This is a genomic window from Micromonospora sp. WMMD998 (assembly GCF_029581235.1).
Taxonomy (GTDB): domain Bacteria; phylum Actinomycetota; class Actinomycetes; order Mycobacteriales; family Micromonosporaceae; genus Micromonospora.
Map to the genome: position 1 here is coordinate 4,066,629 of NZ_CP120740.1, position 224,996 is coordinate 4,291,624.

Here is a 224,996-nt window from a genome sequence, read left to right on the forward strand (position 1 = left end):
GCCGGGCCGGGCAGCCGGTGGTGGATCTGGCGCGGAGCCACACCACGGTGTCGGTGGAGCGGGCGGTGTTGCGGTTGGCGGGGGTGTCCGGGGCGGATCCGGACGGCATTCCGTGGGTGAACCGCCTCGTGGACGCGGTGGTGGCGGACGTGGGGCTGGGGCACGGGGTGGCGCTGCCGGTGTTCGACGCGCTCGCCCGGGAGGGTGGCACGGATGTGACGTTGCTGGCGCAGAAGGCGGCGGCCGGGTCGGTGCGTTTCGACCAGCCGTCGGGGAAGGCGGCGACGGCGGCGCGGCGGGCGGCGCGGCGGGCGGTGGCGGCGGGGATCCGGCAGATCGACCGGCGGCGCGCGGAGCGGGACCGTCTGGTGAAGCGGTTCGGGGATCCGGAGCAGCGGCCGTGGATTTATCTGATCGTGGCGACCGGGGACATCTACGAGGACATTCCGCAGGCGCAGGCGGCGGCCCGGGCGGGCGCGGACGTGATCGCGGTGATCCGGTCGACGGGGCAGTCGTTGTTGGACTACGTGCCGGAGGGGGCGACCCGGGAGGGGTTCGCCGGGACGTACGCCACGCAGGAGAACTTCCGGTTGATGCGGGCGGCGTTGGACTCCTCGTCGAAGGAGTTGGGCCGGTACGTGCGGCTGACGAACTATGCGTCGGGTCTGTGCATGCCGGAGATGGCGACGCTGGCCGGTTTGGAACGGCTGGACATGATGCTCAACGATTCGATGTACGGGATCCTGTTCCGGGACATCAACCCGATCCGGACGTTCGTGGACCAGCGGTTCTCCCGGCAGGTGCACGCGCGGGCGGGGATCATCATCAACACCGGTGAGGACAACTATCTGACCACCGCGGACGCGGTGGACGAGGCGCACACGGTGACGGTGTCGCAGTTGTTGAATGAGTTCTTCGCGCACGAGGCGGGGTTGCCGGACCGGTTGTTGGGGTTGGGGCACGCGTTCGAGATCAACCCGGATGTGCCGGAGTCGTTGCGGTTGGAGTTGGCGCACGCGTTGCTGGCGCGGGAGTTGTTCCCGGACGCGCCGTTGAAGTGGATGCCGCCGACGAAGCACATGACCGGTGACGTGTTCCGGGGGAATCTGCTCGACGGGTTCTTCAACCTGGTGGGCGCCATGACCGGGCAGGGGATTCTGCTGGTGGGGATGATGACGGAGGCGGTGGTGACGCCGTGGTTGTCGGACCGGGACATCGCGTTGCAGAACGTGCGGTACGTGTTGGGCGCGGCGGGTGGGTTGCGGGAGGATTTCGTGCCGGCGCCGGGTGGGTTCATCCAGCAGCGGGCGCATCGGGTGCTCGGTGAGGCGGTGGAGCTGTTGGAGCGCATCGGTGAGCAGTCGTTGTTGACGGCGATCGCCGAGGGCACGTTCGGGATCATGAAGCGGCCCGCGGACCGGGGCAAGGGCATCGACGGTGTCGCGCGGCACGAGGACGGTTACTACAACCCGGCCACGGAGATCCTGGAGCAGCCGGCATGAGCGAACGCACCGAGCGCAGCGAGGGCCGTGAGGGCATGCCCAGCCGGCACGGCATGACGGGGAAGACGATCGTGCGGCCGTACGGGGACACCACCGGCGACGGGATGGTGCAGGTGTCGTTCACGTTGCCGGTGCCGCACGACAAGCGGGCCGAGGGCGCGGCCGTGCAGTTGGCCAACAAGATGGGCATGGACCCGGCGATGCTCGTGCACGCCAAGCCGATCGGCGACGGGTTCACGTTCTTCGTGGTGTACGGGCGGGTCAACCACCTGGTGGATCTGGACCAGGTGCAGGTGGTGGAGCGGGACTTCCCGTTGCTGTCGGCCAAGGAGGTCAACGCGGTGGTGAAGCGGAGGTTGCGCCGCAAGCTGTCGGTGGTGGGCGCGTGTATCGGCACGGACGCGCACACGGTGGGCATCGACGCGATCCTCAACGTGAAGGGCATCGCGGGGGAGAAGGGCTTGGAATACTACCGGGAGTTGAAGGTCACCAATCTGGGCGCGCAGGTGAGCGTGCCGGAGTTGGTGGAGGCGGCACGGCGGGAGCGCGCGGATGCGGTGTTGGTGTCGCAGGTGGTGACGCAACGCGACGCGCATCTGCACAACACGCGGGAGATGTCGGCGGCGTTCCGGGAGGCGATGCCGGCGGGCCGGCGACCGTTGTTGATCGTGGGTGGGCCGCGGTTCGACGAGACGATGACCGGCGAGTTGGGCGTGGACCGGATCTTCGGTCGCGGCACCACTCCGGGTGAGGTGGCCAGCTTCCTCGTCCACGCGCTGGTCACCTCGAAGGCGGGCGTCGCATGAGTGATCCGCGGGTCGGGTTGACCGTCGTGCACCGCCGCTATGTGCCGTACTCCCACGCCCACTACGCGGGGAACCTGGTCGACGGGGCGTACGCGGTGGGGTTGTTCGGGGATGTGGCGACGGAGGTGTGCATCCGCGCCGACGGCGACGAGGGTTTGTTCGCCTCGTACTCCGAGGTGCAGTTCCGCGCGCCGATGAGGGCCGGTGACGTGCTGGAGGTGGTGGCGACGGTGACGCGGGTGGGCACCCGCAGCCGCACGATCGACTTCGAGGCGCGGGTGGTGTGCCGGGGCCGCCCGGATCGGGGTGAGTCGGCCGCCGAGGTGCTCGACGAGCCGATCGTGGCGGTGACGGCGACCGGCACGGTGGTCGTGCCGCCGGCCCCGTGAGCGCGAGGAGCGAGCCGGTCCTGCGAGCCCCGCAGTCGCGAACGACAGACAGCCCCGTGAGCGCGAGGAGCGAGCCGGTCCTGCGAGCCCCGCAGTCGCGAACGACAGACAGGTCGGCGTGAACACCGCGGTCTGCGCCGACGTCGGGTCGACGTACACGAAGGCGGCGGTGGTCGACCTCGACGGCGGTCGGCTGGTCGGCGCGGCGTCCGCGCCGACCACTGTCGGTTCGGATGTGCTGCACGGTCTGGACGCCGCGGTCGGTGCGGCCCGCGCGGCGGCCGGGGTCGGTGACGTGCCGTGGTACGTGTGTTCGTCGGCCGGTGGTGGCCTGCGCCTGGCCGTGGTCGGTTACGAGCCTCTGGTCACGGCGCAGGCGGGCCGGCGGGTGGGCCTGTCGGCGGGGGCGGACGTGGTGCACGTGGCCGCCGGCCGGTTGGGTGCGGCGGAGTTGACGGCGTTGCGGGCGGCCCGCCCGGACGTGGTGCTGCTGGTGGGTGGCACCGACGGCGGTGACGCCGACGCGCTCTCCCACAACGCGACCCGGCTGGCGCGGGCCCGGTGGCGGGTGCCGGTGGTCCTCGCGGGCAACGTCGACGTCCGCGACGGGTTGTACGCGGTGTTGGCCGGCGCGGGTGTGCCGGTGACGGCGGCGGACAACGTGCTGCCCCGGATCGGGGTGCTGGCGCCGGGGTCGGCGCGGGCGGCGATCCGGGAGGTGTTCCTGCGGCACGTGATCGGCGGGAAGAAACTGTCCCGTGGTGTCCGGTTCGCGCGGTTGGTCCGGGCGGCCACCCCGGACGCGGTGCTGACCGGTGTGGAGGTCCTCGCCGACACCGTCGGCGGTGACCTGGCTGTGGTGGACGTCGGCGGCGCCACCACGGATGTGTATTCGGTGTTGACGCCCGACGAGCGGGAGAGCGGCCCGGGCCGGGAGGTCACCGGCTCGTTGTGGCGGGCCCGCACCGTCGAGGGGGACCTGGGCATGCGGTGGTCCGCGCCGGGTGTGGTGCGGGCCGCCGCGGAGGAACGGCTGCTCGCCGCCGGGGAGCGGGACGTGCTGGCGGTGGCGGCGGCGGCGCGGGCCGCCGATCCGGGGTTCCTGCCCGGCGGGGACGCCGAGCGGGCCGTCGACGGGCGGATCGCGGCGCTGGCGGCGACGGTGGCGTTGCGTCGGCACGCGCGCGGCGCGGCGACCGGGGAGCGGGCCGGGCGGGACCTGCGGGAGGTGCGGCTGCTCGTCGGCTCCGGTGGGGTGTTGCGGCACGCCGACCCGGCGTCGGCGGCGGGGGTGCTCGACGCGGTGCTCACCGACCACGCGGGCGGGTGGCCGTTGCCGCGGGCCGCCCGGCCGGTCGTCGACGTCGACTACGTGCTGGCGGCGGCCGGGTTGCTCGCCGGGGAGCATCCGGTCGCGGCGGCGGCGGTGCTGCGGCACCACCTGGGCGGTTGACCGGACGGTCCACCCATCGAGACGCGCCGACGCGACACGCCGTGGTGCACCACACGACAGGCCGGGGTGGGTTGACAGCGGCGGGGGTGCACGCCGTACCGTCTTTGAGTCCTACCACGGGAAGCGGCTGTTGTTCGCTTCGTCCTCTCGTCCGCTGGCCGAGCGACCGGAAGGTTGCGGCGGCCAGGTCCAGCGGGCGGGGGTCGGCGGGGCGGCGCGAACCGGTCGCGGTTACCGGTGTACGGGCAGGGTGGGAGGAACGGCCAGTAGACAACGGCCAGGCGGGGGCAGCCAGTCCACGTCGGGTCGGTCCGAAGGTCGGCGCCGATCATCTTCGCCCCACCGGCCGGGGAGGGCCTGGGAGCGTCGGGGCGCGGCTTACGCCGCGCCCCGATTTCCGTTTCCGGGCCGCCCGTGGGCCGGTCGGCGGCCGGGGCGGGTAGCCTTCGGCCCGTGATCGTGGTGAGGTGCCGGTGACGACGCTGGACCGGGAACAGTCGCGTGCCACCGGCGGGGCACGCCCGGGCGTCGGGGCGCGTCGGGCGTTGCCGCTGACGGTGGCCGTGCCGGCCGCGGTGCTGGCCGGGGTGGCGTTGCTGGTGGCGTTCCCCCCGTACGGGGTGTGGCCGCTCGCGCCGGTCGGGGTGGCGTTGCTGGCCGCCGCGGCGCACCGGCGGCGGGTGCGTGCCGGCGCCGGGCTGGGCTTCCTGACCGGGGTGACGCTGTTCGCGCCGCTGTTGGAGTGGACCAACCTGCACACCGGTTGGCTGCCGTGGGTGCTGCTGTCGCTGTCGCAGGCCGGGTTCCTGGCGCTGCTCGGCGCCGCGACCGCCTGGGTGTCGCCGCTGGCCGACCGGCGGGCGGCGGTGTGGCCGCTGCTGACCGGTGTGCTGTGGGTCGGGCAGGAGGCGTTGCGTGACCGCGTCCCGTTCGGTGGGTTCCCGTGGGGTCGGTTGGCGTTCAGCCAGGACACGTCGCCGTTGCTGCGGCTGGCGGCGCTCGGCGGCGCCCCGCTCGTGACGTTCGCCGTCGCGCTGGCCGGGGGGATCCTGCTCGCCGTCGCGTGGCGTGACTGGTCCCGCCCGGCCGGGCAGTGGCGGCCGGTCGCCGCGCTCGCCGCCGCCCTGGTCGCGTTGCTCGCCGCCGGACCGGCCGTCCCGGCGGGGGTACGCGGCGCCGGCGACACCGTCACCGTGGCCATCGTGCAGGGCAACGTGCCCCGCCTCGGTTTGGACTTCAACGCGCAGCGGCAGCAGGTGTTGAACAACCACGTCGACGCCACCCTGGCCCTGGCGCAGCGGGTCGGTCGGGGTGAGCAGGCCCGCCCCGACGTGGTGGTGTGGCCGGAGAACTCCAGCGACATCGACCCGCTGCGCAACCCGGCCGCCGGCTACCGGATCTCCCAGGCCGCCGACGCGATCGGCGCGCCGATCCTGGTCGGCGCGGTGCTGCTCGGCCCCGGCCAGGGGCAGGTCCGCAACGCCGGCCTGTTGTGGCGGCCCGGCAGCGGCGCCGACCTGACCCAGTTGTACACCAAGCGGCATCCGGTGCCGTTCGCCGAGTACGTGCCGCTGCGGTCCATCGCCCGGAAGGTCAGCGCCGAGGTGGACCGGGTCCGCTCCGACTTCGTTCCCGGTGACCGTCCCGGGGTGCTCGACGCCGGGCCGGCGACCCTCGGTGACGTGATCTGTTTCGAGGTGGCCTACGACGGCATCGTCCGGGACACCGTCACCGGCGGCGCGCAACTGCTCGTGGTGCAGACCAACAACGCCACCTTCGACGTGGCCGAGGCCCGCCAGCAGTTGGCCATGGTGCGGTTGCGGGCGGTGGAGCACGGACGTGCCGCGTTGATGTCCTCCACGGTCGGGGTGTCCGGGTTCGTTTCCCCCGACGGGCGGGTAGACGGTGCCACCGGGTTCAACACCGCCGAGGTGGTGGTGCGGCAGATGCGACTCGGGGACGGGCGTACCCCGGCCACCGTGGCGGGGGTGTGGCCGGAGGTGGCGCTCGCGGCTCTGGCGGTCGCGGCCCTGGCCGGCGCGGCGTTGCTGCGCCGCCGCCGGGAGGTCACCGGCGGCTGAGCCGACGAGAGGCGGTGCGACGGTGGGCGTGGCAGCCGGCCATCCCGGGGTGGGGCGGGTCCTCGTGGTCATCCCCACCTACAACGAGGCGGACAACGTGCGCCGGATCGTCGCCCGGGTCCGCGCGGCGGCGCCGGCGGTGGACGTGCTCGTCGCCGACGACGGCAGCCCCGACGGCACCGGCGGTATCGCCGACGCGGTGTCCCGCGTCGACCCGCAGGTGCACGTGCTGCACCGGCGCAGCAAGGACGGCCTCGGCGCGGCGTATCTGGCCGGGTTCGCCTGGGCGCGGGAGCGTGGCTACGACGCGGTGGTGGAGATGGACGCCGACGGCTCGCACGCCCCGGAGGACCTGCCGGCGCTGCTGCACGCCGCCCGCGACGCCGATGTGGTGATCGGCTCCCGGTGGACGCCCGGCGCGCGGGTGTTGAACTGGCCGTGGCGGCGGCTGCTGCTGTCGCGGGTGGGCAACCTGTACGCGCGGGTGGCGCTGGGCATGCCGGTCAGCGACGCCACCGGCGGTTACCGGGTGTACCGGTCGACGGCGTTGGACGCCATCGACCTGGACTCGGTGCGGTCCCAGGGGTACGCGTTCCAGGTGGAGCTGTCCCGGCTGGCGCACCGCGCCGGGGTGCGCATCGTGGAGGTGCCGATCACGTTCGCCGAACGGGAACACGGCGACAGCAAGATGAGCCCGTTGATCGTGGCGGAGGCGTTGTGGCGGGTCACCCGGTGGGGGGTGCGGGACCGGCGGGCGGCGGTGCGGGGACGCCCGCGGGCGTTGGCGCGGTGGCCGTGAGCGCGGGCGTGTCATGCTGGAGGGGCGTGACGACACACCGGATGGGGTGAGATGCGCCGAGGACTGCGATTCATACCACTGGCCCTGCTGCTGTTGACGCTGCTGGAGCTGGCCGTTTTCGTGCTTGTCGGTCGGGCCGTCGGGTTCGGTGCGGCGCTGCTGCTGGTGTTCGCGGCGTCGCTGCTGGGGCTGGTGCTGCTGCGCCGCGAGGGCATGCGGGCGTGGCGGCGGTTCCGGGTCGCCGCGCAGGCCGGGCAGCCGCCCGGGCCGCAGGTCACCGACGGCCTGGTGGGGTTGGCCGGTGCGCTGCTGCTGGCGCTGCCGGGGCTGGTCAGCGGCGTGGTGGGGCTGCTGCTGATGGTGCCGCCGGTGCGCCGGCTCACCGCCGTGGGGGTGCGCCGGTCCACCGAGCGGCGGGTGTCGTCGATGGTCGCCGGTGACCTGTTCGGCCCGCGTCGGGTGCGGGTCTACCCGGGCGCCCCGCAACCGACGCCGACGCCTCAGCAGCCGCCAGCCGCCCAGCCGCAGCCGGGTACCGCGATCGAGGGTGAGATCGTCGACCGCTGACCGGACGTGACGAAACGCCCCCGGGGTGATCCCCGGGGGCGTTTCGACGGTTTCGGGTTGTTCAGGCGCGTCCGCGGCGGGTGCGGACCTCCTGCAGCCGCTCGGCGAGGATGTCCTCCAGCTCGGCGATCGAACGCCGCTCCAGCAGCATGTCCCAGTGCGTGCGCGGCGGCTTGGCCTTCTTCTGCTCCGGCTCGTTGCCGTCGACCAGCCGGGCGACGCTGCCGTCGAACTTGCACTCCCAGGTCGTGGGGACCTCGGCGTCGACGGCGAACGGCACCTCGAACTGGTGGCCCTTGGCGCACAGGTACTCGCGGGTCTGCCGCGGCGCGAGCTCCGTGTTCCGGTCGGATTCGTAGCTGACCGCGCCCAGCCGGCTACCGCGCAGCATGCGCTCGCCCATGATCGACTTCCCCTCGTCCGTGGTGCTGGTCCTCAGGTGTAACGGCCGGTCACCGCCCACCCATTCCCCACCCACGCCGGATGAGGCCGTCCGCGAGTCGGGAACCTCAAGGGTAACCGGCCGCGACAGCCCCTCGGATCGGTGGAGTGTTTCGCCCGTTACCGGGGAATGTTACCGACCACGCGCGCCGGAGGTGACGATGAGCAGTGACGCGCCGGTCGGGGCCCGACCACCCGCCGGGAAGACCTTCTTCGGCCACCCCCGGGCGCTGTCCACCCTCTTCCTCACCGAGATGTGGGAGCGGTTCAGCTTCTACGGCATGCGGGCCATCCTGGTGCTGTACCTGACCGCGGCGGTGGCCGACGGCGGCCTCGACATCGGCGAGTCGACCGCCAACGCCGTGTACGGCACCTACAACGCCATGGTCTACCTGATGGCGCTGCCCGGCGGCTGGGTCGCCGACCGGCTGCTCGGGGCGCGGCGCAGCGTGCTGGCCGGCGGCGTGGTCATCGCCGCCGGCCACTACGTGATGGCGATCCCCACCGGCTGGAGCGTGTTCGCCGGCATGGCGCTCATCGTCGTCGGCACCGGCCTGCTCAAACCCAACATCTCCACCATGGTCGGCGACCTGTACGAGCGGGACTCGGCGCGCCGCGACGCCGGGTTCTCCATCTTCTACATGGGCATCAACCTGGGCGCGTTCATCGCCCCGCTGGTCACCGGCTTCCTCGGCGAGAAGATCAACTGGCATCTGGGGTTCGGGGCGGCAGCGGTCGGCATGACGTTCGGCGTGATCCAGTACGTGGCGGGCCGGCGCAACCTGGGTGACGCGGGCGCCCACCCGGCCGACCCGCTGCTCGGCGCCGACCGGCGGCGGGCGCTGACCCGCGCCGGCGTGGCCGCCGCCGTGCTGCTGGTCGCCCTGCTGGTGCTGCTGCTGGCCGGCTGGTTCACCGTCGACACGGTGGTCAACCTGCTGACCGTGCTGACCGTGCTGGTGACCCTCGGCTACTTCACGCGCATCCTCACCGACCGGGAGATCAGCGACACCGAACGCAGCCGGATGAAGGCGTACGTGTGGCTGTTCCTCTTCGCCGCCGCGTTCTGGCTGATCTACGACCAGGCCGGTTCGGTGCTGAACATCTTCGCCGCCGACCGCACCGACCGGACCGTCGGCGGGTTCACGTTCCCCGCGTCGTGGCTCCAGTCGGTCAACCCGATCCTGATCATCATCGGCGCGCCGCTGGCCGCGGGGCTGTGGCTCACGCTCGGCCACCGGGTGTCCACACCGACGAAGTTCGCCGTCGGCCTGGTGCTCAACGGCCTGTCGTTCGTGCTGATGGCCGCCGCCGCGCGGGCCGCCGTCGGCGGTGACCTGGTGTCACCGTGGTGGCTCGTCGCGGTGTACGCGCTTCAGGTCGCCGGCGAGCTGTCGCTGAGCCCGGTCGGCCTGTCCGCCACCACGAAGCTGGCCCCGGTCAAGTACGCCAGCCAGATGCTGGGCCTGTGGTTCCTCGCCACCGCCGTCGGCGACGCGGTCGGCGGGCAGGTGGCCCGGCTGGCGCAGAGTTGGTCGCAGTCGACCTATTTCCTCACCTTCGGGCTGGCCTCGGTGGTGCTGGGCTTGGCCGCGGTGATGTTCACCCGCCAGATCCGGGGCCTGATGGCCGGCATCCACTGACCACCGCTCACCGCGCCGGGGTGGGCGGCAACGGCAGCGGCAGGCCGGGCAGCCCGTCGATGCTCGTCGCCACGTGCTCCTTACCGGCGAAGTACGCCGACAGCGACGTGTCGTCCTCCCGGGCGAACCGGCGGCCGTGCAGATCCCGGTCGGTGTCGTACCTCATCAGCGGCACCGCGTAGCCGCACGTGTCGCGGATCAGCTCGGCGCGCACCACGATCACCGCCCGCAGGCCGTGCGGGCCCGGGTCGATGTCGGGGAAGTGCCGCAACAGCTCGGGCCAGCGCGGGTCGTCGCGGAACACCGGCTCACCGCGCCCGTGCACCCGCACGACCGTCGGCGGGCCGGCGAACGCGCACCACATCAGCGTGACCCGGCCGTTCTCCCGCAGGTGGGCGATGGTCTCGGCGTTGCCGCCGGCGAAGTCGAGGTAGGCCACGGTGCGGTCGTCGAGCACCGCCAGGGCGCCGCGCAGCCCCTTCGGGGACAGGTTGACCGTGCCGTCGCCGGCCAGCGGGGCGGTGGCGACGAAGAACACCGGCTGCGCCTCGATGAACTCCCGCAGCCGGCCGTCGATGCGCTCGTACGTCTTTCCCATGCCCCCATCCTCGCGCGGCGTGCCCGCGCCGCGCTGCCCCGTCCCGGTCCGTGGCCGTGCTCCACGGATCGTGGTACGGGACGGCCTCCCAGAGGCCGCGATCTCCGCCTGTCCCGCATGAGGGCGTTTGTTCCAGGGGGTGGGAAGGAGCGCTTGGTCGACTCCAGGTCGCCGAAGTGGCGAGGTCGGGCGTGCCGGCATACCGCCACCTCGGCGAGCTGGCGTCGATCAAGGCCCGGGATGCCGGCGGCGCCGGCGGTCCGGTCAGCCGGCCCGCGAGCCGAGCGCGGCCAGCGCCCCGGCCAGGTCGCTGACCTGGTCGGCGAGCTGCCCCATGCGCCGTTCGGCGGCGTCCCGGTCGGCCTCGGCCGCGACCAGCCGGGACGCCGACTCCTCCGCTCGGACCTGCGCGGCGGCCACCGCCCGGCGTGCCTCGACCAGCTCGGCGGCGAGCGCCGCCACCTCCGCCCGGGCCGCGTCCGCCGCCGCCACCTCCGCCCGGGCCGCGTCCGCCGCCGCGACCGCGTCGGCGCGGGCGACGCCGGCGCGGTCCCGCTCGGCGCGGGCGGCGTCGGCGGCGGCGACCGCGTCGGCGCGGGCGGCCTCGGCCCGGTCCCGCTCGGCGCGGGCCGCCCGCGCGGCGGTCGCCTCGGCGTCGGCCCGCTCGGTCGCCGCCTGCGCCGACCGGCGGTCCTCGACCGCCTGCGTCCGGGCGGCCTGCGCGTCGGCGCGCGCCGCGTCAGCCTCGGCGCGCAGGCCCTGCGCCCGGTCCAGGGCCTCCGCGGCCGACCGGGTGGCGCGTTCGGCGTCGGCGCGGGCGGTGTCCCGTTCGGCGGTCAGCTCGGCGACCCGCTGCCGCTCGCCGTCGCGTTCGGCCCGCACCGTCCGCAGCTCGGCGCGCGCGGCGTCCCGGTCGCGTTCGGCCTGCACCCGCAGCGCCTGCGCGGCACCGGCCTCGGCGCGGGCGGCGTCGCGGGCGGTCTCGGCGGCGGCGGCCCGCTCGACGGCCGCGTCGGCCGCCGCCCGCGCCTGCTCGGCGTGGCCCCGGGCGGCGTCGCGGTCGGCGTACGCGGCGCGGGTCTCCTGCCGGTCCCGGGCCGCCGCGGCGGCGGCGTCCTCGGCGTCGCGGCGGGCCTCGTCGCGTTCGGCGTGCGCGGCGGCGACCTGCGCGGAGGTCTCCGCGCGCACCTCGGCGAGCTGCCGCTCCACCCCGGCCGGGGACAGCTCGGCGTGCAGCGCCTCGGTGAGCGTCTCCACCACCTGGTCGAGCCGGTCCACCGCCTCCCAGGTGCGGGCCACCTGCCCGGGCAGGCCGGGGGAGTTACGGTGCCGCATCCGCGAGTTGCGGGCGGCCCGCTGGCAGGCGCCGTCGTTGTCCCGGCAGTAGCGGAAGGGCCGGCCGGCGCCGACGCGCTGCGGCACCTCACGACCGCAGTGGGCGCAGGGGCGGGTCTCGGCGGTCAGGTCGGCGTCCATCGGGGGCGAAGTCTAGTGGCCGCCGTCGGCGCGGGCCGCGTCGTCGAGGGTGTAGCGGCGCTGCACCAGGACCGCGACCACCATCACGGCGGCGGGCAGCAGACCGAAGCCGTACCGCAGCGCCGCGAGGGCCTGCGCCGACTGGGTGACGGACTGCCCGGCGGTCGACGCGACGAAGCCCCCCGCGGCCAGGCACAACGCGTACGCGTAGGGGCCGAGCGCCGCGCCGGTGGCCTCGGTGGCGGTCCACACCCCGGTGTAGGTGCCGGCCCGCTCGGCGCCGGCGGCGCGGATCACGTCGGGCAGCATCGAGAACGGCAGGAGCTGCATGCCGGCGAACGCCACCCCGAGCACCGCCACGGCGGCGACCAGCACCGGCAGCCCGGCCGGACGGCCGACCGCCAGCACCATCGACCCGGCGGCGAACGCGACCTGCGCGCCGAGCAGCGCGCGTTGCTTGCCGACCCGCCGGGCCAGCGCCAGCCACGCCGGTGTGACAAGCAGCGCCGGCGCGACGAACGCGGCGACCAGCACCGTGGCCAGCCGGGCCCGGCCCAGCTCGTACTGCGCGTAGTAGGGCACCCCGGCCAGGACCAGGTGGGTGGTGGTGGACATGGCCAGGTACGCGCCGGCCAGCCTGCGGAACTGCCGGTCCCGCAGGCTCGCCGCCAGCGTCCGCCACCCGCCGGCGCCGGGGACGAGCGCCGGGGCGGACGCCGTGCGGCGCAGCCGCCCGATCCCGGCCACCCCGACCACCATCGCGGCGAGCATGCCGGCGGAAAGCGCCACGGCCATCCGCAGGTAGCCGCCGCGGGTGGCGGCGTCACCGCCGGCCAGCAGCGGCGCCAGCAGCCCGGAGACGAGGATGCCGAGCGTGAGCACCACCATCCGGAAGGCCATCAGCCGGGTCCGCTCGTGATAGCCGATCCGCAGGTCCGCCGGCGTCGCCAGGTAGGGCACCTGGTAGGCGGCGAACAGCAGGTTGCCGGCCACGAAGAACACCGCCACCCAGGCCGCCGCACCCACGCCGGTCAGCCCGCCGGGCACCGCGAACAGCGCGGCGAACGCCGCCGGCAACGCGCAGCCGGCCAGCAGCAGCCGCCGGCGGTGGCCCCGGCGGGCCTGCTCGAGGTCGCTGCGATGCCCGACCCACGGGTGCAGCAGCACGTCGGCGACCTTTGGCAGCAGCAGGGTCAACCCGGCCAGCCACGGCGCGACCGCGAGGACGTCGGTGAGGAAGTAGAGCAGCAGCAGGCCGGGCACGGTGACCCACACGCCCATGCCCAGCGACCCGGCGGCGAACCCGAGCAGCGGGCCACGCGGCAGGGCGACGGCCTCGTGTCGCTGCTCCTCACCGGTCATCATCGGCACCCCAATCCAACGGTTGCTGGATTGTAGGGGTGACAATGGCCGGATGACCATGCCCCGCCGCCGGCCGGGCCGGCCCCGCCGCGACGACCAGCGACCCACCCGCGACCTCGTGCTCGACGCCGCCGCCGCGCTGTTCGCGCAGCGAGGCTTCGACGCGGTCAGCGTCCGGGACGTCGCCGCCGCGGCCGGCGTCGACGTGGCGACCGTCGCCCACCACACCGGCGCCAAGGCGCAGCTCTACGACGCCTGTTTCGCCCGGGTGTTCACCGCCGAGCGGGCGGCGCTGGAGGCGGCCGGGGAACGCGCGCGCGCCGCCCTGGCGGCCGGGCCGACCGATGCGCTGCGCGCCCTGCACGACCTGGTCGACGTGTTCGTCGACTTCCTGGAGGACCGGCCCGAGACGACCGCGCTGTGGCTGCGTCGTTGGCTGGAGCCGCAGCGGCACGCCGAGCTGGACCGGCACTACGCCGCGCCGCTGTACGCGCAGGTCGAGCAGTTGCTGGCCGCCGCGTCCGCCGCCGGGGCGCTGGTCGAGCCGGCCCCGCACGTGACCGTACGCAGCCTGGTCTGGGCGGTGCACGGGCACGTGGTGGCGCTGGCCGCGGGCGCCGGTTCCGGGGCGCGGGAGCGGCGGGAGTTCCGCGCGTTCGTGCACCGGTTCCTCGACGGGCTCTACCCGCCGGCCAGCGCTTGACGACGGCACGCCCGTCGGGAATTATCCAGCAGTCGTTGGATTAAGGGGGGCGGTCATGGCGGCACCACCCAGGGTGGCGGTCATCGGCGCCGGGGCGGCCGGGCTGGCCACACTCAAAGCGCTCGCCGACGTCGGCGTGCCGGCGGTGGCCTTCGAGACCGCCGACACCATCGGCGGTCTCTGGGTCTACGGCGCGCCCGGCTCGCCGGCCTACCGGACGCTGCACCTCAACACCAGCAAGGGGCGCACCGAGTTCGCCGACCATCCGATGCCGGCCGACTGGCCCGACTACCCCGACCACGCCCGCGTCGCCGGCTACCTCGACGACTACGCCGACCGGTTCGGCCTGCGCGAGGCGGTGCGGCTGCGGCACACCGTCGACCGGGTCACCCGCGCGGGCGACGGCTGGCGGGTACACGCCGAGGGCCCCGCCGGGCCGGTCGAGGTCGACGTCGCGGCGGTGGTGGTGGCAAACGGGCACAACCGGGTGCCGCACCGGCCCGAGCCCTACCCGGGCGAATGCGCCGCCGAGCAGATGCACAGCCACGACTACCGCGGGCCCGAGCAGCTCGCCGGCCGGCGGGTCCTGGTCGTCGGCGGCGGCAACTCCGCGATGGACATCGCGGTCGACGCCTCGTACGCCGCCACCCGGACGCTGCTGTCGCTTCGCCGCGGCGTCTGGGTGGTGCCGAAATACCTGCTCGGCCGTCCCTCGGACACGCTCAACGGGGCGCTGGCCCGCCACCTGCCCTGGCGGCTGCGGCAACGGATAAGCCAGGCCACGCTCACCGCGGCCGTCGGCCCACCCGCCCGCTACGGACTGCCCGCCCCGACACACGGCTTCCTCCAGGACCACCCGACGCTCTCCGACACGCTGCTGTCCCGGCTCACCCACGGCGACATCCAGGCCCGGCCCGGGATCGCGCGTTTCGCCGGCGGGCGGGTCGAGTTCACCGACGGTCGCGTCGACGCGATCGACCTGGTCATCTGGTGCACCGGCTACCGGGTGCGGGTGCCGTTCATCGACCCGAGCCTGCTCGGCGACGGCGCCGACCGGCTGCCGTTGTACCGGCACGTGTTCCACCTGGATGCCCCCGGGCTGGCGTTCGTCGGGCTCATGCAGTCCACCGGCGCGGCGTTCCCGCTGCTGGAGGCGCAGGCCCGGCTGGTCGCCGCGCGCCTGGCCGGCACCTGGGCGCCGCCGGATCCGGCCCGCCAGGCCGCCGCCTGCCGGGCCGAGCTACGCGCCGCCACCGCCCGCTGGGGGCAACGCCGGCCGCACATGCGGGTGGACTTCGACGCCTACCTGGCCGAGCTGCGCCGGGAACTGGCCGCCGGCGCGCGGCGCGCCGGAGCGACCCGGTGAGCGCGCTGGCCGGCCGCCGGGTGCTGGTCACCGGCGCGCGGGGCACCTTCGGCCGGCGCCTGGGCGACGCGCTGACCGCCGCCGGCGCGCACGTGGTCGGGCTGGACCTGCACGCCGACACCGACGCCACGCCGCCGGTGCTCGGGGTCGACCTGACCGATCCGGCCGCGACGGCACCGGCGGTGGCCGCCGCCGTCGACCGGCTCGGCGGGCTGGACCTGCTGGTCAACAACGCCGGCGTCGGCGGACCGGCGCCGGCCGAGCTGCCCCCGGACGAGGTGGTGCGCCGCCAGTTGGAGGTGAACCTGCTCGCCGCCTGGCGGACCACCGCCGCCGCGCTGCCCGCCCTGGAGGCCACCCGCGGTCGGGTGATCTTCGTGGCCAGCCGGATGGCCGTGCTGCCGCTGCCCCTGGCCGCCGCATACGGGGTGAGTAAGCGGGCGCTCGTCGCGTACGCCGACGCGCTGCGTCACGAGGTCGGCACGCACGTCGGAGTCAGCGTCGTCTACCCCAGCATGGTCGCCTCCCCGATCCACGACAGCACCAAGGCCGCCGGACTGTCGCTGAGCGGGGTGTCCCGGCCGGAGCCGGTCGACGGGGTGGTCGCGGCGATCCTGCGCGCCGCCGCCGCCCGCCGCGCCCCCCGGGATGTGGCCACCACCCGACGCGGCCGGGTCGAGCTGGCGCTGGCCCGGCACGCGCCGGGCCTGGCCGACCGGCTGGTGCGGCGTACCGTCGCCGGCCGCATCGCCGCCGGTGACCTCGACGGCGCGGCGCTGGCCGCCGGGATGCTCCGGCGGCACCGGCGGGCCGGCCGGTAGCGTGCTCGCCATGCCCGTGTCGCCCTACATCGCCCGGCTGCGCCAACACGTCGGCCACGACCTGCTCATGCTCTACGGGGTCAGCGCCGTGGTGACCGACGACGCGGGGCGGGTGCTGCTGGCCCGCCGTGGCGACAACGGCCGCTGGTCGGTGCCCGCCGGCACCGTCGACCCGGGTGAGCAGCCCGCCGACGCGCTGGTGCGTGAGGTCCGGGAGGAGACCGGCGTCGACGTGGCCGTCGACCGGCTCGCCGGGGTGGCCACCCACCCGGTGGTGTACCCCAACGGCGACGCCTGCGAATACCTCAACGTCTGGTTCCGGTGCCGGGCCGTCGGCGGGGCGCCCACCGCCGACGGCGACGAGTCCCTCGCGGTGGCCTGGTTCAGCCCCGACGCGCTGCCCGACCTCGACGACTGGGCCCGGCTGCGGATCGACTCCGCGTTGACCGACGGCGCCACGCCCTGGTACGCGGCGCCGGGGGAGCGCCATCCCGCGCTGCGCCGCCCGGACAGCCTCTGATCAGCCGACGCTGGTGTCGCGCACGGTCAACCGGGGCTCCAGCAGCGTCACCTCCGGCACCGGCTCGTCGCGCAGACGCCGCATCAGCAACGTCACCGCCTGCCGGCCCACCTCCTCGGCCGGCACCGGCACGCAGGTCAGCCCGGACGGCTCGGCCAGCTCGTCGGGGCAGACCGCGACCACCGACACGTCCTGCGGCACCCGGCGGCCCAGCAGCGGCAGCGCCGCCAGCACCGGCTCGACCGCCGACTCGTTCTGCACCACCAGCCCGGTGACGTCGGGATGCGCGTCCAGCAGCGCCGCCAGGTCGCGGCGCACCGCCGCCGGACCCTCCTCGCAGGAGCGGGTCACCGCGTCCACGCCGAGGCGTCCGGCGGCGGCCACCACCCCGTCGCGGGTGCGGTGGGCGAAGCCGGTGCCCCGGTCGTAGACGGCGGCCGGGGCGCCGAGCAGCGCGACGCGGCGGTGCCCGGCCGCGGCCAGGTGCTCCACACACAGCTCCCCGGCCCGCCGGAAGTCCAGGTCCACACAGGCCAGGCCGGTGCTGTCGGCCGGATGCCCGATCAGCACGCCCGGCAGCGCCAACTCCCGCAGCAGCGGCACCCGGGAGTCCTCCAGCTCCACGTCCATCAGCAGGACGCCGTCGACGAGCGCGCTGCCGGCGATGCGGTGCAGGCCGGCCGGGCCCTCGTCGGCGGTGACCAGCAGCACGTCGTGGTCGTAGCGGCGGGCGGTGGTGACCACCGCGGTGGCGAACCGCATCACCACCGGCACCTGCATGCCGGTGCGCAACGGCAGCACCAGCGCGATCACGTTGGCCTTGCGGCTGGCCAACGCCCGCGCCCCGGCGTTCGGGTGGTAGCCCAGGGCGCGGACGCTCGCCAGCACCCGGCCGCGGGTGGTCGCGGAGATGGTGCGCTTGCCGCTGAGCACGTACGACACGGTGCTCGCCGCCACCCCGGCGTGGCGGGCCACGTCGGCGATGGTCACCTGCCCGCCGGCCGCCCGGCCGCTCACCGGGCGGCCCCGGAGCGCCGCGCCGCCGCCCCGGCCGCCACGTCGCCGCCGGTCACGGTGAGCGCCCCGACCAGCCGTACGTCGCGGGCGGAGCGGCCGACCAGCACCGAGTGGGTGGCGTCCTCCACCACCGCCGCGGCGCGGTCGGCGTCCCACCAGGACAGGTCGGCGGTACGCAGCCGCAGCGTCACCCGGGCCGCGCAGCCCGGCTCCAGGGTGACCCGGGCGAAGTCACGCAACTGCCGCAGCGGCTGCTTGACCCGGGAACGTCGCTGACGGGTGTAGAGCTGCACCACCTCGGTGCCCGGGCGGCGGCCCGTGTTGGTGACCTCGACGCTCACCTCGACCTCCTCGCCGGCCTGCGCCGTCGCGGTGCTCAACCGGAGATCAGCGTAGTCGAACCGGCCGTAGCTGAGTCCGTGGCCGAACGGGTACAGCGGCTCCCCCCGGTGGTAGAGGTAGGTGGCGTCGGCGCCGATGACGTCGTAGTCGAGCAGGTCGGGCAGCTCGGCGGTGTCGGCGTACCAGGTCTGGGTGAGCCGGCCACCCGGGTCCTCCGCGCCGAGCAGCACGTCGGCGAGCGCGTTGCCGTGCTCCTGCCCGCCGTGGGCGCTCCACAGCACCGCCGGCAGGTGTTCCCGCGCCCAGCCGACCGCGTACGGGTAGCTGCTGGTCAGCGCCAGCACGGTGCGCGGGTTCGCCGCGTGCACGGCGCGCAGCAGCCCCTCCTGGCCGCCGGGCAGGGTCAGGTCGGCCCGGTCCTCGGTCTCCCGGCCGTTGACCATCGGATGGTTGCCGAGCACCACCACGGCCACGTCGGCGGCGGCGGCCAACGCGGCGGCCTCGGCGGCCCCGTCGACGCGCAGCTCCACCGTGAACACCGCGGGATCGCCGGTGGTGACGCTGAGCCGGCCGTCCGGGCCGACGCCGACGGGCCGGCCGGTGGCCAGGTGGTGCAGCAGCGCGGTGCCGTCGGGCCGGTGCTGCGGGCGGAACGTCTCGCGGACCACCCAGCCGCCCGGGCCGGGCCGGTCGACGACGAGCGCGCCGGCCTCGTCCGCGCCGACGTAGCGGCCGGAGTCGACCGCGCGCAGCGCGACCACCCCGTGGCCCCAGTCGACCACGTCGAACTCGGTGGGCGTCGCGTCGGCCAACGCCAGCGGCCCGCCGTCGGCGCAGCGCACCGCCCGACCGTCGAGGCGCAACGCGATCCGGTCCGCGCCCGGGTGGGTGGTCACCTCCGGCAGCCGCCCGAGCAACCCGGCGTACGGGCTGACCGCGTACGGCAGGGTGCCGCTGTACCAGTCGGTGAGCACCGTGTCGGCGAGCGGGCCGAGGACCGCGACCCGCAGGTCGGCCGGCAGTGGCAGCAGCCCGTCGTTGGACAGCAGCACGATCGACTGGCGGGCGGCCTCGCGGGCGAGTTCCCGGTGGGCCGGGCAGTTCACCACGTCGGCCGGCACGTCGGCGTACGGGTCGTGGCCGGGCGGGTCCAGGTCGCCCAGGCGCAGCCGGACCGACAGGATCCGCCGGACCGCCCGGTCCACGTCGGACTCGCTGATCAGCCCGCGCGCCAGCGCCTCGGTGAGCCGGTCGACGGTGGGCGCGCGGTCCTCGTCGTCCTCGGTGAAGCTGTCCACCCCGGCGCGCAGCGCGGCGGCGAAGCCGGTCACGTGGTCGGGCAGGTGCTTCTGCACGCCGGCGATGTTGCCGACCGCCCCGGCGTCGCCGACCACCATGACCTCGTCGTCGGCCCAGCCGCGCAGCTCGCCGTTGATCAGTGGGCTCAGGTGCGCCGGCACGCCGTCGACCAGGTTGTACGACGCCATCACCGCCACCGCCGCGCCGGCGGCCAGCGGCGCGCGGAAGGCCGGCAGCTCGTACTCGTGCAGCACGCGCGGCGGCAGGTCGCTGGAGGTGACGGCCCGGTCGGTCTCGTTGTTGTAGCCGAGGAAGTGCTTGAGGGTCGGCGCGGTCCGCAGGAGCGTCGGGTGCTCGCCGCGCAGCCCGCGCGCGTAGGCGGTGGCGAGGTGGCCGGTCAGCCACGGGTCCTCGGACCAGCCTTCCTCGTTGCGGCCCCACCGGGGGTCGCGTAGCGGGTTGACCACGGGCGCCCACACGTTCAGGCCGACCCGCTGCGGGTCGGCCCGGTGCTTGGCCCGCACCTCGTCGCCGGCGGCGGCGCCGACGGCCCGGATCAGGTCCGGGTTCCAACTGGCGGCGAGGCCGAGCGCCTGCGGGAACACGGTGGCCTCGCCGAGCCAGGCCACGCCGTGCAACGCCTCGGTGCCGGTGCGGAACGCGGGCAGGCCGAGTCGGGGGACCGGGGCCTGCCACTGGTGCAGCAGGCCGAGCTTCTCCGGCACGGTGAGCCGGGCGAGCAGGTCGTCCAGCCGGTGGTGCGGGGTGCGGTCGGTCATGTCGGGCGCCTCCGGGTGGGCGTGCGGGCGCCCGCTCCGTCCGTCGAAGCGCTTCGACGGACGAGTCGGTGGTCGGCGGCGCGCACACGCGTAAAAGGGATGGTGGTGGGCCGGCGGGGTCGGCCCGGAGCGTTGGTGAAGCGCTTCGACAACCGCCGGAAACACGCCGCCCGCGGAAGTGCCCGGTCCCGGTGGCGGCGCTACCGAGGTTGGCACCCGGCGGCGGCGCGGTCAAGAGTCACGCGACAGGCAGTTGCCCGGCCTCCACAGTGGCCAACGCGGCGGTGGCGCCGCCGAGCGCGCTGGCCGCCGACCCCAACGCGCTGGCCTCGATCCGGACCGCTGCCGGTGGCCCGGCGCTGCGGGCGGCCAGTTCGGCGCGGGCGGCCGGCAGCAGCCACGGCGCGAGCGCCGCCAGGTGCCCGCCGACGGCGACGACCTCCGGGTCGAGCAGGTCGACCAGGACCGACACCGCCTGCCCGAGCTGACGGCCGATCTCGGTGAGCCCGGCCCGCACCGGCTCGTCACCGGCGCGGGCGAGCACCTGGATCCGCTCGATCTCCGGCAGGTAGTCGGTGATCGGGCCGTCCAGCGCCGCGTCGGGCAGCAGACGGCGGACCACGGCGTCCACGCCGGCGAGCGCGGTCAGGCAGCCGTGCCGGCCGCACCGGCACGCCGGCCCGTCGGGTGCGCCGGCCAGCACGGGCAGGTGACCGATCTCGCCGGCGAAGCCCCGGCCGCCGCGCAGCAGCCGGCCGCCGCTGACCAGGCCGGCGCCGATGGCCAGCCCGCCGCTCAGGTGCACCAGGTCGGCCGTGCCGGCGTACGGGCCGTGCCGCAGCTCGGCGCAGACGGCGAGGTTGGCGTCGGTGTCGACGCCGACGGGGAAGCCGGGATCGTGCAGCGCGCGGCGCAGCTCGGCGGCGAGCGGCACGCCGCGCCAGCCCAGCGCGGGCGCGGCCGGCACGACGCCGTCGGCGTCGACGAGTCCGGGCACGCCCACGGTGAGGCCGAGCACGGTGCGGTCCGCGCCGGTGATCCGGGTGACCGCCCGGCGGGTCAGCGCGGCGAGCGCCCGTACCGTCTCCTGCGGTCCGGCGGTCGCGGCGGCGAACGCCCGCCGCCAGGTGAGCACCCGCGCGCCGGTCAGGTCGGCGGCGACCACGACCAGCTCGTCGGCGCCGATCTGCAGCCCGAGCCCGACGTAGCGGGAGCCGTCGAGCACGAGCATGGTGGCCGGCCGGCCGATCCGGTTCTCGGTCAGCCCGGTCTCGCGCAGCAGCCGGTGGTCGATCAGCTCGCTGACCAGGCTGGAGACGGTGGCCTTGTTCAGCCCGGTGTGCGCGGCCACGTCGGCGCGGGAGCAGGGCGCGTGCCGGCGGACGTGGCGCAGCACCACGGCCCGGTTGGTCACCCGCACGTCGCCGAGGTCGGCCGTCTGGACCGGCCGGTCGATGCTGATCACGTGGTGCCTGCCTCCTGCGCCGCCGACCATCGATTTCGGCTACAGCTTAAACTAAATAGGTGCGGCGTCCGTCAGCCGCCGAACCAGGGCTCGAACGGGGTCACCGGCACCGGTTCGCCGTTGAGCGTGATCCGGCGGGGCGCGTCCGCGCCGACCACGCTGACCCGGCGGACGTCGAGCGGCCCGTCCACCCGGACCCGCAGCGTGTCGCCGTCGCGGGTGGCGGTGACCGTGGTGTCGCCGTCGTCGTCGTGCACCACGCCCACGCCGTCGACGCCACCCCACGCGACGAGTGTGACGTCGCGGAACGGGCCCTCGGCGACGGTGGTCGCGGGCGGCGCCACCGGCACCAGCGCGCCCCGGCGCACGTACAGGGGCAGCCGGTCGATCGGCACGCGCGCCCGCAGGTGCCGGCCGCCGGTGTGCCGCTGCCCGGTGGCCGCGTCCAGCCAGTCGTCACCGGCCGGCAGGTAGACGGCGCGTTCCCCGGACGGGTCGAGCACCGGCGCCACGAGCAGGTCGGTGCCGAGGCGGTACTGGAGGTCGCTGGTCCAGGCGGTCGGGTCGTCAGGGGTGTCGACGAGCAGCGCCCGCATCATCGGGGCGCCGGTGCGGGCCGCGGCCACGGCCGCCGACCACAGGTACGGCAGCAGCCGGTAACGCAGCCGCAGCGCGGCCACCGCGTGGCGTTCCGCCTCGGGCGGGAAGTCCCAGGGCAGGCGGCTGGTGGTGCCGTGCAGCCGGACCAGCGGCGACAGCGCGCCGAACTGGGTCCACCGCACGTACAGGTCGGGCTCCGGGGTGCCGTGGAACCCGCCGGTGTCGTGGCTCCAGAACGGCACCCCGGACAACCCGTGGGACAGCCCGCCGCGCAGCGTGCTGGCCATGCCCGGCCAGGTGGCGTTGACGTCGCCGCTCCACTGCGCGCTGTGCCGCTGCCCGCCCAGGTAGGAGGAGCGTGCCCAGACCGTGCGGTGCCCGGCGACCTCCTCGGTGACGTCGGCGACCACGTCGTTGAACAGCAGCGCGTAGACGTTGTGCAGTTCGACGCCGGTCATGCCGTTGTGCGCCACCGCGTCGGCGGGTACGGCCTCGGCGAAGTCGGTCTTGAACACCGCGACGCCCTGGGCCAGCAGGGGGCGCAGCAGGCCCTGGAACCAGCGCACCGCCGCCGGGTTGGTGAGGTCCACGATGGCGCAGACCGGATAGCTGCCGTGCCACGTGTCGGCGACGTACGTGGTGCCGTCGGGGCGGCGCAGGAAGTAGCCGGCGGCCTCGGCCTCGGCGTAGAGCGGGCTGTCGGTCATCAGGTAGGGGTTCATCCACAGGCACACCCGGAAGCCCTGTTCGGCGAGGTCCTTGAGCATCCCGGCCGGGTCGGGGAACGCCTGCTCGTCCCAGCGCAGCTCCGACCAGCGCCCGGCGACCTGCCAGTAGCAGTCCAGGTGCAGCACGTCGCACGGGATGTTCCGCTCCCGGATCAGCCGGGCCCGCTCCCGCACCCGTTGCTCGCTGTCCGGAAAGAAACCGGAGGAGATCCACGCGCCGAACGCCCACTTCGGCGGCAGGTACGGCCGGCCGGTGAGCGCGTCGAGCCGCTCCAGGATCTGCGCCGGGGTGGGGCCGGCCAACACGTAGTAGTCGAGCAGATCGTCCGGGACGAGCAGTTGCACGCTGCTGTGGGTGCTGGCGCAGACGTCGAACTGCACCGGCAGGCCGCTGTCGACGAGCACGCCGTAGCCGCGGTCGGACAGGTAGAACGGCACGTTCTTGTGCGACCGGTCGGACTCGCCGCCGAAGGCGTCGAAGTTCCACATCAGGGGCCGCTGGCCGCGCTTGTCCAGCGGGGTGAACTTCTCCCCGAAGCCGACGAACCGCTCGTCGCCGGGGGCGACGAAGCTCTCGTGCCAGGCGACCGGCTCGCCGTCGACGGCCGAGCGGCCGAGCGGCAGGGTGCGTCGCCGGCCGCTGATGTCCCGGGTGCCGCCGTCGCCGGCCAGCAGCAGCCGGCCGTCGGCGGCGAGGAAGCGCAGCCCCCACGGGTCGAGGCGGATCTCGGCCACCACCGCCCCGGCGTCCACCCGCGCGTACGTCTCGTCCACGGTGACCTCGGCGGGGTGCGGCTGGGGCCGGGTCAGGGCCAGCGCGCGGGCGGAGCGGCTGCGCACGCAGAGATCGTCGGTCAGGCGTACCCGCAGGATCCCGTCCCCGGCGGCCTCGACGCGGGCGACGAGCGTGCGACCGGAGGCGCAGGTGGCGGTGAGCGTGACACCGTGCGGGTCGGTCGCGGCCACCCGCGCCCGCAGCACGTCGTCGGCGCCCTCCTCGCCGGGGGCGCGGACCGGCAGGTCGGGCGGGTCGGCCACGAACGTCTCGTACGGGACCAGCGGCGGGCGGTACGGCATGGGGCGTCTCCTCGCGGCGACACGGGCGGTCCCGCAAGTTTCTTTGGAACCACAACTAACTGTCAATGATTGACCGCCTTGACTTTCCGTGTCACCTGTTCATACTTTGGCGCAGGTGACAACTAAAGCGCTGTGGAGCGACGGCCGGCTCCGCTACGGCGGTGACTGGAACCCGGAACAGTGGCCACCCGAGGTGTGGCACGACGACATCGCCCTGATGCGCGCGGCCGGCGTCGACCTGGTCACCGTCGGCGTGTTCGCCTGGTCCCGCCTCGAACCCGCCCCCGGCCGCTACACCCTCGACTGGCTCGACCGGGTCCTGGACCTGCTGCACGACAACGGCATCCGGGCCGCCCTGGCCACGCCCACCGCCTCCCCACCGCCCTGGTTCACCCTCAACCACCCCGGGGCGCTGCCGGTCACCGCCGACGGGGTACGCCTGCACCACGGCAGCCGGGACACCTACTGCGCCGCCGCGCCCGCCTACCGGGCCGCCGCCCGCCGCATCGCCGAGGTGCTCGCCGCCCGCTACGCCCACCACCCCGCGCTGGCGCTGTGGCACGTGCACAACGAGTACGGCACCACCTGCCACTGCCCGCACGTCGAGACCGCGTTCCGTCGCTGGCTCACCGACCGCCACGGCGACCTCGACGCGCTCAACGACGCCTGGGTCACCAGCTTCTGGAGCCAGCACTACTCCGACTGGGCGCAGATCGGCCCGCCCCGCGCCACCCAGTACCTGGGCAACCCCGGCCACCTGCTCGACTTCCGCCGCTTCTGGTCCGACACGCTGCTGTCGGCGTACACCGAGCAGCGGGACCTGCTGCGGGCGGCGAACCCGGCGGTGCCGGTGACCACCAACTACGTCCTCGGCGACTGGGTGCCGGTGGACCACGCCCGGTGGGCGCGCGAGGTGGACCTGGTCGCCGTCGACCACTACCCGACCCGGGTCGACCGGGGCGCGGAGGAACAGACCGCGCTCGCCGCCGACCTCGCCCGGGGCTGGGCCCGCCACGGCGCCGGCCGCCCCGCGCCGTGGCTGCTCATGGAGAGCGCCCCCAACCAGATCCACACCGCCGGGCGGATGCACACCAAGGAACCCGGCCGGATGGCCCGGCACAGCCTCGCGCACGTCGCCCGCGGCTCCGCCGGGGTGATGTTCTTCCAGTGGCGCGCCCCGGCCGGCGGCGCGGAACGGTTCCACTCCGCGGTGGTGTCCCACTCCGGCGCGGACACCCGCGTGTTCCGCGAGGCCAGCGACCTCGGCGCCACGCTGCGCCGGCTCGAAGGGACCGCGTGCGGCCAGGTGCAGGCGCGGGTGGCGATCGCCTACGACGCCGCCAGCGGCTGGGCGCTGCGCCACCCGGGGATGCCCCGCGACGGCCTCGACCACCCCGGCGAGGTGGCCGCCGCGCACCGGGCGCTGTGGCACGCCGGCATCACCACCGACCTGGTCACACCGGGCGACCCGCTCGACGGGCACCGGCTGCTCGTGCTCCCCGCCCTCTACCTGGCCTCCGACGCCACCGCCGACTGGGTACGCCGACACGTCCACGCCGGCGGGCACCTGCTGGTCACCTGGCTCAGCGGCGTCGCCGACGAACACGCCCGCATCCGCCTCGGCGGCTACCCCGGCGCCTACCGGGACCTGCTCGGCGTGCGGGTGGAGGAGTTCCACCCCCTCGCCGACGACGAACGGGTGCCGTTGACAAGCGGCGGGATCGGCCGGATCTGGTCCGAGACGGTGCACCTGGCCGGTGCCGAGACGGTCACCGCGTACATCGGTGGGGTGCTGGACGGCCGCCCCGCGGTCACCCGCCACCGCATCGGCGCCGCCCACACCTGGTACGTCTCCACCCGACCCGACGACGACACGTACCGCCGGCTGCTCGTCGACGCGGCCCGGCTCGCCGGCGTCGTCCCGACCTGCCCGGCGGCCCCGCCGGGCGTCGAGGCGGTCCGCCGCCGCGACGGCGACCGGAGTTGGCTGTTCCTGCTCAACCACACCGACCGGCCGCAGCGGGTGCCGGCCGCCGGGCACGAACTGCTCACCGACGAGCCGGTCGACGACGCGGTGACCGTGCCGCCGGGCGGCGTGGCGGTGCTGCGCGAACCGCCCGGCTGACCCGCGTACCGCCTCAGGGCGCGGCGACGGCGGCGCGGGAGCGGTCGGCGGCGATCCGCACCGCGAGCCCGGCCAGCACGGTGCCCATCACGTACCGTTGCAGGCGCGCCCAGGCCGGGCGGCGGGTGAGGAACGTCGACACCGCGCCGGCGCTGAGCACGATCACCGCGTTCACGGTCAGCGCGATGCCGATCTGGGTCGCCCCGAGCAGCAGGCTCTGCGCCGCCACGTGCCCGCGCGCCGGGTCGACGAACTGCGGCAGCAGCGACACGTACAGGATGGCGATCTTCGGGTTCAGCAGGTTCGTCACCAGACCCATGGTGAACAGGCGCCGGGGCCGGTCCGGCGGCAGCGGCAGCGGCGTGAACGCCGACCGGCCGCCCGGGCGCAGCGTGCGCCAGGCCAGCCAGAGCAGGTATGCCGCGCCGGCCAGCTTCACCGCCGTGTAGAGCGGCGGGACCAGCACGAACACGGTGGCGATGCCGGCCACCGCGGCGGCCAGGTAGACCAGGAAACCGACCGCCACCCCGAGCAGCGACACCAGGCCGGCCCGTCGCCCCTGGGTGACCGACCGGGACACCAGATAGACCATGTTCGGCCCGGGCGTGAGCACCAGACCGAGCGCCACCAGGGCGATCCCCATCACCGCACCGAACGTGACCACGCCGCCTCCCGCCGTAGACCCCTGCCCGGACCCTACGCCGCCCGCCGCCACCGGGAGGTCCGGGCTCGCGGCCGGGGCCGGTGACGCGCGACACTCGACAGATGCCCGTCGTGCTGTCCGTCGCCGCCACCCCCACCACGCCCGGCCTGCTGCTGCGACCGTGGCGCGACGGCGACGCCGAGGCGTTGCTGGAGGCCTACCGGGATCCGGTGCTGCGCGCCTGGACCCGGTGGCCGGTGACCACCCGCGCCGAGGCGCGGGCGTTCCTGCGCCGTGCCCGGCAGGGCTGGGCCGCCGACCGGCGGTTCAGCTTCGCCGTGCTGGAACCCGAGCCGGCGGGGGAGCGGCTGGTGGCCTGCGTGGTGCTCAAGGAGGTCCGCCCCGGACGCCCGGCCGCCGAGGTCGGCTACTGGACCGCCGCCCCGGCCCGCGGGCGCGGCGTCGCGCCGCGCGCGGTCGACGCGGTCACCGGCTGGGCGTTCACCCGGTTCGCCGCCGCCGGCCTGACCCGCATGGAACTGTTCCACCAGGTCGACAACCCGGCCTCCTGCCGGGTGGCGGAGAAGAGCGGGTACGCCTTCGCCGAGGTGATGCCGGCCCGCCCGCCGTTCCCCCGCGACGGCCACCGGCACGTACGCCGGCTGCCCTGAACCGTCACCGGCCACGTGCCCCGGCGTCACGTCACCAGAGGCGTGCCCCGGCGTCACGTCACCGGCGACGTGCCCCGGCGTCGCCGAGCAGGCGCAGCAGCAGCCGAGGTTCGCCCGGCCAGGCGTCGAGCAGCACCTGCCGGGGCACCTGCCGCCCGGCGTAGCGCAGGGCCAGGGCGACCACGACGACGTCGTCCAGCGGGCCGATCACCGGCAGGAACTCCGGGATCAGGTCGATCGGGCTCGCCAACCAGATCGCGGCTACGACGATCGCGACCCGGGCCCGGCGCGGCACCCGCGGGTCGCGGCGCAGGCGTCGCACCGTGGTCAGGCAGTCGGGCAGGAACGCGGCCAGGTCACGCAGCGGCCCCGGCGGCAGCCGCCGGGCCAGCAGCACCAGCACCGCCCAGCTCGCGACCACGCCGGCCGCCGCCACCGCGAGTCCGACCAGCCAGTCGCGCACGCCACCGCCCTTTCTCGTCCGCCGGCACACTACGCGCATCCGGCCGGGTTCCGTCTTGATCGTGACGCGCCGGTGCACCCGCAGCATCAGCCGGCGGGCGGGTCCCGCGTCAGAAGGATCTGGACCGCGTCGGTCACGGTGGCTGTGGTGAAGTCGGGCGAAGGGCCCGGGACCTCCTGAAGCGTGCGGGTCGGTCGCAACCAGATCGTGTGCAGGCCGGCGCCGTGACCGCCGGCAATGTCGAGTGTCAGGTCTTCGCCGACCATCCACCCACCGCGCTGCGTGGATGCCCCGCATCGTTGAGCGATGATCTGGAAGATCGTCGGATCAGGTTTGCGGATGCCCACCTCGTCGGAGACGCACCAGCCATCGACGAGGGCGTCCAACCCCGTGCGGCGGATCTTCCCCCGCTGGTTGTCGGTCATGCCGTTGGTCACGATCCCGATGCGCCAGCCCGCGGCGCGCAGCTGTCGGAGCGCGTCGCGGTCCTCGGCGCGGCAGGAGACCAACTCGGGCATGCGCCGGCGGTACTGCTGCCAGAGGTCCCCGGCGGGTTGCGTGAGAGCGAATTCGTCGCGGACCGCGGCGAAAAAGGGGCCTCGGGGGCCGGACATGTGTGCGTCGGTGACCATCAGCCAGGTCAGGGCCCTGTCGTCGAGCCCTCGATCGGTCACGAACTCTTCCGCCCATGCCTGGAACGCCGCCTGGCGATCGATGAGCGTGTCATCCAGGTCGAACAACGCCAGCCGCTGCATGGTGGCACGGTAGTGGATCGCTGTCCGACGGCACCGTCTGCTGCTCGCACGGTCCCTCCGCCAGCGCATACTTGTCGTCCCACCCCCGCGCGGCGGCACCGGGTCGTGGCGCATGAGCGGAAACACCTGTGGTGCGCGTCTACGAACGGTGTGAGGAGGTTTCCGGCATGGCGCAGGTCCCCGAAGCGTCAGATCACGGCCAGACCGATGCGGCATGGGCCACCACGCCGACGTCCCGGGAGATCTACGGCTGGCTCGGGACGAGATTCGCCATGCTGGAGGCGCCACGCCACCGCGCCCACATGGTCGGCCGGCGCAGCGAGACGACCCACATCGACACGCATGGCGTCGCGCGCGAGCTGGGACGCGCCCGACCGGTCGAGGTCCGCGTCGGCCACGAACTCCACGACAACACGAGCGTCGACGTCACCACCGTCCGAAATGCCAGCGGAGGCGCCTCGGTCGTGCATCATCTCTGGGCGACGCTGATCAACTACCAACTGGCCCTCGCCGGGCGCCGAGGCGCATCACCGTGGGGTGGCGGCCCACCGCCGTCGCAATTCATTGACCGGCTCGACACCAACAATCCGCCCGAGCCCACCGGCACCCACGCCCTGACCATCGACGGCAAGCGCGGACCGGAGTGGCTCTACCTCGCGTGCCCCGACATGTCCAGCACAATCCCGCTGGCCGCGTGCGGCGGCCAGATCGAGGACTCCCTGGTCATCGTCACGGGACCGCGAGACACCGTCTTGGCCGCGCAGCTACGCATGGTGCCTGAATCCGAACAGATCACCACAGCCGGATCCTGATCGATCTCAGCCCGACCAGTTCGATCGAGCACCCGGGCCGGATACGGTGGGTGTGGGAGGTGACGGCGGTGACATACGGCTGGGAGGCCGCGGTCGAGGCGCAGATCCGCTCGGCCCAGGAACGTGGGGAGTTCGACAACCTGCCGGGCGCCGGCAGGCCGATCCCGGGCCGGGACGTGCCCTACGACGAGGGCTGGTGGATCCGCGGCTTCATGGAGCGGGAGCAGATCCCGTCGGACCTGATGCTGCCCACCCCGCTGCAACTGCGCCGTCGCATCGAACAGCTCCCCGACGAGCTGCGGGACCTGCCCACCGAGGAGGCGGTCCGGTCGTACGTGGCGGTGCTCAACGCCGAGGTGGTGGCCTGGCTGCGCACCCCCACCGGCCCGCGCGTGGTGGTCCGCCCGGTCGACGTCGACGAGGCGGTACGCCGCTGGCGGGCCGACCGGCAGCGCGCCGGCCCGGCCACGACTGTCGAACCGGTGCCGCACGTCGCGCGTCCGGCGCGGACCCGGCGGCGGTGGCGTTGGTGGCGTCGCTGAGGCCGACAGCAGCTCATGGGGATTATCCTGTGCCCATGGACCCGTTCGGCTCCGTCCGCGGCTCACGTAAGCCCTACGAGGCTCGCCCCGGGCGTCTCGCAGTCGTGGCGGACGACCTGAACGAGCTGACGGGCCCCACCACCGGCATCGTCGAGCTGCCGCACCGCTTGTTCTGGCAGCCCGATCGGCACGTCGACCTCGACCAGCCCGGGTTGTTGAACTGGATGTACGAGACAGTGCTGACGGAAGCCGTCCATCCCGATGAATTGCGGACCTGGCTGCACGGAGTGACCCTCGCGCGGCTATGGTCCACGCTGTATCTTCCTGGTGGCGTCCGCCGGGCGTGGGAGGAACGCCACCCCGGCCTGCGCGCCCGGGACGTCGCTGCCTGATGCCGCCGCTCGTCCCCGATCCGTTCCAGCACGAGGTCGCCAGCCTGGCACTCGCTGCGGCGGCTGGCCACGGCTTCGCCCTTGCCGGCGGTCAAGCCCTGATCGCCCACGGCATCGGCGCCCGACCTACGGAAGACATCGACCTCTTCACCGATACCGATGGTGGCGTCACGCCCGCGCAGATCGGCGCCGTACGCGACGCCTTCGCCGACTGGCCCCGAAAGTGAACACCGGCCTTCCTCAGCCGACTGCGGCACGCCAGGTCCATGACGTTCTGCGGGGCCGTTCGCCCAGTGCGGCCCGGCCGGTCAGCCAGAGCAGCACCGACGCCGGGTCGCCGGCCGGCGCGTCGGGAAAGAGCCGCCGCACCACCCCGGCGCACAGCCCGGCCGGCATCGACCAGCCCAGGTCGAGGCCGGCGGCCACGTCGTGGGTGTGCAGCAGGGTCTCGGCCACGCCCATCGCGGCGAAGCCGCCCGGATCACAGGGACCCCAGTGCCAGGCCCGATCCGTCGGGTCGGCGGTGTCGACCAGGGCGGCCAGCATCCCGGCGGCGGCCGTCGCCACGGCCAGCACGTCGGCCGGTCGCGCGTCGGGGCGTACCCGCAGGTCGAACGGGAGGTAGGCGTCGCCGGGACGGCCGGCGACCTGACCGGCGTACCCGGCCAGGTCGTGCGCGACGTGCGCGGCGGTGGTCCAGCAGGACCAGTCCAGGTCGCCCGCGCGTACCGTCCAGTCCCGGCCGGCGGCGGGCCGCAGCGCGGTGGTCATCGCCGCGGCGGCGCGGCGGACGGCGATGCCGTTCACCGGCGCCGCACGCGCAGCACGCAGGTCAGCATCGGGAGGGTGAACGCGCCGTCGGCGGTTTCCGGCCGGCTGGCCAGGAACGCGCGGATCCGACCGAGTGTGCGCTGCCGTTCGCCCGCCGGCATGACCAGCATGCCGGCCCGCGTCGCCAGCGTCGCCACCAGGGAATCGGCGGTACGGCGCTGCCCGTGCGGGAACTCGGCCTGCTCCGGCGTGTCGAACCGGGCGGCTTGGCCGCTTTCCGGCAGGTGCATCCGCGCCGTCTCGACCCGCCAACTGGCCGGCGTGTCGCGGGGGCCGACGGCGGCGCTGCCGCTGACCTTGGCCAGCCCGGCGACCCAGTCGACCCGGTCGTCCAGGACGTTCCACAGCCCGGCCAGGACGCCGCCGGGCGCGAGCACCCGGGCGATCTCGGGACCGGCCACGGCCATGTCGAACCAGTGCATGGCGTTGCCGGCTACCACGGCGTCGACGGAGCCGTCGGGCAGCGGGATCGCCTCGGCGCTGCCGGGCAGCGCGCGGACGCCGGGCCGCGCGCGGCGCAGCTCGGCAAGCATTGCCGGGTCCGGCTCGACCGCGGTGGCGTCGACGCCGACCGCGTTCAGCGTGGCGGTCAGCTTGCCGGTGCCCGCGCCGAGGTCGAGCACCCGGAGGCCGGGCGCGGTGTCGAGCGCCCAGCGCACCGCGGCCCCCGCGTAGTCCGGGCGGTGCTCGGCGTACGCGGTCGCCGCCGTGCCGAACGACGAGGAGTGCCGGAGCCGATCGTCCTGTCCCATCGTGGGCCTCAGCGCTCGCCCGCGCCGCCGGCAAGCGCCGCCATCAGGGGCAGCGGGTTGATGTAGTCGCGGTACGACACGACCTGGCCGTCCCGGACCCGGAACACCGCGATCACCGTCTGCTCGAACGGCGCGCCGGTCGCGACGACGGTGCCCACCGCCTGGTATTCCACGACGACCACCTCGGGGTCGGTGGTCTCGTGCGTCACCACGTCGCGGTGCTCGTCGAAGGTGATGAGCGTCCCGGCCGTCTCGGTCAGGTGCCGGCGGATCTCCGCGCGCCCCCGCACCCGCCCGGGCACGCCCGCGGGTCGGAACGGCCACTCGATGTATCCGTCCGGGGCCATGGACGCCACGAACGCCTCGACGTCCTGCTCGCGCCCCGCGCGCAGGACCCGATCGACGACCTCCCGCGACGACGCTGTCATCGATGCCTCCTTCGTGGATCGGTCGACGGGTCAACCGTAGTGCCGCTCGCGGCCGGCGGGTGTCCCCCTATTAATGGATTACCGTTAACGAAAATCCGCCAAATGCCTGTGGCGAAAGCCGCAAATCGGGTGCGCACCATAATGACAGTTCTTGTGCGTAATGGATTGGGCTGGTGTAGCCGTAGGACCGGCAAGGCGGCCGTGCGCTGACACGAGGTGGGCCGGCAGTTGCCCGGCGCGCACTCAGACCCGATAACCAGCCTTGGCCGCCGCCACCTCGGCGGCACGCCGCTCACGCCAGCGCCGCTGGGCGTCACTGTTGCAACGCCGGCACGCCGTCCGGAACCGCCCGGTTGCCGGGTCGATCTCCCGGCTGTGCCCGTTGCGACACGTCGGCTGCTGCTGACGCTCCCGGCAGTTGTCGGCGTGGCTGAGCTGACGCAGGTGGGTCGGCTCGACGCAGTCGAGGACACCGCAGTCGTGACGCACGTCGAGATCGGGCCGGTAGCCGCCGACGAAGACCGCGTACGCCGCCACGTGGGCCCACGCCCGACCGGCCAGCTTCTGGTGGACGCCGCGCCGGCTGCCGTAACCACGCACGACGAGGCAGCCGCTGGGTAGTCGCTGTGACCGCGCCAGCAGGTAGGCCCGCAGCGACTCCTCGGTGAAGTGGCGGGACAGCCCGGTCACCTGAGAGAGCATCAGGTGAGCATAGGCAGCGCCACCTCGGCGAGGTGGCGTCGATCATGGGCCGGTGGAGCCGGCCCCGAACCCGGGGGCGGCTCCACCGGCGGGTCAGCGTTGCGTGCGGTCGTCGATCTCGGTGCCCGACTCGCCGGGCCGGGCGCCGATCGCCTCCTCGGCGGCCCGGCCGCCGGTGCTCTCGTCACCCTGCCGCAGGGAGCTGCGGGGCAGTCCGGCCAGGTGCGCCGGATCCTCGATCGGCTGGTCGGGCCAGTCGTCCTGGGTGCCGTCGGCCAGCCCGGCCCGGCGCAACACCTCGACCAGGTCGTCGTGCGACAGGCGCTCGGCATCCGAAATCCCGGCCCCATGCGCCATCGACTGCAGCGTCTTCAGGTCTTCGCTCGCGAATGTCTCGGCCATGCCGGAGCCTTCCCGGCGTCCAAGGCAAGGAAACCCACCCCGGGCCCGGACCACCCGTACGCTTTGTCACGCGGTGGGTGTTCCTGGGCCGGGATCGGGCCTGACAGGAGAAAACCTGTACGCGGCGGTCCGCTCACCGGCGGGCGGGTTTGCGCTCCGGGCGGGGACGACCGCGTTCCGGGTCGACGCCGACCTGGACGGCGAAGGCCGGATCGACGGCGAGCAGCGGCCGGGGGCCGAACAGCGCCATCGCGGTCAGCAGCGCGTCGGTGTCCCGGCCGGCCCAGGTGGGACGGCGTTCGGGGTCCAGGTCGGCGTGCTCGCGGCGTAGCCGGTGCAGCAGCCGGCGGGCGGCGGCGCCGGTCTCCGGCACCTCGGTCAGCCACCAGCCGCCGAGCGCGGTGGCCAGGCAGCACAGCAGCAGCCCGGCGACCGAGGCCGGACCGCCGGCGGTCCGGCCTTCGACGGCGCTGTCCAGCAGCCGGGTCACGCCGGCCGCGGCGACCAGGAACAGGGGCAGGGTGCCCAGGGCGACCCGCCGCCGTTGGGCGCGGGTGAGCAACCAGCCGTCGCGGACCAGCCGGCCGACCATCCGGCGCAGCGCCCGGCCGACGTCGGGGTCGGCGAGGACCGCGGCCCAGGTCTGCGGGTGGCGCAGCGCGGTGTGCAGGGCGCGGACCAGGGCGGCCGGCCGGGGCGGCGGCGGGCCCTCGACGTGCAGGGTGGCGAGTTCACCGACGGTCACCCCGCCGGCGCGACGCAGCGCGGCCACGCCGACCTGGCAGGCCAGTAGCGCCCGGTCGGTGAGGTACGCCACCTCGACCCGGTCGGGTGTCGCGCCGCGGGTCCGGCGGCCGGTCGACTCGCGTACCGCCAGGGCGACCGCGACGGCCACGGCGACCGCGCCCAGGTAGTCGAGGAGGAAGACCGGCCCGCTGACACCCCAGAGCATGGCGACAAGTATGGCCCGCGGTGATCGGCAGGCGTGCCGGACCGTGGTGTCGCCGGCCCGGGTGGTCGCAAAGCGGTGGCGCGGTGCTCCCGGCCGACGTTAGCGTGCCGGGGATGCGCATCCGCGACTGCACCGACGCCGACTGGCGGCACATCTGGCCGATCGTCGAGGACGTCATCACCGCCGGCGACACCTTCGTCTACGACCCGGCGTGGACGGCCGAGGTGGCGCGCGGGGTGTGGATGGAACGCCCGCCGGGGCGTACCTCGGTGGCGGTCGACGACGACGGCACGGTGCTCGGCACCGCGAAGATGGGCCCCAACCGGCCCGGGCCGGGGTCGCACGTGGCGACGGCGAGCTTCATGGTCTCCGCCGCCGCCCGCGGCCGGGGCGTCGGCCGGGCGCTGTGCGAGGACGCGCTGGACTGGACCCGCCGGCAGGGTTTCGCCGCGATGCAGTTCAACGCCGTGGCGGAGACCAACACCGCGGCGATGGCGCTCTACCTGCGGCTGGGCTTCACCGTGGTCGGCACCGTGCCGGAGTCGTTCGCCCACCCGACGCGCGGTCGGGTGGGACTGCACGTGATGCACCGGTTCCTGTGACTGGCCCCGGCGAGCGCGTCCGAGCCGGTCGGAAAGTGTCGGGGGCTCCGGTTAGGTTCGCCCGGACGACAGCCGCCGAAGGAGCCTCGCCATGACCACCCTCACCGACCGCCCGCACACCGCCCTGTTGGTCATCGACGTGCAGAACGGCGTGGTGGGCGACGCCCACGACCGCGACCGGGTGGTCGCCAACATCGCCGCCCTGGTCGACCGGGCCCGCGTCGCCGGCGTCGCGGTCGTCTGGGTGCAGCACCGCGCCGAGCACCTGCCCGCCGACAGCGAGCCGTGGCAGATCGTGCCGGAGTTGACGCGCCGCGACGGCGAGCCGCTGGTGCACAAGACCTACGGCGACTCGTTCGAGGGCACCGACCTGGAGCAGGTGCTCGCCGCCGCGCGCGTGGGTCGGCTGCTCGTGACCGGCGCGCAGACCGACGCCTGCGTCCGCTCGACGTTGCACGGGGCGTTCACCCGGGGCTACGACGCCACCCTGGTCGCCGACGCGCACACCACCGAGGACCTGTCCGCCTACGGCGCGCCGCCGCCGGCCCAGGTCATCGCGCACACCAACCTCTACTGGGGTTTCCAGAGCGCGCCGGGTCGCACCGCGGGCACGGTCGACACCGCCGACGTCGACTTCGCCGCCACGGTCCCGGCCTGACCTGCCACGGTCCCGGCTCGGCCACCGCCCGCCCGGCGAAAACGCCTGGCCGTCCCCGGGGGCCGGTGGCAGGCTGCCGGTCATGACCGCTCAAGCTCTGGCGGGGGCGCTCGCCGACGAGCGCCGCCGCGTCGTGTTCGCCGCGATCGCGCTCGGCGCCCGGGACGTGCCGGCCGTGGTGGCCCGCACCGGCCTGCCCGCCCGCGACGCCGCCACCGCCGTGCGTCGACTCACCGACGCGGGCGTGCTGGTCGACGACGCCCCCGGGCTGCGGGTCGACGGTGACCGGTTGCGCGAGTTCGCCCGGGCCGGCGCGGCGGCACCGGCGGCACCGGCGGCCGACCCGCGCGAGGCGATCCTGCGCACGTTCCTGCGCGACGGCGCGCTGACCCGGTTGCCCGCGCAGCGCGGTCGCCGCCGGGTGCTGCTGGAGCACATCACCGCGCGCAGCTTCGAGCCGGGGCGGCGCTACCCGGAGCGGGCGGTGGACGACGCGCTGCGTCCCTGGTGCGCCGGCGGCGAGGCCGACCACGTGACGCTGCGCCGCTACCTGATCGACGACATGCTGCTCAGCCGCGAGCACGGTGTCTACTGGCGGACCGGCCCGTGACCGGCTGGCCCGCCACGACGACCGGCTCGCCGGGTGCGCGGGGTTGCGGTGGCGGCCGGGCTGGGCCGAGCTGACCCGGCTCTACGTGCGCCCGGCGCACCGGGGCGCCGGGGGCGGCGCCGCTCTGCTCGCCGCCGTCGAGGGGCACGCGGGTGACGCCGGGGTGGGCCGGATCCGGCTGGACACCCGCTCCGACCTGGTGGAGGCAGGCGCCCTGTACGCCCGGCACGGTTATCGGGAGATTCCGGCGTTCCACACCGGCCCGTACGCGCAGCACTGGTTCGAGAAGCCACTGCCGGCGCGGCTTGACGGCGTGGCGACGCCGCGCTAAAACAGAAACGGAAGTTGAGTCACCTCGACTCAACAAGAGACCTTGGGCCAGGAGAACCGAGGAGGCAGAGCCATGTTGATGCGTACCGACCCGTTCCGTGAGATCGACCGGATCGCCGAGCAGTTCTTCGGCACCACCGCCCGCCCGGCGGTGATGCACCTGGACGCCTACCGCGACGGCGACCACTTCTACGCCGCGTTCGACCTGCCCGGCGTCGATCCGGACAGCATCGACTGCACCGTCGAGCGCAACGTGCTGACCGTCCGCGCCGAGCGGCGCCGGCCCACCGGCGAAAAGGTCGAGCTGGTCGCCGCCGAGCGGCCGATGGGCACGTTCACCCGGCAGCTTTTCCTGGGCGACACGCTCGACACCGACCGGCTGGAGGCCGGCTACGACAACGGCGTGCTGACGCTGCGCATCCCGATCGCCGAGCGCGCCAAGCCGCGCCGCATCACGGTCACCTCACCCGCCGAGAGCAACGGCCACCGGCAGCTCACCACCGCGTGAGCGCCTCACGCCGACGCGGGAGACGCCGGAGCGCCGGCCGCCCCCGCGTCGGCGTCGGCGTCGGCAGGATAGAGCCGGGTCAGCGCCCGCGCGGTCGCGGCGAACCGGTCGCGTAGTTCCGCCGGGGCCAGCACCTCCACCTCCGCGCCGAGCTTGAGCAGCTCGGCGTGGGCGTGGCGCACCGACTCGATCGGCACGGTGGTCTCCAACCAGCCGTCCGGTCCGGGTTCGCCGGCCGCCGTGCGGGCCGCCCGGCTCATCTCCGGCGGGAAGACGTACGGCATGAACTCCAGCGCGGCGGCGGTGAGCCGGATCCGCGCCCGGTCGCGGTAGACGTCGCGTTCGTACCGGGCGGTCCACTCCCGCCAGTAGGCGGCCAGGTCGAACCCGTCCGGTCGCTCGTACCGCTCGTCGGTGACCGCCGCGTCGAGCACCGCGCCGACGCGGTAGGTGCGTAGGTGGTCCCCGCAGCGGGCGACCAGATACCACCGCCCGGCCTTGAGCACCACGCCCAGCGGGGCGACGAGGCGGGTCACCTCCCGCGGGGCGCGCCAGCGCCGGTAGCGCAGCCGCACCAACCGGTCGTCCCACACCGCGCCGGCGAGCGTGGCCAGGTGCGGGGTGGCTTCCGGATGGCGGAACCAGCCGGGCGCGTCCAGGTGGAACCGCTGCCGGATCCGGCCGCTGCGGTCGGCCAGGTCGTCCGGCAGCGCGGCGCGCACCTTCAGCTCGGCGGCGGCCACCACGGAGGCCAGGCCCAGCTCCGCGGCGGGACCGGGCAGGCCGGCGAGGAACAGCGCCTCGGCCTCCGGGCCGGTGAGCCGGGTCCGGTAGCCCTCCACCAGGCGGTAGCCGCCGGCCGGGCCGCGGTCGGCGTACACCGGGACGCCGGCGGCGCCGAGCGACTCGACGTCGCGGTAGACGGTCCGCACCGACACCTCCAGGGCGTCGGCGAGTTCCTGGGCGGTCATCCGCCCCCGGGTCTGCAGGAGCAGCAGGAGGGAGACCAGCCGGCTGGCGCGCATCCGGTGACGGTAACCCGCGTCGGGAATCCGGCGGCGGCGCGCCTCGTCGCGAAACGCGCCGCCGACTGAGAACCTTTCTCACATGCTGCGTCCCGAGGTGCTTTCCCGCGCGCGCCCCACCCTGCCCGGCGGCCCGGCCGACTTCACCGAGGCGTGGCTGCGCAACCGCCGCCTGTCCGAGCACACCCGCGACGCCTACCGCCGGGACGTCACCGGTTGGCTGCGCTGGTGCGCCGAGCGCGGGCTGGAGCCGCTGCGGGTCACCTTCCTCGACGTCAACGCGTACGGCCGGGAGTTGGAGGCCACCCCGAGCGGGCGCGACGGCCGCCCGCTCACCCCGGCCACCGTGGCCCGCCGGCTGTCCGCGCTGTCGAGCTGGTACGACTTCCTGGTGAAGCTGGGCGCGGTGCCGGCCAACCCGGTCGCCGCCGCCGACCGGCCCCGGGTCGACCGGGACCACTCCGCCACCGTCGGGCTGAGCCCGGACGAGGTCGACGCGCTGCTCGCCGCCGCCGAGGCCGACACCGGCCCGACCGCCGCCCGCAACCGGGCCGTCGTCGCGCTCCTGGCCGACCTGGGGCTGCGGGTCGGCGAGTTGGTCTCGCTGAACCTGGCCGACCTGGGCGCGGAGCGCGGGCACCGCAGCGTCCGTTTCGTCGGCAAGGGCGGCAAGGTACGCCGCCGCGCGCTCACCCCCGGCACCGCGTACGCGCTCGACGCCTACCTGGCCGACCGGGCCGCCGCCCAGGGTGTGACGGTGCCGGAGTTGACCGGTCCGCTGCTGGTCACCTCCTCCGGCGGGCGGCTGGACCGGCACGCCGTGTTCCGGCTGGTGCGCCGCCTCGCGCAGACCGCCGGGATCGCCGCCTGGGCGCGGTTGTCGCCGCACTCGCTGCGGCACGCGTTCGCCACCACGGCCCGCTCCGAGGGGGTGCCGCTGGAGGACGTGCAGGACGCGATGGGCCACGCCGACCCGCGTACCACCCGCCGCTACGACCGGGACCGGCACAACCTGGACCGCGACCCGGCGTACGCGATCTGGGCGGCCCGGGCCCGCCGGCGCGGATAATCCGTTGGCGGCAAGACCGGAGCACCGGGGCGCCGGCTGTCGGCCGCCCCGGTGCTCCGGTCAGCCGGGATCCCGGCCGGCCGATCAGAAGTTGGTCGTGAAGTTGTACAGCACCAGCGCGGTGTCGTCGAAGTACGGCGACGCCACCCAGGTCGCCCGGTCGGCCCGGCTGTTGATGCCGTTGACCAGACCCCACTGCCCGTCGTAGTTGATCAGCCACGAGCCGCCGCTCGCCCCGCCGGTGAAGTTGCACGGGGTGATCTTGATGGTCTGCGTCCACACCGCCGGGTTCTCCTGCACGGAACTCGCGGCGCACTGCTTGAGTCGGCGGCCGTTGAACGGCGCCTCCGCCGGGTAGCCGAACGCGTTCATGAACTGGTTCACCCCGGCGTTGACCCACAGCCCCTGCGAGCCGTACCGGTTGATGTGCTGGCCGCCCTGCGTGCCCATGACGGCCACGGCCATGTCCTCGGCGAAGTTGGAGTCGTTGATCCACGCCGTCATGGTCCACAGTCCCGTCGCGGCCCAGGTGCCGAGCGGACGCGGGTTGGCCGCATCGCCGTTGTACGCCGGGACGAAGGTCCAGTTCGAGGCCAGGGTGCCGCCCCGGCCGCCGTGGATGCAGTGCCCGGCGGTCCAGACCTCGTTGCCGGCGGCCGTGTTCACGATCGTGCCCGAGCAGACGTAGTTCCTGCCGTCCATGGTGAAGAAGACCTTGCCGGCCGTGAACGCGGTCGGGTGGCTGGTCGGCAGGTTGGGGTCGGTCGCCTGGGTCCCCATCCCCCCGGTGGTGGCGCCGCGGCCGGGCGGGACGATCAGCTCCTGGCCGCTGTTGCGCGGCGCGGGCGCGGACTTGAGGCCGGCCTGCGGCACCGTCAGGGCCCGCCGGTACTGCTCGGACTCCTCGACCGGGCGCGCGGCGCGCATCCGCGCCGGCGTCCAGTACGCGGCCAGCACCGCGTCGCGCGACAGCCGGTGTCCCGCCGCCGCCTCCGCCGCCCGCGTCGCGTCCGAGGTGACCGTCGGGGTGAAGCCGGTGATCCCGGCGGCGGCGGCGCGCGCGTCGGCCACCGCGTCGCGTCCGGCCGCGTCGGCCGCCGGCCCGACGACCAGCACGGGTACGACGACTGAGGCGATCGCCAGGGCCCGAAGGGCCCCTCGTGATCCGGTCGACCAGAGCGTCATCTGTGGGGTCCTCCCTGTCGCGGGGCGCCGCCTGCCGCAGCGCCTCTGCGTACCGAGACCCTGGGCCCTGCGGGCGTTCGGAAGGGCCGATCATGGACACGGCTGGACACCGCTGGACAGCAGCGCGCCCCGGCCGCTGGTGGGCCGGGGCGCGCTGCGGGCCGCGGTCGCCCGCCGGCATCGCGGAGTCAGTCCCGGCGGCGGGGGGACAGGCAGAAGGGCTGCCCGATCGGGTCGAGCAGCACGGTCCAGCCCGCGCCGCCCGGCTGGAACTCGGGCCGTGTCGCGCCGGCGGCCAGCAGATCCTTCTCGGCCAGCGCCACGTCGTCGACGACGAGGTCGAGGTGGTAGCGCTTGGCGCCGGTCTCGTCCGGCCAGGCCGGGGGCGCCCAGCCGGGCACCAGGCCGAAGCCGATCGAGGTGCCGCCGGAGACGATCATGGCGTACTCGGCCTGGCTGTGGGTGATCTCCCAGCCGAGGGCGTGGGCGTAGAAGGCGGCGTGGGCGGCCGGGTCGGCGCTGTCCAGGTTGACCATCGCGAGGTCGGCGTGTGTCGTCATGGCGGGCAGTCTGCCGCCGGTACCTGCCATCTGCTGTCAGGTACGTTCGGCGGATCACGGCGCAGGGTCGGGCGCGCCGCAACCGCCTGCGGGCCGCCCGCCGGTTGCCTACCGTCGGTGGTGATGGGCAGGGAGCAGGTGTGGCACCGACCGGCCCGGCGCCGCCGGCCGCTGCGCGCCGGCGCGCTGGCCGCCGGCCTCGGGCTGGGCACCTGCCTGATCGGCGTGGCCGGCCTGGCGGTGTGGAACGCGCAGGTGGTGTTGCAGGCCGGCGGGCCGGTGCGGGAGGCCGCCGACGGGTTCTTCCGCGACGTCGCGGCCGGCGACACCGACCGGGCGTACGAGCGGCTGTGCCACGACGCGCGGAGCCGGTGGAGCCGGGCCGGGTTCGGCAGTTGGGTGCGGACCCCGCCGCTGGTCAGCGGCTACGAGATCGTCGACGTGTCGGTGAGCACCCGCGCCGGCCGCCCGCGCGCCACGGTGGTGGTGCGACTCAACCGCGACGGCGGCGGCAGCGAGGAACGTGAGCTGCCGGTGGTGTCGGAGGAGGGCGGCTGGCGGGTCTGCGGGGATCCGTTCTAGCCGCTCAGGCGCGGGGGCCGAGGTCCCCGGAGCGGTAGTGTCGCCGGCACAGCACCTGGTAGCGCACGTCGGCGGTGTCGGCGGTGTCGCCGATGACGACCTGCGCGCCCTCGCGGGCCACCCGGCCCTGCACCACCCGGGCGTTGAGCAGGCCCTCCCGGCCGCACCAGCACAGCACCTCGACCTGGATGCGGGCCACCTCGTCGGCCAGTTCGAACAGTCGCTGCGCGGCCGGGAAGAGGCAGGAGCGGAAGTCGGTGGCCAGGCCGAAGGCGTAGACGTCGACGTCGAACCTGTCGACCAGCTCGGCCATCTGCTCGATGTGCTCCAGGTCGTAGAAGGACGCCTCGTCGCAGATCAGGTAGTCCACGCGTACCCCCTCGGCCCAGGCGGCGCGGACCAGGTCGCGCAGGTCGAGGCCGTCGGTGACCTCGATGGCCTCGTGGGCCAGGCCGATGCGGGTGGTGACCTGCGGGCCCAGCGACCGGTCGATGCGGGTGGTGACCAGGCCCCGGCGGCCCTGCCGGGCGTGGTTGTAGTTCATCTGCAGGGCCATGGTGGACTTGCCGCAGTCCATCGGCCCCCAGAAGAACTTCAACGCGGCGGCGTGCAGCGGACGGCCGTCGACGCCCCGCGCGGCGGCGCAGCCGCCGGCGCGGTCGTCGCCGGGCCCCGGTAGGGGGCGGGCCAGGCAGGTCGGGGCGGCAGCGGCGTCGTCGGTCACGTCGGGGCAGCCTAGCCGATCGACGCCGCTGCATCGGGGCCGCGATGATCCACCGCGGGGTGGGTCTCAGAGGACCCGGGGCGGGGTGTTGCCGGCGGCGATGATGGCCCGACGCATCGGCACGGCGGCCAGCAGCGCGAAGCCGACCACGAAGAAGATCAGCAGGGAGACCAGGCCGACCCGGTAGGACGAGGTGAGCTGGAAGACCAGGCCGAAGGCGAGCGGGCCGAGCCAGCTCGTGCCCTTGTCGCTGATCTCGTAGAAGCCGTAGTACTCGCCTTCCCTGCCGGCGGGGATGAGCTGGCTGAACAGGGAACGGCTCAGCGCCTGGCTGCCGCCGAGGACCAGGCCGATGCAGCCGCCGAGGATCATGAACGGCACCGGGGCCTCGGCGGGCAGCCGGAACGCGGCGATGATCACCCCGGTCCAGAGCACGAGCGACAACAGCACGGTCTTCCAGGCGCCGATCCGCCTGGCCAGCGCGCCGAGGGCGAGCGCGCCGCCGAAGGCGAGGAACTGCACCAGCAGGATGGTCACGATCAGCGTGCCCTGTTCCAGCCGCAGTTCCTCGGTGCCGTACTGGCTGGCCAGGGTGATGACGGTTTGGATGCCGTCGTTGAAGACCAGGAAGGCGAGCAGGAAGAACAGCGTCAGCGGGTATGTCTTGATCTCCCGCAGGGTGTGCCCGAGCTGCCGGAACCCGTCGGTGAGCACGGTGCCGCCGCCGTGGCGGGCCGCGGCGGTGGGGTGTTCGCGCAGCCACCGCAGCGGCAGCAGGGTGAACGCGGCCCACCACACGCCGGCCGACACGATCGACCAGCGGGCCAGGTCGAGGGTGCGCTGCGGGTTGCCCTCCTCGCTGAGCATCGTGACCGCGACCAGGTTGAGCGCGAGCAGCACCCCGCCGCCGAGATAGCCGATGGCCCAGCCGCGGCTGGAGATGCCGTCGCGGTCGTCCGGGCCGCCGAGTTGCGGCAGGAACGAGTTGTAGACCACCACGGCGGCACCGAAGGAGATGTTCGCGACCAGGAACAACGCGCCGCCGAGCAGGTACCGCTCGCCGGTGACGAACGCGAACGCGATGGTCGCCCCGGCGCCGGTGAACGCGGCGGCGGCGAGCAGCCGCTTCTTGTGCGCCGACCGGTCGGCGATCGCGCCGACCACGGGCAGCACGAACACGGTGAGGAAGACCGACAGCGAGATCAGGTACGGGTAGTAGGAGCCGGCGGCGACGCGGATGCCCAGCGGGTGCACCACGCCGTCGCACGTGTCGGCGCCCAGCTCGCAGCCGGCGGCCAGCTCGGTGACGGTGGTCAGGAACGGCCCGAGGAAGACCGTGATGACGGTGGTCTGGAACGCGGAGTTGGCCCAGTCGTAGAAGTACCAGCCGGTGCGTTCGCGGCGGGTGCTGCCCGGCGGCGTGGGTTCGACGACGACGGGGGTGACCGGATCGGCCATCGGGGCGGTCCTCGGGGGTTCAGGCGGCCCAGTGGCCGCGACTGCGGTAGACGTCGCGGAGCACGCCGACGTGATCGGTCATGATGCCATCCACACCGAGGTCAAGTAAGTGGTGCATCTGGGTGGGTTCGTCGATCGTCCAGACGTGCACCTGCAACCCGATCCGGTGGCAGTAGGCGATCAACCGCCGGTCGACCACCGGGATCCGCCCGTAGGAGACCGGCACCTGGGCGGCGACCACGGACGGCGGCAGCCGCAGCGCCCGCCCGTGCAGGGACGCCATCCGCAGCCGGGCCACGCCGCGCATGCCGAGGCCGGTGGCGACCGTCGGCCCGGCCAGCGCCCGCAGCCGGGTCAGCCGGGCGTCGCTGAACGAGGCCAGCAGCACCCGCTCGCCGGCGCCGGCCCGCTCGACCGCGGCGACGGTGGGCTCCACCCCGCCGTCGGCCTTGACGTCGACGTTGAACCGGACCTGCGGCCAGGCGCCGAGGACGTCGTCGAGGCGGGGGACCACGGCGGCGCCGCCGACCCGCACCGAGGCGAGGTCGGCGAAGCGCAGGTCGGCGATGCGGCCGGCCTCGCCGGTGACCCGGCGCAGCGTCGGGTCGTGGAAGACCACCGGCACGCCGTCGGCGGTGGCGTGCACGTCGGTCTCGACGTACCGGTAGCCGAGGGCGACCGCGCGGGCGAACGCGGCGGCGGTGTTCTCGTCGCCGTCGGCCGCGCCGCCGCGGTGGGCGAAGGCCAGCGGCGCGGGCGCGTCGAGGTAGCCGTGACGAGGCTGCACGCCGGCAGTATGCCGGCCCGGGATGACGCCCGGATGGCCAGCCGACGAAATTCCCTATCATTCCCCGTTGTGCTTACCATAGGGTGTGATGGGTAACGACATGTACTCGGTGGAGCAGGTCGCGGAGCTGCTCGGCCTGCACGTGCGCACCGTGCGCGGCTACATCCGCGCCGGCCGGCTGCGCGCGGTGCGCATCGGCAAGCAGTACCGGATCGCCCGCGCCGACCTGGACGTGCTGACCGGCCGCCCGGCGACACCCGCGCCGCCGGCGGCGGAGGTGTCGAGCATCGTGGCGCTCGACGGTGTCGACCGGGCCGCCGCCGACCGGCTGGCCACGCTGGTGCTGGCCGGCGTCAACACCCACCCCGACCCGGACCGCCCGCTGCGGGTGCGGACGGTCCACGACGAGGAGCGTCACCGCATGACGATCGTGGTCCTGGGCGACCTGGCCGCCACCGCCGACCTGCTGCGCCTGCTCGACGCCATGCTCGACGGCGGCAACGACCTGCTCCGCGACGGCACCGGCCCGCTCGCGGGGGAGGAGGCCGACCGTGGCTGACGAGCTGGTCGAGCGCATCGGCGTCCCGGTGCTGCTCTGCGACCCGGATGGCCCGCCGATCGCCACCGAGGCCGACGCGCTGGACCTGATCGGCGCGGCGTTCGCCGGCGCGACGGTGGTGGTGGTGCCGGCCGAGCGGCTCGACCCGCGGTTCTTCGCGCTCGGCACCCGCTTCGCCGGTGAGGTCATGCAGAAGTTCGTCAACTACCGGCTGCGCCTGGCGGTGGTCGGTGACATCTCCGCGCACCTGGCCGCGAGCGGCGCGCTGCGGGCGCTCGTCACGGAGTCCAACCGGCACGACCAGGTGTGGTTCGTGTCGGACCTGGCCGCGCTCGACGACCGGCTGCGCGCCGCCGGCTGAGCCCGGTTCAGCCGGCGCGGTGGCGGCGGTGGGCGCGGCTGGGGTCGCTCGGGCGGCCGGGGTCGACGTGCCGGGGCAGGTCGGGCTCGTGCGGGCGCAACGGAACCAGGTCTTCGGTGATCGCGTCGATGATCCGGTCGGTGGCGTGGCGAGCCGCGCCCGGGGCGTCGTGGCGCAGGTCGGCCAGGGGGACCGGGGCGCCGAAGTGCACCCGGATGACCGGCCGGCGGCGCAGCGCCCGGGCCAGGCCGCGCAGCATCCCCTTCGGGGCGCGGTAGGGCAGCACCTCGTGCGAGCCCCACTGGGCGACCGGGACGACGGCGGCGCCACTGGCGAACGCGAGCCGGGCCGCGCCGGTCTTGCCCCGCTCGGGCCACATCCCGGGGTCGAGCCCGATGCGGCCCTCCGGATAGACCAGCACCACCGAGCCGCCGGCGACCGCCGCGGCGGCGACCTCCAGCGAGCGGTGCACGGCGGTGGTGCCGCGGTCGACGCGGATGTGCCCGGCGCGGCGCATCAGCGGCCCGATCACCGGGGCCCGGAACAGCCCGGCGGTGGCCATGATGCGCGGCGCGACGCGCCGGACCCGGCAGGCGGCCGTGAGCACCACCGGGTCGAACGGGCTGATGTGGTTGGCCGCCAGGATCAGCGGCCCGTGGCGCAGGTCCGCCGGCACGTCGCCGGTGACCTCAAGCCGCCCGATCAGCGCGACGGCGGCGCGGGCGAGCGTCTGCGCGCCGCGCCACAGCAGCGGCGCGCGCCAGGGGGAGGTGTCCATCAGTGCTGGATGGTAGATCCCCGCCCCCGCGACGGGCCCTCCGGCGGGGTGATCAGGGTCATTGGTCCCGGGTCGGTTCGGGTCGTGCGGCCCTCACGTTTCCCCTACGACGGCGAGTAGTATTTACTACGTCTTGTAGTACAGAAGCTGGGGGTTACAGGTGGACGCGTTGGACGTCGCCCGCTGGCAGTTCGGTGTCACCACCGTCTACCACTTCTTGTTCGTGCCGCTGACCATCGGCCTGTCCGTGCTCGTCGCCATCCTCCAGACGATGTGGCACCGCACCGGCAACGAGCGCTACCTCAAACTCACCAAGTTCTACGGCAAACTCTTCCTCATCAACTTCGCGATGGGCGTGGTCACCGGCATCGTGCAGGAATTCCAGTTCGGCATGAACTGGAGCGACTACTCCCGCTTCGTCGGCGACATCTTCGGCGCGCCCCTCGCGATCGAGGCGCTCGTCGCGTTCTTCCTGGAGTCCACGTTCATCGGCCTGTGGATCTTCGGCTGGGACCGGTTGCCCAAACGGCTGCACCTGGCCGCGATCTGGGCCGCCGCGATCGGCACCAACCTGTCGGCCTACTTCATCCTCGCCGCGAACTCGTTCATGCAGAACCCGGTCGGCTTCCGGATCAACCCCGACAGCGGACGCGCCGAGCTGACCGACTTCGTCGCCGTGCTCACCAACAAGGTCGCCCTGATCACCTTCCCGCACACCCTCGCCGGATCGTTCCTGGTCGCCGGGTCCCTCGTGGTCACCGTCGGACTGTGGCACGTGATGCGCAACCGCGACAGCGCCGACACCGGCGCCTACCGCTTCGCCACCACGTTCGGCGCCTGGGTGGTGCTGGTCTCCTCGGCGCTCGTCGTGCTCACCGGCGACATCCAAGGCAAGATCATGACCGAGGTGCAGCCGATGAAGATGGCCGCCGCCGAGGGCCTCTACACCACCGAGAGCCCCGCCTCGTTCTCCGTGCTCACCGTCGGCAGCCTCGACGGCAGCCGCGAGGTCTTCGCCGTCAAGATCCCCTACCTGCTGTCGTTCCTCGGCACCGGCGACCCGCACGGCACCGTGCAGGGCATCAACGACCTCCAGGCCCAGTACGCCAGCCAGTACGGCCCCGGCAACTACGCCCCGATCATCCCGGTCACCTACTGGAGCTTCCGCTTCATGATCGGCTTCGGGTTGGCCGCCGCCGCGATCGCCCTGCTGGTGCTCTGGAGCCAGCGCAAGGGCCGCACCCCCACCAGCAAGTGGCTGCTGCGCGCCGGCCTGGTCATGCCGGTGCTGCCGCTGCTGGCCAACTCCTTCGGCTGGATCTTCACCGAGATGGGCCGCCAACCGTGGATCGTCTTCGGCGAGATGCTCACCCGCAACGGCGTGTCCCGCAGCGTCTCCCTGACCGAGGTGCTCACCTCCTTCACCGCCTTCACCCTCATCTACGCCACCCTCGCGGTGATCGAATTCAAGCTGCTCATCCGCTACGCCCGCGCCGGCGTACCCGATGCCACCCCGCAACCCACCGACGACGACACCGACGACGCGCAGCGTCCGCTCGCGTTCGCCTACTGACCGGAGCCCACCGTGGAACTGACCACCGTCTGGTTTCTCCTCGTCGCCGTGCTCTTCACCGGCTACTTCATCCTCGAAGGCTTCGACTTCGGCGTCGGGATGCTGCTGCCCGTGCTCGGCCGCGACGACCGGCAACGCCGCGTCCTGATCAACACCATCGGCCCGGTCTGGGACGGCAACGAGGTGTGGCTGATCACCGCCGGCGGCGCCATGTTCGCCGCCTTCCCCGAGTGGTACGCCACCCTGTTCTCCGGCTTCTACCTGCCGCTGCTGCTCATCCTCCTCGCCCTGATCGCCCGCGGCGTGGCCTTCGAATACCGGCACAAGCGCCCCGAGGCGACCTGGAAACGCCGCTGGGACCGGGCCATCTTCTGGGGCTCGGCGGTGCCGGCCGTGCTGTGGGGCGTCGCCTTCGCCAACATCTTCCGCGGCGTACCCCTGTCCGCCGACCACGAGTACGCCGGCGGCCTGCTCGACCTGCTGCACCCGTACGCGCTGCTCGGCGGCCTGACCACCCTCGGCCTGTTCGGCACCCACGGCGCGGTGTTCCTCGCGCTCAAGACCACCGGCGACATCCGCGACCGCGCGGGCGCCCTCGCCGTCAAGCTCGGCGCCGGCACCGCCGTCGCGGCGGTGGCGTTCCTCGGCTGGTCGCTGACCATCCGCGCCAGCGCCGCCGCCGTCGTGCTCGCCGTCGGCGCCGCCCTCGCCCTGCTCGGCGGCCTGGCCGCGGCGAGGGTACGCCGGGAGGGCTGGGCGTTCACCGGCACCGCGCTGGCCATCGCCCTGGCCGTGGCGACCCTGTTCGCCGCGCTGTTTCCGAACGTGCTGCCCTCCACGCTCGACCCGGCCGGCACGCTGACCGCCACCAACGCCGCGTCCACCCCGTACACCCTGAAGATCATGACGTGGGTGGCGGTGGTGTTCACCCCGATCGTGCTCGCCTACCAGGGCTGGACGTACTGGGTGTTCCGCAGGCGGATCGGCGTGGCGAACATCCCACAACACTGAGCGTCACGCCGCCCGCCGGGCCCCGGACCCCGGCGGGCGGCGGCTATGCTTCCCGCCGACCAGATCCCGCCGCACCCCGAGGACACCGCATGCCGTCAGCGGCCGTCGACCCGCCACCCGAGTCGCCGCGCCGGTGGCATCCCCGGCACCTGCCGCTGGCCGTCCTGCTCGCCGTCTACCTGGCCGCCCGGCTGCTCATCCTGGCCCGCTTCACCGTCTACACCTCCGTCGACAGCACCTCCTACGCCGACCGGCCCGGCAACACCATCGACCTGCTGTCGTTCACCGGCCACGCCCCGCGCCCCTGGGGCGTGCCGCTGCTGTACGCCCTGGCCGGCTCCGACCGCGCCGGCACGACCGTCCAGTGGGGGATCAGCACCCTGGCCTGGTCCCTGCTCATCGCCGCCGCCTGGCTGCTGCTGCGCACCCTGCCCGCGCGCCTCGCCGCCGCCGCCGCGCTCGTCGGCCTGGCCCTGACCCGGTCGGTCTACCCGTGGGACCACGCCGTGCTGTCCGAGTCGCTGTCCATCAGCCTCGGCGTCGCCGCGCTGGCCCTGCTGGCCATCTGGGTACGCACCCGGTCCCGGGTGGCGCTGGGCGCGCTGGTCCTGGCCACCCTCTGGTGGCTTTTCACCCGCCAGGACGTGCTGCCGTACGTGCTGCTGCTGCTCGTCGTGCTCGCCGGCTACGCGCTGCTGCGCCAATACCGCCGCGCCGCCCTGGTCGCCGTGGCGGTCCTGCTCGGCGGCCTGGCCTGGAACGCCACCACCGTCGGCGCCACCGACGACAGCTACCGGGCCTGGTACTCCGGGCTGAGCCTGTCCGAGGCGACATTCCTGTACCGCCTGCGCTTCCAGATCCTCAACGACCCGCAGGTCGCCCGCGCCTACCGCCAGGATCTGGGCATGCCCCGCTGCGCGCCGGCCGAGCGGATCGCCGCCGGCACCCCGTGGCAGATGACCGAGTTCATCGCCGCCTGGCGCGGCTGCCCCGACCTGGTCGACTGGACCGACCGGGGGAAGGGCACCGTCGCCTACCGGTACGCCCTGGCCCACCCGCGGCACGCCGCCGCCACCACCGGCGAGGTGCTGCCCGCCCTGCTGGGCGGCACCACCGGCCGCTACGCCAAGCCGGTCGCGGCCCTACCGGCCCTCCCCGAGCGGGTCTTCTTCCCCGACCCCGACCGGGTGCTGCCGGTGACCGGCCTGATCGTCGTGCTCGCCGCCGCCGTCGGCGCGCTCACCCGCGGGTTCCGGCGGGCCCGCTGGACCGCCGCCGCCGGTGGGCTGCTCGTGGCCGCCAGCACCGCCAGCGCGGTGGCGGGCACGCTGTTCACCGCCGGCGAGTACGCCCGCTTCGGCATCCAGGAAGCGGTGCTGCTGCGCGTCGGGCTGATCCTCCTCGTGGCCGCCACCATCGAGGCGGCCGTGACGGCGGTCGGGCAACGACGCGCCACCGCCCACCGCGAACCCACCGCCACCACGCCGGACCCGCCCGCCGAGGAGGACACGCCGACGGCGCAACCGCCGGCCGTGGCCCCGGCGCACCCCTGACCGACCGCCCGCTCAGCGGGCCTCGCGCAACTCCGCCAGCCGCGCCTCGATCTCCGCCAGCTCGGCGCGCAGCTTCTCCGCCTGCTGCTCCGCCTCGGACCGCTCGGCGGCCAGGATCTGCTCCACCGCCTCCTGCACCCCCGGCACGTCCACAAGCGCCACCATCCGCAACGCCTCGGCCGGCTTCACCACGTACGGCCGGGCCAACGCCTTCGCGCCCTGCTGCGCGGCGACCGTCCACTCGCCATCGCCGTAGGCCAACGTCACCGTCAACCCGGGCGGGGTCTTCGGCTTCGCCGCCTTGACCGCCCGCTTCGCCGGCTTCGGCTCCGCCGGCTGCTGCTCCCGCACCTGCTGCTCCTGGCGCAGCGCCGGCACCCGCGGCGTGTCCAACACGAACTCCGGCTCCGCCACCGCCGGCGGCTGCTCCGGCTCCGGCTTCGCCTCCACGGCGGCGGGCCGCCGCCCGGCGCCCTTCGGCGCGACCGCCACATCGGCGGGGGAGAAGGGCAACTCGTCGCGGCCGAACCGCACCACCACGAACTCCTCCGACGCCGCCGGGTCGGTCAACTCCACCACCTGCCCGAGCTGCCCGGCCATCTGACCGGCCGCCTCGGTGAACACCACCCGTGGCTTGCGGCCCGCCGCCAACGACTCGCGGATCTGCTGTACCTCGTCAGTGGACAACCCCTGGACCGCCATCACGCCCTCTTCCGTACACCTGTGTGACGCACCTTGATACCAGCCGGCTGCGACAACGCGAAGATCAGCCCCCGAGCGCCCGCAACGCCGCGTCGGCGTGCTCGTTCATGCTCACCTCGCTGTGCACCACGGCCAGCACCCGCCGGTCCGCGCCGATCACGAACGTCATCCGCCGGGTGCTCAACGCGCCCAACGGCAACCGCCGCCGCACCCCGAACGCCGCCGCCACCGCCCCGTCGACGTCGGACAACAGCGGATAGTCGAACCCGTGCCGGGCGGCGAACTCCGCCTGCCGATCCACCGGATCCCGACTGATCCCGACCCGGGACGCGCCCACCGCCGCGAACTCCGCCGCCAGATCCCGGAAGTGACAGCTCTCCGCCGTGCACCCCCGGGTCATCGCCGCCGGGTAGAAGAACACCACCACCGGCCCGGCGGCCAGGAACTCCGACAGCCGCCGCGGCGTGCCCGTCTGGTCCGGCAGCGTGAAATCCTCGACCAGGTCACCGACACCCACACCCACCGCGTACCTCCCACGCCTCGCCACCGACCCGGTGAGCCTAGGCGATCACGCCCAGACCGCCGCGACCTCGTCGGCCACGGCCGTGGCCTGCGCGAACCCGGCCCGCGCCGACGCCGGCCGCCGCGTCGGGTCCAGCACGTTACGACCGATCGCCGCGCGCGCCGCCCGGTCCGGCGCCACCACCGCCACCCGCGCCCCCGCCGACCGCAACGCCGACACCTGCGCCGCCAGCCGCGGCATCGGCCCGACCGCGGCGCTCGTCGGCGCCAACACCACCACCTGACCGGCCCCGGCGGCCAGGTCCGCGTTCACCGGCGACCGCACCCCGCCGTCGACGTAACGCCGGCCGTCGACCGTCACCGGCGGCCACACCCCGGGCACCGCGCAGCTCGCCCCCACCGCGTCGACGAGCGACACCCCGCTGCCGGCGTCGAAGACCACGAACCCACCCGAGGCCGCGTCGACCGCGGTGACCAGCAGCCGCCGCGCCGGCCACTCCCGCGCCGGCAGCCGCGCCGCGATCACCGCCCGCCGCGACTGCTCCGACGGGGTACGCGCCGCCAACGCCAACGCGCCCACCCGCGCCCGGGCCCGCGCCGCGTCCCGACCCCGCGCCCCGGCCCACGCCCAGCGGGCCAGCACCCCCAGACCGAGCCGGGCCGGCACCTCGTCGCGCGGCGGGCGCAACTGCGCCGCGTACAACTCGGCCAACGGCACCCCGGAGCAGACCTGTGCGCCGACCACCGAACCCGCCGACGTGCCCACCACCAGGTCCGCCTCGTCCAGCGGCACCCCCCGCGCGGCCAACCCGGCCAGCAACCCCAGCTCCCAGGCCACCCCGGTCACCCCGCCGCCGCCCAGCACCAACGCCCGCCCCATGTGACAGTCCTCTCCGTTCCCGCTGGTCCCGCCCACGGTAACGTCGCCCCCACCACCAGGGCAGAGGAGAACGCATTGACCTCCGTCACCATCGTTACCGGGGGTGGGCGCGGCATCGGCGCGGCCACCGCCCGCCGGCTCGCCGCCGACGGCCACGACCTGATCATCGGCTACCGCGCCGACCACGACGCCGCCGCGACCGTAGCCGCCGACGTGCGCGCCGCCGGCCGCCGCGCCGTCACCGTCGCCGCCGACACCTGCGACCCCGACCAGGTACGCCGGCTCTTCGCCGCCGCCGACCAACTCGGCCCGCTCACCGGCCTGGTCAACAACGCCGGCGTCACCAGCCCGATCGGCCCCTTCACCGACCTGCGCGTCGACGACCTGCGCGAGGTCGTCGACGTCAACCTCGTCGGCTACATCCTCTGCGCCCAGCAGGCCGCCGCCCGGATGACCCGCGGCGGCGCGATCGTCAACGTCTCCTCCGCCGCGGCCACCCTCGGCAGCCCCGGCGAGTACATCCATTACGCCGCCGTGAAAGCCGCCACCGACACCCTCACCGTCGGCCTGGCCAAGGAACTCGCGCTGCGCGGCATCCGGGTCAACGCGGTCGCCCCCGGCATCATCCGCACCGACATCCACGCCCGCTCCGGCGCACCGGACCGCCCCGACACCGCCGCCGGCCGCATCCCGCTGGGCCGCGCCGGCGAACCCGACGAGGTGGCCGGCGCGATCGCCCACCTGCTCGGCCCCGACGCCACCTACACCACCGGCGCGGTCCTGCGGGTCGCCGGCGGCCTGTAGCGACGACGCGGCGGCCGGGGGGAGACCCCGGACCGCCGCAGACCGTCAGCCGGCGAACAGCTTCACCGCCGTCAGCAACGTCTGGATCACGCCGTAACCCAGCAACACGGCCACCAACAGCCACGACACGACCAGGCGGACCTGTTGCCCGCCACCGGTCCGCTCGTTCACGATCCGCTCCTCTCCGCCGGCACCGGCTGTCCCGGCGTCATCTCGTCCCGGCCCGACGCCGGCTCGTGGAACCGCCGCGGCACCGGCCGGATCAGCAGGTTCGCCACCAACCCCACCGCCAGCACCCCGACCATCGTGAACAGCGCCGGCCGGTACGCCGACGCGGTCAACGAACCCGGCTCGCCCTGCGCGTCGAGGAACGCGTTGACGATCAGCGGCCCGGCCACGCCCGCCGCCGACCACGCGGTCAGCAGCCGACCGTGGATCGCGCCCACCTCGAACGTGCCGAACAGGTCCCGCAGGTACGCCGGCGCGGTCGCGAACCCACCGCCGTAGAACGACAGGATCACGCAGGCCAACAGCACGAACAACGCCGTCGCCGTCTGCCCGACCAGCGCCAGCGTCAGGTACAGCACCAGGCCCACACCCAGGTACACCACGTAGATCGGCTTCCGGCCGATCACGTCCGACGTCGACGACCAGACGAACCGGCCCGCCATGTTGAACAACGACAGCAACCCGACGAACCCGCCGGCCGCCGCCACCGACACCGAGGACGTGCCGCCGTCGCGGAAGAAGTCCTGGATCATCGGGCTGGCCTGCTCCAGAATGCCGATGCCCGCGGTCACGTTGCAGAACAACACCACCCACAACAGCCAGAACGACCACGTCTTCACCGCGTTCGCCGCCGACACGTTCGCGGTGGTCACCATCGGCTTCTCCGCCACCGTCGACGGATCGAACCCGGCCGGACGCCAGTCCGCCGCCGGCACCCGCACGTTGAACACCCCGAACATCATGATCACGAAGTAGCCGATGCCGAGCGTGACGAACAGCCACACCAGCGCCGAACCGGACGCCGTCGACCCGCTGTTCGACGGGTCGTAGCCCGAGTCGAACAACGACAGCAACTGCCGGGACAGGGGAGAGGCCACCATCGCCCCGCCACCGAACCCCATGATCGCCAGGCCGGTCGCCAGGCCCGGGCGGTCCGGAAACCACTTGATCAACGTGGAGACGGGGGAGATGTACCCGATTCCCAGGCCGATACCGCCCAGCACGCCGTACCCCAGATACAGCAGCCACAACTGTGAGGTCGCGATGCCCAGCGCGCCGACCAGGAACCCGGCCGCCCAGAAACACGCCGAGACGAACATCGCCTTGCGCGGCCCGTTCGCCTCCACCCACGTCCCGGCCAGCGCCGCCGACAGACCCAACATCACGATCGCGATGCTGAAGATCACCCCGATCGCCGTCTGCCCCGTGCCGAAGTGCGCGATCAGGGAGTTCTTGTACACGCTCGTCGCGTAGACCTGCCCGATGCAGAGATGGATCGCCAGCGCCGCCGGCGGGATCAGCCACCGGCTGTACCCCGACGGCGCGATGGTGCGCCGACGATCAAAAGCGGAAAGCATCCTTGCTTCCTCCGTCCAGAAGGCGAGAACCCCTCGCTTCATGCCCCCACCGCACGCGCAGCCCAAACCCACCCCGCGCCCGACGGTCGAAACCCTGAGCCGAGCGGCCGGCACCACCCCCGGCCGCAACCGGACGACCACCGAGCGTGACCACCGACCCGGATGCGACGATGAGCCGGTGAAGATCCTGTCCATCCAGTCGTCCGTCGCCTACGGCCACGTCGGCAACTCCGCCGCCGTGTTCCCCCTACAACGCCTCCGCCACGAGGTGTGGCCGGTCCTGACCGTGCACTTCTCCAACCACACCGGCTACGGCGCCTGGCGCGGCCCCCTGCTCGCCCCCACCGACGTCGCCGAGGTCATCGCCGGCATCGCCGACCGCGGCGTGCTCGGCACCGCCGACGCCGTGCTCTCCGGCTACCAGGGCGACCCCGCCGTCGGCGCGGTGATCCTCGACACCGTCGCCCAGGTCAAGGCCGCCAACCCCGCCGCGCTCTACTGCTGCGACCCGGTCATGGGCGACGTCGGCCGCGGCATGTTCGTCCGCCCCGGCATCCCCGAATACCTCCGCGACACCGTCGTCCCGCGCGCCGACATCGTCACCCCCAACCAGTTCGAACTGGAGTTCCTCGCCGGCCGCCGCACCGACACCCTCGACGACCTGCTCGCCGCCGTCGACACCGTACGCGCCACCGGCCCCGAACACGTCCTCGTCACCAGCGTCCTGCACGGCGACCTGCCCGCCGGCCACCTGGAGGTCGTCGCCGTCTGCGCCGACGGCGCCTGGGCCGTCACCACCCCACTGCTGCCGATCAACCCCAACGGCGGCGGCGACGTGACCGCCGCCCTCTACCTGGCCCACCTCGCCACCACCGGATCACCCGCGACCGCGCTGGAACACACCACCAACTCGATCTTCGCGGTGCTCGAGGCCACCCTCGCCGCCGGCACCCGCGAACTCCAACTCGTCGCCGCCCAGGACGCCATCGCCGACCCGCCCACCCGCTTCACCGCCCGCCGGCTGCGCTGACCGCGCACACCGGCCGTCCGCGCCAGTCGCACCCACCTGCGAGAATGACCCCGTGCAGGACCACGACCCGGCGTTCACCCAACGCCTGCGCGACCTCACCCGGCTGCGCCGCGTCCGCGACCGCATCGACCGCGAGTACGCCCGACCCCTCGACGTCGAAGCCCTCGCCCGCGGCGAACACATGTCCGCCGGCCACCTCAGCCGCCAGTTCCGACAGACCTACGGCGAGTCACCGTACGCGTACCTCATGACCCGCCGCATCGAACGCGCCATGGCCCTGCTGCGCCGCGGCGACCTCACCGTCACCGACGTCTGCTTCGCCGTCGGCTGCCAGTCCCTGGGCACCTTCAGCACCCGCTTCACCGAACTCGTCGGCGAACCCCCCAGCGCCTACCGCGCCCGCCACCCGCCCGGCGCCGCCGAACCACCGGCGTGCCTCACCAAACAGGCCACCCGACCGATCAGGAATCGAGAAGCCCGGGCCGACCGCCCCCGCTAGCGTGACCACCATGACCATCACGATCCACTACGCCTTCCTCCCACACACCGACGCCGACGCCGCCATCGCCTTCTACCGCGACACCCTCGGCTTCGACCTCCGCAACGACGTCGGCCACGGCGACACCATGCGCTGGCTCACCGTCGGCCCACCCGAACAACCCGAGACCGGCATCGTCCTGCACCCCCCGGCCGTCGACCCCGGCATCACCGACGACGAACGCCGCACCATCCACGAACTCATCGCCAAGGGCAGCTACGGCGCGCTCACCCTCGCCACCGACGACCTCGACGCCCTGTTCGACCGCCTCCAGGCCGCCGGCGCCGACGTCGTCCAGGAACCCACCGACCAGCCCTACGGCGTCCGCGACTGCGCCTTCCGCGACCCCACCGGCAACCTCATCCGCATCAACCAGCGACGCTGAAGCCACACCGGACGGAGACCCGATGAGCAAGGCCCACGCCGACAGCCACGACATGATCCGCGTCCACGGCGCCCGCGAGAACAACCTGCGCGACGTCGACGTCGAACTGCCCAAACGCCGCCTCACCGTGTTCACCGGCGTCTCCGGCTCCGGCAAGAGCTCCCTGGTCTTCGGCACCATCGCCGCCGAGTCCCAACGGCTCATCAACGAGACCTACAGCGCGTTCGTCCAGGGCTTCATGCCCACCCTGTCCCGACCCGACGTCGACCTCCTCGACGGCCTCACCACGGCGATCATCGTCGACCAGGAACGCATGGGCGCCGACCCCCGCTCCACCGTCGGCACCGCCACCGACGCCAACGCCATGCTCCGGATCCTGTTCAGCCGCCTCGGCCAACCCCACATCGGCCCACCCAACGCCTACTCGTTCAACGTCCCGTCCGTCCGCGCCACCGGCGCCATCACCGTCGAACGCGGCCCCGGCAAAACCCAGACCAAGAAGGGCACCTTCAACCGCCTCGGCGGCATGTGCCCCCGCTGCGAGGGCCGCGGCGCCGTCACCGACATCGACCTGACCGTCCTCTACGACGCCGACCGCAGCATCAACGACGGCGCCATCACCATCCCCGGCTACAGCATGGACGGCTGGTACGGCCGCATCTTCCGCGCCAGCGGCATGTTCGACCCCGACAAGCCCATCCGCGACTACACCAAACGGGAACTGCACGACCTCCTGCACAAGGAACCCACCAAGATCAAGGTCGAGGGCATCAACGTCACCTACACCGGCCTGATCCCCGCCATGCAGAAGTCGATGCTCGCCAAGGACGTCGACGCCATGCAGCCCCACATCCGCGCCTTCGTCGAACGCGCCGTCACGTTCACCACCTGCCCCGACTGCGACGGCACCCGCCTGAGCCCCGAAGCCCGCTCCTCGAAGATCAACGGCATCAGCATCGCCGACGCCTGCGCCATGCAGATCAGCGACCTCGCCACCTGGGTACGCGACCTGACCGAACCCTCCGTCGCCCCGCTGCTCACCGCGCTGGGGGACACCCTCGACTCCTTCGTCGAGATCGGCCTCGGTTACCTCAGCCTCGACCGCCCCGCCGGCACCCTCTCCGGCGGCGAGGCCCAACGCACCAAGATGATCCGCCACCTCGGCTCGTCCCTGACCGACGTCACCTACGTCTTCGACGAACCCACCATCGGGCTGCACCCGCACGACATCGCCCGGATGAACAACCTCCTGCTGCGCCTGCGCGACAAGGGCAACACCGTCCTGGTCGTCGAACACAAACCGGAAACCATCGCCATCGCCGACCATGTCGTCGACCTCGGCCCCGGAGCCGGCGCCGACGGCGGCGCCATCTGCTACGAGGGCACCGTCGCCGGCCTACGCGTCAGCGACACCACCACCGGCCGTCACCTCGACGACCGCGCCACCCTCAAGGACACCCCGCGCACACCCGCCGGCGCCCTGCCCATCCGCGGCGCCCGCACCCACAACCTGCGCGACGTCGACGTCGACATCCCCCTCGGCGTCCTCGTCGCCGTCACCGGCGTCGCCGGCTCCGGCAAGAGCTCCCTCATCCACGGCTCCCTGGCCGGCCGCGACGACGTGGTGAGCGTCGACCAGACCCCGATCCGTGGCTCCCGACGCAGCAACCCCGCCACCTACACCGGCCTGCTCGACCCCATCCGCAAGGCCTTCGCCAAGGCCAACGGCGTCAAACCCGCCCTGTTCAGCGCCAACTCCGAGGGCGCCTGCCCCACCTGCAACGGCGTCGGCGTCATCTACACCGACCTGGCCGTGATGGCCGGCGTCGCCAGCACCTGCGAGGACTGCGAGGGCAAACGCTTCCAGGCCGCCGTGCTCGACTACCACCTCGGCGACCGCGACATCAGCGAGGTCCTCGCCATGTCGGTCAACGAGGCCGAGAAGTTCTTCGGCGCCGGCGACGCCCGCACCCCGGCCGCCCACACCATCCTCGACCGGCTCGCCGATGTCGGCCTCGGTTACCTCACGCTCGGTCAACCCCTGACCACCCTGTCCGGTGGGGAGCGGCAGCGACTGAAGCTCGCCACCCGGATGGGGGACAAGGGCGGCGTCTACGTCCTCGACGAGCCCACCACCGGCCTGCACCTGGCCGACGTCGCCCACCTGCTCAGCCTGCTCGACCGGCTCGTCGACGCCGGCAAGTCCGTCATCGTCATCGAGCATCACCAGGCGGTCATGGCGCACGCCGACTGGATCATCGACCTCGGCCCGGGCGCGGGGCACGACGGCGGCCGGATCGTCTTCGAGGGCACCCCGGCGGATCTCGTGGCGGCCCGGTCCACGCTCACCGGCGAGCACCTCGCCGACTACGTCGGGGCCTGACCCGGCGGCGGACGCGGGGCGGTGGCGCCCGGCACCGGCGCCACCGCCCCGCCCACCGTTCCACGCCGGTTCGATAATCTACATTATGTCAAGTGGGGCGGAGTCGGGCCTGGTCGCTTCGGCAGCCCCCGCCCCCTGGCGACATCCCCGTGTCGCTGAACGACATCAGTCTCCGTACCAGTGGAGCGCCAGGCCAGGCTCGTCACGCCACCGCGCCAGCAATGCCCGTAGCGCCGCCACCAGCCCGCGCTCCACGTCGTCACCCGCCGCCGCCTCCAGACGGTCGACTTCGGTGGTGAGCTGCGGCAGATCCTCATGGCTGAGTACGCCATCCGACCACGGGTCAAGCTGACCGAGAATCCGAAGTCGGTTCCCCCCGGCCGCGTCCGTCAACGGCAGCAGCCTCTCCACGGACACGTCGAGCAGCAAACCGCGCTCCACCGTGGTGGCCCACTCTTCGGCGACAGCGCGGTTGCGCTCACGCCGCTGCGCCCGGGTAGCACGACGCAGGCTCTTCGTACGCGGCTGCGGCGGGCGCAGCACTAGGGCCTGTGTCGAAGTCGGTGCCAGGGCTTGAGTTGTTGGGTGAGGGTCTTGGCGTGTCGGTGTTCGAGATGTAGCGAGGTCTCCGGTATCTGGTTCAGCGACCAAGCAGAACCCGAACACCGGAGACCTCGTGGACACCCTAGCGGTGACGAGGCGGCATGACCTGACCGACGCACAGTGGGCGGCGCTGGAGCCGTTGCTGCCTGCGGGGCGTCGGCCGGGTCGGCCGTCGACATGGACGAAACGGCAGCTCATTGATGGGATTCGGTGGCGGGTACGGGTTGGTGCCCCGTGGCGGGACGTCCCGGAGTGTTACGGGTCCTGGGCGGCGGTGTACGCGCTGTTCCGGCGTTGGCAGCGCGATGGGACCTGGGCGACGATCCTGACCGTGTTACAGGCCCTGGCTGACGGGGGCGGACGCGTCGTGTGGGACGTGTCGGTGGACTCGACGGTCGCTCGGGCGCATCAGCACGCCGCTGGGGCGCGTAAAAGGGGGATCTGCAGGTCGAGCCGCCGGGCGGGGTCACGGTCGAGCCGGACGACCATGCGCTCGGTCGCTCGCGCGGTGGGCTGACCACGAAGGTGCACCTGGCATGTGAGCAGGGGCAGAAGCCGCTGTCGATCGTGTTGACCGCCGGGCAGCGCGGGGACAGCCCGCAGTTCATCCCGGTGCTTGACGGGATCCGGGTGCCCCGTCTCGGCGGTGGCCGGCCCCGGACCCGCCCGGACCGGGTCCTGGCTGATAAGGCGTACACGTCGAAGGCCAACCGCCGCTATCTGCGTCGACGTGGGATCGCCGCGACGATCCCGTCGAAGGCCGATCAGGACGCGAACCGGCGTAAGAAGGGGTCCAAGGGCGGCCGGCCACCGGCCTTCGACCCCCAGCGGTACCGGCAGCGTCACGCCGTGGAGTGCGGCATCAACCGCCTCAAACGCCACCGTGCCGTGGCCACCCGCTTCGACAAACTCGCCGTCCGCTACGAGGCCACCGTGCACATCGCCGCGATCAACGAGTGGCTGTGACCGACTTCGACACAGTCCCTAGGAGCAGACCCACCCCGGGACCATACGGCAGCGCTTTCACCGAGCCGGCACATCTCCCCCGGCGCGCCGGCCTGGCGCGAACGCGAAAGTCATGCATAATATCCCTTATGCATGACAAACCGGACGAAGTGGTAGGAGCGTTGATCGAGGAGTTCCTGACCGCCCGGGCCACCCGCAAGCCCTCCCCCCACACGCTGGCGGCATACCGGCGGGACCTGACCACGGTGGCGAAGCTGGTGGAGGTGGACGGAGACGCCACTCCCCTCCCCCCGGCCCGGTTGCCGGTCAGCGCCCTGTCCCCCCGGGTGATGCGTGCGGCGTTCGCCCGGTTCGCCGCTCCCCGCGCCGCCGCCTCGGTCCACCGTGCCTGGTCCACCTGGAACAACTTCTTCACGTTCCTGGTGGCCGAGGGGGTCGTACCCGGGAATCCGATGCCGGCGGTGGGGCGGCCCCGCGCGCCGCTCCCCCGGCCCAAGCCGCTGCGCGGCGAGGAGACCCCGGAGGAGTTGTTGGCGGCGGTGGCGCGGGCGCAGGGCCGGCAACGTGACCCGTGGCCGGAGCGGGACCTGGCGGTCCTGGCGCTGGCCCTGTGCGCCGGGCTGCGGCTGTCGGAGCTGCTGGCGTTGCGGGTGTCGTCGGTGGCCGGGCGCGACGGCGAGCGGCGCGTCGACGTGGCGGGCAAGGGCGGTCGGCCGCGGACGGTGCCGGTCGAGGCGGGTGTGGACCGGGTGCTGGCCGGCTACCTGGAGAGCCGGCGGCTGCGGTTCGGGAGGCGCAGCGTGCGGCCGGACGGGCCGTTGCTGGTGGACCGGGCGGGTGAGCCGTTGCGTCGGGGCGGCCTGCAGTATCTGGTGGAGTCGTGTTATCGGCGGGCGGGTGTCGGTGACCGGGTGCCGCGGGGCGCGCGGCTGCACGCGTTGCGGCACACGTTCGCGACGCGCCTGGCGGAGGACGGGGCGGGCGCGGCGGAGATCATGCGGTTGCTGGGGCATGCGTCGTTGGCGTCGTCGCAGACGTACATCGAGGTGACGGCCGGTCAGCAGCGGGCCGCGGTGGCGGCGAACCGCACGAACCGGGCGCTGTCGGGGTTGTCCGGTGTGTAGTTCGTCCGCCTAGCCTCGACACCGTGGCAGATTCACGATTCCCGCTGGCCGGGCTGGTTTTCGACATGGACGGCACCCTGATCGAGTCGCACGCGGTGGTGCCCGCGGCGTACCGGGCGGCGGTCGTCGCGGGTGGCGGTCGCCCGCCCAGCGACGAGGAGATCATCGCTGGTTATCCGCTGGGTGCGCCGGCGAGCCTGCTCGCGGCGCTGCTCGGCCGTCCGGCCACCCGGATGGATCTCGACCGTTACCACGACGAGTTGGCGGGAACGGCTGACCGGGTCACCGTGTACGACGGTGTGGCGGACCTGCTCGCGGAGGCCGCGCGGCGGATGCCGGTCGGTGTCTTCACCGGGGCGAGCGCGCGGGCGGCGCGGATCCTGCTCGAGCGGACCGGGCTGGCCGCGCACGTGGGCGTGATCGTCGGCGGTGACGAGGTGACCCGGCCGAAGCCTGATCCGGAGGGTGTCCTGGTGGCGTGTCGACGTCTGGGTGTCGAGGTGGGGCGGGTGGCCTACGTCGGCGACTCGCCGTTGGATCTGGGCGCGGCTCGCGCCGCCGGTGCGTTGGCCGTCGCGGCGGGGTGGGGTCATCTGTACGACCCGGATGTTCCCGCCGATCTGACCGTGGGCCGGCCCGGGGATCTGGTGGCGCTGGTGCGGTGAGACCCGGCCGTCGTGCGTGGCGGGCTGGCAGGATCGGCCGGATGCGGGTGGGTGCGGCGCGGGCGGTGGCGGTCGGGTGGGTGCGGGAGCGCATGCGGTCGGATCCGTCGGTGCAGGGGGCGTTGTTCAGCGGGTCGACGGTGGGGTTGCCGGATGACGCGGTGCTGCCGGTGTGGTCGGACGTGGACGTGTTGCTGGTGCGGGAGTCGCCCGGGGTGAAGGTCGGCAAGTTCGTCCATCGTGGCGTGTTGTTGGAGGTCAGCAGCGTCACGTGGGCGGAGTTGGGTGGCCCGGAGGGGGTGCTGGGGTCGTGGGTGTTCGCGCCGATGTTCCGTACCGATTCGGTGATCGCGGATCCGTCGGGGCGGTTGGCGGCGGTGCGGCGGCGGGTGGCGGCGGGGTACGCGGATCCGGTGTGGGTGCGGCGGCGCTGCGCGGGGGTGCGGCGGCGGATCGAGGGCGGGTTGCGGGCGTTGGACGCGGGGGCGCCGTTGGCCGATCAGGTGTTGGCGTGGGTGTTCCCGACGTCGGTGCTGGCGGTGTGGCCGTTGGTGGCGGGGTTGGCGGATCCGACGGTGCGGCGGCGGTATGTGCGCGCGTCTGAGGTGTTGACCCGGTTCGGTGTGGGTGGTCGGTATCCGGAGTTGTTGGCGACGCTTGACGGTGGTGGGGTGGGCGTGGGGCGGGTGCGGGCGCATCTGGCCGGGTTGGCGGTGGTGTTCGACGAGGTGGCGCGGCTGCCGCGGGAGGGGTTCGGGTTCGGGGCTGATCTGGGCGCCTCCGGGCGGGCGGTGGTGTTCGACGGTGGCGCGGAGTTGGTGGCGGCGGGGCGGCATCGGGAGGCGATGTTCTGGGTGGTGGTGACGTACGCGCGGTGCCTGTCGGTGTTGGCGGCGGTGGCGCCGGAGCGGGAGGGGGTGGCGCGGCCGGGGTTGGAGGCGGTGTTGGCGGATCTGGGGGTGGTGTCGGCGGCGGATCGGCGGCGGCGGGCGGATGCGGTGTTGGCGTCGTTGCCGGCGTGGGAGTCGGTGATGGGTGTGGTGGCGCGGCGGGCTGTGGCAGGCTGGGCGTGACGCGACTGGCGGCACGGGGATGGGTGGAAACCATCGGGGAGCTCGTCGTGGGGGTCGACCGCCTGGGCCTCCGCGGGCGAGGTGTCGTGTGTCTTCTTCTTCGGGTTCGGCGGTTGAGGGTTCGGCGGTTGAGGGTTCGGCGGTCCAGGGTGCGACGGCGCGGCTGTTGCCGGGCGCGCCGGTGGCGGAGCGGGTGTTGGCGGAGGTCGCCGCGTCGGTGGCGCGGTTGCGCGCGGCGGGGGTGACGCCGGCGTTGGCGACGGTGTTGGTGGGTGACGACGACGCGAGCGCGGGTTACATCCGGATCAAGCAGCGTCAGGCGGCGGAGTTGGGGTTCGCGTCGCCGCATGTGCATCTGCCGGCGTCGGCGTCGCAGGCGGATCTGCACGCGGTGGTGGCGGATTTCAATGCCGACCGGGGTGTGCACGGGGTGTTGGTGCAGCATCCGATTCCGGTGGGTCTGGACTATGACCGGGCTCTTGCCGAGGTGGATCCGGACAAGGACGTGGACGGGATGCATCCGGTGAACATGGGCCGGTTGGCGTTGGGGTTGCCGGGTCCGTTGCCGTGTACGCCGGCGGGGATCGAGGCGTTGTTGGCGTTCCATCAGGTGCCGGTGGCGGGTCGGGAGGTGGTGATCCTGGGTCGGGGTGCGACGTTGGGGCGGCCGTTGGCGTTGTTGTTGGCGCAGAAGCGGCCGACGGCGAACGCGGCGGTGACGGTGGTGCACACGGGGGTGGCGGACTGGCCGCGGTATACGCGGCGGGCGGAGATTCTGGTGGCGGCGGCGGGGGTGCCGGGGATCGTGCGGCCGGAGCATGTGCGTCCGGGTGCGGTGGTGGTCGGTGGTGGGGTGCGGTATGAGGGGCGGCGGTTGCTGCCGGACGTGGACGAGTCGTGTGCGCGGGTGGCGGGGGCGATCACGCCGCGGGTCGGTGGGGTGGGTCCGACGACGGTGGCGATGTTGTTCCGTAACGCGGTGGAGGCGGCGCGGCGGCAGTCGGGGGTGGGCTGAACGGTGTCAGCCGAGGTCGACCACGAGGGGCCGGTGGTCGGAGATGGTGGACAGCGGGGTGCTGACGGCGGTGACGGGTGGGAGCCGGTCGAGGTGGTGCCGGTCGGCGAGGGCGTGGTCGAGTTGGACGCGGGGTTGTCCGGCCGGGTAGGTGGGGCGTCGGGCGAGAGGTCGCCAGCGGGTGAGGGTGGCGGCGGGGCCGGCGGGGAGGTTGAGGTCGCCGAGCAGGATCCGGGGGGCGGGCAGGGTGCGCAGGGCGCGTACGACGCGGCGTAGTTGCCAGATGTTCCAGCCGGGGACGAAGGACAGGTGGGTGGCGGCGACGGTGAGGGGGCCGTGGGGGGTGTCGAGGACGGCGGCGAGGACGACGCGGGGTTCGTCGCGGAGCAGGAGGAGTCCGCCGCCGGGACCGGGCGCGTAGATGGGTGAGCGTACGGGTGCCGGTGGTAGGCGGGTGACGTGCCAGGTGCGGACGGGGTGGCGGCTGATGAGGCCGACGCCGTAGAGGGGTTCGCCGTGGCCGTCGTCGTCGTGGGTGAGGGGGCGGAACTGTTCGCCGGGGGTGCCGACGACGGCGGCGGCGAAGCGGTGGTGGTCGGCGTGCAGGGCGCGGGCGGCGAGGGCGGTGAGGTCGTGGTTGCCGCTGCGGGTCTGGTCGCGGTCGACTTCCTGGAGGGCGAGGATGTCGGCGTCGAGGGCGGTGACGGCGGCGGTGAGGCGGTCGGGGTCGACGAGTCCGTCGGTGAGGGATCGGCCGTGCAGCAGGTTGAAGGTGGCCAGGCGCACCTGCACACCTTACGTCGGGGGTGGCAGGCTGGCCGGGTGCTGAAGCTGTTGTGCTGTTCGATGGTGGTGTTCGTGGCGGTGGCGTCGGCGGGGGTGTGGTTGCGGCGGCGTCGGGGCCGGTGAGGCTGGCCACAGGTGTCCTCGCCGGTGGTGGTGGGGTGGGCAGAATCGCGGCGTGGATCCGTGGGCGTTGACGACGTTGCTGGCTGCGGCTGCCGTGGCGGGGTGGGTGGACGCGGTGGTGGGTGGCGGCGGGTTGTTGTTGTTGCCGGCGTTGTTGGTGGCGGCGCCGGGGTTGCCGGTGGCGTCGGCGTTGGGGACGAACAAGTTGGCGGCGATCTTCGGGACGTCGACGGCGGCGGTGACGTATGCCCGGCGGACGAAGCTGGACTGGGTGGTGGCGGGTCCGGCGGCGGGGTTGGCGGTGTTGTCGGCGGGGTTGGGCGCGGCGTTGGCGGGTGCGGTGCCGGCGGGGGCGTACCGGCCGGTGGTGTTGGTGGTGTTGGTGTCGGTGGCGTTGTTCGTGGTGCTGCGCCCGCGGTTGGGGGTGGTGGCGCAGCCGGCGCGGCGGACGCCGGCGCGGGTGGCGGTGGCGGTCGGGGTGGCCGGGGTGGCGGTCGCCTTGTATGACGGGTTGATCGGTCCGGGTACGGGGACGTTCCTGGTGGTGGCGTTCACGGCGGTGGTGGGCGCGGATTTCCTGCACGGTTCGGCGATGGCGAAGGTGGTCAACGCGGGGACGAACCTGGGTGCGTTGGTGGTGTTCGGGTGGACCGGGCACGTGTGGTGGCTGCTCGGGGCGGCGATGGCGGTGTGCAACGTCGCCGGGGCGGTGGTGGGGGCGCGGATGGCGGTGCGCCGCGGGTCGGGGTTCGTGCGGGTGGTGCTGCTGGTGGTGGTCGTGGCGTTGGTCGCGAAGGTGGGTCATGACCAGTGGGTGGCGGGCTGAGGTGGCGGTGCGCGCGGAGCACGACCGGGTGGTGTTGGCGGGTCTGTTGGGTCGGGATCCGGTGTTGCACGCCTACCAGTTGGGCGATCTGGACGATTTCTTCTGGCCGTTCACGTCGTGGTTTCGTCGGGGTGAGCAGGTGGTGTTGCTGTATCACGGGGTGACGCCGCCGACGGTGCTGGCGTTCGCGGCGCCGGCGGGGCGCGCGGAGATGGCGGCGTTGTTGGCGGAGGTGGCGCCGGTGTTGCCGGCCCGGTCGTACGCGCACCTGTCCCCCGGTCTGGTGGGGGCCCTGTCCGGGTCGTTCCGGTGTGGTCCGGGTGGGCGGCATCGTCGGATGGCGTTGACGGATCCGGGCCGGTTGGCGGGGGTGGCGCCGGCGGGTGAGGTGTTGGGTGCGGCGGACCTGCCGGCGTTGCGTCGGTTGTACGGGCGGGCGTATCCGGACAACTGGTTCGACGCGCGGATGGTGGAGACCGGCCAGTACGTGGGGGTGCGCGACGGCGGTGAGCTGGTCGCGGTGGCGGGCGTGCACGTGTGGTCGCCGGTGTACGGGGTGGCGGCGTTGGGCAACGTGGCGACGGATCCGCGGTGGCGGGGTCGGGGGTTGGGTGCTGGCGTGGTGGCGGCGTTGTGTGCGCGGCTGCGGGAGACGGTCTCGCATGTCGTGTTGAACGTGAAGGCGGACAACGTGGCGGCGGTGCGGTTGTACGAGCGGGTGGGGTTCACCCGGGTGGCCGACTACGAGGAGTTCACGTTGACGGCGTCAGCGGCGGCTGGGTGAGTCGAAGCGGCCGGCGCGGATCTCTCGTAGCGCTTTGCGGCGGGTGTCGCCGCGCAGGGTGTCGACGTAGAGGCGGCCGTGCAGGTGGTCGGTTTCGTGTTGCAGGATGCGGGCGAGGAAGCCGCTGCCGGTGATGGTGAGGGGTTCGCCGTGCTGGTCGTGGCCGTGGGCGGTGGCGTGCATCGCGCGGGGGGTCGGGAAGTAGAGCCCGGGGATGGACAGGCAGCCCTCGTCGTCGTCCTGGAGTTCGTCGGACAGCTCGAGGGTGGGGTTGACGAGGTGGCCGGTGTGGCCGTCGGCGTGCCAGGCGAACACCTGGGTGTTGACGCCGATCTGGGGTGCGGCGACGGCGGCGCGTCCGGGCGCGCCGCGAGTCGTGTCGATCAGGTCCTGCACGAGGGCGCGCAGTTCGGCGTCGAACGTGGTGACCGGTTCGCTGGGGGTGCGCAGGACGGGGTCGCCGATGATCCGGATCGGGCGCATAGTCATGTCCGGAAGGCTAGTCGTTGCTTACCGGTCGGTGGTGCCCACCCGCCGGTCCGGTGTCGTGGGAGGGTCTGCCGATGTATCCACCGATCGAGCCGTACGCGCGGGGTCTGCTGGACGTCGGGGACGGTCAGCGGGTGCGGTGGGAGACCTGCGGCAACCCCGACGGTCGCCCGGCGCTCGTGGTGCACGGCGGCCCGGGTTCCGGGGCGGGGGCGTCGTGGCGGCAGTTGTTCGACCCGGCCGCCTACCGGATCGTGTTGTTCGACCAGCGGGGCTGCGGCGGCAGCACCCCGTCGGCGGCCGATCCGGCCACCGACCTGTCGGTGAACACCACCGCGCACCTGCTGGCGGACATGGAGGTGCTGCGCGCGCACCTGGGTGTGGACCGGTGGCTGTTGTGCGGCGCGTCGTGGGGGTCGACGCTGTCGCTGGCGTACGCGCAGGCCCACCCGCGGCGGGTGACCGCGTTGGTGCTGTTCAGCGTGGTCGCCACCACCGCCCGGGAGGTCGAGTGGGTGACCCGGGACATGGGTCGGGTGTTCCCCGAGCAGTGGGCGCGGTTCCGCGACGGGGTGCCCGAGGCCGACCGTGACGGTGACCTCGCCGCCGCGTACGCCCGGCTGGTCAACGACCCGGACCCGGTGGTGCGGGACCGGGCGGCGCGGGACTGGTGTGCGTGGGAGGACGTGCACGTGTCGCTCGCCGGCGGGTACGCGCCCAGCCTCCGCTACGCCGACCCGGTGTTCCGGTTCGGGTTCACCCGGCTGGTCACCCACTACTTCGCCCACGCCGGGTTCCTGCCCGACGGGCAGTTGCTGCGCGACGCCGACCGCCTCGCCGGGATCCCCGGGGTCCTGGTGCAGGGCCGCTTGGACGTCAGCGGCCCGCCCGACATCGCCTGGGAGTTGACCCGGCGGTGGCCCGACGCCCGGCTGGAGATCGTCGAGGCCGGTGGCCACGGCAGCGGCCACGGCATCGGCGAGCGGGTGGTCGCCGCCCTGGACGGGTTCGCCGCCGGCTGAAACCGCGCCGCCGCCGGCTCGGCGGCGCTGCGGACGCGGCGGCGGGTCAGGCGGCGGCGAGCAGCGCGCGCAGCGGGGCGGCCTTCGCGGCGGCCTCGGCGACCTCGGCGGCCGGGTCGCTGCCCCAGGTGATGCCGCCGCCGGCCCACAGGTGCAGCCGCCGGGTGTCGGCGACGGCGGTGCGGATGGTCAACCCCAGGTCGAGCCGGTCGGGGCCGACCCAGCCCAGCGCGCCCATGCCGGCGCCCCGCCCGACCGGTTCCAGGGCGGCCAGCGATGCCAGGGCGGCGTGTTTGGGGGCGCCGGTGACGGACCCGCCGGGGCACAGCGCGCGCAGCAGGTCGGCCAGGCCCAGGCCGGCGGCGGGCGCCGCGGACACGGTCGACTCCGCCTGCCACAGGTCGCACCAGCGGCGGACGGCGAACAGGTCGTCGACGCGCACCGAGCCGGTGGCGGCGACCCGGGCCAGGTCGTTGCGGGCCAGGTCGACGATCATCACGTGTTCGGCGCGTTCCTTGGCGGAGGCGAGCAGGTCCCGGCGGCCGGCGGCGGTGGCCGGGCGGGTGCCCTTGATCGGTCGGGTGACCAGCCGGCCGTGTTCGACCGCGACGAGGGTTTCCGGGGAGGCGCAGCCGAGCGTCCAGCCGGGTCCGGTGAGGGTGCCGCCGTAGCGGGCGCCGGGTAGCGCGGCGAGGCGGGCCAGCGCCGGCCGCGGGTCGCCGGTGTAGTGGGCGGCGGCGTGGCCGACGAGGTTGACCTGGTAGACGTCGCCGCGGGCGATGGCGGCGCGGACGGTGTCGACGGCGGCGGCGTGGGCGGCCGGGGTCCAACTGTCCCGCCAGTCCCCCAGCCGCCAGGCGGGCGGCGCGGGGTGTGGGGGTGCGGCGGCGCCGTGGTGGTAGACGACCACGACCAGGTCGGGCAGCGCCGGCGCGGGGGTCGGCGCTCCGGTCGGCGCGCCGATGGCGGACGCGCCGGCGGCGGCGGACAGGAACAGCGCGGCCCCGCACACGCCGTGCGGGGTGTGCCGGCTGGGGCGGGTCAGGTCGTCGACCGGCAGGCCGTGCGCGGTGAGGAAGCGTTGCGCCAGGTCGGTGGGGTCGCCGCCGTCGCCGACGCGCCACTGGAGCCGGGCGGTCTCGACCAGGTGGGGTCGGCAGCGGGCCGGCGCGGCGGGCGCATCGACCGGTACCTGTGGGAGCGCTTCCACGACGTCTGGGCGGTTCCGGATCATCCGTTCAGCCGATTCTGGGTGAACAAGCCGCAACCTTGCTCGATGCCGCGCGGTTTCGCTTGGTACTGTGCGTCACTGGTCATGTGAACCATGACACAGTGCCCCCACAGTCCGGAGAACCCGATGTGTCAGCACCAGCCCACCTGCCCCTCCGCCGACGCGACCGACCGCGAAGCCGCCCGCGTCCTCGCCTGCTTCCCTGAGCAGGGCTGGAGCCTGCTCTGCAACGGCGTCATCGTCTTCGAGGACACCGGTGAGCTGCTCCCCGACGGGCGGACCATCGCCCCGCACCGGGGACCGGCCCGCCACGCCCTCGTCGCCTGAACGATCACGCTGCGTCGCCTGAGCGTACGCGCCGGCGGTGACCGTCGGCGCGCCCGGCCGGGGCGGCGATCCACCACCGCCCCGGCGTGACCCCGCTCAGCTCTCCTCGAACGCCTCCGGCGCCGGGCAGGAGCAGACCAGGTTCCGGTCGCCGTACGCGCCGTCGACCCGCCGCACCGGCGGCCAGTACTTCCCCGCCCGGTCCACGCCGCCCGGGTAGGCGCCCACCGACCGCGGATACGGGTGCGGCCACTGGTCGCCGGACACCATCGCCGCGGTGTGCGGCGCGTTCGCCAGGGGGTTGTCGCCGGCCGGCCACCGCCCCGACGCCACCTCGTCGATCTCCCCGCGGATGGCGATCATCGCGTCGCAGAACCGGTCCAGCTCGGCCAGGTCCTCACTCTCGGTGGGCTCCACCATCAGCGTCCCCGCCACCGGGAACGACATCGTCGGGGCGTGGAAACCGTAGTCGATCAGCCGCTTCGCCACGTCGTCGACGCTCACCCCGCTCGCCCGGGTCAACGCACGCAGGTCCAGGATGCACTCGTGCGCCACCAGGCCCTTGTTACCGGCGTACAGCACCGGGAAGTGGGGCCGCAGCCGCGCCGCCACGTAGTTCGCGGCCAGCACCGCCACCCCGGTGGCCCGCACCAACCCCGGCGCGCCCATCATCCGCAGGTACGCCCACGGGATCGGCAGGATCCCCGCCGACCCGTACCGGGACGCGGAGATCGCCGGCCGGCCGTCGGCACGCGCGCCGAGCGGGTCACCGGGCAGGAACGGCGCCAGGTGCGCGCGTACCGCCACCGGCCCCACCCCCGGGCCGCCGCCGCCGTGCGGAATGCAGAACGTCTTGTGCAGGTTCAGGTGCGACACGTCCGCCCCGAACATCCCCGGCTTGGCGAACCCGACCAGCGCGTTGAGGTTCGCCCCGTCGACGTACACCTGACCGCCGGCGTCGTGGACCTTCGCGCACAACTGCGCGATGCCCGTCTCGTACACCCCGTGCGTCGACGGGTACGTCACCATGATCGCGGCGAGGGCGTCCCGATGCTTGTCGATCTTCGCGTCGAGGTCGACCAGGTCGACGTTGCCGTCGGCGTCGCAGCCGACCACCACCACCCGCATCCCGGCCATCACCGCCGACGCGGCGTTGGTGCCGTGCGCCGACGACGGGATCAGGCACACGTCGCGGTGCCCGTCGCCGCGGTCCCGGTGGTAGGCGCGGATCGCCAGCAGCCCGGCCAGCTCACCCTGCGACCCGGCGTTGGGTTGCACGCTGACCGCGTCGTAGCCGGTCACCTCCGCCAGCCAACCCTCCAACTGGGCGATCAGCTCCCGGTAGCCGGCGGTCTGGGCGTCCGGCGCGAACGGGTGCAGGTGCGCGAACTCCGCCCAGCTGATCGGTTCCATCTCGCTGGTGGCGTTGAGTTTCATCGTGCACGACCCCAACGGGATCATGCCGCGGTCCAACGCGAAGTCGAAGTCGGCCAGCCGGCGCAGGTAGCGCAGCATCGCCGTCTCCGAGTGGTGGGACCGGAACACCGGATGGGTGAGGAAGTCCGACGTGCGGGCCAGGCCGTCCGGCAACGCCGCGTCCACGTCGCCGTCGACGCCGTCGACGCCGAACGCCGCCCACACCGCCGCCACGTGCGCGCCGGTGGTCGTCTCGTCGCAGGACACGCCGACCCGGTCGGCGTCGACCAGCCGCAGGTTCACGCCCCGGGCCGCCGCCGCGGCCACCACCTGCGCGGCCCGCCGGCCCGGCACCGTCGCGGTGAGCGTGTCGAAGAACGCCACGTCCGCCACCTCGACGCCGCCGGCGCGCAGCCCGGCCGCGAGCCGCGCCGCCACCGCGTGGGTACGCCGGGCGATCGTCCGCAGCCCGTCCGGCCCGTGATACACCGCGTACATGCCGGCCATCACCGCCAGCAGCACCTGCGCGGTGCAGATGTTGCTCGTCGCCTTCTCCCGCCGGATGTGCTGCTCCCGGGTCTGCAACGCCAGCCGGTACGCGGGATCACCGGCGGCGTCGCGGGACACCCCGACCAGCCGGCCCGGCAGCATCCGCTCCAAGCCGGCGCGCACCGCCAGGTAGCCGGCGTGCGGCCCACCGAAGCCCATCGGCACCCCGAAACGCTGGGTGGTGCCGGCGGCGATGTCCGCGCCGATCTCACCGGGCGGGCGCAGCAGCGTCAACGCCAACAGGTCCGCCGCGACCGTGACCAGCGCCCCGGCGGTGTGCGCGGCGGCGACCAACGGCGCGTGGTCGCGCACCGCGCCGGACGCCCCCGGGTACTGCAGGTGCAGGCCGAAGAACTCCGCCGGCAACCCGTCGGCGTCCACGTCGACCACCCGCACCTCGATGCCGAGCGGCTCGGCGCGGCCGGTGAGCACGGCGATGGTCTGCGGCAGCGCGTCGGCGTCCACCACGTACACCGGGCTCGTGCTCTTCGACGCCCGCCGCGCGAGGGTCATCGCCTCGGCCGCGGCGGTGCCCTCGTCGAGCATCGAGGCGTTCGCCGTGGCCAGGCCGGTCAGGTCGGTCACCATGGTCTGGAAGTTCAGCAGCGCCTCCAGCCGACCCTGGCTGATCTCCGGCTGGTACGGCGTGTACGCGGTGTACCAGGCCGGGTTCTCCAACACGTTACGGCGGATCACCGCCGGGGTGTGCGTGCCGTGGTAACCCAGGCCGATCATGGACACGGCGACGGTGTTCCGCCCGGCCAGGGCGCGTAGCTCCGCGACCGCCTCCCGCTCGGTGGCCGGCTCCGGCAGGTCCAGGGTGCCGTGCCAGCGGATCACCTCGGGGATCGCGGCGTCCATCAGCTCGTCGACGGAGCTGTAACCGACGGCCTCCAACATGCGGCGCTCGGCGGCCGGGTCGGGGCCGATGTGCCGGTCGGCGAACTGCTCAGCGGTCATGCGCGGCGCTCCTTGCGAGGGGGCGAGGTCGACGGGTCGGCCTCCCCCTGAGTCGCGCTGACGCGCTCCACAGCGCCTGCCCACGTGGTCCTTTTGCCTGAGAGGTTCCGGGGAGAATCTGCCCCTTCGGCGCCGCCTGATCGACGGTCTCTCCCACGTGGGTGGTACCGGCGTCTCCCACGCTACCAGCGGCCGTGTTTCCGGCTCATGTCCCGGGGGTTGATCACACCGGGGCGCCCGCCGGCGCGGCCAGGGCGGCGGCGAGCCCGGTCAGGGCGGCGCCCAGCGGGGCGTCCACCCGCACCGTGGCGTACCCGTCGCCGCGGGTGACGCCCTGGTTGACGATCCCCACCGGGATGCCGTGCTTCGCCGCCCGCAACACGAACCGCCGCCCCGACATCACCGTCAACGACGACCCGAGGACCAGCAGCGACCGTGCCCCCTCGACGAGCGCGAAACAGTCCGCCACCCGCGGCGCCGGCACCGTCTCGCCGAAGAACACCACGTCCGGTTTCAGCATCCCGGAGCCGCACACCCCGCAGTCGACCGTGCGGAACCCGGACACCGCCTCGTCGGGCAGGTCCACGTCGCCGTCGGGGTTGACGTGCGCCACCCGCGCGTCGAACCCCGGATTCGCCTCGGTCAGGCGCCGGTGCACCTCGTCGCGGCCGGTCGGGTTGCCGCAGTCCAGGCACGTCACCTCGTCGAGGCGGCCGTGCAACTCGATCACGCCGGTGGCGCCGGCGGCGGTGTGCAGGCCGTCGACGTTCTGGGTGATGATCCCGGCGAGCAGCCCGGCGCGTTGCAACCGGGCCACCGCCCGGTGCCCGTCGTTCGGCGCGGCCCGGGCGACGGTGCGCCACCCCAGGTGGCTGCGCGCCCAGTAGCGCCGCCGGGCGTCCGGGTCCCGGGTGAACGCCTGATAGGTCATGGGGGTGTGCCGGCGGGCTGCGCCACTCGGCCCACGATAGTCCGGAATGCCCGACTCGGTGGACAGGCCGGCGCCGCTGAGCACCACCACACCCCCCGCCGCCACCAGCGACGTCAACGCCTCGATCGCATCACTCACCCACCCATGTTCCCTCGCCCAGCCCGCTCGCCCCACCACCGCGCCTCCGGTGATCACGAGGTCGATGGTGCGACACGCCGCAGCGGGCCGCCGCCAACCTCATGAGCGACGCGGCCGGGTGCCCGCGCGCGGCTACGGTGGGACCATGCGCGTTGTCATCGCCGGAGGGCACGGGAAGATCGCCAAGCTGCTGGAACGGGAACTCGCCGGACGCGGCGACACCGCCGTCGGGTTGATCCGCAACCCCGACCACGCCGCCGCGCTGCGCGCCGCCGGCGCCGAACCCGTCGTGGTCGACCTCGAACACACCGACGTCGACACGCTCGCCGCCCACCTGACCGGCGCCGACGCGGTCGTGTTCGCCGCCGGCGCCGGACCCGGCAGCGGCGCCGACCGCAAGGACACCGTCGACCGGGGCGCCGCCGTGCTGCTCGCCGACGCCGCCGCCCGCGCCCGGGTCCGCCGCTACCTGCTGCTCTCCTCCATGGGCGTGGACAACCCGCCCGCACCCGACAGCGGTGACGTGTGGGCGGCCTACCTGCGGGCCAAGAAAGCCGCCGAGGACGACATCACCGGCCGGGACCTCGACGTGACCGTGCTGCGCCCCGGCCGGCTCACCGACGACACACCCACCGGCCGGATCACCCTGGCCCGCCCCGTCACCCCCGGGCCGGTCAGCCGCGCCGACGTCGCCCGGGTCCTGCTGGCCCTGCTGTACGCCCCCGGCACCGCCGGGCACACCGTCGAACTCGTCGCCGGGGACACCCCCATCGCCGACGCCGTCGACGCGCTCGCCGCCTGACCGGCGAACAAGGAAGGACCCCTCGGCGTTGACAAGGGGCCCCTCCGCACCGCTCAGCGCTGGTGACGGGGCAACGCCGGCTGCGGCTCCCCACCGACCGGCGGCACCTCCCGGGCGATGCGCTCCATCGTCCGCGCCAACTGCTCACTGCCGTCGTCGAGATGCCGGGCCGCCGCCCGCATGTGCGACATCATCATCTCCCCGAAGATCCGCAACGCCTCCCGCGTGGCCACCGCGTCGTCGACGTTCCCCCCGGCGTTGCTGCGGTACTCCACCACCGCCCGCTCGGCCTCCCGCTTCGCCTCCTCCGCCGCCGCCCGCATGTAACTCTCGTACTGCACCCGGGCGTACTCGGCGACCCGGCGGGCGTAGTCGTGCGCCTGCGCGATGATCTGCTCCGCCTCCCGCTGCGCCGCCGACAACAGGTTCACCTCCTTCGCCGCCGGCATCACCGGCTTGTCGGCGCTCGGGATCACCCCGTGCCGGTGCAACTCCAGATGGTCGTTGAGCCGCTCGTTCTCCGCCCGCAGATTCGCCACCTGCGCGGCCAACAGATCCAACTCGTCGGCCACCTGCATCCGGAACCGGTCCACGTCGGTCTGCTCGTACCCACGACGGGTGAACGCCGCCGCCCCGAACTCCCACCGCCGCACCCGGTCCGACGTCAACCGCACCTGCACCGGCCCCGACACGTGCTGCGCGTCGTCATAACTGCTGATCGGAGTCGCACTCACCGGATACCTCCGTCAGGGATGGTCGCCGTACGCCACGTCGGCCCGTACCAATGCTTGCCGTAACCCTCGTGATGCACCTGACCCGGCGCGTAACCCGCCCCGGTCAACGCCGCCACCGACTGGCTCACCATCTCGTCGGACCCACACACGTACACGTGCCGCGACCGCCAGTCCCCCTCGGCCAACACCCGGTCGACCACCGGCGTCACCTCACCCGGCCGCCGCGGATCCGCACCCGACACGTACGACACCCGCAACCACGGATGCTGCGCGGCCAACTTGTCGATCGCCTCGCTGTCGTAGAACTCCGTCCGGGACCGGGCCCCCACATACAGGTCCACCCGCCGCCCCGAACCCTCCGCCGCGACCTGCTCCACCAACGCCTTCACCGGCGCCCAACCCGTCCCACCGGCCAGCAGCAGCAGATCCGACGACCCCGCCGACCACAACGCCAACCCGTCCCCCACCGGCGCCGCCAGATGGATCTGATCCCCCGCCGCGCACCCGTACACCAACCGCGACGACACCGCCCCACCCGGCGCCGCCCGCACATGCAACTCCACCGTGCCGTCCGCGCGCGGCGCGTTCGCCGGCGAGTAGTACCGCCACGACCGCACCGCCGGATGCGACACCCCGATCGACTGGCCCGCGGTGAACGGCAGCAGATACTGCGGGCGCACCGTCAACACCGCCACGTCGAACGTGCGCCGCTCGTGGACCAGCACCTCCCCCACCCACCACGGCGGGGAATGCGCCTCCGCCGCCTGCGCCGCCTCCGTCATCACCCGCGCGACCAGCCCGTACGCGGCCACCCAGTCCGCGGCCAGCTCGTCGGTCCACGCCGAACCGCTGAAATGCCGCAACGTCGCCACCAGCGCCTCACCCACCGCCGGGTAGTGCTCCGCCCGCACCGCGTACTTGCGGTGGTCCGCGCCCAACTGCCGCAGGAACCCGACCAGCAGATCCACCTGGTCCACGTGCGACACGATGTGCCCCAACGCCGACACCAGACGGTCCCGCTGCCCGGCCATGTTCGTGCCGAACATCTGCCGGGTCTCCGGATGCGCCAGGAACAGCGTCGAATAGAAGTAGAGCGGCACCTGGTCGCCGTGCCCGGCCACCAGCGCCCAACTCTGCTTGAGCCGCGCCGCGTCCACGCTCAGGCGTTCCCCGCCGACACGACCTGATCGCGCACCTGACCGAGCACGCCCCGCACGTCGTCGATCACGTCACCCGGCACACCCAACTGCGCCAACGTCGCCGTCAGGTGCTCACCGACCTTCGCGTAGTGGTCCCCCGGAATATGCAACGGCTGATGCGCCTCGGCCAACCCCCGACCCGCGTACTCGTTCGGGCCGCCCAACACCACCGCCAGCATCAACGCCAGGTGCCGCCGCTGCTCGGCCATGTCCACACCGGTGAAGTAGCCGGCCAGGTCCGGGTCCGCCAACACCCGGTCGTAGAACACCTCCACCGCGGCCTTCACCGCCGCCGCGCCGCCGATGCGCTCGTAGTGGGAGACCGGGGTCGTCTCGTTCGTCACCGTCATGCTGAGTCCTTCCGCGAGGGGCCCGCGGCAGCGCCGCGGCAGGGGACGTCGCCAGCGACATGACATCACGCACCGTGACGTCGGCATGCCGGCGACCGTCAGGGACCATAGCGCGCCCGCCGCCACGCTTCACGCCCACCCGGTCAGAATTCGGACAACCGTCGACCACGGACAGTCAACACTGTAACCCGATCCGAGGGATACGACACAAACGTGTCATCCCACCGGGATCCCCACCGTCTCGTTCGGACACCACACGGACACCCACCGCGACCTGCACACACCGCCCCCCACCCCACACCCGGCCGCGCCCACCCGCCGAACCCGCACCCCGCACACACACCGTCACCAAACGACGAATCGCGCCGGGCCGAAAAGGCCACGACGCGATCCCATACAGGAGACACCGACAACGATCATCCGGCCCGGCGCCGCGCCCGCCGCGCCGCCAACTCGTCCCCCACCGAATCCACCTCAGGCTCCGCCACCATGGCATCCCGCTCCGGCCCACCCGCCGGCTCCGCCGGCAGATGCGACAACGAACCCTGAATCTCCTTGAACGCCCCACCGATCGCGATGCCGAACACCCCCTGGCCGCCCTGCAACAGGTCGACCACCTCCTCCGGCGACCGGCACTCGTACACCGTCGTCCCATCGGAGATCAACGTGATGCCCGCCAGATCATCCACCCCACGCGACCGCAACGCCTCAATCGCCCGACGGATGTTCTGCAACGACACCCCGGCATCCAACAACCGCTTCACGACCTTCAACACCACCAGGTCGCGGAACGAATACAACCGGGACGTCCCCGAACCCGACGCATCCCGCACACTCGGCACCACCAACGCCGTCCGCGCCCAGTAGTCCAACTGCCGGTAACTGATGCCCACCGCCGAACAGGCGGTCACACCCCGGTAGCCCACCTCACCGTCAGCGAACGACCCAGGCCCCACACCCGCCTGCTGCTCCGAACTCGGACCAGGATCTCGCGGCTCGTGCATCCGGACCAACCTCCCCGCCCGTGCGGCACCACGTCCCCGTACGGGCACCCCTCGACACGGCAACCCTAACGCCGACGAGACGACAACACCGGCAGGAGACACCCGACACGCCGCGCTACCAACCCGCGACAGCACACACGGCGGCCAGCCGCCACCACCGTGACAACCACCGCCGCGCCACCCCGACCAGACGGCCGGACCCACTCAACCCGCGAAATCCTCCGGCCGCACCTGATCCAGGAACTCCCGGAACTTCTCCACCTCGTCCTCCTGCTCGTCCGGGATCACGATCCCCGCCTCGCTGAGGACCTGCTCCGCACAACGAATCGGAGCACCCACCCGCAACGCCAACGCGATCGAATCACTCGGCCGCGCCGACACCCGCACGCCGTCACCGAGCAACAGATCCGCGTAGAAGACGTTCTCCTTCAACTCGGTGATCTCCACCGCCCGCAACGGCGCCTGCAACGCCGCCAACACATCCCGCAGAAGATCATGCGTCAACGGCCGCGCCGGCTTGACCCCCTGCTGCTCATAGGCGATGGCCGTCGCCTCGACCGCGCCGATCCAGATCGGCAGATAGCGGTCCCCCTCAACCTCCCGCAGCAGGACGATCGGCTGGTTGCTGGGCAACTCCACCCGAACTCCGACCACGCTCAGCTCGCGCACCGCCGCCTCCGTGTCGTCGTCACCATCGCACCGCGCCTTCCCTGCACGGTACACGGACACAGGACACGCAAGTCCCACGCGCTACGTGCACCACGCCTCGACAGACGGCTTACCCCGGCAAGCCTACGACACGCCCACGCCGCCCGAACGTCGCGCGCCCACCCACGACGAAGGGCCGGGCACCCACGGCACCCGACCCCACCGACACCTCACCGGCCCAACGTCGACCGCAACCCCACCCGCACCAACGCCGCATGCAGCTGCTGCGACAACGCCATCAACTCCCGCGCCGTCTCCGCCGCCCGCGCCCGCGCCGCCGGATCGCTCTGCCGCACCAACGGCGCCACCAACTGCGCGAACAAACCCACCTCACGATCCGCCGCCGACCGGTACGCCCGCAGATGCCGCGGCTGGAACCCGTACGCCGCCAACCCCGCCACCGCACTCGCGATGATCAACGCATCCGCGTCATACCACCCCGGCGGATCCGACACCACCACACCGAGCCGCTCCAACTCGACAAACGTCGACTCGTCAAGCCCGCTGCGCGACAACAACTCCGACCGACCCAGCCGCACCTCAGCCGACTCGACCGGCTCCACCGGCTCCCGACCCGGCACCTCACCACCCGGACCGACCGCCACCAGATTCGGCCGCGCCCGACCCGACGGCGCCCCATCGGCGTCCCACTGCGCCAACTGCTCCCGGATCACCCGCAACGGCAGATACTGATCCCGCTGCGCGGTCAACACGAACCGCAACCGCGCCACGTCATCCCAGCCGTACTTCCGGTAACCCGACGGCGTCCGCTGCGGCTCCACCAGGCCCTCGGCCTCCAGGAACCGCAACTTCGAGATCGTCACGTCCGGAAACTCCGCCCGCAACCGCGCCAACACCTCGCCGATACTCATCAGCGCAGGCGCACGCCCCGCCCCGGACGGCGTCGAAGCCGCAGGCTCGTTCACCCCCGGCCGGCCTCCTCCTCCGGGCGCGGACCGGCGATGAACACCACCCGGAACTTACCGATCTGCACCTCGTCACCATTGCTCAACGTGGCCGCCTCGACCCGCTCCCGGTTCACGTACGTGCCGTTCAGGCTGCCCACGTCCCGCACCGTGAACGTGCCACCGTCCCGGTGGAACTCCGCGTGCCGCCGCGACACCGTCACGTCGTCGAGGAAGATGTCACTGTCCGGGTGCCGCCCACTCGTCGTCACATCGTGGTCCAACAGGAACCGGGCACCCGCGTTCGGGCCCCGGCGAACCACGAGCAACGCCATTCCCGGCGGCAACGAACCGGACATACGGCTCGGCACCACATCGGTGTCCGGCCCCTCCAGCACTTCGTCGAGCGAACCGAGATTGAGCGTCGAAGTGACGTCGAGCGGGGGGAACTCGTCGTCTGGGCGCGTCATGGGACCACCTCACGGATCTGTTCGGTCGGCGTCAGGAAATGGCGGGTCTGGCCGCCGGGCGAACCCACACCCGGCGGCTGGCTCCCCGTGCCGGGAAGGCGCATTCCGCAACGCTCAAACTATTGGTTCTCGGTCGACTGGGCGAGCCTAGCCAGCGCCGAAATGCAGGGCAACCGGACGCGCGGAACCAACCCCGCCGCCCGGCACGACACGACCTCAGCTCTCGGTGAGCCCGCGGTACGCATCAGCGGTCAACAGACCATCGACCGCAGCCGGATCATCCGGAGTGATCTCCACCAACCAACCCGCGCCGTACGGATCCGTGTTGATCACCTCCGGGGTGTCGGCCAACGCCTCATTGCGCGCCGACACCGTGCCGCTCAACGGCGCGTAGATCTCCGACACACTCTTCGTCGACTCGATCTCCCCCAGCGACTCACCCGCCGCCACCACCGCGCCGGAGTCCGGCAACTGCACGAACACGATGTCACCCAGAGCGTCCTGCGCGAAGTGCGTGATACCGACGCGGACGACACCACCGTCACCACCGACGACCCACTCGTGCTCGGCGGTGTACCGCAGATCCTCAGGAATCACCAACTGCGTCCTTCGTCATCGGCGCACCGGGCGAACCGGCGCGGCCGCGACCGGTCAGGAGACCGGCCGGGCGTGGTCCAGCTTGATCGGCGCGTGTAGCTGCGAAACCTCCACAACCTCACGATCCTCGGACGTCACGTTACCGCCGGCCTCCCGCACCGCGGAGACCACCCCGCCCGGAATGTTCAAAGCCGTACGCATCGTCGCCGGATCACCGATCACCAGGATCGAGTACGGGCCCACCAACCGCCGCCCGTCCACCAGCAGGCCACCACCCGACCCGTCCACGAAATACGTCGACGCGATGACCCGCACCGCGGTGCCGTCCGCACCCTGGATCTGCATCGCCTCCGCGCCCGCACCCCGCAACTCCTGCACCGCGTCCAGGATCCGCGTCGACGACATCGCCTTGTCCGGCCCCGAGAACCGCACCTCCAGACCCGGCCCCACCGCCGGCAGGGTCCCGGCCAGAATGCCCAACTCGTCCGCCCGCCGCGTCGCCTCCTCCAGCGCCGCCTGCCGACCCTGCTCACCCGACCGCAACTGCCGCTGGCTCTCCTCCAACGCCTCGATGTCCTGCCGCAGCCGACGCTCCCGCGCATCCAGATCCGACGAGATCCGCACCAGATCCTCCTCCCGCGTCGCCGCGAGCGTCGGATCCGTCGACGTCGTCTTCAACTGCACCACCAGGGTGAACCCCAACAACGCCAGCAGCACCGCGATCATCGCGCCCGCCGACGTCAACCGCCGCGCCCCGGACACCCGCTCCGGCCGCGCCCGCGCCCCCGGCTCCTCCGCCGGCGCCGGCACATCCTCCCGCTCGACCGGCTCGGTCGGTTCGGCAGGTTCCACGGGTTCGGCCGGCGCCAACGGGCTCAACTCGTCCGGATCCGGCGCATCCGGACGCGGATCCGGCTCACCCGCCGGCCCCGACGGCCGCCCCGGCCCCGCCGGCTCCGGCCATCCCGTACCCGTCTCCCGGTGCTCCTCGCTCATCGCCACCAACCTACGCCCGGAACAGGTGCCGACGAATCGCCGCCACGTTTCCGAAGATGCGCACCCCGAGCACGACCACCACACCCGTGGACAACTGACCACCCACGCCCAACTGGTCACCCAGATACACGATCAGACCCGCCACCAGCACATTCGAGATGAACGACACCACGAACTGCTTGTCGTCGAAGATCCGGTCCAGCTTCGCCCGCACCCCACCGAACACCGCGTCCAACGCGGCCACCACCGCGATCGGCAGATACGGCTGCAACGCCGCCGGCACCGTGGGATCCAGATACACCCCCAGCACCACACCGGCGAGCAACGCCAGCACCGCGATCATCGGCCACCTCCGGAAGGGCTGGAAGAAACACCCGAGCCGGACGGCCCAGGACTGGACGAACCCGCGACACCCGAACCCGACGGACTCGGACGCACCGAAGGCTCGGCGTAGCGTAGCTGTGGCTCCGGAGCCGCCGGGAGCGTGAGGTCGTCGACCTCCTTCACCCCGAACGACAACCCCGTCGTCCGCGCGACCTCCCGCATCAACCCCGCCGCCCGACCGTCGTCGAACGTGTCCCGCATCGACCCCGGCCCGATCGCCCGCACCTCGTACGGACTCGTCACCGGCCGGTAGTCCACCAGGATCGCCTCACCGGCCTGCCGGATGGTCGACGTCGCGGTCAACCGCTGCCCGTTGATCGACACCGCCTCCGCGCCCGCCGCCCACAACCCGTTCGCCACCTTCTGCAGGTCGGAGTACAACACGTGCGACGGGCCGGCCTCCGCCCCCGTCACCGCGTCCGTGTCGCGCGGCGCGTCGGCCAACCGCACCACCACCCCGTCCCCCCGCACCCGACCCAGGCCCGTGCCGGCCTCAAGATTGCGCAGCCGGGACGCCTGCGAACCGCTCAACGCCGCGTCCCGCTGCCGGCCGACCTCCTCGCGCAACTGCTCCGCCCGCGCGGTCAACCGGTCGGTCTCCGCCTCCCGCTGCTTGATCGCCTCGATCAGGCCGGCCCGCGCGGTCGCCCGACTCGGCTCCTCCGCCACCGTCTCCCGGTATGCCACCGCGAACAGGAACCCGATCACCGCCAGCACCACCAGGCTCACCGGCCGACCCAGCACCTCCCGCACCCGCGACACCGGACCCGCCGCCCGCCGTGCCGCCGCGTCGGCGTAACCCGGATCCAGCGGATTGCGGAACAACTCGGTCAGGAAGTCCGGCGCGTACACCCGCGCCGACGGGTCCCGTTGCCCGTCCCGGGGCGCCGCCGTCATGCCGTGACCCCCGCGCGGCGCGCCCGCATCGCCAGCACCAGACGCCGCGCCTGCACCACGTACATCGCGCCGGCCACCCAGTAGAGGACAAGACCCCACCAGCCCAGGCCCCAGCCGATCGCGCCCGCGACGGTGGCCACGCCCGGCGCGGCGTCGGCCAACAGCAGGATCGGGAACGCCGCCAGCAGCAGGAACGTCGCGGTCTTGCCCATGTAGTGCACCGGGGGCGGGCCGTAGCCGTAGCGGCGCAACACCCCCAGCGAGCCGAGCAGCAGCAGCTCACGGGCCAGCAGCGCCGCGGTGAACTGCCAGGGCACCACCGCACGGGCGGTGAACGCCAGCAACGTGGCCAGGATGTAGAGCCGGTCGGCCAGCGGGTCCAGCAGCTCGCCCAGCCGACTCACCTGTCGCAGGCGTCGCGCGATCCAGCCGTCGACCCAGTCGCTGGTGCCGCCCAGGGCGAGCACCACGACGGCGACCGCGTCGGCCCGGGCCACGAGGAAGAGATAGAGGAACAGCGGCACGCCGAGAAGCCGGACGAAGCTGATCAGGTTGGGCAACGTGAGGACGCGGTCCGCGGAGACCGTCGCCGCATCCCCCGGTTGCTCCGCCGGAGCCGGCCGATGCGACACCCCAACCCCCCTCCGCAGCACGGTCCGGCGGCCGAACGTTCGGCCGCCGGAGGAACGTGCGCGTTGTCGGCCGGTCGGATGCCGGCGCCCTCCCCGATGCGGCCCACCATCGAACGGATCATGGGCCGGCCAGTTGCGCTGCCACTATATCGGGCTGCCGGCGCTCCTCCGGTGCTTGCGCTGCGCGGCTGCTCAGTGTCGTGACGGTGGGGACCGTCACATCCGCTAAAGCATCCTAGGACACTGGTGCGGGCGGTGGCGCGCGGATCAGGCCGTACGGGCGGTGGAGTCGGAGCCGGCCTGCGGCGTCGCCACCGTGGCCGCCTGGCCGAACGCCAGCAACGCCAGCAACAGCTCGTGCTGCACCCGGTGGGGCATCCGGTCGAGCACCGCCTGCACCGCCCGGTGCCGCCGCTCCTGCAACTCCCGCAGCAGCGACTCGGCCGCGCTCGTGGGGATGAGCCGCACCTCGCGCCGGTCCCGCGGGTCGGCCGCCCGGCGCAGCAGGCCCACCGCCTCCAGCCGGTCACAGAGCCGGCTGGCCGACGACGGGACCACGTCCAGCAACTCGGCCAGCCGGTTCACGTTGGTGTCGGGATGCGACACGATCAGCGACAGCACCCGTAGCTGGGTGGGCGAGACGCTCACCGTGTGCCGCGAGGTGGCGGAGTCGAGCACACCGATGAGCGCCTCGGCAGCCGCCTCGACGGCCGCGGCAAGATTCGGAGGTCGCTCCACCCGCTGTCCCCTGCGATCGTCTCGCTCGTGTTCGCCCCGCCGCTGGTCACCGCCGCGTGACGTCACCCGACCGGCTGGAACCGCGCCAGTCCAGGCAGACGACTACCGCGTCGTCGCGAAGATCCGCGTCGACATGGTACGCGTGCAGTTCGCGCATCACCGTACCAACTGCCTCGGTGGCCGGCTGCAACCGAGTGGACCGCATCGCCCGCGCCATCGCCCGCGCGCCGTAGGGCTCCTGCTCATCCGGCTCGGCCGCGTACACCCCGTCGCTGACCACGAAGAGCCGGTCCCCCGGCTCCAACCCGAACTCCTGCACCGCGTACCGCGTCTCGGCGAACATGCCGAGCGGCAACTGCTGCTCCAGGCTGACCGGGGTGACCCGGCCGCCGCGCAGCCGCAGCACACGCGGGGAACCCGCGTCCACCGCCCGCACCACGCCCCGCCGGCCGTCCAGCTCCAGCAGCAGGGTGGCCACGTGCCGCTCGCCCCGGTGCTGGTAGAAGATGGTGTCGGAGGCCAGCTCGGCCTGCTCCACCAGGCTCCCGCCGGAGCGGCGCGCGTTGCGCATCGCGTTCACCGTGACGGCGGTGAGCAGCGACGCGGACAGCCCGTTGCCGGCGCCGTTGAGCACCGTCAACGTGAGCCGGTCACTGTCGACGGACCAGTCGAAGTGGTCTCCGCCCACCGTGTACGCCGGCTCGAGCTGCCCGGCGAGCAGCACGTCGCCGTGCTCGACGCTGCGCCCGGGCAGCAGGTCCCACTGCATCTCCGCGGCCATGCTGAGCCGCTCCCGCCGGCGTACCCGGCGGTAGCGGTCGGTCTCCCGGTCGGCCGCGCGGACGGCCACCGCCAGGTCGCCCGCGGCGTCCCGGGCCGCCGCCACCGTCGCCGCGTCCGGAACGCCGGGAAACTCCACGAGGAGCACGCCCAGCCGCTCGCCCCACACCGACAGCGGCAGGTAGGCCCGGCAGCGGCCGTCGTCCGCGGTGTCCAACACCGGCTGCTGGCTGCTGAAGCAGCGCTGCGCCACGCCCTGCGAGCGGAGCGGGACGCCGTCGGCGTGCTCCTGGTCCCGCACCGGCCACAACCCGCTGGACCGGTAGTCGGCGACGAACACCTCCGCCCGCGCGGCGCCGAGCGTCTGACGGAGCACCGCGTCCGCGGCCTCCGGCAACTGGTCGGGTGGCGCCGTGCGCAGGGCACGCGACACCGGTCCGGACGCCTCCGGCATGTGCTCATCCTCCGAGAACGACGATTGCCACAGGGCAAGCATCATACGGAGGGCCACCGACACCGACGTCGTCGGCTCAGCCGGCCGGTCGACTCCCCCGTGGTATCGCCACGGCGGGGGCGCGCCGGCCGCGATACTGGCCGCGGGTCGAAGCCACCGGCGCGTGCCCCGGCCCGGCCGGCGACGAGGAGGTACGGGGTGAACTCGGCGAACGGCGCGGCGGTGGTGGTCGGCGTGGACGGCTCGGAGTCGGCGTCACGGGCGGTGCGCCTGGCCGCCCGGGAGGCCGCCCGGCGGAACCGTCCGCTGCGGGTGGTGCACGGATTCATCTGGCCGCTGCTGCGCGTGCCGGTGACCGCGCCCGACCACGCGCCGCCCGGCGCCGGCCTGCGCCACCAGGCCGAGCAAGTGGTCGGCGACGCGGTCGCGACCGCCGCGGCGCAGTGTCCCGGGCTGCGCGTCACCGGCGAGATCATCGACGGGGAGGCCGCCGCCGTGCTGCTCGGCGAGTCCCCGACCGCCGCCCTCGTGGTGCTCGGCAACCGGGGGCTCGGCGGATTCGCCGCGCTCGTGGTCGGCTCCGTCGCGATGCAGGTCGCCTCGTACGCCGACTGCCCGGTGCTGGTCGCCCGCGGCACGGCCGACGACGCCGGGCCGGTGGTGGTCGGCGTCGACGGGTCGCGGCGTTCCCGGGCCGCGGTCGAGTTCGCCGCCGCGACCGCGTCCTCGCGGGGCGCCCGGCTGCACGCGCTGCACGCCTACACCCACCCGACCTCCGCGGGCCCCGGCGACATGCAGCCCCTGGTGTACGAGGAGGGGCGGCTGCGCGGCGAGGAGGACGAGGTGCTCGTCGAGTCGCTGGCCGGGATCGAGGAGCGCTGGCCGGACGTCGCGGTGACCCGCGAGGTGGTGCACGCCCGGCCGGTCGGCGCCCTCACCGCGGCCTCCCGCGCGGCGCAGCTCGTCGTGGTCGGCCGGCAGGGTCGCGGCGAGCTGAGCGGGTTGCTGCTCGGCTCGGTGAGCCAGGGGTTGCTGCACCGCGCCGACTGCCCGGTCGCGGTGGTCCGCGCGCCCGACTGAGCCGCCGCGGACGGTTGGCGCTGCCCGGGGCGGGTAGACGGGGCGGACAGCCGGAAGCGACCGCGAGGAGGCAGCGATGCCAGGACCACGGCCGGGCAGCAACGCGTACGACAAGCAGCGGGCGCGGTTGCGCGACCGCGTGGAGCAGTCCGGACGGGCCGCCGACCAGGAGGCGAACCAGGTGGCCAACCGGATCCTCCAGGACGACCGGGGTCAGCGTGGCGTGGTCCGGGGCGACCGGACCTACGGGCCCAAGGGCGAACGCGAACCGGGCGACCCGAAGTGAGGGCGGCGCCCCTGGTCGACGGCGCCATCGCGGGCGCCGTCGGCAGCGCCGCGCTCAACGTGGTCAGCTACCTCGACATGACGTTGCGCGCCCGCCCGGCCAGCACCACCCCGGAGACGACCGCCGGCCGCCTCGCCGACGTGGCGCACGTCGACCTCGGGCCGGGCGAGGAGGCGGCGAACCGGCGCGCCGGCCTCGGGCCGATGCTCGGATACGTCACCGGCGTCGCCGCCGGCGCCGCGTTCGGCCTGCTCGCCGCCCACCGCCGGATGCCGCTGCCGGTGGCGGTGACGCTGCTCGGCGGCGGGGTGATGGCCACCTCCGACAGCTCCATGACGCTGCTCGGCGTGACCGACCCGCGCACCTGGCGCCGGGTCGACTGGCTCTCCGACCTGGTGCCACACCTGGCGTACGGGCTGGTGGCCGCCGCCACCTGGCGGAGGCTGCGGCCACCGTCACGCTCCGGCTAGCGGTCGCTGTCGTCCTCGGCCACCGGCTCGCCGGCCGGACCGTACGGCGACACCTGTCCCTTCGGCACCGGCCGGCCGGCGTCGCCGCCGGACGTGCCGGTGCCGCGCGAACGGTCGCCTCCGGCGTCGGCCTTGCGGCTGTCCTGGCTGGTCGCGCCCAGGTCACTGCGGCGCAGTTCCTCCTGCTGCGGCTTGACCACAGGTCTCTCCTTCCCGGTGGGAACGCGCGGTGCTCGGCCGCGCGCCTGAGCCGGTTACCCGCCGCCGCCGGGCGCATTCCGGCAGTGGCGTGGGGTCTGGGCCGGCGCCGGACGGGTACCCCGGTGCCATGCCGGACGATCGGAACGTGGCGCGGGCCCTGCTGGACCGGCAGTCCCGCACGTACGCGGAGGAGGCCGGGATCGCGCTCGCGGACCGGCCCGGCCCGCTCTACCAACTGCTGGTGCTGACGACGCTGTTGAGCACCCGGATCCGGGCGGCGGTGGCGGTGGCCGCGGCCCGGGAGCTGTTCACCGCGGGCTGGCGTACCCCGCAGGCGATGGAGGCGGCGAGCTGGCAGGACCGGGTCGACGCGCTGGGGCGGGGCCACTACCGGCGCTACGACGAGCGGACCGCCACCATGCTCGGCACCGGCGCCCGACTCTGCCTGGACCGGTGGCACGGCGACCTGCGCCGGCTGCACCGCGAGGCCGGCGCGGACCGGTCGGTGCTGCGCCGCCGGCTCACCGAGTTCCCCGGGATCGGCCCGACCGGGGCGGACATCTTCCTGCGGGAGGCCCAGGCGGTCTGGCCGGACGTGCGCCCGTACGCCGACCGGCGGACCCTGGCCGGGGCGCGGCGGTTGGGCCTGCCGGCGAACCCGGGCAGCCTGGTCGGGCTGGTCGGGGAGGCCGACTTCGGGCGGCTGGCCTCGGCGCTGGTGCGGGTGGCGCTCGGTGAGGAGTCGGCCGGCGAGGTGAGCCGCACCGCGGCGGCGGGCCGCTGAACCGCCGGGCTACTTCGCCGGGCCGGGTCGGGTCAGGTGCCAGGCCAGCAACGAGGCGAGCAGGGCGAGCAGCACCACCCCGCCGGAGACGCCGCCGCCCTCGCCGCCTCCGGCCCGGTGCCCGGTGACGCCGAAGTAGATCACCGCCAGGCCGGCGAGCACGGTCACGAACGTCCGCATTCCTCGGTCCCTCACGTCCCGGACGGTACGGCCGGCGGCGGCGTCGCCGGCCCGTTTCGCCCCGGTCGTCCCCCGTCCGGGGGTCAGTCCGTCTCCAGGTCGTCGAGGGAGACGGCGTGGGTCATCAGCCAGCGGGCCAGCGCGGCCATCCCGAACAGCCACAGCGGCGCCGACTCGGTGGTGCCGTTCGTGGCGAAGATGGCGAACCGCAGGTCCGGGGCCCGGTACGCCTCGATCCGCCACCTGTGGTTCTTGTCCCGCCAGACCGCGGAAGGGTCCATGGCGTCACGGTAGGTGACCGGGCCGGGTCGCCGGTGGCGGTTGGCTCAGCCGGGCGGACGGACCACCTCGCGGGCGTCGCCGGGCAGCCGGCGGGTGGCCCCGCGACGATCCAGCAGCTCCAGCAGCGGCACCGCCACCCGGCGGGTGGTGCCGAGGGCCTGCCGGGCGGCGCTGAGCGTGAACGGCTGCGGCAGCCCGGCGAGGACCCGCACCGCGTGCTCCGGGGCGCCCGGCAGCAGCACCACGTTCTCGGCCAGCCTCAGCAGCTCGCCGGCGCGCACCGCGGCCCCGATCTCCCGGGGGCCCAGGCCGAGGTCGGCGAGGTGGTACGCCTCGGGGGCCTGGAACGGCCGGTCGCCGTACTCGGCGCGGACCGCCGCCACGGCCCGGGCCACCGGTTCCGGCAGCGTCCCGGCCGGCGCGGCGGTGACCAGGCCGGCGTGCAGTCGCAGCGGCGGGCGCAGCAGCGCCGTCACCAGCGACCGATCCGGCAGGCCGAGGCGGTGGCGCAGCACGTCGACCGGCACGCCGGCGGCGAGCGGCTGCTCGGCCGCGTACCGGGTGACCTCCGCGGTGAGCCGCCGGCCCAGGTCCCGCCAGTGGTCGGGGTCGGCCAGCCAGTCCCCGGCCACCGGGGTCGCGGTCGGCGGCACACCCATCCGGGTGAGCTGCCCGGCCCGGACCAGCCGCCGGCGGCGCAGCTCGCCGGCCGGGTCGGGGCGTCCGTCGAGGCCGGCCAGGACGGTGGCACGGGCCGCCGCCGCGCCCCGGCGGCGCAGCGGCGGCGGGTCCACGTCCAGCACGGTGATCCCGCCGGCGACGTGCCGCCGGCCCGGGTCGCGCAGCAGCGCCCGGTCGCCGACGAGCAGCGGCAGCGGGCGGGCCAGGCGCAGCCGCACCGTGTCCGCGCCCAGCGGCCGGACGTGGGCGGGCACCGCCGCGGAGCCGACGTGCAGCGTGAGGGTGGCCGGCAGGTCGGCGGCCGGGTCCCCGGCCAGGCGCACGTCGAGCAGGTCGGTGCGGCCGAAGCGGCCGGGGCTCAGCAGGGCGTCGCCGCGCCCGACCCGCTCGCGGGGCAGGCCGCGCAGGTTCGCCGCCACCCGGGCCACCGCGTCGACCCGGGGGTGGGCGACGCCGAGCGCGTGCAGGCCGCGGACCCGCACCGGCTCCCCGGTGGCGGCGAGTTCGAGGTCGTCGCCGACACGCAGCCGGCCGCCGCCGAGGGTGCCGGTGACCACGGTGCCGCTGCCGCGCACGGTGAACGCCCGGTCCACCCAGAGCCGCACCGGGGCGTCCCGGTCCGGGTCGGGCAGCCGGGCGACCAGGCGGTCCAGGGCGGCGCGCAGCTCGGGCAGGCCGGCGCCGGTGACCGCGGAGACCGGCACCGCCTCCACGTCGCCGAGCGAGGTCGCGGCGAGCTCCGCGCGGGCCCGCGCCGCCGCCGGCCCCGGGTCGGCCAGGTCCGCGCGGGTCACCGCCAGCAGCCCGTACGACACCCCGAGCGCGTCGAGCGCGGCCAGGTGTTCGGCGGACTGCGGCATCCAGCCCTCGTCGGCGCCGACGACGATCAGCGCGGCCGGGACCGGGCCGACCCCGGCGAGCATGTTCGGCACGAACCGTTCGTGCCCGGGCACGTCGACGAAGGCGAGGGTGCCGCCGGAGGGCAGCGTGGTCCAGGCGAAGCCCAGGTCGATGGTCATGCCCCGGCGGCGTTCCTCCGCCCACCGGTCCGGCTCCATCCCGGTCAGCGCGCGGACCAGAGTGGACTTGCCGTGGTCGACGTGCCCGGCGGTGGCCACGACCCACACCGCGCTCAGCCCTCCGGGACGCGCAGGATCGCGGCGCGCACGTCGTCGTCGGCGGTGTCGGGCACGGCGCGCAGGTCCAGCAGGAGCCGGCCGTGCAGCACCCGGCCGAGGATCGCCGGGTCGCCGGTGCGCAGCGGCAGCGCGTACCGCTCGGGCAGGCTCAGCGCCCACGAGTCCAGCTCCACGCCGGGCGCGCCGCCGCCGCCGACGACCGCCGCCGCCGGCACCACCTCGGCCTTGCAGCCGTCGGCGGCGAGCAGGTCGCGCAGCCGTTCGGTGCGGGCACGCAGCCGGCCCGGGTCGGCGTGCAGCGCCGCACCGGTCGGGGTGGCCGGCGCGTGCAGGGTGGCGGCGAGCGCGGCCAGGGTGAGCTTGTCCACCCGCAGCGCCCGCGCGAGGGGATGCCGGCGCAGCCGGTCGACCAGGTCGGCGGCGCCGAGCAGCAGGCCGGCCTGCGGGCCGCCGAGCAGCTTGTCGCCGCTGGCGGTGACCAGGTGCGCGCCGGCGCGCAGCGTGGTCGCCGCGTCCGGCTCGTCGGGCAGCAGCGGGTCCGGGGCGAGTAGCCCGGAGCCGATGTCGGCGACCACCGGCGCGCCGAGGGTGGCCAGCTCACCGACCGGCACGGTCGAGGTGAAGCCGGTGACCAGGAAGTTCGACGGGTGCACCTTGAGCACGAAGCCGGTGTCCGGGCCGATCGCGGCGGCGTAGTCGGCCCGGGTGGTGCGGTTGGTGGTGCCCACCTCCCGCAGCCGGGCGCCGGTGCTGGCCAGCAGGTCGGGCAGGCGGAACCCGTCGCCGATCTCGACCAGCTCGCCGCGGCTGACCACGATCTCCCGGCCGGCGGCCAGCGCGGTGGCGGCCAGCACCAGCGCGGCGGCGCCGTTGTTGACCACGTGCACGGCGGGCGCGTCGGGCACGGCGGCGGCGAGCGCGTCGAGCGTGTCCCGGCCACGCCGGGCCCGCCGCCCGGTGGCCAGGTCCAGTTCCACATCGGTGTGCCCGGCGGCGGCGACCAGCGCGTCCACGGCGGCCGGCGCGAGGGGGGCCCGGCCGAGGTTGGTGTGCAGCACGACGCCGGTGGCGTTCAGGACCGGCCGTGGGGTGCGTCCGGTCAGCCCGGCCAGCGCCGCGTCGCGTACCCCCTCGGGGGTGAGCTCGCCGCGGCGGGCCCGCTGCTGGGCCGCGACGATCGCGGCCTTGACCCGGTCGCGGCCGAACGTGCCGGCGGCATCCGCCAGCGCCGGGTCGGCGAGCAGCGCGTCGGTGCGCGGCACCCGCCGACGCGGGTCCACCTCACGCATCGGCGCTCCCCGGGACGGTTGTGGCGGAGACGGACGGGAATCGAACCCGCCTGGCCCGGGTCCCGGACCACACCGGTTTTGAAGACCGGGAGGGGCACCAGCCGCCTGAACGCCTCCACGCAGCAGTCAACCACAGCGTCCGGGCGGTCGCCCGGCGAGGTCTCAGGCCGCGCGGTCGAGGCGTTCGCGCTGCGGGACCACCGTGTACTTCGGGTCGCGCGCCGACGCGACCCCGCCGTGGAAGATGCCGAAGCGGGTGCAGACGGAGGCGGCGAGCAGCGCGCCGCCGGAGGCCGCGGAGACCAGCCGGCTGCGGCGGCCGAGCCACGCGCCGGCCACCCCGGCGGCGGTGAGCGCCCGCCCGACGCGCAGCAGCTTTCCCGCGGCGCCCTCCGCGTAGGGCTCGCTGAGCAGGCCGAGCCGGTTCTCCACCCGGTGCGCGCCCCACAGCTCCAGCGCCGCGCCGGCCACCGCGAGCCGCCGCGCCGGCCCGGCCTGGTCGGCGGGCGCGGCCAGCAGCCCGACGCCGGCGCCGCTGGCGAGCGCGCTGCCCGCGAAGATGACCGGCAGTTCCGGGTACGCCTCGTGCCACGACGGGACCGCCGTGTCGGCCAGCAGCACCCCGGTGTACGTGGCCAGCGCCGGCGCGGTGACGGCGGCGACCAGCCCGGCGGCGTGCCCGGCCGGCGGCAGCAGCCGGCGGGCCAGCCCGGGCACGCCGCGCTCGGGCAGCCGGGGCGCCGCCTCGGCGACCGCGGCCAGCCCGGCGGCCGGGCCGAACACGCTGAGGACCCAGGTGCCCACCGACATCGGTGAGGTCACCTTCGCCACCCGCAGCATGTGGTGGAAGCGGCTCGGCCGGCCCAGGTCGTTGATCAGGAAGTAGGCGCTGGCGCCCACCGCCGCCAGCGAGCCGACCCGCCCCGCGCGGCGCAGCGCCGGCCGCCCGGTGAGCTGCCCGCCGGCGGCCAGCAGCGAGGAGCCGGCGGCGAGGCCGCCGGTGAACAGGTACGCCGCGATGTCCCACCGCCACACCGGCGGCTTGAGCACCGGCCGACCGTAGTAGGAGGTGAACTCGGCCGGCGGCACGGTGAGCTGCTCACCACCGCCCTTGCCGCCACGGCGACGCCGTGCGGCGGGGCGCGGGGCCGGGCCGGAGTCGGTGCGGCCCGCCCCGGTCACGGGCCGGCTGCCGAGGCCGTTCTGCTCGGCGGTCAGCCGCTCCCGAAAGCGGCGGAACAGGTCACCCACGGGGCGGTCCGGGCTCACGACGACCCTCCGACGAACGCGGCGACGGTCGCCGCCGCCATGGCCAGCGCGGCCAGCCCGGCCCGCTTCCACATCTTCGGCAGGTCCCGGGTGGTGACCACCGGGTCCGGCGGCAACCCGTACACCTCCGGCTCGTCGAGCAGCAGGAAGAACGCGCCGTCGCCGCCGACCCCGTCGCCGGGGTCGTGGCCGTAGAGCCGGGCCTCCGGCACGCCGCGTTCGTGCAGCGTGGCGACCCGCTGCGCGGCCCGGTCCCGCAGCTCGTCGAGCGGGCCGTACTGGATCGACTCGGTGGGGCACGCCTGCGCGCAGGCCGGGGTCATGCCGGTGCCCAGCCGGTCGTAGCAGAGCGTGCACTTCCACGCCCGGCCGTCGTCCCTACGCTGGTCGATCACGCCGTACGGGCAGGCGGGGATGCAGTAGCCGCAGCCGTTGCAGATGTCCTCCTGCACCACCACCGTGCCGAACTCGGTGCGGAACAGCGAACCGGTCGGGCACACGTCCAGGCAGGCGGCGTGCGTGCAGTGCTTGCAGACGTCGGACATCATCAGCCAGCGGAAGTCGGTGCGGCTCTCCGCGCCGGTGCCCCGCCCCGGCGGCTGCGCGCCGGGCATGCCGAGGAACTCCGGGCCGGCGGACATCCGCGCCGCCGCTTCCGGGCGTCCGGACGGCAGGCCGGGGCTGGTGCCGGTGTCCGGGGCCGCGGCGGCGCCGGCCGACGCGGACGTCGGACCGCTGGACACCGCGCCGGTCGGGTCGCCGGCGAACGGCGGTGTGCGGTGCCCCGCCGGGCGGGGCTGCTCGATGAACGCGACGTGCCGCCACGAGTTCGCGGTCAACGCGCCGGTGTTGTCGTAGGACATGCCGAGCAGGTCGAAGCCCGAGTCGGGGACGCCGTTCCACTCCTTGCAGGCCACCTCGCACGCCTTGCAGCCGATGCAGACGCTGGTGTCGGTGAAGAAACCCATCCGGGGCGGCGCGGACACCCAGCCCGCGTCGGGGGCCGGGTCGAGCGGTCCGTACAGGCTGTTGGGGTCAGGCATTCCCGTCTCCGTCGCGCGCCGCGGCCTCGGGCGTCTGCTCGTCGGTGCTGCCGGCCGCGTTCTCGCCGCCCAGCACGTCGGTGGTCACGATCGGCACCCTACGGTCCGGGGTCATCCCGGCCCGCCGCTGGTAGTCGCCGACCAGGTCGAGCAGCGCCGGCCCGGTGGGACGCCGACCGGGCCGGACGTCACACGTGCCGACCTTGCTCTCCTGGATGAGCACGTTCGGGTCCAGGGTGATGCCGAACAGGTCGTTCGCCGAGTCGCCGGTGACCAGCCCCTCGCGACCGAAGTGGTAGGGCAACCAGACCTGGTGGATGATCCGGCCGTCCACCCGCAGCGGGGTGAGCCGGTCGGTGACCAGCACCCGCGCCTCGATCACCGCCCGCCCGCTGATCAGGTGCGCCCAGCCGAGATGCGCCAGCCCCACCTCGGCGGCCAGTTCCGGGGACACCTCGACGAACATCTCCGGTTGCAGCTCGGCCAGGGGCGACACGGTACGGCTCATGCCGCCGGCCGTGTGGTGCTCGGTGAGCCGGCTGACCGTGAACACGTACGGGAAGACCTCGCTGTGCGGCTCCGGCGGGCTCGGGTTGATCCGGTTCACCGGGTGCTCGTAGACCTTCCGGGTCGGGTTGGCCTGCTGCCCGTAGAGCGGGTTGCGCATCGGCGACTCGGCCGGCTCGTAGTGCGTCGGCAACGGGCCGTCGAGCACGCCGGTCGGCGCGTACAGCCACGCCTTGCCGTCGCCCTGCATGACGAACGGGTCGTTCCCGGCGAGCGCCGCCGGCCCGGAGGCGTCCTCCGGCGGCCGGTACGTCGGCGGCTTGGTCTTCTCGAAGTCCGGCACGTCGTAGCCGGTCCACTCGCCGGCGTCCGGATCCCACCAGACGTACTTCTTGCGTTCGCTCCACGGCCGGCCCTCCGGGTCGGCGGAGGCGCGGTTGTAGAGCGTGCGCCGGTTCGCCGGCCACGCCCACCCCCACTCCGCGGCCACCCAGTCCTGCTCGTGCCGGGACCTCCGGCGGGCCGCCTGGTTCACCCCGTCGGCGTAGACGCCGGCGTAGATCCAGCAGCCGACGGCGGTGGAGCCGTCGGCTTTCGCCTCGGCGAACGCGTTCAGCGGGCGGCCGGTCGCCACGTCGAAGCCGTTGATCTCCTTCAGCACCGCCTCGGCGCTCGGCTCGGCGTGCGCGCCGTGCGTCGGATAGTCCCAGACCAGGTCCAGCAGCGCCCGGTCGCGGGGCTTGGTGGAGGCGGCCAGCTTCTCCCGCAGCACCCGGCCCAGGTGATAGAAGAACCACAGCTCGGAGCGGGCGTCGCCCGGCGGGTCGACGGCCTTCTCCCGCCACTGCAACAGCCGCTGGGTCTGGGTGAACGTGCCCTCCTTCTCCACGTGCGAGGCCGCCGGCAGGAAGAACACCTCGGTCCGGCACTCCTCCGGCACGATCTCCCCGGTGGCGATCTCCGGGCTGTTCTTCCAGAACGTGGCGCTCTCGATCAGGAACAGGTCGCGCACGACCAGCCAGTCCAGGTTGGCCATGCCCAGGCGCTGGGCCCGGCCGTGCGCCGAGCCGACCGCCGGGTTCTGCCCGAGCAGGAAGTAGCCCTTCACGTGCCCGTCGATCATGTTGAGGACCTGCTGGTAGGTCCCGTGGTCGCCGGTCATCCGGGGCAGCCAGCCGTAACCGAAGTCGTTCTCCGGCGTCGCCGCGTCCCCCCAGTACGCCTTGAGCAGGCTCGCCGCGAACGCCCGCGAGTTGCCCCAGAAGCCCTTCTGACCGGGGTGCCGAATGCTGTCCACCCACTTGTCGAACGTCGGGTGGTCGGCGTGGTGCGGCATCGGCAGGTAGCCGGGCAGCAGGTTGAACAGCGTCGGGATGTCCGTGGAGCCCTGGATGCTGGCGTGCCCGCGCAGCGCCAGGATGCCGCCGCCCGGGCGGCCCATGTTGCCCAGCAGCGTCTGGATGATCGCCCCGGTGCGGATGTACTGCACGCCGACGCTGTGCTGCGTCCACCCCACCGAGTAGACGAGCGCGCCGGTGCGCTCCCGACCCGAGTTCTCGGTCCAGGCGCGGGCCAGCTCCAGGAACTTGTCCTCCGGGATGCCGCAGACCCGGGCCACCATCTCCGGGGTGTAGCGGGAGAAGTGCCGCTTGAGGATCTGGTAGACGCAGCGCGGGTGCTGCAACGTCTCGTCCCGCCGGGACTGCGCCGGCACCGGCTCGCCGTGCGACTCGTGCTCCAGCCCGGAGGCCGAGTCACGCTCCTTGCCGCTGCCCCGGTTCGTGGTGCTGCCCTCGTGGCCCTCGTACTGCCAGCTCGCGTGGTCGTAGGAGCCGGTCTCCGGGTGGTAGCCGGAGAACAGGCCGTCCAGGTCCTCGGTGTCGGCGAACCGCTCGCTGACGATGGTGGCCGCGTTCGTGTACGCCAGCACGTACTCCCGGAAGTCCAGCTCGTTGTCCAGGATGTACCGCACCACGCCACCGAGCAGCGCGATGTCGGTGCCCGCCCGGATCGGCAGGTAGGTGTCGGCGAGCGCGCTGGTGCGGGTGAACCGCGGGTCGACGTGGAAGACCTTCGCGCCGCGCTTCTTCGCCTCCATCACCCACTGGAAGCCCACCGGGTGGGCCTCGGCCATGTTGGAGCCCTGGATGACGATGACGTCAGCGTTGGCGAGGTCCTGCTGGAAGTCCGTCGCGCCGCCGCGACCGAAGCTGGTCCCCAGACCGGGGACGGTGGCGGAGTGTCAAATGCGGGCCTGGTTCTCGATCTGGAGCGCCCCCATCGCCGTGAACAGCTTCTTGATGAGGTAGTTCTCCTCGTTGTCCAGCGTCGCGCCACCGAGGCTGGAGATGCCGAGCGTCCGGTTCAGCGGACGACCGGCGTCGTCGACGTCCTCCCAGGTCTCGTCGCGGGCGGCGAGGACCCGGTCGGCGATCATGTCGAGCGCGACGTCGAGGTCCAGGTCCTCCCACTCGGTCGCGTACGGCCGGCGGTAGCGGACCTTCGTCTGCCGCAGCGGGCTGGTCACCAGGCTCTTGCTCGCCGAACCCTTCGGGCAGAGCCGGCCGCGGGAGATCGGGCTGTCCGGGTCGCCCTCGATCTGGGTGATCTGCCCGTCGGAGTGGTAGACGCGCTGCCCGCAGCCGACCGCGCAGTAGGGGCAGACCGACCGGGCCATGCCGTCGGCGGTCTCGGTGCGGGCGGTCAGCCCGGCGGACCGCGCCGACTGCGCGGCGGCGCCGCGACCCAGCGGGTCGGTGCCGGTCAGTTGCCGGTATACCGGCCACCCCTGGATGAACGTCTTCACCCCCACCCGGGCACCCCCTCCACGTCGAGACCCGCCGACACTGAGCACACTAGGCCAGCCGAACAGGGCTCGCGAGTCGAGTGGACAACAGCGCCGCCCCGGCCTGGTGGCCGGGGCGGCGCTGGGCGTCGGTGTGCAGGTCGCCTCTCGGCGAGTGGCGCGACGCGGCTCCAGCCGAACGGTATTCCGCGAAGGCAATTTAGGTGAGGCCCGGGGACACTGGTCACACCGACGCTCTGCACAACGGTACCGGGCGGTCGGTTCTTCCGCCGGGCCGTCGTGACGCCGGTCACCGACTTCCGCGCTCGGTACGCCGGGCAGGGGTTACCCTGATTTCATGTCGGCCACCGTCAGCGCGTACCTCGCCCGGCCCGGGCGTCCCGCGGTGGTGGCGCCCACCCTGGCCGAGCTGACCGGCCCCCGCACGGGCATCGTCGAGCTGCCGGTGCGCCTGATGTGGTGCGGCGAACGCGCCTTCGACCTCGCCGACCCGGACGAACTGCTCTGGATGTACGAGAACGTGCTGCGCGAGACCAGCCGGGTGGACGACCTGCGGGAGCTGATCCACGCGGGCACGCTGCGCCGGGTGTGGCCGCTGCTCAACCTGCCCCGGGGCGTACGCCTGGCCTGGGAGGCCCGGCACCGGAGCCTGCGCGCCGCGTGACGCACCCGCACGACTTCTACCGGGAGGTGGCCCGGGTGGCGCTGGCCGCCGCCGGCCCGCACCGGTTCGTGCTCGGCGGTGGGGTGGCCTGGGCGGCACACGGCCTGGTCACCCGCCCCACCGAGGACGTCGACCTGTTCGCCGACGTCGAGGGCGCCGCCGCCGCGGCGGCGGCCGACGTGCGCGCCGCGCTGGAACGGGCCGGCTACCGGGTGGACGAGGCGGACCCGGACGGGCTGGGTGAGGTGTTCGACGGCTTCGACCGGGACCTGCGCGACTTCGTGGTCAGCCGCGGCGACCGCCGGATCCGCCTCAGCCTGGCCCGCCTCGACCGCCACCGCAGCCCGGTGGTGATGGACTTCGGCCCGGTGATGGACGTGCGGGACCTGATCGCCAACAAGACCGCCGCGCTTGTCAACCGGCGGGAGGTACGCGACTACATCGACGTGGCCGCCGCGCTGGACCGGTACGCGGTGACCGAGCTGCTGGCGTTGGCCCGCCAGGTGGACCCGGCGCTCGAGGACGCCGACGTGCGCGCCGCCGGCCGCTACCTCGACGGCCTCGCCGACCGCCGGTTCACCCGTTACGGGCTGGACGCGGCGCGGATCGCCGAGGTGCGCCGCCGGATGGCCGCCTGGCCCCGCTGAGACGGCGGGGCCAGGGGGCGGTCACTTCGTCAGCCGGCCGCCGGTGACCCCGAGGATCTCCCCGGTGACGTAGCTGGACTCCTGGGAGGCGAAGAAGACGTACGCCGGGGCCAGCTCGGCCGGCTGGCCGGGGCGGCCCAGCGGCACGTCGGTGCCGAACTGCTTCACCTTCTCCGCCGGCATGGTGGCCGGGATCAGCGGCGTCCAGACCGGGCCGGGCGCGACCGCGTTCACCCGGATGCCCCGGTCGGCCAGGTTCAACGCCAGCGCCTTGGTGAAGGTGGCGATGGCCGCCTTGGTGGTGGCGTAGTCGAGTAGCTGCGGCGACGGGTCGAACGCCTGGATCGACGACGTGTTGATGATCGCCGAGCCCTCCTTCAGGTGCGGCACCGCGAACCTGCTGAGCCAGAACATGGCGTACACGTTGGTCTTGAACACCCGGTCGAACTGTTCGGTGGTGATGTCGTCGATGCCGTTGTCCTGCGACATCTGGTAGGCCGCGTTGTTGACCAGGATGTCGATGCCGCCCAGGTCGGTGACCGCGCGGTCGATCAGCTCGCGGCAGTTGGCCTCCTCGCGCAGGTCGGTGCGGACGGCCAGGCCCCGACGGCCGGCCTGCTCGATCAGGTCGACCGTCTCCCGGGCGTCCGCCTCCTCCTCCTCGCCCAGGTAGGACACCAGCACGTCGGCGCCCTCCCGGGCGAACGCGATGGCCACGGCCCGGCCGATGCCCGAGTCGCCGCCGGTGATGACCGCCCGCTTGCCGCTGAGCCGGTCCGCGCCCCGGTAGGACTCCTCGCCGTGGTCCGGCTTCGGACCCATCTCCTGCTCCGTGCCGGGGGTCGACTGCCGCTGCGCCGACCGGCCCGGCTGCTGGCCGTACTGCTCGGTCGGGTCCTGCCGGGTGTACTGGTCCTCGCTCATGCCTGTCGCCCTACCCCGACGCACGTCCGGAAAACGCCGGATGGTCTATCGTGCGCAACGGCGCCCACGAGGCGCGTACCCCCGTCGAAAGGCACCGCATTGACCTCCTCCTCCGGCGCCTCGCGGCGCCAGGTGCTGGCCGTCGCCGCCGCCGCGGCGACCGCTCCCCTGCTCGCCGCCGCGCCTGCCGAGGCGAAGCCGAAGCCGTCGAAGCCGTCGAAGACCTGGGACCTGACCGTCCTCGGCACGTCGGACACCCACGGCAACGTCCACAACTGGGACTACTACAAGAACGCCGAGTACGACGACAGCGCGCACAACGACGTCGGCGTCGCGAAGCTCGCCACCCTGGTCAACCAGATCCGCGCCGAGCGCAGGGGCCGGGCCACGCTGGTCCTGGACGCCGGCGACACCATCCAGGGCACCCCGCTCGCGACCTACTACGCCAAGCAGGAGCCGATCACCAGCACCGGTGAGACGCACCCGATGGCCAACGCGATGAACGTGTTGAAGTACGACGCGGTCACGCTCGGCAACCACGAGTTCAACTACGGCCTGCCGCTGCTGGCCACCTGGATCAAGCAGCTCGGATTCCCGGCGCTGGCCGCCAACGCGCTCAACGCGAAGACCGGCAAGCCGGCCTTCCTCCCGTACGTGATCAAGGAGGTCCGGCTCGGCGGGCACGGCGCGCCGAAGCTGCGGGTGGGCATCCTCGGCCTGACCAACCCCGGCGTGGCCATCTGGGACCGGGCGAACGTCGAAGGCCGCCTGGTCTTCGCCGACATGGTCGCCACCGCCGCGAAGTGGGTGCCGGAAATGCGCCGGCGCGGCGCCGACGTGGTCATCATCTCCGCGCACGGCGGCGACAGCGGCACCTCCAGCTACGGCCCGGAGCTGCCGAACGAGAACCCGACCGCGCTGATCGCCGAGCAGGTTCCGGGCATCGACGCGATCCTGTTCGGCCACGCCCACAACGAGGTGCCGCAGAAGTTCGTCACCAACGCCAAGACCGGCAAGGCGGTGCTCACCTCCGAGCCGTCCAAGTGGGGCCAGCGGCTGACCCGGATGGACTTCACCCTGACCCGGTCCAAGGGCTGCTGGAAGGTGGTCGGCTCGTCGGCGACCACGCTCAACACCAACACCGTGGTCGAGGACCCGGCGGTGCTCGCGGCCGTCCGGGGCCAGCACGCCAAGACGGTCGACTACGTCAACCGGGTCGTCGCGCAGTCCAGCGTGGAGCTGTCCGCCGCCGAGTCGCGCTACCGGGACACCCCGATCCTGGACTTCATCAACCACGTCCAGACCGAGGTGGTCACCGAGGCGCTGGCCGGCGGCGCGTACGCGGGCCTGCCGGTGCTGTCCATCGCCGCGCCGTTCAGCCGCACCGCCGTGTTCCCCCAGGGCGACGTGCGGATCCGCGACGTGGCCGGCCTCTACGTGTACGACAACACCCTCGAGGCGGTCGTGCTGACCGGCGCCGAGGTGAAGGCGTACCTGGAGTACTCGGCGAAGTACTTCACCACCGTCGCGGTCGGCGCCCCGGTCGACGTGGCGACCATCAACGACCCGACCGTGCCGGACTACAACTACGACGTGTTCTCCGGCGTCGACTACGACATCGACATCTCCAAGCCGGTCGGCCAGCGGATCACCCGTCTGACGCTGGCCGGCACCGACACCCCGGTCGCGGTGGACGCGCAGTTCGTGGTGGCGGTGAACAACTACCGGCGCAGCGGCGGCGGCAACTTCCCCGGCATCGTCAAGACCCAGGTCTACAACGCGCAGCAGGAGATCCGTCAGCTCCTGATCGACTGGGCGCAGGCCAAGGGCGTCATCGACCCGGCCGACTTCTTCGTGCCGAACTGGAAGCTGGTCCGCGAGGGCGTACCGGTCTTCTGAGGCGGTGTCCGGATGCAGGCATGACAGAACCCCCCACCTCCTCACCGGGAGGTGGGGGGTTCCCTCGTCAGCGGGCGGGCAGCCGCACCCGACCGTCGCCGACCGCCCGGCGCACGTCCCTGATCACCCGGAACCGGATCGGCTTCGTGAACTGGACGCTCGCCGCCCTGGTGACAAGCAGGACGTCACCGCCGTTCAGCACCATCGGTCCCCGTCCGGTCCCGCCAGGCGCGCAGCGTCTCGCACGCTCGCGTGAGTCGTTCGCAACCGCCGTCCGACCCGCACCCGCAGGAGACACCCATACCGTTCCACTCGCAGGCTGCGTGAGGCGCGAGTGGAACGGTATGGGTGTCAAAACGAGCCGGAGACACCCCTGGTGTTCCACTCGTAGGCTGGATGACGCACGACTGGAACGGTATGGGTGTCTGGGGTGCCCGGACGCACTACGTCACGGCCGGCGCGACGGTGGTCGGGGGGGCGGGACGCCGGCCACCGGGGCGGGGACCCCGCGTGCGGGGGCCGCGTGCCACTCGCGGGACCCGGCGGGAACGGCGTGGCGGGAGGTCTCGTCGCTGCGGGTCAGCCGCCGGCGCGCAGGTGCCACTCCGACTCGCCGCCGGTCGGCTCCGGCCGGTCCGGGCGGCTGTCCGTCTCGATGGATGCCAACCGCTCCTCGGGGCGGACCCGGGGCGGCAGCTCGCCGAAGCGGACATGCCGCAGGAACGCGTACTCCTCGTCGGTGAACGACTCGACCGGCTCGCTCATACCCGCATTGTGCGCCATCCCCTCCACGACCGGTATCAACCGTCGCGGCACGGGTATGCCGCCGCGACGGCCGTCGGCGACGAGGTGGGAGGGCGACGATGCGCGCGGTACGGATGACCGGCCCCGGGGTGCTGGAGCTGACCGAGGTGCCCACCCCGCAGGCCGGACCCGGCGAGGTGCTGCTGCGCGTCGGCGCGGTCGGCGCCTGCCACTCCGACCTGCACATCCTCGACGCCGAGGCGGGGATGTTCCCCACCCCGATGACGCTCGGGCACGAGATCGCCGGCACGGTGGAGAGCGCCGGACCCGGCGTGGACGGCTGGTCGTCCGGGGACCGGGCCGCGGTCTACGGGATCGTCGGCTGCGGCCGGTGCCGGGCCTGCCTGCGCGGCGAGGAGAACCGCTGCCGGGTCGTCCCGGTCGGCGGCATCGGCCTCAGCCGTGACGGCGGACTCGCCGAGCACGTGGTGGTGCCGGCGTCCCGGCTGCTGCACGTGGGTGACATGGACCTGACCCAGGCCGCCCCGCTGACCGACGCCGGCCTGACCCCGTACCACGCGGTGGAGCTGGCCCGGTCCCGGCTGCGGCCCGGCACCACCTGCGTGGTCATCGGCATCGGCGGCCTGGGACACATGGCGGTGCAGATCCTTCTGGCCACCACCGCGGTGCGGATCGTCGCGGTGGACACCAGCGTCGCGGCGCTGGACCTGGCCGGACGCCTCGGCGCCCACCACATGGTGCAGGCCGGCCCGGACACCGTGGCGAAAATCCGTGAGCTGGTCGGCCCGCCACCGGACGGCGCGGACGTGGTGCTCGACTTCGTCGGCGCGCAACCCACCCTGGACACCGCCCGGCAGGTCGTCGCCACCGGCGGTCAGCTCCTGCTGGTCGGACTGGCCGGTGGGACGCTGCCGGTCCGGCCGGTCGCCGACGAGCCACCCCCGGTGCCGCTGGAGACCGACGTGGTGGTGCCGTTCTGGGGCACCCGGGCCGAACTCCAGGAGGTGATCGCGTTGGGCCGGGCCGGGCGGCTGCACGCCGACGTGCAGACGTTCCCGCTGGCCGAGGCGCCCGAGGCGTACGAGGCGCTGCGCCGGGGCGACATCCACGGGCGGGCGGTCATCGTGCCCTGACCGGGGGCAGCCGGTCGACGAGTGCCAGCCCGGCCCGCACCGGCCGCCGGTCCAGCGCCTCGGCGAAACTCGCCCGCCCCTGGCAGAACCGGACGAACATCCGCCAGCCGGGCGGGCTGGCCAGGACGGCGTGGAACACGTCCGGCCGCCGCTCGAAGACGTCCAGCAGCCGGTGCCCGGCCCGCATCTCCGGCGCCAGCCGCGCCTCGACCTCGCGGACGTAGCCGTCGAGATCGCCGGCGGCGACCGCCGCGCCGGCCAGCCGGCCGGACCGCAGCGCGTAGCTGATCCCCTCCCGGCTCCACGGCTCCAACAGGCCCGCCGCGTCGCCGGCGACGAGCACCCGGCCGTGGCGCAGCGGGGAGTCCTCGGCCCGGCAGCGGGTGAGGTGGCCGGAGTCGTGCTCCGGGCTGATCCCGGACAGTCCCAGCCGGGCCACGAAGTCCCGCAGGTAGGCCCGGGTCCGCTCACCCTCACCCCGGGCGGCGATGACACCCACGGTGAGCCGGTCGCCCTTGGGGAAGACCCAGGCGTACGAGCCGGGGACCGGCCCCCAGTCGATCAGCACCCGGCCCCGCCACCGGTCCCGTTCGGCGTCGGACACCGGCAGCTCCACCTCCAACCCCAGGTCGACCTGGCGGAACCGCACCCCCACGTGACGGGCGGTCACGCCGGAGGAGCCGTCCGCGCCCACCACGGACCGGGCGTGCACCACCTCGCCGTCGGCCAGCCGCAGGCGTACCCCGTCGGGGTCCTGCTCCACCGCGCGGACCGCGACGCCCTCGCGGACCTGCGCGCCGGCGGCGACCGCGGCGGCGCGCAACCGGTCGTCCAGCTCCTCGCGGCGGATCATCGTGACCAGCGGCGTGGCGTTGCGGCGGGTGAACGCGCGTCGCCCGTCGCGGGTGAACGTGACCCGGTCGGTGCGGTCCTGGGCGGGCACCTCGATCAGATCGCCGACCTCGGCGAGCGAGGTGCCGATCAGGCCGCCGCCGCAGGTCTTGTAGCGGGGGTGGGTGGCCCGTTCGACCACGAGCGTGCGCACGCCGGCCCGGGCCGCGGCGTGCGCGGCGGAGAGTCCGGCGGGCCCGCCACCGACCACCACGAGGTCCCAGATGATCACGGGTGCAGCCTAGGGCACCGGTGTGTCGGCACGCCCGCGACAACCCTCGTTCGGGGGGCATCATCGCCGTCCGCCCGGGTAACCGCCGGACGCCGGCCGTCCGCGGGTCGGGCGGCCCACCGGCGAGGAGGGAAGCCATGCCTCAGGTCCAGCTGTCCGCGGCCGAGGAACGGGTGTACCAGGCGGTCACCGCCCTGGAGGTACGGGGACACGTCCCCTACCCGGACATGATCGCCGAGGAGACCGGGATGACCGAGGAAGAGGTGCACGAGCCGTTGCACTCGCTCACCGAGCGGGGGCTGCTGCACCGGGAGGACTCGCCGATGTCGGGTCTGGACTTCGGGCCCCGCTGGTGCGCGCGACAGACGGCCTGATCATGTCGTTTGCCCCTCCGGGGTCCGGGTAGCGATCGGGGATGCGTGATCGACGGTCCGTGGAGGGCGCGATGAGCGGCGACCGGTCGCCGGAGGCCGGGTACGACAACCGGCGCCGCTGGCAGGCGCTGAGCGTCGGCCTGGTCGCGGCGTTCATGACGCTGCTCGACGTCAGCATCGTCAACGTCGCCGTACCGTCGATCGACCGGGCGCTCGACGCCACCCCGAGCGACCTGCAGTGGGTGCTGTCCGGGTACGCGCTGACGTTCGGCCTGGTGCTGGTGCCGGCCGGGCGGTTGGGCGACGCGCGCGGCCGGCGGACCGCCTTCGTGGTCGGGGTGGGGCTGTTCACGCTGACCAGCGCGCTGGCCGGACTGGCCACCTCGTCGACCTGGCTGATCATCGCCCGACTGGTCCAGGGCGCCGCCGCCGGCATCGTGAACCCGCAGGTCAGCGGCATGATCCAGCAACTGTTCCGGGGCGCCGACCGGGGACGGGCGTTCGGCCTGCTCGGCGCCACCATCGGCATCTCCACCGCGGTCGGGCCGCTGCTGGGCGGGCTGCTCATCCAACTCGGCGGCGAGGAGCACGGCTGGCGGTGGGTGTTCTTCGTGAACATCCCGGTCGGCATCGTGGCGATGGTGCTCGGCTGGCGGCTGGTGCCGGGCCGCCCCGAAGGACAGCCCCACCGGCACCGGCTCGACCCGGTCGGCGTGCTGCTGCTCGGCACCGGGGTCACCGCGATCCTGCTGCCGCTGGTGCAGCGGGAGCAGTGGCAGGGCTCGGCCAAGTGGCTGCTGATCCCGCTGGGCCTGCTGCTGCTGGCCGGCTTCGCGCTCTGGGAACGCCGGTTCGCCCGGCATGCCACACCCCTGTTCGACCTGCGGCTGTTCGGGCTGCGCTCGTACGTCCTCGGTTCGCTGATCGGGCTGATCTACTTCGCCGGGTTCACCGCCATCTTCTTCATCTTCACCCTCTACCTCCAGATCGGCCTGGGCTACAGCGCGCTGGTGGCCGGCGTGGCGATCACCCCGTTCGCGCTCGGCTCGGCGCTGGCGTCCGCGCTCGGCGGCCGGGTCGTCACCCGGCTCGGCCGGCCGCTCGTCGCGCTCGGACTGCTCGCCGTGGTGGTCGGGCTGGTCGCGACCGACCTGGTGCTGACCGGTGGGTCGCACCAGAACGTGCCGCTGCGGACCGCGCTGCCGCTGCTCGTCGCCGGGCTGGGCAGCGGCCTGGTGATCGCCCCCAACCAGACGCTCACGCTCTCCGAGGTGCCGGTGCCGATGGCCGGCAGCGGCGCCGGCATGCTCCAGACCGGGCAGCGGATCGGCACCGCCGCCGGCATCGCGGCGGTCGGCGCGCTCTTCTTCTCGACGCTGGCACAGAACCGGAACGACTGGGGGCTGGCGTTCCGGCACTCGCTTCTGTTGGCCGCCGGGATCATCGTGTTGGCCCTGGCCGTCGCCGTCACCGACATCGTCGCCAACCACCGCTCCGCACGTAAGGAGGGGCCCCCGCTTAACGCATCCGGTAGAGGAGGGGGCCCCGCTTAACACGTGCGGCAGCACGAAGGCCGGCACCCCTGGGCGGGTGCCGGCCTTCAGCGCGTTGTGTGTCAGCTGTTCCAGTGCTTGGTGACGAGGTCGGTGGCCTGGTTCTCCCACTGGGCGTAGGCGTCGGGGTACGCGGACACCTGCACGGTCTGGGCGGCCTCGGTCAGCGGCATGTCCTGCCAGCCGTCGACCTGCTTCAACCCCTTGAGGAACGCCAGGGTGGAGTATTCGGGGTCGGTGATCTGCTCCGGGGTGCCCCAGCCGGAGGAGGGGCGCTGCTGGAACAGACCGAGGGAGTCGTGGTCGTTGGAGTCGCCGAGGTGACCCAGGTTCTCCAGCTTCGACTCCTGCAAGCTCGTGGCGATGGAGATGACCGCGGCCCGCTCGGGCAGGCCGGCCTTCTTCGTCGCGGCGATGATCGCCTTGACGTTCGCGGTCTGCTCACCGTTGAGGTCGATGCTCGACTGCTTGCCCTGCGCCTTCATGACGACGGCGGTGGCGGGCTTGGCGGTGGTGGTGGGGGTGTCGGCGTGGGCGGCGATCGGGCCGGCGAACACACCACCGGTGAACGCCAGACCAGCGATACCCAGGACGCTCTTACGCAGGATCGTGTTCATCAGGGGGCTCCATTCCGGGGGTCGACACACACACCACACGGGGGTCGGCGCGTGCGCAAGCACCGTCAGGCGCTCAAAGGCTTTACGGTGGTGTCCGGCGGCTTCGCGGGGCGGTGCCTCAACGCGGGTGGGCCGGAGTGACTGTGTAACGACCGGCTGCCCACCGTCATTCCCGGGGGCGGGTCGGGCCGCGCGGCATGGTGTCGGCGCTGGCCTTCCTCGGTCGTTCACCGGGTTACAACGCCCCCACCCCGGCGACGATTCCACCGTCGGAGTGCCACCCACCATCCCCGAACAGGACACCCCACCCACCCGCCACACCACGCCCGGATCCGCACACCGTCAGACACCACCCCAAGCCCACACCGGACACACCCACACCGTTCCACCCGCGCTCCGCCCGGGCCACGACTGGAACGCCAGGGGTGTCTCAACACGCCGGAGACACCCGTGGCGTTCCACCCGCGCTCCGGTCAGGCGACGACTGGAACGGTATGGGTGTGTCAGGGCGTCGCAGACACCCACCCCGCGCTGTGCCCGGGCCATGAGTGGAACGTCGTGGGTGTATCAGCGCTCCGAAGACACCACCCGTAGCCCTGCGCCGGGACTGGAACAACGATGGGGTGCATCAGCTCACGTCCACCCAAGCCGGACATTGCGCCGGAATCCGGGACGTGTGCCGACCCGCCGCCGTTCGGACGAGACATCCGGGCCGGTGTGCCCGAGGACCTGACAAAGCCGCCCGGCCGGCCCCGGAAGCGGGACCGGCCGGGCGGGGGTGGCGGTGTCACCAGAGCTGCTGCACGATGTCCGCCGCCTGCTCCTCCCACTGCGCGTACGCGTACGGGTAGGCGGACACCTGGACCGTCTGCGCCGCCGCGGTCAGCGGCAGGTCCTGCCAGCCGCCGATGTTCTTCAGCGCGCCGAAGAACGCCTTGCTGGCGTACTCCGGATCGGTGATCTGCTCGGACGTGCCCCAACCGGACGACGGACGCTGCTGGAACAGGCCCTCCGAGTCGTGGTCGTTGTAGGTGCCGAGGTGACCCAGGTTGTACAGCTTCGACTCCTGGAGTGAGGTGGCGACGCCGATGACGGCGCCCCGCTCCCCCACGCCGGTCTCCTTGGCCGCCTGGACGATGGCCTTGGCGTTGTCCAGTTGCGCGTCGTCGAGCGGGATACGCGACTGGGCGCCCTCGACGCCGTGCGGCATGAGGGTGTCCCTGCTCGGCCGGTCGGCCTTGGTCGGCACCTTGTCGCTGCCGGTGGTCAGGCCGGACTTCGCCGCCTCGGTGCCGGACTTCTTACCGGTGGCCAGGTCGATGGCGGCCACGGCGCCGGCGTGCGGTCCGCTCGTCACCGGGGCGGCGACGGCGGTGGGGCCGTAGGCGAGCCCGCCCAGGGCGGTCACGCCGGCGACGGTGAGTACGGCGCGCCGGTTGCGGGTGATGCCACTGGTTTTCTCGGCGGCGGTCTTCGCGATGGCGGGGAGCCATCGGGTGACGTGCTGCTTCACGATGGTTGCCCTTTCGATCGGTGCGACGCGCTCCGGGGTGAGCGCCCCTCGGGGGTCGACCGGCGGCACGGGTTTGGATGCCGGCGGTACGGGGGACTCAACCAGCCCGGCGTGTCGGTCATTCCGGTAATGTCGGCCTAGGCGCGAGCTGCGGTCCAGGTCACCCGGAGCACCGGACACCGGCGCGTCACTACGGCAAACGGGACGATGGGGCCGGACGGCCGAACCAGACCAGGACGTGCCAGAGTTGCTTGAGGTGTTGCCAGGTCAGCTCGGCCGGTCCACGGTCGGCCCAGCGCTGCGGCTCGCGCGCCAGGGAGGCGGCGGCGCGGCCGATCAACGCCGCGTGCAGCGGCTCCCCCGGCCGGCCGAACTCGGCGTGCACGCGGGCGGCCAGCGGCGGGATGTCCGGCCCGCGGAAATCGGCGTCGACGCCGTCGACCGGCAGCTCGAACCCGGCGTGCCAGCGCAGCGCGAAGCCGTGCCGGCCAGCGATCCCGGCGAGGCGGCGTCCCACGTCGGTGCCGCGGAACGACGGGTCGACCACCACCGCCTCGACGTCGCGGGCGAGACCCACCTCGCCGTGCACCTGCGCCTCGATGTAGTCGTCAAGCGCACGACCGGCCCGCTCGGACGCGCGCTCCCGGCGCGACAGCAGCGTCCGCAGCAGGGCGCCGGTGTCCATCCCGGACACCCCCAGGCTGACGCCGGTGCCGGCGGTGGCGGTCAGCAGCGCGGCGAGCACCGGCTCGAAGACGGCGGCGGTGCCGACGTCGGTCGGCCGGAGGTGGCTGTCGCCGAAGGTGAACGTCGTCCGGGCCAGCACCTCCGGACGCAGCCGCAGGTGGCAGGAGCCGAACCGGGGGCAGGCGCCGTCCGGATGGTCGAGCAGGTTCAGGCCGCCGTACTTCGGGCGCTCCGCGGCAGGCACGCCCGGACGCTGGTACGCGCCGCCGAACATCGCCTGCTCCCAGACGTCCCGGTCCCCGCCGGGAAACGCGGTCAAGCCGCCGTTGCCGACACCGGTCTCGAACTGGCTGCGGTAGACCCCCTCGGCGTCGAGCGCCTCGACCACGGTACGGCCGTCGCGCAGCAGCCGGTCGGGGTGGAAGTTGACGGTCAGCCGACCGTACCCGGTCACCGCCGCGACGACCTCCTCGCACCGCACGACGGCGCCGGCGTCGGCGAGGTGCGCCGCGATCACGGCGAGCGCGGCCGGGCGGTCCCGCAGCGCGACGTCGCGCACGTGCCGCAGGGCGGCGGACTGGGCGGCGGTCAGGGACGTCGCGGGCACGCGGCCGAGTATCGCCCGGCCGGGCGCGGGCGGACCAGGCATTTCCTTCGGGTACGCCGCGAGCGCGGTGGCCCGTCGCTACCGTGCGGCACCGGTCCGGCGGCTGCCCGCGCTGGTCCGGCGTGACCATCGGCGCGTCGGGGCACTGCGGCCCGGCCCGGCGGCGAGGCCGCCGGGCCGGCCGGCGCGGTCAGTGGCCGCGGGCGATCCACTCGTCCAGGTGCGGCGCCTCCGCGCCGACGCTTGTGTCGTCGCCGTGCCCGGTGTGCACCACCGTCTCCGGCGGCAGCGTGAGCAGCCGGGTACGGATCGACTCGACGATGGTGTCGAAGTCGCTCCAGGAGCGGCCGGTCGCGCCGGGTCCGCCGGCGAAGAGCGTGTCGCCGGTGAAGACCGCGTCCAACTCCGGCGCGTAGAGGCTGCACGCGCCCGGGCTGTGGCCGGGCGTGTGCAGGACCCGCAGCGTGGTGCCGGCGACGGTGACGGTCTGCCCGTCGACGAGGTCGCCGTCCGGCGGCGTGTCCGGGTGGACCTGGTCCCACAGCACCCGGTCCGCCGGGTGCAGCAGCACCGGCGCGCCGGTCGCCCGGCCCAGCTCGGGGGCGACCCGGACGTGGTCGTCGTGGGCGTGGGTGGCCACGATCGCGAGTACGCGACGGTCGCCCACGACCGCGCGGATGGCGGCCACGTCGTGCGGGGCGTCGACGACGACGCACTCGTCGTCGTCGCCGACCACCCAGACGTTGTTGTCCACGTCGAACGTCTGCCCGTCCAGCGAGAACGTGCCGGACGTGACGGTGTGGTCGACGCGGGCGGTCACGGGAAGACCACCACCGACCGCAGCACGTCGCCGTGGTGCATCCGGGTGAACGCTTCCTCGACCTGGTCGAGGGCGATCTCCTCGGTGACGAACGCGTCCAGGTCGAGGCGACCCTGCCGGTAGAGCTCGGTGAGCATCGGGAAGTCGCGGCTGGGCAGGCAGTCGCCGTACCAACTGGACTTGAGCGCGCCGCCGCGGCCGAACACGTCGAGCAGCGGCAGGTCGACGGTCATCTCCGGGGTCGGCACGCCGACCAGGACGACCGTGCCGGCGAGGTCACGGGCGTAGAACGCCTGCTTCCAGGTCTCCGGGCGACCCACCGCGTCGATCACCACATCGGCGCCGAACCCGCCGGTGGCCGCGCGGATCGCCTCGACCGGATCGTCCTCGGAGGCGTTGACGGTGTGGGTGGCGCCGAACGTCCGCGCCCAGTCGAGCTTGCGGGAGTCGGTGTCCACGGCGACGATCGTGGTCGCGCCGGCCAGGACCGCGCCGGCCACCGCGGCGTCACCGACACCGCCGCAGCCGATCACCGCGACGGAGTCGCCCCGGGTCACGTTCCCGGTGTTCATGGCCGCGCCGAGGCCGGCCATCACGCCGCAGCCGAGCAACCCGACGGCGGCGGGCCGGGCGGCCGGATCCACCTTGGTGCACTGCCCGGCGTGCACGAGCGTCTTCTCGGCGAACGCGCCGATGCCCAGCGCGGGAGCCAACTCGGTGCCGTCGGTGAGGGTCATCTTCTGCGCCGCGTTGTGGGTGGCGAAGCAGTACCAGGGCCGGCCGCGCCGGCAGGCCCGGCACTGCCCGCACACGGCCCGCCAGTTGAGCACCACGAAGTCGCCGGGGGCCACGTCGGTGACGCCGTCGCCCACCTGCTCGACGACGCCGGCGGCCTCGTGGCCGAGCAGGAACGGATAGTCGTCGTTGATGCCGCCCTCGCGGTAGTGCAGGTCGGTGTGGCAGACGCCGCAGGACTGGACGCGGACCACCGCCTCACCCGGCCCCGGGTCGGGCACCACGATCGTGGTGACCTCCACCGGCGCGCCCTTGCGCCGCGACACGACTCCCCGGACTTCCTGGCTCACGCTGTCTCCTTCGTTCGCGACTGCGGGGCTCGCAGAACCGGCTCGCTCCTCGCGCTCACCGGCTGCCTCCTTCGTTTTTCGGTCCCCCGCCGAACCTACCGCCGATCATCGTCGGTGGCCCGGCGGCACCGGGCGGATTGTCCCGGTCGACGCCGGGTATCCGCCAGTGCCGGTTCTCCGACGTCGAACGGGAGTGATCATGAGGTTGACGCATGCGCCGCTGCGGGTGGCCATCGGCGCGTACATCCTGAACTCCGGGCTGTCCAAGCGGACGCTGGAGGGCGAGGCCGCCGCCGGGGTGCACGGCATGGCCGCCGGGGCGATCCCGCAGTTGGGGCAGATCCCGCCGGACCGGTTCGCGGTGCTGCTCTCCCGCGGCGAGATGGCCCTCGGCGCGGCGCTGCTCGCCCCGTTCGTCCCGTCGCTGCTCGCCGGCGCCGCGCTCACCGCGTTCGGCGCCGGGCTGGTGCAGCTCTACCTGAAGACGCCGGGCATGCGGGAGGGCACCAGCCTGCGGCCGAGCCAGGCCGGCATCGGCCTGGCCAAGGACGTGTGGCTGGTCGGGGCGGGCGTGACCCTGATGCTGGACTCGCTCACCCACCGGCGGCGCCGCTGACCGGGCCGCCGCCTCAGGCGGGCACCGCCACCGGCGCCCGCTCGGTGGCCAACCCGCGCCGGGCCGCGTTGCGGTAACGCAGCACCTGCACCGCGCCGAACGCCCAGAGCAGATACTGCACCGCGAACGCCAGGCGGAACGCGGACAGCGGCGGGGCGGCCCGCCCGGCCGGGGTGGCCAGGTCGAGCACCACCCCAACGGCCAGGATGAGCACGATCGACGCGGCGAACCCGCCGACGTTGACGATGCCGGTGGCGCTGCCGATGCGGTGCACCGGGTTGAACGTCCGGGCGTAGTCGAAGCCGATCACCGCGCCGGGGCCGTTGACCGCGAGCACCACCACCAGGGCCACCAGCAGCCCGTGCGGGGCGCGGCCGGGCCAGAGCAGCACCACGGCCCAGACCGCGGCGGTGGCGGCGGTGATGGCGAAGACCACCACCGAACGGTGGTACGGGTGCCGGGCGCACAGGTGCGCGACCACCGGACCGCACACGAGCGTCACCACGGTCATCAAGGTCAGCAGCCCGGCCGCGGCGGTGGGCGAGAAACCCTGCCCCTGCACCAGGAAGGGGTAACCCCACAGCAGCGCGAACACCGAGCCGGAGAACTGGGTGACGAAGTGCGTCCACAGGCCCAGCCGGGTGCCGGGCTGCGCCCACGCCTCGGCGAGCTGCCGACGCACGGTCGCGAGCCCGGGGGCGAGCGCGGTGACGTGCCCGGCGTGCGGGGTGTCCCGCACCGCGGCGAGGACCAGCAGCAGCACCGTGACGCCGAGCGCCGCCGCGGTCAGGAACGCCGGGGTCCAGCCCGCGTGGTGCAGCAGCGCCACCAGGGGTACGGCGCCGAGCACCGCCCCGAGCTGGCCGATGGTGCCGGTGAGCTGCACCAGCAGCGGGTTGCGCCGGCCGGGGAACCAGAACGCCACGATCCGCAGCACGCTGATGAACGTCATCGCGTCGCCGAGACCGACGAGCACCCGGGCGACGACGGCGAGGCGCACGTCGACGGCGACCGCGAACACGAGCTGCCCGGCCACCATGAGCGCGCCGCCGGCCAGCAGCAGCCGGCGTGAACCGTACCGGTCCAGCAGCACCCCGACCGGGATCTGCATGGCCGCGTAGACGGCGAGTTGGGCGACCGAGAAGGTGGCCAGCGCGGACGCGTTGATGCCGAAGCGGTCCGCCGCGTCGACCCCGGTCACGCCGAGCGAGCCGCGGTGGAACACGGCGGCCACGTACGCGGTGACGGCCACCGCGTAGACCAGGCCGGCGGGTCGGCGGCCGACGCTCGCCGCGGCGTCCCGAGCCTGGTGGCGGCGACGTCGAGGTGCCACCGCGTCGCGCCCCGCCTGCCTCATGCGCCCATGGTGCGCGCCCGGCACGCCGCACCCGTCCCCCCGCCCTCCCATCGTGGCGCAGACCACCCCACCCGGGGGTGGGTCAGGGGGTTGGGCGGTCGGACCAGAAGTCGCGCAGCAGCGCCTCCACCTCGGTGGTCCGCTCGATCTGCGGCATGTGGCCGGTGTCGCGGAACAGGTGGGCCCGCGCCCCGGGCAGCCGGGTCCGCGCGTACGCCAGGTGCGCGGCGGGCAGGATCACGTCGCGGTCGCCCCAGACCAGCAGCGTGGGCAGGTCCAGCGCGGCCACCGCGTCGAGCAGCTCGGCGCGCCAGCGCGGGCGTACTCCCCGCCAGGTGCCCAGGTGGCGGACGAGTTCCCGGATCACCCGGGCGGTGTGCGGCTGCCGGGCCACGGCCAGCGCGGTGGCGACCCGCTCGTCGGTGACGTAGCCCGGGTCGAAGAAGATGGCCCGCTCGGTGCGGCGGGCGATGGCCGGGTGCGGGCGCAGCAGCAGCCGGGCCAGCGGGCGTACCGCCAGCAGCCGCAGCGCCACGGTCACCTCCCGCCCGAAGCCGGCGCTGTCGAGCAGCGCCAGGTCGGCCACCCGGTGCGGGGCGTCGGCGGCGACGCGCATGGCCACCGCCCCGCCGAGGGAGTTGCCGACCAGGTGGGCCGGGCCGGTGACCCCGGCGGCGTCGAGGAACCCGACGACCGCGCCGGCCAGCGCGGGCAGCGTGTGCGGCCCGTCGAGGGGCGCGGAGCCGCCGTGGCCGGGCAGGTCCACGGCGAGCACGCGGTGGTCCCGGGCCAACGCGGCGTGCAGCGCGGTGACGTCGTCGAGGGTACGGCCGATGCCGTGCAGCAGCACCACCGGCGACCCGTCGCCGGTGATCCGGCAGCGCATCCGCCGCCCGCCCACGGCACGCTCGTCCCCCGGCGGCAGGGCGACGGTCACGCCGGCCGACCGGGCCCCGGAACCGCCGCGCCGTCCGGGGCCGCGCCGTCCGGGACCGCGCCGGGGTTCGGCGTACGCGGTGGGCGCATGCCCAGGGCCAGCACCCGGCCGTAGCCGGCGGGGGCGATCCGGGCGAGCAGGTCGGGCAGCTTCGCCGACCAGCCGATCAGCACCCGGCCGCGACGCCGCCGCGCGCCGCGCAGGATCGCCTCGGCGGCGGTCGCCGGGTCGATGGTGAGCAGCTTCTCGAACTGCCGGAGGCCGGCCTCGTACTCCTGGATCGGGACGCCGCTGCCGACCCGCGCGCGGGCCGCGATCCGGGTGCGGATGCCGCCCGGGTGCACCGAGGTGACGCCGATCCCGTCGTCGACCAGTTCGTGCCGCAGCGCCTCGGTGAAGCCGCGTACGGCGAACTTGCTCGCCGAGTAGGCGGCCTGCCCGGCGGGGGCGATGAGGCCGAACAGGCTGGAGACGTTCACCAGGTGGGCGCCCGGCTCGGCCTTGAGCGCCGGCAGCAGCGCGTGGGTCAGCCGCACCACCGCCCGGAAGTTGATCTCGATGACCCAGAGGAACTCGTCCAGCGTGACCTGGTCGAACCGGCCGCCGAGCGCGACGCCGGCGTTGTTGACCAGCAGCCGGATCCGGGGGTGGGCGCGGTGGATCTCGGCGGCGACCCGGTCGGTGGCGTCGGCGTCGGCGAGGTCGACCAGGTGCGTCTCGACCCGCCGGTCCGGGTGCGTCGCCCGGATCGCCGCCACCACCGCGGAAAGACCGTCGGCGTCGCGGTCGAGCAGGACCAGGTCGGCGCCGCGTCGGGCCAGGCCGTGAGCGAGCGCCGCGCCGATGCCGCTCGCCGCGCCGGTCAGCACCGCCGTGCCGCCGGAGAAGTCCAGGTCACGCATCATTGCCTCCAGATGGGGCGGCGGTGGCCGGCACGCCGGCCCGGGCGAACCGGACGCCGTCGGTGAGCGGCCCGTGCCGCATCAGGCGTACGTCGCGGGGGTAGTTCTGGTGCAGCCGCCACGGCGCGCGCGGCCCCTGCTTGGGTAGCTGGTCGACGGCGCGCAGCACGTACCCGGAGCGCAGGTCGATGATCGGGGCCAGGTCGTCGGTGTCCGGGGCGAGGGGGGTGACGATCTGCTGGCCGGTGTCGTCGAGGTGGCGCAGCAGCCGGCAGACGTAGGTGGCGACCAGGTCCGCCTTCAGCGTCCAGGACGCGTTCGTGTAGCCGATGGTCATGGCGAAGTTCGGCACGCCGGAGAGCATCATGCCCTTGTAGGCGACGGTGGCGGCGAGGTCGACGTCGACGCCGTCGACGGCGAGGGTCATGCCGCCGAGCGCGAGCAGGTTGAGGCCGGTGGCGGTGACCACGATGTCGGCCGGCAGCTCCGCGCCGGAGGTGAGCCGGATGCCGTGCGCGGTGAACGTGTCGATGGTGTCGGTCACCACCGACGCGCGGCCGTCGGCCAGGGCGGCGAACAGGTCCCCGTCGGGCACCACGCAGAGCCGCTGGTCCCACGGGTCGTAGCGGGGCGAGAAGTGCCGGTCCACGTCGTACCCGGCCGGGAGCCGGCCCTTGGCGGCCCGGCGCAGGTACCGCTTCACCAGCCCCGGCGCGCGCCGGCTGAGCTGGAAGTTGGCCACCCCGAGCAGCACGTTCTTCCAGCGGGCGACCGCGTAGGCGGCCGTGGGCGGCAGCCACCGCCGGGCGGCGTCGGCGAACCTGTCGCGCGAGGGCAGCGAGATGACGTACGTCGGTGAGCGCTGGAGCATGGTGACGTGGGCGGCCCGCTCGGCCATGGCCGGGACCAGGGTGACCGCGGTCGCGCCGCTGCCGATCACCACCACCCGCCGGCCGGTGACGTCGAGCCGTGGCGGCCAGTGCTGCGGGTGCACGAGCGTGCCGGCGTACCCCTCGACGCCGGGCAGGCGCGGCGTGTAGCCCTCGTCGTAGCGGTAGTAGCCGGAGTTGGCGAACAGGAACGCGCACGTGAGCGTCGTGTCCTCGCCGGTGTCGTCGCGGTGGGCGTGCACGGTCCAGCGGGCGGTCGCGCTGTCCCACTCGGCGCGCACCACCCGGTGGTGGAAGCGGATGTGCCGCTGCACGTCGTACTCCCGGGCGGTCTGCCGGACGTAGCGGCGGATCGACTCGCCGTCGGCGATCGCCTTCGGGTCGGTCCACGGCTTGAACGAGTAGCCGAGGGTGTACATGTCGGAGTCGGAGCGGACGCCGGGGTAGCGGAACAGGTCCCAGGTGCCGCCGATCGCGCTCCGGGCCTCCAGCACCGCGTAGGTCTTGCCGGGGCACTCGCGACCCAGGTGGACGGCGGCGCCGACGCCGGACAGGCCGGCGCCGACGATGAGGACGTCGACGTGGTCCGAGGCCATCGCTTCTCCCGTTCTGCCCGCGGTGGACCGGACGATAGCCACCACTCCCGAAACCAGTCAACACCCTGTCGAGTGAAATCGACAGGGTGTTGACCGGGTGTAGCATCGGCCGACATGAGCCCCGCCCGTACGCCGACCGGCGCCGCGCCGACGCGCGGGCGGCGGGCCGGCCGCTCCACCGGCGACGACCGGGAGGTGGCCATTCTCGCCACCGCCGAGCGGCTGCTGCGGGAACGGCCGTTCGGCGACATCTCCATCGACGACCTGGCCCGGGGCGCGGGCATCTCCCGGCCCACCTTCTATTTCTACTTCCCGGCCAAGGACGCGGTGCTGCTCACCCTGCTCGACCGGGTCACCGAGGAGGCCGACGCCGCCGCCGGCGACGTGCTAGACCGGCTCGCCGAGGACCCGCGCGCCCGGTGGCGGGAGTTGATCTCCCGGTTCCACGCGATCTTCGGCGCCCACCGGGACGTGGTGCTGGCGTGCGCCCAGGTGCGCGGCACCAACCCCGAGGTGCGGCGGCTCTGGGCCGAGGTGCTGGAGCGCTGGGTACGGGCGGTGCAGGCCGCCGTCGAGGTGGAGCGCGCCCGCGGCGCGGCCCCGGACGGGCTGCCCGCCCGGGACCTCGCCATCGCGCTCAACTCGATGAACGAGCGGGTCTGGTACGCGACGTTCGCCGGGGACGGCCCGGCGGTGGCCGAGCGGGACGTGGTCGACGTGCTGCTCGACGTCTGGTTGACCGCGATCTACCGCACCACCACGCCACCTGTCACGCCGCCCGGCTGAACTCCGGCGTGCGCGTGACCCACCGGCCCCTCGGCGCGCGCGTCGGCCAGGTAGCCGGCCAGGTCGGGCCGCTCGGGCGCGAGCACGTGCCGGATCCAGGCGAGCCGCTCGTGCTCCAGCACGCCCAACTCCCAGACACACCCCACTCCGGGCCGGTCCAGGTCGACGAAGTGCGCCGGGTCGTCGTCCGGGCAGGCCAGCGCCGGTTGTCCGGCGACCGCGATCCGGCACTCGACGACGTTGTCGAAGAACCAGCTGTACGCCAACAGGTACGCCCCGGTGTCCGCGCCCCGGTGCAGCACCACCCAGCTCGCCGGCGGGGTGCCGCCGTCCGGGGCGGGCAGCAGCGACGGCAGGTACGCGGACGCGGCGTCGACCACCTCCGGTTCGAGGCGACGCCGCGGCTGGTCGATGTGGTAGCGCTTGACGTGCCGGCCGGCGACCTCGACGGTCCCGGGCACGGTCAGCTCCTTGTCGTGGAAGGCCATGCCGGGGACCGTAGGGCCACTCCCCTGACAGCTAGTGTCAGCGGATGCGGGCCAGTCGACTCCTGTCCATCCTGCTGCTCCTCCAGGCGCACGGCCGGCTCACCGCCGCCGACCTGGCCGCCCGCCTGGACGTGTCGGCGCGCACGATCTACCGGGACGTCGAGGCGCTGCACACCGCCGGCATCCCGCTGTACGGCGAGGCCGGGCACGCCGGCGGCTACCGGCTGGTCGACGGCTGGCGTACCCGGCTGACCGGGCTGACCGGCGAGGAGGCCGACCGGCTGCTCTTCGCCGGGCTGCCCGGGCCGGCCGCCGAGCTGGGCTACCAGTCGGTCGTGGCGGCCGTGCAGCTCAAGTTGCGTGCCGCGCTCCCCGCCCCGCTCGCCGATCGGGCCGCCCGGCTGGAGCAGCGCTTCCACCTGGACACGCCGGGCTGGTACTCCGACGGCGACCCGTCACCGCACCTGGCCGCGGCGGCCGAGGCGGTGTGGCGGGAACACCGGGTCCGGGTCCGCTACCGCGGCTGGCGCGGCGAGGTGACGCGGGTGCTGGAGCCGTACGGGCTGGTGCTCAAGGGTGGCCGCTGGTATGTCGTCGCGGCCCGGCCGGACCGCGCCGAGCCGGCCACCTACCGGGTCAACCAGATCCTCGACCTCACCCCGCTCGACGAGCCGTTCGACCGGCCGGAGTTCGACCTGCCGGCGTGGTGGCGGGCCCACGTGGTCGCGTTCCGGGCCGGCCTGCACCGGGACGAGGCCACCGTCCGGCTGTCCCCGGCCGGGCGGGCGCGGCTGCGGGAGATCGGCAGCGACGTGGTGGTCGCCGCCGCCGAGGCGTCCGCCGGCCCGCCCGACGCGGCGGGTTGGGTGCGGGCCGTCATCCCCATCGAGTCGCTCACCCACGCGCACGGCGACCTGCTGCGGCTCGGCGCCGACGTGGAGGTCCTCTCCCCCGCCGCGCTGCGCGCCCGGCTGGCCGACACCGCCGCCGCCCTGGCCGCCGTCTACCACCCGCCCGCTGCCGGCTGACCAGGTCGCCCCGGGGACAATGGGACGAGATCCTGGGAGGGGGCTCTGGTGGGCGGTGGGTGGGAGTTGCGGGCGGACTGCGCGCGCTGCGCGGGGGTCTGCTGCGTCGCGCCGGCGTTCGCCGCCTCGGCTGACTTCGCCATCGACAAGCCGGCCGGGCGGCCCTGCCCGAACCTGCGCCCCGACTCCCGCTGCGGCATCCACTCGGAGCTGCGCGAACGCGGCTTCCCCGGGTGCACCGTGTTCGACTGCTTCGGCGCCGGCCAGCACCTCACCCAGGGCACCTTCGCCGGCCGCGACTGGCGCGCCGACCCCGCCACCGCACGGCGGATGTTCGACACGTTCGCCGTGCTGCGACCGCTGCACGAGCTGCTCTGGTATCTGACCGAGGCGGTGCGGCTCACCCCGCCCGGTCCGCTGCGCGACGACCTGGCCGCCGCGCTGGACGAGACCGGCCGGCTCACCGACGGCACCCCGGCGGTACTGCTCGCGGTCGACGTCGACGCCCACCGCGACCGGGTCAACCGACTGCTGTCGAGCGCCGGCGAGCAGGCCCGCGCCGGTCGGGCCGGACCGGACCGCCGGGGCGCCGTGCTGATCGGCGTGGACCTGCGCCGCGTCGCGCTGGCCGGGGCGAACCTGCGCGGCGCCACCCTGATCGGGGCGGACCTGCGCGGGGTACGCCTCGGCGCCGCCGACCTGACCGGGGCCGACCTGCGCGGCGCGGACCTGCGCGGCACCGACCTCGGCGAGTGCCTGTTCCTGCACCAGTCCCAGCTCGACGCCGCCCGCGGCGACCACCGCACCGCCCTGCCGCCCGACCTGCGCCGCCCCGCGCACTGGTCCCTGACCCCCACCCCCACCCCCACCGCGCCCCGCCCACCCCACCCCCGCCGCCCACCCCACCCCCGTTGATCAAGGAGTTCGCGTCTCGACCACGCGCCCCCTCGACGTGAACCCCTTGATCACCGACCCCATCCCCCGGCGGCCCGCCACCGGCGCTCCGGGGGCCACGATCTCCGGCGGTGACGCCGATCTTGGACTTGTGGCACCTCCGATATCACCCCGAAAGCGACATGTCGTGGCACCACAATTCCATGATCGACGGGACGACCGACAACACCGCTGGGGGCGGGGACGGGGGTGAGCGGGGTGGGCGGGGTTTTGGTGGGGGTGGGGCGGGTAGGCGGCGACACGAACAGTCGAGGTGGGACGGGGGCGGACCGGTGGGATATCGGGCACGTGACGGCGCGGAACCCGTCGACCCGGCGCACGCCGAGGACGCGGCCGGAGAGACCCCGCTGGTGCAGGTGCCGGCGGACACCGAGGTGCCGGCCACCGCGCCGGACGCGCCCGCACCCGACGAGGTGACCGAGGACGACGGGTCCGGGATGGCCGGCGGAGCGTCCGGCAGCAGCTCCGGCGGCTCGTCGATGCCGACGCACCCGGACGCGGCCCGCTGAACGTTTGCCGTCACCGGATGCGGGCAGGAGTGCGACATGACCAGTGAAGAGTCCTTCGGCCGCGCCGCCGGCGACGAACCCGACGGCGCCACCGCCTACGAGGCGTCCCTGCGCCCGCCGGGCGAATCCCTGCACACCACCGACGACACCGGCGACGACTTCGCCGACCTGCCGGCCGAGGACCGTCGCTCGGCCCGGGACACCAGCCGGGCCGGCTACGACGTGGACGCTGTCTCCGGCACCGCCGACCCCGCCGACGAGCCGGAGGAGATCGAGGAGGGCCGCCCCCTGCGGTGACCCGCCCGCGTCCGCGGGGTGGCCGGTGAACCGCCACCCCGCGCCTCGCTCATCCCCCGGTTGGCGAGCGCGTCCGCGCGTTCGTTCTCCGGATGCCCGCTGTGGCCCTTCACCCACAGCCAGGTGACGTCGTGCCGGGCGCAGGCGGCCTCCAGCCGCTGCCACAGGTCGGCGTTCTTCACCGGCTGCTTCGCGGCGGTGACCCAGCCGTTGCGCTTCCACCCGTCCAACCACCCGGTGATGCCGTTACGCACGTAGGTGCTGTCGGTGTGCAACCGCACGGTCACCGGGCGGGTCAGGCTCTCCAACGCCTCGATCGCGGCGGTCAACTCCATCCGGTTGTTCGTGGTGGGGGTCGCCTCGCCGCCGCACAGCTCCCGCTCGTGCCCGCCCCAGCGCAGCACCACGCCCCAGCCGCCGGGCCCGGGGTTGCCGCTGCACGCGCCGTCGGTCCAGATCTCCACGACCCGGCCGGTCTCCGCCTCCACCATGCCCGGCAACCTACCGGGTACGCCGCCGCGCGGAACCACCCGACCCGCGACGCCGCGCCGGCTCACGGCGCCAACGGGGGCGGGGACCACCCGCGATGCCCCACCGCCTCGCGGGTCCGGCGGGGACCACACGCGGCGCGGCGCCCGGCTACCGTGCGACCCATGACCGCACCCCCGCCGTTCACCACCCTCTGCAACTTCCGTGACCTGGGCGGCTGGCGCACCGCCGACGGCCGCGCGGTCGCCCGTGGCCGGCTCTACCGCTCCGACTCCCTGGCCAAGCTGACCGGCGACGACCTGGGGCGTTTCGCCGCGCTCGGCGTCCGCACCGTGATCGACCTGCGCTACCCGTGGGAAATCGTCGAGCGCGGCCGGGCGCCGGAGAGCCTCGGCGTGACCTGGCACAACCTGAGCATCGAGCACCGCCCCTACGTCCAGGCCGACATCGACCCGGACGTGGATCCGTGGCGCTACCTGGCCGACCGGTACGCCGAGGTGGCCGAGGACGGCGTGGTGGAGCTGCGCCGGGCGCTGGAGGTGATCGCCCACGACGAACACCCACTGGTGTTCCACTGCGCCTCCGGAAAGGACCGCACCGGGCTGCTCGCCGCGCTGGTGCTGGCCCTGCTCGGCGTGCACACCGACCAGATCGCGGCAGACTTCGCGCTCACCGAACGGGCCACCGGGGCGCTGGTGGCGGAATGGCGGGACCGCAACGGCGGCGCGACGCCGGGCTGGCCCGCGTACGGGCGGGCGCCCGCCGAACTCATCCGGCTGGTGCTGGCCGAACTGGTCGCCGCGCACGGCTCGGTGCGCGGATACGTCACCGGGCAGCTCGGGGTGCGCGAGGAGACGATCGCCGCGCTGCGCGCCCGCCTGCTCACCGGAGACGAAAAACCGGGCGACGCCGACGCCACGCTCTGGCAGGCTCCCTGACCGTGGACGACCGGTGGGACGGCCTCCGGGCCGACGTGCGCGCGACGATCGACGACCTGGTGACCTCCGGGCGGGAGGCCGGCGTGCAGGTGGCCGCCTACCTCGACGGCGCGCCGATCGTCGAGGAACAGGCCGGCCTCGCCGACACCGACGCCGGGCGGCCGATGACCGCCGGGACGCCGGTGCACGCCGTCTCCACCGGCAAGGGCCTCACCGCCACCGTGGTGCACGTGCTGGCCGAGCAGGGCCGCCTCGACTACGACCTGCCGCTGGCGCGGGTGTGGCCGGAGTTCGCCCGCAACGGCAAGGACGGCATCACGCTGCGGCACGTGCTCACCCACACCGCCGGCCTGCCCGCCCTGCCCGCCGACATCACCCCCGCCGACTTCACCGACTGGCAGCGCATGTGCGATCTGCTGGCCGACGCGAAACCGTTGTGGGCGCCCGGCGAGCGGCTGGCCTACCACGCCTGGACGTGGGGCTGGCTGGTCGGCGAGGTGGTCCGCCGGGTCACCGGCAGGTCGATCTCCCGGGTCCTCGCCGAGGAGGTGGCCGGGCCGCTCGGCGTCGACCGCGAGATGTTCCTCGCCGTACCCGAGGCGGAGCTGCCCCGGCTGGCCCGGCTGGAGGACGCCGGCCTGTCCGCGCTGATGACCTGGGCCGGCGCCAACCTGCCGCACTTCGACGCGGTGGCCCCGCCCGCGGTCCGGCCGGACGCGACCATCGGCGGCAACCCGGACGTGCTCCGCGCCGAGGTGCCGTCGGTCGGCACGATGAGCGCCCGCGCGGTGGCCCGGATGTACGCGGCGCTGCTCGGCCCGGTCGACGGGGTCCGACTGATCTCCCCCGAGCGGCTGCGCGCCGTGTCCGCGCCCGCGATACGCGCGCAGGAGTGGGTGTTCGGGCAGGAGCTCACGTTCGGGCTCGGGTACGCGGTCGACGACGACGGGTCGTTCGGGACCGCCGGCAGTGGCGGCAGCCTCGCGTTCGCGTACCCGGAACTGGGGTTGACGGTGGCGGCGGTGCGCAACCGGCTCGGCGCGGGCGACGGCGACCCGATGGAACGGCTGCGGGCGCTGGTGCGCGACCGGGTCGCCGCGACCCTAGGCGGGGCGCAGCCGGGCGCGTAGCCGGCCGGCGGCGTCCCCGAGGACCGCCCCCGTCATCGGCAGCAACGGGCTGGACCGCATCACCGCCAGATCCTCGACCGGGCCGGTGACGCCGTCGAGGAAGCGCAGCACCCGCTCCGGCGGGTTGCGGTCGAACAGCCGCTCGAAGAACTCCACCCCGGCCACGTGCCCCCGGTCCAGCGCCCGCAACGCCACCGCGTCCATCCACCGGTGCCGACCCGGGTACGCGGGCGCGGGCACCGGCGGACGACCCGCCGCCACGGCCCGGGCCACCTGGTCGGCCTGCCGGAGCATGGCGGAGAACGTGAACCCGGTGGACGGCCGGGTCGCCCCACCGGCGGTGCCCAACCGCACCACCCGGGGGCTCGGGCGGGCCACGAACGGGCCGTCGGTCATCGGGATCACCCCGTTCTCCACCTCCCGCACCCGCAGCGCACCCAGGTCCAACCCGAGCAGCCCGGCGTAACCGCGCAGCGCCGCGTCGTAGCCGGCGTCGTCGAGCACCGCCGGCCCGAACTCGGTGTACTCCACGAGCGCGAACCGGTCGTCGACCGGCAGCACGTACCCGAAGGACACCCCACGCTCCGGCTGCGGGGTGCGGAAGTCCATCAACACCGCCCGGCCCGGGTCGAACGTCGGCTTATCGGCCGCCAACCACCATCCCCGGAAGTGCTGCAACCAGCTCGTACGCCCCGGTCGTGCCGGCGGGCGGGGCCGGGAGTCCAGCACCCAGCCGGCCCGCACCAACACCCCACCGGCGGGGTCGCGCACGGTCACCCGGGCACCGTCGTCGCGTACCTCCCCCGCCGCCGCGCCGATCCGCACCGCGCCCAGCCGCCGCTCCGCCTCGGCAGCCCGGTCGTAGACCGGGGCGGAGCGCAGCATGGCGTACCGCAGCGGGTCCAGCGGCAGGACGCGGCGGCCCGCCGCCGTCACCACCTCCACCCGCGACCAGCTCGCGCTCAGCAGCGGGTCGAGGTCGCCGCCGGGAGTGCCCCAGAACGCCCAGGTGCGGTCCTGGCCGCGCTTGCGCACCGGATCCACCACGGCCACCCGCACGCCGCGCACCCGGTGCCGGTCCAGGGCGGCCAGGACCAGGGACGCGGCGCCACCGCCGCCGACCAGCGCGAGGTCGACGTCGACCGGGGAGGATGCGGGCACCCGCCCACGCTGTCACACCGGCGGGACGCCCCGCCGGGGACCCCGCCGCGTTGACCGCTAACCGGCCACCGGCACGGGCGCCTCCGGCGTCGGCTCGGCGTACGCGGCGGCCACCGTCGCCCGGTCGAACACCCGCCACGTCGCGACGACCACCGCGACCGCCACCACGAAGCCCACCCAGTACGGCGCGGTGATGCCGAACCGGGCCGCCACCACGCCGCCGAGCAACGCGCCGACGCAGTTGCCGCCGGCCGCGACGAACAACGTCGTGCTGCCCACCCGGCCCATCAGCGCCGGCGGGGTGAGCCGCTGCCGCAGCGAGTTCACCACGATGTTCCACAACGCGCCGTGCACGCCGAACGCGAACAACGCGAAGCCGACCACCGCCGCGCTGCGCGACGCGGCCAACGCCAGATGCAGGCCGGCCTCGACAAGCAGGCCCACCCGCACCGTCCAGGTGGCGGTGATGGCGGCGATCAACCGGTCACCGACGACCGAGCCGAGCAACCCGCCCACCGCCAGGCAGGTGAACAGCGCGCCGTAGCCGACCGAGCCGAGGCCCAGCCGCTCGGTCGCCAGCAGCACCAGCACCGCGAGCGCCGCGGTGAGCGTGACGTTGAGCAGCCCGATCAGCAGCGCCATCGTGCGCAGCAGCCGCTGCGCCCGCAGCCAGCGGAATCCCTCCGCGACCTCGGCCCGCACCGAACGCCGTTCGTCCCGCGTCGGCGCGCCCCGGTAGGTCCCGGCGAGCAGGCCGACAAGCACGGCGCTGAGCGCGTACGTGCCGGCGTTGAGCGCGAACGGCGCCGCCGCCGCCAGCACGAACAGGAAGCCGCCGAACGGGCCGGCGATCATGTTCTGCGTCACCTGGGTGCCGCCGCTCAGCCAGCCGTTCGCCCGTTCCAGCCGGGACCGGGGCACCACCGCCGGCAGCACCGCCTGGGCGGCGACGCGGAACACCACCTCACCGGTGTTCACCACGAACAGCACCAGGTAGAGCAGCGCGATCCCGGCCCGGTCGGCGAGCATCGCCGCGGCCAGCACGGCCAGCGCGCCGACCCGTGCCCAGTCGATGAGCACCATCAGCCGGCGCCGGTCCACCCGGTCCGCCACCACGCCACCGGGCAGGGCGAACAGCAGCCACGGCAACCAGGACACCGCCGCGCCGACGGAGACCACGAGCGGGTCGTCGGTGCGCGACGCCACGTACAGCGGGGCGGCCACGGTGGCCGTGCCGCTACCCAACGCGGACAGCGTGCTCGCGGTCCACAGTCGGGCGAAGCGCCCGCCGAGTCGTTCCCCCGTCACGACGAGGCAAGCTACCAGCGTGGGCACCGTCCGCCGAGCGGTTTAAGGAGGGGCCCCCGCTTAACGCCTCGTGTATAGGCGGGGCCCCCGCTTAACACCTCAGGTGGAGGCGGGACGGGACGCACGGGTGTTCAGCCGGGCGGCCTGGCGAGTCAGGTGATCGCGTTCGGCGAGGTTGGTGGCCTTGCGGGCGGCCTCGGCGTAAAGGCGGGCGGCCACCTCCGGGTTGCCGTCGCGTTCGTGCAGGTACGCCGCCACCGCCGCGTACCGGGGCAGCGTCTCGTCCAGCGCGGCGAGCGCCGCCAGCCCGGCGCGGGCGCCGTCCGCCGCGCCGACCGCGACCGCGCGGTTGAGCCGCACGACCGGGTTGTCGGTGAGACGGACCAACTCGTCGTACCACTCGACGATCTGCACCCAGTCGGTCTGCGCGGCGGTGGGCGCGTCGGCGTGCAGCGCCGCGACGGCGGCCTGGGCCTGGAACTCACCCAGCCGGTCGCGGGCCAGCGCCCCCTGGAGGATCTCCACGCCCTCGGCGATGAGACCGGTGTCCCAGCGACGACGGTCCTGGTCGGCCAGCGGCACCAGACCGCCGTCGGGTGTGGTCCGGCTGGCCCGGCGGGCGTGGTGCAGCAGCATGAGAGCGAGCAACCCGGCCACCTCGGGATGGTCGATGGCAGCCGCGAGCTGCCGGGTGAGCCGGATCGCCTCGGCCGCGAGGTCGACGTCGCCGGAGTAGCCCTCGTTGAAGACCAGGTAGAGCACCCGCAGCACGGTCGCGACGTCGCCGGGCCGGTCGAACCGTACGCCGGAGACGGTGCGCTTGGCCCGGCTGATCCGCTGCGCCATGGTCGCCTCGGGCACCAGGTACGCCTGGGCGATCTGGCGGGTGGTGAGCCCGCCGACGGCGCGCAGGGTGAGCGCGACCGCCGACGACGGGGTCAGCGCCGGATGCGCGCAGAGGAAGTAGAGCCGCAACGTGTCGTCCGCTCCGGACACCTGCCCCGGCGCCGGCTCCTCGTCGACGAGCTCCTCGCGCCGACGCCGGGTGGCGTCGGCGCGTGCCGTGTCGAGGAACCGGCGCCAGGCGACGGTGACCAGCCACGCCTTCGGCTCGCGCGGCGGGTCGGCCGGCCACACGCGGAGCGCCTCGACGAGCGCGTCCTGCACGGCGTCCTCGGCCGCCGCGAAGTCAGCTCCGCGGCGGACGAGGACACCGAGAACGCTCGGCGTGAGGCTGCGCAGCAGCACGTCGTCCATCGGATCAGGTCACTCCGTGATGGTGGGCGGCGCGGTCAGGAACGGGCGCAGCTCCAGCCACTCGTGGATCGGCCGGCCGCCCTGCCCCGGCGCGGCGGACAACTCCGCGGCCAGGTCGAGGGCGCGCTCGTAGCTGTCCACGTCGATCACCATCCAGCCGGCGATGAGGTCCTTCGTCTCGGCGAACGGGCCGTCGGTGACAGGTGGGCGCCCCTCCCCGTCGTAGCGGACGAACGTGCCCTCCGGGGAGAGCGCCTGGCCGTCGACGAACTCGCCGGAATTCTCCAGGCGGGCCGCGAAGTCGTTCATGTACTGCACGTGCGCCGTGACCTCCTCCGGCGTCCACCGGTCCAGCATCGGCATGTCGGTGACCGGCTTCGGGCCGCCACGGTAGTGCTTCAGCAGCAGGTACTTCGCCATGGTGCTTCTCCTCAGGTGCGGGGGCGACCCCATTCTGGCCGCGTTCGAACCGGGGACGGAGCCGCCCCATCCGTTCTCGACATCCGAGCAGGAAAATTTCGTAGCCGAGTCTCGACAGCTTCCGAGGAAGGTGGGGCACTACCTCTAGAGCGTCCTAGGAGGCTAGCCGCATCGCCTCGGCGGTGGTCGCTGGCCCGACATCGCCGGGTGGCGCGGGTCACGCAGCGCAACGGTTGCTGAGCGTGCTGGCGCGACTCGGGACGGGCCGCTGCCCTTCCGCCTTTGCTCTGCAGCCATATCCGCAGCAGGCGGTTGAGCTGCTCAGATGAAAGGCCCATCGCCGGCGATGGTGGGCCGGTTCGGTGACTTTCCGTGCCTGCTGCGCGGATGGCTGCAGAGCAAAGGCGGACGGGAGCCCACACCCGCATGCCCGTGGATGTCACGTGCCGTGACGATCCGGAGCCGCCCACCCCCGTCGCGGGCGGTTCCGGACCGGCCGGTCAGCGGGCGGCGGTCCGCCGCAGACCAGGCACCAGCACCGCGCCGGCGAGCAGGTGCAGGACCGCGAGCGTCGCCGTGGCCGACCGGCCCACTCCCCCGGTCAGCGGTCCGAGCAGGGACAGCAGCAGCACCAGCGCCGCGACCACGGTCCAGACGGTCCGCGCCCGCCCGGTGAACCGCTCCAGCAGGGCCAGCAGCGCCCAGCCGGCCAACCCGGCGAGCACCGTGCTGACCGCCACCGCCGCCGGCGTCACCCGCTGCTCGGCGTCGCCAGCACGGGCGATCAGCTCCACCCCGGCGAGCGGCACCGCGACAACCCAGCCCAGCAGCGTGGCGGCGGTGGCGACGAGCACCGTGAGCAGTCGGTCGCGGCGGCGGGACGGGTGGACGGCGGTGCTCGGGATCGTGGTTTCCATCGGTGCGTACCTCCGGTCTGTCGGCATCAACCGCGGACGACGCTAGGGCCGGCGGGGCGTCGCGCGGATCGCGCCGCGGGCCGGTTCCCGGCTCCGTCCCGGGAACCAGGGGCGGGCCGCATGTCCGTCTCGCGGCCGATGAGATCCGGTGGGCGGCGGGCCTAGCATCCGGGTCATGAGGTGCCTGTCCCGATCCCGGTTCCTGCTGCTGCTCGACGGCGGCATCGCCATGGCCTGTCTCGGCGTGTCGCTGCTCGTGCTGCTGACCTCGGACGCCGGCCCGGGCGCGACCGCCGTCGCGGTCGGCCTGGCCGCGTTGCAGGCCAGCTGCCTGCTCTGGATCCGGCGCCGACCCGGGTACGCGCTCGCGGTGGCCGCGCTGGCCGGCGTCGGCCTGGAGGCGCTCTGCCCGGCGCTGGGCTGGCTCGGTCTGGTGGCCGCGCCGCTGTCCTACGTCGCCCGGTTGCGACCGCCGCGGTTCTCGCTCGTCGCGCTCGCGGTGCTGGTGGCGCCCACGCCGTGGAAGCTGGTCAGCGGCGGCTGGCGGGACCTGCTGCTCGCGGTGACCGGGCTCGGCCTCAGTTGGTCGATCGGCGAGCTGCTCCGCGCCCAGGCGCAGCGGCGCTGCGAGTGGGAGCGGCAGGTGCGCGCCACGGAGCGGGAGCGCATCTCCCGCGAGCTGCACGACGTGGTCGCCCACCACGTGGCGGTGATCGCCGTGCAGGCCGTCGCCGCCGAGGACGTCTTCGACACGCACCCGGCGCAGGCCCGCGCCGCGCTCGGGTCGATCAACACGGCGGCCCGATCGGCGCTGACCGAGCTGCGGGCGATGCTGCACGCGCTGACCGCCGACGACGGGTCGGACCCGGACGGGCCGCAGCCGGGGCTGGCGCAGCTCGACGCGCTTGTCGACGCCGTCCGCGCGGTGGGGCTGCCGGTGACCCTGCGCCGGGAGGGCGACGGCGAGACCCTGCCCGGCGGGGTGCAGCTCTCCGCGTACCGGATCGTGCAGGAGTCGCTGACCAACGCGCTGCGGCACGGGCACGCGACCCGCGCCGACGTCGACGTCCGCTACGGCGACGGGGTGCTGCGGCTGGAGGTGGTCAACGACGGCTCGGCGCCGGCCCGCCGGCCCGGCGGGCGCGGCATCGTCGGCATGCGGGAACGGGCCCGGCTGCTCGGCGGCACGCTCGACGCCGACCCGTTGCCGACCGGCGGTTTCCGGGTACGCGCGCAGCTCCCGGTGCGGGCGGTGACCCGGTGACCGTACGGGTGGTGGTCGCCGACGACCAGGAGCTGATCCGTGCCGGGCTGCGGATGGTGCTCGACGCCCGGCCCGACCTGACGGTGGTCGGGGAGGCGGCGGACGGCGTCGAGGCGGTCGCGGTGGCGACGCGGACCCGGCCCGACGTGGTGCTGATGGACGTGCGGATGCCCCGACGGGACGGCATCGCCGCGACCCGGGACCTGGTGGCCGCCGGCAGTCCCGCCCGGATCGTCATGCTCACCACGTTCGACGTCGACGAGCACGTCTACGCCGCGCTGCGCGCCGGGGCGAGCGCCTTCCTGCTCAAGGACACCCGCCCGGCCGACCTCGCCGAGGCGGTGCGGGTGGTGGCCGGGGGCGAGGCGCTGCTGGCGCCGACCGTGACGCGACGGCTGCTGGACCGGTTCGCCGACCGGCTGCCCGGCCCGGCCCCCACCGCCGACCGGGCGCTCGCGGCGTTGACCGCCCGGGAGCGGGAGGTGCTCACGCTCACCGCGCGGGCGCTGTCCAACGCGGAGATCGCCGCCCGGCTGCACCTGAGCACCGCCACCGTGAAGACCCACGTCTCCGCGATTCTCACCAAGCTGGGGTTGCGGGACCGCATCCAGGCGGTGGTCCTCGCGTACGACACCGGGCTGGTGCGGCCGGAGCCGCCGGTCGGCTGAGCCCCTTTCGGCCGATCTGGCCCCGGGAGGGGGAACACCGGACGGCAACGAAGATTTCTCAATTACCCCCAGTGATTGCCGCAACCCTCCTAGTGTTGGCCACACCGGTGCTAGTCACGGAGTTGGCCACCCGAACGACGTCCCACGCAGACAGCGGACGAAAAGTGAGGGAAGACGCGGATGAAGGCACAGTCATTTCTCGGCACGGCGGCGGTCGGCGTGGGCCTCGGCGCACTGCTGCTGCCGGCCGCCGCGCTGGCGGACACCAGAGTGTCACCGGCCACCACCCCAGTCGGCGGCACGGTCGTGCTCACCACCACGTGCAACCCGAAGGCCGGTGACGCGATCTTCCGGGTCACCGGGCCGGACCGCGACCAGAACGTCCGGTCCACCACGGCCGCCGCCGGCGGCGGCCTGAGCGCCGAACTCTTCACCGCCGGGTTCACGCTCGGCACGTACACGGTGGCCGCGACCTGCGGCGACGGCAGCGACGGCGGCAGCGCCACCTTCACCGTCACCCCGATCGGCGGCGCGCAGGCCGGCACCGGCGGCCGGGACGGCGACACCGGCGTGCTGGTCGCGGGCGGCGCGCTGGCCGCCGGCGCGCTCGGCGGCGGGGCGTACGTCCTGATCCGCCGCCGGCGGCGGGCGGGCGCCACCGCCTGAACGGCACGCCGAGCGGGTCGCCCGCGCCGGTCCACCCGGCGCGGGCCCCGCGTCCACGTCGGAGGGAGGCCGGATCCGTGTCCTCGTCCCACCGCCGCCGGGGCGGGTCGTCGCGGGCCCGCACCGCCGCCGTGGTCACCGCCGTCACCCTCGCCGGCGCCGCCGGCGCCGGGCTGGTCTCGGCCGGTCTCGGCAGCACCTCGGCGTCGCCGCCGCAACCCGGGCCCTCCGCCGCGCCGACCACCGAACGTCCCGGCGCCGCCGGCCCGACGCTCCCCCGCTCGACGCCCGCCCGGGTCGTCATCCCCCGCATCGGCGTGGACGCCGAGATCGTGCCGGTCGCCACCGACGACGGCGCGTTGGAGGTGCCGCCGCTGGAGCGCCCCGAGGTGGCCGGCTGGTATCGCCCCGGCCCCGCGCCCGGTCAGGCCGGCAACGCGGTGCTGGTCGGGCACGTGGACACGCAACGCGGCCCGGCGGTCTTCTTCGATCTCGGCCGGCTGCGCCCCGGCGACACCGTCCGGGTGGTCCGCGCCGACGGCCGGACCGCGACGTTCACCGTGGACGGCGTCGGGACGTACCCCAAGGAACGCTTCCCCACCGAGCGGGTGTACGGCGGCGGTGCGGCGGCGCGGCTGCGCCTGATCACCTGCGGCGGGCGGTTCAACCCGCGTACCGGCAGCTATCCCGACAACATCGTGGTCTTCGCCACCGCCACCCGCTGACGCTGCTCATGGCGACGCCCGCGATCACCCTGCGCCGGCCGTTCCGCCGCTCGGGCTGGCCGTTGGCAGGTGCGGCAGGATGCCGTTCAGGCCCTCCTCGAACAGCAGGTCGTCGCTCCACCGGGTGTCGTCGAGGTGACCCGACGCGGTAAGCGTCGGATAGGCGTCCGCGCTCGCGGCGACGTGGGCCCGGGCCGCGGCCCGCGTCTCGGGGTCCGCGGTCCGGCGCCAGGTGGCCTCGGTCAGGGCGGCGCCGATGACGAAGTTGGCCAGCAGCCGGGTGACCACCGCGAGCCGGCGCCCGCGGCAGCCGCCGCGCACCAGCGCCGCCTGCAGGAACTCGGTGCGGGCCAGGACGTTGGGGCCGAGCATCGGTCGTCCGACCAGCCCGGGCGCCCAGGGGTGGTCGAGCATGACGGCACGCCATCCCCGGACGAGGGCGCGGACGTCGGCCGCCCAGTCGTCGCTCGCGCGCGGTATGGGCACGTCGGCGAAGATCCGGTCGGCGGCCAGGTCGAGCACGTCGTCCTTCGTCCGCACGTGCCAGTACAACGCGGTCGCCGTCACGTCCAGCCGCAGGGCGAGGCGGCGCATGGTCAGCCCGTCGACGCCGTCCCGGTCGAGCAGGTCCACCGCGGCGTCCACGATGCGTTCGATGGTCAGCGGCGGTTTGCGCCGGGCCCGGGGCGGCTCCCCGCGTAGCCACACGGGCGTCTGTCCACGACTGTCCATGACGTCATCCTAAACCGATGGACAGGGAACTTAACGGCGTTAATCTGGATGAACGAAGGAGGTCCCGTCATGCCCCTGCTGCGCGTCCACCTCGACACCGACCGGACGACCGCCCGCCGAGTGTTGCACCTGCACCAACGCGGCGGCGTCCACCACGAGTCACGGGAGGCCGCCCGCGACCAGGTGTGGCGGCAGGGCCGCACACCCGCCGGTGACCCGCTCTTCGTCGGCATCACGAACGGACGCCGCAACGTGCAGCTGCTCTACGACGTCGAGGTCCACTCCGACGTCGTACCGTGAGCACCCGGCCGGGTCGCCCCTCAGCCGGCCAGGTCGGCGAGGTCGGCCAGCTCGGCGTCGAGCAGCTCGGCCAGCAGCGCCACCCGGCCCGGCTCCGACTCCGCGGTGATGGCACGGCTGGGCATCTCCACCGTCATCAGCAGATAGAGGTGCAGGCGGTAGAGGCCGAGACGCCTCCGCACCCCCGCGTCCCACGGGAACGGCGCCACCGTCCGGTACGCGCGCACCAACGGGTCGTCCGGCTCGTCCTCCGCCCGGCGGAACAGCAGCGGCGAGACCAGGTCCAGCAGCGGGTCACCCCACAGGTGCCGTTCGCCGTCGACCAGGCCGCTGAGTCGTGGCGTGCCGTCCGGCCCCTCGACGGCCAGCACGTTGCCGGCCCAGCCGTCGAAGTGCAGCAGCGCCGGGCGGCGTACCCGATCGAGGACGGCGGCGTGCCGGGCGACCAGCTCCCGGATCCGGGCCGCCGGCGCGGGCAACGGCACCGCCCAGTCCGCCGCGTCGGCGAGCAGGTCGTCCACCATCGCGGCGTACGCCTCGCGCCAGGTGGGCGCGGCGGCGCGGCCACCGTCGTAGCCGTACCGGTCGCCGGTGACGGCGTGCAGCGCCGCCAGCGCCAGGCCGAACTCGGCGCGCACCGGCGCGACGTCCGCACCGGCCCGGGTCAGGTCCCACAGGGTACGACCGGGCAGCCGCTCGGTGAGCAGCCAGTCGCCCAGCTCACGGTGCCGGCCGTGGTGCAGCAGCGCCGGCACCGGGACCGTGGGCGCGCGGACCGCCACCAGCCGCAGGTAGCGCGCCTCCGCCCCGATCATGTCGCGCTCGTAACGCAGCAGCGGCACGTGCGGCGGCGGACCGACCTTGAGCACCACGTCGCGCCCGTCGGCGAGGCGTACCCACCACACCGCGGCGAACCCGCCGCCGGCCAGCGGCCCGCAGTCGGTCACCTCGACCGCCGGCCCGAGCGAGGCGGCCAGGTAGCGGCGCACCTGCTCCGGGTCCAGGTCACGCCGGGTCGGGCTGCCGCTCATGGTCCTCGAAGACTAGTGCCCCCCACCGCCTCCCGCTGCCCCGCTGGGGTGTAAGGCGGGGGCCCTTCTTAACGCATTCGGTATAGGCGGGGCCCCTGCTTAACGCCTTCCGGGCGGGAGGCGAGAATCGCGGCATGGCGAAGCGGACAACGGCCTGCCCGTGCGGCTCGGGCCGGCCGTACGAGGACTGCTGCGCCCCGGCGCACCGGGGCACGGCGACGGCGGCGACCGCCGAGGCGCTGATGCGTTCCCGGTTCAGCGCGTTCGCCCTCGGCGACGCCGGTTACCTGGTGCGGAGCTGGCACTCCCGGACCCGGCCCGAGCGCCTGGAGCTGGATCCGGGCACCCGGTGGACCCGGCTGGAGGTGGTGGAGACCGGGCAGGGCGGCCTGTTCGACAGCACCGGTACGGTCCGTTTCCGCGCCCACTACCGGGAGGGCGGTCGACCCGGCGTGCTGGCCGAGCACAGCCGATTCGCCCGGGAGGACGGCCGCTGGGTGTACCTCGACGCGCTGCCGGAGTGAGCGCACCCGGTCCGGAAGGTGTTAAGCGGGGGCCCCGCCTCTACCAAATGCGTTAACCGGGGCCCCCGCCTTACACCTCAAGCCAACGCGCGGGCCGCGGCGACGACGGCGTGCACGCCGATGCCGGCGCGGTCGAGCTGCTGGGTTGGGGTGCCGGAGCCGGGCAGCCCGCGCACCGCCAGGTGCCGCACGCGCACCGGTTCGGCCAGGTCGGCCAGCGCCTCCAACACGGCCGAGCCCAGGCCACCCTCCGGGTAGTGGTCCTCGACCACCACGAGCCGGCCGCCGGTGTCCCGGACCGCCGCCAGCAGACGTTCCCGGTCGACCGGCTTGATCGAGTAGAGGTCGACGACCCGGGCGTCGATGCCCTCCCGGGTCAGCTCGTCGGCGGCGGCCAGGCAGACGTGCACGGTGACGCCGGTGCCGAGCAGCACCACGTCGCCGCCGTCGCGCACCACCCGGCTGCCGCCGATCGGGAACTCCTCGCCGTTGTCGTAGAGCACCGGGTACGCGCCGCGGGTGGTGCGCAGGTAGGCCACGCCCGGGCGGTCGGGCATCTGCGCGACGAGCGCCGCGCAGGAGACCGCGTCGGCCGGGCAGAGCACCGTGGAGCCGGGCACGGCGCGTACCGCGGCCATGTCCTCCAGCCCCATCTGCGACGGGCCGTCCGGGCCGATCTCCACCCCGGCGTGCGAGCCGACCAGGGCGATGTCGGCGCGGGAGACGCCGGCCATCCGGATGAAGTCGTAGGCCCGGGACCAGAACGCGGCGAACGTCGCCGCGAACGGCCGCCGGCCCCGGACCGCCAGGCCCACGGCGGCGGCGACGAGCTGCTGCTCGGCGATGTACATCTGGAAGTACCGGTCCGGGTACGCGGCGCCGAAGCGGTCCGCCCGGGTGGAGTCACCGACCTCGCCGTCGAGGGCGACCACGTCGGGCCGGGCGGCGCCGAGGGCGCGCAGCGCGTCCCCGTACGCGTCCCGGGTGGCGACCTTCGCGCCGCGCTCGTACCGGGGCAGCTCCGGCTGGCCGTGTTCGGTGGCGGTGGCGCGCGGCGCGGCGTGCGGCCTCGGCCCGGCGACCCGGATCCGCCGCGGCCCGCCGAGCGCCCGTACCGCCCGGTCGGCCAGCTCGGCGTCGAGGGGTTTGCCGTGCCAGGACGGGTCGTTCTCGACCTCGGGCACGCCCTTGCCCTTGACCGTGCGGGCCAGTACGACGGTCGGCCCGGCGCCGTCGCGGGCCTGCCCGTACGCCTCGTCGATCGCGCCGAGGTCGTGCCCGTCGACGACAATCGCCCGGCAGCCGAACGCCTCGACCCGCCGCCGGTAGGTGTCCAGGTCCCACTCCATCTCGGTCGGGCCGCACTGGCCGAGCCGGTTGACGTCGACGATCGCGGTGAGGTGGCGCAGTCCGTAGTGGCCGGCCTTGTCCAGCGCCTCCCAGATCGAGCCCTCGGCCATCTCGCTGTCGCCGCAGAGCACCCAGACGTGGGCGCGCGACCGGTCCAGGTACTGGGCGGCGATCGCCACCCCCACGCCGACCGGCAGCCCCTGCCCGAGCGAGCCGGTGGCGACATCGACCCAGGGCAGGACCGGGGTGGGGTGGCCCTGGAGGCGCGAGTCGGCCCGGCGGTACGTCCCCAGCAGCTCCTGCTCGCTGATCGCGCCGACGGCCCGGAACACCGCGTAGAGCAGCGGCGAGGCGTGCCCCTTGGAGAAGATCAGATGGTCGTTGCCGGGGTTGCCCGGGTAGGACCAGTCGTAGCGCAGGTGCCGGGCGACGAGCACGGCGAGCAGGTCGGCGGCGGACAGGCTCGAGGTGGGGTGCCCGGATCCGGCCATGGTGCTGCACCGGATCGCGTCCACCCGTAGCTGGGCTGCCAGCTCCGCCAGCCCGGTCAGGTCCTCGTCGCGCAGGGTGCGCTGTGCTTGCAGGGTCACCGGACCCACCGTAGTCACGTGTTTGCCTCTGGTTACTTCTTCGCCCGGTCCACCCCCCGATCGGGGCACAGCCAGAGCGCCACCAGCGGGTACGGCAGCACGGCCACCGCGAACGCGATCGGGTTGCCGACCGCGCCGGCGAGCAGCCCGTAGCCGCCGTAGAAGGCCACGGTGGTCAGGTCGGTGGCCATCCCGGCCAGCGAGGTGACAGTGGCCCGCGCGTCGCCGGTGATCCGGGCCTGCAACCGCACGTCGGCGAGCACGGTGGCGAGTTGGAACGCGGCGAACGCGAGCGCCAGCAGCAGGAATCCGGCCGGGTGCCGCAGCAGCGCGCCGACCGCCGTCGCCGCCGCCGCGAGGACCAGCAGACCGGCGTACCCCCGGTCGGACAGCCGCTCGCCCAGCGGGGCGAGCAGTCCGCCCGCGGTCATCCCGCCCCACAGCAGCAGGAGCAGCAGCGGCACGGTGGCCTCGGCGGCCCCGGTGTCCCGGGCCAGCAGCCCGGTGTACTCGTCGAGCCCGCCCCAGATCGTGGCCACGGCGGCGACCAGCAGCACCGAGGCACGGACCCGCCGGTCGGCCCGCACCTCGGCCAGCCCGCCCCGCACGCGGTCCAGCCAGCCGGGCGGCTGCTCCCCCGTAGCACCACCACCGGACGGCGCCGGCGCGGGCGTGGCCCTGGGCCGGCGTTCCGGAAGGCGGGCCGCGACGGCGGCGGCGAGCAGGCAGGTCAGCACGCTCGCGGCGCCGACCGCGAGGTAGCCGCCGAGCGCGAACACCGGCCCGGCGAGCACCCCCGAGCCGACCGCGCCGAGCACCTCGGCGGTGCGGGCGCGGCCGATCAGCCGGGCATACCTGTCGGCCGCGCCGAGGTGGTCCAGCTCCATGAAGACCAGCGCCTCCAGTGCGCCGGAGCGCAACGCGCCGCCGGCGCCCCAGAGCAGGAACCCGACGGCGAACGCCGGGTAGGACGGCAGCAGCACCCAGAGCGCGAAGCCGGCGGCCGTGAGCAGCGGCGCGAGGCGGAGCAGCAGTCGCCGGGACAGCGCGTCGGCCCACGCCCCCGAGGGCACCTCCAGCAGGATGCCGGCGACCGACCAGAGGACGAACAGCGAGGAGATCTGCCCGACCGACAGCCCGGTGTCGGCGAACAGCAGCACGTAGAGCGGGTAGAGCAGGACGAGGTCGGTGAGGAACGCGTAGCCGTAGAGGGTCACCGCCAGCCGGCGGGTCGCGGGCGCGCGGGCAGGAGCGACGAGCATGGGGCCTTCCCACAGGTCGGAGCGGACACCGGTCGGCGTGCACGGTGTCCGCGGCGGCCCGCGGGCTCGTCGTTCAGGTGGGCGTCACCATCGCCAGGTCATGCCGACGATCCTAACCGGACCGCGCCCCTGACGGCCGGCTCTGTCCGGGTGGGCCGAGCGCGCGTACGCGGGGTGAACGGCGTCGGGGCGGGACCCGATCGGATCCCGCCCCGGTGGTTCGTGCGCCGTCGGCTCAGCGGCGGAACTTCTCCGCGTCCGCCTGCGGGATGACCATCGTCGTCTCGCTCTCCGCGGCCGGCTCGGCCGTCGGCTGGGCGCGCTCGGCCGGCGCGGCGCGCTCGGAGTCGGTGAGCGGCGGGATGACCTGGGTGGTCTCGCCGGCCGCCGCCGCCGGGTCGCCGCCGACCTGCGTCGGCGTCGCCTGCGCCGGCACCTGCTGCGTCGGCTCGGCGGAGCCCGCGTACACCGGCACCGGCTGGGTGCGGTCCGCCTCGGCGTCCCGGGTCACCGGCTCGGTCGGCTCGGCGTCGCGGTCCGCGGCGAGCCGGGCCTCCAGGTCGCGCCGGCCGGCCTGGTAGGCGCGGGCGTGGGTGGCGATGGCCCGGGACTCCTCCTCGGCCCGGCTCAGCCAGCTCTCCCAGCGGCTCTGCATCGGCCGGACCAGGCCGCCGCCGACGCCCACCACCAGGATGCCTCCCACGGTGGCCAGCACCGCGATCAGCACCGGCGTGGTCACCGAGGTGGCGACGCCGATCTGGTTGAGCGCGGCGATGACGCCGAGGCCGAGGATGAACACCGAGGCGAGGTTGGCCAGCACCCGCCCGTAGGAGAGTCCGCCGAGGGCGCTGGAGATGATGTCCTTCACCGCGCGGGCGATGGCGGCGGCCACCACCACGATGATGATCGCGACGAACGCCTTGGGCAGCCAGGCGACCACGCCGGCGATCAGGTCCGAGATCGGGTTGGGACCCCAGATGCCGAACGCGAGTTGGAGCGTCACCAGCAGCACCGCGTAGTAGGCGAGCTTGGCGACGATGTCGCTGGCGTCGTACGTGGAGCGCGCCAGCGCGGTCTTGATCCCGCCGCGTTCCACGGCCCGGTCGAAGTGCACCCGTTCCAGGATCGTGTCGACCAGCTTCCGCACGGCCTTGGCGATCAGCCAGCCGGCGACCAGGATCGCGACGAACGCGACCGCCTTGGGCAGGAAGAGCATCACCGAGCGGAACGCGTCGCCCACCGCGTCGCCGAAGTTGTCTCTCATCTAAGGTCCTCCACGCACGTGGTCAGGGGTAGTTCCGGGTGGGCCTACCCTGGGCGGCGCGCGGGGAAACGCTCAGCCGCCGGGGCAGCGGTAGCTGACGCGCGTGCCGGCCTGCACCGGCGACGGTTCGACGATGTTGACGGTAGCCGTCCCGGTGGTCGCGCCAACCCCGCTGAACGTCCACCTGAGGGTGAGCGTGGCGGTCCGCTGCCCACCACCGACCCGCTCGCTGAGCAGGGCGCCGGGCGGCGCGTCGGAGCGGAACCACTGGTAGCGGATGGTTCCGGCGTGCCCGTTGGTGCGGACCGTGGCGACCACGTCGACGGTCACGTCGCAGGCCACCCCGGCCGGGCGGGGCACCGCCACCGAGACCTGCTCGACCTCCAACGGCCGCAGCCGCTGCCACAGGTAGAGACCCACCACCACCAGCAGCGCGGCGGTGAGCAGGGTGGACAGCACCGAGACGACCCGACGCCAGAGCGGGCGCGGCGGGGGGACCGGCGGCGCGACCGGCCAGGCCGGGGCCGGCGGCGGCGTCGCCGGCACGCCCGGGCCGAAGCGCAACTCGCCGCCGGGCGCGGGCGCCGGGACGCCGCTCACCGCCCGCGCGTCCACCGTCGGATCCCGGTACGCCCCGGCGGTCGTCCCCGCCGACGGCCACGTCGACGTGGCCCTCGTCCGCCGGTACGGTCCGGTCCACGGCTCGGGTGCGGTCAGGTGCACGGTCGGCTCCGCTCCCCGGTGGACATCGCCGGCCGGCGGGCCGATGTGCACGGTCGGGTCCGCGACGCCCGGGTCACCCGCGAGGTGCATCGTCGCGTCCCCACCGGGCGGCCCGGGCACCGCCGGAGGGCCGAGGCGCACGGTGTGGTCCGGGCCGGACGACGCGGGCAGGGCGTGGGTGGGCAGCGCCTCGGTGGGCTCGTCCGGCCGGTTCATGCCGGCCGTCCCCGGGTCGGGCTGCGGTGCTGGGCTGTGGGCACGGTCGTACTCCTAGCCGGGGGTGCAGTAGGGGTAGAGCGTCACGTACACCGGTTTCGCCGAGGTGGTCGCGTTGCCGGCGGCGTCGGCGGCGGTGACCTGGATCGGGATGCGGGTGGTCTGCTTCGGCGCGGCCAGCGGGCCGAGCGTGCCGGTGAACACGCCGCGACCGGCGGCGGCCATCCGGACCGTGCCGGTGACGCCGCCCTCCAGCGTGTAGCGGAACGTGACCGTCAGCGCGGCCGGGCCGCTGCGGTCGTCGGTGACGGGGACGCTGACGGTGCTGCTCTGGACCCCGAACGGGCAGCCCTTCGGTTCGAGCTGGCCCGGATCGACGTCGACGCCGCCGACCACCGGCGCGGTGACATCCGGCGGGGGCGGCGGCGTGGTGCGGCGCGACGGGACGGGGGTCGGCGCGTCGGTGGGCGCCGGCGGTCGGGTCGGCGCCCGGGTTCCGTCCGGCGCGTCAGACGGCGTCTCCGTCGGCGGGGTGGCCACGGTGGACGGCGTGGGGGTCGGGGTGGGGGTGGCGTCCGGGGGCGCGGCGCTCGTCGGGTCGGGTGCGGCCCCGGACGGGTCGAACCCGGTCGGCGACGGACCGCCGGGAGACCCGGCGGCGACCGGGGTCTCGCGGGCGGCGTAGCTGTAGCCGGTGCCGCCGACCAGCACGGCGGCGACCAGGGCCCCGGCCACCAGCACGGTGCGCTTGCGTCCCGGCCGGAGCAGGCCGCCCCGGCCGGGCGTGGCGCCGAGCGCCGTGCTGGCCACCGCGGTGGCACCCTCCGCACGGTCCGGGAACGGCCACAGCGCGGCCAGCAGGGCGGCCCGCCGGGCCAACTCGCGCAGCCCGCGCTCCTCCCACCCGGGGCCGTACCCGGCGCCGGCCACCCGGTCCAGCAGCTCCAGGAACACCTCCGCCGGTTGCGGCCGCTCGTCCGGACGCTTGGCCATGCCGTGCCGGAGCAGTTCGTGCACCGGCGCGGGCGCCGGATCGGTCGGGATCGGCGCGGTGGCGTGCTGCTCGCGCAGCGAGAGCAGGTCCGGCCCCTGGTACGGGGGCAGCCCGGTGAGGCACTCGAAGAACGTGGCGGTGGCGGCGTAGATGTCGCAGGCGGGGCTGGCCGGGGCGCCCGTCCACTGCTCGGGGGCCATGTAGCGGGGCGTGCCGGAGACGGTCGTGTCGGCGCCCCGGCCGACCGGCATGGCGATGCCGAAGTCGGCGAGCTTGCTGAGCCCACCGCCGGTGACCAGCACGTTCTCCGGCTTGTAGTCGCGGTGCACCACCCCGCGGGCGTGCGCCGCGGCCAACCCGGCGAGCGACCCCCGCAGCACGCAGAGCGCCGCCTCGGGTGTGGTCGGGCCGTGCGCGCGCAGCATCTGCCGCAGCGAGACGCCGTCGACCAGCTCCATCACGATGGCCGCGCCCTGCGGGGACTCGACGTACTCGTAGAGCCGACTCACGTGCGGGTCGTCGATCTCGCCGAGCAGCCGGGCCTCGGCGCGGAAGGCCACCCGGAACGACGACTCCCCGCCGAGGTCGCGGACCAGGTACTTGATCGCGACCGGGGTGCCGGTGGCGTCGTGGGTGGCCAGCACGACACTGCCCGACGCGCCGGCGCCGAGCCGACGGACCGGCGTGTAGCCGGACAGTTGCCAGCCGCTCATGCGACAAACTCCACGGCGTCCCGGGGGCGGATGTCGGTGGCCGCCTCGCCGGTCATTCTGGTCGCGCCGGGACGGCCGGCCATCGGCGCAACGGGTGCTTCCGCACGCCGGACGGCGGCCCCGGGCCGGGGACGTCGCCCGGTCCCGGCGCCGGGCGGCGGATGGTCGGTAACGGACACCCCGTCACTGGTAGCAGACGCCGGCAAGCGTCACCCGGTCAGAAGGTGCGGGACGGGGGGACGCCGGCGGGTGGGGGTTGGGGCAGGAGCCAGAGGGGGTTGCTCGCGGCGATGATGGAGTCGTCGCGGTCGCGGATCTGGGTGCGCACGTATGCGCCGGCGTTCACCCGCACCGGCAGGTCGTGCCAGCCCTGGCGCAACTGCCGCCACGGCACCTGTCCGGTCCGGATCGCCGGGGTGGGGTCCGCGGCGCCGGCCAGGTCGACCTCGCCGGTGACCACCTCCAGGGTGGCCCCGGCCGGCAGGTCGGTGGCGCGCAGCCGGACGGTGGCGGTGTCGTCGGTGACGGTGGGCTGCCCGCCCATGGCGCTGCGGCCACCGAGTTCCAGGTCCAACACGCCCCGGTAGCGGGCCAGGTCGGCGAACCATGCCTGCCCGGCGCGGAGCGCGGCGACCAGGTCGTCGCGGTCGGTCGAGGCGGCCCAGACGGAGGTGACGTGCCGGTCCCGGCCGGCCCGCCAGTCGGTGCCGTCGTGGTCGTCGGTCACCCCCACCGCGGTCAGCGGGATGGCGTTGCGGGCCGCCACGTCGTACGCCCAGAGGTGATCCTCGACCGGCGTCCGTCCGATCTCGATCAGGTCGACGCCGAGCGCGCGCCGGGTGACCAGCAGCCGGGCCAGCGCGTCGCGCCGCTCGACGTCCAGCGGGTGGTTCCAGCAGACCACGCCACCGTGGGCGTGCAGGAACTCCACCATCCGCGCGGTGGCGTCGACGTCGTTGTCCCGGTACGGCGGGGACGGGAAGCGCGGCAGGGTGCCGTCGCCGCCGAACCAGTTGAGGTGCCGCACCATCGACACCTCGTACGCCCGGTGGTGGGTGACGCCCGGGTACGCCCCGGCGTAGCCGCGCAGCACCTCGGCGCGCATCTCCTCGCCGGCCTGCCCGGCCCGCCGGGCCCGGTCGAAGACCAGCCGGTCGACCAGGTACGCGCCCCGCGCGCCGCCGGTCACGGTCACGCCGAGGCGCAGCCCGCGCAGCGAGTTGTCGCCGGCCACCAGGTCGGGCCAGAGTCGCCGGACGTCGGCGAGCAGCGCGAACGTGTGCCGCCGCCAGGCGCCGGCCGGGGCGGGGAGGTCGACGGTGCCGTGCCGGCCGTCGACGGTGTGCCGGACGGTGTCGGCCGCGCCGAGGCGGTAGCGCAGCACGAGCTGGCCGGCGGGGCGGCCGGGGCCCGCCGGGTGGTGGGACAACGCGATCTCGACGGTGAGCGTGGCGTGCGGGCCGGTCGCCTCGGGTCGCACGTCGAGGTGCAGCGTGGTGTCGGAGATGTTCCCGGTGTGCGTCCAGTTCCAGGCCTTGCCCGCGTACCAGTGGGTGCCGGCGCCGGTGGCGGTGAGGCGCAGCGCGCGGCCGGGGCCGTCGGGCGCGTCCGGCGCGGCGACGAAGTCGGCGGCGGAGCCGGTGAGCCGCCCCTCGGTGGTCGAGCGCCAGGTCCAGGCCAGGCCGCCCTCCAATTCCTCCGGGCCGTCGAAGTGCACGACGCGGCGGTGGTCGTGGGCGGCGACCCGGAAGTCGTGGTCGGTCCACCAGAGCACGTCGACGGCGTTGCGCCGGGCCTGGTCGAGGTGGGCGGCGTAGCTGGCGACGCCCTCGCTGAACGAGGCGTGCAGGTGCATGGCCATGCTGATCGGCCGGCGTCCGGGTGCCGTCGGCCGCGGCCGGTCGCGGGTGGCGACCAGCCCGAGCGGTACGCCGACCCCGGCGACCGCCAGCCCACCGGCCGCGGCCAGCACGCTGCGCCGGTCCAGTCGCGCCCGACCGTCCCTCATGTCCACTCCCCCTCCCCCGCGCGGCCCAGCGTACGGCCGGATCGGCGGGTGCGGTATTTGTCCTCTGGCGCTCGCGGGGGTGTTGGCAATATCCTTCGGCTCGCGTGCCGACATTGGAGTTCCTTTACATCGCCCGGCCTCGGTCGGGTCGGCGAGGAGATGCCATGCACTTCGATCATTCCGAGCTGGACCGCCGTACGCTGCTGCGGGCCGGCCTCGGCGCCGCCACGGTCGCCGTCGTGGGGAGCGAGCTCGCGCTGCCGGCCGCCGCGCAGGCCGCCCCGGGCGCGGACCTCGACTGGATCATCGACTGCGACGGGTGGGCCGCCCGCCCGCCGTCCGGACCGCTGTCGGTGAGCGCCACCCCGACCAACAAGATCATCGTGCACCACATGGCGTTCCCCAACGTCACCGACTACTCGAAGGAGCACGCCGAGCAGCTCGCCCGCGACTGCCAGGACCTGCACATGGACGGCAACGGCTGGTCGGACACCGGGCAGCACTTCACGGTGAGCCGGGGCGGTCACGTCCTGGAGGGACGGCACGGCAGCCTGGAGCGGCTGTGGGCCGGCGACCGGCAGATGATCGCCGCGCACTGCCCGGGCGAGAACGGCCGGGCCATCGGCATCGAGAACGAGGGCACCTACGTCACCGAGACGCCGCCGCAGGAGCTGCTCGACGGCCTCACCCGGCTGTGCGTCGCGATCTGCCGGCAGTACGGGCTGCACGCGCACGACATCTTCGGCCACTGGGACTTCCGGGAGACCCAGTGCCCGGGGGCGATGTTCTACCGGGAGTTCCCGGCGCTGCGCCGGCAGGTGTTCCGCACCCTCGGCACCCGCCTGGGCGACGTGCCGGCGCGGCGGTGGCCGGACATCTGGCGCTTCGTCGGCGGCCCGGTGGTCCGGGTCGCGCAGTACCTGCTGACCTTCCGCGGTTACGCTGTGCCGGTCACCGGCGTCTTCGACGCGGCCACCGTCGCGGCGGTGCAGGACTGGCAGGCCCGCAACGGCATTCCGGTCGACGTCGACGCCACCCTGACGGCGCCGACGTGGGAGACCCTCGCTCCGGAGCTGGACCAGCGCGACAGCGGCGTACCGGTGACCGCCGCGCAGTTCATGCTCGCGTCCAAGGGCTACGCCGAGGTCACCCCGACCGGCGAGTTCGACCACGCGACCCGCGGCGCGGTGAAGGATCTCCAGCGCCTGCACGGGCTGCCGCCCACCGGCAAGGTCAGCACCACCACGTGGTGCGCGCTGGTCGGGGGCGTGGTGCGCCAGTCGTTCCGCAGGCGCTGACGGCACACCCGGGGCGAAACGTCGGCATTGGCGGGTGGTGAACGACGGCTATCCGGGGCGACGGTCCGCCGCCGATCATTGCCCGGAGATAGATATGAGTCATTCTCACCTCCGGGTGGAACGCCCGGGCGCGGAGGGCGAGACGTCGGCACGGCAGCCGGGCGCACCGAAGGCCCGACTCCGCGTCCCCGGAGGATCGCCATGCCCCGTCCCCCACTCCGCGCCCGGCTCGCGGCACTCACCGCCGCCGCCCTGACCGCGAGCGTCCTGACCGTCACCCCGCCGTCACCGGCGCTCGCGGCCGGCACGTTCGCCGCCAACGACTACTGCCTCGGCCAGTGCGCCGACATCCTGCCCCCGGGCCAGAACGGCAACGCCACGCTCGTCGCCATCCTGGCCCACCAGGCGCTCGGCACCCGCCCGGCGCACTCCAGCGACCAGCTCGACGAGTACGCGAACCTGGTCTACAACTACGCCGGGCTGACCGACGAGCAGATCGCCCAGTTCTACAACGACTCCTCGTTCGGCGTCCCCGCCGCGCAGGTCGAGAGCACCGTCTCGCCGCGCTCGGACGTCACCATCGTGCGGGACAAGGCCACCGGCGTCCCGCACGTCACCGGCACCACCCGCGGCGGCACCATGTTCGGCGCCGGCTACGCCGGGGCGCAGGACCGCCTCTGGGTGATGGACCTGCTGCGGCACGTCGGGCGTGGCAACGTCAGCTCGTTCGCCGGCGGCGCCCCCGGCAACCGGGAGCTGGAGCAGAGCGTCTGGGCCAACTCGCCCTACACCGAGGCGGACCTCCAGGCCCAGGTGGACGCGCTGCGCACCCGGGGCGCCCGGGGCCAGCAGCTCTACACCGACGTCGTCGACTACATCGCCGGCATCAACGCCTACATCGACAAGTCGATCGCCGACGACAACTACCCCGGCGAGTACGTGCTCGCCGGCGCCGGCAAGCCGAAACACTTCACCATGACCGACCTGATCGCCACCGCCGGCGTGATCGGCGGGCTGTTCGGCGGCGGCGGTGGCAGCGAGATCCAGTCCGCGCTGGTCCGGGTGGCCGCCCGGGCCAAGTACGGCGCAAGCGAGGGCGACCGGGTGTGGGCGGCGTTCCGCTCCCAGAACGACCCCGAGACCGTGCTCACCCTGCACGACGGGCAGAGCTTCCCGTACGGGGCGACACCGCCCGGCGCGACGAGCGTGGTGCTCCCCGACGCCGGCTCGGTGGTCGCCGAGCCGCTCGCCTACGACGCCACCGGCGGCGCCGCCTCCCGCACCGGCGCCAGCAAGGCCACCAAGGAGTTGCTCGGCGGGCTGTCCAACCTGCGCGCGCACGGCATGTCCAACGCCGTGGTGGTCTCCGGCCGGCACACCACCACCGGCAACCCGGTGGCCGTGTTCGGGCCGCAGACCGGCTACTTCGCCCCGCAACTGCTGATGCTCCAGGAGTTGCAGGGGCCGGGGATCAGCGCGCGCGGCGCCGCGTTCGCCGGGCTCAACCTCTACGTGCTGCTCGGCCGCGGCCAGGACTACGCGTGGAGCGCCACCTCGGCCTCCCAGGACCTGACCGACACGTACGCGGTGCCGCTGTGCACCACCGACGGCAGCGCGCCGACGCTGGGCAGCAACCGCTACCTCTACCACGGCCAGTGTCTCGCGATGGAGGCCCTGGAACAGCGCAACTCCTGGTCGCCGACGCTCGCCGACTCCACCCCGGCCGGCTCGTACACGCTGCGCGCGCTGCGCACGAAGTACGGCCTGGTCTCCCACCGGGGGCTGGTGAACGGGCAACCGACCGCGTTCACCAAGCTGCGGTCCACCTACCGGCACGAGGCCGACTCGGCGATCGGCTTCCAGGCGTTCAACGACCCGGCGGCGATGGGCAGCGCGGCGGCGTTCCAGGCGTCCGCGGCAAGCGTCGGGTACGCCTTCAACTGGTTCTACGTCAACTCGACCGAGGCGGCGTACTTCAACTCCGGCGCGAATCCGGTCCGCTCGTCGGTCACCGACCCGAACCTGCCGGCGAAGGCCGAGCCGGCGTACGAGTGGGCGGGCTGGAACCCGGACACCAACGACGCCAGCTACGCCCCGGCGTCGGCGCACCCGCAGTCGGTGAACCAGGACTACTACGTCAGTTGGAACAACAAGCAGGCGCGCGACTTCGGGGCGGCCGACGGCAACTTCAGCTTCGGCTCCGTACACCGGGGTCAGTTGCTCGACGGGCCGGTGCGCGCGGCGATCGCCCAGCGCAAGCTGGGCCGGGCCGACGTCGTCAAGATCATGGCGGACGCGGCGGTGACCGACCTGCGCGGCCAGCAGGTCCTTCCCGACCTGCTGCGGGTGCTGGACAGCGCGCCGGTCACCGACCCGGCGCTGGCCGACGCGGTCGGCAAGCTGCGGGCCTGGCAGCAGGCCGGCACCCGGCGGGTGGAGACGTCCCCCGGGTCCAAGGTCTACCAGCACGCCGACGCCATCCGGATCTTCGACGCCTGGTGGCCGCTGCTGGCCTCGGCGGAGTTCCGCCCCGGGCTCGGCCCCGACCTGTACGCCGCGCTCGTCGACGCCATCGAGGTGAACGAGGCCCCGTCGGGCGGGCAGAACGGCGGTCGCGACGGCGCGGTCAGTTGGGCGCTCCAGGGCCAGGCGCACAAGGGCTCGTCGTTCCAGCACGGCTGGTGGGGCTACGTCGACAAGGACGTGCGCGCCGTGCTCGGCGACCCGGTGGCCGGCGGGCTCGGGCGCGCGTACTGCGGCAACGGCGACCTCGGCGCCTGCCGCACGGCGCTGCTCGGGGCGCTCGGCCAGGCCGCCGCCGCGCCGGCCGGCACGGTCTACCCGGGCGACAAGTCCTGCTCCGCCGGTGACCAGTGGTGCGCCGACTCGATCGCCCAGTCCGGCCTCGGCGGCATCACCCACCCGCTCATCGCCTGGCAGAACCGCCCCACCTACCAGCAGGTCGTCTCGTTCCCGGCCCGCCGGGGCGACGACGTCACCAACCTGGCCCAGGGCCGCCCGGCCAGCGCGTCGAGCACCCAGTTCCTGACCAGCTACACCCCGGGCAAGGCGGTCGACGGCAGCCTGTCCAGCCGGTGGGCCAGCAGCTACAACGACAACCAGTGGCTGCGGGTCGACCTCGGCGCGGCCCGCACGGTCAGCCGGGCGGTGCTGCGCTGGGAGTCCGCGTACGGCTCCTCGTACCGGATCGAGGTCTCCGGCGACGGCAGCTCCTGGACGCCGGTGTTCGCCACCACCACCGGCAACGGCGGCGTCGACAACGTCACCTTCGCCCCGGTCAGCGCCCGCTACGTGCGGGTGTACGGGGTCAAGCGGGCCACCTCGTACGGTTTCTCGCTCTACGAGTTCGAGGTCTACGGACGGTGACACCGGCGGTCGGCCGGCGGGTGCCCACCCGCCGGCCGACCGCCGTCCCGGCAGGTCGGGAGCGTCCCCTCCTCCCGGGGTAGGAGACGCCGGTCCGACCGGTGGCCGCGACCGCGGCTCCCGGTCGGGCGCGCACGGCCGGGCCGGTCACGAGCATCTACAGGCATGACAACCATGTGGAACCGGGCGGCCGGATGGCACCGCCCCCTGATGCTCCTCGTGTCCGCGATGGCGGTGCTCTCCGTCGTCGCCGCGGTCGGCGTCGTGGCCGACCCCCGGGTGCTCACCGGCGCGCCCGCCTGGCTCAAGCCGTTGAAGTTCGCGCTCTCGTTCGTGCTCTACGGCGTCACCCTCGCCTGGATGCTCTCGCTGCTGCCGAGGCGCAGCCGGCTCGCCGAACGGGCGGCCACCGTGATCGTGGCCGTGGCGGTGGTGGAGATGGTGGCCATCGTCGTCCAGGTGGTCCGCGGCACCACCAGCCACTTCAACGGCACCACCACGTTGAACGCGGCGCTGTTCGACATCATGGGCGCGGCGATCATGGTGCTCTTCCTGGCCCAGGTCGTGCTCGCGGTCGCGCTGCTGCGGCGGCCCACGCCGGACCGGGCCGGCGGGTACGCGGTCCGGCTCGGCCTCGGGGTGTCGCTGCTCGGCATGCTCGTCGCGGTCCCGATGGTGATGCAACGTCCGGTCGACGCGCCGGCCGGGATCAACGGCGCGCACAGCGTCGGCGTGCCGGACGGCGGTCCGGGGCTGCCGCTGGTCGGGTGGAGCACCACCGGTGGCGACCTGCGTGTCGGGCACTTCGTCGGGCTGCACGCGTTGCAGGCGCTGCCGCTGCTGGCGATCCTGCTCGACCGCGTCGTCGGCGCCCGGCTGGACGCGCTGACCCGGGCCCGGCTGGTGCTCGTCGGCGGCGTCGCGTACGCCGCGCTCACGCTGCTGCTCACCTGGCAGGCGTTGCGCGGGCAGCCGCTGTCGCGCCCGGACGGGCTCACCCTGACCGTGGCGGCGGCGCTGGTGCTCGCCACCGCGACAGCCGCCGGTCTCGTGCTGGCCCGCCGGTCCCGGCGTACCCCGGTGGTGCTGGTCGGATGAGCGAGACGCTGTTCGGCCTGACGTTCGCCCTCGCCGCGCCGTTCTGGGCGCTGATGATCCTGGCCCCCCGCTGGTCGTGGACCGCGCGGGTGGTCGGCTCGCCGCTGATCGTGACGCCGGTCCTGGTCGTCTACGCGCTCCTGGTGCTGCCGGCGCTCGGCGCGGTGCTGCCGGTGGTGACCGCGCCCACGCTCGACGGCCTGCGGGACCTGCTCGGCACGGCCGACGGCGCGGCGGCGGCGTGGGCCCACATGATCGGCTTCGACCTGTTCGTCGGGCGGTGGATCTGGTCCGACGCCCGGGAACGGGGCATCCCGGCCCTGCTCACCGCGCCGGTGCTGCTGCTCACCATCCTGCTGGGCCCGCTCGGCCTGGCCGTCCACCTCGCGCTCCGGGCCCGGTGGCGGCGGACGGCGGACGGCGGGACCGGCGCGGTGGCCCCGGCCGCGCCGGTTGCCTAGGCTGGCGCGGTGAGCTGGGTGGGGCGGCTGTTCGACGCGCGCGACACGCTCGCGCGGATGCTGCTGCTGGATCTCAGCGGCGTCGGCTACCTGGTCGTCGGCGCGCACGGCCGGCCCGGGCCGACGGCGACGCAGTGGGCGCTCGCGGTCGCCGCGTTCGCGGTGGCGTTGCTGTGCCACCGTCGGCCGCTGCTGAACCTGCTGCTCCAGTGCGCCCTGCTGGTGGTGGCCCTGGCGCTCGTCGACGATTCGCTGATCAACCAGGTCGGCGCGAGCTGGGCGCTGCTGGAACTGACCATGCGGGCCGCCCGGCCCCGGACGTTCTGGCTGGCGGCCGGGCTGCTGGCCGTGATCGACGTGAGCGACCTGGTCGGCGACCCGGTCCGGGAGGTGCTCACCGGCGTGTTCGGGCTGGCCGTCACCGTCGGCCTGCCGGTGCTGCTCGGCCTGGTCGTCCGGACCACCCGCGAGCTGGCTCGGCAGGCCGAGGAACGGGCGGCGGCGGAGCAGCGGCGGAGCGAGTCGGAGAGCCGGGCCGCGCGCGCCGACGAGCGCAGCGCCATCGCCCGCGAGTTGCACGACGTGCTCGCCCACCACGTCGCGTCGATGGTGCTGCGGGTCGGGGTGGCCCGGCACGTGCTGCCCGACCTCGATCCCCGGGTCGGCGCGGTCTTCGACGACGTGCACGGCACCGGCACGGCGGCGCTCACCGACCTGCGCCGGCTGGTCGCGGTGCTCCGCCAGCCGGACGGCGTACGCGGCGACGCCGCGCTGACCGCGATCGAGCCGTCGGCGCTGCCGGCGGCGCTCGGCGCGACCGTGGACCGGGCCCGGCAGGCCGGGATCACCGTGGAGGCCGACGTGGACCCGGCGGTCGGCACGCTCGACGCGGTACGCGGCCAGGCGGTGCTGCGGCTGACCCAGGAGGCGTTGACGAACGTGGCGAAACACGCGGGCGCGGCGGCCCGGGCCCGGCTGACCGTGTCCGTGGTGGACGGCGCGGTGCACTGGGCGGTCGCCGACGACGGGCGGGGCGCGGCGCCGGCCGTGGTGCCCGCCGGCGGCGGGCACGGCATCGTCGGGATGCGGGAGCGGGTCGAGGTGCTCGGCGGCCGGCTGGAGGCCGGGCCGACCGGCGACGGCTGGCGGGTGCGGACGGTGCTGCCGCCGGCGTCGCCGGACGAGTCCGCGGGCACGCCGGCGGGCCGGTCCCGACCGGCCCCGCCGGAGCCGACATGATCCGCGTGCTGCTTGTCGACGACCAGCACCTCATCCGGGCCGGGCTGCGGATGCTCTGCGACGCCCAACCCGACCTGGAGGTCGTCGGCGAGGCCGACAACGGCCGCGACGCGGTCGCCCTCGCCGCCCGGCTGCGGCCGGACGTGGTGGTGATGGACCTGCGGATGCCCGGGGTGGACGGGATCACCGCGACCAGCCGGATCCTCGCCGACCGGCCGGCCACCCGGATCATGGTGCTCACCACGTTCGGCGACGACGACCACCTCTATCCGGCCCTGACCGCGGGCGCCTGTGGGTTCCTGCTCAAGGACGCGCCCCCGGCCGACCTGCTCGACGGCGTCCGCCGGGCCGCCACCGGGGACAGTCCGTTCAGCCCGGAGGTGCTGCGCCGGCTGGTCCAGCGGGCGGTGCACGCCCGGGCCGGCGCGCCCCGGCGGGCCGCCGACCTGACCGCCCGCGAGCGGGACGTGCTGGACCTGGTCGCCGAGGGGCTGTCCAACACCGAGATCGGCGACCGGCTGCACATCGGCGTGACCACGGTGAAGACCCACATCACCAGCCTGATGGCCAAGACCGGCAGCCCCAACCGGGTCCGCCTGGCGTTGTGGGCCCGCGGCGGCTGAGGCTCACTCCTCGATCGCGCCGCCCACCCGGCGCAGGTGCGCCCGGAACGTCAGCGCCGGCTCCGCCGCGCGGGCGGCCAGGTAGTCGCCGAACCCGAGCTGCGCCCGCAGCGACTCGCCGGCGGCGATCCGGTCGGCCTGCCGCCGCTCGGTGTCCCGGATGGACCGGGCCGCCTCGACCAACGCGCCGGCCCGCCCGCCGGGCACGAACAGCACCCCGTCGTCGTCGGCCAGGACCAGGTCACCGGCGTCGACCGTCCACGGCCCGACGCGCGCCGAGTCCAGCGCGCCGGCCGGTCGCGGATCGAGCGCCAGCGGCCCGGTCGGGGTGGCGCCGAGGCTGAACACGGGCAGCCCGACGGCCGTCAGGTCCGCGGTGTCCCGGTGCGCGCCCCACACCACCAGGCCGGCCAGCCCGGCGGCCTGCGCCTCCCGCACCACCAGGTCACCGACGCAGGCCCGGTCGGTGCGCCCGCCGTCGTCGACCACGAGCACGTCCCCCGGCGACGCCCGGTCGATGGCCTCCAGGAACACGTCGACGCTGCCGACGTGCCGGGCCGGTCGGACCGGCCCGGCCAGGGACCGCCCGGCCAGCACCGGCCGGACGGCGGCCGGGGCGCAGCGCACCGGAACGCCGGCCCGCAGGCAGGCGTCGGCGACGTGGGCGGTGGTCAGCGCGGCGAACGGGCCGGCCGGCGTACGGTGCGCGGTGTCCATGGGCCGACGCTAGCCAGCCGGGCCGGCGGTGACAGGTGCCAGTCGCGCCCCGGTGGCCTGCCGGGTCAGCTCCGGAAGGTGCGGTCGAGCAGATCGAACAGCGCGGCCCAGTGCCGCTCGGTGGCCCGCTCGTCGTACATCGGGGTGTCCGCCTGGGTGTAGCCGTGACGGGCGCCCGCATAGACCTCGGAGCGGTAGGTGACGCCGGCGGCGTCGAGCGCCTTCTCCAGGACGGCGATCTGGTCGGCGGTCATCGACCCGTCCTGGTCGGCGTGGCCGAAGTAGAGCTCGCCGGTCACCGCGCCGACGCCCCGGTGCGGGCTGTCCGGCGCGTCGGTGACCACGTGTCCGGCGTGGAAGGCGGCCACCGCGGCGATCCGGTCCGGAAGGGCCTCGACCGCCCGCAGCGCGGTGGTGCCGCCCATGCAGTAGCCGGTGATCGCGGCCGGGCCGGGCGCGACACCCGGCTGGGCGGCCAGGAAGTCGAGGTAGGCGGCGGTGTCCCGGGCCACCGCGTCCGGCGTCAGCGCGGCCATCATCGGCCCGACCCGCCCGAACAGCTCGGCGCGCCGGCTGTCGTCGGCCAGGGCGGACATGTCGACCGGTGGGGTGGGGCCGGCACGGTGGAACAGGTTGGGCACGAGCACGACGTACCCGCGGTCGGCGATCGTCGCGGCCATCTCGGCCAGCCGGGGGCGCAGCCCGAACGCGTCCATGAACAGCAGGACGCCCGGGAACGGGCCGCCGGAGTCCGGCCGGGCCAGGTAGGCGTCCGCCGTCCCGTCCGGGGTGGGTACGTCCACGATCGTCGGCTGCACTCTCCGGACCTCCTCGCTGCGGGCTTCGGGTGCACGCTACCCCCACCGGCGCCGTCCGGCCGCGGCGTCCCCGGGCTCACGACGTAGGGAAATCCCCGATTACCGGGAGTGGCGACGGCCCTAGCGTCGAACGCATGGCACCTCACGCGCTCGCGCCGGCCCGTTCCGCCCGCGCCCGTACCCGCGCCCTCCTCGGGCTGCCCCTGCTGCTCGCCCTGCTCGCGCCGGTGGCGTGCGACGACACCGACGGCACGCCCGCGTCGGCACCGGCCGGCCGGACCGACGACACCGGCCTGGGCGACCTGGGCGCGGCCGGCGGCGCGCCGCCGGCCTGTCCGTTCACCGCCGCCCAGGTGTCCGAGATCGTCGGCCGGACGATGCGGGACGAGGGCAACTGCCTGTTCGGCGACGGCAAGGGGGTGGCCAGCCTCACCGTCACCACCGCCTCGGTGACCGCCGGCCGGGCCACCTACGACTACCAGCACGAGCAGGCCGGCAAGCAGTACGACAAGGTGGTCGGCGTGGACCGGGGCGACCAGGGCTACCTGGCCGTCAAGGACATCCGCGGCGAGGCGGTGCTGATCGACGGCACCGGCACGTACACGGTGACGATCAGCAGCTTCGGCAGCGACCCGGCCGGCAACGAGCGGATCCTGCGCCGTGCGCTCGACGCGATCCCGGCCTGAGGCGGCGGCGGTGCGACCCGGTCGGCACGCGCTCGCCCTGGCCACGGTCCTGCTCGCGGCGTCCGCCGGCTGCGGCGGCGACCGGACGAGCCCGGCCGACCCGCCGGCCGGTCCCGTCGCGGTCGAGCAACCGACAGCGGAGCAGCCGGGGACGGACGGGCCCGCCGCCGTGCCGGACGCCTGCGCGCTGGTGTCCCGGGCCGACGCCGCGCGGCTCGCCGGCACCCCGGTCGACGACGCGGTGCCCGCGCCCCGGTCGTGCACCTACACTGCGCCGGTCACCGGCCCGACCGCCCAGGTCGAGGTGTACGTGGGCGACGGCGCGAAGAAGTACCTCGACATCGAGCGGCAACTCGACCACGAGACCCGCCCGCTGACCGGGGTGGCCGACGAGGCGCTGCTCACCGCCGAGGCGTTCTTCCTGCGCAGGGGCGAGCTGTGGGTCGCGGTGCGGCTGGTGCGGCTCAACGACCCGCAGGAGAACCGGGCCCCGCTGGAGCGGCTGGCCCGTACCGTCGCCGGCCGGATGTGAGCCCGGCGAGCCGCCGCCGGCTGCTCGCGGCCGGCGTCGCGGTCCTGCTCACGCTGACCGGCTGCGGCGGGCAGCGACCGCCCGGCCCGGCGGACCGGGAACAGCCACGCTACGGGTACGCCCCGGCGCCCGACCCGGACGTCACGTTGCAACCGGACGTGGTGGTGGTCGGCGGCGGCAGCGACGCGGTGCGTTCGGTGAGCGCCGACGGGCTGACCTGGCGGCTGGACCCCTCCGCGCGCCACGCTGGCCGGCTCGCGCCCGGCCGGGTCATGTTCCTCACCGGCCGGGGCGTCGGACGGGTGCTCGACCTGGCCGAGGAAGGCGGGGACCTGCGGGTGACCATCGGCCCGGTCACGCTGACCGAGGTGATCCGGGACGGCGTGTTCACCGGCAGCGACGTCCCGGTCGACCGCCCGACGGTGTATTCGGCGGGTGATCCGGCGTGGGCCCGGGAGCCGGCAGCGGCCGGGGGCACGCTCGGGCGCGCCGGCCCCGTGCGCGCGCCGGCCGTACCGCCCGGGCAGCCTCCGCCGGCGGCCGGTGGGCGGGCGGAGGCGACCGCCCACGGCTACCGGGTGCGGACGTTCTGCTGCGCGGGCGGCATCGGCGCGCACTTCACCTACGACGACGGCGGGGTACGCCTGGCCGGCACCGTCACGCTCACCGTGGGTCGGCCGGACGCCTCGTTCCACCTGGCCATCGGCGCCGGTCGGGTGACCCGGGCGGAACTGGAGATCACCGGCGGCTTCGGCATCAAGGTGGACTTCACCGCGGGGATCGACGGCGGCCGGAACCATCACCGGACGTTCCCGATCCCGGTCGACATCGCCGTTCCGATCGGGCTCGTCGCCGGTATTCCGCTGTCGTTCACAGTGACCCAGACGCTTGAGGTGGCGACCGCGTTCGGCGCCCGCAGCGGCACCGTCCGGGGCGCCGGCGAGTACGCGCTGGCCGGCCGGCTCGGCTTCGGCTGGGCGGACGGGCGGGTGGGGCCGCGCGTCACGGAGGGCTTCGCCCGCCGGGCCAGCCTGCTCGACTCGCTCACCGGGGTCCCGGTCGGCGTGATGGGACTGGTGATCCGGCACGGCGTCCGGTTCACGGTCGGGATCAGCGCGTTCCTGTTCACCGCCGGTATCTGGTTCGAGCTGACCACCTCGTACGGGACCACGCTCGGCTCCGCACTCGGTGCCCCGTACGCGCTGTGCCGGGGCGTCGGCCTCGGCGTGCGGGCCCGCTTCGGCGTGGGGTACCGCATCCTGGAACCGGTGGTCCGCGTGCTGAACACGTTTCTCAGCCTGCTCTCCCCGTCCCGGGCGGCCCGGATCCCACAGGTGGCGGCGGCGGCCGGCCCGAGCTGGGGCGCCGACGTCTACCGCAATGAGGAGGTCGTCCCGGACGTGGCGGTCTGCGGCCACCCCCCGGGATGACGCCGCGCCGACGCTGGGCCGGCTGGCGTCGCTGTGTCAGGATCCCGCCATGGACGGCGCGCTGGTCGGCCGCGACGCGGTCGTCGACCGGGTGTGGCACGCCCTGGCGGGCGGGGAGCCGGTGCTCCTCGACGGTCCCAGCGGCATCGGCAAGACCGCGCTCTGGCGGGCGCTGGTCGGGCGCGCCCGGGAGGCCGGTTGGCGGGTGCTGCCGGCCGCGCCCACCGAGGCCGAGACCGCGCTGCCGTACGCGGCACTGGCCGACGTGCTCCGCCCGCTGGCCGACGCGCTGCCGCGGCTGCCGGCGCCGCAGCGGGCCGCCGCCGACATGGTGCTGCTCACCGGCGGCGCGGCTGAGGCGGTGGACGAACGGGCAGTGGGCGCCGCCACACACACCCTGCTCGACGGCGCCGTCGGGGACGCGACCCGGGTGCTGCTGGCCGTCGACGACGCGCACTGGCTCGACCCGCCCAGCGCCCGGGCGCTGCGGTTCGCGCTGCGCCGGCTGCCCCGGTGGCCGACGGTCCTGGCCACCCGACGCACCGGCGACGGCGCGTCCGTGCCCGTACCGCTCGGCCTCGATGACGACCCGACCGGCCGGTACCGGCCGCTGCGGGTCGACCTTCCCCCGCTCGCGGCGGCGGACCTGCACCGGATCGTCGCGGCCCGGCTCGGCGGCACGCTCGGGCGTTCGCTGACCGACCGGCTGGCGCGGGAGGCCGGCGGCAACCCGCTGCTGGCCATCGAGTTGGCCCGCGCGGTGCTGCGACTGCCCCGGCCGCCCGGGCCGGACGAGGATCTGCCGGTGCCCTCCTCGCTGCGTGACCTGCTCGCCGACACGCTGCGGGCGCTGCCCGGCCCGAGCCGGGACGCGGTCCGGCTGGCCGCCCTGCTGACCGTGCCGGACCTGCGGGACCTCGCGGCGGCCGGGGTGCCGGCCGGCGCGCTGGACGCGGCGGAGGACGCCGGCCTGGTGGTGGTGACGCCGAGCCGGGTGAGTTTCGCGCACCCCCGCTACGCGGCGGCGGTGCGGGAGAGCATCCCGGCGGGGGCGCGGCGTCGGCTGCACGCGGTGCTCGCCGGCGCGGTTTTCGACCCGGACGAGCGGGCCCGGCAGCTCGCCCGCTGCACGGTCACGCCGGACCCGGCGGTCGCCGCCGACCTGGCCGCCGCGGCGGCCCGGCAACGGATACGGGGCGTGCCCGCGCTCGCCGCCGAATGGTACGACCGGGCCGCGGCGCTGACCCCGCCCGGCGCGGCGGCCGACCGGGACCGGCGTCGCCTGGACGCGGTGCAGTGCCGCATCGACAGCGGCGACTACGCGGTGGCGGGCCGGGCCGCCGAGGTGGCCGCCGCCGAGCTGACCGGCGCCGACCGGGCCGAGGCGTTGCTGCTCCGCGCGCTCGTCGCCTGGTGCGCCGACGACCTGGGCGTGGCGGTCCGCGTCGCCGAGGAGGCGCTGGCCGCCGCCGGACCCGACGGGCGCCTGACGGGCCGTATCCACGCGCACCTGACGCTGTTCCACGACGCGCCGGAGCCGGCCCGCCGGCACGCCCGGGCGGCGATCGCCCGGCTGTCCGACCGGGGCGCCCACCGCCCGCTGCTGACCGCCGCGTTGCTGCTGTTCTTCTTCCACGAGGTACGCGCCGGTCAGCCGGCCCGCACCGATCTGCTGGAGCGGGCGCTGGCGCTGGAGGCGGGCGAGCCGTCCTTCCTGGCCGGTTCGATTCCGGCGATCTGGTGGAAGGCCGTCGACGACCACGAGCGGGCACGGGGGCGGCTGCACCTGATGCTGGACCGGGCGGTGGCGCGCGGCGACGATCCGTGGCGCCACGAGGTGCTCACCCACCTCGGCGAGACCGAACTGCTGGCCGGGCGCTTCGCGGTCGCCGGCGCGCACATCGCCGCCGCCCGGGATCTCGGCGAGCAACTGGGCACCGGGCTGGTCGGCGAGAGCTGGCTGGCCGGCATGCTGGACGCCCACCGGGGTCGGCTGGTCGAGGCCGGGAGCGTCGCCGCCGGCCTACGCCGGGCCGACGACGTCGGCGACCCCTGGAGCCGCCGGCTGCACCACCAGCTCACCGGCCTGGTGGCGCTCTTCGGCGGCGACTGGGCCACAGCCGCGTCGGCGTACCGGGCGCTCGCCGACAACCTGGACACCTCGGGCATCGCCGAGCCGTTGGCGCAACGGTTCGAACCGGACTGGATCGAGGCGTGCGTCGGCGCCGGCGACCTGGACACCGCGCACGCCGTGCTGGACCGGCTGGCCCGGCGGCACGCCCGGCTGCCCCGGCCGTGGACGACGCTCGGCCTGGCGCGCAGCCGGGCGTTGCTGGCCGGCGCCGGCGGCGCGGACCCGACCGAGGCGCTCGCCGCGCTCGCCGACGCCCGGGCCACCGTGCCGGCGACGGTGCTGCCGATGGACCGGGCCCGCTGCCTGCTGGTGGCCGGGCGCGCGTACCGCCGGGTGCGACGCCGCCGGGAGGCCCGGGCGGCGCTCGACGCCGCAGCGGCCGAGTTCGACGCGCTCGGCGCGTCCGCCTTCGCGGACCGGGCGCGGGCGGAGCGGGGCCGGCTGGGCGCCCGCACACCGGCGCCGACCACCCTGACCGCCACCGAGGAACGGGTGGCCCGGCTCGCCGCGCGGGGGCAGACCAACCGGGCCATCGCCGACGCGCTCTATATCAGCCCGAAGACGGTGGAGGCGAACCTGGCCCGGGTCTACCGCAAGCTCGGTATCGCCAGCCGCGCCGAGTTGGGCGCGGCGATGGGCCGCCCGCCGGGCGACTGACCCGCCGGATCGCACCGAGCGCTCAGACGTCCACCGTCAACCGGACGTCCACCCGATCGCCCAGCGCGATGCGCTCCGCCCGGCGGGCTGCGGCCCGCAGCGGCACCACGTACCGCCCGTCCTTCGGCCACAATGACGTCCGCCAGTCCGTCGCCCCGATGCGGACGGACACCGGGATCATCCCCCAGCCGTAGGTGACCGCCGCCGCAGCAGCCGCCAGCGCCGCGCACTGCTCGTCGGGCACGGTCACGAAGTGGTAGGGCGCCGGGCCACGCCAGAACCACACCTCGCCGCTGAAGGCCAGCTCCACCGGCTCAGGATAGGCGCGTACCGGCCGGTCAGGCCGGCCAGGCGTGGCCGATGCCGTCGAGCAGCAGGACCACCCCCTCGGTCGCCGCCTCCCGGTCCCGGGAGATCTCCCGGTATTCCGGCGAGGTGGACCAGCGCTCGAAGTCCTCCCGGCGGTCGAAGGACACCAGGACCACCGTGTCGTGCGGCCAGTCGCCCTCCACCACCCGGGGGGCGGGGTCGGCGACGAGCAGCCGGCCGCCGTGCCGGGCCAGCACCGGCAGGAAGGCGGCGACGTACGCGTCGTAGCGTGCCCGGTCGTGAACGGTGAGCTGCGCGAGGGCGTAGACGGTCACCGCGTCAGGCTAGCGAGCCGTCGGCGTCCCCGGCCTTCGCCCTCGGGCCGGCGCCGGCCCGCCTCCGGGCCGGCGGTCACGGGATGCTCAGGCCGTACGCGGCGAGGACCTTCAGGATCGGCTGGTAGTAGCTGGTGCCGCCGCTGGTGCAATTGCCGCTGCCACCGGAGAGGATCCCGAGGACGACGCCTGTGGCGGCCACGTAGAGCGGCCCGCCGCTGTCCCCCGGTTCGGCGCAGATGTTGGTGCGGATCAGGCCGGTGACGCGGCCCTCGGCGTAGTTGACGGTCTGGTTCAAGCCGGTGACCACGCCGCACCGCACGCCCGTGGTGGCGCCGCTGCGGCAGACCGCCTGACCGACGTACGCGCTGCCGGCGCCGGAGATCGTCACCTGGCCGGGGTAGGTGTACACCGCGCTGGGGTGCGCCACCGTGCCGGTGTAACGGACCAGCCCGTAGTCGTTGCCGGGGAAGCTGCTGCCGGTGCGGCTGCCCAGCACGCTGGTGTGGGCGCTGTCGGCGTACCAGGTGGCGGCGAGGTTCGTGCAGTGCCCGGCGGTGACGAAGTACCAGGTGCTGCCGCTGCGCGCGTTGACGCCGAGCGAGCACCGCCCACCGCCGCCGTAGATCGCCTGGCCGCCGGCGATGAGCGTGCGCAGCCGGCCCGGCTCGTGCCGCAGGACCGCGCCGGAGCGGGTGGCGGCCCGGCGCAGCGCGGCCAGCTCCGGTCCGCGTACCGTGTCGTCGACGGTGACGGTCAGGCGGCCGGTGGCCGGGTCGTGCCCCCAGGCGGTGCCGGCGGTGCGCAGCTCGGTGAGCGGCGCGGATCGTGGGGCGGCGCCGGCCGGGGCCGCGGCGGGGGTGGCCGCGAGCAGGGCGGCGAGGACGAGGACGACGAGCGACGGTCGGCGCATCCTGGGACCTCTTCCATCGTTTGATGTCGATGTAGGGACAGGATCGCGCCCCGGGGCCCCGCGTTCAAGCGCCGGTGCGTCCGGTCACGGACAGCGGGCCAGGCGACCCGGTCCGCCGGGTCACGTGCCGCCGAAACTTCCGGACCCGGAGCACGGGGCCGAGTACCGCCCGCCGACCGCCTCCGGCCGGCGCGTTCGACGCATCGACCGCCACCTCCCCGCCGGGGAATCGACATATCGAGACCGTTAAGTTTTCGGAACAGTTCCGGTAGGCTCGGGGCACAGATTCACGTCGATCAACCCACGGTGCAGGGGACTCGTCTCCCCGTCCCGCGCGGCCTCCGGGCGGTCGCGCCGAGCCGACACCGTGACGGGCGGTGACCGACGTGGACGATCCTATTCACCAGGCTAGGAGAGGCTTTCAGATGGACAAGGTGCTCGCCCGCGACAGCGGGAGCGGGACAGCCCGGTCGCGCCCGCGTGCCGCGGTGGTATCGATGCTGGCCGGGGCCGCGGCGGTCGCCGCGACGGTCGCGGTCGCGACAAGCGCCAGCGCCGGCACGACGCTCGGCGCGTCGGCGGCGGAACAGGGCCGCTACTTCGGCACCGCGGTGGCCGCGAACAAGCTGTCGGACGGCACGTACGTCGGCATCCTGAACCGCGAGTTCAACATGGTCACGCCCGAGAACGAGATGAAGTGGGACGCCACCGAGCCGTCCCAGAACCAGTTCAACTACAGCAGCTCCGACCGGATCGTCGCGCACGCCCAGGCCAACGGCATGCGGGTCCGTGGCCACGCGCTGGCCTGGCACCAGCAGCAGCCGGGCTGGGCGCAGAACATGTCGGGCAGCGCGCTGCGCAACGCCATGATCAACCACATCACGCAGGTCGCCACCCACTTCAAGGGCAAGATCTATTCCTGGGACGTGGTGAACGAGGCGTTCGACGACGGCAACGGCGGCCGGCGCGACTCCAACCTCCAGCGCACCGGCAACGACTGGATCGAGGTCGCCTTCCGCACCGCCCGCGCCGCCGACCCGGGCGCCAAGCTCTGCTACAACGACTACAACACCGACAACTGGAGCTGGGCCAAGACGCAGGGCGTCTACAACATGGTCAAGGACTTCAAGGCCCGGGGCGTGCCGATCGACTGCGTCGGCTTCCAGTCGCACTTCAACAGCGGCTCGCCGTACCCGGGCAACTACCGCACCACCCTGCAGAGCTTCGCCGACCTCGGCGTCGACGTGCAGATCACCGAGCTGGACATCGAGGGCTCGGGCAGCAGCCAGGCCACCGCGTACGGCAACGTGGTGAAGGACTGCCTGGCCGTGGCGCGCTGCAACGGCATCACGGTCTGGGGCATCCGGGACAGCGACTCCTGGCGGGCCAGCGGGACGCCGCTGCTCTTCGACGGCAACGGCAACAAGAAGGCGGCGTACACCTCGACGCTCAACGCGCTGAACGCCGGTGGCACCCCGCCACCGACCAGCGCCCCGCCGACGAGCACGCCGCCGACCAGCACGCCCCCCACCACCACGCCGCCCACCACGGAGCCGCCGACGACGCCCCCGCCGGCCGGCGCCTGCACCGCGACGCTCTCCACCAACCAGTGGCCGGGCGGCTTCGTCACCAACGTGCGGGTCACCGCCGGTGGCAGCCCGCTCAACGGATGGTCGGTGTCGCTCACGGTGCCCTCCGGCTCCTCGGTCACCAACGCCTGGAGCGCCCAGACCAGCGGCTCCACCGGGCTGGTGACGTTCCGTAACGTCGACTACAACCGCCAGGTCGCCGCCGGTGGCAGCACCGAGTTCGGCTTCCAGGGCACCGGCACCGCCCCCTCCGGCACCGTGAGCTGCACGGCCGGCTGATCCCCCTTCCCCTTCCCCCCTGTTGCACGGAAAGAGTGGCTATCCGGTCGCGGATAGCCACTCTTTCCGTGAATTGGCACGAGGGCTTTGCGGTTAGTCCTCGACCTCGGGGCCGAGCAGGCGGACCTCCTCGATGTCCGTGGCCGCCTGGAGTTCCCGCAGCACCGCGTCGTCGATCTGGTTGCTGTTGCGCAGCCGGGTGACCTCCCGACGCTTACGGTCCAGGATCGCCAGTTGCAACCGGCGGGACAGCTCCCGCTCCCGCTCCGCCTCCTCGCTGCGCGGGTCGCGGACGTCCGCCAGGTGGTCCTGGTAGCTGGCGCGGAGCCGGTCCACCGTGTCCGGCGCGACGCCCAGGTCGGCGGCCACCTCCGGTAACGCCTCCAGCGCCACCTCGGTGGCGCGGATCCGCGCCTGGCGCACCTCGTCGTCGCGTTGCCGGTCGCCGGTCAGACCGGCCCAGGCGACGACGGCCGGCAGCGTGGTGCCCTGCACCACCATGATCAGCACGATCACCACCACGGTGACGAAGATGATCAGATCCCGCTCGTGCACCCGGGTGCCGTCGTGCATGGTGACCGGCACGGCAAGCGCCGCGGCGAGCGAGACCGCGCCCCGGAACCCGGCCCAGCCGGCGGCCGTGCGCATCCGGGCGTCGAAGTGCGACGAGCGCCGCGACTCCCGCCGGTCGACGCCCTGCAACACCGACACCGCAAGGTGCACCCACCCCAGTCGGGTGGCGACCACCACGAGCGCGACGAGCGTGGCGATGCCGAACGCCGCCGCCGGCGAGTGACTGGTGATGTTGCGCAGCGAGCCCGGCACCTGCATGCCGAGCAGCACGAACAGACCACCGTTGACCATGAAGGTGGACAGGTCCCAGAAGGCGTACGCGGTGAGCCGGGAGCGGGCCCGGATCACCTGCGGTGCCGCGTACGACACCAGCAGCCCGGAGACGACGACCGCGAGCACCCCGCTGGCGTGCACCGCGTCGGCGAGCAGGAACGCGACGAACGGGGTGAGGATGCTCAGCCCGCCCTCGCGCATCGCGTCGTCGATGTGCTTGCGGATCAGGATCACCAGCCCGCCGACGAGCAGCCCGGCGACCACCCCACCCAACGACTTGCCGACGAACTGGCCGCCGAGCGCGAACGGGCCGGGCACCTTGCCGCCCGCGATCACACCTGCCGCCACCGCGAAGAGCACAAGCGCCGTGCCGTCGTTGACCAGGCTCTCCGCGCGCAGCGTGGTGAGGATGCCACGCGGCATCCGCTTGGCCAGGCCGGCGACGGCGGCGGCGTCGGTGGGCGCCAGGACCGCGCCGAGCACCCAGGCGGCGTGCGGTTCCACCCCGAGGGCCTGGGCCAGGTACGCGACCGCGACCATCGTGATGACCACCAGCGCGACGGCCAGCAGCACGATCACCGCGAGGTTGGCGCGGAGCTCGCGGAGGCTGATCACCAGGCTCTCCCGGTAGAGGATCGCCGGGAGGAACAGCACCAGCACCACCTCGGGTTCGAGGACCACGTTCTCGAACGGTGGCAGCAGGCCGAGCAGCGCCCCCATGGCGATGAGCAGCACCGGCGGCGCGACACTGTACCGGCCACCGATGGTGGTGCCGACGACCACGGTGACGCCGAGCACCGAGATCAGCACGAGTGCGTTCACGCCGTACCCCCGTCGCCGTTCGCCGGATCCACCGTGCCGCACCCGGCGGCCCGGCGGGGCGGAACCGGCCGATCCCTACTCGAAGCGGGAGGGGTCGCCGACGCCTCGGCGCAGGATCTCCGGCTCCGGGCCGGACAGGTCGACCACGGTGGTGGGTTCGAGCCCGCAGTCCCCGGCGTCGACCACGGCGTCGACCTGGTGGTCGAGCCGTTCCTTGATCTCCCAGCCCTGGGTCATCGGCTCCGGCTCACCCGGCAGCAGCAGGGTGCTGGAGAGCAGCGGCTCGCCCAACCCGGCCAGCAGCGCCTGGGTCACGGTGTGCTTCGGCACCCGCGCGCCGACCACCCGGCGTCGCGGGTCCTGGAGCCGGCGCGGCACCTCCGAGGTGGCCGGCAGGAGGAACGTGTAACTGCCCGGAATCACGGCCTTGACCTGCCGGAAGACCGCGTTGCTGAGTTTGACGAACTGGCCGAGCTGGGCGAAGTCGGCGCACACGAGCGTGAAGGGGTGCCGCTGGTCGAGCCGCCGGATCTCCCGGATCCGCTCCACGCCGTCGCGGTTGCCGAGCCGGCAGCCCAGGGCGTAGCACGAGTCGGTCGGGTAGACGATCACCCCGTCCGCGCGGAGCAGATCCACCACCTGCTGGATCACCCGCGGTTGGGGATTGTCCGGATGCAGGTCGTAGTACCGCGCCACACCGACCAGCCTATGCCCGTTCCCGATCATCCGCAGGTTTGGCCGGGGCCGGTTCCGGAAACAGGTGGGGGCCCGTTCACCACAGGGGGGATCGACCATGTCCGGATCCAACACCGACCGCGCCGCCGACCGTCCGGCGGAGGTCACCGACCCACTGCTGTGGGACATGTCCGCCGCGGTCGCCGACGCGCACCAGCCCGACGCGGAGGGAAGGTGCGCCAGCCCGAGCTGCGCCGGCGCGGCGTGGCCGTGCGCCCCCTGGGACACCGCCCAGGTCGGGCTGAGCGCCGCCCGCACGCCCAGCGCCGCCGCCGCGTCGCCGCACACCCCAGTGCCGCACACCGGGGTACGGCCCGGCGCCGACGGCGATGGTCCGGGCACCACGCCAGCACCGGTGACCGGTGCGGACCGTCTCGTCGCCACCGCCGCCTGACGGTCTCGCCCGACCTGTCTCGCCGACCGCGTCCTGCTCGCGGTCCGGCCGCCGTCCCCGTCCGGCGCGCTTCCCGCGCCACGGGATGACGTCGGCGGCCGGGTCAGGGCGCGTCCGGCGATGTCGGCCGACCTGACTAGGCGCGTCCAAACACCCATACCGTTCCACCCACCGCCCGCACCGACCATGGGTGGAACGCCACGGGTGTCTCGCGCCCCGGTTGACACCCATAGCGTTCCACTCACCGCCAGTGCCGACCGCGGGTGGAACGCCATGGGTGTCTCGCGGAGCGTTCACACCCATGGCGGGGACGGTGCGCGGGGACGGTGCGCGGGGACGGTGCGCGGGGACGGTGCGCGGCGGAACCGGGCCCGGTCGGGCGGGAGTGCGACCGGAGGGCGGGTTTTCCCTGTTCGGGAGCACTTTCGGGGCCACGGGAAGCAGCCGTCGCGACGCCAAGAGAGCGCTCTCTCAGGCAACAAAACATTGACGTGCACGTAACCGGAACCTAACCTCGCTTCTCAAGAGAGCGCTCTCTCGACTGTCGGATCCGCCTCCGAACACCACCTTCTCCTGAAGGGGACCTCCATGACACTCCCCCGGTGGGACGTCTCCCCCGCGACCCCCGTCCCGTCCCCCGCCCGGCGGCACCGTCGGCGGGCGACCGCCCTCGCCGCCGCGTCCGCACTCGCCGCCGGCCTCCTCGGCGTCGTGGTCACCGGTGGTGGCACCGCCACCGCCGGCACCGTCGGCGCGGGCAGCTACACCGAGACGCTGCCGCCCGGCGCCAAACTGCCCAAGGGCTGCGGCGCCGTCAGCACCAACCCACGGACCTTCGCCACCTCGGACGCGCCGGCCGGCGCGATCCCCACGAACGACTGGTGGTCCTCCCTGATCTGGAAGCGCAACAACTGCGGGACCAGCGAGAACCTCCAGGCCCACCCGCTGGCGTTCCACGCCGAGAACAACGGGCTCGGGCTGTCCTACACCACCACGCCGGCGATCAGCGGCACCGCCACCGGAGTCGGCGAATACCACTACCCGTACACCGAGGACGTCCGGGTCGGGGTGGCCGGGCTGTCCGCGCCGGTGGTCAAGGCCGCCGACTGGACGGACTGGACGGTCACCGCCGACTGGAGCGACGGCAACCGGAGCATGCGCGCCACCATCGGCCACGGGCTGCCGTTCAGCTACTACACCGTCAGCGGTGGCGGGGCCGCGCAACTCACCGCCGCCGCGACGCCCACCGTGTGGCGCAACTCCGGCGCCACCATCGGCTTCACGGTCCACGGCCACGACTACGTCGCGTACGCGCCGACCGGCGCGACCTGGACCGTCGACGGCGCGGGCATCAGCTCGACGCTTGCCGGCAAGGGTTACTTCTCGGTCGCCGTGCTGCCCGGCGGCGCGGACAAGGCCGCCCTGGCCGACACCTACGGTCGGTACGCCCACGCGCACGTCACCGGCACCCGGATGAGCTACGCGTACGACCCGGCGGCCGGCACGGTGCGCACCACCTACGCGTTCACCACCACGCCCCGGGAGGGCACCGAGCGGAAGACGGTGGTGGCGCTCTACCCGCACCAGTGGCGCAGCCTCACCGGCGCCACCCCGATCACCGGCACGTACGTCTCCGCGCGCGGCGCCATGCGGGTGCTCGCCGGCGTGCCGTCGTTCACCACCTCGATGCGCTTCACCGGCGTACTGCCGGAGGTGCCGGCCGTCGGTGACGCCACCGGCGCGGACCTGAGCACCGTCACCGGCTACCTGAACGCCGAACTGGCCAACCCGGAGGGGGTCAGCGGCACCGACACCTACTGGGCCGGCAAGGGGCTCGGTCGGGCCGCCCGGATCGCCGAGATCGCCGACCAGCTCGGGCTCACCACCGTGCGCGACAAGGCCGTGACGGCCATGAAGGCGCGGCTCACCAACTGGCTCACCGCCGGCTCCGGCGAGACCGGTCAACTGTTCTACTACGACCGCAACTGGGGCACGCTCATCGGCTACCCCGCCTCGTACGGCTCCGACGAGGATCTCAACGACCACCACTTCCACTACGGCTACTTCGTCGCCGCGGCGGCCACGGTGGCCAAGTTCGACCCGGGCTGGGCCGACGACACCCGCTACGGCGGCATGGTCGACCTGCTCATCCGCGACGCCAACAACTACGACCGGGCCGACAACCGCTTCCCCTACCTGCGGGACTTCGACATCTACGCCGGTCACGACTGGGCCTCCGGCCTGGCGCCGTTCTTCGCCGGCAACAACCAGGAGTCGTCCTCCGAGGGGATGAACTTCGCCAACGCGCTGATCCAGTGGGGCCAGGCCACCGGCGACACCGCCGTCCGCGACGCCGGCGTCTACCTGTGGACCACCCAGTCCGCGGCCATCTCGGAATACTGGTTCGACGTGCACGACGAGAACTTCCCGGCGGCCTTCGGGCACCGGACCGTCGGCATGGTGTGGGGCGACGGCGGGTCGTACTCGACGTGGTTCTCCGCGGCCCCCGAGATGATCCAGGGCATCAACATGCTGCCGATCACCGGCGGTCACCTCTACCTGGGCGACCATCCCGACTACGTCAAGGCCAACTACGCCGAGCTGGTGGCCAACAAGGGTGGCCCGCCGACCGTGTGGCAGGACATCCTCTGGGAGTTCCTCGCCCTCGGCGACGGCGACCAGGCGTTGCGCAACTTCCGGGCCAACAGCGGCTTCACCAGCGAGGAGGGCGAGAGCAAGGCGCACACGTTCCACTGGATCCGCAACCTCGCCGCGCTCGGCACTGTCGACACCTCGGTCACCGCGAACCACCCGCTGGCGAAGGTGTTCCGCAAGGGCACCGCGCGCACGTACGTGGCGTCGAACATCACCGCCCGGCCGCTGACCGTCACGTTCTCCGACGGCACCACGCTCGCCGTGCCCGCCGGGAGGACCGCCACCTCCGGGGCGTACACCTGGAGCGGGGGAAGCGCGACCGGCGGCGTGGCGGTGCCGACCGGTCCCCCGCCGACCTCGACGCCCACCCCGACCCCGACCACCGCGAGCCCGACGCCGACCACGGCGAGTCCGACGCCGAGCAGCCCGAGTCCCGGCCCGAGCACCCCGGCGCCGCTGAACCCCACCCGCTACCTGCGTTCCGGCGGGGAGTTGGGCGCCACCGCCGGACCGACCGGCACGGTCACGGTGACCGCCGCCAACGGCAACCACGACGGCACGCCGACCAACCCGCAGGTGTTCACCGCCACCGGGCTGACCGGCACGTACACCGGCGGGAACACCGCCTTCGACCTGGGCGTCGACGCGGGCATCGCGGTCGGCAACGGCGTCCAGGCCCGGGTGTCGTACGACCTGACCGGCGACGGCAGCGTCGACCGGGTGGAGACCTACCGGTACTTCGCCACCGACCCGATCGTCGGGATGGAGCGCTACCGGCAGACCCAGGGCCTGGCCTCGGCCACCGGCACGCTGGGCAACCTGGCCGGCGGCACGGTCAAGGTCGAGCTGTGGAACGCCATCGGCAACGCCGCCACCACGGTCGGCACCGGTGCCGGATCGACCGTCACCCTGCCGTACACCGGGTGATCGATGCCCGGCGCCCCGGACCGGGGCGCCGGGCTCACGACCGGCGGATGGCGGCGGCCGGTGACCGGGGCAGGCCGGGAGCCGGTCGCGCACCCACGCCGGGTCGGGGTTCACCACCGCGCCCTCCGGCAGCACGACGGTCGGCACGGTCTCGTCACCGCCGGTGACCGCCCGGACCGCCGCCGCGGCCTCCGGATCCCGCCAGATGTCCACCCAGTACGCCCGCCCGGCGCGCCGGCCCAGCCGCAGCCGCAGGCGCAGGCAGTAGGTGCAGCCGGGACGCCAGTAGATGACCGGCCGGCCGTCGTCGGCGCTGCGCCGCCGCGCCTGGGCGGCGGTCAGCGAGCGGGGAAAGGCGAGCGGCGAGAAGAGCACCCCCAGCACCGCGAAGGGCAGGAAGCCGAGCGCGAACGACGCCGGACCCGACTGGCCGGCGCCGGTCACCACGCCGGCGACGAGCATCAGGCCGGCGAACCACCACCTGCGCATCATCGACGCTCACCTCTTCCCGCCCGGGCGGACCGACGCGCCCGGCTCCGTCATGGCCCACCCTAGCCACGGCTCAACCGGCGGTGAACCGGGCCAGCACCCGCCGCTGGAACGCGCGCGCCTCGGGTCCGGACGGCGGCGGGCCACCCCGGCGGGCGGCGATCGCGCGGTGGATCAACGCGGCGTCCGGGTCGTCGGCGGCCACCCGCCGCCCGGCGTCGGCCTTGGCCAACCAGACGCCGTCGCGGGAGCGCACCAGCGCACGGCAGGCACCCAGCACCGCGTCCTCGGCGCCCGGCGCCGGCTCGTCACCGGGCGGCGTGGGCAGCGCCAGCCACCAGCGCAGCGCGTCCACGAGCAGCGCCCGCAGCGCGGCCGGCGCCGGGTCGGCGAAGGCGTCGGCGGCGCTGCGGCCGAGCAGCGTCAGACCGGACTGGCGCAGGATGCTGCGGTCCAGCGCGTACCAGAACCGACCGTCGGCGGCGGGCCGGTCGGCCGGGTCGTAGGTGGCCCGGAACGGCATCGTCGCGCCGGTGTTCAGCTCGAATTCGAAGCCCGGCTCGGGGAGGCCGGCGGCGGCCACGTCGCGCCGGTAGACGACCAGTTCCAGGCCGCGTGCCGGGCAGGGCAGGGACTCGTGCCGCAGCCGGTCCACGAGCGCCCCCTTCGCCGCGCCGGCCGGCGGACCGTCGACCAGCAGCGCCACGTCCACGTCGCTGCGCCCGGGCTGGTAGGCGCCCAGCCCGAGCGAGCCGGCCGCGTACGCGCCGACCAGGTCCGCGCCGAGCACGTCCCGGGCGCGCCGGACCAGTTCGGCGAGGTAGCCGCGGACGTCGTCACGCATGCCCGCATCCTGCCCGGCGGGGTCCCGGCACGTCCGGCCGGGTCGGTGCCGGCGTGCTCCGGTGGCGCGCCGCCGGCCGGTGACGTCGGCGCCGGTCGGTTAGCCTGCGAGCCGGGCAGGGACGATTCGGCCGAGCAGTCGGAGGCATCGCGTGCGGCACAGCGGAGAGATCGGCGCGGTCGCGGCGCGACCGCGACGCCGGGGCCGGCGCCTGCTCGTCATCCTGGCGGTCGTCGCGCTGCTGGCCGGGGCCGGGCTGGTGGCCGGCGGGTACTACTTCGACAGCGTGCCGACACCCACCGACCTGAAGCTGCCCGAGTCGACCACGGTCTACTACGCCGACGGTCGCACCCCGATGGCGAAACTCGGGGCGCAGAACCGCACCATCGTCCCGTACGAGGCGATGAACGACTCGGCGAAGCAGGCCATCGTGGCGGCCGAGGACCGGACCTTCTGGACCAACCGCGGCATCGACGTCAAGGGCGTGCTGCGGGCGGCGTGGGCGAACGTCAGCGGCGGGCAGCGGCAGGGCGCCTCGACCCTCACCCAGCAGTACGCGCGGGTCGCCGCGGACCTGCGCGGTGTCACCTACTCGCGCAAGCTGCGCGAGGCGGTCATCGCCTGGAAGCTCGACGACAAGTACAGCAAGGAGGAGATCCTCGGCTTCTATCTGAACACGGTCCCGTTCGGCCGGGGCGCGTACGGGATCGAGGCGGCGGCGCAGACCTTCTTCGGCAAGACCGTACGCCGGGACGCGCCCGCGTCACAGCAGCTCACCCCGGCCGAGGCGATGGTGCTCTGCGCGATGGTGAAGCAGCCGGAGGCGGACCCGGCCGACCCGCAGGGCGCGCCGGGTTACGACCCGCGCCGCAACGCTCTCGCGAAGCAGAACTCGATCGACCGCTGGAACTACATCCGCGACGGCATGGTGAAGCTCGGCTATCTCACCCCGGGGCAGGCGGCGGATCTCGCGTACCCGGACACGGTGCGGCCGATCGACCGCGACGCCGGCCGCTCCGACCTGGACCGGCCGACCGGGTTGGTGGTCAACCACGTGCTGGCGGAGCTGCGCGGCACCGAGCCGTTCCGCGGCAAGCCGGACGAGGTGATCCGCGACGGCGGCTACCGGATCGTCACCACGATCGACAAGCGGGTGCAGGACGCGGCCGAGGCGGCGGCGGACATCCGCCGGGACAGCGCGCCGGCGGCGGTGCGCGGCCAGCCGAAGAACTGGCAGGCGGCGCTGGTCGCGGTGGAGCCGGGCTCCGGCCGGGTGCTCGGCTACTACGGCGGCGACCGTGGCTCCGGCGCCGACTACGCCGGCTGGTACACCGACGAGCAGGGCCAGGCGCGCGGCTTCGGCCAGCATCCGCCGGGGTCCTCGTTCAAGGTGTACGACTTGGCCGCCGCCGTGGGCGACGACATCTCGGTGAAGCAGCGGTTCGACTCCCCGGACACCAAGGAGTTTCCCGCGTCCGGGCGCACGCGGGGCAGCGCGGCCGGGCCGATCCGCAACGCCGAGCACGCGCCCTGCCAGCCGGACTGCGCGCTCTGGGAGGCCACGGTCGCCTCGCTGAACGTCACCTACTTCGAGCTGACCGAGAGGCTGGGCACCGCCAAGGTGATCGAGACGGCCCGGCAGGCGGGCGTGGAGTCGATGTGGGAGACGGTCCGGGGCAACCCGCGACCGCAGCGGGTCGACCTGCGCGACGACCCCGCCGACGAGTTGGCGGAGCACTTCTCCACGGAGGTGGGCATCGGCCAGTACGGCATCACCGTGCAGGACCACGCCAACGGGATGGCCACGTTCGCGGCCGGCGGCAAGCGGGCCGACGCGCACTTCGTCCGATCGGTGACCAAGGGTGACGACACGGTGTGGACGGAGCGGCTCCGGCAGACCGATCTCGACCTCGACGCCGAGGCGGTGAACCAGCTCGACTGGACGTTGCGCCGGGTGCGGGCGGCCCGGCTGGACAACGGCTGGGACTCCGCCGGCAAGACCGGCACCTGGCAGTCCGGGCAGAGCACCACCAAGAACGTGCACACCTGGATGGTCGGGTGGACCGGCGCGCTCGCCGCGGCGGTCTGGTTGGGCACCACCGACGGCAGACCGTTGCGGACCACGGGCGGCAGCTACGAAGTGTACGGCTCGACCGGCGCGGCACCGATCTGGCGCCAGTTCATGACCCGGGCCACCGAGGCGATGAAGCTCGACCCGGGTCGCTACCGCTTCCACGACCCGGCCTTCCCCCGCGACACCCCGGAGCCGAGCCGCCCGGCGCCGGCGCCGCGCACGGTGGCGCCGAGCCGGTCGGCCGCACCGACGCCCAGCCCGACGCCGTCGAGCCCGAGCCCGAGCCCGAATCCGAGCGGGCCGACCCTCCCGGGGCCGACCAGGTCTGCCTCGCTGCCGCCGGTGCCGACCGGGCTGCCGACACGAACCCGAGGGCCACGCTGAATCTATGTGCGCCAGCGGTGAACAGCGGCATTGCACGCAGATTGGACACACTCCGGTCCACCATCGGCAATGTTCACCCTGATCAGGGGCTATTGAAGATCATGGCTTCCTGAATTCGCCGCGACCGCGCGGTGTCCGACGAGTGTCGGTTGCCCAGGTCACCCATTGCTCCCGGATCCGGCGGCGTGTGATCGTGCTCTCCGAGCCGCCAACCCCCGGCGGCTCGGACGGTCGATCCGTCGACCCGGAGCCACGCCGGCAGCTCCGGAGACCGGCCGTCACCTGCCTCGCACCATCGCGCCGCCCGACCCCACCGGGCTTCGTGCGGCGCGCCTAGGAACAGGAGCAAACCCTCTTGAAGCTCTCACCTCGCCTCGCCGCGCTCACCGGCGCGGCTGCGGCCGGCGTGCTCGCCGCCGGCACCGCCGCAGCGGTGCAGGCCGCGCCGCCCGGGCCCGCCGCACCCAGCCTCGCCCAGGCCCGCGCCACGGCCGCCGAGTCGGCCCGCACGCTCGTCGCGAACCGCCCCGCCTACCTCCAGGCCGGTTCCGACGACGCGTTCGTGCAGAAGCCGGTCATCTCCTCCGAGGGCACCCAGTACGTGCCCTACGAGCGCACCTTCAAGGGCCTGCCGGTGGTCGGCGGCGACTTCGTGCTCGCGACCGACTCCGCCGGCAACCTGAAGTACGCCTCCGTCGCGCAGCAGCGCCCCATCGGCGCCCTCGCCACCACCCCCAAGCTGACCTCGGCCGCCGCCGTGAAGACGGCGCGGGCCCAGCTCAAGACCGTCAGCGCGGTCGAGGGCAGCACGCTCGTCGTCTACACGCTCGGCGCCAAGCCCGCGCTCGCCTGGGAGACCACGGTGCGCGGCACCGGCGCCGACGGGCCGAGCCGGCTCACCGTCGACGTCGACGCCCACACCGGCGCGGTCCTGGGCACGCTGGAGCACGTCGTGAACGGCACCGGCACCGGCGCGTGGAACGGGCCGAGCCCGCTCACCCTGAACACCACCAAGTCGGGCAGCACCTACACCATGAAGGACCCGAACGTCACCAACCTGAGCTGCCAGGACGCCGCGAACAACAGCACGTTCAGCGGCACCGACGACGTCTGGGGCAACGGCACCGCCACCAGCAAGGAGACCGGCTGCGTCGACGCGCTGTTCTCCGCGCAGACCGAGCACAAGATGCTCAGCCAGTGGCTGGGCCGCAACGGCGCCGACGGCAACGGCGGCTACTGGCCGATCCGGGTCGGCCTGAACGACCAGAACGCCTACTACGACGGCTCGCAGGTCCAGATCGGCAAGAACACCGCCAACCAGTGGATCGGCTCGCTCGACGTGGTGGCCCACGAGATCGGCCACGGCATCGACGACCACACCCCGGGCGGCATCTCCCGCGGCGGCACCCAGGAGTTCGTGGCGGACACGTTCGGCGCGGCCACCGAGTGGTTCGCCAACGAGCCGTCCAGCTACGACGCGCCGGACTTCCTGGTCGGCGAGAAGATCAACCTGGTCGGCTCCGGCCCGATCCGCAACATGTACAACCCGTCGGCGCTGGGCGACCCGAACTGCTACTCCAGCAGCGTGCCCTCCGGTGAGGTGCACGCCTCCGCCGGCCCGGGCAACCACTGGTTCTACCTGCTGGCCAACGGCAACAGCCCGACCAACGGGCAGCCCAGCAGCTCGACCTGCAACGGCGGCAGCGTGACCGGCCTGGGCATCCAGAAGGCCATCAAGATCATGTACAACGCGATGCTGCTGAAGACCACGTCCTCGTCGTACCTGAAGTACCGCACCTGGACGTTGCAGGCGGCGAAGAACCTCTACCCGAGCGGCTGCACCGAGTTCAACTCGGTCAAGGCGGCCTGGGACGCGGTGAGCGTGCCGGCGCAGTCGGGCGACCCGACCTGCTCCGGCGGCGGCACGCCGTCCCCGACCGCCACCTCCACCCCGCCGTCGGGCGGCTGCTCCGGCAACAAGCTCGCCAACCCCGGCTTCGAGTCGGGCAGCGCGAACTGGACCGCCACGTCCGGCGTCATCACCACCGACAGCGGTCAGGCGTCCCACAGCGGCTCGTACAAGGCGTGGCTCGACGGCTACGGCTCCTCGCACACCGACACGCTCAGCCAGTCGGTGACCATCCCGTCCGGGTGCCGGGCGACGCTGAGCTTCTGGCTGCACATCGACAGCGCGGAGTCGACCTCGACCGTCGCCTACGACAAGCTGACCGTCAAGGCCGGCAGCACCACGCTTGCCACCTACTCCAACCTGAACAAGGCCACCGGCTACGTGCAGCGGTCCTTCGACGTCTCGTCGCTGGCCGGCACCACGGCGACCATCTCGTTCAGCGGCGTGGAGGACTCCTCGCTCCAGACGTCCTTCGTCGTCGACGACACCGCGGTCACGCTGAGCTGATCGCGACGCGAGCGGCCGGTCGTCCTCCGAGACGGCCGGCCGTTCCGCGTTCCCGGCGGCCGGCCGGGCATCCGGTCAGGCGGGGCGGGACGCGGCGGCGCGGTCGCGGCGGATGCGCGCGGCCACCTCGTGCATCGTCCGGCTGAACATCTCCGCCTGGTCGGGCAGGCCGCCGAGCCGGGCGGCGAGCGCGTCGGTGTCCGCCCGGGCCGAGGCGCTGACCTGCGCGTCCAACTCGGTCAGCGCGGCGTTGACGGCGACGACCAGGTGTCCGCAGAGGACATCCAGCGGCTCGTCGGCCAGCGCCGGGTCGACGGCGACGGAGTCCAGCCGGCCACCCTGGACGGCGACCGCGCGGACCCGGCCGCCGGCCGCCACGCCCTCGGCCCGGAGCAGCTCGCCGGGCTCGCCGTCGGCGTGCACGGTGGCCCGGGACCGCATCGCGGCCAGCGCCTGCTGGGTGCGGGTCAGCAGCTCGTCGAGGCTCGCGGCGGCCGAGAACGCATCGTTGGTCATATCCGCGCTTTCTTCACGTCCTAGCCAAGCCTCGTGACCATAGCAACCGTTGCCGTCGGAACCTCGTCACCCGGCGTACCGGACCGGCCGCCGACGCCGCACGCAGGACGTACGCCGGCCGCGCCCGGCGTGTCGCGCGACGGCGAACGCCCGGCCGGACGACCCGGCCGGGCGTTCCCGTCACCCGTCGGCGCGGCCCGTCCCCACGGAACCGCGAGGCGGTCCCGTGGGACGCGACACGGATTCGACGATCAGCCCAGGCGCAGCCGCTGCCCCGGGAAGATCAGGCCCGGGTCCGCGCCGACCACGGCCCGGTTACGCGCGTACAGCGCGCGCCAGCCCCCGTCGACGTGCTTCGTCGCGGCGATCTCGGAGAGGGTGTCCCCGGGCCGCACCTGGTAGGTGCCCGCGACCGGCGCGCTGCTGGAGCGCTTCGGCGCGGACGCCTTCTTCGGCGCCGACGCCCTCTTCGAGGAGGTGGCCTTCTTCGCCGACGTGGTCGAGCCGGACGCCTTGGCGGCGTACTTCTTCGTTGACCCGCCCTTCTTGCCGCAGACCGGCCAGGCGCCGATGCCCTGCCCGCGCAGGACCTTCTCGGCGACGGCGATCTGCTCGGAGCGGCTGGCCAGGTCGGCCCGGCCGGCGTACTTCTGGCCGCCGTAGCCGTTCCACGTGCCGCGGGAGAACTGGAGCCCGCCGTAGTAGCCGTTACCGGTGTTGATGTGCCAGTTGCCGCCGGACTCGCACTGCGCGACGGCGTCCCAGTTGACACTCGCGGCGCTGGCCGGGGCGGCCGGCCCGAGCAGTGCCACGGCGCCGGTGGCGGCACCGGCGACGATCGCGCCGACCGCCGTTCGGCGGGCCGCGGCCCGGTGGGCGACGATCCGGCGGTGCCGGGCTGAGTATGCAGTTGACATGCGGATTCCTCCACGCCGACGAGGTGAGCTGTCGGGTTCGGGCCGAGGAGCCCGGCCGCCGGTGGCGGCTTCACCCCGAGGTGACGTGCACCGTGGAACCTGTGGGTCCCCCGCTCCCGCCCGAGTTCGGTTCCGCCGGGCCGGCGGCGGGATTAGGCGTTACCGGCCCGTGGTGTCCGCGACTGCGAACGGAACCGACGCTAGGGACGAATTTCCGCGATTGCCCACTTCTTGTGACGTTCTTCACCCGGCCGGGCGATCGGGCCAGGCGCGCCCAGCGATGGCGGAATCGGTCGTGCCACCACGGGACCACCTACGTCCAGGATGGCGGGTAGGCGGCCGGGACGGCCGGTGACGGAGCTACCGTGGGCGGGACCGGGCAAGATCATGCGAGGAGCGGGGCGGATGACCGAACACGGACACGAGCTGACCTTCGGCGGCTTCCTCACCCCCGCCGCCGGACGCCCCGAGCAGGTGGTGGCGCTTGCCACACTCTGCGAGCAGGTCGGGCTGGACCTGGTCACCTTCCAGGACCATCCGTACCAGCCCGGCTTCCTGGACACGTGGACGCTGATGTCGTACGTGGCCGCCGCCACCGATCGGATCGGCCTGGCCGGCAACGTGCTCAACCTGCCGCTGCGCCAGCCGGTGGTGTTGGCCCGCAGCGTGGCCAGCCTGGACCTGCTCACCGGCGGCCGGATCGACCTCGGGCTGGGCGCGGGCGCGTTCTGGGACGCCATCGAGGCGACCGGTGGCCGGCGGCTCTCCCCCGGCGCGGCGGTCGACGCGCTCGACGAGGCGATCCAGGTCATCCGGGAGGTCTGGGACACCGATCGGCGCGGCATGATCCGGGTGGCCGGCGAGCACTACCGCGTGGTCGGGGCGAAACGCGGGCCGGCCCCGGCGCACCCGGTGGGCATCTGGGTGGGCGCGTACAAGCCACGCATGCTGCGGCTGGTGGGGCGCTCCGCGGACGGCTGGCTGCCGTCGCTGGCGTACCTGCCCAAGGGGCCGGACGAGCTGCCGGCGCTCAACGCGCTGGTCGACGACGGCGCGCGGGCCGCCGGCCGGGACCCGGCCGCGATCCGCCGGATGCTCAACGTCACCGGCACGTTCGCCCGCGCGTCCACCGGCTTCCTCGCTGGCCCGCCGGAACAGTGGGTGGAGGAGTTGGTCGGGCTCACGCTGGAGCACGGCATCACCACCTTCATCCTCGGCAGCGACGAGCCGCGCGCGATCCAGGTCTTCGCCCAGGAGGTGGCGCCGGCGGTCCGGGAGCTGGTCGCCGCCGAACGCACCGCGCCGGGCAGCGGCGCCCGCGCCGTCGCCGAGGAGCAGGCCGCGACCGGCGGCCCGACCGCGCTCGCGGTCACCCCCACCCCGGACCCGGGGGTACGCCTGAGCGCGCGCCGCCTCTGGGACGAGGCGGACCGCCCGAGCGCCCCGCCGGCACCGGCCGGTCACGTCTACCCGGCCCGCGGGCAGGCCGCCGGGCAGCACCTGGTGGACGTGCACGACCACCTGCGCCAGGAGCTGGCCCAGGTGCGCGACCTGCTGGAACAGGTCAAGCGCGGCACGGTCTCGCCGGGCGGGGCGCGGGCCGCGCTGAACGAGATGACGATGCGGCAGAACAACTGGACGCTCGGCGCGTACTGCGCGGCGTACTGCACGGTGGTCACCCAGCACCACGGCCTGGAGGACGCCTCGATCTTCCCGCACCTGCGCCGCTCCGACGCCGGCTTGGCGCCGGTGCTGGACCGCCTCGAGGAGGAGCACGTGGTGATCCACGGGGTGGTGGAGAGCGTGGACCGGGCGCTGGTGGAGCTGATCCGCTCCCCCGGTGACTTCACCGCGTTGCAGGACGCGGTGGACCTGCTCACCGACACGCTGCTGTCGCACCTGTCGTACGAGGAGCACCAGATCGTCGAGCCGCTGGCCCGCCACGGCTTCTTCCCCGGCCAACTGTGAAAGGAGGGGGCCCCGCTTAACGCCTGCGGTATAGGAGGGGGCCCCGCTTAACAGCTCTGCTGCACCTCCCCCGGCTGGCCCGGGCGCGAGGTGTTAACCGGGGCCCCTTCCTATCGTGTAGGCGATAGGAAGGGGCCCCTCCTAACACCTAGAGGTTGCGGGCGAGGCGGTCGGCGAGGACGCGGGTGAAGCGGGCCGGGTCGGTCAGCTCGCCCCCCTCGGCCAGCAGCGCCATGCCGTACAGCAGCTCGGCGGTCTCGGTCAGCGCGGCGGTGTCGCCGCCCTCGCCGTGGGCCTTGCGCAGCCCGGTGACCAGTGGGTGGGTCGGGTTCAGCTCCAGGATCCGCTTGACCCGGGGCACCTCCTGGCCCATCGCCCGGTACATCTTCTCCAGCGTCGGCGTCATGTCGTGCGCGTCGCCCACCACGCAGGCCGGCGACGTGGTCAGCCGGGTGGACAGGCGGACCTCCTTGACCGTGTCGGCGAGCGCGTCGCCGAGGAAGGTGAGCAGGTCGGCGTACTCCTGCCGTTCGGCCTCGGCCTTCTCCTTCTCCTCCTCGGTCTCCAGGTCGACCTGGCCCTTGGCCACCGAGCGCAGCGTCTTGCCGTCGTACGCGCCGACCCGCTCGACCCACACCTCGTCCACCGGGTCGGTGAGGATCAGCACCTCGTAGCCCTTGGCCCGGAACGCCTCCAGGTGCGGGGAGTTCTCGATGGTGGCCCGGTTGTCGCCGGTGGCGTAGTAGATCTCGGTCTGCCCGTCCTTCATCCGCTCGACGTAGTCGCGCAGCGTGGTCGGCTCGGCCGGGTCGTGGGTGGAGGCGGCGCGGACCAGGTCGAGCAGCGCGTCGGTGTTGTCCGGGTCCTCCAGCAGACCTTCCTTGACGACCGGCCCGAACTCGGTCCAGAACGTGCGGTACGACTCGGCCGACATGTCCTTGAGCGTGCCGAGCACCTTCTTGACCAGCCGCCGGCGTACCGCGCGGATCTGCCGGTCCTGCTGGAGGATCTCCCGGGAGATGTTCAGCGACAGGTCGTGCGCGTCCACCACGCCCTTGACGAAGCGCAGGTAGTTGGGGATCAGGGCCTCACAGTCGTCCATGATGAACACGCGCTTGACGTAGAGTTGCACGCCGCGCCGGCCCTGCGGGGAGAACAGGTCGAGCGGGGCGTGCGAGGGCAGGAAGAGCAACGCCTCGTACTCGAAGGTGCCCTCGCCGCGCATGTGGATGGTTTCGAGGGGGTCGGCCCAGTCGTGCGCGACGTGCCGGTAGAACTCCTTGTACTCGGCCTCGTCGACCTCGTCCCGTGAACGCGCCCAGAGCGCCTTCATCGAGTTGAGCGTCTGCTCCTCGCGGGTGGTCTCGCCGTCCTCGCCGGGCTTGTCGACGGTCATCCGGATCGGCCAGGAGATGAAGTCGGAGTAGCGCTTGACGATCTCCCGGATCGTCCACTCGGCGGTGTAGTCGTGCAGGTTGTCCTCGGCGTCGACGGGCTTGAGGTGCAGCGTGACCGAGGTGCCCTGCGGCGCGTCCTCGACTTCCTCGATCGAGTAGGTGCCCTCGCCGGCGGACTCCCAGCGGGTGCCGCCGGTCTGACCGGCGCGGCGGGTCAGCAGCGTGACCCGGTCGGCAACCATGAAGGTGGCGTAGAAGCCGACGCCGAACTGGCCGATCAGCTCCTGGGACGCGGTGGCGTCCTGCGACTCGCGGAGCTTGCGCAGCAGTTCGGCGGTGCCGGACTTGGCGATGGTGCCGATCAGCGCGACCACCTCGTCGCGGGACATGCCGATGCCGTTGTCCCGGACGGTGAGCGTGCGGGCGTCCCGGTCGACGTCGAGCTGGATGTGCAGGTCGGACGTGTCGGCCGACAACTCCTTGTCGACGAGCGACTCCAGCCGCAGCTTGTCCAGCGCGTCGGACGCGTTGGAGATGAGTTCACGCAGGAAGACGTCCTTGTTCGAGTAGATCGAGTGCACCATCAGCTGCAAGAGCTGACGCGCCTCGGCCTGGAACTCCAACGTCTCGACCCGGTCGCTCACACCGACTCCCTTCCTCGTGGCGGGCCTACGGCGGAAAGGATACGAGGGGTGACGGCGACGGCACGCACCGGCCGGCGTACGCATGCGGAGAGCACTGGTCCAACCAGTTGACGGGTTGATGTGTTCGGGGCCACACTGCTGCCCATGGCCTTCGTCCCCGCGCCGCGCGCCTCGGTCTCCGACCACGTCTTCGGCCAGCTCCGCGACGCGATCGTCGCCGGTCGCCACCGACCGGACGAGACGCTGCCCGGCGAGCGCGAGCTGGCCGCCGCGTTCGCGGTGAACCGGCACGCGGTCCGGGAGGCGCTGCGCCGGTTGCAACAGCTCGGCCTGGTCCGGGTCAGCCAGGGCGGCGCCACCCGGGTGCTCGACTGGCGGGTGCACGCCGGGCTCGACCTGGCGCTGGCGCTGGCGCGCTCCGGCGACGTACTCCCGGTCGAGACGCTGGTCCGCGACATGCTGGAGATGCGGGCCTGCGTCGGGACCGACGCGGCCCGGCTCTGCGCCGAGCGCGGCGACGCGGCGACCGGCGCCGCGCTGGCCCGGGCCGCCGAGGAGTACGGCGCGCTCGCGCCGGACCTGGACCGGATGGCCGAAGCGAACATCCGCATCTGGCGGCTGGTGGTGCGCGGCAGCGGCAACACCGCCTACCAGCTCGCCTTCAACAGCCTGGTGGCCGGCACGTTCGCGGTCGGCGACGTGCCCCCGGACGCCCGCACCGCCGAACTGCTCGACGTGGCCGGCCACCGCAGACTCGCCGCCGCGATCGCCTCCGGCCAGGGCGCGGCGGCGGCCCGGCAGGCCCGGACGCTGCTGACCGCCCCCGTCACCACCCCCACCCCCGGAAGGGAAACGCGCGCATGATCCCCGCCGTGCTGTACGCCATCCCGGCGTTCCTGCTGCTGATCGTCATCGAGGCGATCTCCTACCGCTTCCTGCCCGACGACGACGAGCGCGGCTACGAGCTGCGCGACACCGCCACCAGCCTGTCCATGGGGCTGGGCAGCCAACTCGTCGGCGTGCCGTGGAAACTGCTCACGGTCGGGCTCTACGCGGCGCTGTGGACCGTCGCGCCGGTGCACCTCTCCCCCGGCGACTGGTGGACCTGGGCGATCGTCTTCTTCGCCGACGACCTGGCCTACTACTGGTTCCACCGGTCGCACCACGAGGTGCGCGTGCTCTGGGCGAGCCACGTGGTGCACCACTCCAGCGTCCACTACAACCTGTCCACCGCGCTGCGGCAGAGCTGGACGCCGATGACCTCACTGCCGTTCTGGCTGCCGCTGGCGCTGCTCGGCATTCCGCCGTGGATGATCTTCCTCCAGCAGTCGATCAGCCTCCTCTACCAGTTCTTCCTGCACACCGAGCGGGTGGGCCGGCTACCCCGGCCGATCGAGTGGATCCTCAACACGCCGTCGCACCACCGGGTGCACCACGGCTCGAACACCGAATACCTGGACCGCAACTACGGCGGCATCCTGATCGTCTGGGACCGGTTGTTCGGCAGCTTCGCGCCGGAGCGGGCCCCGGCGCGCTACGGGCTGACGAAGAACATCGGCACCTACAACCCGCTGCGGGTGGCCACCCACGAGTTCGCCGCGATCCTCTCCGACGTACGCCGGGCCACCTGCTGGCGGCACCGACTCGGCTACCTGCTGGGCCGCCCCGGCTGGCAGCCGGCCCGGTGAGGCGCTCCTGGCTCACCCTGTTCGGCGTCGTCGCCGCGGTCGAACTGGTCGGCGTCGCGCTCGACTCGACAGTGCTCCAGTGGCTGGCCAAGCCGCTGCTGGCGCCGGCGCTGCTGGCGTACCTCATCGCGCACCGACGCCGGCTGGACGCGGTGGCCGCCGGCCTGGTCGCGGCCACCGCCGGGGACGTGGCCCTGCTCGTGCCCGGACGGGCCGCGTTCCTGCTCGGGATGGGGTTCTTCCTGATCGCGCAGCTCGCCTTCCTCACCGGTTTCCTGGCTCGCGGGCGACCGACGGCCGCGGCGTGGGGCGGCTACCTGCTCGCCTGGGCCGCCGGCAACGCGCTGCTGTGGGGCGCGCTGGGGCCGCTGCGGGCACCCGTGCTCGGCTACAGCCTGGCGCTGTGCCTGATGGCCGCCGCCGCAACCGGCGTGTCGGCACGGGTCGCCGCCGGCGGCGCGTGCTTCCTCGTCTCCGACCTGCTCATCGGCGTGGGCGCGGCCGGAACGGAGCTGCCCGGCGCGGGTCTGCTGGTGATGGGCACCTATGGTGCGGCGCTGCTGCTGATCGTCACCGGCTGGGTGGCCGACCGCGTCGACGCGGACCGGGAGCCGGTGGTCAGCGGGCCGCGCCGGGCCCCAGCCGCCGGGTGACCACGGTCAGGTCGTCGCCGCCGAGCCCCCGGCCCACCGCGTCGCGCCACTCGGCGGCAAGCGCCTCGGCGGCCGGGAAGCTGCCCGCCGGGGCCTCGCACAACGCCAGCTCGACGTCCTTGAGCGCCAACGCGAGCGAGTATTGCGGGCCGTGCTCGTCGCGGGCGACCCGCGTCAGCTTCTCCGCCGCCCACGGTGAGACGAGCGGGCTGCCGTCGAACGCCTGCCGCACGGTGTCGCGGTCCAGGCCGAGCGTGTCGGCGAGCGCCATCGCGGCGGCAACGCCCTCGTTGACGAACGCGAGCAGCAGGTTGTTGACGAGCTTGAGCCGCGAACCGGCGCCGGCCGGGCCGAGCCAGAGCGTCCGCTGGCCGACCGCGTCGAAGACCGGGGCGACCCGGTCGCGGACCTGCTCCGGCCCGGACGCGAGGACGGTCAGCTTCCCCTGCTCGGCTGGGCCCCGGCTGCCGGCCACCGGCGCGTCCACGAGGGTGACGTCGGGCCGCTCGGCGGCGACCAGCTCGACCAGGCGCTGCGTCTCGGCGACGCCGATGGTGCTCATCTGCGCCCACACCGCGCCGGCCGGCAGAGCGGCGAGCATGCCCTGGTCGACCGCGACGGCGCGGACCGCGGCACCGTCGGTGAGCATGGTGACCGCCACGTCGGCCCGTCGTACCGCCTCGGCCGGATCATCGGCCACCTCGGCGCCCCGCGCGGCGAGCGCGCGGGCCGGTTCCGGGTGCCGGTTCCACACCACCGTGTCCAGCCCGGCTTTGGCCAGGTTCGCCGCCATCGGCGTACCCATGCCGCCGAGCCCGAGCACCGCCACCCGCGTCATCCGTCACTCCCCTCCGTCACCGCCACCCCCACTCCCTACCCAACTCCCCGTGGCCGCACCCGCGCGCTCATTCCCGGAAACGGTGCCGCACAGGCGCTGTCCGCGGGAAACCGGCGGCGCGGGGGCGACGGGTATCGTGCGGGGGTGGCCAGGGAGAACGGGCGCAAGCTGATCGCCTCGAACAAGAAGGCGCGGCACGACTACGACGTCCTCAAGACCTACGAGTCCGGCATCGTGCTGGCCGGCACCGAGGTGAAGTCGTTGCGCGAGGGGCGGGTGTCGCTGGTCGACGCGTTCGCCCAGGAGCGCGACGGGGAGATCTGGCTCTACGGGCTGCACATCGCCGAGTACGGCTTCGGCACCTGGACCAACCACGCGCCCCGGCGCACCCGCAAGCTGCTGCTGCACCGGGTGGAGATCGCCCGGATCCTGGAACGGCTGCGCGACGGCGGGGTCACGCTGGTGCCGCTGTCGATGTATTTCGCCGACGGTTGGGCCAAGGTGGAGTTGGGCCTGGCCCGGGGCCGCCGCTCGTACGACAAGCGCCAGGCGCTCGCCGAGCGCGACGCCAAGCGGGAGATCGCCCGGGAGATGGGCCGTCGCCTCAAGGGGCGGACGGCGACGCGCCGGACCTGACTTTCCCGCGGGTCGCGGACAGCGCCTGACCGCTATCTGGGGCAGGCTGGCCGGGACCCGACCGAAGGAGAGCCGAGATGGCCCGCGACGTGCAATTCACCTTCGACTGCGCCGACCCGGCCGCGCTGGCGGCGTTCTGGGCCGAGGTCCTCGGCTACCAGGTCCAGGGTCCGCCCGAGGGCTTCGACTCGTGGGAGCAGGCGCTCACCGCGCTCGGCGTACCGGCGGAGCGGCACCACGACGCCTCGGCCGTGGTCGACCCCGAGGGCGCCGGACCACGGCTGTTCTTCCAGCGGGTGCCCGAGCCGAAGCGGGTCAAGAACCGGGTGCACCTCGACGTGCGGGCCGCGCCCGGGCTGACCGGAGACGCCCGGATGGAGGCGCTGGAGGCGGCGGCCGACCGGCTCGTGGCGCGCGGCGCCACCCGCGTCGCGCGCCACGAGCCCGCTCCCCCGCTCGACGCCGGTCACCTGGTGCTGGCCGACCCGGAGGGCAACGAGTTCTGCCTCGACTGACCCACAAGGGTCCTTGTACTTCCCTTCTTGTCGGTCTAGCCTGGCCGCATGGCGGACGAGCCGAACCACGTGCACCTGACCGACCCGCGCGCGATGCGGGCGCTGGCCCACCCCACCCGGTTGCGGTTGCTGGGCGAGTTGCGGCTGCGCGGCCCGCAGACGGTGGGGATGCTGAGCGAACGCGTCGGCGAGGCGGTCGGCTCGGTGAGCTGGCACGTCGGCAAGCTGGCCGAGCACGGCTTCGTGACCGAGGCCCCCGACCTGGCCCGCAACCGGCGGGAGCGGTGGTGGCGGGCCGCGCACGCCACCACCGACTGGGATCCGGTCGAGCTGCTCGACGACCCGGAGCAGCAACTCGCCGGCACCCTGCTGCGGCGGGCCGCGATGGAGCGCTACGTGGCCCGCTACCAAGCCTATCTGGAGTCCGAGGCGAGCCTCGACCTGGCCTGGGTGCGGGGCACCACAAGCAGCGACACGGTGCTGCACCTGACCCCCGACGAGCTGGGTGAGTTGCGCGACGAGCTGTCCGAGCTGGGCCGGCGTTGGCACCGGCGCGGGGCGGCCGGCCGGCCCGGCGCGGAGATGGTCACGCTGATCTGGCAGGCATACCGGGGGCCGCAGTGATCCGCGACCGCCGGCCGCTGGCCGGGCTGCTGATCGGGCACGCCGTCTCGCTGACCGGCAACGTGCTGACGCTCATCGCGTTGCCGCTCTACGTGTTGGCCGAGACCGGTTCACCGGCGGCCACCGGGCTGGCCGGCGCGTTCGCCACCGCGCCGGTGGTGCTGGGTGGCGCGTTCGGCGGCGTGCTCGTCGACCGGATCGGCTACCGCCGGTCGAGCGTGCTGGCCGACGTGGTCTCCGGCGTGACGGTCGCCGCCGTGCCGCTGCTGCACGCCACGGTCGGCCTGCCGTTCCCGGCGCTGCTGGCGCTGGTCTTCGTCAGCGGGTTGCTCGACACCCCGGGGCAGACCGCCCGCACCGCGCTGCTGCCGGAGGCGGCGGCCGTGGCCGGGGTGCCGATCGAACGGGCGATCGGTTGGGCGGAGGCCACCTCGCGCGGCGCCCGGATGATCGGCGCGCCGGTGGCCGGCCTGCTTGTCGGCCTGCTCGGCGCGCTGCCGGTGCTGGCCGTGGACGCGGCGACGTTCGCCGTCTCGGCGCTTGCGGTGACGCTGCTGGTGCCGCGCGGCCTGCGCCCGTCCACCGAGGACGACGAGGCGGAGGCCGGCGGCTACTGGCGTCAGTTCGCCGCCGGGCTGCGCTTCCTCGTCCGGGAGCCCCTGTTGCGCGCCATGGTGCTGCTGGTCCTGGTCACGAACCTCTTCGACGCGGCCAAGAGCAACGTGCTCCTGCCGGTCGTCGCCAACCGCGACCTGGGCGGACCGGCCGCGTTCGGCCTGCTGGTCGGCGTCATGGGCGGCGGTGCGCTTGTCGGCTCGCTGGTGTTCAGCGCGATCGGGCACCGGCTGCCCCGTCGGGCCACGTTCGTCACCGCGTACGCGATCTGCGGCGCGCCGCCGCTGTGGGCGCTGGCCGCCGCGCCGCCGCTGCCGGTGGTGGTCGCGGTCGTCGCGGTGGCCGGGTTGGCGGCCGGCGCGCTCAACCCGTTGATGGGCGCGGTCGAGCTGGAACGGGTGCCGGCCGGGATGCGGGCCCGGGTATACGGGGTGATCGGCGCGGGCGCCTGGGCGGCCATGCCCGTGGGCGCGCTCGGCGCCGGGCTGGCCGCCGACCGGTTCGGCACCACGTCCACGCTCGTCACCATCGGCACCTGCTACCTGCTGGTGGTGCTCACGCCGCTGCTGGGCGGCCCGTGGCGCACGATGCGCCGGCCGCCGCGACCGCAGGTGCGTCAGCGCGAACCGGAACGGGAACGGCGGGAAGCGGTCTCTTGACAGTGGACGACTTCGTTCATACCTTCATCGAAGACTATCTTTGAAGTTTGTTTACCGTTCCGGCGCGGGGCCGGCCGACCGGACGGTGAGCGACCCCACCACCGCAGGAGGCACCCCGTGCGCAGCATCCGTACCGTCGCCGCCCTGGCGATGGCGGCGGTCGGCCTCACGGCCGCCCTCACCACCGTCCCGAGCACCCCAGCGGTGGCCGCCCCCGGCGCGGTCACCTGGTCCGACGACTTCAACGGCCCGGCCGGCGCCGCCCCCGACGCGAGCAAGTGGCGCTACGACATCGGCGGCGGCGGTTGGGGCAACAACGAGTTGCAGTACTACACCAACAGCACCCGCAACGCCGCGCTCGACGGCAACGGCAACCTGGTCATCACCGCCCGCAAGGAGAACCCGTCCGGTTACTCCTGCTGGTACGGAAGCTGCCAGTACACGTCGGCCCGGCTGCTCACCAACGGCACGTTCGCCCAGGCGTACGGCCGGTTCGAGGCCCGCATCAAGATCCCGCGCGGGCAGGGGCTGTGGCCGGCGTTCTGGATGCTCGGCAACGACATCGGCAGCAACCCGTGGCCCAACAGCGGCGAGATCGACATCATGGAAAACGTCGGTTACGCGCCGTCCACGGTGTGGGGCACCCTGCACGGTCCCGGCTACTCCGGCGGTAACGGCATCGGCGCGTCCACCTCGCTGCCGGGCGGCCAGGCGCTCGCCGACGCCTTCCACACGTTCGCCGTCGACTGGGCCCCGGACTCGATCACCTGGTATCTCGACGGTGTGGCGTACTCCCGCAAGACGCCCGCCGACGCGGGCGGCAACCGCTGGGTCTTCGACCACCCGTTCTTCATGATCATGAACGTCGCGGTCGGCGGCAACTGGCCCGGCTCGCCGGACGGCGCCACCACGTTCCCGCAGACCATGACCATCGACTACGTCCGGGTGCAGGCCTGGGACAACGGCGGCGGGGGCACCGGCGGGCAGATCGTCGGGTACGGCAACAAGTGCGTCGACGTGGCCAGCGCCTCCACCGCCAACGGCACCGCCGTGCAGCTCTGGACCTGCAACGGCACCGCCGCGCAGCGCTGGACCTGGAACGCGGACGGCTCGGTGCGCGCGCTCGGCAAGTGCCTCGACGTGGCCTCCGGGTCGACCGCCAACGGCGCCAAGGTGCAGCTCTACGACTGCAACGGCACCGGCGCGCAGAAGTGGGTGTTCAGCGCCGCGGGCGACATCGTCAACCCGCAGTCCAACAAGTGCCTGGACGCCACCGGGAACAGCTCGGCCGACGGCACCCGGTTGCAGATCTGGGAGTGCGGCGGCACCGCCAACCAGAAGTGGCGGCGCTGACCGGTTCGGTGAGCCGGGGCGGGCGGCGCTCACCGCTCGCCCCGGCGTCGCGCCCAGCCCACGAAGCGCTGGTAGCGGTCCGCACCGTCCGGCGCGGGCCGCTCCGCCTCGGCCTCCACGTACAGCGTGGCCAGGTGGATCAGCAGCGCCGGCCGGGCCTCCCGGTAGGCGGCCAGCAGCCGCAGCTTCGCTGGCGAGCAGGGCCAGGCGATGCCGCAGGCCCGGCACCGCCACGTCGGCCGCGACGGGGTGTGCTCCCGGCGACACCGGCTCATCGCAGCCGCCGCGCGACCGCCCGCGCCTCCTCGTCACTCAGCGCCAGGAACCACAGGAACCGCCGGACGATCTCCGGCGGCTGCGGCCCGCCGGGACGGCCGCGAAGGTCGCGGATCGCCCGCCGGGTCAACCGGACGAACTCCGGCAACAGCTCCGCCCGCCGCGCCGCGTCGGTCGGCGCGGACGTCCACGCCGGACACGGCCAGTCCGCACCGCAGTCGTCGCAGACCCAGGCCGGTGCCGCCGTCGAGTGCAGCGCGGTCATCGCCGGCACCGTCCGCGATTCGTCCAGCTCCCCGGTCGGTACGTCCGGCCGCTCGCCACGCGCCTGCTCCTCCGGCATCTGGCGTCCCTCTCCGTCGCTCCGACACCCCGTCCACCAGAACCCTGCCGAGCGTTGCGGGGCAGTCACACTGCGTTGCAGGATGGCATCGGGATGGCCGGGATGTTCGAGGAGGACACAGGGATGAACCGAGCCGTGGTGGCCGCGATGTCCGAGGCGGGGCACACCGCCGAGAGCCTGGCCGAGCGGGTCGGCGTCGACCCGAAGACCGCCGCCCGCTGGGCGAGCCAGGGGCGGATCCCGCAGACCCGGCACCGCGCCCAGGTCGCCGAACTGCTCGGCAGGGACGCCGCCGAGTTGTGGCCGGACGCGCTCAAGCGCCGGGAGCCGGCGTGGTTCCGCCCGTGGGCCGACATCGAACGCGAAGCGACGGCACTGCGCTGGTACGAGTCGGCCGTCCTACCCGGTCTGCTGCAAACACCCGAGTACGCCCTCGCGGTCCTCCGGAGTGGACCACTGTTCGCGGACGCGGACACCCTTCTGGAGTCGCGGTTACGCCGCCAGGCAGCCGTCCTCGACCGGCCGCGCCCGCCGCTGATGGTCTTCGTTGTCGACGAAGCGGCGCTGCGCCGGGGAGATCCCCAGGTCATGCACCCACAATTGGACCACCTCATCGAACTCGCCGGACGTCAGCACGTGATGGTGCACGTCCTTCCCCTGCGTGCCGGGCTCCACCCCGGACAGGCCGGCCCGTTCATCATCGCCACCACCCCCGACGGTGAGGAAGTCGGCCACCTCGACGACCAGGCCGCCGGGCGGATCCAGAATGACGTTGCGGCGCTCTGGGCAGTCTGGGATACCGTGAGGTCCGTTTCGCTTCCGCGGGACCAGACCATCGACTTCCTGAGAGCACGATCATGGATGAGCTGATCGGTGCGCGCTGGCGCACCAGCACTCGGAGCAGTTCCAACGGTGGCGCCTGCGTCGAGGTGGCCGACAATCTGACCGAGGTCGTCGGCGTGCGCGACTCGAAGGATCCGACCGGCCCGGTCCTCGTCTTCGCGCCACCGGCGTGGCGGGCGTTCGTCGCCCACCTCGCGCACCGGCGCTGACGCCGGTGAGCGGGTTCGCGCCGGAGCCCATCCCCACCGACCGGCTGGTGCTGCTGCCGCTGGGCGTCGCGCACGCCGAGGAGATGGCCGCCGTGCTCGCCGATCCGGCGCTGCACACCTTCATCGGCGGCAGTCCCGCCGATCCGGCGTCGTTGCGGGCCCGCTACGAGCGGCTCGTCGCCGGCTCCCCCGACCCGGCGGAGACGTGGTGCAACTGGGTCATCCAGCTCCGCGAGGACGGGAGGCTGGCCGGCACCGTCCAGGCCACCGTCTCCGAACCCGACGGTCCACCCCGGCACCAGGCGACGGCGGGCGCGCGGGCGGTCGGGCACCGGCACCTCGACGACGCGGAGCCGGTCGGCGACGGGCCGGTCGCCGAGATCGCCTGGGTGGTGGGCACACCCTGGCAGGGGCACGGCATCGCCACCGAGGCCGCACGCGGGATGGTCGGCTGGTTGGGGCGGCGCGGTGTGCGTACCCTCGTGGCCCACATCCATCCCGACCACCGCGCGTCGGCGGCGGTGGCCGGCGCGTGCGGCCTGGCCCCGACGGGTGTATGGCACGACGGCGAGATTCGCTGGACGGGACCGGCCGGCGGGCGGACATCGCCACCAGCTCGGTGAGGTGGCGGTATCGGACGCGCTCGGACCACACCACTACGCCGAAGTGGAGTGGATCAAGCCACCGAGGCGGGCCGACCAGGACCGGCGACGCCGCGATCAGAAGGGGGCGTCGACGGGTAGGCGGCGGACGTGCGTGAGGTAGGGGTCCAGCTCGCCGACCTCGAAGCGGCAGGTGCCGATGACGTGCCAGAACTGGCCGCCCGAATCGCCGTCCAGCTTGTACCGGCCGTCGGGACTCACCGCGGCCCAGCCGTCCGGCAGGCCGATGAGCGTGGTCCGCAACTGGGCGTGCTCCGGGTCCGCCACGTCCCACAGCCGGACCGTGCCGTCGTCGCCGGCGCTGGCGAGCAGGCTGCTGTCCGGGCTGAAGTGCACCGACCAAACCCGCCGGGTGTGCGCGGCCAGGCTGCCGTGCAGCCGGCCGGTGCCCGGATCCCACAGCCGGATCACCAGGTCGTCCCCGGCGGTGGCGAGCAGGTTGCCGTCCGGGCTGAACGCGCACGACCAGAGCCGCCCGACGTGCGCGGTGAGCACGGTGCGCCGCTCGCCGGTGCGCGCGTCCCAGATCACCGCCGTGCCGTCGTTCCCGGCGCTGGCCAGCAGCGTCCCGTCGACGTTGAAGCCGACCGAGTAGACCCGGTCGGTGTGGTGCTCCAGGGTCCGCCGGCAGGTGGCGGTGGCCGCGTCCCACAGGCGTACCGCCTGGTCGTCGCCGCCGGTCGCGATGGTCTCGCCGTCGGGGCTGAACGCCACCGTGCGCACCCGGCCCCGGTGCGGGGCGAGCGTGGCGAAGAGCCGGCCGGTGCGGCGATACCACAGGCGTACGGTGTCGTCGTCGTTCGCGGTCGCGAGCGCGTCACCGTCCGGGCTGAACGCGACCGCCCAGACGTGGTCGGTGTCCACGTTGAGTTCCCGCTCGTCGGCGCCGGTGTCGGTGTTCCACAGGTGCACGCCGCCGTCGCCGCTGGGCGTGGCCACCATCGGCTCGTCCGGGCAGAAGACCACCGAGAGCAGGCGGTCGGCCGGGGTGGCGAGCCGCCGCAGCAGGCGGCCGGTGCGCGGCTCCCAGAGCCGAATCACCCCGTCGTTGCCGCAGGCCGCCAGCACCTCCCCGTCGTCGCGGAAGGAGAGCGCGGTGACCCGCCGCCCGTGCCCGCGCAGCGTCTGCTGGAGCTGCCCGGTGCGCACGTCCCACAACCGGGTGGTGCCGTCGTTGCTGCTGGTCGCCACCTGCGCCTGGTCCGGCCGCCACACCACCGGCCAGACCGAGCCGCGGTGCCGGGTCAGCTCGTGCCGCACCTGACCGTCGTCGGTGTCCCAGAGCTGGATCGCGCCGTCGCTCGCGGAGGTGGCGAGCAGGCTGCCGTCGCCGTTGAACCGGACGCTGTAGATGGCTCCGCGCTGCCGGCCGAGCAGCCGCACCGGGCGGCCGGTCTCCGTCTCCCACAGCCGCAGCGCGCCGTGCGTGTCGCCGGTGGCCATCAGCGTGCCGTCCGGACTGATGTCGAGGGCGTACACGTCGGCCTCGTGGCCGCGGGGCTGGCGCAGCAGCTCGCCGTCGGTGGCCCGGCGGATCCAGACCCGCCCGTGCTGCCCGACGGCGGCCAGCAGCCGGCCGTCCGGCGAGTGCACCACCCGGTAGACCACCTCCGGCTCGCGCACCTCGAACGCCACCCGGCCGGTGTGGATGTCCCAGCCGCGGACCGTGCCGGCGCTGTCCGCCACCACGACCCGCCGGCCGTCGGGGCTGAACGAGGTGCCCCAGATCGGCGCCGCGTGCCCCCGCCACGTGTGACGCAGCCGCGCGGTGCGGGTGTCGTAGAGCCGGACCACGCCGGCCGCGTCACCCACCACCAGCCGGCCCCGGCGCCCGTCGGTGAGCAGCGGCCACACCCAGCCGGTGAAGACGTCCTCGATGACGTGCCGCACGTCGCCGTGGTCGGCGTCCCACAGCCGTACGGTGAGGTCCGCCGCGCCGGTGACGAGCTGGTGCGAGGCGGCGTCGTAGCGGACCGCGTAGACCCGGGACCGGTGCCCGGACAGGGTGCGCACCGCCAGCCCGGTGGCCGTGTCGCAGAGCAGCACCCCACCGTCGTCGTTGCCGACCGCCAGCACCGCGCCGTCGGGGCTGTAGGCGACCGGCACCGGCAGTCGGCCCACCTCGAAGCCGTACCCGACGCCCACCGCGGGCGGGGCCAGGCCCGGCGTCACCGGCCGGCCCGGCGCGACGACGGCGCCGCGCAGCTCCGGGGCGCGCAGCAACGCCGCGTCGGCGTTGACGTCGATCAACGCCGTCCGGTGCCAACTGCTGCCGGTGATCCGCGCCCCGCGCAGGTCGGCCCGGAACAGCCGGGCGCCGGCCAGGTCCGCGTCGCGCAGGTCCGCCCCGGCGAGGCGGGCCTGGTCGAGCCGCGCGCCCCGCAGCCGGGCGTGCGCCAGCCGGGCCTCGGTCAGGTTCGTGGCCATCAGCCGGGCGTCGGTCAGGTCGGCGCCGGTCAGGTCGGCCCCGGCCAGCTCCCGGTGGGACAGGTCCTCGCCGCGCAGCACCGCGCCGCGCAGGTCGGCCCGGTCGGGCAGGCGCAGCCGGGCGGAGAGCCGCATCGCGTTGGCGCGCAGCGTCTCGCCGGCCGACTCGTCGGCGAGCACGCGGGCCGCCCACGCGGCGCAGCGGGCCGGGTCGGCGAGGTCACCGAGGAACTCCACGGCCAGCGCGGACAGCGACCGCACCGCGAGCGCGGTCGGCTCCTCCCCCCGGTTGAGCTGGTCCGCGACGCCGTCGGCGACCAGCCACTCCATCACCGAGGTGTGGATGAACCCGAACAGCCCGTCGTCGGTGCGGACCAGCAGGCTGCCGGCGCCCACCGCGTGCGCGGCCTGCGGCCCGGACAGCCGGGACTCGGCCCGCCCGGCGAGCTGGCCGGCGGCCTCGGTCAGCTCGGCCAGCCGCAGGTAGGACTCGCCGCTCTCCCAGAGCTGGAACGCCAGCCGGCTGACCGCCTGCCACAGCTCGGGCCGCCGCAGGTTCACCGGCGCGCCCGGGATGCCCTGGGTGCGCCGTTCCTCGAAGTCCAGCCAGGCGGCGAGGATCTCCCGGTAGAGCGTGGCGGCGCTGAACGTGCCCCCGGCACCGGCCACCGCGGCCAACCGTCCCTCGTCCAGGTTGGCGATGAACCCGAGCATGCGCGGGTTGCGGGAGAGCCCGAGCAGGTCGTTCACGCCGGCGAGCAGGCTCATCCGCTCCCGGGCCGCCGCCTCGTCGCCGTCGTAGCGGTTACGCAGGAACGCCTCGATCTGGCCCGGGGTGAAGTCCTCCACCGCGAGCACCCGGCGGTGCGGCAGCAGGCCGACCCGCTCGCCCAACGCGGTCAACACCTGCGAGTTGGTCTTGAAATGCTGGGTCCGGCTGCTCACCACGATCTTCGCGGCGCCCTCGGCCGCCTGCAACAGCGTCTCCAGGTGGTCGGCCGCCCGGTCGTAGGTCACCCGGGCCACCAGCTCGTCGAAGCCGTCGAAGAGCAACACGATGCGACCCTGGCGCAGCATGTAGCGGAACGCCTTCAGGTCGATCACCTGCTCGCCGTGGTTGGCCAGGTGCGCGGCGACCAGACCGTCGACGGAGTGCGCCTTGTCCAGCGCGCGCAGCTCGACCAGGATCGGGATCAGGTCCGGCGCGGCGGTGGGCAGCCGGCGCGCCACCTCGCGCAACGCGAACGTCTTGCCCCGGCCGAAGTCGCCGAGCACGAGCACGAACCGGCCGTCCGGCGCGGAGACGGTCTCCAGCAGCTCGTCCACCACGTCGTCGCGGACCCGCTGGTCGGCGCCGACCAGGTGGCGGTAGCGCTGCGGCACGTACTGGCCCGGCGGGTAGAGCCGGTCGGCCTGGAGCCGGGCGGTCTGCGCGGCGACGTAGTCGCGCAGGTCGAGCAGGCCCTGGAACTCGGTCAGGTGCAGCACCCGGACGCCGCGCCGCTGCGCCTCCTCGGCCAGCCCGCGCGGCACCCGGTCGCCGTCGTAGACCAGCTCCGAGGGAATGTCCGGGTCGGTGGCGTGCACCCGGCGGGCGAACCGGTCCACGTCGGCCGGCGCGGGCGTGCCCACGTGCGCGCCGACCCGCTGCTGCCGGACCACGCCGTCGGAGCGGTAGCTGACGTAGAGGTGCGGCGGGTCGGCGTCGACCCGGCGCACCAGCACCCGGTCGTAGCGGGCCTCGCACACCTCGGCGAGCCGGTCGAGCAGCCGCTCGACCGGGGTCGCGGGCACCACCGCCGGGGCGGCCTCGCCCTGGGTCGGGCCCTCCCCGGTGGCCGGACGCCGCGGGTCGGGCACCTGGGCCGGGCCGGACGCGCCGAACGTCGCCTCGGCCCGGGGCCATCCCAGCGCGGTCGACTCGCCGGCGTCCCGGCGGTCGTCGCGGCCGAGCACCCAGCGCGTCATCCCGTCCGCGCCGAGCCGCAGCACCTGGGCCCGGCCGTCGCGCGGGGCGGCGACCAGCGGCACCACCGGGTCGGCCCGCCCGGTCGGCGCGGCGTCGGAGAGCAGCAGGTTGAGCATCGGGCCGACCAGCCGGTTGACCGAGCCGCGGTCGCGCAGCGACACCCGGTCCGGCGGGACCTCGTCGGCGTACGGGCTGCGGGGGCCGGGGGCGTGCGCCATCGCGCCCAGCCGCAGCCAGCCGGACTGCTGGTAGTGCCGCAGCCGCTGGGCGAACCAGGTGGACTGCGCCTCGCCGAGGAAGCCGTACCGGTCCTCCTCGCGGTGGGTGATGGCGATGGTGGAGTTCAACCCGGCCACCACCACCCGCAGGTCGGGCACCGCGAACAGCGTCCAGGGCTGCTCGCTGTCGAAGATCCGGTCGTCGAGGCCCTGGTAGAGGTCGTCGAAGAGCCGCGCGTAGTGCCGCCACTTGGGCCAGTAGGGCGGCTGCGGGTCGACGTCGTCGGCCTCGCAGGTGGCGAAGTAGGCCCGGCAGGCGGCCATCGTCACGTCGCGCGGGCCGGGCACCACGACCAGACGGTGCGGCTCCAGGCCGAGCAGCACCCGCAGCCCGGTGAGAAAGCTCAGCGCGTCGGAGAACTCCCGCGCGCTGCCCGACTCGGTCAGGTTGCCGCCCACCACCAGCAGGTCCGGCCGGGGCACCCCGTCGTTCATCAGCAGCGTCAGGTCACCCATCACCTGTTCCTGCACCTCACCGGGGGTGACCGGGGCGCCCGGGGAGATGACGCCACGGCCGAACCGCGGCCCGCCCACCTGGAGCACGGTGATGGTGTCGCGGGCGGTCGGCGGCGCCACCGCGGCCGGCGGGAACGGCGGCGGGTTGATCGGGGTACGCCGTGGCCGGCGCTGCGCGGGCGCGCCGGCGACGGGCGCGGCGAGCACGCCGGCGGGGTCGTCGAGGTGGCGCGGGAACACCGGCTGCCGCATCGGTTTGGCCCGGCCGTCGAGCGCCTCCCGGATCCGGTCCAGCACCCGGGCGCGGGCCCGCGCCGGGTCGTCCACCCCGACCAGGTCGACGTAGGTGATGGTGGCGAGCAGGCCGTCGATCGGGCAGTCTTCCACCCGCACCGTGACGAGCTTGTTGCCGGTGCCGTCCGGGTCGGCGCGCAGCGCCGCCTGCCACTCCAGCTTGCCGTACGTCGAGTGCAGGTAGCGTTCGGACAGCACCGCCACCACCACCTCGGCCTCGCGGACCCCCCGGTCCATGAAGTCGATGAAGTTGGTGCCGGCGACGAAGTCCCACGCCTGGAGCAGGGTGCGGTAGCCCGCCTCCTCGAACTCCCAGGCCAGCCATGTCGCCCAGCGCTCGTCGGCGGGCGAGTAGCTGATGAAGAAGTCGATCGGCCGGTCGGACCGGGTGGGGTGCGCGCCTACAGCCACGTGGTCATTATGACCACCGACGGTCAACAGATCGACACCCACGGCAGCTCGGGCGCGGTGGTCACGGCGGGCCGGCCGGGCCGGTCCGGATGTGCGAGGATCGTCGTTCGTGGAGACCGTCGGCGACCCGCCGTCCGCCGCGCCGGACCGGCCCCGCCGGCGGCTGCACCCGTTGGACTGGATCGCGATCGGGCTGGCCGTGGCCGGCGTGCTCTGCGTCCTCACCGGGCTGCTGCCGCGCGCCGACGCCGAGGCCACGATGCGCCGGATCGGCCCCATCCTGATCTTCCTCGGCACGGTGGTGGTGCTGGCCGAGCTGACCGCGATCGCGGGCGTGTTCGACGCGCTCGCCGCCCGGGTGGCGATCACCGCGCGGGGCAGCTTCCGGGCGCTGTTCTGGCTCTGCGTCGTCGTCGCGTCCGTGACCACCGTCGCGCTCAACCTGGACACCACGGCGGTGCTGCTCACGCCGGTGATGATCGCCCTGGCCCGGACGCTCAACGTGCCGCCGACGCCGCTGGCCATGACCACGGTGTGGCTGGCCAACACGGCGAGCCTGCTGCTGCCGGTGTCCAACCTGACGAACATCCTGGCCAGCAACCGGATCGGCCTGGACCCGCTGCCGTGGGCGGCGCGGATGTGGTGGCCGCAACTGGTCGCCATCGCCGTCACCATGTTGCTGCTGTGGTGGTGGTACTGGCGGCCGGCGCGCGCCGACGCCGACCCGTTCGTCCCGCCGCCGCCCTACCAGCCGCCGGACCGGGTCGTCTTCCGCACCGCGCTCGTCGCCTGCCTGCTGTTCGTCGCCGGGGTGCTGGCCGGCGTGGCGATCGGCGTCGCCTCCGGGGTGGCCGCCGCGATCCTGGTGGCCGGTTTCGCGGTGCGGGCCCGGCACCGGCTGCGCCCGGCGCTGGTGCCGTGGCGGCTGCTGGTGTTCGTGACCGGGCTGTTCCTGGTGGTGCAGACCATCGGGCGGCACGGCCTGGACCACGTGATGGGCGCGCTGATCGGCACCGACCCGGGAGCGGAGGGGGCGCTGCGGGCGGGCGCCGTCGGCGCGCTGTTCAGCAACGTGGTGAACAACCTGCCCGCGTACCTGGCCGGCGAGGCGGTGATCGCCGCCGACCGGCACACCCAACTGCTGGCGCTGCTTGTCGGCACGAACGTCGGCCCGCTGGCCACGCCGTGGGCGTCGCTGGCCACGCTGATCTGGTACGAGCGGTGCCGGGCCGCCGGCGTGGCGGTGCCGCTGGGCCGGTTCGTGGCGACGAGCGCCGCGCTTGCCGCCCTCGCCACCGCCGGCACGGTGCTCGCCCTGCTGGTCGGCCCGGGCGCCTGAGCGCCGCCCCGGAAAGCGCCCGCACGGCCGGCGCGCGTCAGCGGCGGCGCAGGCGGCGGCGGGCGGCGTAGTGCGCCGCGCTCGCGGCGAACAGCACGGCGGTGACCGCCAGCCAGCGGCCGAGCAGGGGGCGGGGCGACAGGCCGGTGGCCGCCGCGTACGTGCCGTCGCCGAGGCCCAGCACGGTCGGCAGGTAGACCCCGAACAGCAACGCCGACAGGTACGCCGGCACCCGGACGTGGTTGCGCAGCGACGGGCCGGCGCGGCGCAGCGTCCGGTCGAGAGCCGCGTACACGGGGAAGAGCACCAGGTCGTGGGCGACCACCGCGCCGAGGAACCAGAGCAGCATCCGGCCGGCGGTCGGCTCGCCGGCCAGCCGCAGCGCGATCCACCCGGTCACCGCGAAGCAGCCCACCAGGAGCAGCAGGTGCCAGGCCGCCGCGCCGTACGCCCGCCGGAACTCAACCATCGAACACGATCTCCTCCACCCACTTGGTGCAGTGCACGCCGGGCAGCGCGGGCACCACGACCCGCGCCGGAAAGCCGTGGTCGGGGCTCAGGTCCACGCCGTTGACCCGCAGCGCCAGCAGCGCGTCCGGGTCGGACACCTGGCCGCCGTGCAGGGTGGCCCGGCTGAACAGCCCGCCGCGCTCCAGCGACCGGACCCGCGCCGCGCCGGCATCGGCGGCGTCGACGAGCGCGGCGAGGTCGCGCAGGCGTACCCCGGTCCAGGTCTGCGACGTGGACCAGCCCTCCACGCACGCGATCGGCAGCGTGGCGGTGTGCTGGGGCAGCGCGAGCAGTCCGGCCCGGTCCAGCGTGACCGTGCGGGCGCCGGCGCGCAGCGCCAGCCGCCAGCCCGGCCCGACCCGGTCGGCCGTGACGCCAGCCGCGGCGGCGGTGCGGTTGACCGGGAAGCCGGTCGGCCCGTCGTCGGCCCGCCGGCCCCGGGGTAACAGCAACGCGGTACGCCGCAGCGCGTCCACGCTCTGCCCCACGGTCAGCGCGGCGAGCAGCAACGCGCCGCCCCCGGCCAGCGCCAGCACCCCCCGGCGGCTCATCGTCGCCGGCCCGGGCTCGCGCGCCACCAGGCCGTCCGGATCCGCCGGCTCGGGCCGGGTCCGTTCCACCGGGGTACGCGCGAAGCCCGGCCCGCGCAACGCGGTCACCATCCGGGGCAGCTTGATCGCCACGTGGACCACGAGCGCCACCGTGAAGACCCACGCGCCGTACCAGTGGGCGGTGTAGAAGTCGAAGCCGAACAGGTACGCGTACTGGACGTTGAGCAGGCCGGTCGCGCTCTGGAACAGGATGCCGCCGACCAGCAGCAGCAACGACAGCCGCTCCAGCACCTGTGCCGCCGAGCGGGCCGGCGGCCAGGCGAACAGTTTCGGCACCACCGACCAGAGCTTCGCCAGCACCACCGGCACCAGCACGATGCCGAGCGTCACGTGCAGCCCCTGGGTGACCCGGAACAGCCAGGCCGGGCGGGTCGGCCAGTCGAACACCGGCGGGTGCAGCCAGCCCACGTCCCGGGGGAACGCCTGGTCGAAACGGGGACCGTAGGCGATCCAGTCGAGCAGCCCGGTGACCACCACCAGCGGCAGGGTGGCCAGCAGCACGGCACCCAGCACGGAGGTCAGCCACGGCCCGCGTACCGGGCTGCGCCAGGCCCGGTCGACCGTGTCGACCCCGGGCGGACGGCTCCGGTCCAGGGCCCGCCAGAACCGGGCCGGCGCGGCGTACCCCGGCTCGTCTGGGGATGGGGCGTCGGTGGTGGTCACGGGATGGGACGCTAGACGCCATCGGCGGCCGGCGACGGCGTTTGCCGCATTACCGAAGCCTTACCGCCGCCGTCCCTTACGGACCGCTGACGTCCTGCCGGAACCGGCCTCCGACCCGGCCCGGGTGCCCTAGCGTGGGCCGGTATGCGGGTACTGGTCACCGGCGCGGCCGGGTTCATCGGATCGCAGATCGCCGACCTGCTGGCGGCCGAGGGCCACGAGCCGGTCTGCGTGGACGCCCTGCTGCCGCAGGCGCACGGCGGGACACTGCCGGAGTGGTCCCGACGGCACGACCCGGTGGTCGGGGACGTGCGCGACGGCGCGCTGCTCGACCGGCTGCTGTCCGGCGTGGACGCGGTCTGCCACCAGGCGGCCATGGTCGGGCACGGGCTCGATCCGTCCGACGCGCCCGACTACGCCGCGCACAACGACCTCGGCACGGCGGTGTTGCTGGCCGCCATGCACCGGGCCGGGGTACGCCGGCTGGTCCTGGCCAGTTCGATGGTGGTCTACGGCGAGGGCCGCTACACCTGCGCCCGGCACGGCGTGGTCCGGCCCGCCCCGCGCCGCGCCGCCGACCTGACCGCCGGCCGGTACGACCCGACCTGCCCCGACTGCGGCGGCACGCTCGCCCCGGCGCTGGTGCCCGAGGACGCGCCGCTGGAGCCGCGCAGCACGTACGCGGCGAGCAAGCTCGCCCAGGAGCACTACGCCGCGGCGTGGGCCCGGCAGACCGGCTGCGGGGTGTGGGCGCTGCGCTACCACAACGTCTACGGCCCCCGGATGCCCCGCGACACCCCGTACGCCGGGGTGGCCTCGCTGTTCCGGTCCGCGCTCGCCGCCGGCCGGGCCCCCACGGTGCTGGAGGACGGCCGGCAGCGCCGGGACTTCGTGCACGTCACGGACGTGGCGCGGGCGAACCTGCTGGCGCTGACCGCGCCGCCGCCCGAGGGCCTGGTGCCGGTGAACGTCTGCTCCGGCGAGCCGCACACCGTCGGCGACCTGGCGACGGCGCTGGCCCGGGCGATGGACGGCCCGGAGCCGGTGGTCGCCGGCGGCGCGCGGGCGGCCGATGTCCGGCACGTGGTGGCCGACCCGGCACGTGCCCGGGAACTGCTCGGCTACACCGCGCGGGTCACCTTCACCGAGGGAGTCACCGCCTTCGCCACGGATCCCCTCCGCTCCCCCGCCACCTTCTCCCCTCAACCCGCCTGACCACCTCGCTCGGCTCGGCTCGGCTCGGCTGGATACTGATGGTGGACCTGTTCTCTCGCATCGTGCCGCCGCCATCCGATGGGCAAGCCCTGGCCAGAAGACACCTCTGGCGTTCCACTCGCGCTCCATGCCGCCCGCGAGTGGAACGCCAAGGGTGTGTCAGGGCGCCGGAGACACCCATGGCGTTCCAGTCGCGGCCCATCCCGCCCGCGAGTGGAACGCCAAGGGTGCGTCACGGTGTGTCCCGGCGCGCGACCTCACGCGCCGATCTGTGAGCTTGTGGCACCTTCGACAGCACGCGCACCACAACTTCATGATTGGCGAAGTACGCTCGTCGACGCCTCCGGGGAGACACGCCACGGGCGGCGTCAGGAGACCGTGAGGAGCAGGTGGTTGACGAGCAGGGCGGTCAGCGCCTGGGCGGCCAGCCACCAGCGGCGGGCCGACGGGGGCAGGTGCGCGGCAGCGACGAGCAGCCAGACCACGAACGGCAGCCAGATCCGCTCCACCTCGGCCTTGCTCATCCCCGACAGGTCGGCGGCGGCCACCACAAGCGCGGCGGCGGCGGGCAGCAGCACCGTCGGCCCGAGCGCGACCAACCGCCGCACCCGGAGGATCCAAGCCGACCAGCCGACGGATGTCGGCACGTCGCCCGCGGAGCCCTGGAGGCGACCGACATTCGGCGCCGCCTCCACGGCGCCCGGCCCCACCAGCCCGACGGTGGTATGCCCCGCAGCGGTCTGCCCGACGGCTGCGTCCCCGACAGCTCCGGGCCCGACGGCGGCGCGCCAGGTGGCTCGGGCGGCGAGCGCGGTGCGGCGCAGCGCCGGCCCGAGCACCGGCCCGGCGGAGAGCAGCAGCGCGGCCAGGTTCGCCCAGACCCAGTAGGCGTACGGGCGGTCGGCCGCCCAACCCTGGTAGTAGCGCTCGACGACCCGCTCGTACCCCTCCCACCAGCGGAAACCGCCGAGCACGAAAAGCGCCGTGACCGCCGCGACGCCGGCAGCGGCGGCGAGCAGGGCGACCCGGCGGCGGTCCGGCCGCAGCGCCAGCACGGTTGCCGCCAGCACGCCGACCAGCACGAACCCGTACGACAGGTGCAGCGCGAAGCCGAGCAACAGCCCGCCGGCCAGCGCGGCGAACGGTCCCCGTACCGCCAGCAGGGCCAGCCCGGCGGCGACCACGCCGGTGAACACCGCGTCGGCGGAGGCGCCCAGCCACACCGCCCCGGGCAGCAGCACCAGGAACGGCAGCACCGCCCGGGCCGCGTCGGCGGCACCCAGCGCGCGCAGCGTGACCGGCACGGTGACCGCGACCGTCGCGCCGACCAGCACGCAGCAGAGCGCGGCGGCGGCGCCACCGCCGAGCCCGACCCGGTCGAGCCAGACGAAGACCAGCAGCGCGCCGGGCGGGTGCCCGGCGGTGTGGGTGGACCAGGAGTCGGGCTGGAAGTCGAGGATCCGGTCGGTGAACCCGGCCAGCATCCGAGGGATGTCGGTCACCCCGGGCACCTCGTGCAGGTATTCTGCCTGCGGCGTCAACCGCCGGGCCAGCCCGACGGTCCACCCGTCCACCAGGGCCAGCGCCACCGTCCAGGCCACCGCCGCCAGCCAGCCGGCGGCCAGCAGCGGCCCCCATCGGGCGGTACGCGCCCAGCGCAGCCCCGGCCCGAGCACGGTCAGCGCGACGAGCACCGCGAGCGGCGTACCCCAGCCGACGTGTGGCCGCCAGGTGGCGTACAGCGGCGCGGTGTCGGCGTGCAGGCCGACGCCGCGCCGGTTGAGCACCAGCCCGACCACGACGGCGGCGGCGAGCAGCGCCACCTCGACGGCGACCGCGGCCAGGTCGCCCCGGTGCGGGGAACCGGTGCGGTCCGGGGCGGGGGCGCGGCGAAGCGTGGGTGCGGATCTCATGACGACCGGACGGTACGGCCCGTCGGCGCCGGCCGGGACGGCAATCGCAGGCCCGTCACGAGATGGTAAGAAATACCTGGTCGGTAAGGGTTCCGTAAGCACGATCGGGGCTCGGCCGGGCGGCTGCCGGCCTAGCGTCGACGGCATGCGGACACAGATCGACGTGGTGCTGCCGTGCCTGGACGAGGCCGCCGCCCTTCCCGGGGTGTTGACCGCGCTGCCGCCGGGCTACCGGGCCATCGTGGTGGACAACGGCTCCCGGGACGGCTCGCCGGAGGTGGCGGCCCGGCACGGCGCCCGGGTGGTACGCGAGCCCCGGCGCGGCTACGGCGCGGCCGTGCACACCGGGTTGACGCACGCCGAGACCGAGCTGGTCTGCGTGCTGGACGCGGACGGCTCGTTCGACCCGGGTGAGCTGCCGGCGCTCGTCGACCCGGTGGCCGCCGGCACGGCCGACCTGGCGGTGGGCCGCCGCCGGCCGGTGTCCGCCGGGGCCTGGCCGTGGCACGCGCGGGCCGGCACCGCGCTCGTCGCCGCACTGCTGCGGCAACGCGGGGTGCCGCTGCGCGACCTCAGCCCGATCCGGGTCGCCCGACGCGAGGCGCTGCTGGGGCTCGGAGTCACCGACCGGGCGTTCGGCTATCCCCTGGAGCTGATGATCCGGGCCGCGGCGGCGGGCTGGCGGATCCACGAGCGGGACGTACGCTACGCCCCGCGCGCCGCCGGCACGAAGTCCAAGGTGTCCGGCTCGGTACGCGGCACGGTGCGGGCCACCCGCGACTTCCTCGCGGTGCTGCGCAGTGTGGACGGCCCCCGGTGACCGTGCTGCTGGTGGTGGCGAAGGCCCCGGTGCCGGGCGCGGTGAAGACCCGGCTCTGCCCGCCGGCCACGCCGACGCAGGCGGCCCGGGTCGCCGCCGCCGCGCTGCGTGACACGGTGGACGCGGTGGCCGCCACCGAGGGGGTGGTGCCGGTGCTGGCGCTGGCCGGGCGCTTCGCCGACGGCGAGGACGGTCCCGGCCTGGCCGCCGCCGTCACGGGCTGGACGGTGCTGGCGCAGCGGGGCGACGGCCTGGCCGACCGGCTGGCGTACGCGCACGCCGACGTGGCCGACGCCTACCCGGGGCGGCCGGTGGTGCAGATCGGCATGGACACGCCGCAGGTGACGCCGGCGCGGCTGGCTGAGGCCGTACACCGGTTGGCGGTGCCCGGCGTGGACGCGGTGCTGGGCCCGGCCGCGGACGGTGGTTGGTGGGGCCTGGGCCTGCGTGACCCCCGGCGGGCGGCGGCGCTGCGTGGCGTGCCGATGTCCACCGCCGACACCTGTCGGCTCACCTGGGCGGCGCTTGTCGGCGACGGCCTGCGGGTGGGTGCCCTCCCCACGCTGCGCGACGTGGACGAGTGGGCCGACGCGCTGGCGGTGGCCCGGTCCGCGCCCGGCGGCCGGTTCGCCCGCACGGTGGCCGCGGTGCGGCCGAGGGTGCTCGCCGGCGGCGGTGCCCGGTGAGCGCGAGGAGCGAGCCGGGGTTGCGAGCCCCGCAGTCGCGAACGCAGACGGACCCCGCGAGCGCGAGGAGCGAGCCGGGGTTGCGAGCCCCGCAGTCGCGAACAGACACCGGCCCCGCGAGCGCGAGGAGCGAACCGGGCTTGCGAGCCCTGGACGGTTTCGGCGACGCGCTGCGGCGGCGGGCCGGTGTGCACTGGCTGGTGCACGCCGACGGGGTCCGCCGGCGGCTGCCGGTGGAGCGGTGGCACGGGCCGGCGGAGGCGGCGACCGGCGCGGTGGTGGCCCGCTGCCACGGCCCGACGCTGGACCTGGGTTGCGGGCCGGGCCGGGTCGCGGCGGCGTTGACCCGGGCCGGCGTCACCACCGTCGGGGTGGACGTCTGCGCCCGGGCGGTGGCGTTGACCCGGGCCCGGGGCGCGGTCGCGGTGCGGGCCGACCTGTTCGGGCCGCTGCCCGCGGAGGGCCGGTGGCGGCACGTGGTGCTGCTGGACGGCAACATCGGCATCGGTGGCGACCCGGCCCGGTTGCTGCGCCGGTGCCGGGAGCTGCTGTGCCCGGACGGCGCGGTGTTGGTGGAGTTGGACCCGCCCGGCAGCGGCGCCTGGCAGGGCGAGGCGCACGTGGTGTCCGGCCGGCGGCGCGGGCCCAGCTTCGGTTGGGCGCGGCTGGACACCCGGGCGGTGCACGGGCCGGCCGCCGCGGCCGGGCTCACCGTGCGGGACCTGCACAAGGCGGGCCGCCGTTGGTTCGCCGAGCTGACCGCCTGAGCCCCGCACCCCACCCGGGTCCGACAGATTCTCGGAAAGCGTGGCTGTTCGGGCCCGGATAGCCACGCTTTCCGTGAATCTGCGCGTCGTTGGGTGATGGCGATGGCCACAGCCCGGATTGCGACTCAGCCTTCCACGGTTGCTGTTCAGCGACGTAAACCGCTACGGCGGGCGACCGTCGCCGACTAGCGTGCCCGCATGACCGCCACCCTGCACTTTCACGCCGACCCCGCTGAGTTCCTCGACGCCGCCGGTGCGCATCTCGCCGCCGATCCGGTGGCCAACACCGTGGTCGCCTCCGTCGCGCATCGGATGGCGGCCCGCAGGGCCGACGGCGTCGCGCTGCCGGAGGACGACTGGTGGCTGGTGGTGCGGGACGCCTCCGGAGCGGTGGTCGGCGCGGGCATGCGCGCCGCGCCGTTCCCGCCGCGCCCGCCGTTCCTGCTGCCGATGCCGGCGGAAGCCGCGGTCGCGCTGGCCCGGGCCTGGCACGAGCGCGGCGAAATGGTGTCGGCGGTCAACGGTGCGCTGCCGGCGGCCCGCGACTGCGCCACCGAGGTGGCGCGCCTGAGCGGCGGGCGGGTCGAGGTCGCCCAGCACACCCGGCTGCACGAGCTGGACACGCTGGTGCCGCCGACACCGGTGCCGGGCGCGCTGGCGGTGGCCGGCGCGGACGACGTGGACCTGGTCGCCGCCTGGTTCGACGCGTTCATGGCCGACGCCGACGAGCAGGCGGGACGCCCGCGCGGCGCCAGCGCCCACGAGACGCCCGACCGGGACGAGTTGCTGCGCCGGATCCGCGGCGGCCGGATCTGGTTCTGGACCGACGAGGCGGGCCGGCCGGTGCACCTCACCGCCGCGAACCCGCCGGCGTTCGGCGTCGCCCGGGTGGGCCCGGTCTACACGCCGCCGGAGCACCGTGGGCGCGGGTGGGCCGGCAACGCGGTCGCCGAGGTCAGCCGCCGGCTGTGCGCCGAGGGCGCCCGGGTGTGCCTCTTCACCGACCAGGCGAACCCGACCTCGAACCGGCTCTACGCCCGGCTCGGCTTCCGGCCCGTCGTGGACATGGCCAACCTGGTCGTCGTGCCCTGACAGGGCGACGGGACGGCCCGTGGCCGACGGCTCAGTCGCTGCGGCCGAGCGCGGCCAGTCGATGCGGGTCGGCGATCACGTCCACGGCGGCGATCCGCCCGCCGGTGACCGTGAACGCCATCACCGACAGCGTCCGGCCGCCGGCGCTGACCAGCACCCCGGCGGCGCCGTTGACGAGCACCGGGCGGGCGAACGGGAAGAGCCGGCCGAACGTGGGGGCCTGCGCGGCCACCTCCCGCGCGCCGGTGAGCACGCCTCTGTGCCGGGCGCGGGCGGTCCCACGATGGCGAAACTGCCGGTGGTGCCGGTCCCCGGCGGCCTGCGCCTGCAACCCGTCGACGCCGCCGAGGTGGCGACACGGCTGGTGGAGCTGACGCTCGGCGCGCCGGCCGGGCTGGTGCCCGACCTGGCCGGGCCGGCCACGCACGGCTTCGGCGACCTGCTGGCCGGCTATCTGGCGGCGACCGGGCGGCGCCGGCTGCGGCTGCCGGTGCGCCTGCCCGGCAGGGCCGGACGGGCCTACCGCGACGGGGCGAACCTGGCCCGGCCGGGCGCGACCCGGGGCGTCCGGACCTGGGCGGACTTTCTGGCCGAGCGGCTGCCCCGGCCGGGCGGTCAGCTCACCAGCCGACCGAGCCGAGACTGATCGGGGTGAGGCGACGCACCTGCGGCTCGATCCACTGCGCCGCGGTGACCAGCTTGACCAGCCGGTCGATCGTCTCCGGCGGCCCGGCCACGAAACTGCGCCGGTCCGCCGGGCTGCCGTACTTGTCGTCGAACGTGCCGCCGTCGAGCGCGCGCACCGCCATCCCGGCCTCGGCGGCCAGCAGCATCCCGGCCGGCAGGTCGACCGCCTCGGGGTGGTAGCCGACGATGCCGTCGATGTCGCCGCGGGCCAGCATCACCCAGGACAGCAGCGGCGCCCACAGTTGCAGCACCCGGCGGGCGGTGCTGTCGAGGACGACCTTCAACGCCCGGGCGGTGCTGTCGTCCCGGCGTACCCCGTGCCCCTGGGTCCAGGCCAGCACCGGCGCGGCCGGCACCTCCCGGCGCGCGGCGCGCAGCGGTCGACCCACCGCGTCGGAACCGTGCACGAACGCGCCCCGGCCGCGCACCGCGGACCAGGTCCGGCCGGCGACCGGGTCGTGCACCACGCCGAGCACCGGCGAACCGTGCTCGCACAGGGCGATGCCCACCACGTAGGCCGGCAGCCCGATCGCCACGTTGTTGGTGCCGTCGAGCGGGTCCACGAGCCACGCCCAGGCGGTGTCCGGCGCGTACTCGCCGCCCTCCTCGGCGATCACCCCGTGTGCCGGCCAGCGGGCCCGGATCCGGTCGACGATGAGCCGCTCGGCGGCCAGGTCGAGGTCGGTGACCAGGTCACCGGAGTCGTCCTTGGCCCGGGCGTGCACCTCCCCGCCGATGCCCCGGCGCAGCAGTCGGCCGGCCGCCCGGGCCGCCTGCACCGCGAACCGGTGCGCGTCGCGCAGGTCGGGCCCGCCTCTGTTCGGCTCCATGTCCATGGCTCCTCCAGCCAGTCAGCCCCGTGCCACCAGTCGCGCGATCTGCCGCGCCATCCGCGCGGTCTCCGCCGGGTCGCAGCGGTCCCGGCGTACGCGGTGGCTGCGCCCGTCCACCGCGCCGAGGCTCAGGTCGCACGCGCCGGGAGTGGTCCGGCCGAGCGCCACGGTCACCGCCGGCGCGCCGGGGGTGACCTCCGAGGTGTGGAACCCGCCGGCGCGCAGCGCGTACGAGGCGCCGGCGGAGTGCGTCTCCACGGTCGCGGTGGTGGCGGTGACCAGCCGGTCGGTGGCCGCGACCTCGTCCACCTCGCCGAGGCTGTGCACCTCGTAGACCCGCCAGGCGGCGTCGGCGGGGGCGTCGGTGACGTCGATCAGCTCGTTGCGGACCGAGCCGTGCAGCACGTGGCTGAGCAGGTCCCAACTGTGCGAGTGCACGGCCGAGGTGGTGGGACGCACCGGCGGCGGCTCGGCCGGCCAGGCGTGCACGCAGATCCCGTCCGGGCCGTCGCGCTCCACCGGCAGGCAGGTGAAGCCGAGCGGGTGCCGGACCGCGCGCAGCGGCCGTCGCCCGTCGGCGACGTCGCCGAGCACCTCCAGCACCCAGCCACGCAGCACCTCCGGCCGGGTGCCCCGGTCGATCTCCCGTGCCAGTTCGGCGTAGCTGGTCATGCGTACGGGTTCCTCGCCTGGAGGGCCTTGCGCACGACGTCGGCCACCTCCCGGTCGCCGAACGACCGGGGCAGCGTCAGCCCGAGCGCGGCGAACAGCCGGCGGACCTGCTCGACCGACGGCTCGTCGTCGAGCCTGACCTGGCTGGCCGACTCGACCGGCACCCGCCGGCTCTGCCGGCGGCTGTAGTCCAGCTCGATGTTGAACCGGTTGTAGTAGACCTCGCCGCGGTCGATGCGCAGCGCCGGCGTCTGCGGGTTCTCCTGGGTGATGACCACGCAGGAGGACGAGAGGTCGTAGCGGAACGTGGTCATCTGCGCGGAGAGCCGGATGTCGACCGTGAGCAGGCCGGACCGTTGCAGGTGCCAGCAGGCGGCGAGCACCGTCGCGTACGACTCCTTGCGGGTGCGGTCGACCGTCCACGGCTCGGCCGGTGTCGTCGACTCGTCCGACTCCAGGCTGCGCCGGAACCGCGCGTACCGCTCGCAGACCTCCTCGTCGGTCGGGTCGATGATCTCGACGGCGAGGGTGAGGGTGGCGTTGCGGCGGCGGGCGTGCTTCACGCACTCCGGCAGCGTGACCGCGCGGAGGTAGGTGCCGGTGCCGCCCTTGAAGTCCCACCTGTCGGTGTGCTGACGCGCCTCGTCGAGCGCCTCGCCGACCTCGCTGCCGTGCAGCACCCGCACCATCGAGGAACTGTGGATCGCCTCCCGGGCCCGGCTCAGGGTGCCCTCCGGGCCGGTCAGCTCCCGCATCGGCGGCACCAGGGCGGTGAGCCGCTCCCGGGTGTCCACGATGACCTGACGGACCTCCTGCTCGGCGGTGCGGCGGCGCAGCCGGTCACGCAGCACCGCCTGCGCGAGCAGGGCGAGGACCAGCAGGATGGCGCTGTTGACCACGCCCTGGCCGACCGTGTTGGTCAGGCCGAGGACGGCCACCGTGACCGCCAGCACCAGACCGATGAACGCGTCGAGACTGCTGACGACCCAACCGAGCAGGCGCGCCATGACATCCCCCGGTCGACGACAGAGCCTTTATGATAGCCCTTTGTCAATGTGCCATCACGCGCTGTTTCCGGGCGGTGGCGGGGCGGCGCATCGCCGGGCCGCGCAGATCAGCGACCCGCCGAGCCCGGGGGCCGCCCGGGCCAGCCACCGCGAGGAGACCCACCGCCCGCCCGGCAGCCGCCAGCCGACCTCGTTGGAGCGCATCGCCAGCGGGGTGAACCCGGCCCGGCGCAGCGCCCGCCGCAGCAACGACGCGGTGAACGGACGGATGTGCAGCCACAGATAGGGGTGCAGCGGGTCGACCTGGCGCGGCGCCCGCCCGGCGAGGAACGCCAGCCGGTCCTGCGCCGGGGCCAGGTTCGGGGTGGTGAGCACCAGCAGGCCGTCCGGGGCCAGCACGCGGTGGCACTCCCGCAGCAGCGCCAGCGGGTCGTAGACGTGCTCGATCAGCTCACCGGCGAGCAGCCCGGCGAAGCTGCCCGCCCGGAACGGCAGCCCGCGGGTGGCGTCCAGGCAGACCGGCAGCGCCGGGCCGCCGGCCGCCCGGCGGGCCGTGCCCAGCGCCGTCTCGGCCATGTCGGCGAGCACGAGCGGGCCGGGCAGCGCGGCCGGGTCGAGCATGGCGCGCGGCCCGCAGCCCAGTTCCAGCACCGGCCCGCCGCCGGTCACCCCGTCGGCCACCAGCCGGGCCGCGACGGCCCGGCGCACCCGGTGGTACGGGTCGTCGACGTACCCGTCGACCTGCGCGCCGTCGTGGTAGCTGCGGTGGTTGGCGCGCCGGCCGTGCGCCTGCGCGCGGTGCGCGGACGCCCCCCTCGGCGGCTCGGCCATCACACCTCCCCCGGCGGTCGCCGGCCCCGTCGGCGGCGTCCGCCCCAAGCCTCGCACCACCACCGCCGATGGCGTGCACACCACCCCGGGAGCACGCCGACGCGGCGGCCGGTCGTCCGGCCGCCGCGTCGGTGGGGTACGTCAGATCGCCCGCGCCCAGTCCAGCCGGGAGCTGTCGTCGTACTCGTCGCCGGGGATCCACCACGGCTCGCCGAAGCCGCTGGTGGAGACGATGATGTTGCCGCCGTCGGGGTATTCGTTCTCCGGCGGGATGGACAACGCGGCGCAGTAGCGCCCGTCCGGCGAGAACACCGGCGACAGGTAGAAGCGCGGTTCGTCGGTGAGCTGCTTCAGGCCGGTGCCGCCGAGCCGCACCGACGCCAGCGACTGGTTCAGGGTCTCCCGCTCCGGATACCAGCGGGTGGTGCAGAACACCACGCGCTCGGAGTCGGGGGTGAACACCGGGCTGTTGATCCGCTCCCCCGCCTGCGGCGCGTAGAGCCGCCGTACGGTGCCGGTCGCCACCTCCAGCACCCGCAGTTGCAGGCCCTCGGAGCGGCTGCGCCACTGCATGACGATCATCGAGCCGTCGCGGGACCAGTCCGGGTCCCGCATGGAGTGCCCCTGCGCCAGCACGCGGGTGGTGCCGGTGGCCACGTCGACGGCGATCAGCGTGTCCTCCTGCGCCCCGGTGACCAGGGCGATCTCCGTCCCGTCCGGCGACCACGTCGGCGCGCCGTAGAGGACGCCGGGCGGGTCGGCGAGCAGCGTGCGCTTCTGCCCGGTGACCCGGTCGTACACCGCCACGTAGGGCAGCAGCGTGCCGTCGCCCGACCAGGCCGTGTTCACCCAGGCCACGTACCTGCCGTCGGGTGACGCCTTGGCGTGGTTGCCGTCGTCGAGCAGCCCCCGTGGGGTGGTGCGGCCCGGGTCGACCTGGAGCACGCCCCAGCCGACGCTCACCAGCCACGGGCCGTTGACGCCGGCGGTGGACGTGGCCGCGGAGGCGGAGGCGGCGGCGACGAGGCCGCCGGCCAGCCCGGTCGCGGCGGCGGCGGTCAGCGTGGCGGCGCGCAGCAGGGTACGGCGATTCATTCCGGTCATGCGGTCTCCCCCGTGATTGGTGTCGCTTCACCCTCCTGACCGGACGATCGCGCCGGGATCGGATGAGTGGACCGTTCACCGTCGGCCACTCGGTCACCACCGGTGGTGAGCCGCACGCGGCCGGGTACCCTCGCCCCGGTGACCTCCGACGCGCTGCACCGGGCCCTGACCGAGCCGGGCGACCCGCCGCTGCTCCCGCTGCCCGGCGTGGCGGTCGAGCTGCTGGCCGCCCTGGACGCGCCGCCCCGGCTCGGCGCGCACCTGCGGCTGGTGCACGACGTCGCCTGGCACCTCACCGCCGCGTTCGCCGAGCGCTTCGGCGCGGTGCCGTTCGACCGGCAGGCGGTGCTGTTCGGCGCCGCCGTGCACGACCTCGGCAAGGTCGAGCACCCGGGCGAGCTGACCGGGCCCGGCTCCGCGCACGAGGAGGCCGGCTACCAGTTGCTGCTGCGCTTCGGCGTACCCGAGGAGCGGGCCCGCTTCGCCGCCACCCACGCCGCCTGGCGCTCCCCCGGCGTGCAGTTGGAGGACCTCCTGGTCAGCCTCGCCGACAAGGTGTGGAAGGGCCGCCGGGTCACCGACCTGGAGCAGCTCGTGGTGGACCGGCTCGCCGGCATCACCGGGCAGGAGCCGTGGCAGACCTTCCTGGACCTGGACGACGTGCTCGCCGACCTGGCCGCCGGCGCGGACCGCCGGCTCGCGTTCCAGGCCGAGCATCCGGTGTACGGCTGAGCGCGCACCCACCGAACCGATTGACTTTCGATAACTTGCGAGCGATAGTCGATACATGGTTACCACCGAGCGCGCGGTGACGGCACTCCGCGCCTTCCTCGTCCTGCTGTTCGGCATCCTGCTGCTGTTCCAGACCATGTCGCTGCCCGGCCAGTTCGCGCACATGGCCCGGGAGAACCCCGACGACGCGTACCTGCGCTGGCCCGCCACCGCCGTCACGGTGTTCTGGGTGCTCTGCGTGCAGGTGGTGATCGTGTGCACCTGGCAACTGCTCACCCTGGTCCGCACCGACCGCATCTTCACCGAGGCGTCCCTGGCCTGGGTCGACGGCATCGTCTGGGCCGTCGCCGCCGCCTGGGCGACGCTCGTCGGCGTCTTCCTCTGGGTCGGCTTCAACGCCGACGACCCCGGCCTGCCGCTGCTGCTCCTCCTGCTCACCACCGGCGTCAGCGTGCTCGGCCTGCTGATGGTCGTGATGCGCGCGCTGCTGCGGCAGGCCACCACGCTGCGCACCGACATGGAAGCGGTGATCTGATGCCCATCGTCGTGCGCATCGACGTCGAGCTGGCCAAGCGCAAGATGAGCGTCGGTGAGTTCGCCGAGCGCGTCGGGCTCACCCCGGCCAACGTCGCCGTGCTGAAGAACGGCCGCGCCAAAGCCGTCCGCTTCAGCACCCTGGAGGCCATGTGCCGGGTCCTCGACTGCCAGCCTGGTGACCTCCTCGAATGGGTGGCCGACGAGGCGGAGGGCCGGTGAGACCGCCCGGTAGGGCCGGCGCCCCCTCGACGCCGGCCCTGCCTCAGCCCTTCACGCAGACCACCTGCTTGAGGTGGGCGACCACCTCGACCAGGTCCTCCTGCTGGGCCATCACCTCGGTGATGTCCTTGTAGGCGCCGGGGATCTCGTCGACCACCCCGGCGTCCTTGCGGCACTCCACGCCGGCCGTCTGCGCGGCCAGGTCAGCCGTGCTGTACGTGCGCTTCGCCTGCCCCCGCGACATCCGCCGCCCCGCGCCGTGCGACGCCGAGCAGTACGCGTCGACGTTCCCCCGACCCCGCACGATGTACGAGCCGGTGCCCATCGAGCCCGGGATGATGCCCAGGTCGCCCGCGCCGGCCCGGATCGCGCCCTTCCGGGTCACCAGCACGTCCACCCCGTCGTAGCGCTCCTCGGCCACGTAGTTGTGGTGGCAGGAGATCGGCTCGTCGTAACCGACCTGCGGGAACGCCTCCCGGACCACCTGGCCGAGCAGGGCCAGCATGACCGCCCGGTTGCGCCGCGCGTACTCCTGCGCCCACCACAGGTCCCGCCGGTAGGCGTCCATCTCCGGCGTGCCGGCCAGGAACACCGCGAGATCACGGTCGGGCAGGTCGGTGTTGTGCGGCAGCCCACGGGCCACCGCCATGTGCCGCTCGGCCAGCTCCTTGCCGATGTTGCGGGAACCGGAGTGCAGCATCAACCAGACCCGACCGTCGTCCGGGCCACCCTGTTCGAGGCAGACCTCGATGAAGTGGTTGCCGCCGCCGAGCGTGCCGAGCTGCCGCTGCGCCCGCGTCTGGAGCTGCGCCACCCTCCGGTCGAGCGTGCCGAACCGCCGCCAGAACTCGTCCCAGCCGGCCTGCTCCAGCCCGCGTACCCGGCGCGGGTCGACCGCGTCGTCGCGCATCGCGAAGCCCACCGGGATGGCTGCCTCGATCGCCGACCGCAGCGGCCCGAGGTCGTCGGGCAGGTCGGCGGACGTGAGCGAGGTACGCACCGCGGACATGCCGCAACCGATGTCGACGCCCACCGCGGCCGGCGACACGGCCTGCCGCATGGCGATGACCGAGCCGACGGTCGCGCCCTTGCCGAAGTGCACGTCCGGCATCACCGCGACGCCCTGCACCCAGGGCAGCGCGCCGATGTTGCGGAGCTGCCGGGCCGCCTGCGCCTCGATCGTGTACGGGTCGGTCCAGACCCGGACCGGCGCCCGGGTGCCGGCCAGCGGGGTGAAACCCATCGTCGTCTCCTTGCTCGCGAGTGTGTCTCGGTGCCCGGATACGGAAAACCGCCCGGCTCCGATCTGGGGCGGGCGGTTCGCGCGAGATCGTCGCGCCGGCGCTAGACGCGCCACCACCCTGGTTGCGACCACCACTCCCGGCAGCCCGGGCCCGGTTCGGGCCGCAGGGCACCGGCGCGCGGCGCGGGCCGCTCGGCGCGGGTGCGGTTCTGCTGCGACACGGTGTGCTCCCTGGTGGACCCGGCTGACGTTGCCCGTTCACGGTACGGGCGCCGTGGGCGGCGCTACAACACGATTATGGCCGTCATCGCCGGCCGGGCCGGTCACCCGCCGGCGCCTACAAACTTGATGGCGTAAACGATTCGGCGCGGCACCGTCGGAGCCGGCCCGGCCACCGGCGGCCACTTCGGCGAAGTGGTGCCATCACCACTCCTCGGACACCGCCGTTACGGCGGAACGGAGTGGATCAAGGCGAGAGGCGCGACATACGAACGACGCGAATGCGGTGACATCACGGAGAGGTGAACTTCGGTGTACCGTCCGAAGTGGCTACCCGCCGCGCTGCGCCTGGGCGGGCTGCTGCCGCGCCCATGAGCCGAGGAGTCGCCATGCCGCCGATCGTGGATGGCCGATTCGGTTCCGAGCTGCGCCGGCTTCGCATGGCGGCAGGATTTTCGTTGCGGCAGGTGGCCCCGCTTGTCCTGTCCAGCCGGGGTCACCTTCACGACCTGGAGACGGGACGACGCCAGCCGACCGTCGACCTGGCTGGCCGGCTCGATGCGGTGCTGAACGCCGACGGCATTCTCTCCGGCATGCTGCACCAGGCACCCATGCCGGCCGACCCGGAGAGATTGGCCTACGTCGCCGAGCATCCCCGCGCGGTCGACCCCGCGACGTTGGATGCGCTTGCCGAGTCGCTTGCCGCGCACCGCCGGCTCGAAGACACACTTGGCGCCGCGTCGCTACTGCCGGCGATTCGGGCACAACTGGACATGGTGAGCGCACTGGCTGCGGAGACGGCCGGTACCCTCCGGTCACAGGTCGTCGACGTCGCCGCGCAGTGGGCCCAGTTTGGCGGCTGGTTGTACGCCGCGAGCGACAGACGCCGACTCGCCGGCCGGTGGTACGGCGTCGCGCTGGAGTGGGGCACGGAGGCCGGAAATCCGGACATGATCGCCACGGTACTCAGCATGCGAGGACATCTGGCCTGGGCAGGGCGACGCGCGAACGCGGTGATCGACCTTTCGGCAGCAGCGGCCCGACAACCCGCAAGTCCCGGCGTGCGGGCCATCGCCACACAACAGCAGGCCCGTGGCCACGCCCTGATCGGCGAGGCGAACGAGGTCTCCGATCTGCTCGACCAGGCCGTCGAACTGAACCAGACGGCCAGGCAGGCACCCGACCGGGAGCCACCGTGGATCTACTTCCACTCGCCCGCCTATCTGGCCATGCAGCGCGGACTCGCCTACCGGCTGCTCGGGTGGAATGCGAACGCGATCGAATCGCTACGGAGTGGGCTGGCCGGGCTACCGGCGGAGTCGAGCGGCGCCGCCTGGACCGGGCCCTACCTCCTGCGTCTCGCAGCGGCGCTCGCCGACACCGGCGAGGCGGACGAGGCGTTCGACATCTACGAGCGGGTCCAGCATCTCGGACGTGCCACCCGCACAACCGCCCTCGTCGACCAGGCCGAGGACGCGGTCCGCGCGCTGTCCGCACGTAGATAGCGGACGCGCCGGTTCTCGACCGTGATCACCCAATCACTGAATGCTGATTTCGACCTTGTTTGTCGGACCGGCGTCACCGAACTACAAGCCGCGTCCGTCGTCCGGCATGGCGGTGATCGGCCCTCCGCACCACCGCCATGCCCTTCCCCGAGGAGAATTCAGGTGGGCAAGGCGCAGCGTAAGCCGGCCAAGAGCCGGGGCGAGCAGATTCAGGACGCCGAGCGGGAGGCGGCGAGACAGCGGCTCCTCGCGCAGGCCGAGGCGGACCGGATACCGGTTGACGAGACGACGAGGGCGGTGCCCGATCGGCGGCGTCGTGACCGGGGGTGAGGTGCCGGTCGGTCGTCGGGTCGCGCAGTGGCGGGTCCGGCGGCGGATGACACAGCAGATGCTCGCCGACCGGCTGGGCAAGTCGAAGAGCTGGGTCGACAAGGTCGAACGTGGCGTACGCGCGCTCGACCGGTTCTCCGTCATCCAGGACCTGGCCCGGGTGCTGCGGGTGGAGCCGGCGGCGCTGCTGGGTCGGGAGACGCAAGCGGCGGTGGACGGCGTCGACGGTGTGGACGGAATACGGGCGGCGCTCGCCCGGTACGGCGTGTCCCCGACCGCGTCCGCCGGGCCACCGATGCGGGCGGCGCACGATCTGGGCCTGCGGGTGGAACATGCGCGGTCGGCGTACCGGCACGCGCGCTACTCGCAGTTGTTGCGCCTGATCCCCGACCTGCTCGACACCGCCCGGCACGCACACGAGCGCGGCGGGGACGACGCGACGGGCCTGCTGGTACGGGCCTACCAGATCACGGCGTCGGTGCTGGTGAAACTCGGCGAGCCGGACGTGGCGTGGCTGGCCGCCGACCGAGCCGTGACGGTGGCCGCCGGTGACCCGAGGTGGACGGCGATCGCGGCGGTGCCGCTCAGCCAGGCGCTGCGTACGGCAGGACGTGGGCGGCTCGCGGCGATGGTGACGATCGCTGCCGCGAACCGGATCGCCTCGGCGGAGAGGCACGATCCGTCAGCGGACGGGTGGGCGTTGTCCGGGACGCTGTGGGTCGAGGCGGCTCTCGCCGCCGCCTCCTGCGGCGACGCCCGTCGTACGGCGGAGTGGCTGGACAGGGCAGCCGAGATCGCCGAGCGGGCCGACGGCGGTCGGGACGCCGACCACAGCGGTTTCGGGCCGGTGGCGGTGGAGGTGGCGCGCGTGGCGGCGGCGGTCGAACTCGGCGACGGCGGTGCGGCGGTCGCGCGGCACGAAGCGACGGTCCGGGAGCCATGGTGGCTGCGGTTACCCGTCGAGCACCGCGCCGCGCACCTGGTCGACGCCGCGCGGGCGTACCTCCAGGTCGGTGACCTGCTCCGGGCGGGCCGCGCCCTGACCGACGTGGACCGGATCGCGCCGGAGGAGGTCAGGGTGCGACCGCTGGCGCGTACCCTGATCGGCGAGGTGGCCCGCGGCGGCCCGGCGCCGGGCGGCGTGGCGCACCTGGCGACGGCGATCGGCCTCAGCCGGTGACCACCGCGTCGCTTCAACCCGCCTGGGCGACCGGGTGGCGCTTCATCTGCTCCATGAACGGGAAACGCGCGGTGAGCTCGGCGAGCGTGGCGCCGGCCCGCCAGGCATCGGCGACCTGCGCGACCTGGAGCAGGTCGGTGGCGTCGCCACGGGCCTGGACCTCGCCGTCGATCCGCAGGTCGATCATGAAGTAGCGGGCCTGGGCGCCGAGGCTGACGCAGACCACCCCCCGGTCGGAGGTCAGCTCGGCGCAGGTGAACCGGCTGCGGCCCTGCTCGGGAGCGCTCACCTGGCCGACGTCGAGCCGGTGCGCGGTCGCGGTCTGCGCGAGCGCGGGGGCCAGGCCGCCGGGCTCGACCAGGTCCGGGTAGAGGCGCACACCCAGTGCCGCCGAGACGTCGCTCATGCCTGACTCCCACTTCCTCGTGACAGAGACCAGCAGCGCGCAGGTTACGAACACGTTTCCGGCACGCAAGGCCATCCTGTCCCGCCGGGACGGCCCGCGGCAAGGGGAACGGTGGATCCGACCTCCGTCGGGACCCGGGTACGCTGCCGGCTCATGGCCCGGATCCGCTGTGACTTCTTCTCCGAGACCCTCGGCATGGGCACCTCGATGACCGTGCTGCTGCCCGATCGCGGCACGGCCGGGATCGGGCTGGCCGGGGCCGCCGCCGACGGCGACCCGCCGGTGCTCTATCTGCTGCACGGCCTGAGCGACGACGACACGGCGTGGACCCGGCGCTCGTCGCTCGAACGCTACGTCGCCCCGCTCGGGCTGGCCGTGGTGATGCCGCAGGCGCAGCGGAGCTTCTACCGCGACGAGGAGCACGGTAACAGGTACTGGACGTTCCTCAGCGAGGAACTGCCCGAGGTGTGCCGGTCGTTCTTCCGCCTGTCGACCCGCCGGGAGGACACGTTCGTCGCCGGCCTGTCGATGGGCGGCTACGGCGCGATGAAGTGGGCGCTGCGTCACCCGGACCGGTTCGCGGCGGCGGCCAGCCTCTCCGGCGCGCTCGACGTGGTGCGTCGACGCCACCACCCGACCAGCCCGCTCGACCCGGCGGTGTGGCACACCGTCTGGGGCGACCGGCCCCCGCCGGACGAGGACGACACCGTGGCGCTGCTGGCGCGGGCCGGCGACGACCTGCCGGCGCTCTACGTCGCCTGCGGCACCGAGGACTTCCTCCACGAGGACAACGTGCGCTTCGTCGACACGGCGCGTCGGCGCGACCTGCCGGTCACCGTCGACTTCGGTCCCGGCGACCACGACTGGGCGTACTGGGACGCGCGTATCGCCGACGTGCTGGCCTGGCTGCCGCTGCGGGGGTAAGGCGGGGCCCCCGCTTAACGCCTCCGGTAGAGGAAGGGGCCCCGCTTAACACCCCTCAGCGGGTGAGCACCACCTTCAGCGCGCCCGTCTCGGCCGGGCGGGCGAACACGTCGTACGCCTCGATGATCTGATCCAGCGTGTACCGGTGGGTCACCATGTGCGCGGTGTCGAGCTGGCCGGCGACCAGCATGTCCAGCAGCTTCGGCGTGGTGCGGGTGTCCACCAGGCCGGTGGTGATGGTGACGTCGCGGATCCAGAGCCGCTCCAGGTGCAGCGTCGCCGGGGAGCCGTGTACGCCGACGTTGGCCACCCGGCCGCCGGGGCGGACCAGCGTGGCGCACAACTCGAAGGTGGCCGGCACGCCGACCGCCTCGATCGCCACGTCCGCGCCGAGCCCGCCGGTGACCGTGCGGACCGCGCCGAGCGGGTCGTCGTCGGCGAGCACGGTCAGGTCGGCGCCGAACCGCTTCGCCGCGTCGAGCCGGCTCTGCGCCTTGTCCACGGCGACCACGTGGGTCGGCGAGAAGAGCCGGGCGGTCTGGATCGCGGCCAGGCCGATCGGGCCGGCGCCGACCACCACGACCGTGTCGCCGGGACGCACCCCGCCGTTGAGCACGCCGACCTCGTACGAGGTGGGCAGGATGTCGGCCAGCAGCACGGCCGCCTCATCGGAGACGCCCTCCGGCAGACGGTACGTGGACAGGTCGGCGAACGGGATTCGGGCGTACTCGGCCTGCACGCCGTCGACGGTGTGCCCGAGAATCCATCCGCCGCCGCCGAGGCACTGCCCGTACACGCCGTCCCGGCAGTAGCGGCACACGCCGCACGCGGAGATGCAGGAGGCGAGGACCCGGTCGCCCGGGACCAGGTTGGCGACCCCGTCACCGACCGCCACGACCGTGCCGACCGCCTCGTGGCCGAGCACCCGGCCCGGCTGGACCTCGGGCACGTCCCCACCGAGGATGTGCAGATCGGTCCCGCAGATGGTGGCCGCGTCGACCCGGACGATCGCGTCCCGGGGGCCGGCGATGGTGGGATCCGCGATCTCGGACCAGGACTTCTCACCCGGACCGCCGTACACGAGAGCCTTCATGGCTCCTCCTCACGCCGCTGTCAACCCCCACGCTTCTCGCCGGAGCGGGCGGGTGGCAGGGCCGGAGGGCCCGGTGCGCGGGACCTCGGTCCCGCGGCGGCCATGATCGACGTGTTAAGCGGGGGCCCCTCCTATACCGCAGGCGTTAACAAGGGGCCCCGCCTTACACCCCGACGGTGCCGTCGGTGGCCTCGCGGAGGAGGTCGGCGTGGCCGTTGTGCCGGGCGTACTCGTGCAGCATGTGCAGCATCACCAGGCGCAGCGAGACGTCCTCGCCCCAGCGGGCCTGGTGGCCGGTCACGTCGAGCGACTCGGCCGCCCGCTCGATCCGCCGGGCGTGCTCGACCTCCCGTCGCCACGCCTCGAACGCCTCCGCCCGGTCGGCGTCAGCCGCGTCGTACGCGGCCTGGAAGTCGCCCGTGTCCGACCAGACCAGCGGGACGTCCTCGGCGTTGATGACGCGCCGGAACCAGGTGCGTTCCACCTCGGCCATGTGTCGGACCAGGCCGAGCAGGGACAGTGTCGACGGCGGCGAGGACTGTCGGCGCAACTGCTCGTCGGTCAACCCCTCGCACTTGAGGGCAAGCGTGGCCCGGTGGAAGTCGAGGAACGCGCGCAGCGTCTCCCGCTCCCCGGCCTGCAGCGGCGGGCCGATCCGTTCGGTCTCCACAGGGCATCCTTCCGCGCGGCTCCCGGTCACCGGCCGTCCGACCCGGGTGGATCATGAGGTTACCCGGGTCACCGCAGCGACGAGCGGGCCACCGGGAAGTCGAACCAGGTGTCCGGGTACGGCTCGTCCACGTACCGGTAGTGCCACCACTCGCGCGGGTAGTTCTCGAACCCCTCCCCGGTCATCAACTCCCGGAGCAGCTCGCGGTTCGCCCGGGCGACGCCGGTGACCCGTACGTCGGCGGTGTGCGCCCGGGGGTCGAAGCAGTCGAACCCGGTGCCCATGTCGACCGAGTCGTCGGCGAAGCGGTCTCCGGGCGGAGCGGTGCAGGGCCGCAGGGGCTGGCCGGGCGTGTAGTCGGATTGCCCGGGGGTGGGCACCGGCACCAGCGTCAGGTCGAGCGTGCTGGCCCGGCTGTGCGCCGTGGGCGCGCCGATGTAGCCGTCGGCGAAGAGCCGGTCCTTCGGCAGGTCGGGATAGAACTCCGCCTTCATCTGCTGCTCGTCGGGGCGCTTCGCCCACGCGACGAACTCGTCCACCGCCCGTTGTGGGCGGTAGCAGTCGTACACCTTCAGGCTGCGGCCCCGGGCCAGCGCGGCGGCCTGCACCCGGTGCAGCGCCTCGGCGGCCCGGCGGGTGAGCAGGCAGAGCGGCTCCGGGTAGCCGTCGATCGGCCGGCCGACGAAGTTGTGCGCGGTGGCGTACCGGATGTCGGTGCGGATGCTCGGGTCGACGGTGGCCAGGTCGACGACGTCCGCCGGGGCGCGGGGGCCGGTCGGGGTCGGCGTGGGAGCCGGTCGCGGCGCCGGCCGCTGGCAGGCGGTCGCGAGGGCCGCGACCACCACGACCAGGACCGCCGCCGTACGTCCGCGCACCCTGCCATCTCTACCAGGGTGTGAGGCGGGGGCCCTTGTTAACAGACGTCTGTTAACAAGGGCCCCCGCCTTACACCTCGAGCGTCGCGCGGAGGAAGTCGACGGCGGCGGTGTCGTCGTCGATGCCGCCCGCCTCGTGGCCGTTGAACCGCCACACCGTCAGGTCCTTCTCGCCGCGATAGTCGTGGTAGGCGGCGTAGACGGTCGACGGCGGGACGATCTCGTCCATCAACGCGACGGAGAAGCGGGCCGGCGCGGTGGCCCGCCGGGCGAAGGCGACGCCGTCGACGTAGGAGAGCGTGCGCCACACCTGCTCCTCCCGGTCCCGGTGCACGGCCAGATAGTCGCGGATCTCGCGGAACGGGGCGGAGTCGGTGAGCGTCACGGCGCGCGGGATGTCGCACAGGAACGGCACGTGCGCCACCGCCGCCCGCACCTGCGGCGCCAGCGCGGCGGCGGCCAGCGCGGCGGCCCCACCCTGGCTGTGGCCGAGCACGGCGACCCGGGCCGGGTCCACGGCGGGCAGCTCGCAGGCGGCGTCGACGGCCCGGACGGCGTCGGTGAGGAAACGCCGGTAGTAGTAGCGGCGTGGTTCCTCCACGCCCCGGGTGGCCATCCCGGGGGCCTGCGGCCCGGCCGCCGCGATGTCGGGCGTGTCGCCGCGGCTCCATCCCGAGCCCTGGCCACGGGTGTCCATCTGGAGGTGGGCGAAACCGGCGGCCGACCAGAGCAGGTTCTCCAGCGGGTGGCCGCGCCCGCCGCCGTAGCCCACGTACTGCACGACGGTCGGCAGCGGCTCGGACACGCCGCGGGGCACCCGCAGCCACGCCCGGACCGGCTGCCCGGCGAAACCGGGGAATGTCACGTCGAAGACGTCCACCCCGGTCAGCGGGGTGGACAGCGGGGTCGCCGTCACCGGGTCGCCGCAGGAGCGCGCCTCGGTCAGCGTCTCGGCCCAGAAGGCGTCGAAGTCCGGCGGTTCGCGCAGGTCGCTGCGGTGCTGGCGGAGTTCCGCCTCGGACAGGTCGGTGAACACGCCTGGAGGTTCCTCGTCGGTCGGCGGTGGGGACGTCGGCGCAGGACGGTCGACGCATTTCCGGAAGGTTTCCGCAACTTGAGCGAACGCTAGGACCGGGTCGATCTGTCGTCAAGCCCTCGCCGTACGGCAAGATGTCGGTGGGGCGGGACGGCTTTCCGGTCGGTTCCGGCTGCCGGCGAAGGGAACACGGGTGAGCGGGGACGACGAGCGCAGGGTGACCATCACCGCGATCGCACGGGAGGCAGGCGTCTCCGTGCCGACCGTGTCGCGGGTCCTCAACGGGCGCTCCGACGTCGCCCCGGACACCCGGGAACGGGTCGAGGAGTTGCTGCGGCACCACGGCTACCGGCGGCGGGGCAGCCGCACGGTGCGCCGGGCGGACCTGGTCGACCTCGTCTTCAACGACCTGGACAGCCCCTGGGCGGTGGAGATCATCCGCGGGGTGGAGGACGTCGGCCACGCCGCCGGGGTGGGTGTGGTCGTCTCGGCCGTCCACCGCGAGTCCAGCTCGACCCGGCAGTGGCTGCACAACCTGCGCGCCCGCGCCTCCGACGGCGTGATCGTGGTCACCTCGCACCTGAGTCCGGCGGTGCACGCGCAACTGCGCCGGCTCAACGTGCCGGTGGTGGTGGTCGACCCGGACGCCGGGGTCGCCGGGACGGACGTGCCGGCGGTCGGCGCCACCAACTGGACCGGCGGCCTGTCCGCCACCGAGCATCTGCTGAAGCTGGGGCACCAGCGGATCGGCTTCGTCGCCGGCCCGCCGCACCTGCTGTGCAGCCGGGCCCGGCTGGACGGCTACCGGGCCGCGCTGGCTGCCGCCGGCGTGCCGGCCGACGACCGGCTGGTTCACCCCGGCGACTTCTACCACGCCTCCGGCTACACGGCCGGCAGCGCGCTGCTCGACCTCGACGACCCGCCCACCGCCATCTTCGCGGCCAGCGACCAGATGGCGTTCGGGGTCTACGAGGCGGTACGCCGGCGCGGGTTGCGGGTCTGCGACGACGTGTCCGTGGTGGGCTTCGACGACCTGCCGGAGGCCCGGTGGGCCTCGCCGCCGCTGACCACGGTGCGCCAGCCGCTCGTGGAGATGGGGCGGCTCGCCGCCCGCACCGTGCTGCGCCTGGCGCAGGGCGAGGAGATCGAGTCACCCCGGATCGAGTTGGCCACCGAGCTGGTGGTGCGGGACAGCACCGCGGGCCCCGCCGGCGGGTAGCCGCGGATCGGTCGTTTCAGTCACCTTCCGGAATTTTCGCCTCGTGCAGGACGGCGCCGGTCGCGGCCACCGCCGCGGCGTGCCGGCGACGGCGGGCCAGCAGCACCGCTCCCCCGGCCACCAGCACCGCGCCGACCGTGACCGACAGGCCCGTGCCCGGCCGCTTGCCGGGGGCCGCCGCGCCGCCGCCCAGGTCGGCGTGCCCGGCCAACGCCGACGCCGCCCCGGTCGCGGGCGCCGCGGACCGGTCCAGCTCACCGGGTTCCACCAGCCGCCCGACCGCCGCGCCGCGGGGCAACCCGAACCCCCAGTCCAGCAGCGCGGCGCCCTGCTGCCAGCCGCGCTGGGTGGGGATCTCCGCGCCGAGCAGGGTCACCACCAGCCGGCGTCCACCGCGTTCGGCCGCGCCGACGTACGTGTGCCGGGCCACGTCGGTGAAGCCGGTCTTGCCGCCGATCGCGCCCGGGTAGTGGTCCAGCAGCATGTTGTCGTTCTGGATCTGGAAGGCCCGTTCCCGCAGCGCCGGCTGGGCGGGCACCTGCGCGGTGCGGGTGGCGGTGTAGCGGCGGAACGCCGGATCGGCGAAGCACGCGCGGGCGATCAACGCCAGGTCGTACGCGCTGGTGAACTGCCCCGGACCGTCCAGTCCGGACGGGGTGACCGCGTGCGTCTGCCGGGCGCCGAGCCGGTGCGCCTCGGCGTTCATCGCCCGGATCCCCCCGGCCAGCCCGTCCGGGCCGCCGCCGAGCCGGGCCAGCGCGTTGGCCGCCTCGTTTCCCGACTTCAGCAGCAGGCCCAGCCAGATCGTCTCGATCCGGTAGTGCCCGCCCTCGGCCAGCCCGACCGCCGAGCTGCCCGGCTCGATCGCCAGGTCCCCGGCGGTCATGGTGACCTCCCGGTTCGGGTCCAGCCGGGGCAGCATCGTGGCGGCCAGCAGCAGCTTCTGCACGCTGGCCGGGGCCGCGTACTCGTGCGGGCCGCAGCCGCCGAGCACCGCACCGGTGTCCAGGTCCGCGACCAGCCACGAGGTCGCGGTCACCGGCGGCGGCGCGGTCGCCACCGGCGGCACGACGAGACCGGCGGTGTCCAGCGCGGCGCCGCCCACCGATCGGGCGGCCGGATCGGGCGACGGCGGGGCCTGCGGCGGGCGGGTCGCCGGGGCCGGCACGTTCGGGCACGGCGGCGCCCCGCCGGGCAGCCGGCGGGCCGACCCGGCGGGCCGCGCCGCCACGGCGGGCGTCACCGGCGTCGACAGGGGCAGGAGCAGGGCGGCGGCCAGCGCCACGGACGGTCCCCAGGTCCTCATGACCCGCACGCTAGCCACGCCGACCCGAACGGGTCGCCGGCTCGGGGATTCGCGTCCCGACGGCGGTGTCGCGGGGTACGCTCGCGCGCTCGACGAGTTGGTGGGATGCGGAGATCACCACGGCGCGTCCCCGGTGCGCCTGGCCGGGCGGCCCCGAGAGGTCAGGAGCGGCGGCGACCGGGCCGGCGGATCCGGCCCCGGCGGGCGGCCAGCACCGCCACCACGCCGCCGACGGCGAGGGCCAGGAGCCCGGCGGCAGGCACGATGAGCCGCCAGTCCCCGTCGGC

General features: G+C 74.1%; 226 protein-coding genes, 1 tRNA gene, 3 pseudogenes and 2 riboswitches (2 of these 232 cut by a window edge). Of the genes and pseudogenes, 111 read left to right on the forward strand and 119 right to left on the reverse strand.

All coding sequences use genetic code 11. The features are described from left to right. From O7619_RS18500 to O7619_RS18530, 7 genes are all read left to right on the forward strand, one after another. Window positions 1-1,502, forward strand: partial view of a lysine 5,6-aminomutase subunit alpha gene (locus O7619_RS18500; protein WP_282282242.1) — the 3' portion only. The gene continues 55 nt to the left of window position 1, outside the view; only the last 1,502 of its 1,557 coding nucleotides appear in the window; the start codon falls outside the window, past its left edge; it ends in the stop codon at window positions 1,500-1,502. A 53-nt stretch (window positions 1,503-1,555) separates the two neighbouring features. Continuing rightward, a complete protein-coding gene (locus O7619_RS18505) occupies window positions 1,556-2,308 on the forward strand; it encodes an OAM dimerization domain-containing protein (RefSeq protein ID WP_282288874.1) in 753 nt (250 codons plus the stop codon). Next, entirely contained in the window at window positions 2,305-2,697 is a 393-nt protein-coding gene (locus O7619_RS18510; protein WP_282282243.1) for a hotdog domain-containing protein, read from the forward strand. Before O7619_RS18505 ends, O7619_RS18510 begins: the two co-directional genes overlap by 4 nt. Before the next feature lie 118 nt (window positions 2,698-2,815). Then, window positions 2,816-4,150, forward strand: coding sequence for a glutamate mutase L (locus O7619_RS18515; RefSeq protein WP_282282244.1), 1,335 nt, complete (start codon window positions 2,816-2,818; stop codon window positions 4,148-4,150). Window positions 4,151-4,632: 482 nt separating this feature from the next. Beyond that, window positions 4,633-6,231, forward strand: coding sequence for an apolipoprotein N-acyltransferase (lnt, locus tag O7619_RS18520; RefSeq protein ID WP_282288875.1), 1,599 nt, complete (start codon window positions 4,633-4,635; stop codon window positions 6,229-6,231). Between the two features lie 22 nt (window positions 6,232-6,253). Then, entirely contained in the window at window positions 6,254-7,030 is a 777-nt protein-coding gene (locus O7619_RS18525) for a polyprenol monophosphomannose synthase (protein ID WP_282282245.1), read from the forward strand. Window positions 7,031-7,081: 51 nt separating this feature from the next. After that, entirely contained in the window at window positions 7,082-7,597 is a 516-nt protein-coding gene (locus O7619_RS18530; RefSeq protein WP_282282246.1) for an FxsA family protein, read from the forward strand. A 61-nt stretch (window positions 7,598-7,658) separates the two neighbouring features. Here O7619_RS18530 and O7619_RS18535 read toward each other — a convergent pair whose 3' ends face one another. Continuing rightward, the gene (locus O7619_RS18535; RefSeq protein ID WP_007460094.1) at window positions 7,659-8,000 is read right to left on the reverse strand and encodes an RNA polymerase-binding protein RbpA; all 342 of its coding nucleotides are present in this window, start codon (window positions 7,998-8,000) and stop codon (window positions 7,659-7,661) included. A gap of 199 nt (window positions 8,001-8,199) precedes the next feature. On the opposite strand from O7619_RS18535, the gene O7619_RS18540 reads away from it, so the two are divergent. Further along, window positions 8,200-9,681 carry a peptide MFS transporter gene (locus tag O7619_RS18540; protein ID WP_282282248.1) on the forward strand — a complete coding sequence of 494 codons (1,482 nt, stop codon included), beginning with the start codon at window positions 8,200-8,202 and terminating at the stop codon, window positions 9,679-9,681. Between the two features lie 7 nt (window positions 9,682-9,688). On the opposite strand, the gene O7619_RS18545 is transcribed toward O7619_RS18540, so the two are convergent. The 3 genes from O7619_RS18545 to O7619_RS18555 form a co-directional block, all read right to left on the reverse strand. Next, complete coding sequence (locus O7619_RS18545) at window positions 9,689-10,279, reverse strand: pyridoxamine 5'-phosphate oxidase family protein (protein WP_282282249.1); 591 nt, start codon at window positions 10,277-10,279, stop codon at window positions 9,689-9,691. Between the two features lie 264 nt (window positions 10,280-10,543). Beyond that, window positions 10,544-11,755 carry a hypothetical protein gene (locus tag O7619_RS18550; RefSeq protein ID WP_282282250.1) on the reverse strand — a complete coding sequence of 404 codons (1,212 nt, stop codon included), beginning with the start codon at window positions 11,753-11,755 and terminating at the stop codon, window positions 10,544-10,546. 12 nt (window positions 11,756-11,767) lie between these two features. Further along, window positions 11,768-13,117, reverse strand: coding sequence for an MFS transporter (locus O7619_RS18555; RefSeq protein ID WP_282282252.1), 1,350 nt, complete (start codon window positions 13,115-13,117; stop codon window positions 11,768-11,770). A 58-nt stretch (window positions 13,118-13,175) separates the two neighbouring features. On the opposite strand from O7619_RS18555, the gene O7619_RS18560 reads away from it, so the two are divergent. From O7619_RS18560 to O7619_RS18575, 4 genes are read left to right on the forward strand one after another with little or no spacing between them, the layout of a single operon-like run. Then, window positions 13,176-13,820, forward strand: coding sequence for a TetR/AcrR family transcriptional regulator (locus O7619_RS18560; RefSeq protein WP_282288876.1), 645 nt, complete (start codon window positions 13,176-13,178; stop codon window positions 13,818-13,820). A gap of 55 nt (window positions 13,821-13,875) precedes the next feature. After that, entirely contained in the window at window positions 13,876-15,186 is a 1,311-nt protein-coding gene (locus O7619_RS18565; RefSeq protein WP_282282253.1) for an NAD(P)-binding domain-containing protein, read from the forward strand. Beyond that, window positions 15,183-16,007 carry an SDR family NAD(P)-dependent oxidoreductase gene (locus O7619_RS18570; RefSeq protein WP_282282254.1) on the forward strand — a complete coding sequence of 275 codons (825 nt, stop codon included), beginning with the start codon at window positions 15,183-15,185 and terminating at the stop codon, window positions 16,005-16,007. The genes O7619_RS18565 and O7619_RS18570 overlap by 4 nt, the downstream gene beginning before the upstream one ends. A gap of 10 nt (window positions 16,008-16,017) precedes the next feature. Further along, a complete protein-coding gene (locus O7619_RS18575; protein ID WP_282282256.1) occupies window positions 16,018-16,527 on the forward strand; it encodes an NUDIX domain-containing protein in 510 nt (169 codons plus the stop codon). On the opposite strand, the gene O7619_RS18580 is transcribed toward O7619_RS18575, so the two are convergent. From O7619_RS18580 to O7619_RS18595, 4 genes are all read right to left on the reverse strand, one after another. Continuing rightward, window positions 16,528-17,544, reverse strand: a complete 1,017-nt coding sequence (locus tag O7619_RS18580) for a LacI family DNA-binding transcriptional regulator (protein WP_282282258.1) — start codon at window positions 17,542-17,544, stop codon at window positions 16,528-16,530. Further along, on the reverse strand, window positions 17,541-19,964 hold the full coding sequence (locus O7619_RS18585; protein ID WP_282282259.1) for a glycoside hydrolase family 3 C-terminal domain-containing protein: 2,424 nt from the start codon (window positions 19,962-19,964) through the stop codon (window positions 17,541-17,543). The genes O7619_RS18580 and O7619_RS18585 overlap by 4 nt, the downstream gene beginning before the upstream one ends. 238 nt (window positions 19,965-20,202) lie before the next feature. After that, window positions 20,203-21,429: an ROK family transcriptional regulator gene (locus tag O7619_RS18590; protein WP_282282260.1), complete on the reverse strand. Its 1,227-nt coding sequence runs from the start codon at window positions 21,427-21,429 to the stop codon at window positions 20,203-20,205. A gap of 71 nt (window positions 21,430-21,500) precedes the next feature. Further along, window positions 21,501-23,834, reverse strand: a complete 2,334-nt coding sequence (locus O7619_RS18595; RefSeq protein WP_282282261.1) for a TIM-barrel domain-containing protein — start codon at window positions 23,832-23,834, stop codon at window positions 21,501-21,503. A 115-nt stretch (window positions 23,835-23,949) separates the two neighbouring features. Between O7619_RS18595 and O7619_RS18600 the strand changes: the two genes are divergently transcribed. Beyond that, a complete protein-coding gene (locus O7619_RS18600) occupies window positions 23,950-25,959 on the forward strand; it encodes a beta-galactosidase (RefSeq protein ID WP_282282262.1) in 2,010 nt (669 codons plus the stop codon). A 13-nt stretch (window positions 25,960-25,972) separates the two neighbouring features. On the opposite strand, the gene O7619_RS18605 is transcribed toward O7619_RS18600, so the two are convergent. After that, a complete protein-coding gene (locus tag O7619_RS18605; RefSeq protein WP_282282263.1) occupies window positions 25,973-26,623 on the reverse strand; it encodes a LysE family translocator in 651 nt (216 codons plus the stop codon). A gap of 101 nt (window positions 26,624-26,724) precedes the next feature. On the opposite strand from O7619_RS18605, the gene O7619_RS18610 reads away from it, so the two are divergent. Then, a complete protein-coding gene (locus O7619_RS18610; protein ID WP_282282264.1) occupies window positions 26,725-27,273 on the forward strand; it encodes a GNAT family N-acetyltransferase in 549 nt (182 codons plus the stop codon). A 58-nt stretch (window positions 27,274-27,331) separates the two neighbouring features. Here the strand turns inward: O7619_RS18610 and O7619_RS18615 are convergent, their stop codons facing one another. Together O7619_RS18615 and O7619_RS18620 are read right to left on the reverse strand one after the other, a co-directional pair. Then, the gene (locus O7619_RS18615; protein WP_282282265.1) at window positions 27,332-27,736 is read right to left on the reverse strand and encodes a DUF1232 domain-containing protein; all 405 of its coding nucleotides are present in this window, start codon (window positions 27,734-27,736) and stop codon (window positions 27,332-27,334) included. Between the two features lie 86 nt (window positions 27,737-27,822). Beyond that, window positions 27,823-28,491, reverse strand: a complete 669-nt coding sequence (locus tag O7619_RS18620; protein WP_282282266.1) for an HAD family hydrolase — start codon at window positions 28,489-28,491, stop codon at window positions 27,823-27,825. A 167-nt stretch (window positions 28,492-28,658) separates the two neighbouring features. Here O7619_RS18620 and O7619_RS18625 point away from each other — a divergent pair, with 167 nt between their 5' ends. The 4 genes from O7619_RS18625 to O7619_RS18640 are packed head-to-tail and all read left to right on the forward strand — an operon-like array spanning window position 28,659 to window position 30,464. Further along, window positions 28,659-29,303 carry a hypothetical protein gene (locus O7619_RS18625; protein ID WP_282282267.1) on the forward strand — a complete coding sequence of 215 codons (645 nt, stop codon included), beginning with the start codon at window positions 28,659-28,661 and terminating at the stop codon, window positions 29,301-29,303. Between the two features lie 59 nt (window positions 29,304-29,362). Next, a complete protein-coding gene (locus O7619_RS18630) occupies window positions 29,363-29,845 on the forward strand; it encodes a DUF1992 domain-containing protein (protein ID WP_282282270.1) in 483 nt (160 codons plus the stop codon). Window positions 29,846-29,880: 35 nt separating this feature from the next. After that, the gene (locus O7619_RS18635) at window positions 29,881-30,237 is read left to right on the forward strand and encodes a hypothetical protein (protein WP_282282271.1); all 357 of its coding nucleotides are present in this window, start codon (window positions 29,881-29,883) and stop codon (window positions 30,235-30,237) included. After that, window positions 30,237-30,464 (forward strand): nucleotidyl transferase AbiEii/AbiGii toxin family protein, encoded by a 228-nt coding sequence (locus O7619_RS18640; RefSeq protein WP_282282272.1) that lies wholly within the window; start codon window positions 30,237-30,239, stop codon window positions 30,462-30,464. Before O7619_RS18635 ends, O7619_RS18640 begins: the two co-directional genes overlap by 1 nt. 13 nt (window positions 30,465-30,477) lie before the next feature. Here O7619_RS18640 and O7619_RS18645 read toward each other — a convergent pair whose 3' ends face one another. The 6 genes from O7619_RS18645 to O7619_RS18670 all read right to left on the reverse strand — a co-directional run bounded on the left by O7619_RS18645 (window position 30,478) and on the right by O7619_RS18670 (window position 34,304). Next, entirely contained in the window at window positions 30,478-31,044 is a 567-nt protein-coding gene (locus O7619_RS18645) for a hypothetical protein (protein WP_282282273.1), read from the reverse strand. After that, window positions 31,041-31,820 carry a class I SAM-dependent methyltransferase gene (locus O7619_RS18650; RefSeq protein ID WP_282282274.1) on the reverse strand — a complete coding sequence of 260 codons (780 nt, stop codon included), beginning with the start codon at window positions 31,818-31,820 and terminating at the stop codon, window positions 31,041-31,043. The genes O7619_RS18645 and O7619_RS18650 overlap by 4 nt, the downstream gene beginning before the upstream one ends. An 8-nt stretch (window positions 31,821-31,828) precedes the next feature. After that, the gene (locus O7619_RS18655) at window positions 31,829-32,248 is read right to left on the reverse strand and encodes a nuclear transport factor 2 family protein (RefSeq protein ID WP_282282275.1); all 420 of its coding nucleotides are present in this window, start codon (window positions 32,246-32,248) and stop codon (window positions 31,829-31,831) included. Window positions 32,249-32,491: 243 nt separating this feature from the next. Further along, complete coding sequence (locus tag O7619_RS18660; protein WP_282282277.1) at window positions 32,492-32,950, reverse strand: HNH endonuclease; 459 nt, start codon at window positions 32,948-32,950, stop codon at window positions 32,492-32,494. 93 nt (window positions 32,951-33,043) lie between these two features. Next, window positions 33,044-33,352: a hypothetical protein gene (locus O7619_RS18665; protein WP_282282278.1), complete on the reverse strand. Its 309-nt coding sequence runs from the start codon at window positions 33,350-33,352 to the stop codon at window positions 33,044-33,046. A gap of 133 nt (window positions 33,353-33,485) precedes the next feature. Beyond that, a complete protein-coding gene (locus tag O7619_RS18670; protein WP_282282279.1) occupies window positions 33,486-34,304 on the reverse strand; it encodes a TIGR04222 domain-containing membrane protein in 819 nt (272 codons plus the stop codon). A gap of 113 nt (window positions 34,305-34,417) precedes the next feature. On the opposite strand from O7619_RS18670, the gene O7619_RS18675 reads away from it, so the two are divergent. From O7619_RS18675 to O7619_RS18695, 5 genes are all read left to right on the forward strand, one after another. Beyond that, a complete protein-coding gene (locus O7619_RS18675) occupies window positions 34,418-34,906 on the forward strand; it encodes a GNAT family N-acetyltransferase (RefSeq protein WP_282282280.1) in 489 nt (162 codons plus the stop codon). Between the two features lie 91 nt (window positions 34,907-34,997). After that, complete coding sequence (locus O7619_RS18680; protein ID WP_282282281.1) at window positions 34,998-35,564, forward strand: isochorismatase family protein; 567 nt, start codon at window positions 34,998-35,000, stop codon at window positions 35,562-35,564. Window positions 35,565-35,646: 82 nt separating this feature from the next. Continuing rightward, window positions 35,647-36,174 carry a DUF2087 domain-containing protein gene (locus O7619_RS18685; protein WP_282282282.1) on the forward strand — a complete coding sequence of 176 codons (528 nt, stop codon included), beginning with the start codon at window positions 35,647-35,649 and terminating at the stop codon, window positions 36,172-36,174. Beyond that, window positions 36,149-36,505: a GNAT family N-acetyltransferase gene (locus tag O7619_RS18690; RefSeq protein ID WP_282282284.1), complete on the forward strand. Its 357-nt coding sequence runs from the start codon at window positions 36,149-36,151 to the stop codon at window positions 36,503-36,505. Before O7619_RS18685 ends, O7619_RS18690 begins: the two co-directional genes overlap by 26 nt. Before the next feature lie 72 nt (window positions 36,506-36,577). Next, on the forward strand, window positions 36,578-37,012 hold the full coding sequence (locus O7619_RS18695; RefSeq protein ID WP_282282286.1) for an Hsp20/alpha crystallin family protein: 435 nt from the start codon (window positions 36,578-36,580) through the stop codon (window positions 37,010-37,012). A 5-nt stretch (window positions 37,013-37,017) separates the two neighbouring features. Here O7619_RS18695 and O7619_RS18700 read toward each other — a convergent pair whose 3' ends face one another. Beyond that, window positions 37,018-38,037, reverse strand: coding sequence for a YafY family protein (locus O7619_RS18700; RefSeq protein WP_282282287.1), 1,020 nt, complete (start codon window positions 38,035-38,037; stop codon window positions 37,018-37,020). An 82-nt stretch (window positions 38,038-38,119) separates the two neighbouring features. On the opposite strand from O7619_RS18700, the gene O7619_RS18705 reads away from it, so the two are divergent. Further along, window positions 38,120-39,106, forward strand: coding sequence for a tyrosine-type recombinase/integrase (locus O7619_RS18705; RefSeq protein WP_282282288.1), 987 nt, complete (start codon window positions 38,120-38,122; stop codon window positions 39,104-39,106). 84 nt (window positions 39,107-39,190) lie between these two features. Here O7619_RS18705 and O7619_RS18710 read toward each other — a convergent pair whose 3' ends face one another. After that, window positions 39,191-40,291, reverse strand: a complete 1,101-nt coding sequence (locus O7619_RS18710) for a hypothetical protein (RefSeq protein WP_282282289.1) — start codon at window positions 40,289-40,291, stop codon at window positions 39,191-39,193. 188 nt (window positions 40,292-40,479) lie between these two features. Then, on the reverse strand, window positions 40,480-40,851 hold the full coding sequence (locus O7619_RS18715) for a VOC family protein (RefSeq protein WP_282282291.1): 372 nt from the start codon (window positions 40,849-40,851) through the stop codon (window positions 40,480-40,482). A 123-nt stretch (window positions 40,852-40,974) separates the two neighbouring features. Between O7619_RS18715 and O7619_RS18720 the strand changes: the two genes are divergently transcribed. Beyond that, window positions 40,975-41,433, forward strand: a complete 459-nt coding sequence (locus O7619_RS18720; protein WP_282282293.1) for a hypothetical protein — start codon at window positions 40,975-40,977, stop codon at window positions 41,431-41,433. 4 nt (window positions 41,434-41,437) lie between these two features. Here O7619_RS18720 and O7619_RS18725 read toward each other — a convergent pair whose 3' ends face one another. The 3 genes from O7619_RS18725 to O7619_RS18735 all read right to left on the reverse strand — a co-directional run bounded on the left by O7619_RS18725 (window position 41,438) and on the right by O7619_RS18735 (window position 44,402). Further along, a complete protein-coding gene (locus O7619_RS18725) occupies window positions 41,438-42,046 on the reverse strand; it encodes a thymidine kinase (RefSeq protein WP_282288877.1) in 609 nt (202 codons plus the stop codon). Between the two features lie 177 nt (window positions 42,047-42,223). Further along, window positions 42,224-43,615 (reverse strand): MFS transporter, encoded by a 1,392-nt coding sequence (locus O7619_RS18730; protein WP_282282294.1) that lies wholly within the window; start codon window positions 43,613-43,615, stop codon window positions 42,224-42,226. A 19-nt stretch (window positions 43,616-43,634) separates the two neighbouring features. Then, complete coding sequence (locus O7619_RS18735; RefSeq protein WP_282282295.1) at window positions 43,635-44,402, reverse strand: glycerophosphodiester phosphodiesterase family protein; 768 nt, start codon at window positions 44,400-44,402, stop codon at window positions 43,635-43,637. Window positions 44,403-44,490: 88 nt separating this feature from the next. On the opposite strand from O7619_RS18735, the gene O7619_RS18740 reads away from it, so the two are divergent. After that, window positions 44,491-44,961, forward strand: coding sequence for a helix-turn-helix domain-containing protein (locus tag O7619_RS18740; protein WP_282282296.1), 471 nt, complete (start codon window positions 44,491-44,493; stop codon window positions 44,959-44,961). After that, entirely contained in the window at window positions 44,954-45,322 is a 369-nt protein-coding gene (locus tag O7619_RS18745) for a DUF4180 domain-containing protein (protein ID WP_282282297.1), read from the forward strand. Before O7619_RS18740 ends, O7619_RS18745 begins: the two co-directional genes overlap by 8 nt. Window positions 45,323-45,329: 7 nt before the next feature. Here O7619_RS18745 and O7619_RS18750 read toward each other — a convergent pair whose 3' ends face one another. After that, window positions 45,330-46,100 (reverse strand): lysophospholipid acyltransferase family protein, encoded by a 771-nt coding sequence (locus O7619_RS18750; RefSeq protein WP_282282299.1) that lies wholly within the window; start codon window positions 46,098-46,100, stop codon window positions 45,330-45,332. A gap of 160 nt (window positions 46,101-46,260) precedes the next feature. Between O7619_RS18750 and O7619_RS18755 the strand changes: the two genes are divergently transcribed. The 3 genes from O7619_RS18755 (at window position 46,261) to O7619_RS18765 (ending at window position 50,237) form a co-directional block, all read left to right on the forward strand. Continuing rightward, window positions 46,261-47,673, forward strand: a complete 1,413-nt coding sequence (locus tag O7619_RS18755; RefSeq protein ID WP_282282300.1) for a cytochrome ubiquinol oxidase subunit I — start codon at window positions 46,261-46,263, stop codon at window positions 47,671-47,673. Window positions 47,674-47,685: 12 nt separating this feature from the next. Further along, window positions 47,686-48,684, forward strand: coding sequence for a cytochrome d ubiquinol oxidase subunit II (gene cydB, locus O7619_RS18760; protein WP_282282302.1), 999 nt, complete (start codon window positions 47,686-47,688; stop codon window positions 48,682-48,684). Between the two features lie 89 nt (window positions 48,685-48,773). Next, window positions 48,774-50,237 (forward strand): hypothetical protein, encoded by a 1,464-nt coding sequence (locus O7619_RS18765; protein WP_282282304.1) that lies wholly within the window; start codon window positions 48,774-48,776, stop codon window positions 50,235-50,237. A gap of 12 nt (window positions 50,238-50,249) precedes the next feature. Here O7619_RS18765 and O7619_RS18770 read toward each other — a convergent pair whose 3' ends face one another. The 3 genes from O7619_RS18770 to O7619_RS18780 all read right to left on the reverse strand — a co-directional run bounded on the left by O7619_RS18770 (window position 50,250) and on the right by O7619_RS18780 (window position 52,341). Further along, window positions 50,250-50,939: a hypothetical protein gene (locus tag O7619_RS18770; protein ID WP_282288878.1), complete on the reverse strand. Its 690-nt coding sequence runs from the start codon at window positions 50,937-50,939 to the stop codon at window positions 50,250-50,252. Window positions 50,940-51,003: 64 nt separating this feature from the next. After that, window positions 51,004-51,462, reverse strand: a complete 459-nt coding sequence (locus O7619_RS18775) for a peroxiredoxin (RefSeq protein ID WP_282282306.1) — start codon at window positions 51,460-51,462, stop codon at window positions 51,004-51,006. 45 nt (window positions 51,463-51,507) lie between these two features. Then, window positions 51,508-52,341: a patatin-like phospholipase family protein gene (locus O7619_RS18780; RefSeq protein WP_282282308.1), complete on the reverse strand. Its 834-nt coding sequence runs from the start codon at window positions 52,339-52,341 to the stop codon at window positions 51,508-51,510. A gap of 75 nt (window positions 52,342-52,416) precedes the next feature. Between O7619_RS18780 and O7619_RS18785 the strand changes: the two genes are divergently transcribed. Next, window positions 52,417-53,145: an SDR family oxidoreductase gene (locus O7619_RS18785; RefSeq protein ID WP_282282310.1), complete on the forward strand. Its 729-nt coding sequence runs from the start codon at window positions 52,417-52,419 to the stop codon at window positions 53,143-53,145. Between the two features lie 45 nt (window positions 53,146-53,190). Here O7619_RS18785 and O7619_RS18790 read toward each other — a convergent pair whose 3' ends face one another. Beyond that, window positions 53,191-53,316: a hypothetical protein gene (locus tag O7619_RS18790; protein WP_282282311.1), complete on the reverse strand. Its 126-nt coding sequence runs from the start codon at window positions 53,314-53,316 to the stop codon at window positions 53,191-53,193. Then, window positions 53,313-54,731: an OFA family MFS transporter gene (locus O7619_RS18795; protein WP_282282312.1), complete on the reverse strand. Its 1,419-nt coding sequence runs from the start codon at window positions 54,729-54,731 to the stop codon at window positions 53,313-53,315. Before O7619_RS18795 ends, O7619_RS18790 begins: the two co-directional genes overlap by 4 nt. 178 nt (window positions 54,732-54,909) lie before the next feature. On the opposite strand from O7619_RS18795, the gene pdxY reads away from it, so the two are divergent. From pdxY to O7619_RS18815, 4 genes are read left to right on the forward strand one after another with little or no spacing between them, the layout of a single operon-like run. Then, complete coding sequence (gene pdxY / locus O7619_RS18800) at window positions 54,910-55,761, forward strand: pyridoxal kinase PdxY (protein ID WP_282282313.1); 852 nt, start codon at window positions 54,910-54,912, stop codon at window positions 55,759-55,761. Between the two features lie 52 nt (window positions 55,762-55,813). Next, window positions 55,814-56,260: a helix-turn-helix transcriptional regulator gene (locus tag O7619_RS18805; RefSeq protein ID WP_282282314.1), complete on the forward strand. Its 447-nt coding sequence runs from the start codon at window positions 55,814-55,816 to the stop codon at window positions 56,258-56,260. Between the two features lie 10 nt (window positions 56,261-56,270). Next, on the forward strand, window positions 56,271-56,684 hold the full coding sequence (locus O7619_RS18810) for a VOC family protein (protein ID WP_282282315.1): 414 nt from the start codon (window positions 56,271-56,273) through the stop codon (window positions 56,682-56,684). 22 nt (window positions 56,685-56,706) lie between these two features. Further along, a complete protein-coding gene (locus O7619_RS18815) occupies window positions 56,707-59,067 on the forward strand; it encodes an excinuclease ABC subunit UvrA (RefSeq protein WP_282282316.1) in 2,361 nt (786 codons plus the stop codon). A gap of 165 nt (window positions 59,068-59,232) precedes the next feature. Here the strand turns inward: O7619_RS18815 and O7619_RS18820 are convergent, their stop codons facing one another. Then, a complete protein-coding gene (locus O7619_RS18820; RefSeq protein WP_282282317.1) occupies window positions 59,233-59,496 on the reverse strand; it encodes a hypothetical protein in 264 nt (87 codons plus the stop codon). Between the two features lie 247 nt (window positions 59,497-59,743). On the opposite strand from O7619_RS18820, the pseudogene O7619_RS18825 reads away from it, so the two are divergent. The 5 genes and pseudogenes from O7619_RS18825 to O7619_RS18845 all read left to right on the forward strand — a co-directional run bounded on the left by O7619_RS18825 (window position 59,744) and on the right by O7619_RS18845 (window position 64,513). Next, window positions 59,744-60,636, forward strand: a pseudogene (locus O7619_RS18825) (IS5 family transposase). A gap of 128 nt (window positions 60,637-60,764) precedes the next feature. Next, window positions 60,765-61,760 (forward strand): tyrosine-type recombinase/integrase, encoded by a 996-nt coding sequence (locus tag O7619_RS18830; RefSeq protein ID WP_282282319.1) that lies wholly within the window; start codon window positions 60,765-60,767, stop codon window positions 61,758-61,760. Window positions 61,761-61,783: 23 nt separating this feature from the next. Continuing rightward, on the forward strand, window positions 61,784-62,425 hold the full coding sequence (locus O7619_RS18835) for an HAD-IA family hydrolase (protein ID WP_282282320.1): 642 nt from the start codon (window positions 61,784-61,786) through the stop codon (window positions 62,423-62,425). Window positions 62,426-62,466: 41 nt separating this feature from the next. Then, the gene (locus O7619_RS18840) at window positions 62,467-63,498 is read left to right on the forward strand and encodes a hypothetical protein (RefSeq protein ID WP_282282321.1); all 1,032 of its coding nucleotides are present in this window, start codon (window positions 62,467-62,469) and stop codon (window positions 63,496-63,498) included. Window positions 63,499-63,679: 181 nt separating this feature from the next. After that, entirely contained in the window at window positions 63,680-64,513 is an 834-nt protein-coding gene (locus O7619_RS18845; protein ID WP_282282323.1) for a tetrahydrofolate dehydrogenase/cyclohydrolase catalytic domain-containing protein, read from the forward strand. A 6-nt stretch (window positions 64,514-64,519) separates the two neighbouring features. Here the strand turns inward: O7619_RS18845 and O7619_RS18850 are convergent, their stop codons facing one another. Beyond that, a complete protein-coding gene (locus tag O7619_RS18850; RefSeq protein WP_282282325.1) occupies window positions 64,520-65,299 on the reverse strand; it encodes an endonuclease/exonuclease/phosphatase family protein in 780 nt (259 codons plus the stop codon). A 175-nt stretch (window positions 65,300-65,474) separates the two neighbouring features. On the opposite strand from O7619_RS18850, the gene O7619_RS18855 reads away from it, so the two are divergent. Both O7619_RS18855 and O7619_RS18860 read left to right on the forward strand, forming a co-directional pair. Beyond that, window positions 65,475-66,248: a TSUP family transporter gene (locus tag O7619_RS18855; RefSeq protein WP_282282327.1), complete on the forward strand. Its 774-nt coding sequence runs from the start codon at window positions 65,475-65,477 to the stop codon at window positions 66,246-66,248. Next, window positions 66,226-67,032: a GNAT family N-acetyltransferase gene (locus O7619_RS18860; RefSeq protein ID WP_282282329.1), complete on the forward strand. Its 807-nt coding sequence runs from the start codon at window positions 66,226-66,228 to the stop codon at window positions 67,030-67,032. The genes O7619_RS18855 and O7619_RS18860 overlap by 23 nt, the downstream gene beginning before the upstream one ends. On the opposite strand, the gene O7619_RS18865 is transcribed toward O7619_RS18860, so the two are convergent. Beyond that, entirely contained in the window at window positions 67,015-67,521 is a 507-nt protein-coding gene (locus O7619_RS18865; protein WP_282282330.1) for a peptide deformylase, read from the reverse strand. The genes O7619_RS18860 and O7619_RS18865 overlap by 18 nt on opposite strands. Window positions 67,522-67,595: 74 nt before the next feature. On the opposite strand from O7619_RS18865, the gene pip reads away from it, so the two are divergent. After that, window positions 67,596-68,543: a prolyl aminopeptidase gene (pip, locus tag O7619_RS18870; RefSeq protein WP_282282331.1), complete on the forward strand. Its 948-nt coding sequence runs from the start codon at window positions 67,596-67,598 to the stop codon at window positions 68,541-68,543. Window positions 68,544-68,589: 46 nt separating this feature from the next. Here pip and O7619_RS18875 read toward each other — a convergent pair whose 3' ends face one another. Then, a complete protein-coding gene (locus O7619_RS18875; RefSeq protein WP_282282332.1) occupies window positions 68,590-69,777 on the reverse strand; it encodes a chorismate-binding protein in 1,188 nt (395 codons plus the stop codon). 123 nt (window positions 69,778-69,900) lie between these two features. Between O7619_RS18875 and O7619_RS18880 the strand changes: the two genes are divergently transcribed. Then, window positions 69,901-70,101 carry a DUF5999 family protein gene (locus O7619_RS18880; protein WP_013286363.1) on the forward strand — a complete coding sequence of 67 codons (201 nt, stop codon included), beginning with the start codon at window positions 69,901-69,903 and terminating at the stop codon, window positions 70,099-70,101. 96 nt (window positions 70,102-70,197) lie between these two features. Here the strand turns inward: O7619_RS18880 and gcvP are convergent, their stop codons facing one another. Together gcvP and O7619_RS18890 are read right to left on the reverse strand one after the other, a co-directional pair. Then, complete coding sequence (gcvP, locus tag O7619_RS18885; RefSeq protein ID WP_282282333.1) at window positions 70,198-73,026, reverse strand: aminomethyl-transferring glycine dehydrogenase; 2,829 nt, start codon at window positions 73,024-73,026, stop codon at window positions 70,198-70,200. A gap of 75 nt (window positions 73,027-73,101) precedes the next feature. Next, window positions 73,102-73,192: riboswitch (glycine riboswitch) on the reverse strand. 57 nt (window positions 73,193-73,249) lie between these two features. Beyond that, window positions 73,250-74,095 carry an NAD-dependent protein deacetylase gene (locus tag O7619_RS18890; protein WP_282282334.1) on the reverse strand — a complete coding sequence of 282 codons (846 nt, stop codon included), beginning with the start codon at window positions 74,093-74,095 and terminating at the stop codon, window positions 73,250-73,252. Window positions 74,096-74,240: 145 nt separating this feature from the next. Between O7619_RS18890 and O7619_RS18895 the strand changes: the two genes are divergently transcribed. Continuing rightward, window positions 74,241-74,897 (forward strand): NAD(P)H-binding protein, encoded by a 657-nt coding sequence (locus O7619_RS18895; protein ID WP_282282335.1) that lies wholly within the window; start codon window positions 74,241-74,243, stop codon window positions 74,895-74,897. Between the two features lie 53 nt (window positions 74,898-74,950). Here O7619_RS18895 and O7619_RS18900 read toward each other — a convergent pair whose 3' ends face one another. The 14 genes from O7619_RS18900 to O7619_RS18965 form a co-directional block, all read right to left on the reverse strand. Then, window positions 74,951-75,631 (reverse strand): cell division protein DivIVA, encoded by a 681-nt coding sequence (locus O7619_RS18900; RefSeq protein ID WP_282282336.1) that lies wholly within the window; start codon window positions 75,629-75,631, stop codon window positions 74,951-74,953. Then, window positions 75,628-76,788 (reverse strand): globin domain-containing protein, encoded by a 1,161-nt coding sequence (locus tag O7619_RS18905; protein ID WP_282282337.1) that lies wholly within the window; start codon window positions 76,786-76,788, stop codon window positions 75,628-75,630. Before O7619_RS18905 ends, O7619_RS18900 begins: the two co-directional genes overlap by 4 nt. A 2-nt stretch (window positions 76,789-76,790) precedes the next feature. Further along, a complete protein-coding gene (locus O7619_RS18910) occupies window positions 76,791-77,180 on the reverse strand; it encodes a group 1 truncated hemoglobin (protein ID WP_282282338.1) in 390 nt (129 codons plus the stop codon). 416 nt (window positions 77,181-77,596) lie between these two features. Then, the gene (locus O7619_RS18915) at window positions 77,597-78,184 is read right to left on the reverse strand and encodes a MerR family transcriptional regulator (RefSeq protein ID WP_282282339.1); all 588 of its coding nucleotides are present in this window, start codon (window positions 78,182-78,184) and stop codon (window positions 77,597-77,599) included. Window positions 78,185-78,388: 204 nt separating this feature from the next. Then, a complete protein-coding gene (locus O7619_RS18920) occupies window positions 78,389-78,853 on the reverse strand; it encodes a bifunctional nuclease family protein (RefSeq protein ID WP_091577612.1) in 465 nt (154 codons plus the stop codon). Between the two features lie 209 nt (window positions 78,854-79,062). Beyond that, window positions 79,063-79,764 carry a MerR family transcriptional regulator gene (locus tag O7619_RS18925; protein WP_282282343.1) on the reverse strand — a complete coding sequence of 234 codons (702 nt, stop codon included), beginning with the start codon at window positions 79,762-79,764 and terminating at the stop codon, window positions 79,063-79,065. A 50-nt stretch (window positions 79,765-79,814) separates the two neighbouring features. Further along, a complete protein-coding gene (locus tag O7619_RS18930) occupies window positions 79,815-80,267 on the reverse strand; it encodes an FHA domain-containing protein (protein ID WP_007071101.1) in 453 nt (150 codons plus the stop codon). A gap of 216 nt (window positions 80,268-80,483) precedes the next feature. Then, a complete protein-coding gene (gcvH, locus tag O7619_RS18935; RefSeq protein WP_282282348.1) occupies window positions 80,484-80,864 on the reverse strand; it encodes a glycine cleavage system protein GcvH in 381 nt (126 codons plus the stop codon). A gap of 54 nt (window positions 80,865-80,918) precedes the next feature. Next, a complete protein-coding gene (locus tag O7619_RS18940; RefSeq protein ID WP_282282350.1) occupies window positions 80,919-81,860 on the reverse strand; it encodes a DUF881 domain-containing protein in 942 nt (313 codons plus the stop codon). A gap of 10 nt (window positions 81,861-81,870) precedes the next feature. Beyond that, complete coding sequence (locus O7619_RS18945; RefSeq protein ID WP_007071104.1) at window positions 81,871-82,203, reverse strand: small basic family protein; 333 nt, start codon at window positions 82,201-82,203, stop codon at window positions 81,871-81,873. Continuing rightward, window positions 82,200-83,141, reverse strand: coding sequence for a DUF881 domain-containing protein (locus O7619_RS18950; RefSeq protein WP_282282352.1), 942 nt, complete (start codon window positions 83,139-83,141; stop codon window positions 82,200-82,202). Before O7619_RS18950 ends, O7619_RS18945 begins: the two co-directional genes overlap by 4 nt. Continuing rightward, entirely contained in the window at window positions 83,138-83,773 is a 636-nt protein-coding gene (locus O7619_RS18955) for a CDP-alcohol phosphatidyltransferase family protein (protein ID WP_282282353.1), read from the reverse strand. The genes O7619_RS18950 and O7619_RS18955 overlap by 4 nt, the downstream gene beginning before the upstream one ends. 267 nt (window positions 83,774-84,040) lie before the next feature. Next, a complete protein-coding gene (locus O7619_RS18960; protein WP_282282354.1) occupies window positions 84,041-84,511 on the reverse strand; it encodes a MarR family transcriptional regulator in 471 nt (156 codons plus the stop codon). Window positions 84,512-84,557: 46 nt separating this feature from the next. Next, complete coding sequence (locus tag O7619_RS18965; RefSeq protein ID WP_282282355.1) at window positions 84,558-85,745, reverse strand: PP2C family protein-serine/threonine phosphatase; 1,188 nt, start codon at window positions 85,743-85,745, stop codon at window positions 84,558-84,560. A gap of 198 nt (window positions 85,746-85,943) precedes the next feature. Here O7619_RS18965 and O7619_RS18970 point away from each other — a divergent pair, with 198 nt between their 5' ends. From O7619_RS18970 to O7619_RS18980, 3 genes are all read left to right on the forward strand, one after another. Beyond that, a complete protein-coding gene (locus O7619_RS18970; RefSeq protein ID WP_282282356.1) occupies window positions 85,944-86,825 on the forward strand; it encodes a universal stress protein in 882 nt (293 codons plus the stop codon). 76 nt (window positions 86,826-86,901) lie between these two features. Beyond that, on the forward strand, window positions 86,902-87,111 hold the full coding sequence (locus tag O7619_RS18975; protein WP_281941336.1) for a phosphatidylethanolamine-binding protein: 210 nt from the start codon (window positions 86,902-86,904) through the stop codon (window positions 87,109-87,111). Further along, window positions 87,108-87,581, forward strand: a complete 474-nt coding sequence (locus tag O7619_RS18980; RefSeq protein WP_282282357.1) for a hypothetical protein — start codon at window positions 87,108-87,110, stop codon at window positions 87,579-87,581. Before O7619_RS18975 ends, O7619_RS18980 begins: the two co-directional genes overlap by 4 nt. Here the strand turns inward: O7619_RS18980 and O7619_RS18985 are convergent. Further along, window positions 87,578-87,781 carry a hypothetical protein gene (locus O7619_RS18985; protein WP_282282359.1) on the reverse strand — a complete coding sequence of 68 codons (204 nt, stop codon included), beginning with the start codon at window positions 87,779-87,781 and terminating at the stop codon, window positions 87,578-87,580. The two genes, O7619_RS18980 and O7619_RS18985, sit on opposite strands and share 4 nt — an antisense overlap. A 128-nt stretch (window positions 87,782-87,909) precedes the next feature. On the opposite strand from O7619_RS18985, the gene O7619_RS18990 reads away from it, so the two are divergent. Continuing rightward, complete coding sequence (locus O7619_RS18990; protein ID WP_282282360.1) at window positions 87,910-88,566, forward strand: hypothetical protein; 657 nt, start codon at window positions 87,910-87,912, stop codon at window positions 88,564-88,566. 9 nt (window positions 88,567-88,575) lie between these two features. Here O7619_RS18990 and O7619_RS18995 read toward each other — a convergent pair whose 3' ends face one another. From O7619_RS18995 to fdh, 8 genes are all read right to left on the reverse strand, one after another. Next, on the reverse strand, window positions 88,576-88,761 hold the full coding sequence (locus O7619_RS18995) for a hypothetical protein (RefSeq protein ID WP_282289002.1): 186 nt from the start codon (window positions 88,759-88,761) through the stop codon (window positions 88,576-88,578). Between the two features lie 68 nt (window positions 88,762-88,829). Then, window positions 88,830-89,027: a hypothetical protein gene (locus O7619_RS19000; protein WP_107157830.1), complete on the reverse strand. Its 198-nt coding sequence runs from the start codon at window positions 89,025-89,027 to the stop codon at window positions 88,830-88,832. A 45-nt stretch (window positions 89,028-89,072) separates the two neighbouring features. Further along, on the reverse strand, window positions 89,073-90,836 hold the full coding sequence (selB, locus tag O7619_RS19005) for a selenocysteine-specific translation elongation factor (protein WP_282282361.1): 1,764 nt from the start codon (window positions 90,834-90,836) through the stop codon (window positions 89,073-89,075). Between the two features lie 5 nt (window positions 90,837-90,841). Then, complete coding sequence (gene selA / locus O7619_RS19010) at window positions 90,842-92,137, reverse strand: L-seryl-tRNA(Sec) selenium transferase (RefSeq protein ID WP_282282363.1); 1,296 nt, start codon at window positions 92,135-92,137, stop codon at window positions 90,842-90,844. A gap of 21 nt (window positions 92,138-92,158) precedes the next feature. Beyond that, a tRNA-Sec gene (locus O7619_RS19015) sits at window positions 92,159-92,254 on the reverse strand. A 45-nt stretch (window positions 92,255-92,299) separates the two neighbouring features. Further along, on the reverse strand, window positions 92,300-93,406 hold the full coding sequence (gene nrfD, locus O7619_RS19020) for an NrfD/PsrC family molybdoenzyme membrane anchor subunit (RefSeq protein ID WP_282282365.1): 1,107 nt from the start codon (window positions 93,404-93,406) through the stop codon (window positions 92,300-92,302). Then, the gene (locus O7619_RS19025) at window positions 93,403-94,449 is read right to left on the reverse strand and encodes a 4Fe-4S dicluster domain-containing protein (RefSeq protein WP_282282366.1); all 1,047 of its coding nucleotides are present in this window, start codon (window positions 94,447-94,449) and stop codon (window positions 93,403-93,405) included. The genes nrfD and O7619_RS19025 overlap by 4 nt, the downstream gene beginning before the upstream one ends. After that, window positions 94,442-97,768, reverse strand: a complete 3,327-nt coding sequence (gene fdh / locus O7619_RS19030) for a formate dehydrogenase (RefSeq protein WP_282282367.1) — start codon at window positions 97,766-97,768, stop codon at window positions 94,442-94,444. Before fdh ends, O7619_RS19025 begins: the two co-directional genes overlap by 8 nt. A gap of 331 nt (window positions 97,769-98,099) precedes the next feature. On the opposite strand from fdh, the gene O7619_RS19035 reads away from it, so the two are divergent. Beyond that, on the forward strand, window positions 98,100-98,426 hold the full coding sequence (locus O7619_RS19035; RefSeq protein ID WP_282282368.1) for a hypothetical protein: 327 nt from the start codon (window positions 98,100-98,102) through the stop codon (window positions 98,424-98,426). Beyond that, window positions 98,423-99,073 carry a nucleotidyl transferase AbiEii/AbiGii toxin family protein gene (locus tag O7619_RS19040; RefSeq protein WP_282282372.1) on the forward strand — a complete coding sequence of 217 codons (651 nt, stop codon included), beginning with the start codon at window positions 98,423-98,425 and terminating at the stop codon, window positions 99,071-99,073. The genes O7619_RS19035 and O7619_RS19040 overlap by 4 nt, the downstream gene beginning before the upstream one ends. Window positions 99,074-99,094: 21 nt before the next feature. Here the strand turns inward: O7619_RS19040 and O7619_RS19045 are convergent, their stop codons facing one another. Continuing rightward, entirely contained in the window at window positions 99,095-99,997 is a 903-nt protein-coding gene (locus tag O7619_RS19045) for an SDR family oxidoreductase (RefSeq protein WP_282282373.1), read from the reverse strand. 99 nt (window positions 99,998-100,096) lie between these two features. Here O7619_RS19045 and O7619_RS19050 point away from each other — a divergent pair, with 99 nt between their 5' ends. After that, entirely contained in the window at window positions 100,097-101,896 is a 1,800-nt protein-coding gene (locus O7619_RS19050; RefSeq protein ID WP_282282374.1) for a 5'-nucleotidase C-terminal domain-containing protein, read from the forward strand. Between the two features lie 67 nt (window positions 101,897-101,963). Here the strand turns inward: O7619_RS19050 and O7619_RS19055 are convergent, their stop codons facing one another. Together O7619_RS19055 and O7619_RS19060 are read right to left on the reverse strand one after the other, a co-directional pair. Continuing rightward, the gene (locus O7619_RS19055; RefSeq protein ID WP_282289003.1) at window positions 101,964-102,101 is read right to left on the reverse strand and encodes a hypothetical protein; all 138 of its coding nucleotides are present in this window, start codon (window positions 102,099-102,101) and stop codon (window positions 101,964-101,966) included. A gap of 374 nt (window positions 102,102-102,475) precedes the next feature. Beyond that, entirely contained in the window at window positions 102,476-102,661 is a 186-nt protein-coding gene (locus O7619_RS19060) for a hypothetical protein (RefSeq protein ID WP_282282375.1), read from the reverse strand. Between the two features lie 98 nt (window positions 102,662-102,759). Between O7619_RS19060 and O7619_RS19065 the strand changes: the two genes are divergently transcribed. Beyond that, window positions 102,760-103,794 carry an NAD(P)-dependent alcohol dehydrogenase gene (locus O7619_RS19065; RefSeq protein ID WP_282282376.1) on the forward strand — a complete coding sequence of 345 codons (1,035 nt, stop codon included), beginning with the start codon at window positions 102,760-102,762 and terminating at the stop codon, window positions 103,792-103,794. Here O7619_RS19065 and O7619_RS19070 read toward each other — a convergent pair. Continuing rightward, the gene (locus O7619_RS19070) at window positions 103,781-104,917 is read right to left on the reverse strand and encodes a geranylgeranyl reductase family protein (protein WP_282282377.1); all 1,137 of its coding nucleotides are present in this window, start codon (window positions 104,915-104,917) and stop codon (window positions 103,781-103,783) included. The two genes, O7619_RS19065 and O7619_RS19070, sit on opposite strands and share 14 nt — an antisense overlap. Window positions 104,918-105,054: 137 nt before the next feature. Here O7619_RS19070 and O7619_RS19075 point away from each other — a divergent pair, with 137 nt between their 5' ends. Further along, window positions 105,055-105,291, forward strand: coding sequence for a hypothetical protein (locus O7619_RS19075; protein WP_282282378.1), 237 nt, complete (start codon window positions 105,055-105,057; stop codon window positions 105,289-105,291). A gap of 71 nt (window positions 105,292-105,362) precedes the next feature. Then, complete coding sequence (locus O7619_RS19080; protein WP_282288879.1) at window positions 105,363-106,844, forward strand: MFS transporter; 1,482 nt, start codon at window positions 105,363-105,365, stop codon at window positions 106,842-106,844. 62 nt (window positions 106,845-106,906) lie between these two features. Here O7619_RS19080 and O7619_RS19085 read toward each other — a convergent pair whose 3' ends face one another. The 5 genes from O7619_RS19085 to O7619_RS19105 form a co-directional block, all read right to left on the reverse strand. Then, window positions 106,907-107,461: a hypothetical protein gene (locus tag O7619_RS19085; RefSeq protein ID WP_282282379.1), complete on the reverse strand. Its 555-nt coding sequence runs from the start codon at window positions 107,459-107,461 to the stop codon at window positions 106,907-106,909. A gap of 787 nt (window positions 107,462-108,248) precedes the next feature. Then, window positions 108,249-108,974, reverse strand: coding sequence for a hypothetical protein (locus O7619_RS19090; RefSeq protein ID WP_282282380.1), 726 nt, complete (start codon window positions 108,972-108,974; stop codon window positions 108,249-108,251). A 190-nt stretch (window positions 108,975-109,164) separates the two neighbouring features. Next, the gene (locus O7619_RS19095) at window positions 109,165-110,310 is read right to left on the reverse strand and encodes a DUF3626 domain-containing protein (RefSeq protein ID WP_282282381.1); all 1,146 of its coding nucleotides are present in this window, start codon (window positions 110,308-110,310) and stop codon (window positions 109,165-109,167) included. Between the two features lie 148 nt (window positions 110,311-110,458). Continuing rightward, window positions 110,459-111,088 (reverse strand): MBL fold metallo-hydrolase, encoded by a 630-nt coding sequence (locus O7619_RS19100; RefSeq protein WP_282282382.1) that lies wholly within the window; start codon window positions 111,086-111,088, stop codon window positions 110,459-110,461. Then, window positions 111,085-112,173, reverse strand: a complete 1,089-nt coding sequence (locus tag O7619_RS19105) for an S-(hydroxymethyl)mycothiol dehydrogenase (protein WP_282282384.1) — start codon at window positions 112,171-112,173, stop codon at window positions 111,085-111,087. Before O7619_RS19105 ends, O7619_RS19100 begins: the two co-directional genes overlap by 4 nt. Before the next feature lie 199 nt (window positions 112,174-112,372). Here O7619_RS19105 and O7619_RS19110 point away from each other — a divergent pair, with 199 nt between their 5' ends. Next, a complete protein-coding gene (locus O7619_RS19110; protein WP_282282386.1) occupies window positions 112,373-112,789 on the forward strand; it encodes a hypothetical protein in 417 nt (138 codons plus the stop codon). Between the two features lie 13 nt (window positions 112,790-112,802). Here the strand turns inward: O7619_RS19110 and O7619_RS19115 are convergent, their stop codons facing one another. The 4 genes from O7619_RS19115 to O7619_RS19130 all read right to left on the reverse strand — a co-directional run bounded on the left by O7619_RS19115 (window position 112,803) and on the right by O7619_RS19130 (window position 117,471). Next, entirely contained in the window at window positions 112,803-114,146 is a 1,344-nt protein-coding gene (locus tag O7619_RS19115; RefSeq protein WP_282282387.1) for an MFS transporter, read from the reverse strand. A gap of 82 nt (window positions 114,147-114,228) precedes the next feature. Beyond that, on the reverse strand, window positions 114,229-115,083 hold the full coding sequence (locus tag O7619_RS19120) for an alpha/beta fold hydrolase (RefSeq protein ID WP_282282388.1): 855 nt from the start codon (window positions 115,081-115,083) through the stop codon (window positions 114,229-114,231). Beyond that, on the reverse strand, window positions 115,080-115,985 hold the full coding sequence (locus tag O7619_RS19125; protein ID WP_282282389.1) for an SDR family NAD(P)-dependent oxidoreductase: 906 nt from the start codon (window positions 115,983-115,985) through the stop codon (window positions 115,080-115,082). Before O7619_RS19125 ends, O7619_RS19120 begins: the two co-directional genes overlap by 4 nt. Beyond that, entirely contained in the window at window positions 115,978-117,471 is a 1,494-nt protein-coding gene (locus O7619_RS19130) for an NAD(P)/FAD-dependent oxidoreductase (protein WP_282282390.1), read from the reverse strand. Before O7619_RS19130 ends, O7619_RS19125 begins: the two co-directional genes overlap by 8 nt. Before the next feature lie 114 nt (window positions 117,472-117,585). On the opposite strand from O7619_RS19130, the gene O7619_RS19135 reads away from it, so the two are divergent. Then, the gene (locus tag O7619_RS19135) at window positions 117,586-118,257 is read left to right on the forward strand and encodes a TetR/AcrR family transcriptional regulator (RefSeq protein ID WP_282282391.1); all 672 of its coding nucleotides are present in this window, start codon (window positions 117,586-117,588) and stop codon (window positions 118,255-118,257) included. On the opposite strand, the gene O7619_RS19140 is transcribed toward O7619_RS19135, so the two are convergent. Further along, window positions 118,218-118,745, reverse strand: coding sequence for a hypothetical protein (locus tag O7619_RS19140; RefSeq protein ID WP_282282392.1), 528 nt, complete (start codon window positions 118,743-118,745; stop codon window positions 118,218-118,220). The two genes, O7619_RS19135 and O7619_RS19140, sit on opposite strands and share 40 nt — an antisense overlap. Before the next feature lie 44 nt (window positions 118,746-118,789). Between O7619_RS19140 and O7619_RS19145 the strand changes: the two genes are divergently transcribed. The 4 genes from O7619_RS19145 to O7619_RS19160 all read left to right on the forward strand — a co-directional run bounded on the left by O7619_RS19145 (window position 118,790) and on the right by O7619_RS19160 (window position 121,533). Further along, on the forward strand, window positions 118,790-119,773 hold the full coding sequence (locus O7619_RS19145) for a WYL domain-containing protein (protein ID WP_282282394.1): 984 nt from the start codon (window positions 118,790-118,792) through the stop codon (window positions 119,771-119,773). Between the two features lie 48 nt (window positions 119,774-119,821). Beyond that, window positions 119,822-120,688 (forward strand): pentapeptide repeat-containing protein, encoded by an 867-nt coding sequence (locus O7619_RS19150; RefSeq protein WP_348774328.1) that lies wholly within the window; start codon window positions 119,822-119,824, stop codon window positions 120,686-120,688. 311 nt (window positions 120,689-120,999) lie between these two features. Further along, the gene (locus O7619_RS19155; RefSeq protein WP_282282396.1) at window positions 121,000-121,236 is read left to right on the forward strand and encodes a preprotein translocase YidC; all 237 of its coding nucleotides are present in this window, start codon (window positions 121,000-121,002) and stop codon (window positions 121,234-121,236) included. A 36-nt stretch (window positions 121,237-121,272) separates the two neighbouring features. Continuing rightward, window positions 121,273-121,533, forward strand: coding sequence for a hypothetical protein (locus O7619_RS19160; protein WP_282282398.1), 261 nt, complete (start codon window positions 121,273-121,275; stop codon window positions 121,531-121,533). Here the strand turns inward: O7619_RS19160 and rnhA are convergent. Next, window positions 121,452-122,024: a ribonuclease HI gene (gene rnhA / locus O7619_RS19165; protein ID WP_282282400.1), complete on the reverse strand. Its 573-nt coding sequence runs from the start codon at window positions 122,022-122,024 to the stop codon at window positions 121,452-121,454. The two genes, O7619_RS19160 and rnhA, sit on opposite strands and share 82 nt — an antisense overlap. A gap of 162 nt (window positions 122,025-122,186) precedes the next feature. Here rnhA and O7619_RS19170 point away from each other — a divergent pair, with 162 nt between their 5' ends. Both O7619_RS19170 and O7619_RS19175 read left to right on the forward strand, forming a co-directional pair. Continuing rightward, window positions 122,187-122,960 (forward strand): tyrosine-protein phosphatase, encoded by a 774-nt coding sequence (locus tag O7619_RS19170; protein ID WP_282282402.1) that lies wholly within the window; start codon window positions 122,187-122,189, stop codon window positions 122,958-122,960. Between the two features lie 2 nt (window positions 122,961-122,962). Further along, a complete protein-coding gene (locus tag O7619_RS19175; protein ID WP_282282404.1) occupies window positions 122,963-124,090 on the forward strand; it encodes a serine hydrolase domain-containing protein in 1,128 nt (375 codons plus the stop codon). Here O7619_RS19175 and O7619_RS19180 read toward each other — a convergent pair. The 5 genes from O7619_RS19180 to O7619_RS19200 form a co-directional block, all read right to left on the reverse strand. Beyond that, window positions 124,064-125,251, reverse strand: a complete 1,188-nt coding sequence (locus O7619_RS19180; protein ID WP_282282406.1) for a lycopene cyclase family protein — start codon at window positions 125,249-125,251, stop codon at window positions 124,064-124,066. The two genes, O7619_RS19175 and O7619_RS19180, sit on opposite strands and share 27 nt — an antisense overlap. 57 nt (window positions 125,252-125,308) lie before the next feature. Then, a complete protein-coding gene (locus O7619_RS19185) occupies window positions 125,309-126,559 on the reverse strand; it encodes an MFS transporter (protein ID WP_282282408.1) in 1,251 nt (416 codons plus the stop codon). Between the two features lie 99 nt (window positions 126,560-126,658). Then, window positions 126,659-127,816, reverse strand: a complete 1,158-nt coding sequence (locus O7619_RS19190) for a DUF6596 domain-containing protein (RefSeq protein WP_282282409.1) — start codon at window positions 127,814-127,816, stop codon at window positions 126,659-126,661. Between the two features lie 9 nt (window positions 127,817-127,825). Next, window positions 127,826-128,236 (reverse strand): YciI family protein, encoded by a 411-nt coding sequence (locus O7619_RS19195; protein WP_282282410.1) that lies wholly within the window; start codon window positions 128,234-128,236, stop codon window positions 127,826-127,828. A 500-nt stretch (window positions 128,237-128,736) separates the two neighbouring features. Then, complete coding sequence (locus O7619_RS19200) at window positions 128,737-129,153, reverse strand: DUF6069 family protein (protein WP_282282411.1); 417 nt, start codon at window positions 129,151-129,153, stop codon at window positions 128,737-128,739. A 175-nt stretch (window positions 129,154-129,328) separates the two neighbouring features. Between O7619_RS19200 and O7619_RS19205 the strand changes: the two genes are divergently transcribed. The 4 genes from O7619_RS19205 to O7619_RS19220 all read left to right on the forward strand — a co-directional run bounded on the left by O7619_RS19205 (window position 129,329) and on the right by O7619_RS19220 (window position 132,476). Beyond that, entirely contained in the window at window positions 129,329-130,417 is a 1,089-nt protein-coding gene (locus O7619_RS19205) for a sensor histidine kinase (protein ID WP_282282413.1), read from the forward strand. Further along, window positions 130,414-131,085 (forward strand): response regulator transcription factor, encoded by a 672-nt coding sequence (locus O7619_RS19210; protein ID WP_282282415.1) that lies wholly within the window; start codon window positions 130,414-130,416, stop codon window positions 131,083-131,085. The genes O7619_RS19205 and O7619_RS19210 overlap by 4 nt, the downstream gene beginning before the upstream one ends. A gap of 180 nt (window positions 131,086-131,265) precedes the next feature. Continuing rightward, window positions 131,266-131,751 carry a hypothetical protein gene (locus O7619_RS19215; RefSeq protein WP_282282417.1) on the forward strand — a complete coding sequence of 162 codons (486 nt, stop codon included), beginning with the start codon at window positions 131,266-131,268 and terminating at the stop codon, window positions 131,749-131,751. A gap of 77 nt (window positions 131,752-131,828) precedes the next feature. Beyond that, a complete protein-coding gene (locus O7619_RS19220; protein WP_282282419.1) occupies window positions 131,829-132,476 on the forward strand; it encodes a class F sortase in 648 nt (215 codons plus the stop codon). Window positions 132,477-132,500: 24 nt separating this feature from the next. On the opposite strand, the gene O7619_RS19225 is transcribed toward O7619_RS19220, so the two are convergent. Further along, window positions 132,501-133,208, reverse strand: a complete 708-nt coding sequence (locus O7619_RS19225) for a TetR/AcrR family transcriptional regulator C-terminal domain-containing protein (RefSeq protein ID WP_282282420.1) — start codon at window positions 133,206-133,208, stop codon at window positions 132,501-132,503. Window positions 133,209-133,277: 69 nt separating this feature from the next. Between O7619_RS19225 and O7619_RS19230 the strand changes: the two genes are divergently transcribed. After that, complete coding sequence (locus tag O7619_RS19230) at window positions 133,278-133,508, forward strand: hypothetical protein (protein ID WP_282282421.1); 231 nt, start codon at window positions 133,278-133,280, stop codon at window positions 133,506-133,508. Window positions 133,509-133,528: 20 nt separating this feature from the next. Here O7619_RS19230 and O7619_RS19235 read toward each other — a convergent pair whose 3' ends face one another. After that, window positions 133,529-134,539: a phosphotransferase gene (locus O7619_RS19235; RefSeq protein ID WP_282282422.1), complete on the reverse strand. Its 1,011-nt coding sequence runs from the start codon at window positions 134,537-134,539 to the stop codon at window positions 133,529-133,531. A gap of 134 nt (window positions 134,540-134,673) precedes the next feature. On the opposite strand from O7619_RS19235, the gene O7619_RS19240 reads away from it, so the two are divergent. Next, window positions 134,674-135,063 carry a YchJ family metal-binding protein gene (locus tag O7619_RS19240; protein WP_282282423.1) on the forward strand — a complete coding sequence of 130 codons (390 nt, stop codon included), beginning with the start codon at window positions 134,674-134,676 and terminating at the stop codon, window positions 135,061-135,063. Window positions 135,064-135,140: 77 nt separating this feature from the next. Here O7619_RS19240 and O7619_RS19245 read toward each other — a convergent pair whose 3' ends face one another. The 6 genes and pseudogenes from O7619_RS19245 to O7619_RS19270 all read right to left on the reverse strand — a co-directional run bounded on the left by O7619_RS19245 (window position 135,141) and on the right by O7619_RS19270 (window position 144,183). Continuing rightward, complete coding sequence (locus O7619_RS19245; RefSeq protein WP_282282424.1) at window positions 135,141-137,003, reverse strand: transketolase; 1,863 nt, start codon at window positions 137,001-137,003, stop codon at window positions 135,141-135,143. Window positions 137,004-137,035: 32 nt separating this feature from the next. Then, entirely contained in the window at window positions 137,036-138,265 is a 1,230-nt protein-coding gene (locus tag O7619_RS19250; RefSeq protein WP_282282425.1) for an MFS transporter, read from the reverse strand. Window positions 138,266-138,806: 541 nt separating this feature from the next. After that, window positions 138,807-139,529: pseudogene (locus O7619_RS19255) on the reverse strand (hypothetical protein); the annotation flags it as partial. Window positions 139,530-139,601: 72 nt separating this feature from the next. Then, window positions 139,602-140,468 carry a hypothetical protein gene (locus tag O7619_RS19260; RefSeq protein ID WP_282282427.1) on the reverse strand — a complete coding sequence of 289 codons (867 nt, stop codon included), beginning with the start codon at window positions 140,466-140,468 and terminating at the stop codon, window positions 139,602-139,604. 54 nt (window positions 140,469-140,522) lie between these two features. Further along, a complete protein-coding gene (locus O7619_RS19265; RefSeq protein WP_282282429.1) occupies window positions 140,523-142,175 on the reverse strand; it encodes a serine/threonine-protein kinase in 1,653 nt (550 codons plus the stop codon). 217 nt (window positions 142,176-142,392) lie between these two features. Continuing rightward, the gene (locus tag O7619_RS19270) at window positions 142,393-144,183 is read right to left on the reverse strand and encodes a hypothetical protein (protein WP_282282431.1); all 1,791 of its coding nucleotides are present in this window, start codon (window positions 144,181-144,183) and stop codon (window positions 142,393-142,395) included. A gap of 164 nt (window positions 144,184-144,347) precedes the next feature. Here O7619_RS19270 and O7619_RS19275 point away from each other — a divergent pair, with 164 nt between their 5' ends. The 6 genes from O7619_RS19275 to O7619_RS19300 all read left to right on the forward strand — a co-directional run bounded on the left by O7619_RS19275 (window position 144,348) and on the right by O7619_RS19300 (window position 152,289). Then, the gene (locus O7619_RS19275; RefSeq protein ID WP_282282433.1) at window positions 144,348-145,481 is read left to right on the forward strand and encodes an N-acetylmuramoyl-L-alanine amidase; all 1,134 of its coding nucleotides are present in this window, start codon (window positions 144,348-144,350) and stop codon (window positions 145,479-145,481) included. 201 nt (window positions 145,482-145,682) lie between these two features. Then, the gene (locus O7619_RS19280; RefSeq protein ID WP_282282435.1) at window positions 145,683-148,868 is read left to right on the forward strand and encodes a penicillin acylase family protein; all 3,186 of its coding nucleotides are present in this window, start codon (window positions 145,683-145,685) and stop codon (window positions 148,866-148,868) included. Window positions 148,869-149,033: 165 nt separating this feature from the next. Further along, entirely contained in the window at window positions 149,034-149,966 is a 933-nt protein-coding gene (locus O7619_RS19285; RefSeq protein ID WP_282282437.1) for a hypothetical protein, read from the forward strand. Beyond that, on the forward strand, window positions 149,963-150,427 hold the full coding sequence (locus tag O7619_RS19290) for an ABA4-like family protein (protein WP_282282439.1): 465 nt from the start codon (window positions 149,963-149,965) through the stop codon (window positions 150,425-150,427). The genes O7619_RS19285 and O7619_RS19290 overlap by 4 nt, the downstream gene beginning before the upstream one ends. A gap of 9 nt (window positions 150,428-150,436) precedes the next feature. Next, a complete protein-coding gene (locus tag O7619_RS19295; RefSeq protein ID WP_282282441.1) occupies window positions 150,437-151,666 on the forward strand; it encodes a histidine kinase in 1,230 nt (409 codons plus the stop codon). Continuing rightward, window positions 151,663-152,289: a response regulator transcription factor gene (locus tag O7619_RS19300; protein WP_282282442.1), complete on the forward strand. Its 627-nt coding sequence runs from the start codon at window positions 151,663-151,665 to the stop codon at window positions 152,287-152,289. Before O7619_RS19295 ends, O7619_RS19300 begins: the two co-directional genes overlap by 4 nt. 3 nt (window positions 152,290-152,292) lie before the next feature. Here the strand turns inward: O7619_RS19300 and O7619_RS19305 are convergent, their stop codons facing one another. Continuing rightward, window positions 152,293-153,006, reverse strand: a complete 714-nt coding sequence (locus tag O7619_RS19305) for an RraA family protein (protein ID WP_282282443.1) — start codon at window positions 153,004-153,006, stop codon at window positions 152,293-152,295. 65 nt (window positions 153,007-153,071) lie between these two features. After that, complete coding sequence (locus O7619_RS19310; protein ID WP_282282445.1) at window positions 153,072-153,824, reverse strand: dienelactone hydrolase family protein; 753 nt, start codon at window positions 153,822-153,824, stop codon at window positions 153,072-153,074. 134 nt (window positions 153,825-153,958) lie between these two features. Here O7619_RS19310 and O7619_RS19315 point away from each other — a divergent pair, with 134 nt between their 5' ends. From O7619_RS19315 to O7619_RS19330, 4 genes are read left to right on the forward strand one after another with little or no spacing between them, the layout of a single operon-like run. Next, window positions 153,959-154,510, forward strand: coding sequence for a hypothetical protein (locus O7619_RS19315; protein WP_282282447.1), 552 nt, complete (start codon window positions 153,959-153,961; stop codon window positions 154,508-154,510). Window positions 154,511-154,520: 10 nt separating this feature from the next. Further along, entirely contained in the window at window positions 154,521-155,042 is a 522-nt protein-coding gene (locus O7619_RS19320) for a hypothetical protein (RefSeq protein ID WP_282282449.1), read from the forward strand. Beyond that, window positions 155,039-156,472: a hypothetical protein gene (locus tag O7619_RS19325; RefSeq protein WP_282282451.1), complete on the forward strand. Its 1,434-nt coding sequence runs from the start codon at window positions 155,039-155,041 to the stop codon at window positions 156,470-156,472. Before O7619_RS19320 ends, O7619_RS19325 begins: the two co-directional genes overlap by 4 nt. Before the next feature lie 49 nt (window positions 156,473-156,521). Continuing rightward, entirely contained in the window at window positions 156,522-159,263 is a 2,742-nt protein-coding gene (locus tag O7619_RS19330; protein ID WP_282282453.1) for a LuxR family transcriptional regulator, read from the forward strand. Window positions 159,264-159,285: 22 nt separating this feature from the next. Here the strand turns inward: O7619_RS19330 and O7619_RS19335 are convergent, their stop codons facing one another. The 3 genes from O7619_RS19335 to O7619_RS19345 form a co-directional block, all read right to left on the reverse strand. Continuing rightward, entirely contained in the window at window positions 159,286-159,573 is a 288-nt protein-coding gene (locus O7619_RS19335; RefSeq protein WP_282282455.1) for a DUF1905 domain-containing protein, read from the reverse strand. Window positions 159,574-159,601: 28 nt separating this feature from the next. Then, complete coding sequence (locus tag O7619_RS19340; RefSeq protein ID WP_282282457.1) at window positions 159,602-159,907, reverse strand: DUF1330 domain-containing protein; 306 nt, start codon at window positions 159,905-159,907, stop codon at window positions 159,602-159,604. A 76-nt stretch (window positions 159,908-159,983) separates the two neighbouring features. After that, entirely contained in the window at window positions 159,984-160,820 is an 837-nt protein-coding gene (locus tag O7619_RS19345) for a S1 family peptidase (protein WP_282282459.1), read from the reverse strand. A 425-nt stretch (window positions 160,821-161,245) separates the two neighbouring features. On the opposite strand from O7619_RS19345, the gene O7619_RS19350 reads away from it, so the two are divergent. Further along, entirely contained in the window at window positions 161,246-162,688 is a 1,443-nt protein-coding gene (locus tag O7619_RS19350) for an endo-1,4-beta-xylanase (protein WP_282282461.1), read from the forward strand. Window positions 162,689-162,781: 93 nt separating this feature from the next. On the opposite strand, the gene O7619_RS19355 is transcribed toward O7619_RS19350, so the two are convergent. Together O7619_RS19355 and O7619_RS19360 are read right to left on the reverse strand one after the other, a co-directional pair. Further along, window positions 162,782-164,356: a Na+/H+ antiporter gene (locus O7619_RS19355; protein WP_282282464.1), complete on the reverse strand. Its 1,575-nt coding sequence runs from the start codon at window positions 164,354-164,356 to the stop codon at window positions 162,782-162,784. 75 nt (window positions 164,357-164,431) lie between these two features. Then, window positions 164,432-165,052, reverse strand: a complete 621-nt coding sequence (locus tag O7619_RS19360; protein ID WP_282282466.1) for an L-threonylcarbamoyladenylate synthase — start codon at window positions 165,050-165,052, stop codon at window positions 164,432-164,434. 97 nt (window positions 165,053-165,149) lie between these two features. Between O7619_RS19360 and O7619_RS19365 the strand changes: the two genes are divergently transcribed. Continuing rightward, the gene (locus O7619_RS19365) at window positions 165,150-165,485 is read left to right on the forward strand and encodes a hypothetical protein (protein WP_282282469.1); all 336 of its coding nucleotides are present in this window, start codon (window positions 165,150-165,152) and stop codon (window positions 165,483-165,485) included. Window positions 165,486-166,073: 588 nt separating this feature from the next. Further along, window positions 166,074-169,067, forward strand: coding sequence for a glycosyl hydrolase (locus tag O7619_RS19370; protein ID WP_282282471.1), 2,994 nt, complete (start codon window positions 166,074-166,076; stop codon window positions 169,065-169,067). A gap of 141 nt (window positions 169,068-169,208) precedes the next feature. Here the strand turns inward: O7619_RS19370 and O7619_RS19375 are convergent. Then, a pseudogene (locus tag O7619_RS19375) lies at window positions 169,209-169,559 on the reverse strand (glutaredoxin domain-containing protein); the annotation flags it as partial. A 70-nt stretch (window positions 169,560-169,629) separates the two neighbouring features. Continuing rightward, window positions 169,630-170,400, reverse strand: a complete 771-nt coding sequence (locus tag O7619_RS19380) for a nucleotidyltransferase domain-containing protein (RefSeq protein ID WP_282282473.1) — start codon at window positions 170,398-170,400, stop codon at window positions 169,630-169,632. Between the two features lie 151 nt (window positions 170,401-170,551). Here O7619_RS19380 and O7619_RS19385 point away from each other — a divergent pair, with 151 nt between their 5' ends. Then, on the forward strand, window positions 170,552-172,858 hold the full coding sequence (locus tag O7619_RS19385) for a transglycosylase domain-containing protein (RefSeq protein WP_282282475.1): 2,307 nt from the start codon (window positions 170,552-170,554) through the stop codon (window positions 172,856-172,858). 355 nt (window positions 172,859-173,213) lie between these two features. Continuing rightward, window positions 173,214-175,274, forward strand: coding sequence for a M4 family metallopeptidase (locus O7619_RS19390; protein ID WP_282282477.1), 2,061 nt, complete (start codon window positions 173,214-173,216; stop codon window positions 175,272-175,274). 75 nt (window positions 175,275-175,349) lie between these two features. Here O7619_RS19390 and O7619_RS19395 read toward each other — a convergent pair whose 3' ends face one another. Together O7619_RS19395 and O7619_RS19400 are read right to left on the reverse strand one after the other, a co-directional pair. After that, window positions 175,350-175,790, reverse strand: a complete 441-nt coding sequence (locus tag O7619_RS19395) for a YbaB/EbfC family DNA-binding protein (RefSeq protein WP_282282479.1) — start codon at window positions 175,788-175,790, stop codon at window positions 175,350-175,352. Window positions 175,791-176,041: 251 nt separating this feature from the next. Continuing rightward, complete coding sequence (locus tag O7619_RS19400; protein WP_282282481.1) at window positions 176,042-176,707, reverse strand: transglycosylase family protein; 666 nt, start codon at window positions 176,705-176,707, stop codon at window positions 176,042-176,044. Continuing rightward, window positions 176,706-176,876: riboswitch (cyclic di-AMP (ydaO/yuaA leader) on the reverse strand. (Overlaps the previous gene by 2 nt.) Before the next feature lie 236 nt (window positions 176,877-177,112). On the opposite strand from O7619_RS19400, the gene O7619_RS19405 reads away from it, so the two are divergent. Next, window positions 177,113-178,675: an LLM class flavin-dependent oxidoreductase gene (locus O7619_RS19405; RefSeq protein WP_282282483.1), complete on the forward strand. Its 1,563-nt coding sequence runs from the start codon at window positions 177,113-177,115 to the stop codon at window positions 178,673-178,675. A gap of 148 nt (window positions 178,676-178,823) precedes the next feature. Here the strand turns inward: O7619_RS19405 and htpG are convergent, their stop codons facing one another. Continuing rightward, on the reverse strand, window positions 178,824-180,716 hold the full coding sequence (gene htpG, locus O7619_RS19410) for a molecular chaperone HtpG (protein WP_282282485.1): 1,893 nt from the start codon (window positions 180,714-180,716) through the stop codon (window positions 178,824-178,826). 144 nt (window positions 180,717-180,860) lie between these two features. Here htpG and O7619_RS19415 point away from each other — a divergent pair, with 144 nt between their 5' ends. From O7619_RS19415 to O7619_RS19425, 3 genes are read left to right on the forward strand one after another with little or no spacing between them, the layout of a single operon-like run. Beyond that, complete coding sequence (locus O7619_RS19415; protein WP_282282487.1) at window positions 180,861-181,580, forward strand: GntR family transcriptional regulator; 720 nt, start codon at window positions 180,861-180,863, stop codon at window positions 181,578-181,580. Next, on the forward strand, window positions 181,577-182,404 hold the full coding sequence (locus O7619_RS19420) for a sterol desaturase family protein (RefSeq protein ID WP_282282489.1): 828 nt from the start codon (window positions 181,577-181,579) through the stop codon (window positions 182,402-182,404). The genes O7619_RS19415 and O7619_RS19420 overlap by 4 nt, the downstream gene beginning before the upstream one ends. Continuing rightward, a complete protein-coding gene (locus tag O7619_RS19425) occupies window positions 182,401-183,057 on the forward strand; it encodes a lysoplasmalogenase (protein WP_282282491.1) in 657 nt (218 codons plus the stop codon). Before O7619_RS19420 ends, O7619_RS19425 begins: the two co-directional genes overlap by 4 nt. On the opposite strand, the gene O7619_RS19430 is transcribed toward O7619_RS19425, so the two are convergent. Further along, entirely contained in the window at window positions 183,023-183,895 is an 873-nt protein-coding gene (locus O7619_RS19430) for an NAD(P)-dependent oxidoreductase (protein ID WP_282282493.1), read from the reverse strand. The two genes, O7619_RS19425 and O7619_RS19430, sit on opposite strands and share 35 nt — an antisense overlap. 144 nt (window positions 183,896-184,039) lie before the next feature. Between O7619_RS19430 and smpB the strand changes: the two genes are divergently transcribed. From smpB to O7619_RS19455, 5 genes are all read left to right on the forward strand, one after another. Beyond that, window positions 184,040-184,531: an SsrA-binding protein SmpB gene (smpB, locus tag O7619_RS19435; protein ID WP_282282495.1), complete on the forward strand. Its 492-nt coding sequence runs from the start codon at window positions 184,040-184,042 to the stop codon at window positions 184,529-184,531. Between the two features lie 77 nt (window positions 184,532-184,608). Continuing rightward, the gene (locus tag O7619_RS19440; RefSeq protein ID WP_282282497.1) at window positions 184,609-185,046 is read left to right on the forward strand and encodes a VOC family protein; all 438 of its coding nucleotides are present in this window, start codon (window positions 184,609-184,611) and stop codon (window positions 185,044-185,046) included. A 48-nt stretch (window positions 185,047-185,094) separates the two neighbouring features. Next, a complete protein-coding gene (locus O7619_RS19445) occupies window positions 185,095-185,670 on the forward strand; it encodes a helix-turn-helix domain-containing protein (RefSeq protein ID WP_282282499.1) in 576 nt (191 codons plus the stop codon). Beyond that, complete coding sequence (locus O7619_RS19450; RefSeq protein ID WP_282282500.1) at window positions 185,667-186,944, forward strand: MFS transporter; 1,278 nt, start codon at window positions 185,667-185,669, stop codon at window positions 186,942-186,944. The genes O7619_RS19445 and O7619_RS19450 overlap by 4 nt, the downstream gene beginning before the upstream one ends. Before the next feature lie 117 nt (window positions 186,945-187,061). Next, window positions 187,062-188,297 (forward strand): family 16 glycosylhydrolase, encoded by a 1,236-nt coding sequence (locus tag O7619_RS19455; RefSeq protein WP_282282502.1) that lies wholly within the window; start codon window positions 187,062-187,064, stop codon window positions 188,295-188,297. Window positions 188,298-188,326: 29 nt separating this feature from the next. On the opposite strand, the gene O7619_RS19460 is transcribed toward O7619_RS19455, so the two are convergent. Together O7619_RS19460 and O7619_RS19465 are read right to left on the reverse strand one after the other, a co-directional pair. Continuing rightward, window positions 188,327-188,572, reverse strand: a complete 246-nt coding sequence (locus tag O7619_RS19460; RefSeq protein ID WP_282282504.1) for a flavin reductase — start codon at window positions 188,570-188,572, stop codon at window positions 188,327-188,329. Then, window positions 188,569-188,916, reverse strand: coding sequence for a hypothetical protein (locus O7619_RS19465; protein WP_282282506.1), 348 nt, complete (start codon window positions 188,914-188,916; stop codon window positions 188,569-188,571). Before O7619_RS19465 ends, O7619_RS19460 begins: the two co-directional genes overlap by 4 nt. A gap of 123 nt (window positions 188,917-189,039) precedes the next feature. On the opposite strand from O7619_RS19465, the gene O7619_RS19470 reads away from it, so the two are divergent. Genes O7619_RS19470 through O7619_RS19480 form a run of 3 tightly spaced genes read left to right on the forward strand, consistent with a single transcriptional unit; the run spans window position 189,040 to window position 190,591 of the window. Beyond that, window positions 189,040-189,786, forward strand: coding sequence for a helix-turn-helix transcriptional regulator (locus tag O7619_RS19470; RefSeq protein ID WP_282282508.1), 747 nt, complete (start codon window positions 189,040-189,042; stop codon window positions 189,784-189,786). Continuing rightward, window positions 189,774-189,968, forward strand: coding sequence for a DUF397 domain-containing protein (locus O7619_RS19475; RefSeq protein ID WP_282282510.1), 195 nt, complete (start codon window positions 189,774-189,776; stop codon window positions 189,966-189,968). Before O7619_RS19470 ends, O7619_RS19475 begins: the two co-directional genes overlap by 13 nt. A gap of 5 nt (window positions 189,969-189,973) precedes the next feature. Further along, on the forward strand, window positions 189,974-190,591 hold the full coding sequence (locus O7619_RS19480; protein WP_282282511.1) for a GNAT family N-acetyltransferase: 618 nt from the start codon (window positions 189,974-189,976) through the stop codon (window positions 190,589-190,591). Between the two features lie 96 nt (window positions 190,592-190,687). Here O7619_RS19480 and O7619_RS19485 read toward each other — a convergent pair whose 3' ends face one another. Continuing rightward, a complete protein-coding gene (locus tag O7619_RS19485) occupies window positions 190,688-196,465 on the reverse strand; it encodes a TIR domain-containing protein (RefSeq protein WP_282282512.1) in 5,778 nt (1,925 codons plus the stop codon). Between the two features lie 109 nt (window positions 196,466-196,574). On the opposite strand from O7619_RS19485, the gene O7619_RS19490 reads away from it, so the two are divergent. Continuing rightward, window positions 196,575-197,804, forward strand: coding sequence for an SLC13 family permease (locus O7619_RS19490; protein WP_282282513.1), 1,230 nt, complete (start codon window positions 196,575-196,577; stop codon window positions 197,802-197,804). A 37-nt stretch (window positions 197,805-197,841) separates the two neighbouring features. Here the strand turns inward: O7619_RS19490 and O7619_RS19495 are convergent, their stop codons facing one another. Both O7619_RS19495 and O7619_RS19500 read right to left on the reverse strand, forming a co-directional pair. Beyond that, window positions 197,842-198,273, reverse strand: a complete 432-nt coding sequence (locus O7619_RS19495; RefSeq protein WP_282282515.1) for a hypothetical protein — start codon at window positions 198,271-198,273, stop codon at window positions 197,842-197,844. Beyond that, window positions 198,266-199,588: a molybdopterin-dependent oxidoreductase gene (locus O7619_RS19500; RefSeq protein WP_282282517.1), complete on the reverse strand. Its 1,323-nt coding sequence runs from the start codon at window positions 199,586-199,588 to the stop codon at window positions 198,266-198,268. Before O7619_RS19500 ends, O7619_RS19495 begins: the two co-directional genes overlap by 8 nt. Before the next feature lie 144 nt (window positions 199,589-199,732). On the opposite strand from O7619_RS19500, the gene O7619_RS19505 reads away from it, so the two are divergent. After that, a complete protein-coding gene (locus O7619_RS19505) occupies window positions 199,733-200,803 on the forward strand; it encodes an NAD-dependent epimerase/dehydratase family protein (protein ID WP_282282518.1) in 1,071 nt (356 codons plus the stop codon). Window positions 200,804-201,171: 368 nt separating this feature from the next. Here the strand turns inward: O7619_RS19505 and O7619_RS19510 are convergent, their stop codons facing one another. Continuing rightward, on the reverse strand, window positions 201,172-202,716 hold the full coding sequence (locus tag O7619_RS19510) for a hypothetical protein (protein WP_282282522.1): 1,545 nt from the start codon (window positions 202,714-202,716) through the stop codon (window positions 201,172-201,174). A gap of 145 nt (window positions 202,717-202,861) precedes the next feature. On the opposite strand from O7619_RS19510, the gene O7619_RS19515 reads away from it, so the two are divergent. The 4 genes from O7619_RS19515 (at window position 202,862) to O7619_RS19530 (ending at window position 206,081) form a co-directional block, all read left to right on the forward strand. Continuing rightward, a complete protein-coding gene (locus O7619_RS19515; RefSeq protein ID WP_282282524.1) occupies window positions 202,862-203,536 on the forward strand; it encodes a glycosyltransferase family 2 protein in 675 nt (224 codons plus the stop codon). After that, entirely contained in the window at window positions 203,533-204,222 is a 690-nt protein-coding gene (locus O7619_RS19520; protein WP_282282525.1) for a DUF2064 domain-containing protein, read from the forward strand. The genes O7619_RS19515 and O7619_RS19520 overlap by 4 nt, the downstream gene beginning before the upstream one ends. A 170-nt stretch (window positions 204,223-204,392) precedes the next feature. Beyond that, on the forward strand, window positions 204,393-204,989 hold the full coding sequence (locus tag O7619_RS19525) for a methyltransferase domain-containing protein (RefSeq protein ID WP_348774382.1): 597 nt from the start codon (window positions 204,393-204,395) through the stop codon (window positions 204,987-204,989). A gap of 198 nt (window positions 204,990-205,187) precedes the next feature. After that, entirely contained in the window at window positions 205,188-206,081 is an 894-nt protein-coding gene (locus tag O7619_RS19530; RefSeq protein ID WP_282282527.1) for a GNAT family N-acetyltransferase, read from the forward strand. Between the two features lie 31 nt (window positions 206,082-206,112). On the opposite strand, the gene O7619_RS19535 is transcribed toward O7619_RS19530, so the two are convergent. Next, the gene (locus tag O7619_RS19535; RefSeq protein ID WP_282282528.1) at window positions 206,113-206,334 is read right to left on the reverse strand and encodes a hypothetical protein; all 222 of its coding nucleotides are present in this window, start codon (window positions 206,332-206,334) and stop codon (window positions 206,113-206,115) included. A gap of 30 nt (window positions 206,335-206,364) precedes the next feature. Between O7619_RS19535 and O7619_RS19540 the strand changes: the two genes are divergently transcribed. After that, window positions 206,365-206,727: a hypothetical protein gene (locus O7619_RS19540; RefSeq protein ID WP_282282529.1), complete on the forward strand. Its 363-nt coding sequence runs from the start codon at window positions 206,365-206,367 to the stop codon at window positions 206,725-206,727. Here the strand turns inward: O7619_RS19540 and O7619_RS19545 are convergent. From O7619_RS19545 to O7619_RS19565, 5 genes are all read right to left on the reverse strand, one after another. Beyond that, complete coding sequence (locus tag O7619_RS19545) at window positions 206,702-207,598, reverse strand: inositol monophosphatase family protein (RefSeq protein ID WP_282282530.1); 897 nt, start codon at window positions 207,596-207,598, stop codon at window positions 206,702-206,704. The two genes, O7619_RS19540 and O7619_RS19545, sit on opposite strands and share 26 nt — an antisense overlap. A 21-nt stretch (window positions 207,599-207,619) precedes the next feature. Then, window positions 207,620-208,273, reverse strand: a complete 654-nt coding sequence (locus tag O7619_RS19550) for a hypothetical protein (protein ID WP_282282531.1) — start codon at window positions 208,271-208,273, stop codon at window positions 207,620-207,622. Then, entirely contained in the window at window positions 208,270-209,280 is a 1,011-nt protein-coding gene (locus tag O7619_RS19555) for a hypothetical protein (protein WP_282282532.1), read from the reverse strand. The genes O7619_RS19550 and O7619_RS19555 overlap by 4 nt, the downstream gene beginning before the upstream one ends. Before the next feature lie 54 nt (window positions 209,281-209,334). After that, on the reverse strand, window positions 209,335-210,111 hold the full coding sequence (locus O7619_RS19560) for a class I SAM-dependent methyltransferase (protein WP_282282535.1): 777 nt from the start codon (window positions 210,109-210,111) through the stop codon (window positions 209,335-209,337). A gap of 141 nt (window positions 210,112-210,252) precedes the next feature. Beyond that, entirely contained in the window at window positions 210,253-211,215 is a 963-nt protein-coding gene (locus O7619_RS19565; protein WP_282282536.1) for a hypothetical protein, read from the reverse strand. A 138-nt stretch (window positions 211,216-211,353) separates the two neighbouring features. Here O7619_RS19565 and O7619_RS19570 point away from each other — a divergent pair, with 138 nt between their 5' ends. The 3 genes from O7619_RS19570 to O7619_RS19580 are packed head-to-tail and all read left to right on the forward strand — an operon-like array spanning window position 211,354 to window position 212,703. Continuing rightward, complete coding sequence (locus tag O7619_RS19570) at window positions 211,354-211,947, forward strand: HD domain-containing protein (protein WP_282282537.1); 594 nt, start codon at window positions 211,354-211,356, stop codon at window positions 211,945-211,947. Between the two features lie 55 nt (window positions 211,948-212,002). Further along, complete coding sequence (locus O7619_RS19575) at window positions 212,003-212,482, forward strand: DUF2975 domain-containing protein (protein ID WP_282282538.1); 480 nt, start codon at window positions 212,003-212,005, stop codon at window positions 212,480-212,482. Beyond that, window positions 212,482-212,703 (forward strand): helix-turn-helix transcriptional regulator, encoded by a 222-nt coding sequence (locus tag O7619_RS19580; RefSeq protein ID WP_282282539.1) that lies wholly within the window; start codon window positions 212,482-212,484, stop codon window positions 212,701-212,703. The genes O7619_RS19575 and O7619_RS19580 overlap by 1 nt, the downstream gene beginning before the upstream one ends. A gap of 43 nt (window positions 212,704-212,746) precedes the next feature. On the opposite strand, the gene O7619_RS19585 is transcribed toward O7619_RS19580, so the two are convergent. Further along, window positions 212,747-213,946, reverse strand: a complete 1,200-nt coding sequence (locus O7619_RS19585) for an RtcB family protein (protein WP_282282541.1) — start codon at window positions 213,944-213,946, stop codon at window positions 212,747-212,749. 608 nt (window positions 213,947-214,554) lie between these two features. Here O7619_RS19585 and O7619_RS19590 point away from each other — a divergent pair. From O7619_RS19590 to O7619_RS19600, 3 genes are all read left to right on the forward strand, one after another. Then, window positions 214,555-215,670, forward strand: a complete 1,116-nt coding sequence (locus O7619_RS19590) for a helix-turn-helix transcriptional regulator (protein ID WP_282282542.1) — start codon at window positions 214,555-214,557, stop codon at window positions 215,668-215,670. Window positions 215,671-215,832: 162 nt separating this feature from the next. Continuing rightward, window positions 215,833-216,000: a hypothetical protein gene (locus O7619_RS19595; protein WP_282282543.1), complete on the forward strand. Its 168-nt coding sequence runs from the start codon at window positions 215,833-215,835 to the stop codon at window positions 215,998-216,000. Then, window positions 215,987-217,180 carry a helix-turn-helix transcriptional regulator gene (locus O7619_RS19600; protein WP_282282544.1) on the forward strand — a complete coding sequence of 398 codons (1,194 nt, stop codon included), beginning with the start codon at window positions 215,987-215,989 and terminating at the stop codon, window positions 217,178-217,180. The genes O7619_RS19595 and O7619_RS19600 overlap by 14 nt, the downstream gene beginning before the upstream one ends. Window positions 217,181-217,193: 13 nt before the next feature. On the opposite strand, the gene O7619_RS19605 is transcribed toward O7619_RS19600, so the two are convergent. Next, window positions 217,194-217,586 carry a hypothetical protein gene (locus O7619_RS19605; protein ID WP_282282545.1) on the reverse strand — a complete coding sequence of 131 codons (393 nt, stop codon included), beginning with the start codon at window positions 217,584-217,586 and terminating at the stop codon, window positions 217,194-217,196. 153 nt (window positions 217,587-217,739) lie between these two features. Here O7619_RS19605 and O7619_RS19610 point away from each other — a divergent pair, with 153 nt between their 5' ends. Then, the gene (locus O7619_RS19610; RefSeq protein WP_282282546.1) at window positions 217,740-218,510 is read left to right on the forward strand and encodes an alpha/beta hydrolase family protein; all 771 of its coding nucleotides are present in this window, start codon (window positions 217,740-217,742) and stop codon (window positions 218,508-218,510) included. 55 nt (window positions 218,511-218,565) lie between these two features. Here the strand turns inward: O7619_RS19610 and O7619_RS19615 are convergent, their stop codons facing one another. The 4 genes from O7619_RS19615 to O7619_RS19630 form a co-directional block, all read right to left on the reverse strand. After that, complete coding sequence (locus O7619_RS19615) at window positions 218,566-219,603, reverse strand: zinc-dependent alcohol dehydrogenase family protein (RefSeq protein WP_282282547.1); 1,038 nt, start codon at window positions 219,601-219,603, stop codon at window positions 218,566-218,568. A gap of 163 nt (window positions 219,604-219,766) precedes the next feature. Beyond that, window positions 219,767-220,273: a DinB family protein gene (locus tag O7619_RS19620; RefSeq protein ID WP_282282548.1), complete on the reverse strand. Its 507-nt coding sequence runs from the start codon at window positions 220,271-220,273 to the stop codon at window positions 219,767-219,769. Window positions 220,274-220,341: 68 nt separating this feature from the next. Beyond that, a complete protein-coding gene (locus O7619_RS19625) occupies window positions 220,342-221,148 on the reverse strand; it encodes a M15 family metallopeptidase (protein ID WP_282282549.1) in 807 nt (268 codons plus the stop codon). A 70-nt stretch (window positions 221,149-221,218) separates the two neighbouring features. Beyond that, window positions 221,219-222,184, reverse strand: coding sequence for an acetylxylan esterase (locus O7619_RS19630; protein ID WP_282282550.1), 966 nt, complete (start codon window positions 222,182-222,184; stop codon window positions 221,219-221,221). A 193-nt stretch (window positions 222,185-222,377) separates the two neighbouring features. Here O7619_RS19630 and O7619_RS19635 point away from each other — a divergent pair, with 193 nt between their 5' ends. Beyond that, a complete protein-coding gene (locus tag O7619_RS19635) occupies window positions 222,378-223,403 on the forward strand; it encodes a substrate-binding domain-containing protein (protein ID WP_282282551.1) in 1,026 nt (341 codons plus the stop codon). Window positions 223,404-223,419: 16 nt separating this feature from the next. Here O7619_RS19635 and O7619_RS19640 read toward each other — a convergent pair whose 3' ends face one another. Beyond that, window positions 223,420-224,709 (reverse strand): serine hydrolase, encoded by a 1,290-nt coding sequence (locus O7619_RS19640; protein ID WP_282282552.1) that lies wholly within the window; start codon window positions 224,707-224,709, stop codon window positions 223,420-223,422. Window positions 224,710-224,870: 161 nt separating this feature from the next. Continuing rightward, window positions 224,871-224,996, reverse strand: the final stretch of a protein-coding gene (locus O7619_RS19645) for a serine hydrolase (protein ID WP_282282553.1). Its footprint extends 1,149 nt past the window's final position; the window shows 126 of its 1,275 coding nt (coding positions 1,150-1,275); its start codon lies off the right edge, out of view — the gene reads right to left on this strand; it ends in the stop codon at window positions 224,871-224,873.

Bases quoted from the DNA above. Each gene is read 5' to 3' on its own strand.
- O7619_RS18685 (WP_282282282.1), top strand. From the start codon at position 35,647: ATGACCGCTCAAGCTCTGGCGGGGGCGCTCGCCGACGAGCGCCGCCGC.
- O7619_RS19300 (WP_282282442.1), top strand. From the start codon at position 151,663: ATGATCCGCGTGCTGCTTGTCGACGACCAGCACCTCATCCGGGCCGGG.
- O7619_RS18505 (WP_282288874.1), top strand. From the start codon at position 1,556: ATGACGGGGAAGACGATCGTGCGGCCGTACGGGGACACCACCGGCGAC.
- O7619_RS18740 (WP_282282296.1), top strand. From the start codon at position 44,491: ATGGGTAACGACATGTACTCGGTGGAGCAGGTCGCGGAGCTGCTCGGC.
- O7619_RS18940 (WP_282282350.1), bottom strand. From the start codon at position 81,860: ATGAGCGAGGAGCACCGGGAGACGGGTACGGGATGGCCGGAGCCGGCG.
- O7619_RS18930 (WP_007071101.1), bottom strand. From the start codon at position 80,267: ATGACGCGCCCAGACGACGAGTTCCCCCCGCTCGACGTCACTTCGACG.
- O7619_RS18705 (WP_282282288.1), top strand. From the start codon at position 38,120: ATGCTGCGTCCCGAGGTGCTTTCCCGCGCGCGCCCCACCCTGCCCGGC.
- O7619_RS18550 (WP_282282250.1), bottom strand. From the start codon at position 11,755: ATGGACGCCGACCTGACCGCCGAGACCCGCCCCTGCGCCCACTGCGGT.
- rnhA (WP_282282400.1), bottom strand. From the start codon at position 122,024: ATGGTGGAGGCGGAGACCGGCCGGGTCGTGGAGATCTGGACCGACGGC.
- O7619_RS18990 (WP_282282360.1), top strand. From the start codon at position 87,910: ATGCCGGACGATCGGAACGTGGCGCGGGCCCTGCTGGACCGGCAGTCC.
- O7619_RS18925 (WP_282282343.1), bottom strand. From the start codon at position 79,764: ATGAGTATCGGCGAGGTGTTGGCGCGGTTGCGGGCGGAGTTTCCGGAC.
- O7619_RS18795 (WP_282282312.1), bottom strand. From the start codon at position 54,731: ATGCTTTCCGCTTTTGATCGTCGGCGCACCATCGCGCCGTCGGGGTAC.
- O7619_RS19230 (WP_282282421.1), top strand. From the start codon at position 133,278: ATGCCCCTGCTGCGCGTCCACCTCGACACCGACCGGACGACCGCCCGC.
- O7619_RS19000 (WP_107157830.1), bottom strand. From the start codon at position 89,027: ATGGACCCTTCCGCGGTCTGGCGGGACAAGAACCACAGGTGGCGGATC.
- O7619_RS19545 (WP_282282530.1), bottom strand. From the start codon at position 207,598: ATGGAGCCGAACAGAGGCGGGCCCGACCTGCGCGACGCGCACCGGTTC.
- O7619_RS18540 (WP_282282248.1), top strand. From the start codon at position 8,200: ATGAGCAGTGACGCGCCGGTCGGGGCCCGACCACCCGCCGGGAAGACC.
- O7619_RS18620 (WP_282282266.1), bottom strand. From the start codon at position 28,491: ATGCAGCGGCTGGCGTTGTTCGACCTGGATGACACGCTCATCGATCGC.
- O7619_RS19035 (WP_282282368.1), top strand. From the start codon at position 98,100: ATGTCGGCCACCGTCAGCGCGTACCTCGCCCGGCCCGGGCGTCCCGCG.
- O7619_RS19330 (WP_282282453.1), top strand. From the start codon at position 156,522: ATGGACGGCGCGCTGGTCGGCCGCGACGCGGTCGTCGACCGGGTGTGG.
- O7619_RS18595 (WP_282282261.1), bottom strand. From the start codon at position 23,834: ATGCCGTACCGCCCGCCGCTGGTCCCGTACGAGACGTTCGTGGCCGAC.
- O7619_RS19095 (WP_282282381.1), bottom strand. From the start codon at position 110,310: ATGCCTGGTCCGCCCGCGCCCGGCCGGGCGATACTCGGCCGCGTGCCC.
- O7619_RS19145 (WP_282282394.1), top strand. From the start codon at position 118,790: ATGCGGGCCAGTCGACTCCTGTCCATCCTGCTGCTCCTCCAGGCGCAC.
- O7619_RS18625 (WP_282282267.1), top strand. From the start codon at position 28,659: ATGGCGCAGGTCCCCGAAGCGTCAGATCACGGCCAGACCGATGCGGCA.
- O7619_RS18780 (WP_282282308.1), bottom strand. From the start codon at position 52,341: ATGGGGCGGGCGTTGGTGCTGGGCGGCGGCGGGGTGACCGGGGTGGCC.
- O7619_RS19285 (WP_282282437.1), top strand. From the start codon at position 149,034: ATGACAACCATGTGGAACCGGGCGGCCGGATGGCACCGCCCCCTGATG.
- O7619_RS19075 (WP_282282378.1), top strand. From the start codon at position 105,055: ATGCCTCAGGTCCAGCTGTCCGCGGCCGAGGAACGGGTGTACCAGGCG.
- O7619_RS18665 (WP_282282278.1), bottom strand. From the start codon at position 33,352: ATGGCCGAGACATTCGCGAGCGAAGACCTGAAGACGCTGCAGTCGATG.
- O7619_RS18715 (WP_282282291.1), bottom strand. From the start codon at position 40,851: ATGACGACACACGCCGACCTCGCGATGGTCAACCTGGACAGCGCCGAC.
- O7619_RS18535 (WP_007460094.1), bottom strand. From the start codon at position 8,000: ATGGGCGAGCGCATGCTGCGCGGTAGCCGGCTGGGCGCGGTCAGCTAC.
- O7619_RS19265 (WP_282282429.1), bottom strand. From the start codon at position 142,175: ATGAGCGGCTGGCAACTGTCCGGCTACACGCCGGTCCGTCGGCTCGGC.
- O7619_RS19475 (WP_282282510.1), top strand. From the start codon at position 189,774: ATGGATGAGCTGATCGGTGCGCGCTGGCGCACCAGCACTCGGAGCAGT.
- O7619_RS19080 (WP_282288879.1), top strand. From the start codon at position 105,363: ATGAGCGGCGACCGGTCGCCGGAGGCCGGGTACGACAACCGGCGCCGC.
- O7619_RS18695 (WP_282282286.1), top strand. From the start codon at position 36,578: ATGTTGATGCGTACCGACCCGTTCCGTGAGATCGACCGGATCGCCGAG.
- O7619_RS18640 (WP_282282272.1), top strand. From the start codon at position 30,237: ATGCCGCCGCTCGTCCCCGATCCGTTCCAGCACGAGGTCGCCAGCCTG.
- O7619_RS18585 (WP_282282259.1), bottom strand. From the start codon at position 19,964: ATGACCGACCGCACCCCGCACCACCGGCTGGACGACCTGCTCGCCCGG.
- O7619_RS19405 (WP_282282483.1), top strand. From the start codon at position 177,113: ATGACCGAACACGGACACGAGCTGACCTTCGGCGGCTTCCTCACCCCC.
- O7619_RS18660 (WP_282282277.1), bottom strand. From the start codon at position 32,950: ATGCTCTCTCAGGTGACCGGGCTGTCCCGCCACTTCACCGAGGAGTCG.
- O7619_RS18675 (WP_282282280.1), top strand. From the start codon at position 34,418: ATGCGCATCCGCGACTGCACCGACGCCGACTGGCGGCACATCTGGCCG.
- O7619_RS19440 (WP_282282497.1), top strand. From the start codon at position 184,609: ATGGCCCGCGACGTGCAATTCACCTTCGACTGCGCCGACCCGGCCGCG.
- O7619_RS19270 (WP_282282431.1), bottom strand. From the start codon at position 144,183: ATGAGGGACGGTCGGGCGCGACTGGACCGGCGCAGCGTGCTGGCCGCG.
- O7619_RS19550 (WP_282282531.1), bottom strand. From the start codon at position 208,273: ATGACCAGCTACGCCGAACTGGCACGGGAGATCGACCGGGGCACCCGG.
- O7619_RS19045 (WP_282282373.1), bottom strand. From the start codon at position 99,997: ATGAGCGAGGACCAGTACACCCGGCAGGACCCGACCGAGCAGTACGGC.
- O7619_RS19580 (WP_282282539.1), top strand. From the start codon at position 212,482: ATGCCCATCGTCGTGCGCATCGACGTCGAGCTGGCCAAGCGCAAGATG.
- O7619_RS19305 (WP_282282443.1), bottom strand. From the start codon at position 153,006: ATGGACACCGCGCACCGTACGCCGGCCGGCCCGTTCGCCGCGCTGACC.
- O7619_RS19275 (WP_282282433.1), top strand. From the start codon at position 144,348: ATGCACTTCGATCATTCCGAGCTGGACCGCCGTACGCTGCTGCGGGCC.
- O7619_RS19065 (WP_282282376.1), top strand. From the start codon at position 102,760: ATGCGCGCGGTACGGATGACCGGCCCCGGGGTGCTGGAGCTGACCGAG.
- O7619_RS19085 (WP_282282379.1), bottom strand. From the start codon at position 107,461: ATGAACACGATCCTGCGTAAGAGCGTCCTGGGTATCGCTGGTCTGGCG.
- O7619_RS18655 (WP_282282275.1), bottom strand. From the start codon at position 32,248: ATGACAGCGTCGTCGCGGGAGGTCGTCGATCGGGTCCTGCGCGCGGGG.
- O7619_RS19125 (WP_282282389.1), bottom strand. From the start codon at position 115,985: ATGCGTGACCTGGACTTCTCCGGCGGCACGGCGGTGCTGACCGGCGCG.
- O7619_RS19565 (WP_282282536.1), bottom strand. From the start codon at position 211,215: ATGACCGGAATGAATCGCCGTACCCTGCTGCGCGCCGCCACGCTGACC.
- O7619_RS18910 (WP_282282338.1), bottom strand. From the start codon at position 77,180: ATGACGGTGACGAACGAGACGACCCCGGTCTCCCACTACGAGCGCATC.
- O7619_RS18965 (WP_282282355.1), bottom strand. From the start codon at position 85,745: ATGCCGGAGGCGTCCGGACCGGTGTCGCGTGCCCTGCGCACGGCGCCA.
- O7619_RS19640 (WP_282282552.1), bottom strand. From the start codon at position 224,709: ATGAGGACCTGGGGACCGTCCGTGGCGCTGGCCGCCGCCCTGCTCCTG.
- O7619_RS19465 (WP_282282506.1), bottom strand. From the start codon at position 188,916: ATGCCGGAGGAGCAGGCGCGTGGCGAGCGGCCGGACGTACCGACCGGG.
- O7619_RS18865 (WP_282282330.1), bottom strand. From the start codon at position 67,521: ATGACTATGCGCCCGATCCGGATCATCGGCGACCCCGTCCTGCGCACC.
- O7619_RS19110 (WP_282282386.1), top strand. From the start codon at position 112,373: ATGAGGTTGACGCATGCGCCGCTGCGGGTGGCCATCGGCGCGTACATC.
- O7619_RS19585 (WP_282282541.1), bottom strand. From the start codon at position 213,946: ATGGGTTTCACCCCGCTGGCCGGCACCCGGGCGCCGGTCCGGGTCTGG.
- O7619_RS19130 (WP_282282390.1), bottom strand. From the start codon at position 117,471: ATGGCCTCGGACCACGTCGACGTCCTCATCGTCGGCGCCGGCCTGTCC.
- O7619_RS18895 (WP_282282335.1), top strand. From the start codon at position 74,241: ATGCGCGTTGTCATCGCCGGAGGGCACGGGAAGATCGCCAAGCTGCTG.
- O7619_RS18510 (WP_282282243.1), top strand. From the start codon at position 2,305: ATGAGTGATCCGCGGGTCGGGTTGACCGTCGTGCACCGCCGCTATGTG.
- O7619_RS18830 (WP_282282319.1), top strand. From the start codon at position 60,765: ATGCATGACAAACCGGACGAAGTGGTAGGAGCGTTGATCGAGGAGTTC.
- O7619_RS18945 (WP_007071104.1), bottom strand. From the start codon at position 82,203: ATGATCGCGGTGCTGGCGTTGCTCGCCGGTGTGGTGCTGGGGGTGTAT.
- O7619_RS18530 (WP_282282246.1), top strand. From the start codon at position 7,082: ATGCGCCGAGGACTGCGATTCATACCACTGGCCCTGCTGCTGTTGACG.
- O7619_RS19560 (WP_282282535.1), bottom strand. From the start codon at position 210,111: ATGGCCGAGCCGCCGAGGGGGGCGTCCGCGCACCGCGCGCAGGCGCAC.
- O7619_RS18545 (WP_282282249.1), bottom strand. From the start codon at position 10,279: ATGGGAAAGACGTACGAGCGCATCGACGGCCGGCTGCGGGAGTTCATC.
- O7619_RS19445 (WP_282282499.1), top strand. From the start codon at position 185,095: ATGGCGGACGAGCCGAACCACGTGCACCTGACCGACCCGCGCGCGATG.
- O7619_RS19140 (WP_282282392.1), bottom strand. From the start codon at position 118,745: ATGGCCTTCCACGACAAGGAGCTGACCGTGCCCGGGACCGTCGAGGTC.
- O7619_RS19055 (WP_282289003.1), bottom strand. From the start codon at position 102,101: ATGGTGCTGAACGGCGGTGACGTCCTGCTTGTCACCAGGGCGGCGAGC.
- O7619_RS18860 (WP_282282329.1), top strand. From the start codon at position 66,226: ATGACCAGTGGGTGGCGGGCTGAGGTGGCGGTGCGCGCGGAGCACGAC.
- O7619_RS18575 (WP_282282256.1), top strand. From the start codon at position 16,018: ATGCCCGTGTCGCCCTACATCGCCCGGCTGCGCCAACACGTCGGCCAC.
- O7619_RS19225 (WP_282282420.1), bottom strand. From the start codon at position 133,208: ATGGACAGTCGTGGACAGACGCCCGTGTGGCTACGCGGGGAGCCGCCC.
- O7619_RS19365 (WP_282282469.1), top strand. From the start codon at position 165,150: ATGTCCGGATCCAACACCGACCGCGCCGCCGACCGTCCGGCGGAGGTC.
- pip (WP_282282331.1), top strand. From the start codon at position 67,596: ATGTATCCACCGATCGAGCCGTACGCGCGGGGTCTGCTGGACGTCGGG.
- O7619_RS18720 (WP_282282293.1), top strand. From the start codon at position 40,975: ATGGGCAGGGAGCAGGTGTGGCACCGACCGGCCCGGCGCCGCCGGCCG.
- O7619_RS19495 (WP_282282515.1), bottom strand. From the start codon at position 198,273: ATGGTTGAGTTCCGGCGGGCGTACGGCGCGGCGGCCTGGCACCTGCTG.
- O7619_RS18680 (WP_282282281.1), top strand. From the start codon at position 34,998: ATGACCACCCTCACCGACCGCCCGCACACCGCCCTGTTGGTCATCGAC.
- O7619_RS18750 (WP_282282299.1), bottom strand. From the start codon at position 46,100: ATGGACACCTCCCCCTGGCGCGCGCCGCTGCTGTGGCGCGGCGCGCAG.
- O7619_RS19515 (WP_282282524.1), top strand. From the start codon at position 202,862: ATGCGGACACAGATCGACGTGGTGCTGCCGTGCCTGGACGAGGCCGCC.
- O7619_RS18730 (WP_282282294.1), bottom strand. From the start codon at position 43,615: ATGGCCGATCCGGTCACCCCCGTCGTCGTCGAACCCACGCCGCCGGGC.
- O7619_RS19260 (WP_282282427.1), bottom strand. From the start codon at position 140,468: ATGAACCGGCCGGACGAGCCCACCGAGGCGCTGCCCACCCACGCCCTG.
- O7619_RS19235 (WP_282282422.1), bottom strand. From the start codon at position 134,539: ATGAGCGGCAGCCCGACCCGGCGTGACCTGGACCCGGAGCAGGTGCGC.
- O7619_RS18975 (WP_281941336.1), top strand. From the start codon at position 86,902: ATGCCAGGACCACGGCCGGGCAGCAACGCGTACGACAAGCAGCGGGCG.
- O7619_RS19555 (WP_282282532.1), bottom strand. From the start codon at position 209,280: ATGGCGCGCCTGCTCGGTTGGGTCGTCAGCAGTCTCGACGCGTTCATC.
- O7619_RS19160 (WP_282282398.1), top strand. From the start codon at position 121,273: ATGACCAGTGAAGAGTCCTTCGGCCGCGCCGCCGGCGACGAACCCGAC.
- O7619_RS18700 (WP_282282287.1), bottom strand. From the start codon at position 38,037: ATGCGCGCCAGCCGGCTGGTCTCCCTCCTGCTGCTCCTGCAGACCCGG.
- O7619_RS19610 (WP_282282546.1), top strand. From the start codon at position 217,740: ATGGCCCGGATCCGCTGTGACTTCTTCTCCGAGACCCTCGGCATGGGC.
- O7619_RS19540 (WP_282282529.1), top strand. From the start codon at position 206,365: ATGGCGAAACTGCCGGTGGTGCCGGTCCCCGGCGGCCTGCGCCTGCAA.
- O7619_RS19135 (WP_282282391.1), top strand. From the start codon at position 117,586: ATGAGCCCCGCCCGTACGCCGACCGGCGCCGCGCCGACGCGCGGGCGG.
- O7619_RS19380 (WP_282282473.1), bottom strand. From the start codon at position 170,400: ATGCGTGACGACGTCCGCGGCTACCTCGCCGAACTGGTCCGGCGCGCC.
- O7619_RS18810 (WP_282282315.1), top strand. From the start codon at position 56,271: ATGACCATCACGATCCACTACGCCTTCCTCCCACACACCGACGCCGAC.
- O7619_RS18610 (WP_282282264.1), top strand. From the start codon at position 26,725: ATGCCCGTCGTGCTGTCCGTCGCCGCCACCCCCACCACGCCCGGCCTG.
- gcvP (WP_282282333.1), bottom strand. From the start codon at position 73,026: ATGACCGCTGAGCAGTTCGCCGACCGGCACATCGGCCCCGACCCGGCC.
- O7619_RS19025 (WP_282282366.1), bottom strand. From the start codon at position 94,449: ATGCCTGACCCCAACAGCCTGTACGGACCGCTCGACCCGGCCCCCGAC.
- O7619_RS19505 (WP_282282518.1), top strand. From the start codon at position 199,733: ATGCGGGTACTGGTCACCGGCGCGGCCGGGTTCATCGGATCGCAGATC.
- O7619_RS19575 (WP_282282538.1), top strand. From the start codon at position 212,003: ATGGTTACCACCGAGCGCGCGGTGACGGCACTCCGCGCCTTCCTCGTC.
- O7619_RS18915 (WP_282282339.1), bottom strand. From the start codon at position 78,184: ATGCACGAGCCGCGAGATCCTGGTCCGAGTTCGGAGCAGCAGGCGGGT.
- O7619_RS19170 (WP_282282402.1), top strand. From the start codon at position 122,187: ATGACCGCACCCCCGCCGTTCACCACCCTCTGCAACTTCCGTGACCTG.
- O7619_RS19510 (WP_282282522.1), bottom strand. From the start codon at position 202,716: ATGAGATCCGCACCCACGCTTCGCCGCGCCCCCGCCCCGGACCGCACC.
- O7619_RS18710 (WP_282282289.1), bottom strand. From the start codon at position 40,291: ATGACGCTCTGGTCGACCGGATCACGAGGGGCCCTTCGGGCCCTGGCG.
- O7619_RS19370 (WP_282282471.1), top strand. From the start codon at position 166,074: ATGACACTCCCCCGGTGGGACGTCTCCCCCGCGACCCCCGTCCCGTCC.
- O7619_RS19395 (WP_282282479.1), bottom strand. From the start codon at position 175,790: ATGACCAACGATGCGTTCTCGGCCGCCGCGAGCCTCGACGAGCTGCTG.
- O7619_RS19420 (WP_282282489.1), top strand. From the start codon at position 181,577: ATGATCCCCGCCGTGCTGTACGCCATCCCGGCGTTCCTGCTGCTGATC.
- O7619_RS19195 (WP_282282410.1), bottom strand. From the start codon at position 128,236: ATGGCGAAGTACCTGCTGCTGAAGCACTACCGTGGCGGCCCGAAGCCG.
- O7619_RS19215 (WP_282282417.1), top strand. From the start codon at position 131,266: ATGAAGGCACAGTCATTTCTCGGCACGGCGGCGGTCGGCGTGGGCCTC.
- O7619_RS19290 (WP_282282439.1), top strand. From the start codon at position 149,963: ATGAGCGAGACGCTGTTCGGCCTGACGTTCGCCCTCGCCGCGCCGTTC.
- O7619_RS18880 (WP_013286363.1), top strand. From the start codon at position 69,901: ATGTGTCAGCACCAGCCCACCTGCCCCTCCGCCGACGCGACCGACCGC.
- O7619_RS19615 (WP_282282547.1), bottom strand. From the start codon at position 219,603: ATGAAGGCTCTCGTGTACGGCGGTCCGGGTGAGAAGTCCTGGTCCGAG.
- O7619_RS19590 (WP_282282542.1), top strand. From the start codon at position 214,555: ATGCCGCCGATCGTGGATGGCCGATTCGGTTCCGAGCTGCGCCGGCTT.
- O7619_RS19315 (WP_282282447.1), top strand. From the start codon at position 153,959: ATGGCACCTCACGCGCTCGCGCCGGCCCGTTCCGCCCGCGCCCGTACC.
- selA (WP_282282363.1), bottom strand. From the start codon at position 92,137: ATGCGTGAGGTGGACCCGCGTCGGCGGGTGCCGCGCACCGACGCGCTG.
- O7619_RS18560 (WP_282288876.1), top strand. From the start codon at position 13,176: ATGCCCCGCCGCCGGCCGGGCCGGCCCCGCCGCGACGACCAGCGACCC.
- O7619_RS18770 (WP_282288878.1), bottom strand. From the start codon at position 50,939: ATGGCGGTCCAGGGGTTGTCCACTGACGAGGTACAGCAGATCCGCGAG.
- O7619_RS18840 (WP_282282321.1), top strand. From the start codon at position 62,467: ATGCGGGTGGGTGCGGCGCGGGCGGTGGCGGTCGGGTGGGTGCGGGAG.
- O7619_RS19470 (WP_282282508.1), top strand. From the start codon at position 189,040: ATGAACCGAGCCGTGGTGGCCGCGATGTCCGAGGCGGGGCACACCGCC.
- O7619_RS18670 (WP_282282279.1), bottom strand. From the start codon at position 34,304: ATGCTCTGGGGTGTCAGCGGGCCGGTCTTCCTCCTCGACTACCTGGGC.
- O7619_RS18635 (WP_282282271.1), top strand. From the start codon at position 29,881: ATGGACCCGTTCGGCTCCGTCCGCGGCTCACGTAAGCCCTACGAGGCT.
- O7619_RS19530 (WP_282282527.1), top strand. From the start codon at position 205,188: ATGACCGCCACCCTGCACTTTCACGCCGACCCCGCTGAGTTCCTCGAC.
- O7619_RS18765 (WP_282282304.1), top strand. From the start codon at position 48,774: ATGCCGTCAGCGGCCGTCGACCCGCCACCCGAGTCGCCGCGCCGGTGG.
- O7619_RS19605 (WP_282282545.1), bottom strand. From the start codon at position 217,586: ATGAGCGACGTCTCGGCGGCACTGGGTGTGCGCCTCTACCCGGACCTG.
- O7619_RS19350 (WP_282282461.1), top strand. From the start codon at position 161,246: ATGGACAAGGTGCTCGCCCGCGACAGCGGGAGCGGGACAGCCCGGTCG.
- O7619_RS18565 (WP_282282253.1), top strand. From the start codon at position 13,876: ATGGCGGCACCACCCAGGGTGGCGGTCATCGGCGCCGGGGCGGCCGGG.
- O7619_RS19400 (WP_282282481.1), bottom strand. From the start codon at position 176,707: ATGTCAACTGCATACTCAGCCCGGCACCGCCGGATCGTCGCCCACCGG.
- O7619_RS19205 (WP_282282413.1), top strand. From the start codon at position 129,329: ATGAGGTGCCTGTCCCGATCCCGGTTCCTGCTGCTGCTCGACGGCGGC.
- O7619_RS19250 (WP_282282425.1), bottom strand. From the start codon at position 138,265: ATGCTCGTCGCTCCTGCCCGCGCGCCCGCGACCCGCCGGCTGGCGGTG.
- O7619_RS19200 (WP_282282411.1), bottom strand. From the start codon at position 129,153: ATGGAAACCACGATCCCGAGCACCGCCGTCCACCCGTCCCGCCGCCGC.
- O7619_RS19190 (WP_282282409.1), bottom strand. From the start codon at position 127,816: ATGGACGACGTGCTGCTGCGCAGCCTCACGCCGAGCGTTCTCGGTGTC.
- O7619_RS18555 (WP_282282252.1), bottom strand. From the start codon at position 13,117: ATGACCGGTGAGGAGCAGCGACACGAGGCCGTCGCCCTGCCGCGTGGC.
- O7619_RS19280 (WP_282282435.1), top strand. From the start codon at position 145,683: ATGCCCCGTCCCCCACTCCGCGCCCGGCTCGCGGCACTCACCGCCGCC.
- O7619_RS19460 (WP_282282504.1), bottom strand. From the start codon at position 188,572: ATGAGCCGGTGTCGCCGGGAGCACACCCCGTCGCGGCCGACGTGGCGG.
- O7619_RS19415 (WP_282282487.1), top strand. From the start codon at position 180,861: ATGGCCTTCGTCCCCGCGCCGCGCGCCTCGGTCTCCGACCACGTCTTC.
- O7619_RS19115 (WP_282282387.1), bottom strand. From the start codon at position 114,146: ATGAGGCAGGCGGGGCGCGACGCGGTGGCACCTCGACGTCGCCGCCAC.
- O7619_RS19345 (WP_282282459.1), bottom strand. From the start codon at position 160,820: ATGCGCCGACCGTCGCTCGTCGTCCTCGTCCTCGCCGCCCTGCTCGCG.
- O7619_RS18815 (WP_282282316.1), top strand. From the start codon at position 56,707: ATGAGCAAGGCCCACGCCGACAGCCACGACATGATCCGCGTCCACGGC.
- O7619_RS18950 (WP_282282352.1), bottom strand. From the start codon at position 83,141: ATGACGGCGGCGCCCCGGGACGGGCAACGGGACCCGTCGGCGCGGGTG.
- O7619_RS19060 (WP_282282375.1), bottom strand. From the start codon at position 102,661: ATGAGCGAGCCGGTCGAGTCGTTCACCGACGAGGAGTACGCGTTCCTG.
- O7619_RS18875 (WP_282282332.1), bottom strand. From the start codon at position 69,777: ATGATCCGGAACCGCCCAGACGTCGTGGAAGCGCTCCCACAGGTACCG.
- O7619_RS19430 (WP_282282493.1), bottom strand. From the start codon at position 183,895: ATGACGCGGGTGGCGGTGCTCGGGCTCGGCGGCATGGGTACGCCGATG.
- O7619_RS19240 (WP_282282423.1), top strand. From the start codon at position 134,674: ATGGCGAAGCGGACAACGGCCTGCCCGTGCGGCTCGGGCCGGCCGTAC.
- O7619_RS18650 (WP_282282274.1), bottom strand. From the start codon at position 31,820: ATGGGACAGGACGATCGGCTCCGGCACTCCTCGTCGTTCGGCACGGCG.